Annotated in this window: 238 protein-coding genes, 2 pseudogenes and 5 riboswitches (1 of these 245 cut by a window edge); of the genes and pseudogenes, 53 read left to right on the top strand and 187 right to left on the bottom strand. The window is 47.5% G+C overall.

What is annotated here, in order from left to right; genetic code table 11:
• Window positions 1–287: 287 nt before the first annotated feature.
• Both M3630_RS19255 and M3630_RS19250 read right to left on the bottom strand, forming a co-directional pair.
• A complete protein-coding gene (locus tag M3630_RS19255) occupies window positions 288–917 on the bottom strand; it encodes a helix-turn-helix transcriptional regulator (RefSeq protein ID WP_173610248.1) in 630 nt (209 codons plus the stop codon).
• Window positions 918–1,028: 111 nt separating this feature from the next.
• Window positions 1,029–1,463, bottom strand: a complete 435-nt coding sequence (locus M3630_RS19250) for a DUF86 domain-containing protein (RefSeq protein ID WP_251253145.1) — start codon at window positions 1,461–1,463, stop codon at window positions 1,029–1,031.
• Between the two features lie 271 nt (window positions 1,464–1,734).
• Between M3630_RS19250 and glpX the strand changes: the two genes are divergently transcribed.
• From glpX to M3630_RS19235, 3 genes are all read left to right on the top strand, one after another.
• Window positions 1,735–2,709: a class II fructose-bisphosphatase gene (gene glpX / locus M3630_RS19245; protein ID WP_173610052.1), complete on the top strand. Its 975-nt coding sequence runs from the start codon at window positions 1,735–1,737 to the stop codon at window positions 2,707–2,709.
• A gap of 12 nt (window positions 2,710–2,721) precedes the next feature.
• Window positions 2,722–2,991 (top strand): DUF3055 domain-containing protein, encoded by a 270-nt coding sequence (locus M3630_RS19240; RefSeq protein WP_048034538.1) that lies wholly within the window; start codon window positions 2,722–2,724, stop codon window positions 2,989–2,991.
• Window positions 2,992–3,144: 153 nt separating this feature from the next.
• Window positions 3,145–3,576: a hypothetical protein gene (locus M3630_RS19235; RefSeq protein ID WP_251253144.1), complete on the top strand. Its 432-nt coding sequence runs from the start codon at window positions 3,145–3,147 to the stop codon at window positions 3,574–3,576.
• 78 nt (window positions 3,577–3,654) lie between these two features.
• Here M3630_RS19235 and M3630_RS19230 read toward each other — a convergent pair whose 3' ends face one another.
• A complete protein-coding gene (locus M3630_RS19230) occupies window positions 3,655–4,320 on the bottom strand; it encodes a YutD family protein (protein ID WP_173610050.1) in 666 nt (221 codons plus the stop codon).
• Window positions 4,321–4,399: 79 nt separating this feature from the next.
• Between M3630_RS19230 and M3630_RS19225 the strand changes: the two genes are divergently transcribed.
• Window positions 4,400–5,365 carry a YhcN/YlaJ family sporulation lipoprotein gene (locus M3630_RS19225; RefSeq protein WP_251253143.1) on the top strand — a complete coding sequence of 322 codons (966 nt, stop codon included), beginning with the start codon at window positions 4,400–4,402 and terminating at the stop codon, window positions 5,363–5,365.
• A gap of 68 nt (window positions 5,366–5,433) precedes the next feature.
• Here M3630_RS19225 and lipA read toward each other — a convergent pair whose 3' ends face one another.
• The 4 genes from lipA to M3630_RS19205 form a co-directional block, all read right to left on the bottom strand.
• Window positions 5,434–6,336 carry a lipoyl synthase gene (gene lipA, locus M3630_RS19220; protein WP_173610048.1) on the bottom strand — a complete coding sequence of 301 codons (903 nt, stop codon included), beginning with the start codon at window positions 6,334–6,336 and terminating at the stop codon, window positions 5,434–5,436.
• Window positions 6,337–6,437: 101 nt separating this feature from the next.
• Window positions 6,438–8,633 (bottom strand): ATP-binding protein, encoded by a 2,196-nt coding sequence (locus M3630_RS19215; protein WP_251253142.1) that lies wholly within the window; start codon window positions 8,631–8,633, stop codon window positions 6,438–6,440.
• Entirely contained in the window at window positions 8,630–9,757 is a 1,128-nt protein-coding gene (locus tag M3630_RS19210) for a metallophosphoesterase family protein (RefSeq protein WP_251253141.1), read from the bottom strand. The genes M3630_RS19215 and M3630_RS19210 overlap by 4 nt, the downstream gene beginning before the upstream one ends.
• A 136-nt stretch (window positions 9,758–9,893) precedes the next feature.
• Window positions 9,894–10,445, bottom strand: coding sequence for a DJ-1/PfpI family protein (locus tag M3630_RS19205; RefSeq protein WP_015893041.1), 552 nt, complete (start codon window positions 10,443–10,445; stop codon window positions 9,894–9,896).
• A gap of 206 nt (window positions 10,446–10,651) precedes the next feature.
• Here M3630_RS19205 and M3630_RS19200 point away from each other — a divergent pair, with 206 nt between their 5' ends.
• The 3 genes from M3630_RS19200 (at window position 10,652) to M3630_RS19190 (ending at window position 13,927) form a co-directional block, all read left to right on the top strand.
• Entirely contained in the window at window positions 10,652–11,656 is a 1,005-nt protein-coding gene (locus tag M3630_RS19200) for a M23 family metallopeptidase (protein ID WP_251253140.1), read from the top strand.
• Window positions 11,657–11,764: 108 nt separating this feature from the next.
• Entirely contained in the window at window positions 11,765–12,391 is a 627-nt protein-coding gene (locus M3630_RS19195; protein WP_251253139.1) for a TetR/AcrR family transcriptional regulator, read from the top strand.
• A gap of 6 nt (window positions 12,392–12,397) precedes the next feature.
• Entirely contained in the window at window positions 12,398–13,927 is a 1,530-nt protein-coding gene (locus M3630_RS19190) for an aldehyde dehydrogenase family protein (RefSeq protein ID WP_251253138.1), read from the top strand.
• Between the two features lie 23 nt (window positions 13,928–13,950).
• Here M3630_RS19190 and M3630_RS19185 read toward each other — a convergent pair whose 3' ends face one another.
• The 12 genes from M3630_RS19185 to M3630_RS19130 form a co-directional block, all read right to left on the bottom strand.
• Window positions 13,951–15,069 (bottom strand): Ger(x)C family spore germination protein, encoded by a 1,119-nt coding sequence (locus tag M3630_RS19185; RefSeq protein WP_251253137.1) that lies wholly within the window; start codon window positions 15,067–15,069, stop codon window positions 13,951–13,953.
• Entirely contained in the window at window positions 15,066–16,154 is a 1,089-nt protein-coding gene (locus M3630_RS19180) for a GerAB/ArcD/ProY family transporter (RefSeq protein ID WP_251253136.1), read from the bottom strand. The genes M3630_RS19185 and M3630_RS19180 overlap by 4 nt, the downstream gene beginning before the upstream one ends.
• A 4-nt stretch (window positions 16,155–16,158) precedes the next feature.
• Window positions 16,159–17,661 carry a spore germination protein gene (locus M3630_RS19175; protein ID WP_251253135.1) on the bottom strand — a complete coding sequence of 501 codons (1,503 nt, stop codon included), beginning with the start codon at window positions 17,659–17,661 and terminating at the stop codon, window positions 16,159–16,161.
• A 126-nt stretch (window positions 17,662–17,787) separates the two neighbouring features.
• Window positions 17,788–18,252: a 6,7-dimethyl-8-ribityllumazine synthase gene (gene ribH, locus M3630_RS19170; RefSeq protein ID WP_173610039.1), complete on the bottom strand. Its 465-nt coding sequence runs from the start codon at window positions 18,250–18,252 to the stop codon at window positions 17,788–17,790.
• 16 nt (window positions 18,253–18,268) lie between these two features.
• Window positions 18,269–19,468, bottom strand: coding sequence for a bifunctional 3,4-dihydroxy-2-butanone-4-phosphate synthase/GTP cyclohydrolase II (locus tag M3630_RS19165; RefSeq protein WP_251253134.1), 1,200 nt, complete (start codon window positions 19,466–19,468; stop codon window positions 18,269–18,271).
• Window positions 19,469–19,484: 16 nt separating this feature from the next.
• On the bottom strand, window positions 19,485–20,141 hold the full coding sequence (locus M3630_RS19160) for a riboflavin synthase (protein WP_251253133.1): 657 nt from the start codon (window positions 20,139–20,141) through the stop codon (window positions 19,485–19,487).
• Window positions 20,142–20,160: 19 nt separating this feature from the next.
• On the bottom strand, window positions 20,161–21,267 hold the full coding sequence (gene ribD / locus M3630_RS19155; RefSeq protein ID WP_251253132.1) for a bifunctional diaminohydroxyphosphoribosylaminopyrimidine deaminase/5-amino-6-(5-phosphoribosylamino)uracil reductase RibD: 1,107 nt from the start codon (window positions 21,265–21,267) through the stop codon (window positions 20,161–20,163).
• Window positions 21,268–21,399: 132 nt separating this feature from the next.
• Window positions 21,400–21,544: riboswitch (FMN riboswitch) on the bottom strand.
• Window positions 21,545–21,656: 112 nt separating this feature from the next.
• Window positions 21,657–21,804: riboswitch (FMN riboswitch) on the bottom strand.
• Window positions 21,805–21,872: 68 nt separating this feature from the next.
• A complete protein-coding gene (locus tag M3630_RS19150; protein WP_251253131.1) occupies window positions 21,873–22,541 on the bottom strand; it encodes an HAD family hydrolase in 669 nt (222 codons plus the stop codon).
• A gap of 123 nt (window positions 22,542–22,664) precedes the next feature.
• Window positions 22,665–23,597, bottom strand: coding sequence for a c-type cytochrome (locus M3630_RS19145; protein ID WP_232773485.1), 933 nt, complete (start codon window positions 23,595–23,597; stop codon window positions 22,665–22,667).
• A gap of 179 nt (window positions 23,598–23,776) precedes the next feature.
• Window positions 23,777–25,135, bottom strand: a complete 1,359-nt coding sequence (locus tag M3630_RS19140; protein ID WP_251253130.1) for a sigma-54-dependent transcriptional regulator — start codon at window positions 25,133–25,135, stop codon at window positions 23,777–23,779.
• A 7-nt stretch (window positions 25,136–25,142) separates the two neighbouring features.
• On the bottom strand, window positions 25,143–27,329 hold the full coding sequence (locus tag M3630_RS19135; protein WP_251253129.1) for an ATP-binding protein: 2,187 nt from the start codon (window positions 27,327–27,329) through the stop codon (window positions 25,143–25,145).
• Window positions 27,326–28,321 carry an ABC transporter substrate-binding protein gene (locus M3630_RS19130; protein WP_251253128.1) on the bottom strand — a complete coding sequence of 332 codons (996 nt, stop codon included), beginning with the start codon at window positions 28,319–28,321 and terminating at the stop codon, window positions 27,326–27,328. The genes M3630_RS19135 and M3630_RS19130 overlap by 4 nt, the downstream gene beginning before the upstream one ends.
• 192 nt (window positions 28,322–28,513) lie before the next feature.
• Between M3630_RS19130 and M3630_RS19125 the strand changes: the two genes are divergently transcribed.
• Complete coding sequence (locus tag M3630_RS19125) at window positions 28,514–28,759, top strand: hypothetical protein (protein ID WP_251253127.1); 246 nt, start codon at window positions 28,514–28,516, stop codon at window positions 28,757–28,759.
• 447 nt (window positions 28,760–29,206) lie between these two features.
• On the top strand, window positions 29,207–29,500 hold the full coding sequence (locus tag M3630_RS19120; protein WP_251253126.1) for a hypothetical protein: 294 nt from the start codon (window positions 29,207–29,209) through the stop codon (window positions 29,498–29,500).
• Between the two features lie 244 nt (window positions 29,501–29,744).
• Here the strand turns inward: M3630_RS19120 and M3630_RS19115 are convergent, their stop codons facing one another.
• The 27 genes and pseudogenes from M3630_RS19115 to M3630_RS18985 all read right to left on the bottom strand — a co-directional run bounded on the left by M3630_RS19115 (window position 29,745) and on the right by M3630_RS18985 (window position 46,899).
• Complete coding sequence (locus M3630_RS19115) at window positions 29,745–30,161, bottom strand: hypothetical protein (RefSeq protein ID WP_251253125.1); 417 nt, start codon at window positions 30,159–30,161, stop codon at window positions 29,745–29,747.
• 736 nt (window positions 30,162–30,897) lie between these two features.
• A complete protein-coding gene (locus tag M3630_RS19110; protein ID WP_285861349.1) occupies window positions 30,898–31,263 on the bottom strand; it encodes a LysR family transcriptional regulator in 366 nt (121 codons plus the stop codon).
• 77 nt (window positions 31,264–31,340) lie between these two features.
• Window positions 31,341–31,745 (bottom strand): annotated as a pseudogene (gene yunB, locus M3630_RS19105) (sporulation protein YunB); the annotation flags it as partial.
• Window positions 31,746–31,873: 128 nt separating this feature from the next.
• Window positions 31,874–32,701 (bottom strand): ATP-dependent DNA ligase, encoded by an 828-nt coding sequence (locus M3630_RS19100; protein WP_251253124.1) that lies wholly within the window; start codon window positions 32,699–32,701, stop codon window positions 31,874–31,876.
• A gap of 52 nt (window positions 32,702–32,753) precedes the next feature.
• Window positions 32,754–32,999 carry a YolD-like family protein gene (locus tag M3630_RS19095; protein ID WP_251253123.1) on the bottom strand — a complete coding sequence of 82 codons (246 nt, stop codon included), beginning with the start codon at window positions 32,997–32,999 and terminating at the stop codon, window positions 32,754–32,756.
• A 10-nt stretch (window positions 33,000–33,009) separates the two neighbouring features.
• Window positions 33,010–33,354: a YolD-like family protein gene (locus M3630_RS19090; RefSeq protein WP_251253122.1), complete on the bottom strand. Its 345-nt coding sequence runs from the start codon at window positions 33,352–33,354 to the stop codon at window positions 33,010–33,012.
• A gap of 1 nt (window position 33,355) precedes the next feature.
• On the bottom strand, window positions 33,356–33,580 hold the full coding sequence (locus M3630_RS19085; RefSeq protein ID WP_251253121.1) for a LexA family transcriptional regulator: 225 nt from the start codon (window positions 33,578–33,580) through the stop codon (window positions 33,356–33,358).
• A gap of 104 nt (window positions 33,581–33,684) precedes the next feature.
• Entirely contained in the window at window positions 33,685–34,209 is a 525-nt protein-coding gene (locus M3630_RS19080) for a hypothetical protein (RefSeq protein WP_251253120.1), read from the bottom strand.
• 76 nt (window positions 34,210–34,285) lie between these two features.
• Window positions 34,286–34,429 (bottom strand): hypothetical protein, encoded by a 144-nt coding sequence (locus M3630_RS19075; protein ID WP_251253119.1) that lies wholly within the window; start codon window positions 34,427–34,429, stop codon window positions 34,286–34,288.
• A gap of 245 nt (window positions 34,430–34,674) precedes the next feature.
• Window positions 34,675–35,235 (bottom strand): hypothetical protein, encoded by a 561-nt coding sequence (locus M3630_RS19070; RefSeq protein ID WP_251253118.1) that lies wholly within the window; start codon window positions 35,233–35,235, stop codon window positions 34,675–34,677.
• 86 nt (window positions 35,236–35,321) lie between these two features.
• On the bottom strand, window positions 35,322–36,416 hold the full coding sequence (locus tag M3630_RS19065) for an ATP-binding protein (protein WP_251253117.1): 1,095 nt from the start codon (window positions 36,414–36,416) through the stop codon (window positions 35,322–35,324).
• The gene (locus M3630_RS19060; protein WP_251253116.1) at window positions 36,391–36,630 is read right to left on the bottom strand and encodes a hypothetical protein; all 240 of its coding nucleotides are present in this window, start codon (window positions 36,628–36,630) and stop codon (window positions 36,391–36,393) included. The genes M3630_RS19065 and M3630_RS19060 overlap by 26 nt, the downstream gene beginning before the upstream one ends.
• The gene (locus M3630_RS19055) at window positions 36,614–37,336 is read right to left on the bottom strand and encodes a M23 family metallopeptidase (protein ID WP_251253115.1); all 723 of its coding nucleotides are present in this window, start codon (window positions 37,334–37,336) and stop codon (window positions 36,614–36,616) included. The genes M3630_RS19060 and M3630_RS19055 overlap by 17 nt, the downstream gene beginning before the upstream one ends.
• On the bottom strand, window positions 37,320–37,598 hold the full coding sequence (locus tag M3630_RS19050; RefSeq protein ID WP_251253114.1) for a hypothetical protein: 279 nt from the start codon (window positions 37,596–37,598) through the stop codon (window positions 37,320–37,322). The genes M3630_RS19055 and M3630_RS19050 overlap by 17 nt, the downstream gene beginning before the upstream one ends.
• A complete protein-coding gene (locus M3630_RS19045; protein WP_251253113.1) occupies window positions 37,595–37,930 on the bottom strand; it encodes a hemolysin XhlA family protein in 336 nt (111 codons plus the stop codon). The genes M3630_RS19050 and M3630_RS19045 overlap by 4 nt, the downstream gene beginning before the upstream one ends.
• Before the next feature lie 39 nt (window positions 37,931–37,969).
• Complete coding sequence (locus M3630_RS19040; protein ID WP_251253112.1) at window positions 37,970–38,125, bottom strand: CD1375 family protein; 156 nt, start codon at window positions 38,123–38,125, stop codon at window positions 37,970–37,972.
• Entirely contained in the window at window positions 38,122–38,352 is a 231-nt protein-coding gene (locus tag M3630_RS19035) for a hypothetical protein (RefSeq protein ID WP_251253111.1), read from the bottom strand. The genes M3630_RS19040 and M3630_RS19035 overlap by 4 nt, the downstream gene beginning before the upstream one ends.
• Window positions 38,352–39,818: a hypothetical protein gene (locus M3630_RS19030; RefSeq protein ID WP_251253110.1), complete on the bottom strand. Its 1,467-nt coding sequence runs from the start codon at window positions 39,816–39,818 to the stop codon at window positions 38,352–38,354. Before M3630_RS19030 ends, M3630_RS19035 begins: the two co-directional genes overlap by 1 nt.
• 12 nt (window positions 39,819–39,830) lie before the next feature.
• Entirely contained in the window at window positions 39,831–40,442 is a 612-nt protein-coding gene (locus tag M3630_RS19025; RefSeq protein ID WP_251253109.1) for an integrase, read from the bottom strand.
• 1 nt (window position 40,443) lies between these two features.
• Window positions 40,444–40,743 (bottom strand): hypothetical protein, encoded by a 300-nt coding sequence (locus tag M3630_RS19020; protein ID WP_251253108.1) that lies wholly within the window; start codon window positions 40,741–40,743, stop codon window positions 40,444–40,446.
• Window positions 40,737–41,288, bottom strand: coding sequence for a YmfQ family protein (locus M3630_RS19015; protein WP_251253107.1), 552 nt, complete (start codon window positions 41,286–41,288; stop codon window positions 40,737–40,739). Before M3630_RS19015 ends, M3630_RS19020 begins: the two co-directional genes overlap by 7 nt.
• The gene (locus M3630_RS19010; RefSeq protein WP_251253106.1) at window positions 41,285–42,100 is read right to left on the bottom strand and encodes a baseplate J/gp47 family protein; all 816 of its coding nucleotides are present in this window, start codon (window positions 42,098–42,100) and stop codon (window positions 41,285–41,287) included. The genes M3630_RS19015 and M3630_RS19010 overlap by 4 nt, the downstream gene beginning before the upstream one ends.
• Window positions 42,088–42,522: a DUF2634 domain-containing protein gene (locus M3630_RS19005; RefSeq protein ID WP_251253105.1), complete on the bottom strand. Its 435-nt coding sequence runs from the start codon at window positions 42,520–42,522 to the stop codon at window positions 42,088–42,090. Before M3630_RS19005 ends, M3630_RS19010 begins: the two co-directional genes overlap by 13 nt.
• On the bottom strand, window positions 42,522–42,770 hold the full coding sequence (locus tag M3630_RS19000) for a hypothetical protein (RefSeq protein WP_251253104.1): 249 nt from the start codon (window positions 42,768–42,770) through the stop codon (window positions 42,522–42,524). The genes M3630_RS19005 and M3630_RS19000 overlap by 1 nt, the downstream gene beginning before the upstream one ends.
• A 5-nt stretch (window positions 42,771–42,775) precedes the next feature.
• Window positions 42,776–43,726: an XkdQ/YqbQ family protein gene (locus M3630_RS18995; RefSeq protein WP_251253103.1), complete on the bottom strand. Its 951-nt coding sequence runs from the start codon at window positions 43,724–43,726 to the stop codon at window positions 42,776–42,778.
• Between the two features lie 16 nt (window positions 43,727–43,742).
• Window positions 43,743–44,324 carry a hypothetical protein gene (locus M3630_RS18990; RefSeq protein ID WP_251253102.1) on the bottom strand — a complete coding sequence of 194 codons (582 nt, stop codon included), beginning with the start codon at window positions 44,322–44,324 and terminating at the stop codon, window positions 43,743–43,745.
• Window positions 44,305–46,899 (bottom strand): hypothetical protein, encoded by a 2,595-nt coding sequence (locus M3630_RS18985; protein WP_251253101.1) that lies wholly within the window; start codon window positions 46,897–46,899, stop codon window positions 44,305–44,307. Before M3630_RS18985 ends, M3630_RS18990 begins: the two co-directional genes overlap by 20 nt.
• A gap of 527 nt (window positions 46,900–47,426) precedes the next feature.
• Here M3630_RS18985 and M3630_RS18980 point away from each other — a divergent pair.
• Window positions 47,427–48,005: a hypothetical protein gene (locus tag M3630_RS18980; RefSeq protein ID WP_251253100.1), complete on the top strand. Its 579-nt coding sequence runs from the start codon at window positions 47,427–47,429 to the stop codon at window positions 48,003–48,005.
• Window positions 48,006–48,142: 137 nt separating this feature from the next.
• Here M3630_RS18980 and M3630_RS18975 read toward each other — a convergent pair whose 3' ends face one another.
• The 32 genes from M3630_RS18975 to M3630_RS18810 form a co-directional block, all read right to left on the bottom strand.
• Window positions 48,143–48,604, bottom strand: coding sequence for a hypothetical protein (locus tag M3630_RS18975; RefSeq protein ID WP_251253099.1), 462 nt, complete (start codon window positions 48,602–48,604; stop codon window positions 48,143–48,145).
• 11 nt (window positions 48,605–48,615) lie between these two features.
• Entirely contained in the window at window positions 48,616–49,068 is a 453-nt protein-coding gene (locus tag M3630_RS18970; protein WP_251253098.1) for a hypothetical protein, read from the bottom strand.
• Entirely contained in the window at window positions 49,069–50,406 is a 1,338-nt protein-coding gene (locus M3630_RS18965; protein ID WP_251253097.1) for a phage tail sheath subtilisin-like domain-containing protein, read from the bottom strand. It lies immediately after the preceding gene.
• A gap of 5 nt (window positions 50,407–50,411) precedes the next feature.
• Entirely contained in the window at window positions 50,412–50,603 is a 192-nt protein-coding gene (locus M3630_RS18960; RefSeq protein ID WP_251253096.1) for a hypothetical protein, read from the bottom strand.
• A complete protein-coding gene (locus tag M3630_RS18955) occupies window positions 50,603–51,067 on the bottom strand; it encodes a hypothetical protein (RefSeq protein WP_251253095.1) in 465 nt (154 codons plus the stop codon). Before M3630_RS18955 ends, M3630_RS18960 begins: the two co-directional genes overlap by 1 nt.
• Window positions 51,067–51,549, bottom strand: a complete 483-nt coding sequence (locus M3630_RS18950) for an HK97 gp10 family phage protein (RefSeq protein ID WP_251253094.1) — start codon at window positions 51,547–51,549, stop codon at window positions 51,067–51,069. The genes M3630_RS18955 and M3630_RS18950 overlap by 1 nt, the downstream gene beginning before the upstream one ends.
• The gene (locus M3630_RS18945) at window positions 51,549–51,875 is read right to left on the bottom strand and encodes a hypothetical protein (protein WP_251253093.1); all 327 of its coding nucleotides are present in this window, start codon (window positions 51,873–51,875) and stop codon (window positions 51,549–51,551) included. The genes M3630_RS18950 and M3630_RS18945 overlap by 1 nt, the downstream gene beginning before the upstream one ends.
• Window positions 51,872–52,252, bottom strand: a complete 381-nt coding sequence (locus M3630_RS18940; protein WP_251253092.1) for a hypothetical protein — start codon at window positions 52,250–52,252, stop codon at window positions 51,872–51,874. The genes M3630_RS18945 and M3630_RS18940 overlap by 4 nt, the downstream gene beginning before the upstream one ends.
• Window positions 52,218–52,427 (bottom strand): hypothetical protein, encoded by a 210-nt coding sequence (locus M3630_RS18935; RefSeq protein ID WP_251253091.1) that lies wholly within the window; start codon window positions 52,425–52,427, stop codon window positions 52,218–52,220. The genes M3630_RS18940 and M3630_RS18935 overlap by 35 nt, the downstream gene beginning before the upstream one ends.
• 22 nt (window positions 52,428–52,449) lie before the next feature.
• Complete coding sequence (locus M3630_RS18930) at window positions 52,450–53,388, bottom strand: phage major capsid family protein (RefSeq protein ID WP_251253090.1); 939 nt, start codon at window positions 53,386–53,388, stop codon at window positions 52,450–52,452.
• A gap of 13 nt (window positions 53,389–53,401) precedes the next feature.
• Window positions 53,402–54,640: an XkdF-like putative serine protease domain-containing protein gene (locus M3630_RS18925; protein ID WP_251253089.1), complete on the bottom strand. Its 1,239-nt coding sequence runs from the start codon at window positions 54,638–54,640 to the stop codon at window positions 53,402–53,404.
• 21 nt (window positions 54,641–54,661) lie between these two features.
• Window positions 54,662–55,489: a phage minor head protein gene (locus tag M3630_RS18920; protein WP_251253088.1), complete on the bottom strand. Its 828-nt coding sequence runs from the start codon at window positions 55,487–55,489 to the stop codon at window positions 54,662–54,664.
• On the bottom strand, window positions 55,482–56,945 hold the full coding sequence (locus M3630_RS18915) for a phage portal family protein (protein WP_251253087.1): 1,464 nt from the start codon (window positions 56,943–56,945) through the stop codon (window positions 55,482–55,484). The genes M3630_RS18920 and M3630_RS18915 overlap by 8 nt, the downstream gene beginning before the upstream one ends.
• Window positions 56,946–56,948: 3 nt before the next feature.
• Entirely contained in the window at window positions 56,949–58,394 is a 1,446-nt protein-coding gene (locus tag M3630_RS18910) for a phage terminase large subunit (RefSeq protein ID WP_251253086.1), read from the bottom strand.
• Window positions 58,387–59,574 carry a terminase small subunit gene (locus M3630_RS31210; protein WP_353057249.1) on the bottom strand — a complete coding sequence of 396 codons (1,188 nt, stop codon included), beginning with the start codon at window positions 59,572–59,574 and terminating at the stop codon, window positions 58,387–58,389. The genes M3630_RS18910 and M3630_RS31210 overlap by 8 nt, the downstream gene beginning before the upstream one ends.
• Window positions 59,575–59,664: 90 nt before the next feature.
• The gene (locus M3630_RS18890) at window positions 59,665–60,057 is read right to left on the bottom strand and encodes a hypothetical protein (protein ID WP_251253085.1); all 393 of its coding nucleotides are present in this window, start codon (window positions 60,055–60,057) and stop codon (window positions 59,665–59,667) included.
• 270 nt (window positions 60,058–60,327) lie between these two features.
• Window positions 60,328–60,516, bottom strand: a complete 189-nt coding sequence (locus M3630_RS18885) for a hypothetical protein (protein ID WP_251253084.1) — start codon at window positions 60,514–60,516, stop codon at window positions 60,328–60,330.
• Between the two features lie 67 nt (window positions 60,517–60,583).
• On the bottom strand, window positions 60,584–61,090 hold the full coding sequence (locus M3630_RS18880) for a sigma factor-like helix-turn-helix DNA-binding protein (RefSeq protein WP_251253083.1): 507 nt from the start codon (window positions 61,088–61,090) through the stop codon (window positions 60,584–60,586).
• 21 nt (window positions 61,091–61,111) lie between these two features.
• On the bottom strand, window positions 61,112–61,324 hold the full coding sequence (locus M3630_RS18875) for a hypothetical protein (RefSeq protein ID WP_251253082.1): 213 nt from the start codon (window positions 61,322–61,324) through the stop codon (window positions 61,112–61,114).
• A 99-nt stretch (window positions 61,325–61,423) separates the two neighbouring features.
• Window positions 61,424–61,630, bottom strand: coding sequence for an XtrA/YqaO family protein (locus M3630_RS18870; protein ID WP_016741572.1), 207 nt, complete (start codon window positions 61,628–61,630; stop codon window positions 61,424–61,426).
• Window positions 61,631–61,878: 248 nt separating this feature from the next.
• Window positions 61,879–62,100 carry a hypothetical protein gene (locus M3630_RS18865; RefSeq protein WP_251253081.1) on the bottom strand — a complete coding sequence of 74 codons (222 nt, stop codon included), beginning with the start codon at window positions 62,098–62,100 and terminating at the stop codon, window positions 61,879–61,881.
• A gap of 31 nt (window positions 62,101–62,131) precedes the next feature.
• On the bottom strand, window positions 62,132–62,506 hold the full coding sequence (locus M3630_RS18860; protein ID WP_251253080.1) for a hypothetical protein: 375 nt from the start codon (window positions 62,504–62,506) through the stop codon (window positions 62,132–62,134).
• A gap of 281 nt (window positions 62,507–62,787) precedes the next feature.
• On the bottom strand, window positions 62,788–63,099 hold the full coding sequence (locus M3630_RS18855; protein ID WP_251253079.1) for a hypothetical protein: 312 nt from the start codon (window positions 63,097–63,099) through the stop codon (window positions 62,788–62,790).
• The gene (locus M3630_RS18850; protein WP_251253078.1) at window positions 63,096–63,341 is read right to left on the bottom strand and encodes a hypothetical protein; all 246 of its coding nucleotides are present in this window, start codon (window positions 63,339–63,341) and stop codon (window positions 63,096–63,098) included. The genes M3630_RS18855 and M3630_RS18850 overlap by 4 nt, the downstream gene beginning before the upstream one ends.
• A 225-nt stretch (window positions 63,342–63,566) precedes the next feature.
• Entirely contained in the window at window positions 63,567–63,953 is a 387-nt protein-coding gene (locus M3630_RS18845) for a hypothetical protein (RefSeq protein ID WP_251253077.1), read from the bottom strand.
• 13 nt (window positions 63,954–63,966) lie between these two features.
• Window positions 63,967–64,542: a dUTP diphosphatase gene (locus M3630_RS18840; RefSeq protein WP_251253076.1), complete on the bottom strand. Its 576-nt coding sequence runs from the start codon at window positions 64,540–64,542 to the stop codon at window positions 63,967–63,969.
• Complete coding sequence (locus M3630_RS18835; protein ID WP_251253075.1) at window positions 64,539–65,183, bottom strand: hypothetical protein; 645 nt, start codon at window positions 65,181–65,183, stop codon at window positions 64,539–64,541. The genes M3630_RS18840 and M3630_RS18835 overlap by 4 nt, the downstream gene beginning before the upstream one ends.
• A gap of 32 nt (window positions 65,184–65,215) precedes the next feature.
• Window positions 65,216–65,488, bottom strand: coding sequence for a hypothetical protein (locus M3630_RS18830; RefSeq protein ID WP_251251450.1), 273 nt, complete (start codon window positions 65,486–65,488; stop codon window positions 65,216–65,218).
• 34 nt (window positions 65,489–65,522) lie between these two features.
• Window positions 65,523–65,756, bottom strand: a complete 234-nt coding sequence (locus M3630_RS18825) for a hypothetical protein (RefSeq protein WP_251253074.1) — start codon at window positions 65,754–65,756, stop codon at window positions 65,523–65,525.
• A gap of 38 nt (window positions 65,757–65,794) precedes the next feature.
• Window positions 65,795–65,965 (bottom strand): hypothetical protein, encoded by a 171-nt coding sequence (locus M3630_RS18820; protein ID WP_251253073.1) that lies wholly within the window; start codon window positions 65,963–65,965, stop codon window positions 65,795–65,797.
• 41 nt (window positions 65,966–66,006) lie between these two features.
• Window positions 66,007–66,189 (bottom strand): DUF7167 family protein, encoded by a 183-nt coding sequence (locus M3630_RS18815; RefSeq protein WP_251253072.1) that lies wholly within the window; start codon window positions 66,187–66,189, stop codon window positions 66,007–66,009.
• Window positions 66,190–66,228: 39 nt separating this feature from the next.
• Entirely contained in the window at window positions 66,229–66,378 is a 150-nt protein-coding gene (locus M3630_RS18810; RefSeq protein WP_251253071.1) for a hypothetical protein, read from the bottom strand.
• A gap of 112 nt (window positions 66,379–66,490) precedes the next feature.
• On the opposite strand from M3630_RS18810, the gene M3630_RS18805 reads away from it, so the two are divergent.
• Window positions 66,491–66,796: a hypothetical protein gene (locus tag M3630_RS18805; RefSeq protein ID WP_251253070.1), complete on the top strand. Its 306-nt coding sequence runs from the start codon at window positions 66,491–66,493 to the stop codon at window positions 66,794–66,796.
• A 56-nt stretch (window positions 66,797–66,852) separates the two neighbouring features.
• Here M3630_RS18805 and M3630_RS18800 read toward each other — a convergent pair whose 3' ends face one another.
• The 3 genes from M3630_RS18800 to M3630_RS18790 are packed head-to-tail and all read right to left on the bottom strand — an operon-like array spanning window position 66,853 to window position 67,574.
• Window positions 66,853–67,176 (bottom strand): BC1872 family protein, encoded by a 324-nt coding sequence (locus M3630_RS18800; RefSeq protein ID WP_251253069.1) that lies wholly within the window; start codon window positions 67,174–67,176, stop codon window positions 66,853–66,855.
• Window positions 67,173–67,340 (bottom strand): hypothetical protein, encoded by a 168-nt coding sequence (locus M3630_RS18795; protein WP_251253068.1) that lies wholly within the window; start codon window positions 67,338–67,340, stop codon window positions 67,173–67,175. Before M3630_RS18795 ends, M3630_RS18800 begins: the two co-directional genes overlap by 4 nt.
• Window positions 67,341–67,358: 18 nt before the next feature.
• Window positions 67,359–67,574 carry a hypothetical protein gene (locus M3630_RS18790; protein WP_251253067.1) on the bottom strand — a complete coding sequence of 72 codons (216 nt, stop codon included), beginning with the start codon at window positions 67,572–67,574 and terminating at the stop codon, window positions 67,359–67,361.
• Window positions 67,575–68,035: 461 nt separating this feature from the next.
• Between M3630_RS18790 and M3630_RS18785 the strand changes: the two genes are divergently transcribed.
• Window positions 68,036–68,368, top strand: coding sequence for an Imm8 family immunity protein (locus M3630_RS18785; protein ID WP_251253066.1), 333 nt, complete (start codon window positions 68,036–68,038; stop codon window positions 68,366–68,368).
• A 21-nt stretch (window positions 68,369–68,389) separates the two neighbouring features.
• Here the strand turns inward: M3630_RS18785 and M3630_RS18780 are convergent, their stop codons facing one another.
• Both M3630_RS18780 and M3630_RS18775 read right to left on the bottom strand, forming a co-directional pair.
• Window positions 68,390–69,286 carry a DUF5131 family protein gene (locus M3630_RS18780; protein WP_251253065.1) on the bottom strand — a complete coding sequence of 299 codons (897 nt, stop codon included), beginning with the start codon at window positions 69,284–69,286 and terminating at the stop codon, window positions 68,390–68,392.
• 40 nt (window positions 69,287–69,326) lie between these two features.
• Complete coding sequence (locus M3630_RS18775) at window positions 69,327–69,869, bottom strand: tyrosine-type recombinase/integrase (RefSeq protein WP_251253064.1); 543 nt, start codon at window positions 69,867–69,869, stop codon at window positions 69,327–69,329.
• 47 nt (window positions 69,870–69,916) lie between these two features.
• Here M3630_RS18775 and M3630_RS18770 point away from each other — a divergent pair, with 47 nt between their 5' ends.
• On the top strand, window positions 69,917–70,135 hold the full coding sequence (locus M3630_RS18770; protein WP_251253063.1) for a hypothetical protein: 219 nt from the start codon (window positions 69,917–69,919) through the stop codon (window positions 70,133–70,135).
• A 1-nt stretch (window position 70,136) separates the two neighbouring features.
• Here the strand turns inward: M3630_RS18770 and M3630_RS18765 are convergent, their stop codons facing one another.
• The 16 genes from M3630_RS18765 to M3630_RS18690 all read right to left on the bottom strand — a co-directional run bounded on the left by M3630_RS18765 (window position 70,137) and on the right by M3630_RS18690 (window position 77,541).
• Window positions 70,137–70,283, bottom strand: a complete 147-nt coding sequence (locus M3630_RS18765; RefSeq protein WP_251253062.1) for a hypothetical protein — start codon at window positions 70,281–70,283, stop codon at window positions 70,137–70,139.
• Window positions 70,284–70,309: 26 nt separating this feature from the next.
• Window positions 70,310–70,846, bottom strand: a complete 537-nt coding sequence (locus M3630_RS18760; RefSeq protein ID WP_251253061.1) for a Holliday junction resolvase RecU — start codon at window positions 70,844–70,846, stop codon at window positions 70,310–70,312.
• A gap of 10 nt (window positions 70,847–70,856) precedes the next feature.
• Complete coding sequence (locus tag M3630_RS18755) at window positions 70,857–71,561, bottom strand: BRO family protein (protein ID WP_251253060.1); 705 nt, start codon at window positions 71,559–71,561, stop codon at window positions 70,857–70,859.
• 14 nt (window positions 71,562–71,575) lie between these two features.
• Complete coding sequence (locus tag M3630_RS18750; RefSeq protein ID WP_251253059.1) at window positions 71,576–72,562, bottom strand: DnaD domain protein; 987 nt, start codon at window positions 72,560–72,562, stop codon at window positions 71,576–71,578.
• A gap of 21 nt (window positions 72,563–72,583) precedes the next feature.
• Window positions 72,584–72,946, bottom strand: coding sequence for an HNH endonuclease (locus tag M3630_RS18745; RefSeq protein ID WP_251253058.1), 363 nt, complete (start codon window positions 72,944–72,946; stop codon window positions 72,584–72,586).
• Entirely contained in the window at window positions 72,930–73,109 is a 180-nt protein-coding gene (locus M3630_RS18740) for a hypothetical protein (protein WP_251253057.1), read from the bottom strand. The genes M3630_RS18745 and M3630_RS18740 overlap by 17 nt, the downstream gene beginning before the upstream one ends.
• Window positions 73,106–74,050: a recombinase RecT gene (locus M3630_RS18735; protein ID WP_251253056.1), complete on the bottom strand. Its 945-nt coding sequence runs from the start codon at window positions 74,048–74,050 to the stop codon at window positions 73,106–73,108. Before M3630_RS18735 ends, M3630_RS18740 begins: the two co-directional genes overlap by 4 nt.
• Window positions 74,050–74,919 carry a YqaJ viral recombinase family nuclease gene (locus M3630_RS18730; RefSeq protein ID WP_251253055.1) on the bottom strand — a complete coding sequence of 290 codons (870 nt, stop codon included), beginning with the start codon at window positions 74,917–74,919 and terminating at the stop codon, window positions 74,050–74,052. The genes M3630_RS18735 and M3630_RS18730 overlap by 1 nt, the downstream gene beginning before the upstream one ends.
• Window positions 74,920–74,977: 58 nt before the next feature.
• A complete protein-coding gene (locus M3630_RS18725) occupies window positions 74,978–75,214 on the bottom strand; it encodes a hypothetical protein (protein WP_251253054.1) in 237 nt (78 codons plus the stop codon).
• Between the two features lie 171 nt (window positions 75,215–75,385).
• A complete protein-coding gene (locus M3630_RS18720) occupies window positions 75,386–75,664 on the bottom strand; it encodes a hypothetical protein (RefSeq protein ID WP_251253053.1) in 279 nt (92 codons plus the stop codon).
• Window positions 75,645–75,884, bottom strand: coding sequence for a hypothetical protein (locus M3630_RS18715; RefSeq protein WP_251253052.1), 240 nt, complete (start codon window positions 75,882–75,884; stop codon window positions 75,645–75,647). Before M3630_RS18715 ends, M3630_RS18720 begins: the two co-directional genes overlap by 20 nt.
• A 52-nt stretch (window positions 75,885–75,936) precedes the next feature.
• Window positions 75,937–76,089: a hypothetical protein gene (locus tag M3630_RS18710; RefSeq protein WP_251253051.1), complete on the bottom strand. Its 153-nt coding sequence runs from the start codon at window positions 76,087–76,089 to the stop codon at window positions 75,937–75,939.
• Window positions 76,086–76,271 carry a hypothetical protein gene (locus M3630_RS18705; RefSeq protein ID WP_251253050.1) on the bottom strand — a complete coding sequence of 62 codons (186 nt, stop codon included), beginning with the start codon at window positions 76,269–76,271 and terminating at the stop codon, window positions 76,086–76,088. Before M3630_RS18705 ends, M3630_RS18710 begins: the two co-directional genes overlap by 4 nt.
• Complete coding sequence (locus tag M3630_RS18700; protein WP_251253049.1) at window positions 76,271–76,831, bottom strand: helix-turn-helix domain-containing protein; 561 nt, start codon at window positions 76,829–76,831, stop codon at window positions 76,271–76,273. The genes M3630_RS18705 and M3630_RS18700 overlap by 1 nt, the downstream gene beginning before the upstream one ends.
• 258 nt (window positions 76,832–77,089) lie before the next feature.
• The gene (locus tag M3630_RS18695) at window positions 77,090–77,248 is read right to left on the bottom strand and encodes a hypothetical protein (RefSeq protein ID WP_251253048.1); all 159 of its coding nucleotides are present in this window, start codon (window positions 77,246–77,248) and stop codon (window positions 77,090–77,092) included.
• Window positions 77,249–77,313: 65 nt separating this feature from the next.
• Complete coding sequence (locus tag M3630_RS18690) at window positions 77,314–77,541, bottom strand: helix-turn-helix transcriptional regulator (RefSeq protein WP_285861397.1); 228 nt, start codon at window positions 77,539–77,541, stop codon at window positions 77,314–77,316.
• Window positions 77,542–77,702: 161 nt separating this feature from the next.
• On the opposite strand from M3630_RS18690, the gene M3630_RS18685 reads away from it, so the two are divergent.
• Window positions 77,703–78,134 (top strand): helix-turn-helix domain-containing protein, encoded by a 432-nt coding sequence (locus M3630_RS18685; protein WP_251253046.1) that lies wholly within the window; start codon window positions 77,703–77,705, stop codon window positions 78,132–78,134.
• On the opposite strand, the gene M3630_RS18680 is transcribed toward M3630_RS18685, so the two are convergent.
• The 4 genes from M3630_RS18680 to M3630_RS18675 all read right to left on the bottom strand — a co-directional run bounded on the left by M3630_RS18680 (window position 78,120) and on the right by M3630_RS18675 (window position 80,239).
• On the bottom strand, window positions 78,120–78,317 hold the full coding sequence (locus M3630_RS18680; protein ID WP_251253045.1) for a hypothetical protein: 198 nt from the start codon (window positions 78,315–78,317) through the stop codon (window positions 78,120–78,122). The two genes, M3630_RS18685 and M3630_RS18680, sit on opposite strands and share 15 nt — an antisense overlap.
• Window positions 78,318–78,540: 223 nt before the next feature.
• On the bottom strand, window positions 78,541–78,915 hold the full coding sequence (locus M3630_RS31205) for a LytTR family transcriptional regulator DNA-binding domain-containing protein (RefSeq protein WP_353057248.1): 375 nt from the start codon (window positions 78,913–78,915) through the stop codon (window positions 78,541–78,543).
• A 137-nt stretch (window positions 78,916–79,052) separates the two neighbouring features.
• Window positions 79,053–79,559, bottom strand: coding sequence for an accessory gene regulator ArgB-like protein (locus tag M3630_RS31200; protein ID WP_353057250.1), 507 nt, complete (start codon window positions 79,557–79,559; stop codon window positions 79,053–79,055).
• Window positions 79,560–79,567: 8 nt separating this feature from the next.
• The gene (locus tag M3630_RS18675; RefSeq protein WP_251253044.1) at window positions 79,568–80,239 is read right to left on the bottom strand and encodes a hypothetical protein; all 672 of its coding nucleotides are present in this window, start codon (window positions 80,237–80,239) and stop codon (window positions 79,568–79,570) included.
• Window positions 80,240–80,386: 147 nt separating this feature from the next.
• Between M3630_RS18675 and M3630_RS18670 the strand changes: the two genes are divergently transcribed.
• Together M3630_RS18670 and M3630_RS18665 are read left to right on the top strand one after the other, a co-directional pair.
• Window positions 80,387–80,602, top strand: coding sequence for a helix-turn-helix domain-containing protein (locus M3630_RS18670; RefSeq protein WP_251253043.1), 216 nt, complete (start codon window positions 80,387–80,389; stop codon window positions 80,600–80,602).
• Window positions 80,603–80,774: 172 nt separating this feature from the next.
• Window positions 80,775–82,241: a recombinase family protein gene (locus M3630_RS18665; RefSeq protein WP_251253042.1), complete on the top strand. Its 1,467-nt coding sequence runs from the start codon at window positions 80,775–80,777 to the stop codon at window positions 82,239–82,241.
• Between the two features lie 29 nt (window positions 82,242–82,270).
• Here M3630_RS18665 and M3630_RS18660 read toward each other — a convergent pair.
• From M3630_RS18660 to M3630_RS18645, 4 genes and pseudogenes are all read right to left on the bottom strand, one after another.
• A pseudogene (locus M3630_RS18660) lies at window positions 82,271–82,606 on the bottom strand (sporulation protein YunB); the annotation flags it as partial.
• 67 nt (window positions 82,607–82,673) lie between these two features.
• Complete coding sequence (locus M3630_RS18655) at window positions 82,674–83,828, bottom strand: MFS transporter (protein WP_251253041.1); 1,155 nt, start codon at window positions 83,826–83,828, stop codon at window positions 82,674–82,676.
• A 269-nt stretch (window positions 83,829–84,097) separates the two neighbouring features.
• Window positions 84,098–86,008 carry a stalk domain-containing protein gene (locus M3630_RS18650; protein WP_251253040.1) on the bottom strand — a complete coding sequence of 637 codons (1,911 nt, stop codon included), beginning with the start codon at window positions 86,006–86,008 and terminating at the stop codon, window positions 84,098–84,100.
• A gap of 25 nt (window positions 86,009–86,033) precedes the next feature.
• Window positions 86,034–87,068: a S1C family serine protease gene (locus M3630_RS18645; protein ID WP_251253039.1), complete on the bottom strand. Its 1,035-nt coding sequence runs from the start codon at window positions 87,066–87,068 to the stop codon at window positions 86,034–86,036.
• Between the two features lie 362 nt (window positions 87,069–87,430).
• On the opposite strand from M3630_RS18645, the gene M3630_RS18640 reads away from it, so the two are divergent.
• Window positions 87,431–87,916: a cysteine dioxygenase gene (locus M3630_RS18640; protein WP_251253038.1), complete on the top strand. Its 486-nt coding sequence runs from the start codon at window positions 87,431–87,433 to the stop codon at window positions 87,914–87,916.
• Between the two features lies 1 nt (window position 87,917).
• On the opposite strand, the gene M3630_RS18635 is transcribed toward M3630_RS18640, so the two are convergent.
• On the bottom strand, window positions 87,918–89,234 hold the full coding sequence (locus tag M3630_RS18635) for a globin-coupled sensor protein (protein WP_232773479.1): 1,317 nt from the start codon (window positions 89,232–89,234) through the stop codon (window positions 87,918–87,920).
• A gap of 128 nt (window positions 89,235–89,362) precedes the next feature.
• Entirely contained in the window at window positions 89,363–90,154 is a 792-nt protein-coding gene (locus M3630_RS18630; protein ID WP_251253037.1) for a hypothetical protein, read from the bottom strand.
• A gap of 440 nt (window positions 90,155–90,594) precedes the next feature.
• Here M3630_RS18630 and corA point away from each other — a divergent pair, with 440 nt between their 5' ends.
• Complete coding sequence (corA, locus tag M3630_RS18625) at window positions 90,595–91,530, top strand: magnesium/cobalt transporter CorA (RefSeq protein ID WP_251253036.1); 936 nt, start codon at window positions 90,595–90,597, stop codon at window positions 91,528–91,530.
• On the opposite strand, the gene M3630_RS18620 is transcribed toward corA, so the two are convergent.
• Window positions 91,531–92,625 carry an HD-GYP domain-containing protein gene (locus tag M3630_RS18620; protein ID WP_173610024.1) on the bottom strand — a complete coding sequence of 365 codons (1,095 nt, stop codon included), beginning with the start codon at window positions 92,623–92,625 and terminating at the stop codon, window positions 91,531–91,533.
• Between the two features lie 158 nt (window positions 92,626–92,783).
• On the opposite strand from M3630_RS18620, the gene M3630_RS18615 reads away from it, so the two are divergent.
• On the top strand, window positions 92,784–93,797 hold the full coding sequence (locus M3630_RS18615) for a DUF2804 domain-containing protein (protein ID WP_251253035.1): 1,014 nt from the start codon (window positions 92,784–92,786) through the stop codon (window positions 93,795–93,797).
• Window positions 93,798–93,868: 71 nt separating this feature from the next.
• Here M3630_RS18615 and M3630_RS18610 read toward each other — a convergent pair whose 3' ends face one another.
• The 5 genes from M3630_RS18610 to M3630_RS18590 form a co-directional block, all read right to left on the bottom strand.
• A complete protein-coding gene (locus M3630_RS18610; protein WP_047073052.1) occupies window positions 93,869–94,171 on the bottom strand; it encodes a YunC family protein in 303 nt (100 codons plus the stop codon).
• A 99-nt stretch (window positions 94,172–94,270) separates the two neighbouring features.
• Window positions 94,271–94,510, bottom strand: a complete 240-nt coding sequence (locus M3630_RS18605) for a DUF6154 family protein (protein ID WP_173610022.1) — start codon at window positions 94,508–94,510, stop codon at window positions 94,271–94,273.
• A gap of 47 nt (window positions 94,511–94,557) precedes the next feature.
• Window positions 94,558–96,012 carry a bifunctional metallophosphatase/5'-nucleotidase gene (locus M3630_RS18600; protein WP_251253034.1) on the bottom strand — a complete coding sequence of 485 codons (1,455 nt, stop codon included), beginning with the start codon at window positions 96,010–96,012 and terminating at the stop codon, window positions 94,558–94,560.
• A 24-nt stretch (window positions 96,013–96,036) separates the two neighbouring features.
• Complete coding sequence (locus M3630_RS18595; RefSeq protein WP_173610020.1) at window positions 96,037–96,861, bottom strand: sulfite exporter TauE/SafE family protein; 825 nt, start codon at window positions 96,859–96,861, stop codon at window positions 96,037–96,039.
• A 20-nt stretch (window positions 96,862–96,881) separates the two neighbouring features.
• The gene (locus M3630_RS18590) at window positions 96,882–97,739 is read right to left on the bottom strand and encodes a DUF72 domain-containing protein (protein WP_173610019.1); all 858 of its coding nucleotides are present in this window, start codon (window positions 97,737–97,739) and stop codon (window positions 96,882–96,884) included.
• Between the two features lie 52 nt (window positions 97,740–97,791).
• Here M3630_RS18590 and M3630_RS18585 point away from each other — a divergent pair, with 52 nt between their 5' ends.
• Window positions 97,792–98,298, top strand: a complete 507-nt coding sequence (locus M3630_RS18585; protein WP_251253033.1) for a M67 family metallopeptidase — start codon at window positions 97,792–97,794, stop codon at window positions 98,296–98,298.
• On the opposite strand, the gene M3630_RS18580 is transcribed toward M3630_RS18585, so the two are convergent.
• Window positions 98,229–99,632: an aspartate kinase gene (locus tag M3630_RS18580; protein WP_251253032.1), complete on the bottom strand. Its 1,404-nt coding sequence runs from the start codon at window positions 99,630–99,632 to the stop codon at window positions 98,229–98,231. The two genes, M3630_RS18585 and M3630_RS18580, sit on opposite strands and share 70 nt — an antisense overlap.
• A gap of 187 nt (window positions 99,633–99,819) precedes the next feature.
• On the opposite strand from M3630_RS18580, the gene M3630_RS18575 reads away from it, so the two are divergent.
• Window positions 99,820–100,572: a polysaccharide deacetylase family protein gene (locus M3630_RS18575; protein WP_237899269.1), complete on the top strand. Its 753-nt coding sequence runs from the start codon at window positions 99,820–99,822 to the stop codon at window positions 100,570–100,572.
• Window positions 100,573–100,632: 60 nt separating this feature from the next.
• Here M3630_RS18575 and M3630_RS18570 read toward each other — a convergent pair whose 3' ends face one another.
• From M3630_RS18570 to M3630_RS18560, 3 genes are all read right to left on the bottom strand, one after another.
• The gene (locus tag M3630_RS18570; protein ID WP_221868015.1) at window positions 100,633–102,174 is read right to left on the bottom strand and encodes a flotillin lipid rafts scaffold protein FloT; all 1,542 of its coding nucleotides are present in this window, start codon (window positions 102,172–102,174) and stop codon (window positions 100,633–100,635) included.
• Complete coding sequence (locus tag M3630_RS18565) at window positions 102,174–102,713, bottom strand: NfeD family membrane protein (RefSeq protein ID WP_221867872.1); 540 nt, start codon at window positions 102,711–102,713, stop codon at window positions 102,174–102,176. The genes M3630_RS18570 and M3630_RS18565 overlap by 1 nt, the downstream gene beginning before the upstream one ends.
• An 86-nt stretch (window positions 102,714–102,799) precedes the next feature.
• Window positions 102,800–104,236 (bottom strand): aminotransferase-like domain-containing protein, encoded by a 1,437-nt coding sequence (locus M3630_RS18560; protein WP_251253031.1) that lies wholly within the window; start codon window positions 104,234–104,236, stop codon window positions 102,800–102,802.
• A gap of 152 nt (window positions 104,237–104,388) precedes the next feature.
• On the opposite strand from M3630_RS18560, the gene M3630_RS18555 reads away from it, so the two are divergent.
• The gene (locus tag M3630_RS18555) at window positions 104,389–105,330 is read left to right on the top strand and encodes a DMT family transporter (RefSeq protein ID WP_251253030.1); all 942 of its coding nucleotides are present in this window, start codon (window positions 104,389–104,391) and stop codon (window positions 105,328–105,330) included.
• Window positions 105,331–105,381: 51 nt separating this feature from the next.
• Here M3630_RS18555 and M3630_RS18550 read toward each other — a convergent pair whose 3' ends face one another.
• From M3630_RS18550 to M3630_RS18520, 7 genes are all read right to left on the bottom strand, one after another.
• The gene (locus tag M3630_RS18550; protein ID WP_229088160.1) at window positions 105,382–105,846 is read right to left on the bottom strand and encodes an NUDIX domain-containing protein; all 465 of its coding nucleotides are present in this window, start codon (window positions 105,844–105,846) and stop codon (window positions 105,382–105,384) included.
• 16 nt (window positions 105,847–105,862) lie between these two features.
• Window positions 105,863–106,399: a suppressor of fused domain protein gene (locus M3630_RS18545; RefSeq protein ID WP_221867869.1), complete on the bottom strand. Its 537-nt coding sequence runs from the start codon at window positions 106,397–106,399 to the stop codon at window positions 105,863–105,865.
• A gap of 334 nt (window positions 106,400–106,733) precedes the next feature.
• Entirely contained in the window at window positions 106,734–106,898 is a 165-nt protein-coding gene (locus M3630_RS18540) for a hypothetical protein (protein WP_251253029.1), read from the bottom strand.
• Window positions 106,899–107,263: 365 nt separating this feature from the next.
• Entirely contained in the window at window positions 107,264–109,861 is a 2,598-nt protein-coding gene (locus M3630_RS18535) for an ABC transporter permease (RefSeq protein ID WP_251253028.1), read from the bottom strand.
• On the bottom strand, window positions 109,858–110,541 hold the full coding sequence (locus M3630_RS18530) for an ABC transporter ATP-binding protein (protein WP_251253154.1): 684 nt from the start codon (window positions 110,539–110,541) through the stop codon (window positions 109,858–109,860). Before M3630_RS18530 ends, M3630_RS18535 begins: the two co-directional genes overlap by 4 nt.
• Window positions 110,542–110,626: 85 nt before the next feature.
• Complete coding sequence (locus M3630_RS18525) at window positions 110,627–111,628, bottom strand: sensor histidine kinase (RefSeq protein ID WP_251253027.1); 1,002 nt, start codon at window positions 111,626–111,628, stop codon at window positions 110,627–110,629.
• Window positions 111,621–112,307, bottom strand: a complete 687-nt coding sequence (locus M3630_RS18520) for a response regulator transcription factor (protein WP_221867866.1) — start codon at window positions 112,305–112,307, stop codon at window positions 111,621–111,623. Before M3630_RS18520 ends, M3630_RS18525 begins: the two co-directional genes overlap by 8 nt.
• A gap of 227 nt (window positions 112,308–112,534) precedes the next feature.
• Between M3630_RS18520 and M3630_RS18515 the strand changes: the two genes are divergently transcribed.
• Window positions 112,535–112,852 (top strand): hypothetical protein, encoded by a 318-nt coding sequence (locus M3630_RS18515; RefSeq protein WP_251253026.1) that lies wholly within the window; start codon window positions 112,535–112,537, stop codon window positions 112,850–112,852.
• 116 nt (window positions 112,853–112,968) lie between these two features.
• Here M3630_RS18515 and sufB read toward each other — a convergent pair whose 3' ends face one another.
• From sufB to M3630_RS18465, 10 genes are all read right to left on the bottom strand, one after another.
• Entirely contained in the window at window positions 112,969–114,366 is a 1,398-nt protein-coding gene (gene sufB / locus M3630_RS18510) for a Fe-S cluster assembly protein SufB (protein WP_048034589.1), read from the bottom strand.
• Window positions 114,367–114,405: 39 nt separating this feature from the next.
• The gene (sufU, locus tag M3630_RS18505) at window positions 114,406–114,843 is read right to left on the bottom strand and encodes a Fe-S cluster assembly sulfur transfer protein SufU (RefSeq protein WP_251253025.1); all 438 of its coding nucleotides are present in this window, start codon (window positions 114,841–114,843) and stop codon (window positions 114,406–114,408) included.
• Window positions 114,830–116,056 carry a cysteine desulfurase gene (locus tag M3630_RS18500; protein WP_047073086.1) on the bottom strand — a complete coding sequence of 409 codons (1,227 nt, stop codon included), beginning with the start codon at window positions 116,054–116,056 and terminating at the stop codon, window positions 114,830–114,832. The genes sufU and M3630_RS18500 overlap by 14 nt, the downstream gene beginning before the upstream one ends.
• Entirely contained in the window at window positions 116,056–117,354 is a 1,299-nt protein-coding gene (sufD, locus tag M3630_RS18495) for a Fe-S cluster assembly protein SufD (RefSeq protein ID WP_047073087.1), read from the bottom strand. The genes M3630_RS18500 and sufD overlap by 1 nt, the downstream gene beginning before the upstream one ends.
• 21 nt (window positions 117,355–117,375) lie before the next feature.
• Complete coding sequence (gene sufC / locus M3630_RS18490) at window positions 117,376–118,164, bottom strand: Fe-S cluster assembly ATPase SufC (RefSeq protein ID WP_251253024.1); 789 nt, start codon at window positions 118,162–118,164, stop codon at window positions 117,376–117,378.
• 528 nt (window positions 118,165–118,692) lie between these two features.
• Window positions 118,693–120,276: a phosphoenolpyruvate carboxykinase (ATP) gene (pckA, locus tag M3630_RS18485; RefSeq protein ID WP_251253023.1), complete on the bottom strand. Its 1,584-nt coding sequence runs from the start codon at window positions 120,274–120,276 to the stop codon at window positions 118,693–118,695.
• 292 nt (window positions 120,277–120,568) lie between these two features.
• Entirely contained in the window at window positions 120,569–121,711 is a 1,143-nt protein-coding gene (locus tag M3630_RS18480) for a M20 peptidase aminoacylase family protein (RefSeq protein ID WP_251253022.1), read from the bottom strand.
• A gap of 59 nt (window positions 121,712–121,770) precedes the next feature.
• Window positions 121,771–122,112 (bottom strand): SCP-2 sterol transfer family protein, encoded by a 342-nt coding sequence (locus M3630_RS18475; protein ID WP_251253153.1) that lies wholly within the window; start codon window positions 122,110–122,112, stop codon window positions 121,771–121,773.
• 449 nt (window positions 122,113–122,561) lie between these two features.
• Window positions 122,562–122,954 carry a VOC family protein gene (locus tag M3630_RS18470; protein ID WP_007726371.1) on the bottom strand — a complete coding sequence of 131 codons (393 nt, stop codon included), beginning with the start codon at window positions 122,952–122,954 and terminating at the stop codon, window positions 122,562–122,564.
• A gap of 22 nt (window positions 122,955–122,976) precedes the next feature.
• Window positions 122,977–123,417, bottom strand: a complete 441-nt coding sequence (locus M3630_RS18465) for a hypothetical protein (protein ID WP_007726368.1) — start codon at window positions 123,415–123,417, stop codon at window positions 122,977–122,979.
• Between the two features lie 306 nt (window positions 123,418–123,723).
• Between M3630_RS18465 and M3630_RS18460 the strand changes: the two genes are divergently transcribed.
• Window positions 123,724–125,778, top strand: a complete 2,055-nt coding sequence (locus M3630_RS18460; protein WP_251253021.1) for a methyl-accepting chemotaxis protein — start codon at window positions 123,724–123,726, stop codon at window positions 125,776–125,778.
• A 55-nt stretch (window positions 125,779–125,833) separates the two neighbouring features.
• Here the strand turns inward: M3630_RS18460 and gcvH are convergent, their stop codons facing one another.
• The 7 genes from gcvH to M3630_RS18425 all read right to left on the bottom strand — a co-directional run bounded on the left by gcvH (window position 125,834) and on the right by M3630_RS18425 (window position 130,370).
• The gene (gcvH, locus tag M3630_RS18455; protein ID WP_047073101.1) at window positions 125,834–126,214 is read right to left on the bottom strand and encodes a glycine cleavage system protein GcvH; all 381 of its coding nucleotides are present in this window, start codon (window positions 126,212–126,214) and stop codon (window positions 125,834–125,836) included.
• A 59-nt stretch (window positions 126,215–126,273) separates the two neighbouring features.
• The gene (locus tag M3630_RS18450; RefSeq protein ID WP_251253020.1) at window positions 126,274–126,726 is read right to left on the bottom strand and encodes a redoxin domain-containing protein; all 453 of its coding nucleotides are present in this window, start codon (window positions 126,724–126,726) and stop codon (window positions 126,274–126,276) included.
• 34 nt (window positions 126,727–126,760) lie between these two features.
• Window positions 126,761–127,951 carry an aminotransferase class I/II-fold pyridoxal phosphate-dependent enzyme gene (locus M3630_RS18445; RefSeq protein ID WP_251253019.1) on the bottom strand — a complete coding sequence of 397 codons (1,191 nt, stop codon included), beginning with the start codon at window positions 127,949–127,951 and terminating at the stop codon, window positions 126,761–126,763.
• Window positions 127,948–128,313, bottom strand: a complete 366-nt coding sequence (locus M3630_RS18440) for an arsenate reductase family protein (protein ID WP_251253018.1) — start codon at window positions 128,311–128,313, stop codon at window positions 127,948–127,950. Before M3630_RS18440 ends, M3630_RS18445 begins: the two co-directional genes overlap by 4 nt.
• A 58-nt stretch (window positions 128,314–128,371) precedes the next feature.
• On the bottom strand, window positions 128,372–129,238 hold the full coding sequence (locus M3630_RS18435; protein WP_251253017.1) for a hypothetical protein: 867 nt from the start codon (window positions 129,236–129,238) through the stop codon (window positions 128,372–128,374).
• An 81-nt stretch (window positions 129,239–129,319) separates the two neighbouring features.
• The gene (locus M3630_RS18430) at window positions 129,320–129,511 is read right to left on the bottom strand and encodes a hypothetical protein (protein ID WP_251253016.1); all 192 of its coding nucleotides are present in this window, start codon (window positions 129,509–129,511) and stop codon (window positions 129,320–129,322) included.
• 46 nt (window positions 129,512–129,557) lie between these two features.
• Window positions 129,558–130,370, bottom strand: a complete 813-nt coding sequence (locus tag M3630_RS18425) for a DUF2797 domain-containing protein (protein ID WP_173609995.1) — start codon at window positions 130,368–130,370, stop codon at window positions 129,558–129,560.
• Between the two features lie 141 nt (window positions 130,371–130,511).
• On the opposite strand from M3630_RS18425, the gene M3630_RS18420 reads away from it, so the two are divergent.
• On the top strand, window positions 130,512–131,213 hold the full coding sequence (locus M3630_RS18420; RefSeq protein WP_106785280.1) for a polysaccharide deacetylase family protein: 702 nt from the start codon (window positions 130,512–130,514) through the stop codon (window positions 131,211–131,213).
• A gap of 59 nt (window positions 131,214–131,272) precedes the next feature.
• Here M3630_RS18420 and M3630_RS18415 read toward each other — a convergent pair whose 3' ends face one another.
• Complete coding sequence (locus tag M3630_RS18415; RefSeq protein ID WP_217367100.1) at window positions 131,273–132,001, bottom strand: amino acid ABC transporter ATP-binding protein; 729 nt, start codon at window positions 131,999–132,001, stop codon at window positions 131,273–131,275.
• Between the two features lie 206 nt (window positions 132,002–132,207).
• Between M3630_RS18415 and sppA the strand changes: the two genes are divergently transcribed.
• The 3 genes from sppA to M3630_RS18400 all read left to right on the top strand — a co-directional run bounded on the left by sppA (window position 132,208) and on the right by M3630_RS18400 (window position 134,823).
• Window positions 132,208–133,173 carry a signal peptide peptidase SppA gene (gene sppA, locus M3630_RS18410; RefSeq protein WP_251253015.1) on the top strand — a complete coding sequence of 322 codons (966 nt, stop codon included), beginning with the start codon at window positions 132,208–132,210 and terminating at the stop codon, window positions 133,171–133,173.
• Between the two features lie 29 nt (window positions 133,174–133,202).
• Complete coding sequence (locus M3630_RS18405; RefSeq protein ID WP_173609993.1) at window positions 133,203–133,694, top strand: RDD family protein; 492 nt, start codon at window positions 133,203–133,205, stop codon at window positions 133,692–133,694.
• A 118-nt stretch (window positions 133,695–133,812) separates the two neighbouring features.
• Window positions 133,813–134,823, top strand: a complete 1,011-nt coding sequence (locus M3630_RS18400; protein ID WP_251253014.1) for a CAP domain-containing protein — start codon at window positions 133,813–133,815, stop codon at window positions 134,821–134,823.
• A 62-nt stretch (window positions 134,824–134,885) separates the two neighbouring features.
• Here the strand turns inward: M3630_RS18400 and M3630_RS18395 are convergent, their stop codons facing one another.
• The 9 genes from M3630_RS18395 to M3630_RS18355 form a co-directional block, all read right to left on the bottom strand.
• Window positions 134,886–135,038, bottom strand: a complete 153-nt coding sequence (locus tag M3630_RS18395) for a hypothetical protein (RefSeq protein ID WP_197245029.1) — start codon at window positions 135,036–135,038, stop codon at window positions 134,886–134,888.
• 132 nt (window positions 135,039–135,170) lie between these two features.
• Window positions 135,171–136,355, bottom strand: a complete 1,185-nt coding sequence (locus M3630_RS18390; RefSeq protein ID WP_251253013.1) for an MFS transporter — start codon at window positions 136,353–136,355, stop codon at window positions 135,171–135,173.
• 28 nt (window positions 136,356–136,383) lie between these two features.
• Window positions 136,384–138,468: an ABC transporter ATP-binding protein gene (locus M3630_RS18385; RefSeq protein ID WP_251253012.1), complete on the bottom strand. Its 2,085-nt coding sequence runs from the start codon at window positions 138,466–138,468 to the stop codon at window positions 136,384–136,386.
• 19 nt (window positions 138,469–138,487) lie between these two features.
• On the bottom strand, window positions 138,488–140,230 hold the full coding sequence (locus tag M3630_RS18380) for an ABC transporter ATP-binding protein (RefSeq protein WP_251253011.1): 1,743 nt from the start codon (window positions 140,228–140,230) through the stop codon (window positions 138,488–138,490).
• Between the two features lie 136 nt (window positions 140,231–140,366).
• Window positions 140,367–140,942, bottom strand: coding sequence for a GNAT family N-acetyltransferase (locus M3630_RS18375; RefSeq protein WP_251253010.1), 576 nt, complete (start codon window positions 140,940–140,942; stop codon window positions 140,367–140,369).
• Window positions 140,943–141,040: 98 nt separating this feature from the next.
• On the bottom strand, window positions 141,041–142,081 hold the full coding sequence (mtnA, locus tag M3630_RS18370; protein ID WP_251253009.1) for an S-methyl-5-thioribose-1-phosphate isomerase: 1,041 nt from the start codon (window positions 142,079–142,081) through the stop codon (window positions 141,041–141,043).
• Window positions 142,078–143,307, bottom strand: a complete 1,230-nt coding sequence (mtnK, locus tag M3630_RS18365; RefSeq protein ID WP_251253008.1) for an S-methyl-5-thioribose kinase — start codon at window positions 143,305–143,307, stop codon at window positions 142,078–142,080. Before mtnK ends, mtnA begins: the two co-directional genes overlap by 4 nt.
• Window positions 143,308–143,440: 133 nt before the next feature.
• Window positions 143,441–143,586, bottom strand: a riboswitch (SAM riboswitch).
• A 96-nt stretch (window positions 143,587–143,682) separates the two neighbouring features.
• Window positions 143,683–144,870 (bottom strand): anti-sigma factor, encoded by a 1,188-nt coding sequence (locus tag M3630_RS18360; protein WP_251253007.1) that lies wholly within the window; start codon window positions 144,868–144,870, stop codon window positions 143,683–143,685.
• Window positions 144,870–145,388, bottom strand: coding sequence for a sigma-70 family RNA polymerase sigma factor (locus tag M3630_RS18355; RefSeq protein WP_251253006.1), 519 nt, complete (start codon window positions 145,386–145,388; stop codon window positions 144,870–144,872). Before M3630_RS18355 ends, M3630_RS18360 begins: the two co-directional genes overlap by 1 nt.
• Window positions 145,389–145,518: 130 nt before the next feature.
• A riboswitch (SAM riboswitch) is annotated at window positions 145,519–145,696 on the top strand.
• A gap of 85 nt (window positions 145,697–145,781) precedes the next feature.
• Here M3630_RS18355 and M3630_RS18350 point away from each other — a divergent pair.
• Genes M3630_RS18350 through M3630_RS18335 form a run of 4 tightly spaced genes read left to right on the top strand, consistent with a single transcriptional unit; the run spans window position 145,782 to window position 148,847 of the window.
• Window positions 145,782–146,996, top strand: coding sequence for a 2,3-diketo-5-methylthiopentyl-1-phosphate enolase (locus M3630_RS18350; RefSeq protein ID WP_251253005.1), 1,215 nt, complete (start codon window positions 145,782–145,784; stop codon window positions 146,994–146,996).
• Window positions 146,993–147,661, top strand: a complete 669-nt coding sequence (locus tag M3630_RS18345; protein WP_251253004.1) for a 2-hydroxy-3-keto-5-methylthiopentenyl-1-phosphate phosphatase — start codon at window positions 146,993–146,995, stop codon at window positions 147,659–147,661. Before M3630_RS18350 ends, M3630_RS18345 begins: the two co-directional genes overlap by 4 nt.
• A gap of 3 nt (window positions 147,662–147,664) precedes the next feature.
• On the top strand, window positions 147,665–148,321 hold the full coding sequence (locus M3630_RS18340; protein ID WP_064201529.1) for a methylthioribulose 1-phosphate dehydratase: 657 nt from the start codon (window positions 147,665–147,667) through the stop codon (window positions 148,319–148,321).
• Window positions 148,322–148,334: 13 nt separating this feature from the next.
• Entirely contained in the window at window positions 148,335–148,847 is a 513-nt protein-coding gene (locus M3630_RS18335; RefSeq protein WP_015893125.1) for a 1,2-dihydroxy-3-keto-5-methylthiopentene dioxygenase, read from the top strand.
• 51 nt (window positions 148,848–148,898) lie between these two features.
• Here M3630_RS18335 and M3630_RS18330 read toward each other — a convergent pair whose 3' ends face one another.
• The 8 genes from M3630_RS18330 to M3630_RS18295 all read right to left on the bottom strand — a co-directional run bounded on the left by M3630_RS18330 (window position 148,899) and on the right by M3630_RS18295 (window position 160,726).
• Window positions 148,899–150,017 (bottom strand): Ger(x)C family spore germination protein, encoded by a 1,119-nt coding sequence (locus M3630_RS18330; RefSeq protein WP_251253003.1) that lies wholly within the window; start codon window positions 150,015–150,017, stop codon window positions 148,899–148,901.
• Window positions 150,014–151,114, bottom strand: coding sequence for a GerAB/ArcD/ProY family transporter (locus M3630_RS18325; RefSeq protein WP_251253002.1), 1,101 nt, complete (start codon window positions 151,112–151,114; stop codon window positions 150,014–150,016). Before M3630_RS18325 ends, M3630_RS18330 begins: the two co-directional genes overlap by 4 nt.
• Window positions 151,114–152,658, bottom strand: coding sequence for a spore germination protein (locus tag M3630_RS18320; protein WP_251253001.1), 1,545 nt, complete (start codon window positions 152,656–152,658; stop codon window positions 151,114–151,116). Before M3630_RS18320 ends, M3630_RS18325 begins: the two co-directional genes overlap by 1 nt.
• Before the next feature lie 313 nt (window positions 152,659–152,971).
• Complete coding sequence (locus tag M3630_RS18315) at window positions 152,972–154,750, bottom strand: acyl-CoA dehydrogenase family protein (protein WP_106785262.1); 1,779 nt, start codon at window positions 154,748–154,750, stop codon at window positions 152,972–152,974.
• Window positions 154,751–154,775: 25 nt separating this feature from the next.
• Window positions 154,776–155,954 carry an acetyl-CoA C-acetyltransferase gene (locus M3630_RS18310; RefSeq protein ID WP_251253000.1) on the bottom strand — a complete coding sequence of 393 codons (1,179 nt, stop codon included), beginning with the start codon at window positions 155,952–155,954 and terminating at the stop codon, window positions 154,776–154,778.
• Window positions 155,955–155,972: 18 nt separating this feature from the next.
• Window positions 155,973–158,381: a 3-hydroxyacyl-CoA dehydrogenase/enoyl-CoA hydratase family protein gene (locus tag M3630_RS18305; RefSeq protein WP_251252999.1), complete on the bottom strand. Its 2,409-nt coding sequence runs from the start codon at window positions 158,379–158,381 to the stop codon at window positions 155,973–155,975.
• Between the two features lie 358 nt (window positions 158,382–158,739).
• Window positions 158,740–159,861: an S-layer homology domain-containing protein gene (locus M3630_RS18300; RefSeq protein WP_251252998.1), complete on the bottom strand. Its 1,122-nt coding sequence runs from the start codon at window positions 159,859–159,861 to the stop codon at window positions 158,740–158,742.
• A gap of 448 nt (window positions 159,862–160,309) precedes the next feature.
• Window positions 160,310–160,726, bottom strand: a complete 417-nt coding sequence (locus M3630_RS18295; protein WP_251252997.1) for a hypothetical protein — start codon at window positions 160,724–160,726, stop codon at window positions 160,310–160,312.
• A 152-nt stretch (window positions 160,727–160,878) separates the two neighbouring features.
• Between M3630_RS18295 and M3630_RS18290 the strand changes: the two genes are divergently transcribed.
• The 7 genes from M3630_RS18290 (at window position 160,879) to M3630_RS18260 (ending at window position 166,854) form a co-directional block, all read left to right on the top strand.
• Complete coding sequence (locus M3630_RS18290; protein ID WP_251252996.1) at window positions 160,879–161,499, top strand: hypothetical protein; 621 nt, start codon at window positions 160,879–160,881, stop codon at window positions 161,497–161,499.
• Window positions 161,500–161,926: 427 nt separating this feature from the next.
• A complete protein-coding gene (gene proB / locus M3630_RS18285) occupies window positions 161,927–163,027 on the top strand; it encodes a glutamate 5-kinase (RefSeq protein ID WP_173609973.1) in 1,101 nt (366 codons plus the stop codon).
• Between the two features lie 40 nt (window positions 163,028–163,067).
• A complete protein-coding gene (locus tag M3630_RS18280) occupies window positions 163,068–164,336 on the top strand; it encodes a glutamate-5-semialdehyde dehydrogenase (RefSeq protein WP_251252995.1) in 1,269 nt (422 codons plus the stop codon).
• Between the two features lie 20 nt (window positions 164,337–164,356).
• Window positions 164,357–165,199, top strand: coding sequence for a pyrroline-5-carboxylate reductase (gene proC / locus M3630_RS18275; protein WP_251252994.1), 843 nt, complete (start codon window positions 164,357–164,359; stop codon window positions 165,197–165,199).
• A gap of 78 nt (window positions 165,200–165,277) precedes the next feature.
• Complete coding sequence (locus M3630_RS18270; RefSeq protein ID WP_251252993.1) at window positions 165,278–166,084, top strand: hypothetical protein; 807 nt, start codon at window positions 165,278–165,280, stop codon at window positions 166,082–166,084.
• A 103-nt stretch (window positions 166,085–166,187) separates the two neighbouring features.
• The gene (locus M3630_RS18265) at window positions 166,188–166,508 is read left to right on the top strand and encodes a ferritin-like domain-containing protein (RefSeq protein ID WP_142497014.1); all 321 of its coding nucleotides are present in this window, start codon (window positions 166,188–166,190) and stop codon (window positions 166,506–166,508) included.
• 13 nt (window positions 166,509–166,521) lie between these two features.
• Window positions 166,522–166,854 (top strand): spore coat protein, encoded by a 333-nt coding sequence (locus M3630_RS18260; RefSeq protein WP_173609969.1) that lies wholly within the window; start codon window positions 166,522–166,524, stop codon window positions 166,852–166,854.
• A 42-nt stretch (window positions 166,855–166,896) separates the two neighbouring features.
• Here the strand turns inward: M3630_RS18260 and M3630_RS18255 are convergent, their stop codons facing one another.
• The gene (locus M3630_RS18255) at window positions 166,897–168,345 is read right to left on the bottom strand and encodes an aminotransferase-like domain-containing protein (RefSeq protein WP_251252992.1); all 1,449 of its coding nucleotides are present in this window, start codon (window positions 168,343–168,345) and stop codon (window positions 166,897–166,899) included.
• A 147-nt stretch (window positions 168,346–168,492) separates the two neighbouring features.
• On the opposite strand from M3630_RS18255, the gene M3630_RS18250 reads away from it, so the two are divergent.
• The 3 genes from M3630_RS18250 to M3630_RS18240 all read left to right on the top strand — a co-directional run bounded on the left by M3630_RS18250 (window position 168,493) and on the right by M3630_RS18240 (window position 170,832).
• On the top strand, window positions 168,493–169,107 hold the full coding sequence (locus tag M3630_RS18250) for a LysE/ArgO family amino acid transporter (RefSeq protein ID WP_251252991.1): 615 nt from the start codon (window positions 168,493–168,495) through the stop codon (window positions 169,105–169,107).
• An 81-nt stretch (window positions 169,108–169,188) separates the two neighbouring features.
• Window positions 169,189–169,806, top strand: coding sequence for a DUF47 domain-containing protein (locus tag M3630_RS18245; protein ID WP_221867848.1), 618 nt, complete (start codon window positions 169,189–169,191; stop codon window positions 169,804–169,806).
• A gap of 18 nt (window positions 169,807–169,824) precedes the next feature.
• Window positions 169,825–170,832, top strand: a complete 1,008-nt coding sequence (locus M3630_RS18240) for an inorganic phosphate transporter (protein ID WP_173609965.1) — start codon at window positions 169,825–169,827, stop codon at window positions 170,830–170,832.
• A gap of 113 nt (window positions 170,833–170,945) precedes the next feature.
• Here the strand turns inward: M3630_RS18240 and M3630_RS18235 are convergent, their stop codons facing one another.
• The 4 genes from M3630_RS18235 to M3630_RS18220 all read right to left on the bottom strand — a co-directional run bounded on the left by M3630_RS18235 (window position 170,946) and on the right by M3630_RS18220 (window position 172,960).
• Window positions 170,946–171,494, bottom strand: a complete 549-nt coding sequence (locus tag M3630_RS18235; protein ID WP_251252990.1) for a DUF4825 domain-containing protein — start codon at window positions 171,492–171,494, stop codon at window positions 170,946–170,948.
• Window positions 171,484–172,173: a permease prefix domain 1-containing protein gene (locus M3630_RS18230; RefSeq protein WP_251253152.1), complete on the bottom strand. Its 690-nt coding sequence runs from the start codon at window positions 172,171–172,173 to the stop codon at window positions 171,484–171,486. Before M3630_RS18230 ends, M3630_RS18235 begins: the two co-directional genes overlap by 11 nt.
• Complete coding sequence (locus M3630_RS18225) at window positions 172,173–172,520, bottom strand: PadR family transcriptional regulator (RefSeq protein WP_251252989.1); 348 nt, start codon at window positions 172,518–172,520, stop codon at window positions 172,173–172,175. The genes M3630_RS18230 and M3630_RS18225 overlap by 1 nt, the downstream gene beginning before the upstream one ends.
• Window positions 172,521–172,762: 242 nt before the next feature.
• Window positions 172,763–172,960, bottom strand: a complete 198-nt coding sequence (locus M3630_RS18220) for a hypothetical protein (protein WP_251252988.1) — start codon at window positions 172,958–172,960, stop codon at window positions 172,763–172,765.
• A 106-nt stretch (window positions 172,961–173,066) separates the two neighbouring features.
• Between M3630_RS18220 and M3630_RS18215 the strand changes: the two genes are divergently transcribed.
• Window positions 173,067–173,456, top strand: a complete 390-nt coding sequence (locus M3630_RS18215; RefSeq protein ID WP_173609962.1) for a cupredoxin domain-containing protein — start codon at window positions 173,067–173,069, stop codon at window positions 173,454–173,456.
• Here M3630_RS18215 and M3630_RS18210 read toward each other — a convergent pair.
• The 3 genes from M3630_RS18210 to panE form a co-directional block, all read right to left on the bottom strand.
• The gene (locus M3630_RS18210; RefSeq protein WP_251252987.1) at window positions 173,446–174,666 is read right to left on the bottom strand and encodes an MFS transporter; all 1,221 of its coding nucleotides are present in this window, start codon (window positions 174,664–174,666) and stop codon (window positions 173,446–173,448) included. The genes M3630_RS18215 and M3630_RS18210 overlap by 11 nt on opposite strands.
• Window positions 174,667–174,733: 67 nt before the next feature.
• On the bottom strand, window positions 174,734–175,669 hold the full coding sequence (locus M3630_RS18205) for a 4-hydroxy-3-methylbut-2-enyl diphosphate reductase (protein ID WP_251252986.1): 936 nt from the start codon (window positions 175,667–175,669) through the stop codon (window positions 174,734–174,736).
• 60 nt (window positions 175,670–175,729) lie between these two features.
• Complete coding sequence (panE, locus tag M3630_RS18200) at window positions 175,730–176,659, bottom strand: 2-dehydropantoate 2-reductase (protein ID WP_251252985.1); 930 nt, start codon at window positions 176,657–176,659, stop codon at window positions 175,730–175,732.
• A 225-nt stretch (window positions 176,660–176,884) separates the two neighbouring features.
• Between panE and glnA the strand changes: the two genes are divergently transcribed.
• Together glnA and M3630_RS18190 are read left to right on the top strand one after the other, a co-directional pair.
• Window positions 176,885–178,303, top strand: a complete 1,419-nt coding sequence (glnA, locus tag M3630_RS18195; RefSeq protein WP_285861248.1) for a type I glutamate--ammonia ligase — start codon at window positions 176,885–176,887, stop codon at window positions 178,301–178,303.
• A 121-nt stretch (window positions 178,304–178,424) separates the two neighbouring features.
• Entirely contained in the window at window positions 178,425–179,138 is a 714-nt protein-coding gene (locus M3630_RS18190) for a L,D-transpeptidase family protein (RefSeq protein WP_251252984.1), read from the top strand.
• Window positions 179,139–179,161: 23 nt separating this feature from the next.
• Here the strand turns inward: M3630_RS18190 and M3630_RS18185 are convergent, their stop codons facing one another.
• The 5 genes from M3630_RS18185 to M3630_RS18165 form a co-directional block, all read right to left on the bottom strand.
• Window positions 179,162–179,446 carry a hypothetical protein gene (locus tag M3630_RS18185; protein ID WP_173609957.1) on the bottom strand — a complete coding sequence of 95 codons (285 nt, stop codon included), beginning with the start codon at window positions 179,444–179,446 and terminating at the stop codon, window positions 179,162–179,164.
• Between the two features lie 73 nt (window positions 179,447–179,519).
• The gene (locus M3630_RS18180; RefSeq protein ID WP_106785930.1) at window positions 179,520–179,603 is read right to left on the bottom strand and encodes a YjcZ family sporulation protein; all 84 of its coding nucleotides are present in this window, start codon (window positions 179,601–179,603) and stop codon (window positions 179,520–179,522) included.
• 114 nt (window positions 179,604–179,717) lie between these two features.
• Window positions 179,718–180,164 (bottom strand): hypothetical protein, encoded by a 447-nt coding sequence (locus M3630_RS18175; protein ID WP_232774078.1) that lies wholly within the window; start codon window positions 180,162–180,164, stop codon window positions 179,718–179,720.
• Window positions 180,165–180,292: 128 nt separating this feature from the next.
• Window positions 180,293–180,847 (bottom strand): delta-aminolevulinic acid dehydratase, encoded by a 555-nt coding sequence (locus tag M3630_RS18170; protein WP_173609955.1) that lies wholly within the window; start codon window positions 180,845–180,847, stop codon window positions 180,293–180,295.
• Between the two features lie 200 nt (window positions 180,848–181,047).
• The gene (locus tag M3630_RS18165) at window positions 181,048–181,542 is read right to left on the bottom strand and encodes a hypothetical protein (protein WP_173609954.1); all 495 of its coding nucleotides are present in this window, start codon (window positions 181,540–181,542) and stop codon (window positions 181,048–181,050) included.
• A 198-nt stretch (window positions 181,543–181,740) separates the two neighbouring features.
• Between M3630_RS18165 and M3630_RS18160 the strand changes: the two genes are divergently transcribed.
• On the top strand, window positions 181,741–182,202 hold the full coding sequence (locus tag M3630_RS18160; protein ID WP_251252983.1) for a DIP1984 family protein: 462 nt from the start codon (window positions 181,741–181,743) through the stop codon (window positions 182,200–182,202).
• 285 nt (window positions 182,203–182,487) lie between these two features.
• Here the strand turns inward: M3630_RS18160 and M3630_RS18155 are convergent, their stop codons facing one another.
• From M3630_RS18155 to M3630_RS18130, 6 genes are all read right to left on the bottom strand, one after another.
• Window positions 182,488–182,652: a hypothetical protein gene (locus M3630_RS18155; RefSeq protein ID WP_173609953.1), complete on the bottom strand. Its 165-nt coding sequence runs from the start codon at window positions 182,650–182,652 to the stop codon at window positions 182,488–182,490.
• A gap of 55 nt (window positions 182,653–182,707) precedes the next feature.
• Complete coding sequence (locus tag M3630_RS18150) at window positions 182,708–183,556, bottom strand: energy-coupling factor ABC transporter ATP-binding protein (protein ID WP_251252982.1); 849 nt, start codon at window positions 183,554–183,556, stop codon at window positions 182,708–182,710.
• Entirely contained in the window at window positions 183,553–184,350 is a 798-nt protein-coding gene (gene cbiQ / locus M3630_RS18145) for a cobalt ECF transporter T component CbiQ (protein WP_251252981.1), read from the bottom strand. Before cbiQ ends, M3630_RS18150 begins: the two co-directional genes overlap by 4 nt.
• Window positions 184,347–184,631, bottom strand: coding sequence for an energy-coupling factor ABC transporter substrate-binding protein (locus M3630_RS18140; protein ID WP_221867842.1), 285 nt, complete (start codon window positions 184,629–184,631; stop codon window positions 184,347–184,349). Before M3630_RS18140 ends, cbiQ begins: the two co-directional genes overlap by 4 nt.
• Window positions 184,628–185,392 carry an energy-coupling factor ABC transporter permease gene (locus tag M3630_RS18135; RefSeq protein WP_251252980.1) on the bottom strand — a complete coding sequence of 255 codons (765 nt, stop codon included), beginning with the start codon at window positions 185,390–185,392 and terminating at the stop codon, window positions 184,628–184,630. The genes M3630_RS18140 and M3630_RS18135 overlap by 4 nt, the downstream gene beginning before the upstream one ends.
• Window positions 185,393–185,535: 143 nt before the next feature.
• A riboswitch (cobalamin riboswitch) is annotated at window positions 185,536–185,729 on the bottom strand.
• 134 nt (window positions 185,730–185,863) lie between these two features.
• Window positions 185,864–186,955, bottom strand: a complete 1,092-nt coding sequence (locus M3630_RS18130; RefSeq protein ID WP_173609949.1) for a quinone-dependent dihydroorotate dehydrogenase — start codon at window positions 186,953–186,955, stop codon at window positions 185,864–185,866.
• A gap of 151 nt (window positions 186,956–187,106) precedes the next feature.
• On the opposite strand from M3630_RS18130, the gene M3630_RS18125 reads away from it, so the two are divergent.
• The 3 genes from M3630_RS18125 to M3630_RS18115 are packed head-to-tail and all read left to right on the top strand — an operon-like array spanning window position 187,107 to window position 190,754.
• The gene (locus M3630_RS18125) at window positions 187,107–188,207 is read left to right on the top strand and encodes a GerAB/ArcD/ProY family transporter (protein ID WP_173609948.1); all 1,101 of its coding nucleotides are present in this window, start codon (window positions 187,107–187,109) and stop codon (window positions 188,205–188,207) included.
• A complete protein-coding gene (locus M3630_RS18120; RefSeq protein ID WP_251252979.1) occupies window positions 188,197–189,579 on the top strand; it encodes a spore germination protein in 1,383 nt (460 codons plus the stop codon). The genes M3630_RS18125 and M3630_RS18120 overlap by 11 nt, the downstream gene beginning before the upstream one ends.
• On the top strand, window positions 189,576–190,754 hold the full coding sequence (locus tag M3630_RS18115) for a Ger(x)C family spore germination protein (protein ID WP_251252978.1): 1,179 nt from the start codon (window positions 189,576–189,578) through the stop codon (window positions 190,752–190,754). The genes M3630_RS18120 and M3630_RS18115 overlap by 4 nt, the downstream gene beginning before the upstream one ends.
• Window positions 190,755–190,817: 63 nt before the next feature.
• Here the strand turns inward: M3630_RS18115 and ald are convergent, their stop codons facing one another.
• From ald to M3630_RS18100, 3 genes are all read right to left on the bottom strand, one after another.
• Window positions 190,818–191,942 (bottom strand): alanine dehydrogenase, encoded by a 1,125-nt coding sequence (gene ald / locus M3630_RS18110; protein WP_047073211.1) that lies wholly within the window; start codon window positions 191,940–191,942, stop codon window positions 190,818–190,820.
• Between the two features lie 131 nt (window positions 191,943–192,073).
• Window positions 192,074–193,312, bottom strand: coding sequence for a PucR family transcriptional regulator (locus M3630_RS18105; RefSeq protein ID WP_251252977.1), 1,239 nt, complete (start codon window positions 193,310–193,312; stop codon window positions 192,074–192,076).
• 81 nt (window positions 193,313–193,393) lie between these two features.
• Window positions 193,394–193,963: a helix-turn-helix domain-containing protein gene (locus M3630_RS18100; RefSeq protein WP_251252976.1), complete on the bottom strand. Its 570-nt coding sequence runs from the start codon at window positions 193,961–193,963 to the stop codon at window positions 193,394–193,396.
• 227 nt (window positions 193,964–194,190) lie between these two features.
• Here M3630_RS18100 and M3630_RS18095 point away from each other — a divergent pair, with 227 nt between their 5' ends.
• Both M3630_RS18095 and M3630_RS18090 read left to right on the top strand, forming a co-directional pair.
• Window positions 194,191–195,492 carry an MFS transporter gene (locus M3630_RS18095; RefSeq protein WP_251252975.1) on the top strand — a complete coding sequence of 434 codons (1,302 nt, stop codon included), beginning with the start codon at window positions 194,191–194,193 and terminating at the stop codon, window positions 195,490–195,492.
• A 17-nt stretch (window positions 195,493–195,509) separates the two neighbouring features.
• Window positions 195,510–196,496 (top strand): ornithine cyclodeaminase family protein, encoded by a 987-nt coding sequence (locus tag M3630_RS18090; protein ID WP_251253150.1) that lies wholly within the window; start codon window positions 195,510–195,512, stop codon window positions 196,494–196,496.
• Window positions 196,497–196,564: 68 nt separating this feature from the next.
• Here the strand turns inward: M3630_RS18090 and M3630_RS18085 are convergent, their stop codons facing one another.
• Both M3630_RS18085 and M3630_RS18080 read right to left on the bottom strand, forming a co-directional pair.
• Window positions 196,565–196,918, bottom strand: a complete 354-nt coding sequence (locus M3630_RS18085) for a response regulator (protein WP_173609941.1) — start codon at window positions 196,916–196,918, stop codon at window positions 196,565–196,567.
• Window positions 196,919–197,037: 119 nt separating this feature from the next.
• Window positions 197,038–197,229 (bottom strand): hypothetical protein, encoded by a 192-nt coding sequence (locus tag M3630_RS18080; RefSeq protein WP_251252974.1) that lies wholly within the window; start codon window positions 197,227–197,229, stop codon window positions 197,038–197,040.
• A 173-nt stretch (window positions 197,230–197,402) separates the two neighbouring features.
• On the opposite strand from M3630_RS18080, the gene M3630_RS18075 reads away from it, so the two are divergent.
• Window positions 197,403–198,413, top strand: coding sequence for a BMP family ABC transporter substrate-binding protein (locus tag M3630_RS18075; protein ID WP_251252973.1), 1,011 nt, complete (start codon window positions 197,403–197,405; stop codon window positions 198,411–198,413).
• A 5-nt stretch (window positions 198,414–198,418) separates the two neighbouring features.
• Window positions 198,419–200,239: a sensor histidine kinase gene (locus M3630_RS18070; RefSeq protein WP_251252972.1), complete on the top strand. Its 1,821-nt coding sequence runs from the start codon at window positions 198,419–198,421 to the stop codon at window positions 200,237–200,239.
• On the opposite strand, the gene M3630_RS18065 is transcribed toward M3630_RS18070, so the two are convergent.
• The gene (locus M3630_RS18065) at window positions 200,236–201,036 is read right to left on the bottom strand and encodes an alpha/beta hydrolase family protein (protein ID WP_251253149.1); all 801 of its coding nucleotides are present in this window, start codon (window positions 201,034–201,036) and stop codon (window positions 200,236–200,238) included. The genes M3630_RS18070 and M3630_RS18065 overlap by 4 nt on opposite strands.
• 5 nt (window positions 201,037–201,041) lie before the next feature.
• A protein-coding gene (locus M3630_RS18060; RefSeq protein ID WP_251252971.1) for a LysR family transcriptional regulator crosses the window boundary here: on the bottom strand, window positions 201,042–201,113 show its 3' end. The gene runs 816 nt beyond the window's last position; the window shows 72 of its 888 coding nt (coding positions 817–888); its start codon lies beyond the right edge, outside the window; it ends in the stop codon at window positions 201,042–201,044.

Raw genomic sequence — 201,113 nt, 5'->3', positions numbered from 1 at the left:
ACTTGCCATTTTACTTCTTCTGGGTAATGCACTCTTGTGCCCATTAAAGAAGCACCTCCTTAGAATCATATTTGGAATACGATTCAGGAGGTGCTTTTTCCTTGTCTCAATTTACTGGGTCACTTCAATTGTGTCTTACCCAATTGTAACAGTGGGGTTTTAAACACAGTCAACCATGAGGGGATATTACCATTTCTCAAGGGTTTCACCATTCACTAATTATCGGTCGGACTGTATTGGAGCCAGTTCGTCTCCACCCGACTCGAGTAGACCTTCGCTATGGCTATTTATTTCGCTTCCTTAATGTGGAACACGCATTTGTCTCCGCCTTTTGCCATACACGTGGTTTGCTCGACATTGGCTTTCAAAACCCGACGGAACAAGGAGAGCTCACAGCTACACGCTTGGTTGAATTCACGGGCTACTTGCGAGATTGGACAATTGAACTCCTGAATCCGATAGCCGTCTCCATTTTCGTCCTTTTCCCATTCCACCATGTAGCCTTTATCGTTTTGCAGCTCGGCAAGCTTGGCTACACGGTTTTCCAAGTCGCCTTGCATGTGGGAGCGATAATTCTCCTCCAAGCGATTCTCGCGGCGTCTAAATAGCATTTCGATTTTGGACAAACCATCGATTTCCTTTATGTCCTGTAAAAAATCTAATGTCAAATGAGAATAATTGCGCGGGAACAGTTCGTCTGCTTCCTGCGACAATGAATAAACATTCGTTGGGCGTCCCATCGCTTGGCGAACAAGCGTAGACTTGATCAAATTATCTCTCTCCAGGGTGTTCAAATGACGCCGTACCGCCATTTCAGTAATCCCTAGCTCGACGGCCATGTCGCTGACAGGGAGTGAACCTTTGACCTTGAGCATGTGCAGGATTTGATCACGAGTGGACGTTCCTTCGTTTGTCATACGTATCACCGTCCTTTCTCCCTATTGTAGTGGATGAAGACGTTTTAGTAAACAAACGAAAGTCTTTTGTATAAAATATCCGCTACGTTGGTGATGGATTGAAAACACTTTTTAAAACAGTTCTTTTTTCAAGAAGGCTCTCACCTGTGGCTCAAACTGACGAATGGTACCAGCAGCTTCTTCTACCAGGCTGTACATTTCATTAGCCGGCACACTTGTATAATCATTGACCAGATGCTTGCGGAAATCGGTCAAACGCGTCAGGATCAAAGCCTGTTCATCCGTGATGACTTGCTCATCCCGCAAAATTTCCACGATGTCGCTGTAGCTTCCTGGATCTCGCATAATGAATCCATCGATCAGTGCATTTCCGACATCCACTATTCCTTCGATAGACAAGTGCAGGGCTCGCTCCATCGCTGCAACAGCTACTTCATCTGCCAAAACCGCTTTGGCCCCTCGTTCGCTGAGCTTGTCCAACAGATCCAGCATACGAGACATATGTTCCAATACTTGGTCGATTCGTTTTGTATTCACGTCGTACATATATTTCTCCTTACTTTCGCTTTTTTGATTTGCGTTTTGAGTAGTAAACGGTAAACACAAATGTTAGCACCAGGACGAGAAGCACCAATTCCCCTTCCTGCAAATAGGAATTGCTCACCGGTTTCACCTCTTTTCATCCCTCAGTATACCAAATTTGTACGACCTGTCACGAATCACGTTCGGTACTGAAAAGACGACTTTTTGATCGTTCACTTTATGTTACAATGATGTGGTGAATTTTTGTCGGCAAGCATAAGGGGAGGAACACACTGTGGAACGCGAATTGGCTCTGGAAATTGTGCGGGTAACGGAAATGGCTGCACTTGCCTCTTCTCACTGGATGGGACGCGGGAAAAAGAATGAAGCGGATGGAGCAGCGACCAGCGCCATGCGCGCCATGTTTGACACGATCAACATGAGGGGTACCGTCGTTATTGGCGAAGGTGAACTGGATGAGGCCCCTATGCTCTATATCGGTGAAAAGCTCGGTAACCCGGAAGCAGGCGGGCCTGAGGTAGATGTGGCGGTTGACCCGCTGGAAGGAACGACGATTGTCGCCAAGGGTCACAACAATGCCATGTCTGTTATCGCCATCGGGGACCGTGGAACGCTGTTGCATGCACCAGACATGTACATGATGAAAATGGCCGTCGGCAAACGTGCTGCCGGACAAATCAACCTTTACGATCCCGTGGATAAAATGATAGAGGTTGTAGCAAAAGCAAACAACAAGCGCGTGCAAGATGTGACGGTCATTATTCAGGAACGCGACCGCCATCAGGCGATTATTGACGCCATTCGTGAAAAGGGTGCGCGAGTGAAGCTTTTTGGAGATGGCGATGTGGGTGCTGCGATTGCTGCCTGTCTGCCGCATACAGGGATTGACCTGTTCTTGGGTATCGGTGGTGCACCAGAGGGCGTGATCAGTGCCGCAGCGATCAAGTGCCTGGGTGGCGACATGCAAGCCCAGCTCAAGCCGCAAAACGACAGTGAGCGCGAGCGCTGCATCAAAATGGGGCTCGACAATCCAGAGCAGCTCTTGACGCTGAACGATCTGGTAAAAGGCGATGATGCCATTTTTGCAGCAACAGGCGTTTCTGATGGAGAGCTGTTGCAAGGCGTGCGCTACCTCGGTGATGATATGGTGGAAACTCACTCGATCGTCATGCGTGCCCAAACCAAAACCATTCGCTTTGTCCGCGCTGTACACAATACCGAACACAAACCAAATCTTTTATGGAAGTAGAGGGACACCCATATGGCAAATGATTTGTTCTACTTGTACGACGAAGCGGAGGATACTCGAACGCGCTTTGTCAGCTTCACGGGCGAAGCTACTCGTTTTGACCTGGCGATTACAACGACTAACCGTTTTTATGGAAAGGCGATTGTCATCAACATTCAAAATGGACGCTCCGCTATTATTGGACATGATGATCTGGAAGAAGAAGGCTATCTGGAATTCGCGTTCAACTTGAATGAGCGTGAAGCCGAAGAATTGAAAGCATTTTTGGAAGCAGCTATCTAATTCACCGAAAGGAAGAGCTATTGCGGGCTCTTCCTTTTTTATTTGCAGCCCCCGCCCATTTCCTGCGGGACAATGCTCCTTACAGGCGTATGCCTCGTATACTGCTACTGCACAGATGCACAGACAGATAACGAGAGGAGTGCGAATCGCATCATGCAATCTTATCCATACGACCAAACTTATGACCAAAACCAATACGATCAAACTCAATATGATTCAAATGAATACGATCAAAACCACTTTGTTCCTGCACAATATGACCAGCCACCTTATTACTCAGCAGACCAGGATTTTCAATACATTCCAGAAGATCAGGCTCATCCAGTTTTTTTCCGTAGAAGACGCGGTCCTGAGGTCGTTGTCGTCCCACAGCCATATCCTTGGTGGGGATGCAGTACTTGCTGGCCTGGTTATTGGCCCACATGGGGCTGGCCTGGTTGGGGACCCGGAGGTTTTGGTGGACCTGGCGGTTTCGGTGGACCCGGCGGTTTCGGTGGACCCGGTGGTTTCGGTGGACCTGGTGGCTTCGGTGGACCCGGTGGTTTCGGTGGACCCGGTGGTTTCGGTGGACCCGGTGGTTTTTGAACCCCTGAAGGTTTTGGCGGAGGTTATTAAATCGAAAAACGAAAAGAGCCCTAGCATACAGGGCTCTTTTTAGCGTTTTTAGGAATCGCGCTTCGGTGCGTTTGGTCCTGTTGGGACTTTATCGCGTTCACGATTGGGTTTCAATTGATTGGGACGGCGCTCTCGCGAGTTGGAGTCCTTACCGTTTTTATCGGGGCGATCCTTTTGGAACTTTGGCTTCTCCCCGCGTTCGTTTCTCCCTGCCCCATTGCGATCAGCGCCAGCATTGTTCTGGCGATCCTGTTTATTTTGACGCGGGTGATAGCGTCTGCGTTCTTTTCGTTCTACATAAGGCGAAGAGCCACCCTCTTCACGAGGAATGTCCTGACGAATATCAATGATGACATCAAAGCCAGCTTCGTCTTGCCCACTTTGGTCGTCACTGTTGCCGACGTTTGCTTTTACCTTGCGCAAAACGAAGTATGGACAACCAAAATTGCAGAACTCATGCAGGTACTCATCCAAAGCGGCGATCCGCTGCTCGAACGGTACTTTGCGATTAGCGTCAGTATAAAACCCACGAAGACGAAGCTGACCATAGCCCCAGTCCCCTACAATATAATCGTACTTGTCGAGGATGTCGCTATAGCGCTCCTTGAACGCTTCAAGGTTCCAGCCGTCTCGATTTACTTCCATGACTTCATAAGTACCGGCTTGCGTGCGAATCAAACTCGCTTCCTCCTTACGCATGTATACTATGTCCATCTTATCATATTTCGCGCAACATGAGCTAAATTTCCCACGATAACTGACCTGTACCTTTGGACATTCTATCGTGTAGGGGGTGTTACCATTGAAAAAGACATGGTTGTATCCTGCAATTGCAGGTATTGTGCTCTTGGCTTCTGGTTGTAACAACAATGCTGCGCCTAATTACACGCATCCGAACAAGACGATGTCGTACCAGTCTGCTCCGCACGTTCGAAATTTTGATGGAATGCACGTCCGCAACTACGATGGCATGCGCTCGACGAACTTTGACGGGTACCACCATAATCGTAATTACACCACTGGTGCTGGAACCACTAGTTTCGACGGGCTCCACGTCCGCAACTACGACGGCATTCGTGATGGACTTCACGTCCGCAATGGCATGGGACTGACCAACAATGCTGGGTATAACTATGGTGCATATCCAAATGGTACTTACCCGCATGTAAACAACTACAATGCCTACACGAGTGGAATGAGACCGTACAATGCCTTTACGGATCATAAAGCTGGTATGGGTACCACAGGTGTTTACAATGCGCCAACTGGTACACACCATTCTATTTATCAGCAGCATGGTGCAAACCGTGGTGGAGCAGGTGTCATGCAAACTGGAATGCCACGCATGGGCTATGTGCAGACGGATCGTCAGCATGTGAGAACTGCCAGTGTCGCCAACGTCTATGTAGACCGTGAAGCATTGGCAAAAGCTGTAGGAAATGTCACTGCCAGCTGCCCTGGCGTACAGCGTTCTACCGTCTTGGTAACGGACAAAGAAGTTTTTGTCGGCTTACACACACAAGGAGCAGATGCGCACACAGCGAAAAAACAGGCAAGAATGAACGCCGAATCCGTGTCACCACGCTATTACAAAGTGTATGTCACCGATAATCCGAATGACATCCAAGAAATCGCTCGTGTAGCAAGTCGCTCCAGCAACGTGAGTACAGCGCGTACAGAAGATGCGAAAAGCATTGACACACTCGTCAAGCGTATGGGTGGAACATCTCATAACGCAAAGGCAACAACCAGTCGCTAAAGCCCTTCCCCCGGTAGTAAAAAACCCCCTCATTTCCGCTCGAATTGGGCGGTTGAGGGGGTTACTTATTATTGCGCTTTCGGCATGGATTCTTTCGCAATCGTTTCCTTCGCGGCACTCGCCTGCTCGTGAGCGTGATACGAACTACGCACCAATGGCCCTGACTCCACGTGGCTAAAACCACGCTTCATTCCTTCATCCTTCAAGCGAGCAAATTCATCTGGGTGGTAAAATTTCTCTACGTTCAAATGCTTCTTGGTCGGCTGCAAATACTGACCAATCGTCATGATGTTGACATCGACAGCACGCAGGTCATCCATCGTTTCGATGATTTCCTCCATCGTCTCGCCTACCCCAATCATCAGACTGGACTTCGTCGGAATGCTCGGCTGGAATTCCTTCGCCTTTTTCAACAGTTCCAGCGTCCGATCGTATTTGGCTCTTGCCCGTACGCGATCTGACATTCGGCGAACCGCCTCAATGTTGTGGTTTAGTACGTCAGGCTTTGCATCCATGACCACTTTTAGCGCATCCCAGTTCCCCATAAAATCGGGAATCAATACTTCTACGGAGGCAAACGGCAGTCGACGACGAATCGCACGGATCGTATCGGCAAAAATCTGTGCGCCTCCATCTGCCAAATCATCACGAGCAACGGAAGTCACAACGACATGCTTCAAACGCATTTGTTCGGCTGCTTCTGCTACACGTTCTGGTTCGGCTGTATCCAGCTCCGTAGGTAGTCCAGTTTTTACTGCACAAAACCGACAGGCACGGGTACATATATCACCCAAAATCATGAAAGTTGCTGTACCGCTTGCCCAGCATTCGTGAATGTTGGGGCATTTTGCTTCTTCACAAACGGTATGTAGCGTCTTCGTGCGCATGGTTTGCTTAAGCTCTTTAAAGCTGGCTAGTTCTGATCCTGAAACAAGGTTGATCTTGAGCCACTCCGGCTTGCGTTGCGTCATAGGGCTCACTCCTCATGTGACATCATGGTACAAGACAATAACAATCTCCATTATAGAGGTTGGATTTCGGAGGGGCAACCTCTTTCCTCCCCCGGAAACAATTACCCGATCCGATGCACGGCATGGCGGTTCCCTTTATGAAGCAATGGACCAAGTATGCGCAGCTCTCGCTCATGACAGGTGAAAAGAAACACTTGATGTTCTTGTGCCAGCATCGAGATATAGTCAAGCGTTCGATGCAGACGCTCTTCATCATAATGGACAAAATGATCATCGAAAAAGAGCGGCAATGGCTCCGACTGCTTGGCATGATGCACCAATGCCAAGCGCTGGGCAAGGTATAGCTGATCGGCGGTCCCAGTGGAACATTGAGCCTGTTCGAGCACCATTTGGTTGGTCGGATCAAGCAAACGAACGGCAAATCCGTCACGCGGATCGAGTCTGACATCCCGATACGCTCCCCCTGTAATATGCCCGATGATCTCCGAAGCCCGCTGATTCACAGCGGGTGTGCTATCTCGTTGCCATTCCCCTACTGCCTCCTGCAACATTTCCCGTGCCAGCTGAAGAGCATCTCGCTTATTTTGCAGCTGACGAAGTGCTGCCTGCGCTTCCTCAAGCTCATCTGTCGCGCGAGCTAATGACAGGCTCTCATGAACCGCCATCTCCCCATGTCCTCTGGCCATGTGTTCTCGCAGCTCCTGTAGTCTCTCCTCAATCTCCACTATCTCGATGCGTAATTTTCCTTGCTCGGTCTCAAGCGCGGTTTTTTCCTGATCCAGCAAGTTCCGAAGTCCCTCACCCCAGATTGCAGACAGATCAGCCTCCCGCTTCGTTTTCTCCATTTCCGATAGAAGATGCTCAGATTGTTGTTTGCTTGTGCTTTTCAGTAGCTCTTCCCGTCTTTCCAAAAATGTATCCCAATTACTCGCCCCCCATCTCTGAACGAGTATGGCGATTTCAGCATCGATGGAGGCGATCTCTTCTTGTACCCTTTGACTTTCCTGTACCGCATCATGATCTGCTGTCTGTTTGGCTCCGCCCGTACTTGCGCCTACTCGCAACAAGAAAACCCCAAAGCCGAACAGCAACAAAGCGGCAGTCGCAGAAATTCCTCCCAGAATGGGATGTCCACTCACGAAGCCGATTAACCCGAGAACAGACAATATCCCTGCGCCGCCCCACATAAGGGCAGCCCCGCGCTTCCTTTTTGCCTGATTGCCTTGTCGGGTGCTGCGTGATGCTGATCTTCGCGGACTTGAAGAAAGGGCGGATACAGCCAATGTCGCCAAACGAATATGCAATGCTTCTCGCTGTCTGAGCAATTGTGCTCCTTTTTCATAATCGTGTTGTAAGGGAATGAGCTGGTCATCCCCCTGGTGTACAGTTACCGTCTGCATGTTTACCTGAGTGAGAGCTCGTCTTGCCTCTTCATGAATGGCCAACTCGTTCTCTGAACGAGCTGTTTGCTCCCACCACGACCAGTCTTGTTGACTGACGGGAGCATGGCTTTTTTGCCATCGTTCCTGCAACGCTTTTGCTTGTCCAGTTGAGCGATCCAGACGCTGCTGCAATCGTTCGCGACGCAGTTCCAATTGCTGGCATTCTTCTGTGGCTTCCGCTATTTGTAGCGTCAGTTGACTGATCGTTCGCCAAGCTGCCTTTGCGTTTTCCTTCTCCTGCTCTTTTTGCGCCACCTTCGTAGCGGCTTTTCCCAAAAGTGTATTTTCGGCCCGTTCTTTTTTGCCGATGAGGGCAAGTTCTCGATCCAGCTCCACCAAAATTTGTTGGACAGCCGGATTGGCTTCTTCCGCAGTCGTAAAGGTCGGAATCAAATGCTCAGCCGCTTGAAGCGGTTCTCTCCTAATCCACGTCAAATCCGTAAATAGACTGCGTGTAAAGCCCGTATGCTTTTCAATAAAATTCCGTTCCTTGCGCCTGTCTTCCAAATAAAGATCAGTCAGCTCCGTCCATTCCGGGTCCAAAAAGAGGCGCGCCTCCTCTCGTTCCTTTGTCAATTGACGGTGCAGACGATAGGTTTTGCCCGCTAATTTGTACGTAATGATCGTTTCATACGAGCCACTCTGCCACGGACGGTACTTTTCATATTCAGGCAAGTATCGCGACGATTTGACGTAATCGCGCTTCATCCCATACAAGGCAGCGAATATCCCCTGAAGGATGGTTGATTTTCCTGACTCATTCGGGGCATAAAACAGATTGATGCCTGGAGCAAAACGGAAGGAAGCATCCTGCCATTTTCCGAAGCCCCTTAGCACTAGCTCCTCCATTTTCATCGAATGGTTCCTCCAATCCGAGCCAAAGCCTCTTGCTTCGCTAACCTGACGATTTCTCGTTCGTCCTCATTTTGCGCACCGGCCTCCGCCTCTGCCAGCTTGGAAAGCCATCTCCCCCAGACGCCACCATCTGCGATCAGCTTGTCCTCATCTACATCAGGCCAGGTCCGGTCTGTCAGCTGCAGCACAAAAAAACGTGAAAATCGCTGTTGAAGGACAGACAAGGGAGGCTGAAAATGGGCTGCGCGTTCCCCTGTCAGCGTGATGTGCATGATAGCGGAATCCTTTTCCTCTGCGAGTTGCTCCTCCATCCGATCAATGAGCTGCTCAGTCGTTTCAACTCCATTCACAATGACTTCCAGCTTTTGAATTTTGCGTGACTGGACAGGAATCGCCGTAAGCTGCAATCTGCCGTCATGATCCAGCTCTCCATACAAAACATGTCGTTCTCCCGCTTCCTTGCTCGTCAGCCCTTCCGGAGAGCCTGGGTAAGCGGCAAGCGGTTGTTTTTTGACAGGATGCATGAATTGACCCGGCTTGTGGATGTGTCCCATCGCAACATAGTCCATGCCCGTCTGTACGAGCTGCTGCAAGGTAACAGGCGCATACGGATGATGCTCTTCATTTCCTGAATTGGAAAGCACACTGGCATGCAAAACCATCAGATGATGGGCATACCCTTCCAATTTTCCTGGAAACGTATCGAGTGGCGACTCGAATACATGTGGCTGACCGAAGCCCCAGCCGTAGATCACGCATGACTTTTCGGGAAATTCATACACGCCCCACTCGGGTGTAAACCAGTAGACGTTCCCCGGCCATTCCAATGTTTGATAAAACGAATCCGCTCGCCACGGATCGTGATTGCCAGGTGCGATCACGACAGGGATTGGTGCGATGCTGGCAAAAAGATCGCGTAAAAACATCGCAGTAGATCGTCTTCCTCCGTGGTATTCCAGCAAATCTCCGGCTATGAGCCAGAAGTCTGCTTCCTTTTCGCGAACGAGGTCACGGATTCTTTTCATCGTTTGACGAAAATCATCCTGACGCAGTTCGTAACGTTCGCCCAACATTTGAAGCGGCGCATCCAGATGGACATCCGCTGTATGGATAAATGACAGCACAATCAATTCCACTCCTCACATAAAACAGACGAACATACTTTCCCTTTATGATACAGAGGAAAAGGCTGGATGAAAAGCATCTGTCAGAACGAAAAAACTTCCGCCAGCAATGACGGAAGTTTGGAGGACTGGTTGTTTACTTGAGCAAATGGAGGAATTCACGCATGAAGCCTGGCAGGTCTGGCCATGCATGTCCGGAAACAAGATTGCCATCGACATGGAGCGTTTCCGTTTGGTAGATCGCTCCGCACGCTTCTACGTCGGGTCTGCAAGCCTGGTAAGCTGTGATTTCACGACCGGCTAAATGCTCGCGAACGATGGTCAATACTTGGGAGCCGTGGCAGATGGCTGCGACTGGCTTGTTCGTCTCGAAAAAGTGCGCCACAATCGGCTTCAAATGCTCATTGAGCCTGATATGCTCAGGTGCTCGTCCCCCCGGGATAATCAAGGCGTCAAACGCCTCAGGGTTAATGTCTGAGAATGCAACATGGGCGGGAAGCTGATAAGCTGGCTTTTCAGTGTACGTCTCACTGTGTGCTTCGAAATCATGGCAAACGGTGTGCAGGGTTTTCACGCTGGGTGCTGCAATGACCGTTTCATACCCTTCTTCCAAGCAGCGGTAATACGGATAGAAAACCTCCAGTGCCTCTACAGCGTCGCCTGTTACAATCAACACTTTTTTGCTCATCACACACAGCCTCCTCATGACGATTTTTAAGGAATACACTCCTCCTGATTTCAATTCTTTGATGATATGGTGTGCTCCTGCCTCTTTTTGCCGCAAATTTACAAAACTTCTCGATAACAACCAAAAGCTCTTCCAAAAGTATCTTGGATAATCCACTCCAACTGGCAGAAACTACAACAAAAGACTAGAAGCTGGAGGGAGACGGCATGCGAGTTTTCCGCCTAATCATTCAGATCAGCTTGTGCGTGGTTGCAGCTATTTCGCCACTAGAATCCGCCGCCGGAATCGCTCCGTCCGCCAAAGGACAAGACCCGGTTTTTCAAGAACGCTTGCAACTCTTTTTCCGCTTGGAATCGATGTACGGCATCCCATGGAATTACTTGGCAGCCATTGATCAATACGAGCGAACCATGAAAATACGCAAGAAGAAGCAGGAGCAAGAAAACGTCTCGCGGCTAACAGCCGTGGACATTCCAAGCGATCGTTGGGCAGGTGCGTTCAATCCCGATGCAGAAGATACGAATCCGGTATCCATTCAGTTTTTTCAAGGGGTCGGGATGGATGGCGACGGCGATGGGCTAGCGGATCGACACAACGATCTCGATGCACTCACTACTTTCATTCATTACCTATCTCAATACGGCTTCTCCGATGAAGATTGGCAAATTGGTCTCTGGTCTTACTACCAGCGGGATCGGTCCGTGAAGACGATCAGGCAGTTCGCGCAGGTGTATGCAAAGTACCAGCACCTGGCCCTAGAAGAGCGGCATTTTCCTATCCCCACGAGGTACGAATACAGCTACCGCAGTACATGGGGAGCGCCACGCGGCTGGGGTGGACGTCGCATCCACGAGGGGACCGATATTTTTGCCAGTCACGGTACTCCCGTACTCAGCACAGCATACGGAGTCATTGAGGTACTCGGCTGGAACAGGTATGGCGGATGGAGAATCGGCATGCGTGACATGGGCAATGTGTATCATTACTTCGCACATCTGTCCTCGTTTAAAAAGGGATTGAAGCCGGGTGACATCGTGGAACCGGGTGAAGTGATCGGATATGTCGGCAGTTCTGGTTATGGGAAGCCTGGTACTTCAGGAAAATTCCCTCCCCATCTGCACTACGGGATGTACAGAGAAACAGGTGGCGCGGATTGGTCATTTGATCCTTATCCGTATTTACGACGCTGGGAGCGGCAAAAGAAGCGGTAATGAAGCCGCTTCTTTTTTATGGGCAGCTCTTCTCATTGACAGACATCATCCGTAAAAATACAATAAAAACAGAAAAACTGGACAGTCGTCCAAAAATGAGGTGAGAAAGTGACTACCCCAAAAAAAGCCGAAGCAAAACGGACATTTTTGATTGAGCAAGCGACTGCTTGTTTGGCTGAAAAAGGGTATGCTCATGTTTCCTTGCGCGACATTGCCAAGGAATCTGGCGTCTCACTTGGCATTCTGCATTATTACTTTGCAAGCAAAGAAGAGCTTTTGCTCGCTGTAATCTCTAGCTACAAGGGACGTTTTATGGAGGAGTTGGAACGCGAAGTGCTCGCAGCTCCATCTGACGAATGGTCAGCAGCTCTAGCCCGTGTCCTATGCCGTAGTCTACAAGAGGATCGAAATCTGCATCGGCTCTGGTATGACTTGCAGGTACAGGCCATGTACGTTCCCGCCTTTGGTGAACAGGTAAAAATCATTCGAACCCGTCTGCATCAGCTCATCTCTCGTATGCTCGTACGGTTGCAGCGCGAAGAACAATCACCGTTGACCATTGACGAAAACTCCGCAATCTCACTCATCTACTCTGCAATCGACGGATTCCTTTTTCAATTTTTGCTCGATGACTTGCAGAAGCCGGAAGAAGCGATTGCTCATTTTGAACAGGCCTTTGCCCATTTGATGGATACACTCTTCTCTTCTGAATCTTTATCTCCTGAATCGAGGTGAATTAGGATGGCAGTCCTGTCCATGCAAAATCCCGCCACTGGAGAACTGCTTGGCGCTTTACAGGAAGCGACTCCAGAACAAGTAGAAGAAGCGATGGCACGTGCGCGTCTTGCCTTTCCAGCTTGGTCCACGACATCGTTGGCCGAGCGTCTGGACTATTTGGCACGGTTGCGGCATTATTTAGTCGATCACGGCGAAGAAATCGCCCGAAAAATTAGTGAGGCTACCGGAAAAGTTACATTGGAAGCGTACATGACCGAAATTTTCGTCACTGTCGACACGATCCGCTTTTATGAAAAACATGCCTATCAGATGCTGGCCGATCAGCCAGTACCAACCTCTATCGTACTATGGCCGAAGAAATCGTATATCCACTACAAACCGATGGGTGTCGTCGCGGTCATTTCTCCGTGGAATTATCCGTTTCAGCTTGCTATCATTCCCGTATTATCTGCGCTGGTAGCAGGCAATACCGTTATTTTAAAACCTTCCGAGGTGACTGCCTCTACCGGACTGCTCATGGAAGAGGTTTTTTCCGCTGTTTCTATGCCAGATGGAGTCGTAACCGTCCTGCATGGAGGACGCGAAGCTGGACAGGCGCTGGTAGCTGCGCGCCCAGATAAAATATTTTTCACAGGCTCTGTTGCGACAGGCAAAAAAATTATGGCGGCAGCTTCGGAGCATTTGATCCCTGTTGAATTGGAGCTGGGCGGGAAGGACCCGATGATCGTATTTGAAGACGCTCATTTGGAACGGGCAGCAAATGGCGCGGTGTGGGGGGCTTTTACGAACTCTGGACAGGTGTGTATGTCTGTTGAACGTCTTTTTGTCCATGAAAAGGTATATCCTGAGTTTCTCAAGCTAGTCACTGAAAAAACAAAAGCATTGCGCCAAAGCTATCCGAATGAGGCCGAGGTCGGTTCGATGACGTCTTCCCAACAAATCGGCATTGTCCGTGAGCATGTGAGCGAAGCACTGGCTGCGGGCGCGACTTCAGTCACCGGAGGACTTCCTTCCTCTGACAGCATGTATATCGCGCCGACCATTCTCACAAACGTGACGACTGAAATGAAAATCATGCGGGAAGAGACCTTTGGTCCAGTGCTGCCCATCATGACTTTTTCCACCGAAGAGGAGGCTGTCCGCCTGGCTAATAGCTCACCGTACGGACTGAATGCCTCCGTATGGTCAGCCGATAAAACAAAAGCGGATCGCGTAGCTCGTCAGCTCGACAGCGGCAATGCGTGCATCAACGACGTCATTATCAGCTACGCCAATCCCCATCTTCCTTTTGGCGGGGTCAAACAGAGCGGTATTGGCCGTTATCGTGGACCTTCAGGACTGCAAGCCTTTACACACAGCATCTCTGTCATCCACGATCCGGGCAAGCGCAAACGCGAGTTCAACTGGTATCCGTATACGAAAGATCAAGAGCTCACCTTCATCGGTTTGACGAACCTGTTATACGGCAAGCTCCAAAATGTAAATCGCCGGACTTTGGGTGCGATCTGGCGCGAATTCAGGCGTCTGTTCTAACCACGCCGGAATGCTGCTGCTCCTTATTTCAGTGTCCCAAAACCAACGATATCCACATGAACTCTGACATTAAATTTCGCTTTTTTATATAGGGCGAGACCCGTTTCGCGTTTCCATTTGCCATAATATTTTTGGCGAATGCTCTCCTCTAGCTGCGCCGGGTCAACCCCTTGCTTTTGAAAACGCACCAACATCTCCATGCTTTCCTTTTTGATCCGTTTCTCAAGCTCTTGAATCAAGGTCCGAAATTGAGCTCGCTTCTCCAAATCCTTGTTGCCTGAATAGCCTACCAGCATTCCTCTTACCTTAAGATCGATGTGGATAACAGGCTTTTTCAGGCTGCCTTCGCTTCTTACTTTCGTTTTTGCCCGCACAAAATCGAAGACGACCTTTTCCCTTTGTTTTTTACCTGTTTTCGTCTCGTGCTGGAACTCGAAGCTCATACGTGGCAAGCGTTCTCTTCCCAGAAAGCCCTGAACCAGCTTCCCCTCTCGCTGTGAGTACATTCCGATCATCCTGTCCACTCGAAAAAGGGCAGCCTTGGTGATCTGAATCTCTCCGTCTCTGTGAATGAGATAAGGAAGATTGGGGTCCATCGTGTTGCTGGTCATCATAAAAACAAAATCGTGAATGGTCGCAAAAGACGAAAAGGCCGTTTCCACTCGCGGACGAAGCAAGCTGTTCAAATACGTGTTGATTTCCGGCCTGTGGTTATAGGTTTTTTTGATGACATCTTTCGCTTTTCCTTGTACGACGGCAATGTATACATTTTCTCCTACTATGGGATTGCGGTAGAGATCAAGGATGACTTTTCCGATCCCTACTTTGCGGGCGTATTCTTCACTGAACAAAATCACACGCAATTGAGAGAGAGACATGGTCCTTTCCGCTTTTGTCGCGAGATTCAGCATCGCCTCGCTCGTCATCGAAGCAAAAGTCGAGTACACCTGCGTGGATTCCTTATTTTTGGAGGGAACCGGTACAGATACGGTGACATCTATCTTTTCACGATCTACATAATCGAAGCCCATAACCCCAATCATGGCCATGTCTTCCAGTGCTGGCCGTTCGAGTTCGCGTCCGCACCCGCAAAGGCTGAGCAGGAGGATAACCGTAACAATGAACCAGCTTGCCCTCTTCATGATACCCGCTCTCCTCTACCGAACTTCAAGGAATGAAGCAATAACAAAAAAATAGGCCATAAGATCAATCCATAGGCTATGTAAACAGTCACCTTGTCATAAATGTAGCGTTGTTTTTCTACAGATAATGGCCCCACAATGAATAAAAACGAAATGATGGTCGGTAAAAGCAGATGCCACAGCCGAGTCTTTTCTGCCATTTCTTCAAGCCCTGTACGCGCAACCCACAAATATCCCGTACTCGTGCTGAGAATGAGGAAAACCCAGAGACCAATCCCGAGATTTTCGATCCGCTCCAAAAAAGACAACTCTACAGCCTTAAACAAATTCAATATGGGATATATAAGATTTTCCATTTGCCATTTGGAAAAATAAGCTATGCTTGTGAGCAAGACCATGACATACAACAAAACCACGATCCATACCCCAATCAGCACATGCTTGTGTGCCTTGTTCTTCTCTTGGATATACGGGTAGAAAAACAGGACCAATTCATACCCAAGCATACTCGCGTAAGAATTGTGCACGGTTTCGGCTATACTGCGCCAATCTGTATTAAATAGAGGAAAAATATGTGTGAATCCTCCCTTTTGAAATCCGTACTGCAAAAGAAAAACCATCCAGCCGGTAAAAAAGAAGGTTAGCAGGCAAAAACGCGCGATTAATTTGATGCCGCCATTTGTAATGTAGACCATCGTCAAAGTCAATCCGAGCAACGGCAATGTGGCTGTCTGATTGCTCAGCATGGAGGTTTGCACCAGCCTGACATATCCTTCATTGGCGGTAGATACATTCAGAATGGCGTAGACGATAATCAAGATATTGAAACAGCGTCCCAGCCATTTTCCCAACAGCTTTTCGTGAATCCGAAACAGATTATCCTCTGGATAGCGACGGCACAAGGCCATCATCGGAATTAACGTTAAGCTGACGATGCATCCCAACAAAATCGGAGACCACCACAGATTGTAGCCTAGTTTGCTGGCAGAATGAGCCAGTCCAAGTAAATTGACCCCCACCATCGTATTCATAATCAATCCGATTACCAGGATCGGATTCAGGCTGTGAATTCTCCCTCTATCCATCTCCCTAGTCCTCCCCAACTGGCCGGACATGCTTTTGCTTTGCCCGGGACATGCGGTTTCGATTGACGATAAACCTCAATGGCGCACGTACGAGACTATTCATCAAATCGGTCCATTGACGCGGAACTCCCGGGGTCATGTACGGAGTCCCGAGCGAAGTCAGATTGAGCAAATGCGCGAATAAAAACGACAGTGCCAGCATCTGGCCGTACATGCCCAATACGCCTGCCATCAAGATAAAACCATAGCGAACGAGCCGAATCGCATTACTCATTAAAAAATTGGGTGGCACAAAAGAAAGCAGCGCTGATACAGAAACAAGGACGATCAGGATATTACTGGCTAACCCTGCTTGTACGGAGGCTGTCCCGATCACGATACCGCCAACGATACCGATTGTTTGACCGATTTTAGTCGGCATGCGTATCCCTGCTTCTCTCAAAATCTCGATGACGAGCTCAATAATGAGCACCTCGATCACCGGCGGAAAAGGCACCCGACTGCGCGATTCAGACAAAATCGTCAGCAAAGCGGGTGGAAGCATTTCCGGATGATACGTCAAGACAGAGACATAGCTGGAGGTAAGCATGATGGTGATAAATAAACCGAAAAAGCGAATCATCCGCAGCAAGCTCGCCGTTGACCATCGATTGTAAAAGTCTTCGGGGCTGCTAAACATCTCCAGAAAGGAAGTCGGACAGATAGCAGCATCCGGACTGCCATTCAGCATGATCACGATCCTGCCGTCCAATAAGGCTGCTGTTGCATTGTCAGGCCGACCCGTCAAGCCAAATTGCGGGAACGGAGAGTACGGCTTATCCTCCAGCATTTGCTTTAAGACAGGCATCCCGACAAATCCAGGGTAAATGACATTGTCGAGCCGTTTTTTCACGCGCTCCACATTTTCTGCGCTCGCGATGTTGTCCAGATAAATCACAGCTACCTTGTTGTGCGCCTCGGTGCCAATCGAGTAGCTCGATACTTTCAGATGAGGCGTAGCCAGTCTTCTCCGAAGCAAGGACAAATTGATCTCCAGCATTTCAACAAAGGAATCTTGCGGTCCAAGGACGGTCGCCTCCGTCTCGGATTTCGTAATGGAACGATGCGCGACCTGAAAAGTGTTCACATGCAGAATGAGATCCCTTTCCAGGAAAAACAAGATGGTATGACCGCGTAGCAAGTTACTCATCAACGTCTCCATATCGTCAAGAAGACATTCCTGTGAGAAAGGGAGCACCTGCATCGGGTCTTTCCCGTCGGAACGCTGCAACGGAAGAAAGACATTCTCATAAATCTGGGACACATCCACCAGCGTATCGAGAAAAAAAACGTGTACCTCTTCGTCATTCATCTTCAATGACAAGCTGCTGAGGTCATCCACGTTTTGCATGCACTGTTTTACCATTTCCGGTGTAATTTGTTCACTTCGCCGCGCTTGTACCGAACTGATGCGCCGCTTTGTTTGTATGGCCTCTACCTGCGCTCTCCACCAATCAGTCGGCTTCACGTTAGATCCCCCTTTTTTTCAGGAAAATCTTTCTTACTTTGACCTACCCGTGGTGATTTTATCCAAAAAAATAGAAAACGGGAGCCAAAGCCCCCGTTGAACTATCTCGCTACCCATATGAAATGATTAGGCGAACTGCTTAGATAAGTTAGCCATTTCGATCGCTGCCGTTGCGGCTTCCCAGCCTTTGTTGCCTGCTTTGGTTCCTGCTCGCTCGATGGCTTGCTCGATATTGTCTGTCGTCAAAACACCAAAAATAACGGGTACCCCAGTGGATAAAGATAGGGACGCGACTCCTTTTGCGGTCTCATTGCAGACATAATCGAAGTGTGGAGTGGAGCCACGAATGACAGCTCCCAATGTAACAACTGCATCATAGCGACCGGATTCCGCCATTTTTTTGGCGATCAACGGAATTTCAAACGCGCCCGGTACCCATGCCACGTCTACCTGCTCCTCTTCTACGCCATGACGCTTCAAGGCATCAAGGGCCCCTCCGACCAGCTTGCTTACGATCAATTCATTAAAACGTCCTGCCACAATCCCTACACGCAAACCTGTTCCAACCAAATGTCCTTCGAATGTTCTCATCGCTTATTCCCTCTCCTTATCTGTGCAGATGAAGCAGGTGGCCCAGCTTCTCTTGTTTTGTTGTCAGGTACTGTTTATTGTGCAGATGCTCCGGCATTTGAATCGGCACCCGTTCTTCTACTGTCAAACCGTAGCCAGTAAGCCCACGGATTTTTCGTGGGTTATTGGTCAAAAGCCGCATGCGTTGCACACCTAAATCCCGCAAAATTTGCGCACCAATACCGTAATCTCGCAGATCAGCGGCGAATCCTAGCTTTTCATTGGCCTCAACCGTATCCAAGCCTTCCTCCTGCAGCTTGTAGGCACGGAGCTTATTAATCAAGCCAATGCCTCTGCCCTCCTGGCGCATGTACAATAAAATGCCGCGTCCGTTCGCTTCGATCTGTTCCAATGCAGCGTGCAGCTGTGGACCGCAGTCGCAGCGGTATGACCCGAAAATATCGCCTGTCAAGCACTCCGAGTGCACGCGGACGAGAATGGGCTCATCCGGTCCGATCTCCCCCTTAATGAGAGCCACATGCTCTTTGCCATCCAGCTCGTTCGTATAGGCCGCTATTCGAAAATCACCGTAGGCGGTCGGAAGCTGCACTTCGATTTCCTTTTTCACCATGGATTCCGTCCGCATCCGATACGCTATCAGGTCTGCAATCGTAATCAGCTTGAGCTCAAAGCGGCGTGCAATTTCTACCAATTCCGGCAGACGTGCCATGGAACCATCCTGGTTCATAATTTCGCAAATGACTCCCGCTGGAATGCCCCCCGCCAAGCGAGCCAAATCAACTGCCGCCTCCGTGTGACCCGCTCTGCGCAATACACCGCCAGACTTCGCGATTAACGGAAAAATATGTCCCGGTCTGCGGAAATCTTCTGCGGTCTTCTGCTCATTGAGCATCGCCAAGACCGTTTGAGAGCGCTCGTGAGCGGATATCCCTGTGTGTGTGCTCCCTTCATCGATAGACACGGTAAAAGCCGTTCCTTGCTTGTCTGTATTGGCATTCACCATCGGAGCCAGCTGCAAGCGAGTTGCGTGCTCTTCTGTCACCGGCACGCACACGAGTCCCCTGCCATGCGTGACCATGAAGTTGATCATTTCAGGCGTAGCCGCTTCGGCCATGCAGACAAAATCTCCTTCGTTTTCCCGATCCTCATCATCTACCACGATGACTGCCTTGCCCTGACGCAAATCTTCCAATGCTTCTTCTATGCGATGAAACATGCTTTCTCCCTCCTACTCACGCGAAGCCATTTTCCTGCAAAAAGGCTAGACTGAGCCCGCCAGATTTTTCTGTACCGCCATGGTTTTGATAACCTAACAAGCGCTCCACATATTTGCCGATGACATCCGTTTCGAGATTCACCAAGTCCCCAGGTCGTCTGTCTGCAAGACTCGTATTCGCCAGCGTATGCGGAATGATCGAAACCGTAAAACCGCTATCGTTTACGTCCACCACGGTGAGACTGATGCCATCTATGCAAATCGATCCACGGGCAATGACGTACTTCAACAGCTGTGGTTTGGCCTCAATCCGAAACACAACTGCATTCGCATTCACCTCTCGTGAAGCAACTATTCCGGTCCCGTCTACATGTCCGGAGACGATATGCCCGCCGAATCGATCTCCCAGCCGCATCGCCCTTTCCAAATTCACTCGCTGTCCACTGCGTAATTGGCGCAAGCTCGTCTTATTCATTGTCTCTGGCATCACATCGACGCAAAACTGACGATTGGTATAAGAAGTTACCGTAAGGCAAATGCCATTGACCGAGATACTGTCGCCGAGCTTCACCCCTTCAAGTACCTGCTGTGCGCGGATGACCAGTCGACTCGCCTGTTCGTTCCCTTGAATCGATTCCAACACGCCCACTTCTTCGACCAGTCCCGTGAACATGCTCTCTCCTCCTCACCTGCTACGTCTGATCCTCCCATTGTGGGTACCCGCTGATCTGTACATCGCCTTTCCCGATCGGAGTGATCATGACATTTGTCAGCTGCACTGCTTCTCCCATCGTTGCAAAGCCTTGACCACCGAACGGCGAGGGCGCACCGCTTCCTCCGATCAGCTTTAGCGCGATATGACTCACGACCTTCTGAATCGCTCTCGCCTGCAAAAAGGAGCCGTTTACTTCCTGTCCGCCTTCCACAAGCAACGAGGTAATTCCCAGCTCCCCCAATGTATCCAGCACCTTTTCCACGAGAATTGGCCCTACCATTGTGATGACCTTAACTCCTCTTGCTGCAAGCAGCTCCTGCTTTTCCCTTGGGGCTGCATCTGTCGTAAAGATCCATGTCTTCGCATCTGTATTCTGAACGACACGGGCATCCAGCGGCGTACGTAATTGGCTGTCCAAAATCACGCGAACTGGCTGGCTCCCAAAACGCTTCTCTCCCTTGCGCGCCGTCAACAGTGGGTCATCAGCGAGAATCGTCCCAACTCCAACCAGGATTGCATCATGCTGCCTGCGAAGTTCATGCACCTCTGCCCGAGCCTCTGCACCAGTAATCCACCGACTGTGTCCCGTGACCGAAGCAATTTTTCCGTCCAATGTACTGGCCGTCTTTACCGTCACAAATGGACGTCTGGTTTGGATGTAATGGAAAAAGACTTCATTGAGCGCCTTCGCTCCCTCTTCTCTCACGCCCACCGCCACTTCTACTCCTGCTGCCCGCAGCATCTCGATGCCTCGTCCCGCCACCAATGGATTCGGATCGAGCGTAGCTACAACCACACGACATACATCAGCTGCGATCAACGCTTCTGCACACGGCGGTGTTTTCCCATAGTGACTGCAAGGCTCCAGCGTCACATATACGGTCGCACCTTGCGCTTTTTCCCCAGCCATCCGCAGTGCGTGCACCTCAGCATGGGGCTCTCCTGCCCGCAGATGCGCTCCCATTCCCACGATGGTTCCATCTTTCACAATCACAGCTCCGACCATGGGATTCGGACTGGTTTGGCCTCGTGCCGATCGTGCCAGCTCCAGCGCCAGATCCATGTACTTGCTGTCCTGTTCCATACCGCACTCCTTTCTGTTCCATCATTCCAGCCAAGCACAACGCAAAAAGCCCTTGAAACCTCACAGCGTTTCAGGGCATAGGGAAAGAAGCCTTACCTCATCTGTTTTTTGAAAAAACAAATGAAGAAAGCAAAAAATCTTCTTCCATCCGGACTGTACCGTCGGCTCTGGACTTTCACCAGATCAGTCGCTGCAAGCGTGGTCAGCGAGTCGCGGGCTCAGACGTACGTACGCCATTACCGCCGGTCAGGAATTTCACCTTGCCCTGAAGATTGTCGCTATGAAGTTTTATGAAAAATAAAAACGCCCATGAATATTATGCTCAGGGCGTTCAGAAAGAAGCCTCGCTTCTACCGTTTTTTGAAAAAAACAGCGAAACAGGCCGTTCCAAATACCTTCTCCCATCCGGACTGTACCGTCGGCCTTGGATTTGCACCAAGTCAGTCGCTATCAACTGCTTCGATAGCGAGTCGCGGGCTCAGACGTGCGTTCGTCATTACCGCCGGTCGGGAATTGCACCCTACCCTGAAGGCTGGTATTCAGTTAGGCAAAGTATAGCATATTTTTCGCTATTGTCTGTAATCATTTATTGGAGAAGTGCACTTTTACTCTTGCTCGCACATTTCGAGGAACGTCAGGAGTTCTTTCAAATCATTGATGTACGCTCTTGGCACAACACCATTTCGCTCCATGTCCAACTCATTCCCTTGATAGGCAATAAAAGCAACTTGTCCATCACAGGCCGCCTTGCCATCGATCCACGAATCCCCGATCATCGTCCAGGCCGAAACAGGCCAATCTGGCTTTCGGCTGCGAATATAGTGAACGCCGGAGGGAGATGGCTTCAATGTCGTCATCTGCTCGCGGGCGACGATTTCAGCGAAGTAGGAGGCGATTCCCGTCTCGTTCAAAGCCTCCATTGCAGCAGCATACGCGTTGTTGGTCAGGATATACAACTGGTAGCGGTTCTTCAACTCCTCCAGCACTTCTACCGCGTGTTGCTCCAGAACGGCACCATGCATCCCTTCCTTCTCGATCGCGGTTACTGCATCCCACATCGCTTGCTCCAACTCTGACGTCATTTGCTCCGATTTTCGCCCGATCTCAATGAGCTGTGATGCGGTATGCTTTTCCCATTCAAATGTTGGGGAAACGATCCCATTGTCCACCCATAGCTGAAATATGGCCCGCTTCATCTCGGTAAAATCGATCCTGGATTGCAACAAGGTGTTGTCCATATCGAAAATAATGCCTTTTTGAAAGGTTCTGCTCATTTTGTGCCTCCTTTTTTGACAATAGTCGTGAATGATCCTTCCATTTTATCAAAAAGAGGACTATCCCTCCGTCATTTTATAACTTTTGGGACAGCCCCCTTTTTGGGGTTCGATATTGAGTTCCTATTGCTTCTTCTTGGCGCTATCTACTTCATACGGCACATCCTTTGGAACCCCTCCAGCTGGCCAATCTTGTGCCTTTTTGGCAAAGTCCGGACGTGGCTTGGACAAAATATAGGCAGCTAGGTCCGCTGCTTCTTGATCGGTTAACGAGCCTTGCTTGATGCCACCCATTTCTCCTAAAGGCATATTACGCTGAATGTAGCCAGCAGCTTTGGAAATTCGAGCCATGCCTGCACCAATATTGAAGGAGTTATCCCCCCATAGTGCTGGGCCAGAGTTTGGACCTGTACCTGATCCATCAGCAGCATGGCATTGTAAACACGATTTTTGGAAGAGGGCTTCTCCATTTGCCACATTCGGTTGAGGTACGCTCTTCATATCATTTTTCTCTATCCACGGGCGCTCTTTAATTCCTACTGGTACATCTGTTGAGATATATGTCAGATAGGCAACCATCGCTCTCATTTCATCGCTGTTGTAAGGCAATGGCTTTCCGTTCATGCTTCGTTGAAAGCAACCATTGATCCGATCTTCAATCGTAATCACTTTTCCAGACCTTGGAATGTACTGGGGATAGACTGCGGTGACACCCGTTAACGGGGAGGTCGCATCCATTCCTGCATTACCGTGACAGCTGGAGCAGGAAAGCTTGTTCCCTGTGTATTCAGGGATCACTGTGCTCGTTTCATTCATTAACTTATGTCCATACTTAATCGATTCTCCCAATGGTCCTTCTGGCACCTTGTCCATACTAGGCGGGGTGTAGGAATCTAAATTGATTGCTCCCGTTGCCCCACTCGCTGTTTTATCTTTGGCCTCATTCGCTGTTGAGGTGGGTTGAGCGGTCTGCTGTGTAGCGCAGCCTGCAAAGACCAGCATCGCCACTACAACCATAGACAGCTTCTTCCAGCCTGTCTTCTCTTTTTTGAACATAGGTCTCACTCCTCCATGTTGATCGTGCATTCACACCATGAGAGTAGCAAGAGGCGTGCCAAACCATAGAAGCAGGAAAACGAACGACTTGGCGCTTCCAAATAGCAAGAAAAAGACAAGACCATGCCAAAATGTCATGGTCAGTACGCGACAAAATGTCACGGTCGCAGCTCGTACTCTTAGATTTTTCGGTACAGATTACGCACGCTGATCCCCAGCTTCTCAGCTGTCTTGGTCTTGTTCCATTGCAGAACGTCCAGCACATGCTTAATATGTTCTCGCTCTACGTGTTTCAGTAAAAACGCCTCTTCCTCCCCCGATTCTGCAGAGAAAAGGAGCTTTCGATCTGACGGATTGTGATGCACTGGCTGTTCATGAGGAAAGAGATCCTTGTCCTCAATCTCCTCTCCTTTTGCCAAAACGACAGCGCGTTCGATCATATGAGCCAACTCCCGAACATTCCCCGGAAATGAATAGGCCAAAAGCGCGGCCTGGGCTTTCACAGAAAGCGGTTTGACTGGATACTTACGCTTCAGTCGATTCAAAAAGAAGGCCGACAATGGCAAAATGTCCTCTCTTCTCTGGGCGAGGGGTGGAATCGTTATATCCATGACATGCAGCCGGAAATAGAGATCGGACCGAAACGTTCCTTCTTCCACTTTCTTCTCCAGATCGGCATTGGTAGCAGCAATGATCCGAACATCCACTTTGTGCAAAATCGGGCTCCCTATTCGGCGAAATTCACCCGTTTCCAAAAAACGGAGTAGCTTGACCTGCAAAGGAAAAGGCAAATCCCCTACTTCATCCAAAAAGAGCGTCCCCAGGTGAGCAATCTCTACCAGTCCCTTTTTCTGGGCAGTTGCGCCTGTAAAAGCTCCCTTTTCGTGTCCGAACAGTTCACTTTCCAGCATCGTTTCTGGTATCGCTCCCAAATTGATCGGTACAAATGCCTCTGCTGCTCGCTCACTACATTCATAGATGAGTCTCGCAATGACATCCTTCCCTGTCCCACTTTCCCCTTTCAAGAGAACGAGAAAATCCGTACTGGCTACTCGCTTGGCAGTTGCTAAGACCTCTTTTAGCTTCGGGCTTTCCGCAACGATTTGAAACGTCGTTTTCCCATTTGTCGACAGCACTTCTCTCAACTGTTGGTTTTCCTCAGTCAACTGCTGTTTTTCTATGGCCTTGGAAATCAATACCTCCAATTCATTGAGGTTGTATGGTTTTGTCAAATAATCATAAGCACCGCGTTTCATCGCTTCGATAGCTGTTTCGATGGTTCCGTGTCCCGTTACAACAATGATTTGAATGGCAGGAGAGGCGTCCTTGCACCATTGCAGAAAGGCGAGACCGTCCATCCCGGGCATTTTCAAATCAAGCAGAATCACATGAATCGTTTCGCTGGTTACTAGCTGCTGCGCGCTGATTCCGTCAGGTGCTTCCAGCGTGGTATATCCCTTTCTCTTTAATCGACTGGTTAATAGATGGCGGAAATCTGCTTCGTCATCAACAATGAGTATCCGAGTGTCAGTGTGCATCTTTTGTTCATTCCCCCTTTGCCGACGGCAGGATGACCGTAACAGTCGTGCCTATGTTTGGCGTACTTTCGATCTCGATTTCTCCGCCTAAATTCGTCACAATCCCGTAGCAGACCGATAACCCGAGACCAGTCCCTTTTCCAGGAGGCTTGGTTGTATAAAAAGGCTCCAAAACATGTGGCAAATCTACTGCAGGTATACCGCATCCATCATCTTTGATCCACAGACGGAGCCGATCATTCGATGGAGAATCAGTTGCTATCTCAATATTTCCCCGCTCCTGGGTCGCGTACAGTGCATTGGTTAACAGATTGAGCAAGATCTGCTGAAGTTGTCCAGGGGTAGCGAGAAGAAACGGAGCAGAGGCCGACAGAGACTGGTTTACCGTTACCTGTTTGACACGTATTTCATGGGATAAAAGAATGAGAATGTCTGATAGGACTTGATGAATATCTACTTGTTCTACGGTAACGGGTGATTTTCCCGAAAAATGCAGCAACCGGGTCGTGATTTCCTTGCAGCGGTTAATTTGTTTGTCCATCGTATCCAAGTATTGGGTAAGCTCTCCTGTGTCCTGTAAATCTCGAATATCCTCTTCCACGAGACGGTCCCGCAAGTCTTGTCCATACAACGACAGAATGCCTAATGGATTATTGATTTCATGGGCGATGCCCGACGCCAAGAGTCCAATAGCAGCGAGCTTGTCTGCTTGTGCGATTGCGGCTTCCAGCTCTCGTTTCTCCGTGATGTCCTCGATGACCTCCAGAAAAGCCGACGATTCTTTCTCCGGATGCAGAGGGAAAACCTGATGTCGATAAGAACGGACACGTCCATCCTGATCGACTCTGGAGGAAATAAGGTCAGTCTGATTTTGGTTTACCATTTGTCGTGTTCGGAGCATGCAACCACTGCATGAGCTGAAATGCTGACCAATCGTCTGATGGCAGTCTTTCCCCAGGAGATTTGCCGTATTCTGAAACCACGCCGACGCCGTTTGATTAATCCAGCGAATACGAAAACATTCATCTACGAGAATCAGTCCCATCCCCATGCCACTGACGACGAGATCAAGCCGTTTCTTTTCTTCCAGAAGCTGATTGGTCTTCGTCTCCAGACTCTGTGCCATTTCATTGCAGGACGCTGCCAGCCTGCCAATTTCATCTGAGGTCGTCACTGGTATTCGTACGGATAAATCGCCACCCGCGATTTTTTGCACAGCGGATTCGATCCTTTCCATTAATCGGCTAAATGAGACAGAAAACACAATGCTAATCCCCAACACGATAAGTGCGATGAATAAGGTCGTAAAGAGCAGAGATTGTTCCAACTTTGAAAAGGCAGCAAACGCCGTTTGGCTTGACTGTTCCAGCATAATGACCCAATGGGTGACGGAAGAACGCATGGCATAGTTGACCATGACATCTTCATTGGGAGCCTGATACGTACGGATAACAGGTTTGTCAGTTCGATCTGGTAGTGTCCAGGAGGGAGGTACCGCTTGTTCATAATAGGTCAAGGAGCCATCAGAAGGCTTACCCAACATAAACGGATCTGCAAACCCATCGCTTTTCCCATCCGTGACGAACAAATAGGCCTCGTTTTCATATCGAGCTCGCAGTGTGACCTGTTCGAGCAACTGTTTTACATTGAGCTTTGCGTACATGCCGCCTTTTACACCGTTAGCAGATACGTGAGGGATCGCGACCGTTACCAGCAGCTTCCCTTCCGCTGATCGGACAATGCTTCCGATGTATGGTTTTCCCGACTGGATGGTGGGAAGAAGCTGGTTGTCTTGCTCACTGACTATATCCACTCTTTGGTGTTTCCAGCGATTCAGCAAAAACTGCGGCCCTCCATCCTGATGAAAAAGCGCGACCTCCTCCATGTAAGGGGAGGTTTTTAATAACGTATTCAACAAAAAATATGCATCATCATCGCTAGGGCGCTCTTTGAGAAAACGCTGCTGAACCACCTGCATGGATTGGGTCGTATGTAAAAAAAGCATATCCAACTGCGCCAATGTATCTTCCACGTAGATCTGATTGGCTCTGTCTACCTCTTCTCGAACCTTATCTTTACTCGTTTGCAAATTGATATAACCAAGAATCAAAAAAGGGATGATGGACATGCAAAGCCCAAACAGGAGCATCTTTGTCTTTAGTCGATTGATGCGCGGTAGTCTGCTCCTCCTCATTTGTTCTTCACTCCATACCATTCTTGTGCCAATGACCACTGTTGATCGGTTACGGTAATAGGCAGCTTGGACAGGGAAGCAGCATTGACAACCAACCGCACATCATCCGGCCATTCGATTGACAGATCGGTTGGAGGGACTCCATCCAACACCCGAGCCACCATATGAGCAGCCTGCATGCCTTGTGCATGAAAAGAAACGCCGTAAGCGGCAAACAAGCCAGCCTTCACCTGCTCGGGGTATGCGCCCATGACAAACAATTGCTTCTCGATCAAAAGAGGCAAGCAATCAGTAATCGCATCTTCCAGAACATAGCTAGGTAAAGGAAGCATGGCGTCGTATTCTCCTGGAGAGATCCTACTGAGCAATTGTTCCAAATCTCTTGGGGAAGCAACCTGCTCCACCTGCAAGCGAACACCAAGCAAGGAAGCGGCTGCCCCTGCTTCTACGATTGCCCGCTCTGTCGTAGGAGCATGAGAATCGGCAATGATCAGAATCCGCTTGGCATCAGGCAACAAACGAGTTGTCAGCTCCAACCTTTTCCCAATCACATCCATTTGGCCATTGCTGATTCCACACGTAACTGTCCCCTCTGTCTCAACAAGCGGTAGCTCGACCAGTGAGGCGACACCGATAAAAACAATGGGAACCGTCGTTGTCTCCTGTTGAATCAAAAAGGTCTCGTGCGCCCCTGTCGTGACGACTACATCAGGCTTTTTGGAAATCAAGTCCTGGACAAGGGAGCGCTCCTCTTCAAGGGTTTGAGCCGCATTCAAATAAACAGGTGCATACTGAACACGTACTCCTTCACCTAGACCCAGCGATTGCAATCCCGCCTTCAACCCCGCTACTTTATCTTTTCGATCCTCATTGGCAATCACAATTCCTATCGTATATAGATCGACGTCCTGTTTTTGCTGACTACTGGACCAATCGAGCAAAGTTCCTGCCACTAACAGGATGAGAAAGAGGATTTTCCTTTGTTTTTTCATAGGTATCACATCCAACTCTCATCATAGCGGCAAATGATGGCAGAGAATGTGAATATTTAACAAACCTTGGTCAATGAATACGGACTTCCCTAAATAATATGTTTTTCCTATTAACGGTGATAGTTATATATATTTTCCATATTTCATTATACTTGTTAAACTCAGCTTGCATTTGGAAGGAGGAAGGACCTCATGGAATATCGGAGACTTGGCAAAAGCGGCTTATCCGTAAGCGAGATTGCATTGGAAAACTGGATCACTCACGGTGCTCAAGTAGATGACACCACAGCAAAAACTTGCGTACATGCTACATTAGACGCTGGAAAAAACGCCGTATACCACCTCCTAGAGCTTCAACCCTCGTCTCCATCGTCTATATTCAGCTCGTTTACGAAGAGAAAGCCGACATCGTATCCTATCCCATTGCTAAAATGGTAGACAATTGGAATACCTGTTAAATCGAGGAATTGCAAAATTGACCCATTTCTGACTGTCTGAGGACGTGTCTCTAGGGCAACAGAAAGGGTATCATCTCCCTAACCAGACCATGCCTGCTCTGTTTTTCCCTGTCAAGGACGCGCTATGAAAAAGACCAGTGTCGGAACCAAATGTATGCTTGAAATGCTGATTTGCACTAGTATTGACCTTTGAAATGGGGAAGTTCCGTCTCCTGAAACAAATTAGGAACATCGCTAAATCGTCGTGGCTACAAGGTTTGAATGCTAATTTTCCCCCGGTGACAGCTACGCTGGTTCGGGGCCTACTTACTTTTCCCTGTGTTTTATATCACCAAAGTTACTTTTACTAATACTTGACTTTTATTTATTATCGTGCTACATAATATTAGTAATTTATTCATAAAAATACATAAAAGGTGGAATCAAGGTGTCACAGGTTATTCATGCAGGATATGCACCAGGAAAAAGCACGAAAGATAAGGTAGTTGATTATGTTAAACGCAACTTAAAAGATACAGCTGGAACAGTTGCATCTGGAGCAGTCATGGGTGCTGTAACTGGAGCTAAGACAGCAGAGGTAGTCTCTAAAAAAGGTGGAAAAGTCAGTGTTGGTGATAGGGCTGCTGCTGCGATAGGTGGAGCAATCATGGGGGCAGCAGGTGGAGCTGTAACCTCAGTTGCCAAAAATTCTATTGGAAATGCATTGTTTGGGAAAAAATAGTATATAGAACTAACAACTAAGAGACGAGCAATGCTCGTCTCTTAGTTGTTTCTTAAAATATTATTCTTATAATTACGTGACCGATAATCCAAATAGCAACTACTAAAAGTTGTTGTTTCAAAGATAGCTTAATTTTTTGATAAAGCCGGAAATATAAGAAAATAAATATATAGGCTCCAATTATATCGAATAAGATCAAGGTAGCTTCACCTAGTAATACAACCAATAAATCATTCATATTTTATTAAACTCTCCATTCAAATCTTGAACTTTCACTAAGTAATTGACTACGCTTTAAAGTATAAGAAAGCTTTCTTAGTTTGAAAGTTTCTTTTTTTATGTATCCTTCATATTCTATTACAACAAACCATTCTTGATAAATATTTAAATCTTGAATATTTACTAATGCTCTTAGATCAAGAGCGCCAACGACTCGTTTTTCAAAGTGATTGGACATCAGAGGAATCTCATAAATGCCTAAAGGCTCATTAGGTTCTGAAGACAGGTACCAATAAAATCTTACTTTACTGCCAGCAGATACATTGCTTAACTTTACAAGTACTTCAACAGAACTGTGAATTTCAGGAAAGAAAATGTTTGTTGATTTTATAGGTTCCAGATATGTAGCTGTACTTTCGCAAAGTATTACAGATTTAATCATTCCAGTATATTTGCTCTCCCCTACTTTTAAATTAACAAGGATACTATTGAATATCTTAGGTTAAATGTGAAGAACTGTTATAGCATCTCAAGTAATATCTGTAAGACGACTAATGGGTTTGTCCTTGATTTTCCTGATTTTATCATGGTAACTAACATATAGAGTATCTTATAAAACACCTAAAATCTCAAGCGCTTGGGATTTTGATTAATGTACTACTTCTCATTATGCGTGATGTGGGTGGACGAAGCCCCCCATGACCACAAAGCAAGCAGAAACAGACGCAGCAATTTCCGCTTACCTCTACGGGAAAACGTACGGAAAATACAACTTTCCGCAAAGTTTTTCCGGAGCAAATTCCCCACACAGTTACTCCCTTCCTCAGCTCACGAAAGCTTCGACATCCCAAACGTTATTTTCCAAACGCTCTTCCTTTTAACCCCAGATAATGACATTTTTGAACGAAAAGAATTCGAGCAAATGGAACTCGTTGCAGCGGTAGCTTTATTTGTCGCTATACTCAGCTTGCTGCTTGGCTTCGGGTCATTCTGGATTACACTAATCAGGCTACTCAAAGTCAGAAACAACAAGTCTTAATCCCAGAGATTTACCTTACGGCGAGGAACACAGGCGCCTACTAACTGTAAGGTAAATTCCTCTCGTAATAACCCATTCTGTGGTTCATCCACAATCTGACACACGTCACCAGACCGCCTAGAATAGGTCCATTTCCGTTTTATTCACATGCCCACCAAACGGCCAATGCCGGTACAGAAAGGGCTCGCTGTAAGGCAAGGAGATGATTCTTGAGCAGTACTGCAACGAGTGTTTCGTTGGTAAACAAGCGAGAAGTGATAGGGATAGACGGTTCTGCCACACGAAGGAAGCCAACATCAATTTTACCGTCCTGTAAAGCTTTCCGTTGTTCGGCAGATGTCATTTCTAATAGAGACAGCTCGACCTCGGGAAAACTCTTCCTTCCCCAAGACTTTGTATTTGATTGTGTCAACGGTGGTTGCGTCATATTCAGTTTGCTCGCAGCGCGATTGAGATGCATTTCTTCTGCTACTGCAATAAAGTAGCGCAGTTTTTTCAAGTCCATGCTTACGCTATTCCTTCTTTCCTAAGCCTTATAAAAAAAGCGACAGCAACGCGCTGCCGCTTTTTCCTATTCAGCGATTACGGAGTGCCGTCCGGTGTTTCCCCAGGAATCCGCGGCACATCCGGCTTGCCTTCCGGGTTGTTATACAAATACGTCGGTACATCGCCAATGATCAAGGAGTGGGTGATCGGGATTTTCGTCGTGACCGTCTGCTCCTCAGTTGCAAAAGGGATCACGATGCGCAGATCGACCTCCACAAAAATATATACCGTCGCCAGCACCATATTGATGCCTGCTTCCTTCAGCTCTGTCTCCAGCTTGGTTTTGACCGAGCCGATGGGCACGAAAGTCACCGGCAAATTCGGCCCCATTGATGCCAAAAAGGAGTTCCCGGTAGCCAAACCAAGCGGAATCGTGCGGTCTACTTTTTCTTGCTCGAACTCTTGGAGCTTGTTCTGGACTCTCGCTGTTGTTTCTCCTACCTTTACCATAGGTGCATAAAAACACATACGATTTTCTTCATGTTCTTATAATACAAAAATTCCTCGAATCATAATACACTTACAACCCATCGTTCTTTGATATTTCCTGACCAATGACGGACTAATTGTTATGCCGACAGGATAAAATCTACGAAAACGGGTGAACGAAGCATACCGCTCTTCGTCCAATTCCGCATTTTTACGCGTGCTTTAATCTGTGGCTGAATGTAAACGAAATCTCGTTCCTCACCAGTTATTAACTGTTTCGCCACTCCATAAAACGCCTGCTTGTGAGTAGGTGGTACGCCAAGCTCAATGACACCTGCTGGACGACCGTTGTAATGTGCCAACCATCCGAAGTCACCCTTACGCCATCCTGAAATGTGAACGTCAACATAGGTATAGTTGATGATCTTCAAGAAATCGTCTGTCCGCTTATCGGCATGGTATCGCCCATCCTTTTTCTTGGCGACTATACCCTCCATATTTCGATCAACAATTGCGTCCCATAAGTCCTCACCGCGTCCGTCAATGTACGCGATTTTGCTTATGGTTGGAGTATCCGTTATTGCACGATCCAGGACAGCTTTGCGTTCCATTAGAGTAAGTCCTCTAAGGTCAACTCCATCGTAATGTAGGATATCGAAAACGACATAAGATATCGGCAGCCGCGATCGCTTTGACTGAAATCGCTGCATAGTTAGCTCGAAGTCTGGAATGCCAGTATCCGGGTCCATTACCACGAGTTCTCCGTCAAGTATCATGTCGGGACCGTCCGTAATGAGTTCGGGGTACTTTGCAGTCACATCATTGTTATGCCTTGTGTAAAGGCGCGTCACACCGTTACGTCGGGATAAGATCAGACGGTGGCCGTCAATTTTAGGCTCGAAGACATAGCGTCCATCCGAAAATGGTTTATCAGCTTGCTCGAGCAGCATCGGGTATATAAATTCCATATAGCATCACCGCTATAATTGTATCAATACTGCAAGGGACATGCGCTGGTAATTACTCGTAACTCACCTTCATGATGTCCAGGAAAGGAATCTTCCTGGTTGCTCCGTTTTCCTCAACGTGAACTAGCCTTGTACGCGAATCAAGAACTGTGATCCTTCCTCGGACTTTCTCAGTCATTCCCCAAACAATCAATGACCTTTCGTCTCCGTCATCTTTTGCTTCAGCTAGCTGATTCCCCAATTCTTCTAATTCAAACTCATCTCTTGTAGGACGTTTTGGTGTAGTTGACTTTGCCATAGAGTCCTCCTTAATCCGCTTTTACGGCCGTTATGTGATCCGTTGATATCCACTGGCTATCTTCATCTGTCACTAGCTTTATTCTCCTGCCGTTCTGATCGATCCATTTCACAACACCCCACATCGTGCATACGGTTCCCAGGTTGCCTTTTACTTGCTTCCACCACGTTACTGTAACAGCATAATCCGACCGGGCTGAATCACAAATAATGTAGTTTAAGGATTCCAGTTCGTCTTGCTCAACAATAGGCATAGCTACAAGCTTGTCGTCTTCCTTCATCTGTAGATACAACGCCCGTTGCTCTGGCAGGACAAAACGCATCGTTGAGAATAAGTTCTCGATTTTCTTCGCCATGTTACCGTCCCTTTCTCTCCCACGATGTAATTACTTCCATCTTGTCAGGTTCCTCCCGCCGCCACTCGATGTATTCTTCGCGCGTCAACGTTTCAAGCACCATCATTACACCTTCGCGATCACGCCCGGTCTTTACGCATATTACGTCAATGCTCGGAGGCTTCGGTTTCATCGCATAGTAATTTCCTATAATCCGTAATACCTTGCGCTCAATATCCGTGAGCAAGCGCCACCCCTCCAAATAAGAACACTTGTTTGTATTATATACGAACATAATAGGAACATGCAAACAAAAAAGCGACCAGCATTTTAGCTGATCGCTTCGTCTTTTTATTCCCAGGGTTCATCCACGATCTGAATGCCAGTTCGGTCAAAATAACTGTGGTAATCGTAAGTTGATTCAAAAGCGTTCAGCAAGGCAAAAAACTCGTATTTCTGTCTAGGTACTGTACGCGCAACGAGTTCGCTGTCGTTAAATTTCAGATTAGGTTGCGGGATGGAACATCTTCCACCATCAACTGACACGTATACATCCCTGAAGACGAGCATTCCGTTGTAAAAAAAGTCTACAAAACTACTCGACGCTCGTTCGTCCGGAAACTTTCTTACCCATTCACTTTGGTAATTATCATTATCTGTAAGCCCCCAAGCAATACTAATAGATAGGTCACTTTTCAATGACGCTACCATACCGTGAGATTCAAGCTCAATCCCTTCAAAGTTGCCTCCTCCATTTGTCCAAACAGAAAGTTGATCGCGGTAGGAGGGGCCACCGCCTGCTCCCCAGCAAGTGATTAGTGTCCAGTCTTCAGTATTGCTAGAGCAAATCTTGTCCAAAAATTCGTGAATATTCATTTTCATCCCTTCTTTCGACTGAGTTCTATTGCAAATTATTTGAAATGAAACCCAAGTCGCGAGGGCTTCATTTTATTTACTTACTATTCTCTTTTTCTTTTGCTTTTTTTGCGAGGTATTTTTGATGCTGCTCTTCAGTAACTTCAAAGCAGAATTGCTTCGCATTCTTCGGGTAAATAATCTTGCCATTCTTTACAATGTACGGAGTGCAAATCATCATTTGGACATTCCACCTTTTACAAGTTTGTTTAAATCTCTTGCAAGAGGGGCATCCTGATGGTACATTTAACATAACATTCGACCAAAAATGTTGCTAAATGTAGCGACTTCCATCGTGGATTTAGTCGTTACACGACCGTGGGCCCTCTGCAAGGGCTTATTTTTTTTGTCATCACAAGCCTCACCTTTCATTTTGGATTTCAATTTACAAATTGAAGTGGTTTGTTTTTTTAGGGGATACCCCCCCTAGAAAAGACTCCGGTAAATATACTGTCTTCCGCCCTCAGAAAGTTGGACTTCCTCTCTACTCACCAATCTCATGTTATAAAGATCGGATAATTGAGTACTGGCAAGGTTTAGTTTCTTGTCCAGAGATTCTGAGATTTCACGGGCATTTGTTTCCTTGGCTTTATATACAAATCCAAGGACATCCTTCAAGGCTTTTCCTAGGTAACCTAAGACCAAGAATGACGAGTTGTATTTAGCTATGACTGCCACTTTAGCATCCTCTAAGGAAATGTGGATATTGTATGCATGGTCATACTCATCGTCAGGGCTAAGGTTATCAAGAAACAGATACTTATCATGATCTTTTACGTTCTCCTTAAGCCATTTAATTGTCTTGGCTATTAGCTCATCTGTACCTGAGCCATTTATTGATTCAATAGGAGAAAGATCGTAATAAAAAACCGTGCCTTTTGGAGCTTCTTCAATACTCGCCATAATTCTGCTCTTTGTTGCTTGTAATGAAGGTCTGTTTAACCAGTTGTTTTTCTCAACCTCTCTTAAAAGCTCGATTGGTTTCATTGAAAATCACCTTCCTATCGATTTCAAAAGTGTTTTTGAAACCTATTATTAATCTATCATCAGCATCACTACCTGTCAACCATTTATTAGACGTGAAGCACTATATGAATAAACGTTCCCCAAAAATAATTCCCTTCATGCAAGAGTTTCAAGCCCTCAGGAAATATTTGATAGATGCTATCATGCGTCCTAATATATATATCTGCAAAGTATGATCTACTAAAAGTGGTTTTTCTAACATCCATTAACCCTTTTCCTCGGTCTTCTAGCGGAAGGCTTGTTGCTCTTGTCATAACTGCTTGGTGAATGACATCATGTTTATCATGACTTATTACATGCTCGGAGAGTGTGTTATATATCCCAACACCGTTATCTCCAATAGCGATTTCAATCGTCCCTTTAGTAGGATAATACTGAATACTTGAATAAGCATTCCAATTCCCGTGTTCAATGGCATTACTTGAAAGTTCAGAAGCAATTCTAACAACGTCTGAAATTTTATTGCCTCCAACATTATTGTTACTAAGAATCCCCCTAATGGATTTGCATAACCTCACTACATCATCGTTACTATACATTTTTTGAATTTCTAATAGTGTTTTCGTAGTATCGTTTCTTCGGCGATTATAAAAGCGATCCATATTTATTTGACTTTCAAAGCTAGTCTTTACATCAGGCGGGCAATATTTGAAGAAATCTATCCTTTCTAAATATCCAATCACACCTGTGTTTTCAGGAATACTAATATCTAAGTAAAAAAATCTATCTAATGTATCCAGTGCTGAAAGTAAAGCTAAACTACCAACTGTAGAAATCATGGTTAATTTACTAAGATCAATTGTTAAATCGCCGGCTGATTCTAGGATGTCAAAAGCAGTTTTGCATAACCCCAATAAATCATGTATATCACTTACTGTGTCTAATCGTCCTTCAAAGACAAGTTTCACCATATATTTACCACCCGGATTTTTTGTAAATACAATCCATATGGTAGCACTTTTCATATATTGTAAGAAGACCTTATATTTCCCTTGCAGGGATTGACAAAATATCTTTCGGTTTATCTCTTTGTAATTCAGCCAGCCAAGTCGATGACCTCCGATAGAAAACAAACAATCCCTCCCCGGATTTTTCTCCGAAGGAGGGCTACTGTAGTTATTGGCTTTTTTCTGATGTACCAACCGAATCTCCTGCATCATTCTTGATACGCTCTGCATCCACGAATCCTTCGGCCACCGTGTACGCGACAACAGAGCCGAGAGCCGTAATCATGGCGGTTACCTTTGTAATCGTGTCACTGTCCATGCCGAACAGCACCAACACGCTCGTGATAAAGGCAGCCACTGCCATCCACAGTTTGCGTGATGAAAGTTTGCGTTTAAACTCTTCGTTCATGATCTACATCCTCCTCATGCTGGACAAGAAAATTCGGTGTGTTTGTTGCGCGGTCTGTCAGCACAAAAATGAGCCAAGACATGTCTTCCAAGACTGCCTGTGGCTCTGTTCGTAATCGTTTTTTCCACTCTTCTGCGTTGTTTATCAAGGCTTTGCCTTCTGTATCCTTCTTGCTGGCAAGGCTGTCCAACGCCTTGTCTGCGAGTTGGAGCTTCCACGGTTCCAGTGCTTTCACTGTGTCTTCATCTCCTCTATCCACAGGTTTATCAACAGATTGGTAATATTCTCGCAAATACGTTAAAGGATCGGTATGTGTCCCGAATCCGCCACGCCGAACCTCATAGTGCAAGTGTGAGCCTGTGCTGCGCCCTGTAGTGCCTTGCAGTCCGACGACGTCTCCACACTCGACCCGATCGCCAAGCTTTACGGATGCGCTATGTAGGTGGGCATATACGTGTGTGCAGCCGTTCCGGTCTTTAACAGCCACTACAATTCCAAAGCCCCCGTATCCTGATCCTTTTACACCTTCTTTTGCGTGCGTGACGACACCAGTAACAAAGGCATGGATTGGTGAGCGATGTTTTTTAACCAGGTCAATCCCGGTGTGGAATACCTGCTTGCTTGTAAACGGATCTGCACGCGGTCCATATGGGCTTGTCACACGGTATCCTTTGAGCATCTCGTCCACTTTAGACACGTGCATCATAGTCCTCTCCTTCCACGTCATGCTGACTGGACCGTGGTTTGCGTAATTCTTGCACTGCTCGTACACCGAACACGCCGCCTGCAACCGTCATTAGGACTGGAGCCATCATATCCAAGAGAGCAAGGTAGCCCGAACTTACAGGCTTACCTAGCAACGACAGAATAAGCCCAATCGCTACGAAAAGAAAAAAGACAGTGCTTGCGATCAGAAGCAGATAGTCCTTCTCACTGACGCCATCTCTGTCATTTAGGAACGTCTTCATACTGCCATCCCCTTCCACAGCAATGATATTGCTCCAAGAATTAGCGCACCAATAACCGTGCGCCAGAGCCATCTTTGGTTGTCAGCCACCTCATTCAAACGGTGGTGTGCAGACTTGCCGTATTGAAGTGCTTCATTCGCTGTATCTTTCGCCTCTTCTGCAGTAGTACGCACGTCAGTCATCGTGTCAATTTTTGTTTCTACTCGAACCATTCGTTCACGAATATCACTTAATACTCGCCCTACTTCAATATCAGGCATACGCTCATCTTCCTCTCCACCCACTCGTGGTAAAAAATTAGCCCCGCTAGGAACGAGGCGTGCTGCTATCATGTTGTCATAGAAAAACGCCCTCCTGATTAGGAAAGGCGTTTACACTACTTCTTGTGCAGCGAGATATGCAGCTACGGGGACGCGGTAAGCTTCTGGAACCACTTTCTCCCCTTCGGTTCCTGTCGGCTCGATCAGCCATCCACCGGATTTGACGAGAATCGCATAAGGCGCGATCATGTACTGTTTCACCATCATTGACCACCTCCCTTCAAGGCTTGTACCTCTGCTTCAAGCTCAGTAATCTTGCCAGTAAGCTGTTCGTGATTTTTGGTGTACTCCTTACGCATGGCTGATATTTCAGCATCCATATGGGCAATTGTTTCATAAAGCACTTGAATTTCTGTAGGTAGACCTTCCGTGTGTCCTGGTGTTTCCACTGGCTCGCCAAATGTTCCATCGGATTTCCGTGGACGATACTTCATTACTCAATCACCCCTACCATCATCGTTGCAGCTTCGACTGAGTTTGCGGTCGAACGAGAAAAAGTCAGCTTAAACGTTAGGTTGGATTTAGCAGTTGCTACGGTAGAAAGCAGCTCATCTTCGCTAATTGATGACGTAAGATCAATACTATTCTTACTCATCGAAACATATTGTTCGGGCTGTCCTGCATCTACAAAGGATGCCTCTCCATCCACGACAAGATCACCTTTCTCACGTTTTAGCCAAGCAAGGATTTCTTTAGCAGTACCACGAGGCGGTATGATTTTATATCGAGCTACGGCTTTCTTGAGTGGTGTTTGTACCACACTATTATTAATGCTGAACGATTTGACCGATGAAGAACCGAATTGATCTGATGCTGTTATCGTTAAAGTATTAGCCCCTGCTTGTAACTCACTTACCTTGAACGGAAAAGACCAGTTCCCGGTTGATACTCCGCTAAGAAGCGTCTTCTCACTTCCGGAATTTAGCTTTCCTTTCACTGTTACTGTGTTGCCGTCTGGTTCCGAGACAGTACCTGATAAAGTAAGGGTATCAGGAGGAATCAGGCCAGAATGTACTGGCGTAAATGCATTCACTGTTAGCACTGGTGCTTTATTATGCTTTACCGTAATGGATCGGGTAACGATATCAGATTTCCCGCCTTGATCATCTTCCGCCCAGACAGTTAGTGTGTGTGTCGTACCTTCCGCAAGAGACCCAGATACATCGACGGCACCATCATACAAGCGTCCACCTCTGTAGGTTAGTAACTTGGCAAAAGAAATGGGCGTGCTTCCGTTTGATACACCGGAATGCGCCGCCCTAGGAGTGCCACTATTAATTTGGTACTTAACAGTCACCACGTTCCCATTGTCGACGTCTGTAGCGCTTCCTTGAACAGAGAATGCATTTCCTTCTGTCAACACAAGGTTATTCTCTGTCGTTAATAATACGGTTGGCTTGATGTTGGCTGCACCAAAATAAGCATCCGACCAATAAAGCTCCTTTGGGTCACTTGAACTACCTGTATAATACTCAGCAACAACTTCTGCAAAATATGCACCCGCAGGTGGTACTACCCCTTTAGCATAGTATCTGTCGTATGTTGCTTCTGAATTGTCAGGATTTTCACGGACTGCAACCGCTTGACCCTTCAAGGTGCCCGCGCCTGTACTGCTGCTTGAGTGCCACTCAATTCTCGCCTTTAATCCCTGTTTGAAATTCGATTGTTTCAGCCAGACAATAAACTCATACTCTTTGCCGGGTGTAACAGGAATTGCTTCTGTTCGTAATTCGATTGCAAAGTTTGTGCCTGTAGTACCCCTTTTCGCATAGAGGCAAGGCCCACCATTAAGCCCGCCATTTTCGATTCTTTGTAAAGAAACATAACTGTCGAGCACGTACATTCCTGTTTTCCCAGTTGCTCCTGATGACTGGTCCGGTGTTAAAAGGTTCGTCCCCAAAAATTATACCTCCTATACTTGGGTTATAGTGACGGTATGCGTTCCCCAACCGCCGATCCGCATTTTCTGTGCAGCTGCATCGCGATAGATGGTTGATCGACCGATGAGAGCGCCTTTTTTGTAGTTGTTTGTCAGCGAAGCGAAGGAAATTGTCCCTGTTCCGATTGCTGTGATTTTCTGATTCTCAAAAGCCACATCATCACAAATCGTAACTTCTTGCCCTAATGTAAAGGCAGTCGTTGACGCTACTGTAACTGTTGTAGAAGAAGGTTTGGCGGTTAACGCTGTGGTCGCATACGTTTTTGTTTGGTCTAGTTTCAATACTGGGTCATCTACGCCATCATAGGTGTCGGCAAATCTCGCTTGCGCTCCTTCTACATCGTGACTGTCTAAATCAAGATAGGCTTCAACCCGAGTCACCCGTCGTTCTAAACGAGCATACAACAAATGTGCCCCTTCAATCCCGTCCTCCATATGATTCAGCCTGAATTCATCCACTGGTGTCCCTGCAATCTGCTGCCAGGCTGGAGAAATCGTAACTGTTCCGTCTCCGTTTTCTTGTAAGACGTATGTGTTCGGTCGGTCGACAAACCTATTCACATGAGTTTGCTTTTGGTATGTCACATCATTCACCTACCTTCCATTTCAACTCGATGGGAATGCTAAGTGCGACTTCTCGTTCAGGTTTAAAGAAATTCACTGTATCTTGCCAGACGATTTGTCCGCTTTCATCTTTAACGATTCGCTTTGTAACTGTACCTATGTCTGTTGCTGGTATTCGAACCAAGAAGGTAACCTTACTATTGCTCTGCCTTGTTTTAATTAGTTCCGCTGGGATAAGTACCCCGTTCAATTCCACTTCTGCGCTAAAAAATATCGATTCGAGACTATTCGTCTGTCTTGTCAGGGCGTGTACAGTTAGCATAGATGGTTTTCGCCTCCAGCGTAGAATGAACCACAGAACAAAGGAATTGTTTCCAACACTTGCATGGTTCCAGAAGACAGAATAAGGCTACCGCTTTGTTGAATGATGATTCTTTCTCGATTCACATGAACAGGCCTCATTCTTTCAAAAGTCCTGTGTAATGTTAATAGATCAACTGGTGCGTTTTGTTGAAAGGAGAAAACAATCTCCTTCGTTGCGAAGTCCTCAGAGACAGAAACCAATTCGCCTACCGCCCTGCCCAATGACTGTAAAACTGGCATGGTAAAAGGTAATCTGGCCCAATGCTGGGCAAGAATATTCTTCTGGCGTTCCTCAATGGTTAGCAGCTGCTTTTCTCCGAAATAAATCCAGTCCCATATATCCAGTCCCCATGTAGCTGACCATGGGCTAAATTGCTGTAGGATATCCTCGCGTTGCGCATTGAAAGCATCGACCGCTACTGTCGTTCCCTCAAAGTGGTATTCTGCAACGTCATTCTCGTACCATTGGGGCGGTAACATGCGTCTATAGCGCTCGGGTATCATGTTGTCACCGCCATGGTTAGTGTCGATACAGAGTCAACAGGCACCGTCAAATTCAATTCCGCGCCGTTTAAGGTGTAGCCAGTGAAGTCTATTACACCATCCACGAAAAAGAGCGCTCCGATCTGCTGGTACACGATCTGAGAACGCCCTTTTAGGTAGGTTTTGATTTGTGTGGTAATTTGGTCTTTGACCTTCTCGAATTCCGCATCTGGTCGCAAGACAAGTTTTACAGCGATAGTCACCGGATAAACATTCGCTGGAAGTACCTGCAAGTCGTGCAAGGCCCTGCGTTTGTCTTCCAGCTTCGTTCGTACAAGTTGCGCCAACTCAGCTGTTGCAGGTTGACCGGAAAGGTCAGTAATGTACACATCAATCGAATTGTCGTGCCGTGTTTTTTCAACAGCTACAGCAGCTCCAACGCCTTCGATGTTCCGTGCCCAACGTTCGTAGTCCGCGCGTCGCCCGTCCCCTTCTTCGCTTCTGGCTCGATCAATTAGACGCAGCCGATAGGCGTCATCTGATTCACCTGTTTTGCGAGGGAGGCCAAAGAAGCCCCCGTTAGCATCCAAAAACTCTCCGTCTGCCCAGGGTAGAAACCGCTGGAGAAAACCGTACTCAAATAGCTGTTGCTGATCGCTGATTTCCTCTGCAATCGGGTAGCCGAGGTCATAATAGATTTCGCCCTCATCTGTCGCTGGCGGCGTCTCCCCTCGTTCTTGGGCCACTAATGCCATCCGATTCGCCATCCGCTGATAAATCTGATCCGGAGTTTCCCTGAGTATCGGCATTTCTGGTTTCTCTATCGTTGCCATGTATCCACCTCCGTCCTGGTTGTCCCTCTTGTGCCCTCGATTTCGAGCTCGAAAATGACTCGGTTATCCTCAAAGCGAATGTCTACCACTTCCGCACGTTGAATCTCACTATGAGCCTCCAATGCTTCTTGAGCTTGCGTCTTAATCGTTTGCAACGATATTCCCGAGCGCATCCTTCCTGTCTCGTATAAGAAGTCGACGCCGTATCTTTCGGAGTAAATCTCATACCGGAAACGCCGTGTATTCAGGATTTTCTTTGCTGTCTCTTCCAAATACTCCGCATAGGTAGTCGTCCTCAAATAACGACCATCTGGACCTTGCATCATCTGATTTGTAGTCCAGTCGAATTTATACGTCCATGGAATCGGGTTATCTGGAGATTGAACCAGTTGTGATTCGTCTCCGTTCAACTCTGGAAACATTACTCCACCACCCCAAGTAGCAGGTACTGACCGTTAGTGCAGCGCATTAAAGCCACTTTCTTTCCGACATCCTCGGGTCTCCAATTCAACGGGTTCATCTTCACCAATTCATCTTCTTCCAGAGGTTCCGGGTCCTCGTCCAACTTCACCGACAAGGGTGAGAGCGACGAAAGCTTTCCGAATTCCACTTGAGTATTCTCGATGCCTTCCCGTGCGCTGCCTCTGATCTTTGCAATGACCGAGTGCATCCCTACTACCTCCCTTCCATCTGTAAATCCATTGTGTATTGCCCACCCTTCCATCGTGCGGTGCAGCTTGTAATAATCCAATCGGTTATCGTCTTGTTGTCTTTCTCCATGATCTTGATGAGCCATCCAGCTCGTATGCGGGCAGCGTTATTATCTTCATGCTGTACAGTGATAGATCGAGTCTTGGGTATTTTCGACAAGGTGGCCAACTGTTTCGCGGCGAGGGAAGCTAGATTCTTTTCCTCGCCAGCATCGATCAACTTTTCCATGCGCCCGATCTGCTTGATTAGGTTAGCATCCTCTTTTGTTGCGCTGCCGGCCACCTTGTCATCCTTGTATCGTTCAACCGTGACGACCGTATACACTTCCTCGATACTCTCTCCTGATGAGCTACTTTGTAGCATGCTTGCCTTGAACATAGGGACGACACTGTTTTGACCTTCTGGCAGCACCGTCAGTTTATCTCGCTGGTGTTGTATAAAGTATCGAAAACCCGTTTTTTCGTAAGCCTGCTCTGTCAGTGACGTGAATAACGACGTATAAGATTGCGGACTCAACCTATCCTTGACCGTAAAACCAAAGGCTGGGCAACTGAATTTGATTCCGGTTGCCTTGATGATTCTTTCTAGCTCCTTGCCCGCGTCGCCATTCAGTTTCAATCGGGATGTTTCGTTCTTTTGCAAATACCAACTCAGTTCATATGCCGTTGCTGACAGGTCATTTGTCTTTTCATCACGGTCAAATCTGACAATCGGGCCATGAAAAAACTGCTCAGATTCCTTGAGGTCTTGCCCCGCAAACGCCATAAGAAAACCCGCCGACTGTAACGGCGGGGCATTCTTGATTCTTATATCGCAATTCTGTGCAATTTGACCGCGAGACGACGACCAGGACAGTTCCAATGCCTGATTGGTGAGGTCATAGCGTGTAGCTTCTTTCCCGTAAATGATTTTCAAATCACTCACTCCTTACTCACGGCTGGAATCCTGATATCTTTCGTTGGATACGGTCTCGTTGTATAGTCTGCACTGCTGGTTCAATCAGCGATTGATTGGTACTTTTTTTCTTCGCCTTCTTGCCGCTCGTATTCGGCCTAGCAGACTGCTGCTTGGCTATCACGCTACTTGGGCTTAATACTTGCGTTTGATTACTCCAAGTTACGAACTCGTCTTTCATAAAGAGAGGAAACTCGATGGACCCATGATAATCTACGTTTTTACCTACGAATCTACCATCACATGGGCCAATGAGAACATTCCAAGCAAGATTAAGCTCCTGAATAGTGAGCAATACCTCTGTCCCCATCAATCGATCAAGCCCAGCAAGCCATTCACGCGGCCCCTGATACCCTTCTACTTCAATGTAAGGCGCTTCCGTATCGCCGGGAAGGAAGAAGTCAAAAGAAATGGATTTTGGACGCCTTCCTGATATCCGATTGCTCGTGAGCAAATTGATTGTCGTTGTGCTCTCGATGTCGTTCCCATAGCCGCGAAATTGAATTTCAGCCGGAGTAACAGGGAAGGTCAACCGATACTTACCTTGTAATCGGATCACCCGCGACACCTCCCATGGTCTCCAGTGCGTCCATTAGTGATTTCTCAATGATGTCCTTTATCTTTTGCCCAACAGACGGATCACTGAGCATTTTCAGCATGGTCGGAATGTCTTGGAGTACACCCTCAGCCTGTAGAGGAACCGTCACTTGTGGGATTGTTACTGAAACTACCTTTGTCTTATTTGCAGCATTTCCAACTGCTGGTACTACGGGTATCGGTGGCCCAACAGGAACCGGAGCAGTAGCTTGTTTCGGGATAACAGATAAAGCCGAAGTGAAATCAGGCGGCGTTGCAGGTGCCGCATTCCACCACTCCAACACCTTGTCGTACATAGCCGCACCTCCGAAAGCTCCTGCGATGCTACCGACTATCCCACCTACCGTAGTTCCAACACCAGGTACAGCCGAACCAACAGAAGCTCCCGCCGCCGCACCTGCGGCACTACCTAGTATTTCAGAGCCGATTTGCCCTGCCATTTTAAGTGGATCGTCGGCAGTCAGAATCTGTCCTAATCCAATACCTATCCCAGCGATTGGTATTTTGCGTGCAAAACTACCGCTTGAAGCCTTAACTCCTTCCCAACCAATTTTTAAGCCTTTCAACATGGAATCGCCGGATGGAAGCATGCCCCCTATGGCTTTGAATGTTTCAGGTACTTTTCGAAACAGATTTGTTCCAGTGGTTTTAGTGACATCCCATGCCCCTTTGAGACTATCTAGCACGGCATCACCTTTCGGGAGCATCCCACCAAAATTTTTGAATTTTTCTCTCCAGCTTGAGGGTTTTGTCGCTTCCTCCAGCGGATTTTTAAATCCGAAGTCCTTTGCCTCTTCAAATTTTGAAGGTGATGTTTTGTTACCCTTGCTCCCCCAATTGAACGGATTAAACCATCCGCCCTTGCCTTTACCTTTGCCTTTCGGCTTTCCCCCCTTATCAGGTCCATCCGGTAAATCCGGAAAATCTGGTCCTGATTCTGCCCCCCTAGCTAGCTTTCTCTGTACGGCTGCGGCGGTTGCTGCGTCGAGCGCGACTTTCATCTTCCATAGCGCAATTGTCACGACTCCAACAACTGTACCTAACCCTGCCAATGTCAGCCAAGGCGGAGCCCCTTCAATCATTTCCTTTAGGCTCTTTAATGCATCCGCAGTCCATCTGATCGCTGGTTCCAAGTCCTCAGCTAATGCTAACCCTAACTCCACCAGTTCTGTCGTGAGCAATGCTTTCGCCTCAGTAAAGCCTCGTAATGGGTCGTTTTCCTGATATGTCTTAAATTCTTGATTGAGCTTACCAGAGTAGTCATACTCCCTTGCATCAGCCATACCAATCCGACCAGCAGACTGTAAAAGTGGCGCAAATGCCTTCGCGATATCTTCCCCAGGGCCACCTCCCAATTCGTTAAATAGTTCTTGTCTGACTTTTTTATCTTGAATGCCACCAAATGTCTGTATCAAAGCTGCTATAGCGAACTGATTGTCTGCAGCGTTATTTGAGTGGATCGCTTCGGCAATAATTTTGGATTCTTTCTCAGCTCGTTTTTGAGCTTCATTTGAATCAATGTCCTGCGCCTCATACGCTGTCTTCAAAACATTGACCATATCACCTTGATTGTCGAGTTTGATCGTTGCTTCCTTCAAAGCATCAAACCCTTTATCAATCGACCATAGATTATTCATTTCCTTGGTCAAAGCAGCAAGCTTTTCAGGCGTGTCCAGGAACTTCGTCACCTGCGTGCTGTATTCAACGATGGAATCAAGTGCCTCTCCACGAATGTCTGTTGTGGTGCTGGCTATCTCGGCAAGAGTATCACCAAATCGGGTAACATCAGTGATGTCTTTCCATGCTTGCTGCATGGCAAACATAGTCATTTGGTACTCCTCAACGCCCCCTAAGTCAGGTCGAATTGCATTTAGTTGGAGAGCTTGTTTCGTGATTTCCGCCCCATTATTCGAATCGAATCGGGTCGCCGTCGTCATTAAATCTTTGATTTGCGTTCGATCAACGTTAGGATTCATTATCGCGAGATTCTGTGATTCTTTTTGGAACTCGTGCAATTCTTCAGGCGTATTTCCTAGTAATGCTCTACGCGCTATTGCTCCACTTTCTGATGTTAGTTGGTCTATGAAACCAGCACTGCCATACGTAGCTAATCCCGCTAAAAGACCACCTGCAAGTATTTCGCTTGCGCCTGGGCCTGCCGCGGCTTCAATTTGAACCGTGGCTTTTGAGCCATCCAAAGCCTTTACTTCTTGCTTAACAGCAGCTACCTCTCGCCGAGCCTGATCGTCTACATTAATTTTTGGATTAGCTTTTGTTGAACCCAACTCTCCGAGTTGACGTTTTAGCTGCTGAGCCTCCTGTTGCATTTGATCAAATTCCCGCTTAAAATCTCGTTCGCTCTGATCTGCTGCCCGCTTGATACTTCTTTGCATTTCCTTGACCATTTCTTGAGTCGCTTCATCAAGATGACGCATTTCTTTCTGAGCACTTCTCGATGATTTGATCAGCCTTTGAAGTTCTGGACTCAATTGATTTTTCGCTTGGATATAGGCAGTAAGCCCAACAACTGCACCCATGGTATCACCCCCAGACAAATAAAAAAGACGACTGTTTTAAGTCGCCTTCTTTTTATGATTCCCAATCTATGTGGAACCCAGCTCTACACCTTGGACAAATGGCTTGGTATTCGTACTTGTACACCACTATTCCTTTCTCACATCGTGAACACCAAAACTTGCTGTGTCTCCTAGCTTCTCGAAAAATCGGGATGGATCCCAAAGACCCCATAATTAAAAGAGGTATACCTATGATAAAAAGTCCAAATGCTGATAGTACCAGTCCCAAAACGAACGAACCAGCGATGGCACCTAAGCCGAGTATTATTTTCCATAAACTCAAAAGACTGAATTGAGGTTTTTCTAACGTTACTCTTGCCATTATTGGATTCCCCCTTTCCGCCCCATTCTACCGCACCTACCATTCCTAGTCAGTCCAAACATATCGGCAGTAATTGACATAAATCGACAGATATCATTCTTTTATCGTGTAGGACAACCCTTCTTCTTTGTTGAATGTTTAGGTTCGAGGTGAAAGGAGCAGCCCAATGAACTTTGTAAACCAATTGATACTACACGAAGGAAGTCACAAATCCTTAGATGACAGACTGAGATACTATAAGGCGTTACTTTCCTATCCTTACTGGAACCGAGCACGCCAATTAATCACTTATACCCGACACTACGAGCAAGGTCTCCTATTTGTTGAACACATGATGACGCTCCTTAACACTTACGAAAGAAAGCTTACTGAAGGCGAATATGAAGCAATCGATACGAACTTAGTATTTTTTTACTTAGAGTTATTGGACAAGTCCGATCGTTGGATGCGCTACGTAGAATACTACAATCACGTTCGTTCCGAAAAACAGTATGTCCTCACCTATTCCTCTACTGTTCCCGCATCAATATTTGGTGATTTTCTTGTCGAAAGTGACGATGCCACTCACTACATTCACTTCCTCTATTCAATCAATGACCGCTATGAAACCGTTAAAAGAAAGATTGAAAGACTGAAAACAGGCAAACGTACTAATCACCTGAAACATCACCCTCAGAGTGAATTGAGTGATGAGGAGATAGCTCGACGCTTCGATTACATTTTGAGTTTGAGACGCGAAGACTGATTTCTTCCCCTCTCCCCAGTCTCCAACTACTCGGGAGAAGGAAGAAAGCTATGTGTTAGCCTTCTCCTCTTCTTCTGCTTCGATTGCTTGGCAAGCCGTAATGAACAATTTTTGCATATAAGGATCGACCTCATATTCTAGGATGTCTGATGGTTTCCCTCTCCCTCTGAGGTATGCCCGACAGAGGTGGCTTGATTCTCCATCGGTTCGGATGAGTTTTTTAGGTCTTCTACCACTTCTTGCTCTGACTTAATCTTCGAGTTTACCTCATTCACCTTATCCAAAAGGGCAGCATAACCGTCTCGGTTATTTTCGAAGAGTTTTACAGGTAGATCAAATTTATCCTTGGCCCTGTAAGCTTTCAGGAGGTCTTTATCATTCCACGGAAAATCATGCTCCGTTGCTTTAACGATTCGAACATCATTGAAACGGAATGTATCCACATTACCATTACTATCTTCAGCTAGTCTGATGCATGCCCTTGATTCTGACATTGTAAGCTCTCGCACTTGCCATTCATCACCATCAATGACAACAGATCCAGTGCGTCTTTGTACCGGGTCTTGTGATTTCGCTAAATACTTATCCAATTTACTCATGATGTTTCCTCCTAGTCGACGTACTCTGGCAGCTTGTCCAGGTAGTCCGGTTTCTCATTTGACATGCCTTTAATTTCGTATGTTGCATTATCGTTTCCGTCTGCTTTGGCTTCCCACAAAGCGATCTCTTCGGGATTCAATACGATGTTGGAGATTCGAACACGCTCTGAATTTCCCGCCTCTTTATCCAACGTCTCCCCGATCAGGAACGGCAGGACAGGTGTCTTACCTTTTGTCAGATTCTCCACGCAGAAATATTTCAGATCGGCATTGGTTGCTGTGATTGTCAGTGTTACTTCTACATGCCAATCGTTGACGGTTTGGATTTTTCCTCGTTGGAGACGAACCGTGTCTCCATATTCCACCTTGAGGACCATCTTGCCCTCCAGCGTACCGTAAATCGGATCGCCGTTATCGTCGTAAATCTGGCAGTTCTTCAGCTTAATATCGCGTGCGATAGCCAACTATTGCACCTCCCAATCTATGTCGAAGTATTCGATGGCATCAAGAGGCTTTGCAGACAAAAGGAAGCCACGGCGATCACCTACACCGTTCTTTTTGTCCGTAAACGTCCAGCCTGTATCGATCGCACCTTGCTGCTCGCGGACGATCAAATACGCGCTGACGGCCGAAACGAATACCGCTCCTCCTAAATTGTTGTTGCCCAGCTTGCCTTTATATTTCTTGCCTACTTGACTGATGTCATTGACGATCTGATCCAGCGTCATGCTGACACGGATTTTTCCGTAGTCCTCACGCTCATTTGTCCCGAGGACAGATAGGGTGTTCACTGCGCTTTCGATGATATAGACATCACCGTCACGTGTTGCAATCAACGTGCCTGTACTTAAGGCGCTGAGGATTTCCGTATGACCCCAATCCTTCAAAGCACGCTTTAAAGGTACAACAACAGCCGTAAGAGACTCATGGGCTGGCGTTGCTGCAATCATCCCAGCAACCCATGCCGCCCACTGTAGGCTGGCATATTGCTTACCATTGTTGTGCTGTCCCGCAATCGCGCAGTTGACCACATATCGCGCATTTTGTCCCACAGAACGCTCGACATGCTTAGTCATGTTGTCGTCCTCGATGTCCTTACCACCAATAACCAGTGTACTGAGCTTCTTATTTTTAGTACGGCGGTCACTCATGAACTGCTTCGCTGCTGCTTGTATACCTGCATCGTCAAAAGGTAGATACATCGAGTCAAAATCCGCGCCAGAGACAGCCATAAACAGCTTGGTAGAATCAGCCGGGGTAAGAGCTACAGTGCCACTTACCGCTCCTGTCAGCGCGGTTTCTGCTACGAGTGCAACGGCAGTCTCTCCCAGCTTTTTGACGCGAACATAATTGGACTCGCTCGTTTTCGCTACCAACTCATTCGCATCCGCAAACGAAAACTTCTCTGTTTGGAGTGGACCAACTACCTGCAACTCCTTTTTCCCTGGTTCAGACGTTGAGGTAATGATGGTTAGTTTTAACTCGTTACCCACCAACCCCGGATACAATGCCTCGACTCTGATTGCATCTACTTGCTCATACGCCGCTTTCGTTGCTGTGCCATTCGTCATGCGGTACGCCAGAATGGTTGCGCCGCCTTCTGCCGCAAGCTCCACAGTATCGACCTTGCCAAAAGTCTGTGCCAGTCGCTCCTCAAAGCTAGCCAGCTTCACCAATTCATCCGGTGCCCCCCATTCTGCTTGGTAGGGAACAAGAACGACGCCACTCTTAGGTAATACACGCTCTTGCGCCTTTGCGATCAGTTCAACCGTTACACCCGGTCTTTCTCTTTGGATTGTCATGATTACTATTCACCGCCTCTATATTTGGCAAGCCGTTTTTTCACTTCGTTCTCAGAAACCTGTTCATGGTCCTGCAAATGAAAAAGAGCACCTGCTACCTCAAAGCCCTCGGCTCTTAGATAAACTGCGCTCTCTATCCATTCACGTCTGGAACGATTCAAACCGGATGACTCATCCGCTACTTCTTTCCTTGCCATCAGGTCCACTCCCCCTCGATTTCAAATGTGTTGATTTTCTCGACAACAGGCCGCGGGATTGCCGCGGTGTACTCAAACCGGAATGTTATCTCCGTGCGATCCTTCCTATCCGACCGGATGCGGAAAGACGTGTTATCAATGTTGATATAGAGGCCGTCAGTTTTTCCCCGGTAACTGTACTGCTCGCCCCTTAATAATTGTCGGAGTGGTTCAGTAGAAATCTGTTCATAAACCTCTTGACCCCCTACCATCTTCTTTCTGTGATGCAACACTATCCCTGCGTCGGAGATAATTTTGTAAGACGTCAGAGTATTGCCGCGCTCAGATACCCCTTGAGTCTGGATAAAGGCCACGGGAGGCTTAAACGTGCCAGACAACCACACATCCAAACTATCTAGGATGGCGAGGGAAGGGTATGCCTCGTTGATCAAATCAATAATGCATGACAATTCTCGGTTCTCCATCACTTCACCATCCTTTCCAGCTCAGCTTGTAGTAGCTTTTCAAGCAGTGCCTTCATGCCACCCTGAAAATCTTTTAATGCAATGTCGAAGTATTTTCGTCCAATGAAGCTACGAGGTCTTACCATGAATCCGCCTTTTGCAGACGGGTCGTAAATGAACTTCCCGACGCCATTCCAGTAGCCAGGAACGAAATAGCTCTTATCGATGGTATATCCATCGTTCAAGTGTTGGGCATAGGTCAAATTAGACCCGACCTCAAGCGTCAAAGTATCGCGACCTTGGTCAAACTCCCAAACATTGTTCCGATCGCCTTGAGAGAACGAATTCCAAAGAGTACCCGTGTCAATCAGGTCTTGACTGCCAAGTTCATCAATAACGTGATTGAGCAGTTCTTCCCCGAGCTGATAAACTATACGCTGCATAATCTCGGGCACGCTTTTATTCAGACGCCTCATACGCTCTTCGAACTGTTTGAAGTCCACTACTCCGCACCTCGTTTTTGCTGGATCGCTGTCACAGCCAAAAAACGTCGCCCAGGTCTGACATCAACCACAACAAACTCCCCGAGGTTAGGTAAATCGAGCCGATCATCTTTTCGTACATCCTGACCCAATAGGAATCCGAGAGTCGCTTTATAATCCCATTCCACCGGATCGGTATTCGTTGGACGTTGCCACGCCGATTCCACAGCACGTACACAGCCCAAAACTGCATGTGGAGGTAACTCGGTAGTGGAAAATATGTTGCGCTCACCTTGAACCGTTTCTGTGCGTTTCAGAACGATCTGATCATTCATCCGATGGTTCATAGGAGCATCACCTTGATATTGCCGCCATCACTGGATTTTACTGTGAACTTCATCCATTGCCGCAAAAGGGAGTCGACGAACGAACTCCCCGTCGTAACAGTAGCTCTCTCGATAGACCATGAATAGCCCTGATCGGATTCAGAGTTAATGCCTCGCGCCTCCGCACCCAAAACCTCGTCATTGTCTGTCAGAACCATTGCCTCAACCAGACGGAAATGGGCTGTCTCAAGCCTGCTATCATTATCTACGAACGGACGCGACGTGAATAACTCAATCCTAATCATTGCTTCACCAATGAGATAGGAAAGCCGCTCAGGGGGCATTTCCTGAACGGCTCGTGTGCTACTCTGTTTCTTTACCTTCTCCGGCGTCAGCATGATTGCCGCCTCCCCGCCCGGACTTCTTGTCTTCAACGATTTCAAGGTCCTCGTATGCGGTGGTCAACTCCTTGGCCTCTTTATCAGATACCTCGTAAGTTTCTCCGGCATGGAAAAAACGCCCGCCACCGATGTGTAGAGCGCCTTTCTCGTGTTTATATTTGATTTTCGGCATGAGTATTGCCCTCCTTAGTTTTTTAAAGCTTCGAGCCTGTCATCCAAGCGACTGCTTCTGTTTCCAACACAACTGCATCTGCGTATGCAAAGATGATGTTGTAGGTGGAGTCTTTTACTGCTGCTGTTGCGCCTTCTGCAGTTCGTTTGTAACGCAGTTCGCGTGTAAATACAGGAACAAGGTTTCTGAAAGGCGTGAGGGAAACGAAGCCAGTTTGCATGGCTTGTACCACCTCGATTGGATATCCAGCAATCTCAGTCAATTTTCCATTCACCAATGTTACGTCACCCAACGCTGTTTGCCGTTTCTGAATCAATCCGACTAATTTCTGATAAGTGCGACGCGGCATGAACCAAGTCAAATCTGGCTGATTCAGATACTTCTCATCAAGCAACAACGTGTGGTTTACAAAGTCGTCGATTGATGGCTCGTTTGTCGACAAATCCGTTTTCAGCGTTGATGCTTTCATTCTCTTCACGAAACCATCCATGATTGAGAGAAAGGGATCAGCGGTAGTTCCATCCGCTAATTTTGCCGTTGTGTCGCCATTAAAGAGCAAGTCCTGTACGTCTACCCCGAACTGTCCTTGAACCAAATCAATAATTTTGGTCTCCGTGTTCTCGCCTCTGGACTTATCGTTGTACCAAACATCATCGTTTTTGATCCATTCATCCCAGAAAACTTTCTTCACCGCATAGTCAACTTGGGTTTGATCTACCCCGCCAACTCCCGTCGGGATCTCCGCACCAGTGTGAAGTCGAATCTTCCTACTTTGAACAGTCAGCTTGTCAAGCTTACCTGAAGGTGTTTTTTTGTACTGTACTGGCAGCTTTGGTAAGGTAGTAGCCTTTTTCAATGTATCCATTAGAAACTGTTCAGCATCACTATTTGGCAAAATCAGATCAATAGATTTGGCGATAGTCGCCTCAAAATCGTTCAACAATGCTGCATTTGCTGTCATATATTACCCCTCCTTATTGTCCACGAAAATGTTTCATGTAAGATGGCTCATTCGACTTGGTGATTGTAGTGTCGCTCGGTTGCTTACTTGCTGCTCTGGCACTCTTCATCAACTGCACATCAGTAGACAGGTTCTCTACTTGCTTGACGATTGGCCCCAAGGCTTTTTCCACCGCCTGCGTCACCGCTTCTGCTGCTGGATCGGTTTGTTGTCCATCATCGCCTGCTCCACCTTCTGCCTTCTTCAACTCAGTTAATTCGGATTGCAAATCAGTCAATTGCTTAGTAATTGGCGCCATTGCCGCCACTAGTGCTTTTTGAATATCTTCTGGTTTCATTTCTTCTTCCTCCTCGTCTCCTGCTTGGTCGTCTACTTCGGCCAGCAGGTCGGTAATTGTGGTGTGCGCTTGTTTCAACTTGTCCAGTCGAGCTGAAGACAGCTTTTTCCCCGCCTTGGAAATCTGTTCAGGCGGTTTGCCCAGCGCCTTGGCGATGTCGTTGGCTCCAAGAATCTCCTGCAAGATGTCTGCAAAGTCCTGAATGGCTTCTCTTGCCTTCTCAGGGTCGCTTTCAAACTCGTAACGGTCCGTCTGCCAGTTGTAGCGCTGAATCGTACTCGAAAAAGAGTGCCACGCGGTCCAGAAATCGTTAGACTTTTTGTCCCGATCATACTTGTCTTTCACATCACCTTTGACGATGCGGGTCAATGCCTTGGCGAGGGAATGTAAAAGCCCCTTCTCAACCGTTCCATCGTCGGTATCCGAAGAGGCTTCCTCAATTTTTTCGCGTTTCCCCACTCCCCACATAGAAAAGCCGGTAATCTCGCCCTTTTCAATTTGCTCCCATGTATCAGCGTCGGTCACCTTTACGCCAGCGACCCAGGAACCTTTCTTAATTTCTTGATCTCCTAGAGTCATGTCTATAGGTGCAATGTAGCTTTCTAGTACATATCCTTTGTCGGCGTCGAGGTCGTGCTGCTTGTCGATATTGTAAGTGCTTTGCCGCTCCATAAAGCCGTGAGCAGCCTTCTTGATCTCTTCTGCCGTCATTTGATCTCCGTGGGCATCCTCAACATCTGGTTCATAAACAACGCCATAGACAATTTGCTCTGCTTTGTCCGTCTTGGAGATTCGGATGTCTTTTTGCAAAGGCTCCTTCCCCTCTTCCTTGATAATAGCAAACGCTTTTCCGTTTGCCCCTTTATCAACGAGGGAAATGTGCGTGATTCTTGCATCTTTTAATGCATGTCCCATGTACTATTCACCTCCTTTCACTCAAAAAACCGCTTGCATCGTGCAGCGGCATTTCACGATTTGTTTCGCACTTCCTGCCGGGTCTCCGGGATGCATGAGTTTTTCACCTCCTACTTTGAAATGCTTGTTGATATCGACAGTTTGACCATTTGCCTCTTTGTGGTCCTTACGAGTGCGCTTGTTATTTGCTGCCCGCCACCGCTTTTTCTTCACAAGCCCCGACTGCTTCCAGCCTTCCAGTTTGCCGCCATTGGCTGCTGCGGTAGAAATCGTCCGCGAGATTGTCACAGCACGATTCATGTTGAAAGGTCCTTCATCGCCAATTGCTGCCTGCTTGCTTACCTCTTTTACTAAAACAGCTCGTTCCGAAGGAGTCTCGCCTTCTTCGATTGCTCTCTTAAACGATCGGATCATGTGATCTGCAGTAGTGTCATTCATTTCTGGGACCATCTTTTTAAGCTTCTCAGCATATTGGGCTGCTGCTTTGTTTTCCTGCTCCCATACTGCATCTGTATTTATTCCTACTGCTTCGGACTCTCCAGCCAGATTGAACAACGGCATGAAAGCATCATAGACAGCCTGCTCAAACTTTTCTTGGAAGTAGTCGCCTGTCTGAACCAACAAGATCACTTTCCACAGCTCGGCCGCATCTATTGTCAGCTCATCGCTAAGCTCCTGAATAGCCTCATCAAGAGCCTTCCCCTGCAATTCCAGAAGATCAGCAATTGACTCCTCACCTTCCTTGTACATCTTTTCGAGTAACGCTCGCTCGGCGTGGGTAAGATCAAGGCTATCCAGAAAGTCATCGTCATCTGCCTTGGCAATCAGATATAAGCATTGATCACACATGTTGCTTATCCCTCGTTTCGCGAAGCAATCGTTTTGCGATGGATGCGACATTTTCCTGAGGGTCATTTCCCATACCAACTAAATCATTCGATTCCACCAGTTTGGCAACAGGTGTATCCAAATACCCCGGTTCGTATCGGGATTCCTCGATGGTGGTACCCAGTACACTTTCCGCGATCGGAATTAAGTCACGAACAAGCAGCACCCCGCGGTCGGCAAGGTAGTTCAGCAGCGCAGTGCGTTCCTCCGGGTCTGTTATTTCGGGACCGCGTAACTTTACTTTTACTCGGTGAATGCCAATTGCAGGCAACAACGCCTTATTGAATATCTTGTCTGCCAACCAATGCCGGTATGGAACGAAAACCTGCTCTTCTGTAATCCGGCGGGCTGTATCGGCAGTGGCCCTTGTATAGTCCTTGCTTAATCCTACGTAGATAGGCGGCAGGCGGAATTGTGATAAGGCCTTTTCTCGTTGCTTGTCGTCGTACTCTTGAAAGAGACCGTCCTGTTGCAGCACATCCTGCAATTTCTCAAATCGAACTGTCGGTTTTGTTACTTTCATATCCTCGCCCATCATCACTTCGGTACCAATGAACTCCAGTAGCATCCATGAACCGTCGTTTTCAGGATTGGACGCAGCCTTGATCTGCTCAACCGACTCCTTAGTGGCAGTGCCTCCCTCGGCTACAACTGCAACCGGAATTTTCTTACCCTTCTTGAAGTATTTCAGGTTCAACTCCTCGGCCATACGCGTTCCGAGGATTCCTGGAATATTCCCGATCCACCGCGGTTCACTGTAGATACTTATGGAGTCATTTAGTTTGATGTGAAGGATTTGTGAAGTTCCCGACCTTTTCAAAGGCAGAAACTGATCGAATAAAACTTTGTTCGCCGCTCGTTTTTGTGCATATTTCCTCGTACGAACAGGCATTTCTATATACTTTATTTCGCCAGTCTTCGTGAGATAAGGTAATTTTGCGGTCAGGTCGTCTGTTTCCTTAGCTGCTCGGATGTACTCACTGTCAGCGGGATAGATGGTCGGGGTATCAGCGGCTTCTGCCCACGCCACCTCCAAATATGCACTGCCTGTCTGTTCCAGTTCGCGGACAACGTGTTTGACGATTTCTTGTGGCGTCGTTAATGGATTCAAGACTTCAAGAAACTCTTCTAACCGTTGCCATTCCTCATCGGCCATCTTTTTCTGCTTATCGTCGCTGACATTTACCCTCTCGTCATACACTATCTGAATGCCGAAATCCGCAGCGTTCGTCGCGTAAGCCTCGATACACTGAGGCAGAATATTACTCTGACTGACAACAGATTTTAGCTGGGCTGGCGCATAATCAGGTTCTATCAAGCCTCCATAATCGCCGTGGAAGCTATCCGGTATCTGTTTTGTCTCCCCAGCAGCTATGCCATTCTCTTTGAATATCCTGACGGTAATTTCGTTTGCCATGGTCTACCTCCTTTCAGTGATGCTGAGACGTTCTTGTACGCTGCGACGTTCCGTGTTAATGATAGGTACAACTTTTCGTATTTCAGCAAACGCCAATACGACCGCATCCGCTCTGTCCGGCGAAGGCAGTCCCCTTTTTTTCATATCCTCTTTCCTCTCAAGCGCCAATCGACCTCTACTGGTCATCTTGTACTTTCGAGTGGTTAATTGACTGACTAGCTTCTCATCGTCTGGCAACTCAAAGTTAGATGCTAGACCCTGCATATGCTCGGAAAAGTTTTCCTCCAGTGCATCACGAAGAGCAGCCCATAACTCCGTACCCCAATTCTCGTAATGCTCACTATCAACCGCCTTGCTACCGTTTCGAACCGGAATGATTTCAAAGGGTAAACCCTCTGCCTTCACAACCTCATTTAGGCGGTCAGTTACTCCACCACCAACGCCATCGTCGTCTATCTTAACGATGACCTTCTTTATTTGGGGCCATTCTGCCATCATTTTTTTACCAATGTTCAGGACCCAACCTGCAGTAACCATGGTGTCTTGCTTGGTATAAGTTCGTAACGGAAATCCTTTGTTTCCAATTCGAGGAGCTATCACGGTTTCGTCGTCACCAAAACGGGCAACATCCACACCCAAGTGCAACACTTCAGCAGTAGAATCTATTGTCGTTTTCTTTGCTAGCTCAACAACTTCAAGGGCAATAAAGGTATCTGCCTCTTTCTTTGGAAACTCTCCTTCTACCCGAACACGCCACACGTCCGAGTCGCGTTTGTACTTTCTTTCCAGCATAGCAATGTTTTCTTTGCTCGTCCTCTTGCTATCCAAACTAGATACTTTGTGAGTACTATAATCTGCACGGTCTTTATTGTGACTGTCATAAAAAACCCCACTAGTGCGCGTGGGATTCCCACACATTAGCAGCTTGTTTTCGGGTCCAGAAAGAGTACCCAAGATTGCTTCCATGATGTTATCAGCAATACCTGATGCCTCATCTGCTATGAACAGCATATAGTCCTCGTGGAATCCTTGCATATTCTCTGGGCGTGTAGCTGTCTTTGCAGTAGCAAACCAGCGGCCACTATAGCCCTTCATGTACACTTTGGTTTTCGTCCACTCCAGCAATCTACTTACCTTGGAAGACGTTAACCACTTATCCACCTCAGCCCAGAGGACATCGTACAGTTGTTGGCGAGTGGGCGCAGTACAAATGACCTTTGGGAAAGGGCGACAGCACAAAAACCAAATAATCGTCCATGACTCTAAAGCTGTCTTCCCTACCCCTTGACCGGATCGTACCGAAACAAGTCGATTACGTGCCAAGGCAGTCATGACTTCTCTTTGCCACCCATCCGGCTGAACACCGAGCATATCCTCAACAAAAGCAACCGGATCATCCCAATACAATTCAAGCAAGTCAGTTACGACATTGTATGGTTTGCTACTCATGCGCTGCTACCTTCTTCCTACGCCGAGCTGCAATCTCTTGGATACCATCGACCCAATCTTTTATCGAATCTTTTTCATCATCGTTATCTGCAGCCTGTAGGTTTCGGACTTCCAGTTTGATCTTCTCAACCTTCAACCGCTGTTCTTCAGTCATGAAGCCAAGGTACTTCTCCAACTTCTCCAGCGCCTTCATTTTGTCATGTAGCTTGACACTCACGCCGTCTTTACCTTGCTTGACCTCACTGATTAACGTACCGTCAACCTCTTCGCTGTTCCGGAAAGTGACGAAATTACGCTTGTAGGTCATCTGTTCGCCTGTCTCTGGATCGTTAATAGCCATGCCGTCTTCTGTAAACATCGGCACGTCCTGCTGCCCGAACTCCACGTACTCTGAGATATCAGCAAATGCTATCTTCATATACTCCGCTATAATGCGTTGTATACCCACGCCAAGTTCTTCGACAACCGATTCTTTCTGTCGCTTGATCTCAGCTTGAATCTGAGGTTTTCTCAGGTTCTCCCATCCGATGGCATATGCTGTTTTCTTGCTATAACCGACAGCCATTGCAGCACGAGTAGCGTTGAAGTCTCTAAGGTATTCCAAAACAAAAAGCCTCTGCTTTTCAGTCAGAGACCCGTCTTCATTATCGATTTCCGGAAGTGGATCGATGTGTTCCATTAGCTCTTTGGAACGTTCCGTAACTTTTGGAACGTTTGGAGCGTTCCGTTCCGATTGATTGGAACGTTCCGTCGGTTTAGGCACGGCGTCTGATTTCGTTGGCTGCGGTGACGGTGACTCTTTTAGGAACACCCTACGCGGCGCGCTGCCCTCATATGGGCCGACCACACCCTTCTGCTCCATCAGATCAACAAGCCTCGCTGCGCGGGTGTATCCTATTCGCATTCGCCTCTGCAGGAGACTTGCAGAGGCGGTTTGTGCTTCTACTACAATACTGACTGCCTGATCATACAGTTCATCTTCTTCCACTGTTGATTCGGGTAACTGCGGTTCCTGGAGTGTGCAGTACGACACTTCCCATTTGTCCTTGTTCTTCCATCCCCGCACTGTCCCTTCCGAGATGCCGAGCTGTTCGGCAATGTCTTTCAACTTGATATCGCCATTTGACTGTTTCCATATCTCGTAAGCCTTATCCCGGTTCGGGTCCCTTGCTCTTGCCACTACATCATCACCACCACCTATTGAGTTTGTTTTGCAAAAAATAAAAGCCGTTCATTTGAACGACTTAATTGTGAGTTCATTTACATTCTTTCACCGACGGTTACTATTGGTCCTAATATAACCAACCAAAAATTCATTAGTTGATTTCCAGCTTTCAAATAGCCTGTCGTGAGTACCGATTAACCAAGATGTATTTTTATCTTTTTGCGTAATTACTTTTTTGAATTGAAATTTATATTCTTCATACGCCGTGAAAAAGCTCTCTATTTCGTAATGATGCAATTCACTTTCATGCATCACCCTTTTGAGCTCTACATAGCTTTGAAAAGACAAATTCAAATAATTCAATGCTATGACATACTTAATATCTCCGTCATAATTCTCTAATGCTTCATATGCTTCATAAGCGTCCGAGAAAGCCGTTTTCATTAGCTCTTGGAAATATGAAACATCATATAACATTTTTTCTGCTTCTTTGCTCATGATTCCCACCTCCCTTTTGCCCACAACTTCGACAGAAGGAAGTCATTTCCTGTTACTTTTTGTAAATCCATAACTATATATATCGCCGAAATCATTCCATTAACCTCATTCAAGCGATTTCGCGTGGATATCTTTCAGTTCATTGAGTACCCTCACTCGTTCAGTTGACTTTGTAAGAACAAAAAACCCGCCCGGTTTCCCAGGCGGTTAGAGGGGTTCATACAAGCCTTTCACTAATAGCGGGCTTTCGTATGACAAAAAACAGGGATTTTAGCTAATCCATTTTGCGAATAGATATATTCCACCTAACATGGTTGCCGCGCTAACAATCCCCCGCAAAAATCTAGGTACGATTGTGTAGACGATGATAAAGGCAACACAGAGCAAGATAGCGTAAATCGCTAACTGCCATGCCCCTGTTGAAAACCAAGTCTCATTCACTCGTAAATCTAGACCCATTCTCCACGTTCCTCTCTCCTAAATTCATCCCCTTTCCATTTCCCTATATTTTACAAAAGAAAACAGCCTATCCCACAAGGAAAAGGCTGTTAGATACTCGATCTGAGATTTTTGCCTGTGCCCGAGCAACGAGTGTCTGCACGCTGCTCTTTGTGATCTGTAACATACGAGCTGTCTCATCAAATGAGAAACACTCCCCGTGTGTCAGGACATAGCACTCTCGCTCTCGCTCTGTAAGACTGGATAGAGCGTCTTCCAATTGAAACCTCTGCCACTCAGTAAGGTTACATGGGCTGCCTGCTGTACTTCGTGAGACGAAAGCTTGCATGCGCACCGGGTCCATAAGCTTCTCTCGTTCATATACTGCCCGACGTTCAATTCCTCGCTTGTTTCCAGGTCGTCTCCCTGTCTCCAGCCATTCAATAATCCAATCTACTTCACCGCGCATCTCTCCAATCAATTGACGCTCAGCCATTGCCTCCTCGTTACCTACCTCCGCATTCGCTCTGCGCTGCTCGTAGGCGTCGTTTAATCCTTTCTTAGTCTCTTTGTAGCTTTTTAGTAAATCTTGCATGAGAACCCCTCCCCAATGCGTCTATTTACGTGCGTTACTTTTATCTTTCAGGAACTGTCGTCTTCCTGTGTCGCCCATCAATCGTTTTATCTCTTCGATCGTCATTACTTCTGCCGGTCTAGTGGGTATTGGTTTCTTACATCGGGCTTTTACCCGTTCTAAATGCTTTGAAAAACTGATTGGTTCCTTGTAACGCTTCTGCTTCTCGTGCATGATTTCGTAGATTCTAGCCATGGTTTGTCCTCCTCTCTAGACAAAATAAAAAGGGCGCCAGAACACACCCGTAGTAGGTGTGAATCTGACGCCCTCCCGTTTCTCGGTATCAGGCTTGTATTAAAATAATTCGCTCTCGCGGTAATCAACTTTAGCAATCTTTCCCTGACTTGATTTTACCACGGTTTCACCATGTTCTACCAGTGGAACTATCTTTGCTTTACCTTGTTTTGGGTCTACCAGGATCATTGCTGGATTTTTTCCCACCGGAACCGTGATTGTCATGCTTTCAGTGTCTATCTGTACTTCTTTTGCTCGTGTGCTCATCTTCCGTTCCCCCTGTCCAGATGCTCATGGTATAATATGGTTTGAAGAACACATATTCAGGCGCCCGATAGGGGGCTTTCTTTTTAGGAGGTATTGCTGTGCCTGAAATCCACTTACCATCTGAATTTACAAACATAGCTTTGAATGGAACAATTATTTGCTTGGCTTTTGTGTACATGTGTTGGAAAGCCAAGAGCAACTGATTACCTTTAACCACGACTTCTGAATGGGGCGTGGTTTTTTCTTTTTTACTCCCGAAACAATTTTTTCTTTATATGTTCTGCATGATCTGGGCAAATGTCGCAATCATCCCAAAGATGAACAGCGCATGTTGTGCACAATTTCTTATCACACGTTTCAGTGAGTTCCTTAAAATCAAAGCTCGTGATAATCCCTGTACCCGTCGCATAATCGCATAAGCGAGTATGTTCCCGTTCATTGCACACTTCACAAAGGCTTGTCCCGTTCATACCTGCCCTCCTTTTCTATACTCCCGAAATATTACGTTAAATACTTGGCTCGGAATGCATCGCTGCCGATTGCTTGCAGCTCGTCCAGCATCGCGCTCATTCCGTTGGCCACCTGATGATCTCCATAAAGCTTCTCGATCCATTCCCCTTCTTTAAGCAGCTGATCACTACTTAGGTTAGGGAGAATCTGCCGCGCTTCATCCATGGCGGAGAAGTTCATTTCCTCCAAAGCTGCCAGGAGCGATCCGACATACTCTTGTCTTGCTTCTTCTACTTTCTCCTTTTGATTGAAGAAGAAAGTGCATGATGTAAGATTAGGCGTAGCCATAACGTGAACATCTTCAACCTCCGCGCAACAACACTGGTCAAAAGCGTTCCATTCGCATTGCTTTAGATTGCAATTCACAAGCATTCCCCCTAATGATTTGAGCGCATAAAGGTAAGTGCCAACCTCCCAAAATAAACTCCCCAGCGTGTTAAGACTTGCCCCTGATCTCTCCTGTACCAAAAGAATGGTTTGTCTCCAGGCTTGTCCATCCACCACCAGTCTCCCTTTATCAGGGCCCACCCGACTGCGATCATGTATTTTCGTTCGGGACCTTTCCAGGCGATGTCATGAAAGACTGTGTTTGGGGTGCTTTCGAATTTCCGGTTCAGCTTGATCCGCATAAGCCTTTCCCCGCCTCATCACAATTTCTCTTGCTCTATTCGCTTCCGCCGCTGAACGAAGTAGTTTTCCAAATCCTCTGCAAGCTCGTCCCGTTCTGTTTGGGTTAAATCTGTCTGCTGATCAACCCACGCTTGGATTGGTTCTGGAGTAGCCATGTTGTACTCTTCCTTCGTGAGTGGTTTAACGAAGACCGCGCTAGAGTCTTGGCTCATCACTTGAAAGTAGAAAGTCTTGATCGGAGTTGGTATTCGAAATTTTCCTCCAGGTTCAAACGTGTGATCTTCCATTTCACCAATTTCCTGTTTGGTGACGTAATCGATTATTTTCATACGGCCTCCTCGTCAATCCCAAACTCCTTCAATGTTTCTTCAGCGATTAGGCGACCAGGATACTGCCAGTAGGCGATCTTTTTCAACGATTCAATGAGTTTCTTCTCTCGTTCCAACAGATGACTGTTTTCGACTTCCAACTCTTCGATGCGATTCGCTGCGTATTTGTCTGTTGGGAAATCTGAAAGTCGCAAGATTTCTTTGATTCGAGCATTCATTTCAGGATAAGTTTTTACTTCCATACAGCTCACCTCATCATAATTTCTCGCGTAGATTACAGCGGCAATATGTCATGCGAACTGTAATCGGTATGACATTATCTCGATGAAAGTGCCGATATCTGATCATCTTTTTGCATTTTTCACATGGCTTTTGGATTTCGTGGACCAGAAGACTAGCAGAACCTACAACTCTACCGTCAATGAACAATTTCATTTCTTGACCTTCTTTCCACAATTTCTCTTTTGTTAAATTGCGATCCCTTTCGCCTTCAGGAATGCTAGACATATTGCGTATGGCGCATCATTTATTTCTTTGATCTCATATGTGCGATCTTCTTCGCCAACATAAGCACTCCCTATAAAATCCTCGCATATGCCATGCTCAAACCATAAAAATATCCCTTCATTCCGCGCTTCCTTCACCAGTACGCCCATGCCGTTCCATGATGTTGAATATCGCGGCATCGTCTCCAGATACCCGTCTTTATCGAAACGAAGTGGTCCATAGAGTGCTATGTTGTATCTCTGGTCACCTTCTGGCGGGAATAGCCCTTCCAAGCCAAAGTCTGTTTCTGCCCAATGCCAACCTAACGCCTCTGCTACTTTCGCATCCAACTCACGTCCTGCTTGCATCCCGTTCCCCTCCTCAGTAGCCAACATTCTGGCGTCGAAAGTTTTCATCCCACTTTTCAGAATAGGCTTGTTCGATCTGCTCCCAACTGAAGCCGAATAACGATCCTAGAGAAATGAATTGCTCAGCTATCCCAAACCAGTCATGCGCGTCCATGTCAGTGTCAATGAGCCCGAATATATGATTCAATTGACTTGTCACATCTGTATAATCTGGTTCGCTTAAATCAATGTCTGTCACCCATTCGTCTGTAATGTTCAAGTCGTTGCCAATTGACAGTATGAAGTGCAGGCAGTCAATGTACTCTTCCAGAAGTGGCTTAGCCTCCACACCTGTTCCGCCGCAATATCCGCATGCATCTACTTGTGCGAACTTTCCCCGACCTTTGCATGCATGGCACTTTCGTTCATAACGAGGTTCCTGGTTATTTGACCAATGCTTAAACCCACGCCATTCGTTTGCCAGCTCGCCAAGTTCCACTCGTAGTGCCAAAATCTTGTTTGGCAGCAGGTCCTGCCCTTCCAAACCTTTCTTTTTGACGATGTATTGATCAAGCTGCTGTTGCTTTTCGAAAAGTGGCGTCAGATTCATGCCGTTGCCTCCTCTTTTGATTTTGTGACCTGGGAGACATAGGAGTCATAGTGCTTCTCGATTCGTTCCTTCGCAATTTCAATCGCTTTTTTGTACCGATCATGTTCTGCAATTCTACGGCCACCAGCAACATCAGATACGCACCACCAGCCCTCATAATGAGCAATGAAAAACTCATATCCTCGATATTGGAAAGCAGGCTCTCCGATAATTGTTCGCCATTCAGTCTTGCCGCCTCCAAGATTGACATGGATTTTGTACTCTCGAGGGTTTCTGAGCTTCCTGATCGGCTGTTCCCTTTGTTTTCGCGGCTTAGGCTTCGCTTGTTGCTTCTGCTCTTTTTTGTGGTTCAGATCAAAATACTGGTGATATTTCTCCATTTCGATGCCTGTCCACGCCTGTAACTCCTCTTGGCATTGATCAAAGAACTTTTTATGCTCTTCCTTGAGGCTCATGTTGCTCCAGTTGTCAATTTGGTCGTACCACCATGGCTGCCACTCTGTAATGTATTTTTTGTCTATATAGTCGCTAATCGTTTTATCGATGCATCGGAAGTGGACTGGCTTCAGCTTTGTGAAATCACCGCTGTTAATCTGACGAGCAACGATCTTCAAAATTTTGTTTCGTTGACGCTTCTTCATTCCCTCATCCCTCCTGGATACAAACGTTTTTGTTAGGACTCAAGCCCAATCACAACTTGAGGCGTATCCCAAAACTGTTTTTCTTTATAAATTTCCATCAAGGTTTTTGTTTCAGGAAATCCAACGCACGACACTTCAATTTCGTGGTCAGGTGACATAGTTTCAATATCATCAATGTCATCAACACACCCTGTACCTTCTTGTACTTCTAAGAGGTAGTAGCCCACTGCTTCGTATTTATTGTTTGCGATGATAACTTTTGTGTCACAACCGCCACCATAAGAGATTTTGAAAAACTCCACCATCTTCACCCCTTATCAAAAGTAATGTTTTGTATAGTCAGCCTTCTTCACCAATAACAGCTTCGACTTTGGTATTCAGCACCATCTGAACTTTTCGTTTGCTTGTGAAATCCATCTTTTCGAAATCGACATCGAACGAGTAGCCGCTATAAACGATTTGGTTTGCAACTGGCAGGATCGTCACCTGATCGACCATAATTACCGCAACGCTGTCCGGGTCTTCCATCAAAAATCGCTGGCTTTCTTCAAGATTCAAAACAACCTCTGTCATATCTGTCCCCTCCTATACAAATTCACAGTCTTTTTTGTTCACCCATCCATATGGCCATCCAGCTTGTTGGACAGTGGTTCTAACAACGAGGTTGTCTCGATTTCTGCTGCACTCACTTTGGGCAATGAATTCTTGCCCGATTTTATCGGCATACCATTTACGGGGATGATCACAAGAGATGATCCGGATTTTCCTTCCCTGAAAAGCATTTCCCATGACATTCACCTCGTTTATCACATCGATTGTTGTGTTAATCAATCCTTGACCAACCAGTGTAAATTTTCTCCCAAAGCCACTCGTTATAGTGTTCTTGAATCAAGGATTCTTGAGCTTCTTCGGTTAAGCCCTTCAAGTCATCGTCATCGATTTCGTAAATTTCTTCCTTGTCAGACCCAACATATCCGGTAGAAACAGAAAATCTAAATTTAGCCATTTGAATGCCTCCCATTTAACAAATCGTGTGTTGTGATAACTACCCGCCAATCACTTCTACCGCATCGTATTCAGCTTCACATTCTTCATCAGTCAATTTTAAAAGTACTTCCTCTGGATAGCCGCCTTTGCGGAGAATATCTCGATAATTGTCCGATTTTACAGCGCTATACTTTTCGATTGCTACCATGCAAATCATCCTCTCTTTTTTAATTACTGTTCTGTTATAAGGTTCAGCACTGATTGACAATCCTGTGATCAGCCCTCAAAATGGAAATATGTGTATATGAGGAGGTTATCCCATGTTGGCATGCTTCGGAGCCTTACTGATCGTTATTGGAATCATAGGTACTGTGCCGATACATAACGTGCTCTACCTGTTTATCGCTGGATTATTTTTGCTTATCCGCGATGGACTGGCGAATCAGAAGCTATCAAATGTTTTGTTGGCTTTATCCGTGGTTAGCGTAGTTGTCCTGCCTTACTTTAATTTGGGGCAATTCTTACCTCTGTCATCCGAGCCAGCCGGAGGACTCTTAATCTCAACCGGGTTACTTTTAGGAGCAATTGGTCTGAGGACCTTTATATTGGCGAGAAAAACTGCGTGATGCCCGGCTCTGCTCCCCAAGATGGGGAGCTTTTTATTTCCAAACTTACCGTTTTGTTAAGCGACCGTTTCTAACGCTGCATTGCAGATTGCTTCTTGTATATTCGCTCCTGTGGTGTGGCCAAAAAATCCTTCCTTGGTGTATAACGTCACTGTTCGAATAGGATCTCTGTCCGGATTAACATTTTTCTGTGAGTATGTCTCAACGCCATAGCCCTGATCTTCTAGCTTCTCCACCACTTGCCACGCATTGGTTGTGTTCTGGAGTGGGTTCCATTCCCCGTAATTGATGATGTCATCGCCTGTATTCCAAGCGCCGATAACGTCCTTCCACCCCATCACCTTCGTTGCCAACGTTTCAATGATCTGCTGCTCGGTCATTTGTCACCACCATCACTTGGAAAGAAACCTGGAACGCTTTTATGCTTTTCGCAAGCTTGTACAGCCGTAGGAATCTCTTTACCGCCTTCTGGGTTCCTTGCATATACAATTCCGTTCACAACCGCGTCTTCTTCACAATCCTTGTAGCAGCACTTTTCCATCATTCTTTCCTCCCCTTTTTATTACCTCAAGCCACGTTTTACAATCAACCGAGCATCATACTTAGCCCAGTGAAACTGCTTTCTATTCTCGTCATACCATTGAACATAGACTGACTTCCCGGACACTGATACACCATCGACGCTTCCGTGATTCAAGTGTTTCCATTGACTGCGTTGGCATTTTATATGCTCGACTATATCGCCTTTTTTCAGGCCGTTCAGCGCTTCAGTTCGCATGCCCCTTTCCTCCCTAACTATTTTGTTAACTACTGTTTTCAGTATTTTGTTAATCTAGCATTATTGATTTGAAAGCTTATACCAAAGAAGGTGTTATGGAATGTATACGTGTGTTGTCTGTGGATGGAATGAGCTCGAACACCCTCAATATACTGACGATGGCGGTCCCATGTTCAATATTTGCCCGTGTTGTGGTTTTCAGTCTGGTTATCATGATCTTGATCGCGAAATCTCCGTTGAAGAATTTCGTGAACAGTGGCTAAATAATGGATCAATATGGAAACATGAACCTAAGCCACTAAATTGGAATCTTGATGAACAGTTAAAGAGAGTTCTTGATGTTAGGAATACCGGCAACCAATAGTTACTTCCCTACACATTTTGTTAAATTAAATCTTCCTTGTTTCTTACCCCCTATGAGAGAATGGGCATAATTAACAGTTCATTCAAGAGGTGTCATCATGATCAAACCAAAGTTAGTTACCTTACATATAAGCTATGAAGATTGGGGTGATAATCCCGATGATTTTCTAATCGACCTTGAAGCATTTATTGGTCCAGAAGACGAGCCCGGTACTGAAGTTTTTTATTTTTCCGCTATAAGCCCAAAACGATTAGTTAGAGTGATTGAAGATGATATTGAGCTCGGTAGAGGGCTTCTTATCTCATCCGACTTCAATCTTCCTAAAATAGAAACCAAGATTCGTCAACTCCTTACTAACTGCCACAGGGACAATTGGGACGAAACCATCAAAGCAATTTGGAGATACGCTAGATGGGAATCCGAGAGCTGATTTACCTCCCTGAGCATTTTGTTAAATGTGCGCCGGAAACTGGTTCCATTCTTGACCGTCCAACAGGCGACCAGCTCGTTTTTTTCCAACCCGATTCATGTAATCCCAATCATCATCCGTGGGAATGCTCGTATGAACGAACCCTGCGCCCTCGTCAGTTACCCAGAACTCCGGGTCTTCATCATCGTCTTCATGAGGCAAGAACTCTCCCCACTGTTTGAAGAAAAAGGCTACTCCAAACTCTTTGCACTGATCGCGTAGGCTTTCCACCCAGTATTGGCGCATTGGTCTAGCATTGGAGCCAGATTCTCCTCCAGCAATGATCCAATGGATATATGGTTTTCCCGTATCACGCTCGAGCCAATTAAGATGTACAGATAAATCAATTGGGCCCAGCAACGGTTCGCAGGAGAGGAATCGAACCGATGCCTTTGTCTTTACAAGATGATGGACACGTTCCTTGTTGGCATCCTCATTCTCCACAGATACTCCGATCCAGATATGAGGCGGTAACTTGTCCATTTTTTCATGTTCCAGGTAAGCTGTTACGATCTCACGCATCCGATCCGCGCGCTTGGTCAACACCTGGTACACATGCCAGTCGGCTTTCATCATGATGTCGAATACCTGTTTGATGAACCATCCAGGAACATCCTTGTGAAATAGGTCGCTCATGCTGTTCACGAAAATCTTCCGCGGCTTCTTCCACTTAACTGGCTGCTCGAGTCTATCAGAGAACAACTGCAACTCCTTGAACGATTTTGAATACTGTTGTGGCAGCTTCTTACCTTCCAGAAATGCCTTATGCCGCATGTCATGGAGTGCAAAGGCGTAGCAATTGCGGCACCCTTCTGACACCTTGCTACATCCAGTGACTGGATTCCAAACCACGTCCGTCCATTCAATTGCTGTTCCCATCTATTTCACCGTCCATTTAACATAATTGAGCTTGTGTATCCTACAAGCTGAAATTGTCTACTGCTTCATCCATCAAGTCCTGGTTTATACCGATGTACCGCAAAGTTATTTGAGGATGACTGTGATTAAAGATCATCTGAAGAGTTGCTATATCTCTTGTGCGTTTGTAGAAGAAGTATCCGAATGTCTTCCGCATTGTGTGGCAGCCAATCTCCGTTAACCCGAGTTGTGCTGCTGTTCCGTTTATGATTTGGTACGATCGTACTCGCGTAATCGGTTGCGGACGCTTAGATGATGCGAATAAGTATTCATCTGGGCTTTTTCCTGCAATGTACCTCGCTATCTCTACCCGCAAATCAGCATTCAATTTGAATTTCTTCCGTTTCTTCGTCTTCTTCTCGTTGATAAGCAGATGACTTTTCCCTTTTACATCCCGTACTTTTAATGGCAACAAATCAGAGATTCGCAATCCTGTGTTGATACCCATCACGAACAAAAAGTAGTTCCGGTCCGATTGCTGCAAAAGTAGTCGTTTCATATCCTTAATCTTTCCTGGGTCACGTATCGGCTCAACGAAATTCATGCGATTCCCTCCCTAGTGCGATATGATTGAAAAAAGGAGTGTTTCGTATGGAAAAGTCGTTTTACTATGTGGTGCCTTGGTCTGACATTGGTTATCTGAAAGAAACATTGCAGTCCTTGGAGATACCGTTTGTTATCGAGCAGCCGTCGGATAAACTAAAACTTGCCGATGGAGATGTCGCTATTGTTTTTCCAGACATGCATGTGCGGCTCTACAACAACGTTCGCGAGCTGTTCGGAGGGCACGGGCTACGTTATCCTCATTGAGCTACTTTTTTCCATTCCAGGATGGTCTACCGCCGCCAACTTTGTAGTTGTTGAGTTGGCCGATTCCGCTTGCTTCCCGCGCCCAGTCGTAAATCTTTTTTGGGATGATAACGGGACTATTGCTTTTTGGTTTCTGAGTATCGCTCATCTTCCACACTCTCCCTTTACCTAAGCTCATGCAGCTTCGTTACCCATCAGCTTGTCCACCAGTAGGAGATAATCAAGTGCAGCGCGCTTGGTTGACTCTACGGCGTACCCATAGACATCGAACTCGTCTTTAGGTATGCTCTTTCTTCCCCCGCTTGCTGCATGCAGGAGGTAATGCCTGATCGTTGCCAGTGGCATGAAAAATACCTCGCGGGTAGTGGCAAACTCAATCAACAGGAAGCATACTGCTCCGTTTCGTTCAGCCTTCTCCAGGTGCTCAATCTGGTGTTGGCTTATGTTTGCCAAGTCGAATCGTGTCCGTTCCCGTGTGCTTTTGGCCTCAAAATAAATCGCCCGTCCGCGATAAACGCCGTCATAATCGACCGTAGACTTTTCCTCGAAGTATCCAGCTAGTACCCGGCTGCCTTTTGTCTTTGTTGCCTTAATTGGCGTTGGTCGCTTGTTAATTAGGGCTATGCCTGCTCCTTCGTACTGAAGATTCGTATAGTTCAGGATGTCTTCGAATCCTCTCCCCCGATTAGCTTGGCTCATTCGGATTCCCATTCTCTCCCTCCTACGCCGTTCGTCTTGGCATCCACGCATCGATGTATCGTAAAACCTGTTGCAACTCCGTACGCCGAACATCTCGGTAACTCGCTACCGCCCAACGGTCTTTAATCTCTCTGTGGAGTTGCCGGAACAGCTCTCGGCGGAGAAGGGAATCACTCTCTACTTCATACACCCGCCGGGCAACAGCTTTCTGCAAAACGCGCTGCTCGCCGTGGTCAATAGTGATTTGCTCGTCTACCTTTTGTTCCAACTCTATTAGCTTCTGGCCGTGTGTCTGAGTGATGTTTTTTACCTCATCCATTTCCTCTGCCAATTCTGCCGCCAGTTTCAAAGACTGGATAAGCGCCTGTCGTTCACTGAGGGGAACGACCTTAATCTGCTCTACTGCGTATGCCCCGGTCTTACGAATGGATGGGATAACCTCATGTGTGATCCAACGTTTGAAGACTTTGGCCTCAGACTTTCTGCTTGTGAGAATCAGCGAGTAGAGCCCAGCCTCGTTTACCAGCCATACCTCTCTGTTCTGACCTGATACAAACATTGTTTGGGTCAGCTTCTCGTCTTCGTCCAGTCTCCGTATTGCCATGCTGGTATCACTGTGTCCCAACACCTCGCACACATCACGAGCAACGAACCAAGGCTCCCCGTTATTCATCACAATGCGTACCTGTTTTGCCTGAAAGCTGAAAACGTTCTGAAGTGGTTGCATGATCATCCCTCCTGTTATGCCCTCGATCTCATCCGCTGAAGCCGTTCAACCATTTCCGGATAATCGTTGATGCCTTTTGCTTCCTGCGAAAGCTTTGTCCCATTATTCGCTTGCTGCATTTGCCACTGAACACTCTCCGGGAGCTTATCTACCAGTCGAACCACCTTGCCGGATGGATTCTTTTCACGCTGTTGCTTGAATTCCTTATCAGCAAGGTCCGCTTGCTCTGCTGTTCTGATTCCGCAGGAGAAAAGCTTTTCGATTGCTCCCTTTGCATACCCCCACGGCTTGCCCTTCTCAGCAGCCTCACGCATTGCCCAAGCCAGCATGTCCATTTGCACTCCGTCATCGAGATAGCTATGTAGTAAGTTCATGATGATGTGGTTTGGCTCGTAAACGAAGTAGTGCTTGTACTGATTAATCACGCTGTTGAAAACATGTAGTTCCCTTCCACCGATCACCACCACACTTTTATTCTGTTCCTTGGAATCAGTAGTAGTGGTATCAGGAATCAGAGAATCAGGAATCAGTTTAAGGGAATCAGGAATCAGAGAATCAGCACGGCTTTTAGTAGGCTCGTCACTACCTTGGCAAGTATTTTCCGAGGAAAGCCCTAGGCTGTTCTGAGGCTGTGCCTTACCTTGGTCAGTCAAAGCCCTTTGCTTGTCCTTGCTTTCCCTAGGCTTTGGGATTTTGCTTGTTGCCTCTCTATGGTGGGGATTCTGATGGTCCTTGAATTTCGGGATGCAGATGAAACGCTCTCCATCCGCTTCGTATCTGAGGATAAAACCAGCTTCGTGTAAATCCTGCAAGCACTCGTCTATCTCGACATTTTCATAAGGGAAAAGCTCACCCTTTATTCGCTTTGGCCTGTCCTCTAAAAACCCCTCACGATCAGCTAAACACCACAGCCCAATAAACAATAATCTTGCGTGTGGGCTCAAATCGGATAGGTCTTCGTTTTTAAAAAATCCTGGCTTAATATTTCGCGCTCTCGCCAACTGTTTCTCCTCCCTGCTGTGTCACGATACCCCTGCCTGATAGAGAGGAAGGAGCACCGTTCTTTGATACTCTTCAAATGCTTGGCGGCCTGCTCTCGTGTTGTGAGCCTTCCAGTGACATGTTCCGGCTTGTGTGACAGGACCGCATGCCAACGCAACATTCCAAGTTTCCCCTGTACCCCCTTGGCTTCGGAACTTTATGTGGTGCTCTTCCAACGTCCAAGCCTGCATTTCGTTTTTCTTGCAAAGTACACAGCAGCCTTTATCCCGATCCCAAACCTCAGCGAATACCTTGGGAGTGATCTTTCCGCGATCCTTTCGCTTCTTCACTCGACGCTTATGCTGGGGTTTTGGAACAGCTCGCACTTCATGAAACATGCCCATTCTCATCACCTTGCCTTTGTGCCAGTACTCTGTATTGGTTGATCTTGAGTGGTATCCATCCCGGATAGCACCGCCTCATGTATGCTGCTGCGAATCGTTTTAGCGTCTCAGGATCGTCGTACAGCCGATACAAGTCCGGGAGTGGAAACCATCGTTCTATCATTGCTCAGTTGCCTCTTGCTCGGGCTCAGAATTCCCCTCATCTACTACCTTGTAATCCACATCGAAAATGTTGTCAGACTCTATGCCGTTATCTTTGCGAAGCTTCAGCACAGCTTCATCTGTTGCCAGTTTTTCTTGTACCTCTATGCTGATCGGCATGTATTTCGCCATTTCCTTGATGCAAGTTTTTTTGCACATACTTTCAAAGTGGTCTTTCCAAGGGCCAACAAGCCTACCTTCTTTTTTTGCACTAGAATGTTTCATAGCATGCTTCTGGCATTGCTCAGCAGTCATGGTTACAAAATCAAAAGCACCATCTTTTAGTTTGTAAGCTGAATAGTAACGAACTGGATTTCCTTGGTCGTTTGCTCCCCTAGATTTAATAATCCCAATAGCTTGCGCCATCATAATATCCATGAAATCATCTTTATTCGGAACAAAGTTTTCGAAGAGGTGAAGCATATCGAAAGGAACATGGAGGAGACGTTTATCCTCACCTTTTAGGTAAATGAACAAGTCATTCTCATAAACTGTCTCGGCATAAATCTTGGATACGTCCCCAGTACGCCGAATTAAATCGATTTGTCCCTTATACCCAATCTGAAATTGGCATTCCCAAAATCCTTGTTTATTCTTATATGGGACCAAGTAGGCATGTCCAATCAGGTTGGGCTCAAGCCCCAAGGTCGCACAATTCATGACAGCCCCAACAATAGATGCTGGTGTGCACTCTGCTAACAATGGCGTCCTGCTTATTGCAGTTAACGTGATTCGTGCTAATCTCTCTGGGGTCATATGCTTAGGAACCAAAGATTTGATAGCCTGAAAGTTATCTGCAAGTTCCTTCTTGATTACGGCGTTGAAATTTTCAGCCTTAGTCATTGTTCGCTGTGCCAGCTGCCCGGCTAATGCTGACTGATTTACCGTCTTGTCTTCTGACATTACTCATCGCCTCCTATTACGCGAAACGTTCGACCACGTTTTCCAGTCTTCCAAGTAAAACGAAGGTCGCCTTGGAAATACGCTTTTTCACTTGTCTGCATATATCCCTTAATCTGGTTCTTTGCAGCTTCCTCACGCTTTTCTGCTTGTGATTTATCTACTCTTGCTTGATGTAGCTCTTGAATAATCTGGTATGCATCCTCAGGAAGCTCGATTGAAGAATCCGATACAGATTCGGAATATTTATTTTTGAGATACTCGGTATCTTGATGAGAGAATGCTGGCGGAACCTTTGCTGATACATGCTCTTCCCAAAATCCCTTTTCAATGGTGATCAGATTCTTTATCAATTGCTCGTCCCGTTCAATTACCCGCCACTGGAAGTCCCAGCCGCCGATCAGAACGGCGATAAACCATCTATCCGCCCCTGTAACCGCCATGTAATGATTGCATTGAAGAATGTACTCTGTTGGAGCCTGTGTTCCAGCCCAATCATCCTTGCAATATTCAGCGGTGTTCTTGCATTCCAAGCCTGCATTCTGCCCTGGTAACCATCGATCGATGTTTGCCAACATGAAAGGATGCTCTGGGTGCTGGAATATTGCATTTCGGCGCCATACCTTATATCCGGTATCTTCTGCAAACCACTCAGCGATTACAGGCTCCAGGATTCGTCCTGCCTTCATTTTGGGGTTATCCTCAACTGGAGGTAACTCACCTAATTTTTCAAGATAGACTGACATTGGTGATTTGTAGCGACTCAAACCGCAAATAGCTGCTGCATCAGAACCGCCGATCCCAAGCCGTCGATATTCCAGCCAGTCTTCATATTGCATGTTTAGCGTATTTACTAACCGTAATGCCTGCATGACATTATCCTCCCTCTTGTTTTTTAGAGGTTAACGCGCTACGCTAGAAGTAACTTCTTTAGCTGTGTGTTCCATCTAAAGGCTCCGTTGCAGCGGAGTCTTTTTCGTTGTCTAATTCAACATCATCCAGTGTGGTCCAGTATTCTGATCCTCTGAAATCGCGTACTTTGACATCGACACCATGGAATTCTTCCTTTGCATCTACGATGGTAACTTTGTGCTTTAGAGTCCCTGTTTTTTGAATCAGGTCATGACGCTTCTTTACATTGACTGGCTTGCTCCACACTACTTTCATTCATCCTCCTTTCCTCTTGGTCACGAGGCGCCGCGTCCCAACCTCTACGCGGCCGTTACAGCTCCATTGACTGCGCCACGCTCTTGATGCCCCGTATATTAAATTGGAGGTTCGAGCCTCCTTGCAAAACCAGTTCAACTGATCCTGCAAGCAGGGCCGAAGCCCGCTTTATCACGCAAGTTTTTTCAACTCTCTTTTTTGCTCCTGAACAGCTAACCAGTTGTCGAAGGGCGAATAATCATTTTTGAATTCCCAAATGCTCTCTAACTCACTTCGTATTTCTGCCGCTGCCTGCGTATCTTGGATATCTTCCAGCTCAAACATCAGTGTTCTGATTTCCATTTCCAAAGCTTCATTTGTAACATCGAATGCCAATTGATCTTTCTGCTGTTTACGGAAATTCTCTGTTCGCTCAACATGAGTAGGGAAATCAGGCGCTAACAGGCTCATATTCCAATTCCTCCTGTAATGAAGTAATTTCTCTTTCACGCCAACTTATTTCATCTGCCAAATCCCGCTTATGAATATCTATTTCTTCACGCAGCCGTTTTAGATGTACATATTGCACATCCACCGACCGCCAATCATCATCTGCTTGCCGATATGCGCTTTTTGCATTTTCAAGTTCACGTTGCAATTCTGCTATCTGAGAAGCCACTGACTTTTTCATAGGCTTGTCCTCCCCGGAAAGATATGGTACTCTTCGTTTATCAATGTTTTTCCTAAGCCGTCTGTTCACTGCAGGCGGTTTTTTCTTTTTCTGTCATCATTACAAGTTCAGTCATTTCGCTAATAGTAATCACTGTGCGTCCCACCGGACGATCTCCATCACAAACCAATTCAATGACACCTTGAGCTGTTGTCAGGTCTTTCATACTGTCGCCTCCTTTATATCCGCTTTAAATTGCGTCAATCTCGCTCGATAGTTTTCGTTCTGCTCTGTTGGTGTGGTGTATCGCTTTGCAGTCTCTGACATCAATAGTTCTGTCATCGCAGCATCGTAGTTGTATGTCCTCTCTAAAACCTCCAGAACTCGAGCATTCCAGTCGTGATTCATTACTGAATCCCTCCCATCGGGCATAGGACTCTTTTCTTCACCATGATCCGATAGCCACGAGCTTTGCTTTTTGCTTCGTTTCTTCGCTCGGCATCACGCGGATCAAACCCCATCTTGGTAAAGCTAAACCGTAGATACCTACTCACTTTTTCAGAGTCGTATACTTCATCAAGCGTGTTCTGTACTTTCTCCCGGAGCCGTTCGCAATCAAAATCTTCTGGTGCTGTTCGATTTACGAGCTTAGGCAAAAGCTCTAACAATGCTTTCTCAGCTTCCTTGACTTCCTCTAGCCATTTAGCAGCTACATGTAACGGCTCCAGATTGATGTTGTTTAAATGGCCATCCATCCGAATTCCGATTGACCTTTCCCACTCATAAATCAGTTCTGGACATCTTGATTCAATTGCTATTGCGATTATGTGTTCAGGCGGGATAGCACGCTTTCCGTATATGTAGTCACTGATGTTCTGTTGACTAGTCCCGATCTTTTGAGCCATCGCTGTCTGAGTGATGTTATTTGTCAGCAGCGCTTCTCGTAATAGTTCACGTAATAAATCCATTACTTTCTGCTCCTTCCGTAATCATTTATGAGATTACCTATTGTTCGTGTGGTCGTTCTGCTACGCTTACGCAATTAGTTTTGTTACCCTAGAGGTAGCTCATCTTCCAGACTCCCCCTTGGATGCTCACCATGGGGGATTATCTTTATTCTCGATTGCGTATCAATTTCGTCTCACCTCGTTTTCATCACAAAATTACATGCAGTTTTGTGTGGTCTAAGGATAAGGCTTGTCCTATAAAGCACCGGTTGCCCGGTACTATACCTTCAATTCGACAACATTCGAAGGTGGAGCCAATCGACCAGCAGCTATTTCTCTTTTGATCAACCTGGGTAAGATTTTCTGGATGATAAAACTGTAAGCACTTTCCCATGCTTCTGGGCTTGGACCTTGGCTTTGGTTCGTTACTCGTTCCATGCTTATCCCCTCCCCTATATAAAGGGTATGAGCTACAGCTTGTCTCATTGTTGTCGAACCTCCCGTTAAGCTGGTTTTTGTTCTGAGTCACCACATCGATACATTTCGTCGCAATCCTTATCAAAAAAATTCACATCTACTTTAACCTTTAATGCTTTTGATATTGATTTCATCTGATCAATACTTGGATTGTGACGCCCTCTCTCTATGTGAGCATAGTTTGAACGAGTCATTCCTGCTAAGTCGGCTACATCTTGTTGTGTCATCCCAAGATACTTCCGCCTTGATACCATTTTTTTCCGCAATCAAATCCCTCCAATGCGACGTTTTGTATCATTCATAAATCAAGAATAAGCTACAAAATGTATCCTGTCAATACTTTTAGATACATTTCGTCGCAAGTATTTGTATGATACATTTTGTAGAGTAAAATGAACCGTAGGTGGTGATAGAAATGGCGTACGGTGAACGCATTTCAATACTTAGAAGTAAAATGAAGATGACTCAGGAAGAACTAGCTAAACGGATAGGGATTACCCGTGCTGCACTATCCCACTACGAAAAGGATAGGCGAGAGCCTGATTATGAGACATTAGAAAAATTTGCGGATTTTTTTGATGTTAAAATAGATTATCTTCTTGGACGAACGGACGACCCAACACCATTAGGCAATAAAAATCCTTATGATGTAACTCCCGAAACTAAAACCTACATTGTTGCAGAAGGGAAATATAATTTCCAGGACGATCCGCAAGTAACAGGCGAACTTAGAGAGCTCCTCGATACACTTGTGACCTTACCAACAGATGAACAAAAGCGTATTATCGAACAAGCCCTGGTATATGCTGCCGGATTAAAAGCAAAGAACCGCTCATCTGAAAAATGATGAACGGTTCTTTTTAATTTCATTTATGATTTTGTCTGCGCCTATTTCACCTCTGTTTTCTAATATCATTCTAAGTGCTCGTACCACTGCTATATTAATTTCGACGTTCTGGATGTTATTGCTTCCATTAGTGATTGGCCCTTCATCGATGTTTTCGTTTTTCTTTAGTGACCAAATTTCCATTGCCTCCATCCCCCCGTTTACGGAATCTGTATGATTTAACGTTAACTCAGTCATGTCGCAATTTCATTTTTTGTGACGCGGGAATTATCGAAAATCGAATATTTATGGAAAATTATAACACCATTTCCAAAGTGTTTGTTTTATCGTTGAGGCATGCTTCAACTGCAATTTACTTACAAAACTTGAAAATATATACTGTAATAATAAAAAAGGATCACCCATACTATTGGGTGATCTGATTCAAGTATTTCTTTAATTTACGGTATTTTTGCCTTGAAATTGTTGTGCTAGTTCCATCAGGGAAAAAAGCCAGTATCTGATCCATGTTATCCTCAACTCGAACAATTGACCGTATATTAACGACATTCACAGAGTCGAGAGCGAGGAAACCATGATTTCGCCAAGCTTTTTTGATTCCATCAAGTGTATTTACCTGTTGAAACTCTCCATATCTCGTATGGAAGATAAGTATCCGATTAGAAGTATTCGTTGGTCGGAAAGATGTAACGAAAAAGATATCGTCAAAAAGGAGGTCCCGATATTCGATTACCCTTCCCTTTTCAACCCGAATACCTGTAATCTTGTAGATTTCAGCCACTCAGCATCACTTATTCTTGTTGAGTTCACATGGTAGTTCTGGCGATCCAATAAACCCTTTGAAGACAACGGCAAATGCGACAGCTGTCATTCCCAAAAATTTCGACGCCCACTTAGCTGCGGTTCTTTTCATAGATGTCACCTCCTTCCGCTAAGTGGGATTAAGAGTAATGCCTGAGCCAATAGAGATAATGCGATTGAAGCATGTCCAATTAACAAACTCGTGACAACTAGGGTAATCGATATTGCTTTGAATAAAGGGAAAACCCTTTGTGGAATATTGTTCTTTTCACCGTTATACGGGGCGAAGACTGCTACGAGAATAAGTGCTAATATGTTTGCGAATGTAACTTGAGTCTTGGTCAAGGGTATATACGGTATGAGTACGAACAAGGCCGTCGATACCACAAAGCATACGGTTAAGCTTCTTGCATGATGTCCACCCGATACCATTCGTAATGTGGCAAATGATATAAGAGCCAAAAATGTATCCGTAGTTCTACCGTTCAATATACCTATTGTCAGAGAAACAATGATGACGGCAACTGAGTTAATGAGGATTGAAAGGGAATATGCCATGACAGGGATGCTTTTTGTTTCTTCAGGATTCGCTTTTTTTATCATACTAGCGATTCGCTCAGCCATGACTTCAATCATATATCGTTACTTTCCTTTCGATACGCAATGACAAGCATTAAGCCCAAAATAACCGCAATAGCAGAAACAACAAATTCCCATTGATTATGATAATGGAACAGCCAATATAAGATGCTGGCAAAAACAACGGCGCTGCACGCGACTCCAAAGAACATGATTATGTCGTACCCTTGTAATGTAAATTTATCTTCTATGTCATGAGGTGGGCACGCAACAAATGAGAAGCCAAGATTAAACCGATATAGCAGCCAGCAAATAAGAAAGCTCATCGCCTGTCCGATGACTTGAATCAAAAACGTTCCATACCCAACATTCTGTTGGATGTCTTGAATGGAGACTAGCCCTATAGATATCAACTGCGGATAAACAATAAGCTGCACTAGGTCAAACGACAGATACCCTATGGCTGGTAGCATAAGTGCGTCGAAAAGTTTAACTTTCAAATGATACCGAAAAAACAGAACAATAATACTGTACTGAACAATCATATCTATCTCCGGTAATCCAATGAGAATCCTCACAATAAATGAACAACTTGTAAGTATGAGTGCGATTAATCCTAATTCCCGTTTAAACCATGTCACCGGAAGACGGAACACCTTGAATCCAAGTGCAATAATTGCAATTCCATCTAAAAAACCAAGAAATAGAAAAAGTAAATAATCCACCGCTGCGTCACCTGCTGGTAATGTTTTTCTTTAGTATAACTTTACCAGTAGCTAACATTCCACGATATCCGCTAAGAAATATTTAGCTTCACTTAGCATTGATGCTAAACTGTTCTTATAACTTACATTTTAATAATGGAGGCACATATGACTGTAACAGTCGGAAAGTGCCTACTTAAGGATCGGCTTAAAGACGCCAAAATGACACAAGCAGAACTGGCGAGTATTCTAAACAAGAAACCGCAAAGAATCTCTGATTACGCAAATAACGCCCGGTTCATGTCACCCCTGACAATGAAGGCTATTGCGACAGTTTTGAAGTGTCATATGGATGATCTGTACGAATGGATCATCACTCCTTAAAGTAGACACGTAAGTAGGCAGGAAGTCTACTTACCGACTGTCATACCCCTCTGCGGGGTATAAATAACAGTATAGCATTCTGCGACTATTGGAGACATATTTTTGTTATCTAGCATTTCAGGTCGGCGTCTCCTATATATATTTCTAAAATACCTTTCTTGGAGAGTTGAATATGAGAGTAGCAATTTATGGTCGTGTTTCAACAGAAGAACAGGCTCAAGAAGGCTTTTCAATTGCAGCTCAAAAAGAAAAGCTAACAGCCTTTGTGCATTCCCAGGACTGGGATATTTATGATTACTATATAGACGAGGGGATTAGTGCAAAGAATACCGAGCGCCCTCAATTGCAACGACTTTTAAAGGATATCCGAGATCGAAACGTTGATGTTGTTCTTGTCTACAAATTGGATAGGTTAACACGATCTGTTTTAGACCTTTACCAGCTACTTCAAGAATTTGATCGTTATGATGTCAAATTCAAAAGCGCAACAGAAGTTTACGATACAACGACTGCTATTGGCAGGTTGTTTATAACTCTCGTAGCCGCCCTTGCTCAATGGGAACGTGAAAACCTTGCAGAACGTGTTAAATTTGGGCAAGAACAGATGGTAAACGAATTAAAGCGCCCAGGTGGAAGACCCCCGTTTGGGTATGACCTGAAGAATGGGACCCTTGAAATAAATGAGGAAGAAGCCGTTATTGTTCGAGATATTTTTTCTCGTTATCTTCAAGGCGAGGGCTTAGACTGGATTGCAATGGAACTGAATCGTCGTGGAAGTGTAACGAAACAGGGAAAGAAATGGGACAAAATGACAGTCAAAATCCTCTTAGAGAACCAAACATATTATGGAGCTTTACGTTGGAATTACCGAAAAGGCGGAAGAAAAATCAATTCACCCGACGAATGGATTATCATTGAGGATGTTTATGAACCAATTATCGAGAAGGAGACCTTTCTCCGTGCACAACAGGTCAAGAACAGCAGGAGTCTTAAGCATCCTCGTCAGCTCGCATCTGATTTCATATTCTCAGGAGTTCTTACCTGCGGTCGATGCGGTGCAATTATGTACGGAAAGGCAAGTCGTTCCATGGCAACTGGACGTTACTACAGTCAGCGTCATTATGTTTGCAAAAATGTAAAACAAAAAAACTGTGACGCTCCATATATAAAAGAAACACGACTTGAAGACTTTTTCTTAATCGAATTAGCGAAGCACTCGAATGCCAATAGTTCAATGAAAGCCGTAAGAAAACAAAAAATGCCTACTCAAAAGAACGTGGCTGCTATTCAAAAAGAACTTTCTAAACTCGTTGAAAAACGAAAACGCTGGCAAACAATGTACGCTGAGGGATTGATTGAAATTGAAGACTTACGCGAAAGATTAGCTGAAGATCGGGAAAAGGAAGTGGAACTGAGAAAATTGCTGGAGGAAACTGAAGAGGAAGTGACGTTGACAGATAGTCAAATACGTTCACTCGTGGAAAACATCCAAATGGTTTGGGATGTAGCGGAAATCAGCGAAAAGAAACAACTCGTATCAATTCTTGTCAAAAACATTTCTGCTGATACTGATAACCAGACAGCGATGAAGTTAGGCAAGAACCGAGAGCTAATTATAAAGAGCCTCACATTTAACTGAGGCTCTTTATTTTATGCACCTATGGTAAATGTAGCTTCACCCACGATTCTTGCATATTCCTTGAAGTTGAACTGATACGCCTGAATCTGTCCTTCGTTGTTCTTCTCGATTTTGACAATCTGATTAAAATCGACGCCCTGCTGCGAAATCCGCTTGGTTACGGCATCGGTTATCGCTTCTTTCGCCAATTGCTCGGCTTTTTGCGTCGCCAGGATCAAGAGAGTTGGCTCCAACCGATTTTGCAAAAACACAAGGGTCTGTATCGTCAAAACAAAAAAGATAACCAACGCGATCAAAAACGCTTTCGTACGTGAAAGCGGGTTTCTCCAACGCCGACGGGGTCGAAATACGGCCAATCCCGACACCTCCCAACTGGTACATCCTATGGTTAGGAGTTGGAAAAAAGACTACGTGTATCGAGAGCCCGGATTTCTATTTTTTTGAAAGAAAAACAAGATACAAGCCAAATCCGATCAACCCTGCGACAAGCATCAATTGGGCAAAGACCAGCATTCCGAATAAAGTGAAGGCACCCGCCAAGAATGGAGCCATAAGAAAACCAGCGAAATACCCGCTTCGACTCAAGAGCCCCTGCACCCCCATCACCTTGCCGCGCAGCTCGTTTTGGGCTTGTTGCAAAAGTGTGCTCTCATATACCTGTGCTGCCCCGGAAAAAAGACCAGCAAATACCAGAAGCATAAGCACAGACACAGCATGGTTTGCCGCGAATGCCCCTACAATCCCTACGGAAAAAACAGCATAAGCGATGAGCATCCCATTCACGAGCTTTACCCGCAAACGAGTTGCCACGTAGGAGCCAATCAAGCCTCCGATACTCATCGCCGTCCACATCAATCCGTGCAGGGTGGCGTCACTACCGTGCAATTGATCCGCCAAAAAAGGCAACCCGTAATTATACGCAGACGTACTGAGCGATACGAGAAAGGCTAACAAGCTAATCGTCAATAGCACAGGCGTTTCCCGCAAGTAACGAAGGGTGACACGAAAGCTGCTTACTGCTTTTGACGTAGCTAGCGCATTGTCCCCCTTCTCCTCCCACCGAAGTCCCGTCAGAATCCATGCTGAGAAAAGAAAGCTGGCGGCATCCAAAGTGATCACAATGGTATAACCATAGTGATCTGTCAGCCATCCTCCCAGCATGAAGCCCATGATGCCTACCAATGACTCCAGCCTGACCTTTAATCCATTGATCTGAACCAGTTGCTCACTCCCAAATATTTGTGGCAAGGATGCCTGAAAGCTAATATGAAACAGCGTATACAGCATTCCGTTGAGAAAGGCCGCAGCAATTAATACATACGGTGTCGGATAAAAAGCGATAGCCAAAATAGCAAGACCGGCCCCCATGTCGCTTGCGATCATAGTGCGCCTTCTGTCCATTCGATCAGCCAACATGCCTGCCAGGGGACTAAACAGCATCCCCCCTAGTTGTCTTGCAACGAAAAAAGCGGTCATCCAATAAGCACTATGTTCAAATGTAAAAATCAACGCGCTACACGCGATCAAATTCATCCGTGATCCCAAGGATGACAACGCATTGACATACAAATACCATTTCTTATTCATCTGCATCCAAACCTCCCGATCATGACAGGTGGTTTGAATCAACGCCCCCCTCTAGTGGGTGCGTACACTGATTATGGCAGTTGACATGCTCATGCCTCCTCAAAATTGAAATAAGAAGCTCATTTGTCCGGAACATTCTGACGGGGGCGCTTCCCCAAATCGTCCTGTACGGCATTTCTTGCCGCAATTACATGATAGGTGGTATATAGGCTAGTTGTCGACAAAAAAACGGCTGTCATCTCGACAGCCGTTCAACCTTACTTCATTTATCATTTTGTAAACGTAAGAGAATTCGCTACTTTTTGCAGACGCTCTTCTGCGACCTTTGTTTTAGCTGAATCCACCAGCGACCAATACAGTAAATACGTACTGTTTCCTTTTTCGATAAAGTAGACGGTGCGTTCGAAGTGTACACCCGCTTCGTTTCCTTGGACATGCAGCTTGTGAGCAGGCTTACCTGCCAACGTCGTCGCTTTATTTTCTTTGATTGTAAATTTGATTGCTTTGCTCTCCTCAATATTTTTGATGACGAAATCCTTTACGGCGCTCAATTTACCGGGGGTTTCCTGGAAAGTAAAATCTCCACCCAAAAATTCATAAGACCGCCCTCCGTTCTCTCCCCCTGTTTCCTGCCAATACTCTGGAATCTCCAGTGAATACGTGGCATTCTTGTCTTTGATGATGACCGTCTTATTCTTGTCGATTTGATCATCATCCGCGATATGCCCAAGTGACGGATTCATTTTCGAGGGATCGATGGATAAAGACTGCTTGATCGTACGCGTGAGGTCGGTTATTTCCTCCGTAGGCTCATCCTGCATATACGCGATCGTAATCATATACTTGTACTTGCCTTTTGTAAAAAATAGATATTGATGCGTATACCAGGTCGTTCCATTCAAGAAGCTGTATTCCTGTTCCTTTGCGGCCTCGCCTGCAATCGAGGTAGATCCTACTTCTGGACTGACCTTGATATAGTTTTCGTTCATATCTTCCCGATTGCGCTTTTCATGGTCTTTGACCCACTCGTCCAGCGTAAGACCTTGCTCCTTGGAGGTAATCTTGATCTTCATCCACTCTGTACCTGCATCATTGGAGAAGAACATGTCATCACTGTAGTTCGGGGTCCACTCGGCTGGTACCTTTACTTTTAAGGCAAAGTCATCGTTCGTGTACCAACGATAGTTTCCTTCCACTGTGGACAAGTCCTTCACTGACTTTTCACCGTTCGGAAAGTCTAAGGTGAAGCTATCTAACAAGCTTTTGTAGACACTGTATTTCGCAGGATTGCGGAAGTCGGCCTCGTTCTCTAGCGTGAGCGTAACGTAATAAATGTTGCTCCCTTTTTGATAGGCTCGTTCTTCATTCATATTGCCCTCAGAAGACTTCGTGATCAGACGTGCATACGGCTGTTTGTCATTGGCTATGTATTCTTTTGACAGGATAGAATTTTCCGTCATGTCAACCAAGCGGGTCAATAATCCGTTGCCTGAAAGGTTCTCAGGTTGGTCCGTCTCAATGTAAACTTCGAGCCAATAGGTTGCTTCCTTGGCGTCTTTGAACAGGACGTAATTCCCTTGGAAGCTCTGATTCTCCTGAATCATGCCAGTAGGGTATTGCATCGACCAGCCATAATAGCTGTCACCAATCTTTGTTTTACCCACATCGCTATCGAGGGAGCTGTCCGCATTGGGGGCATCTCCTTGCTTTGCCCCCATGATGCTTACGTCTTTTGTCTTGGCATCGATCACAATCGTAAGCCCCAAGCCTTGGGTAAGTACCGTGAGCGGCACCATTGTTTTGCCGTTTTTCGTCTCGGGCGATGCGGTCAGGGACACGGCCTTGCCATTGATCCACACTTCTTTGCTGCCTGGCGCAAGCTTCACACTCCTTGTCTTGTAGATGAGCTCGATCAATTTCGTCTCGTTATCATACTGGAGAGTAACTCCAAATGCGGAGGTTAACAGACTGAGTGGAACCATCGTCGTTCCTTGGGAGAGATACGGCTCCTCGACTGTGACATCAACACCGTTTACCTTCGCATTACTCGCGTTTAATTTAAGCTTTACCTCTACTTTTTGCTCTGCTTGTGTATTTGCCGCCCAAGCTACCTGACTTGTTGTCAATGAGACAGCCAGCATTGTTGTTGCATAAAAGGCCTTCCAATTCTTCTTAGCCATGACGCCCTCCCTGTTTCCTTTTCCTCTACGGATGCTTGGTAAATTGCACTTTTCGTTTGATCATATCGCCACCAGATTGCACCATGAGCTCTACGGTTTGTCCTGGCAAGTATTTTTTAAGCAGCTCATTGAATTCAACCAATGTACTGAACGGAGCTTGGTTGATGGAATAAATGACGTCCCCCACTTGAAAGCCTGCCTTTGCCGCCGGTGAGCCCGGCTCAATGCGTGTAATGCGCAACGGCTCTTTCGTCGGAAGTCCGACCACGGCTGCCCAGCTCTCCTCCAATTCTGCACCCCAGTAAGGACGATTTACTTTGCCATACGTAAAAAAGTGGTTCATGACGTATTGCGCTGTATCTGCAGGGATCGCAAAGCTGAGATTATCGATTCCTACTGAAACGAATTTCATCGAATTAATCCCGACGACCTCACCCTTTACGTTGACAAGTGGTCCCCCACTATTGCCAGGATTGATGGAAGCATCTGTCTGGATCAAGCGATATGTCGAGCTGACCGACCGATTTGCCCCGCTGATGATTCCCAGCGTGGCTGAGTTGCGTAATGAAACAGAGATCGGTGTCCCAATCGCGATCACTGGCTCTCCTACACGGATCGCGTAATTGGATGCGAATTTTGCAGGCTTCAAGCCCGTTGCCTGAATCTTCACCAGAGCCAAGTCGCTCTCTTCATCCATATTCGTAACGGTTCCACTGTATTGCTTACCGTCTACCGTAATGACTGTTAGATTGCGCATATCCTTTACGACATGGGCGTTCGTCAATATCCAGCCGTCCGCTTTTACAATGACACCCGTCCCATGAGCGAGATTAAAACGGTTATCTTTACCGCTCTCATTCCCCTCCGGTTTCCCAACTATCGCTACTACGCTCGCAGAAACACGCGCTACTACCCCCGGAATATCCGCTTCCACGATGGATGCGTACGAAGTCTTTGATACAACTGGGACGTTTCCTTGAGCAAATGCCCCTTGCGATGCTCCAACTGTGAACATGATGATGAGCATGCCTTTGGCTAGTAGCCCTTTCTTCCTCTCCATTTACAAATCCCCCAATGAAATCCAAGTCAATAAAAAAGAAAAGAGGCGCTTTTTATTCTAAAGCGTCCCCTGATCAAACAAACGACTCTTCATTTTCAATGTGATAATAATAAATAATTCCCTGTTTCGAGACAAGCCAACCTTTTCGACAAACATCGACATAGGTGGTGAGTGCGCTAATTGTCGATAGCACAAAAAAGGACGCTTTCTCTCTAAAAGCGCCCTAAACTCAAGTAATCCTGTTGATTTACAATGTAAGAATAATGGTAAATAATTTCCTTTTGGACAAGCTCATGCTATCACTACTCTTGAAATTTGATCATATGGTGTAGGGAGTATGACTTTCGTTTGGGAGGTTATTTATGAATCTGGAACGTTTGGAACAAGCATTTGGCTCCCTCGTTTCTCCTACTCCTGCCCAGCTTAGACACGCTCTCGTCTCCCTATCTCCTTGCATGGAACAACTTGGTCCATACATCCCGGAGCCGCTAAACCTACCCTATGGACGCAAAGTATTATTCTCCACGCCACATGTAGAAGTTGTCTTGATCCATCTGCCGACAAATCAGGAATCCATCCCGCATAATCACGGTGATTCTTTTGGTTGGGAATTGGTAGTCTCAGGTACGCTAACGAATATAATTTATGTCCAGACGAATAATGAAAATGAAGTTCAACGAGCACAAACAACTCATGTCAGCACAGGTGAATACTATTTTGTAGAGCCTGGGGAAATTCATGCCATTCGCAACAATGGACAAAGTCCGGTTATTTCCGTGAACGTTTACAGTCCACCATTGCGTAATTGCCGCCAATATTGTCCCTTTGAACCACCATCGCAATACTGATTTACAGGTTTTCTGTTATTTCCGACAGCTCATCCGCAGAGCTGGCTACCTGTGCCACCGCTTGGTTCATATCTTCCATGACTTTGAAGAAGTTTTCCAGCTCCCGCTGAATCCGTGAGCTCTGTTCTTTACTGTCTGAGACAGCGCTCATGATTCCTTCAAAAAAGGCATTCGTCTCGTTTACTACCGCCGTGCTCGATTGGACTAGCGCCTGAATTTCTACCACGACAGATGAGAGGACTACCGTCTGTTGGTTCGTCTTCTCAATCAGCTCACGCACACCGAATACGGACTTTTTGGTCTGTTCTGCCAGCTTGCGTACCTCATCGGCTACGACGGCAAATCCGCGTCCCTGTTCGCCAGCACGTGCCGCTTCAATCGCAGCATTTAAAGCCAAGAGATTTGTCTGCTCGGCAATCGCCGTCACGACCTCTACAATCCCTTGGATTTTTTCGGCGTTTTCCTCCATCGCGTTCATTTCTTCCGAGATTTGCTTGACGCTACTCTGAATCAAGCGCATTTGTTCCTGTTGTTTTTCCAGCTTTTCTTTGCCTTCCCGGGACAGCTCTTGTGCTTTCGTGGAAAAGCCCGTGCCATTTTCAGCAAAACGAAGCACTTCTCTCGACTGTTCTGTCAATTGCACAACAGACGCGCTGTTTTCTTCTGAGACCGCTGCCAGTTCATGCGCAGAATTGGTCAGGAGGATTCGCAGCTCGTCCTTTTTGTCTTGATCCAATTGCCGCGCCTTTTCATGCTCGTTTTCATATTCCTCCAGCACAATTTGCTGTTCGATGTTGAGAATCTTGGTGACGGCCGTGACGGCTTGTACGAACTCGTCCTTGTCCGCGATGTTTTTATGCAAGAGATCAATCAAGGTAACCAGGATGTTTTGGAATGCGCTCAAGTACCATTTCGGTTCCAAGCCAATTCGCATATGAATAACCGCAATTCTACTACGCTGTTCAATGTAGGCGCTGTCGATGCGTCCGCTAAACATTTCACAGATATGGCGGTTCAGCGTTAATTTCAACCGTTCAATCGTGCTGTTTTGGTTTACAATCTTCATTAAAAGCGGTTCATTTTCAATACTGGCATAAAAATAATCTACAATAGCGTCAATATTTTGAATGATAAGTGGCTGAAGTGCTTTCACAATGCTCAATTCTTCTTCGGTCAGGTTGATCATTGCTAGTTGCTTCGCAAGGGTGTTTTTCCCTACAACGTTCACTTCCCCCTTTTCCTTCACCCCCTGAAAAAAAGATTCACTTTTTCCTTTCCCTTTCAAACCAAAAAAGGTGGAAAACGGACATGTGCTCATAGCCTGAACTCCTTTTATCCGAGTACATATATCTCTGGAATATCCTTTCAATTATATACTCCTTTACAAACGGGTGTAAACCGCCCACCTTGACCATGGGCGGTTGAATATGCCTAGCTAACTAACAGCTACATTTCCGCTTTTCTCACAACGACTCGTTGCAGCTTCCAGCTTGTCTTGTCCCATTTCCAGTACGACTCCACATACGCGATCGTATCGGCGTTGGCAACACCGCTGACTCTCTGCTCCCCTTTTAATTCACAGATGCCATCGCGGTTCTCATCGATGGGCTTGAGTACGCTGAACGTATTAGGCAAGACCTCTACTGGAGAAACCAGCTTCCCGTTCTTGTAGACACCATTTTCTTCATAGATTTTTTTGCGATCAGACAAATCGAGAACGACAGTCTCCCCCGTCTCCTTGATCGTCAACGGCACTTTGTATTGGTCCTGATAGGAGCCCGAAATCGTCAAGGGCTGCGGGACAGGCAAAATCGCCGGCTTATTGTCCTTGTCTGCGAACAAATAAAACTCAGACGTCCCTGCACTGCCCCCAGTCGGCGCCTGAAGCAAAATTTGTTGCACACCCCCTCCGGTAAAATCACAAAAGGACATCTCCGGCTGATAAGCGCCGTACGGTGTTGTAAAAAAGGTTGTTTTTTTCGCAACGGGGTCTTGAACCATGATTTTTAAGTGTTCAAAGTAAGGGCTGTCTGCCGCAAACCTCTTTCCTAGCAACGTGACGAGATCCGGTCGACCATCGCCTGTCACATCCTGCCGTTTGACCTGGATTTCCTCAAACACAGTCGGAGGAAGCTGTACATCTCTCGCCTCCAAGGCAAGAGCTGCTTGTCCCCACCCGGCTGCTGCCAACATCCATACGATACAGCCAATCATACCTGCCCTCTTGCTTGTCCACATGTCGCTACATCCACCTTTTCATCTGTTCAGCTTATCTGTAGTATGCAAAAAATGGCTTTGGTCATACCGTCCGAAACGGTAAAATAAGAGAGAGGGATCGAAGAAAGTGAGGAACACTATGGCAATGAAACGAGCGGTATTATTTGGAGTGACCGGACTCGTCGACCGTGGCCTCTCTTGGACTGGCAGGTGCGCATGAGTACGAATCAAAAGACTTACCATAGCTAGCCGCAGCGGGAAAAAGGACGAGTTGACGTTCATACATATAGGATGAAGGCTTTCATCGAGGAGGCGCACTCTCATGACGACTCCAAAACAACAGCGCGCATCAAAGGCTCCGCCTAGCCGTCGAGCACTTCGCTCCGCTTATGAACTGATTCTCACACAAATCTGGCCCCGCCTACCCGCCGCAACCGAATCCACTTGCAGGAGAATCAAACATGAAGATCAGACTTGTACAAAACGGAATCATCACTGAGATAGAAGACATCGAAGAGACTGTTACTCCACCTGTAAACGGGTTTTACTGGATTCATGCCGCTCCATTCGATTTGGATATTTTACAGCCGCTGTTCGGACTGCATCATCTGGCTGTCGAGGACTGCATCGACGAGGAAGAACAGCGGCCCAAGTTGCAAAACTACGATGATCATTACTTTATAGTCATCAATGGCATTACTTTCCACAATCATGATATCTTCTTGCGTGAGATCAATATTTTTTTGGGCAGCAGCACCATCATCACCGTAACGAAGCAGGAGGCCCCCGAATTTACTACCATGTTTTCGATCATCCGGGAAAAAGAAGTCAATCGCCCCGATGCGTTTCTGTATTACTTGGTCGATCAAATTGTCGATCGTTATTTTGATGTGACTGAAAAAATTGAAGACCTGCTCGAAGATCTGGAAGAACAAATTTTGATGCACACGAAAAAATCCCATCTGGATCAAATTATCGGGCTGCGCAGTGAAATCTTGTACGCCCGTAAAATGCTTGTTCCCCAGCGGGATTTGATTGATGCCCTACATAAAAAAGAACTCCCGCTGATTCAACCTTATCTGCGGAAGTACTTTGGCGATATTGTAGAGGATGCCAGCAAAATTGTAGAGAGCTTTGAAGCTTTTCGCGAACTCATCGGGAACTTGCGCGAAGCATATCAAGCAGCGCTTGCTGGTAGAGCCAACGATATTATGCGTGTTTTTACCGCCTTGACAACGATTTTTATGCCATTGACAATTGTGACGGGTATATACGGGATGAACTTTGATGTGATGCCTGAGCTGCGTTCACCCTACGGCTATTACATCGTTCTGGGATGTATGGCGGCGATAGGCACGACGATGTATATCATTTTTAAAAAGAAGGACTGGCTCTGATTAGACCAAATCGCCACAGGCGATGATCATGAGCGTCAGCATTTTGGACAAGTCACACTCATAGGGATGCTCGATATCCCGCCCTTCCTCATCTACCAGCACTCTGACGATCGGGCGGCTCGGCATTCCTTTGTTCGAATCGACAACAACACCAGACAAACCATTGTTCAGCGTGACGGTCAGACCAACAGGGTAGAGTGCAATCGTATTTCGCAAAGCCTCTACATACGCCTGGTCAAACAGTTTGCCTGAACCGGAGTAGAGCACCTCCATCGCTTCATGAGGAAGCATTCCGCGACGGTACACCCGATGCGACGTCAGGGCATCGAAAACATCAGCCACTGCCATCAAGCGACCAAACGGGTGAATCTCTTCTTTTTTCAGGTGCCGTGGATAACCGGAGCCATCCCAGCGCTCGTGATGCTGAAAAGCGCAGTGGGCTGCAAGCAACGGAATGTCGTCTTGCCGACGAAGCATCTCAAAACCGATCTCCGTATGTCTTTTCATGATTTCAAATTCTTCTTGCGTAAGGCGGCCCGGCTTTTTCAAAATGTCGTCTGGGATATGCACTTTTCCGATATCGTGGAGCATACCGCCAATACTTATCTCCAACACATCTTTTTCCGAGCAGCCGGTATTTATGGCGAGAGCTGTGCTGTACAAGGCAACGTTAAATGAGTGCGTGAATATGTAATTGTCGAAGGCGCAAGCATCTGCCAATAAATTCATGGCTGAATCACTGTTGTTCAATTCATCCGCAACGATTTGCATGACGTCCCGGAGCTTACGTCCCAAACCCTTGTCCGAAAAAAGCTGCTGCCATTTGTCCGGGACTTGATGAACGGTTCGGAATGCATCGTGAATCATGGACATTGCTTGTCTGCGAGTATTTTCGGAAATGACTGTCTCCACGATAATATCATCGGTGCGCTTGTCTTGGATGTAGAGACTGTTCACGTTTTTATTTTTGAGTCGAGCTATCATTCGTTGGGTCAGTTCTACTCCAGCTCCAACGAGAATCGTTCCATTCTCTGTATAGATGGAACGAGCCAGTTTATCACCCGGCTGGCATTTTTGAATGGATTTCAGTCGCATTTCCTTTCCTTCCCTTTCCTCAGGGTATCCCTATTATAGCGTGATTCGACTTGATTCTACATGAAATTTTTTCTAGATATTCTTTTCACGTCTACCGAGGAAAGACACTTAAGACGAGTTTGTCCGGAAGAATCCTTGTTTGCAAGGGAGATGATCGTATGCCGCTTATCGAAAAAGAATTAACGCAGCCTCTTTCATTATGTGACCAGGACGGCCGCTTGCTTCCCGAAGCGATTGGCTGGTCCCGCTATCCGTTGCATGACTGCCAATTTAGCGGGCATTGGCTTCGCCGGAAAAAATGGAATTTTTGGTTTATCACCGCGCCTGAATGTGCGTTGTCGATTGCGATGGTCAATCTGGATTACGCTGGCATTGTCTTTGTCCATTTTATTGATCTGACGACAGGGGAAACCGCGGACAATGCTGTTACGGTTCCTTTTGGTGCAGGGATTCGGCTTGGTGCCACCGTAGATGAGCCTTGCCATTTTGCGAGCCGCAAGCTCTCCGTCTCCTTTCAACCCGGAGCCAGCGGAACGAGTATAGAAGCGACTGCCATTTGTCCCGGCGATAAGCCTCTCTCGCTCGACATCGTGATTGATCCGCCAGCCGAGTCCTTAAATGTCGTGATCCCGTGGAGTGCAGAGCGCTTTCAGTTTACATCGAAGCAAACGGCCCGACCCGTGCACGGCACCATTGCCTACAACGGGAAAACCTATGTGCTCGATCGGCAGAATGCTTTTGCCAGTCTGGATTTTGGACGTGGCGTTTGGCCGTATCACACTCGCTGGAACTGGACGACCTGCTCTTTCCGTCACGCGGAGGGTGTCGCGGGCTTTAACTTTGGCAAAGGCTGGACGGACGGAACTGGTATGACGGAAAATGGCTTGATGATTGATGGTGTCCTCTACAAGCTGAGTGAACAAATTCGTTTTTCTTACAATCCTGACAACCGGATGCTCCCTTGGACGCTTGCGAGTGAAGAATCTTCTGCGGTACGCCTCACCTTTACGCCGCTTTTTGCCCGAACCGAGCATAAAAATTTTGCGGTGGTGCGGACCACTCTGCATCAAGTAATCGGCCGATATGACGGGACACTCTCAATACCTGATGGAAAAACAATTGCAGTGCAAAGCAAGATCGGAATCTGTGAAGAACAAAATGCCCGTTGGTAACAAGGCGCGAAAAACTGAAAAACCTTTGTCCCGGGACAAAGGTTTTTTCTATAGGCAAACCGTTTGATGTTTTACAGCATTTTCACGACAGCATCCCGCCCAATCATGCCAGCAGTAATCCCCTTCTTCTCCGCCGTCGTCGTCACGGACTCCAGCGGTGCATCCAGCAATTCCTGTATGGTCTTGACCCCCACCGCACGACCTGCAAGAATTTCTCTCGCTGCTAACCTTTCGTTTAATAGCCCCACATCCAGCGCTCCACACATGATGTATCCATGATCGGTCGTTACAGCCAATAGCGTCGTCTTGGGCAAACGAACGGTGACAGCAATAGCCGTCCCCTCTGGAAAGTGGATTGGCACTACCTCGACCATCAAGATTCCTCCTTTTTCTCTCCTGTCTGTTGGCATACCATCCTATGACATGTAGCAGAGAAAGGTGAGGTTTCAATGAGGGAGTTCCCTGATCGAATTTTAATGCATGATGCCTGTCGGAAAGTGCTCATCCTCCATCGCGACTTTCCGTTTCATGACTTCAATCATATACGTTGCGAGCATGTGAAACAGCTCTTCCTCGTCCATTTCCTCGACCAAGTCCAACAAATCATCCCGAGACTGCTCAGCGAGAATGCCAACGACAACTGCTGTAATGTCCTCTTCATCGCCATTAAAATGTCCTCTGTACAGCTCGTAAACTTCATCAATGAAGCGCATCACTCGTCTCCTCCCGTTTTTCGATAGCATTCCCGAAAAAACGGTCTCTACGATTGGTTTTTTGGCGTGGACGATATCTTTTCCCACCGGGGAAGAAACGCATTTTGAAGCATCTGCTGATCCTGTATCGTGGTGGCGAGCACTTCACGCAGCATCTCGGGTAAGAAAAACGCAACCTCACTGCCGAGCAGCAATTCAGGAAACATGCGATTGTACATAAACATGTCGATCGTCCCGACTCGATACAGACGTTCGCGATCAAGCGGTTGCCCGTTGACTTCAATCTGGATAATTTGCGGTTGGTTATTCTCACTGTAGCGGATGTGTAGTCCGTCCACACACATCCAGCCTTCTATTTTGCCGCGAAAACCGTACCCTCGCAGCTCCCGATGAACCATTTCCGGTTGAATGGCTTGCTCCAGAACAGTGGTGAGCTGCGCCCCTGTAATCGTGACAGCGCAGGCATTGATCGGGTGGGGAATACTGTGCAGCAAATCGGCAAAAGACAAGCTGCCCCGTGGCAAATCGGCAAGCAACAGCCCGCCATTTGCCATGCCGATCTCAGCACCCGTCCATTTGCGAATACTCGCTGCGATGAAGGAGCCATAGGGGGTCTCCTCCGTCCAGCCTATGTGCATGTCTTGCTCCAGTTGAGCAATTGGCTGAAACAAACGAGTTTCTGCCCATACTTTTTCACTCTCGATGAATTGGCTCAATGATTCGTCTACCTGATACTGTTCTGTGTGAAAAAGCTCTGCACGCACGTCTGTGATGCCATTATGAGTCCTGTCCCAGACGAGCTCTACATGACCGACATACTCTCCAAACCGCCCAGCTTGTGTGATCAAGGTGCCTCCCAGGCGTTCTCCATGAGGCAGTGCCCGGTGAGAGTGTCCGCCCAAAATGATATCCAGCCCATCGACTTCACTAGCCAGCACACAATCTGTCTGATAGCCGAGATGCGATAGCAAAATGACAACATCCACTGACGAGCGCAATGCCGCAATCTGCTCACGCAATATCGGAATCGGTTCCTTGATTTCCCAGCCCATACTCTGATAAGAGGGTCCAAAGGGAATCGTCATTCCCAAGATCGCCAGCCGCAGCTCGCCTATGGTATGAATGGCGTATGGTACAGCCCAAGACGGGACAGAATTGGTTGTCGGTTCAAACAGATTGCCCGTAATGATCGGGAAGCGTGCATCTGTGTACAGTTCATTCAGCTTGTCTTTTGGGAGTGTGATGCCTTCGTTGTTTCCGATCGTCGCGTATTGAATCCCGCTTCGGTTCATGATCTCGACATTTGTTTTCCCAAAGCTCGCTTCTGATCGGATATCCATTCGATCCATATGGTCCCCAATATCGACCGTCAGCACATGCTCTCCCCTGCCCTCCCACTCTTCTCGGTGTATGCTCAGGCAGGTTGCAATTCGCGGCATCGTATCAAAATGGCTGTGCAAGTCATTCGTGTGCAAAATGTGTAAGGTACAGGTGTCAGCCACGACTTTCCCCTCCCTCTCGTCTCATTATCCAAAAATCGCTTCTCCGATCATTTGTATGGCAATTCCCAATATCAGAACACGCAAAAACAGCACGATGGTGCGACCCTTCATTTTACTGGCAATAATCGCTCCGAGCTTTCCGCCCGCCCATGCCCCTGGCGCGAGCATCGCTGCATACAGCCAGTGTACGTTGTCGTGGAAGATATTCGTGATTGATCCAACCACCGCTGATAAAAAGATGACCACCATAGAAGTAGCCGTGGCAATGTGTGGCGGGAAACGAAACAAAATCATCATGGCTGGAACCATCAGGATGCCGCCCCCCACGCCAAATAGCGACGAGGTAATCCCTACAAAGAAGGCAATCGTAATCACGGACCATTTGCTATACCCGTACACATATTCATTTCCTTCGTTGTCGACGAAGTGGCGTTGGACTTCCCACTTGATGCTGCGTGGTTTGATCTTGTCTTTGACCATCAATACGACGAACATACAGAGCTGAAACAAGCCAAACAGCAGCGAAAAGCCCTCCACTGCTAGTAATGTATTAAGATACACGCCCACAATAGCACCCGGGGCACTCCCGATGAAAAAGAGCATAGCACTCTCTTTATCTACTTTTTTTTGTTTGAAATAAGAAAGGGAGGAAGACAGGGCCGTTACCGCAATCACGATTAGCGAAGTCGCCGCTGCTACTTGCGGGTTCATCGATCCAGGCATGTACCAATTCCCAAAATACAGCAGAGCAGGCACGAAAAAAATCCCACCACCCAGACCCGCGATACTGCCAATGACGCCAGCCACGACTCCGATGATGACAAACAAGATGGCAATTACTGCAAGCATGATACTCCCCTTCTTTCTTGCTACGTGGAGAACAGGTCCATCTGACGAGGATTCAGCCCAGTAGGTGCAAGGCCAAGCATCTCCGAAAACTGCTTCGCATTCGCTGCGGCATCTCCTCCAGAGTTATTGTTGAACAAAATGCAGACTTCATCCGCTTCCCGTTCGAGCAGTCTGATGTGTTCAACCCACTCTGCGAGCTCTGTCTCACTGTATCGATATAAATAACGGACATCTCGCCAATTTTGTCCCTCTCCGGGATCTCGCCAGCCCGCTTTGTTGCGCCCATGAAAGCGGACCAACGCCAAGGATGGCTTCGTCACGGCAGGAACAATCGGGACGGAGCCTTTTCCGACCTGTGGTTCATCACATACGACATGTGTCGCTTCGATCTTGTGCAAGAAATCAAGCGTTCGCTCTGAATACCGTGGTTCAAACCAGCTTTGATGGCGAAACTCCACCGCAAACGGATACGCCTGCATGGCTTGGCGGCAAGCAGTCACATACTGGACATGCTCCCGGGTACAATCGAACCACGGCGGAAACTGAAACAGCAATGCTTTGAGCTTGCCTGCCTCCACGACAGGCTGAATACTCTCCTCAAACAGACGAAACAATTCCCGTTTGCTTGCCGAAGCGTCCCCTCGTTGATGTCCCGTCATCCCTTGATGAGGCTTGACGATAAAGCCAAATCGTTCAGGCGTATCCTTCACCCACGATTCGTAATTTCGCTGTGGTAAAATAGCGTAAAAAGAACTATCCACCTCTACAATTGGAAAGTGGCTGGCATATACGGACAGCTTGTCTCGATTGCGCACACCTTGTACGTACAATTCGTGCTGATCTCCCCAGCCGCAAACTCCCACTTGTATCGTAGTCATCGAATGCTAACCTCCAAATCATAGCCGAATAGAGAAGAAGGACGAAAACCGAATGAAAAATCCTGCTTGGTTGGGTGACCCCTTTGCGATTAAGGATAACAAAATATTCCTGACGAAAAAAGTAGCGAAACGCCTCCTGGCCGAAGCACAAGAGGCGTTTCCTTATGAGTATTCTGCTTTGCTCGCAGGTCATGGAGCAACGATTACGACCTGTGTACCAATGCCCATCTCCCCTGACAAGCACGTATTCGCTTGGGATGGGACAACATTTCTTCAAGCCTTGCAACACATCCGCAGGAACAATCTTCAATGGCTAGGTGTCTTGCATACACACCCACATACACTGCCAATCCCTTCTGCACGCGACATAGCAGGCTGGCATTATCCCACGCTCAGCTATTGGATTGTGGGCCTCGCATCCGCACAGCCAGCATGGCATGTCTATCAATGGGTACAGAATGGCAATAGCGGATCATTTGAAGCACGTAGCTATACACTGACAGAAGCGGCTTGTGACGATGGGGAAACCACTGGTTCCTCTCCTCCAAAAAACTCTTGATACAAAGCAATCACAGCACGGTCTGCCTCTTCGGCTTTTACACCGAACATCATGCTTACTTCCGATGACCCCTGATTGATCATTTCCAAATTGATTTTCGCAGCAGCCAACGCCGTAGTGGCTCGCGCAGTTGTCCCCACAGATTGACGCATGCCCTCCCCGACAATCATGACGAGTGCCAGACTATGCTGAACAGCGACATCATCAGCGAGCAGCTCTCGGCGGATGCGCTCTACAATCCGCTGTTCCTTCTCTTCCGTGAGATCTCGCTCTCGGAGAATGACAGAAATGTTATCAATTCCAGATGGCGTGTGTTCATACGAAAGCCCTTCCTCCTCCAGAATTTGCAGCAGCTTGCGACCAAAGCCAATTTCACGGTTCATCAAATACTTGCTGACGTAAACGCTGCAAAAGCCGCCGTCACTTGCAATCCCCGACACTCTGTTTGTAGCAGATCCTCTCTCGGCCACAATCATCGTACCAGGCGCAGACGGATTGTTTGTATTCTTGATGCATACTGGTATATCTGCTTGATATGCGGGAATCAACGCTTCCTCGTGGAACACACTAAAACCGGAATAGGACAGCTCCCTCATCTCACGGTACGTAATCTCTGTCACTTTTTTCGGATCGGCAATCAGGTTTGGGTTGACCACATACACCGAGTCGACATCTGTAAAATTCTCGTAGACCTCTGCCTGAACTGCCGCAGCCAAAATCGATCCCGTAATATCCGAGCCACCTCGTGAAAAAGTAACCAGATCACCGGCACGCGAATAGCCGAAAAATCCTGGGAAAATGACGATTCCCTCCCGCTCTCGCAATGTCGCCAATTTGGCATACGCTTCAGGGAGGATATGAGCATTGCTTGCTTCATCTGTAACCAGCATTCCTGCGTCCTTTGGATTGATGTAGGTCGCGACCTCACCCAGGCTCTGCAAATAACGAGCGACAACTTTGGCGCATGTATCCTCTCCGGCAGCTTTGACCGCATCCATGAATCTGTCTGCGGACAAGCCCGCCTTGTTTGCGAGAACCTCCTCGAGCTCCGCTTCGATCGCTTGGCCGATCTCGGCAGAAAGACCGAGTTCGGCCACAATCTCCCGATAGCGCAGGAAAATGGCTTGTTTTGCTTCCTCTGTAGGCTCCCCAGCCAAAGATCGCTCAGCATAGGCAATTAACAAATCAGTAACCTTCGTATCTTCCTTGTTCCGTTTCCCAGGTGCCGATACAACAATCAACCGTCTGTCCCGATCCGCCATAACAATTTGGCATACTTTTTTTATTTGCTCGGCATTCGCCAGAGATGTTCCCCCAAATTTTGCTACCTTCATGATTGATTCCTCCACCCAACTCTCACGTCTTATGCTTTTACTAGCTTAATTTATCCACACAAAAAGAACAAGTGTCTTTTCCACGGAGACACACAGGAATATTCATCAAGATTTGTCGCATAGTAACGGTGAGTACATCATCACGTACAGCTACCTAGCACCATAGTCTCTGCAACGAGGTGAACGAATGAAAAAGCATATCCTCTTTTTCCCCCTTTTGCTCGCTGTCATTCTTGCTCCTTCCTTCAGCGAGACAGCCAATGCCATTCGGGGAAAAAATCGCGAGTATTACGAAACAAGAGGAGATATCGTTTGGGAAGTACCGACAGAGAGCAAGGTGATTGCCCTTACCTTTGACGATGGTCCTGATCAGGTATACACTCCTCAGATCGCAGCGCTGCTGAAGCAGTATCAAGCGAAATCCACCTTTTTTGTCGTAGGCAATCGTGTGAGCGAGTACCCGGAAATTGTCAAATCTCTCGCGAATGATCAACATGAGATTGCCAATCACACTTACAGTCATCCTGATATACGAAAGCTGTCAGCGAAACGACTGTTAGAAGAGGTGCAAAAAACACAAGAGACAATTTATTCGGCAACAGGGGTTCGTCCCACCCTCTTTCGTCCTCCGGGGGGATATTATGACGAGACCGTAGTCGATACAGCCAAACAAGCCGGTTTTCTCGTGATTATGTGGTCATGGCATCAAGACACACGTGATTGGAGCGACCCCGGTGTAAAAAAGATCGTCAACAAGGTTTTGAACAACGCTCGGAATGGAGACATCGTGCTATTTCACGATTACGGAGGCAATCGAAAACAGACTGTACAAGCTCTCGAGCAAATATTGCCTGAACTGAAAAATAGAGGGTATAAATTCGTCACGGTCAGCGAATTGTTGAGAGGATACGGACGCGCGAAACAGGTAGACTACCCTTGATTTTCTGCATAAAAAAGTGCCCCTCGCTAAAAAGGGGCACTTCTCCTCTGATCGATTTGATTATTTCTTTTCGTCCTCCGAAATAGAATCGGTCTCAACCTGAACTTTTACAGGTACAGGCGGTTGCTGCGCGGGCACGTTACCACCCTTTTGCATAAAGTCCGAGATCATTTTATTCATATCCAAACCAGACACGTCTTTTAACATCTCCGGCAGTTGGGCCATCAGCTTCGTAACATTCCCGCTCAGACGATTGACGCCATCTCCCTGACCGCCTCCTGCATCCACGATTGTTACTTTGTCGATCGCTTTCATTGGCTCGGCAACTTTCTCAGCCAGCTCAGGAAGCATTTTCGCAATAATATCGAGGACAGCCGCATGACCGAATTTTTCAAATGCTTCAGCCAGCTTCTCTTTCCCTTCTGCTTCGGCTTCGAGCTTGAGGCGTGTGACTTCTGCCTCAGCGCTACCACGGGCTTTTTCAGCCTCGGCAATCGCCAAGCCTTCCAGACGCTTCTGCTCGGCATTTGCTTTTGCTTCAGCTTCAATGCGGTACTTGATCGCGTCTGCTTCTCTCAGCTTCTTCGCCTTTTCCGCTTCTGCCGCCTGTTCCACAGAGTAGCGGTCGGCGTCGGCCTTTTTCTTCACTTCCGCATCATATTGCTTTTCGCGGCGAAGAATTTCTTTTTCCTCCAGCTCGATTTCCTTCTGCTTGCGGACGAGATCGATCTTCATCTCTTCTTCTGTCACCTGCTGCTTGGCGACAGCTTCTTGCAGCTTATAGGCCTGGTCCGCACTCGCCTTCGCTTTGTCCTGCTCTTGCTTAAACGCCGCTACCTTCAGTTCTTTTTCCTTTTCAGCTTCGGCAATATTCGTTTCCTTCAGCAGCTCTGCCTTGCGTGCCTCTTCCTCTGCCTGAGCCTGCTTGATCCGCGCTTCTTTGTCCGCATCAGCCTGCGAGATGGTCGCATCGCGCTTCACCGCAGCGATTTGCGGTATTCCAAGAGCAGCTAAATAGCCGTTTTTGTCCCGGACATCCTTGATCGTGAAGCTGACAACGGACAGCCCCATTTTTTTCAAATCCTTTGTTGCTACCGCTTGCACCTCTTGTGCGAATCGCTCACGGTTCTTGTAAATTTCCTCTACCGTCATACTGCCGAGGATTGCCCGCAAATAGCCTTCGAGAACCTCCTGTGCTTCTCCGCGCAGCGCCTCGTCACTCTTGCCCATAAATTGCTCGGATGCAGTCGCGATATCTTCAATCGAGCCGCCTACCTTGATGATTGCAACGCCATCTGCCATGACAGGAACGCCCTGCTCGGTGTACACCTCAGGAGTCGATACGTCCAGTTTATGAGACAGAAGACTCAGAAAGTTTGCTTGTTGAAAAATAGGGAGGATAAATGCGCCGCCTCCGCGGACGATCTTCATCTTGCGCCCGGATTCGTCACTGAGTACGTTTTTCGAGCCGAGATAGCTACCCGTCACGATCATGGCTTCATCTGCACCCACTGTTTTGTAACGGGCCCAAAAAGCAATACCCAAAACGAGAAAGACTGCTACGACAACACCTACTATCGTCAAAATGCCAGGATCTAACATCATTTCCCATCTCCTTCGCCAGATTCAGTGTAAAAGGGGATCACATACAAGACATGGTCACGGACCTCGACTACGACGACACGGGTTCCTTGCGGGATAATCTGGCCCTCCAGACTCGCTGCCATATGGTAAGTGGTTCCACTAATCATCGGCAGCAGCACCTCTCCCAGTCCTTCTGCCGGAATTGTCGTCCCGACTTCTCCCAGCTTTCCTCCTAGTTGACTCATGGAATAGCTCGTGGAATTTTCCGCATGACTCATCGGCTTTACCCACAGGAAGTAAGAGACAAGAGCCAAAGCGAAACCAATGACAGCAGCCAGCATCAATCCGACAAGCGCACCAAGAGAAGTGTACCTGGACAACAGATACCCCGCTCCGCCAAAAGCAGTCATGCCGCTGACCAACAAAATGGGCTGAGCAAAAGGCAGATGCAGATGTCCCAACCAATCCGAGAGCGTATCGCCGAACAACAGTGAGATGACCGTGTAGAGTAGACCAAGTACAAGGCAGACCATGTAGACGGTTTCAAGTACGCCCACGACTGTCCCCCCTTTCTAAAATTGCCTCTATAGTGCATACGAGTGAGGTGGAAATTAGTTTCATAAATAAGGAATAAACCCTTTTCTTATCGTTTTTTCTGCTGTAGGACTCTTTGGATGCGTCGAATGCCTTCCTCGATATTCGTCGGGCACTCCCACGAATAGGTCAGGCGCAGCCAGCCCGCTTCCGCTCCATAGACGCTACCCGGTGTAAAGACAACGCCCTCTCTGATCGCATCATCAAGCAATTCCCTTTCGTCCCTGGGAGCCAGCAACCGACACCAAATATGATAGCTGCCACCTGGCTCCTTCCATACGGCGAAATCGGAGAGATGATTGTGCATAGCGCGTACCATTGTTTGTTGCTGCTCCAACAAGTAACGAGACATCCGCTCCTGCTGATTGTTCCAGCTCTCTCGCTCAACAAACCGCCGGGCGAATTGCTGGGAGACGCTGCTCGTGCCAAAGTCCATTTGCTGCTTGGCATCGGCTAGTCTTTCTACGACAGATCTAGGTCCCACCAGCCAGCCAATCCGTAAGCCTGGCGCAATCGTTTTCGAAAGACTCCCGACATACAGAACAGCCCCTGTCTTGTCGATGGCTTTGATCGGCTTGGGTGGTCTAGGGCTTCCAGCCAGTGTCAATGCGCCGTAAGCGTCGTCCTCCACAAGTGGCAGGCGCAGCTCCTGACAAATATCGAGCAACTGAGATCGCCGTGCCTCACTTAAAATCGTCCCGGTTGGATTATGATAGGTCGGGTTGGCGAAAACCATGCGAATGCGATGCTCCCGCTGCAAGTCGTAGACTACCTCGGGTATAATTCCGTCCTCATCCATCGGCAAGCGAAATAAACGCAGCCCGGCTGAACTGAATAAGGGCAAGGAATACGAATAAGAGGGTCCCTCCATTGCGATTGCATCTCCGGGATTCAAGAGACACAGTGTAATGAGATGCAATGCCTGCTGCGCTCCTGACGTCACCAAAATTTCGTCGGGAGAAGCGTGAATGCCATAGTTTTCTTGCAAATGCACAGACAGTGCCTCACGCAGACGCGGCTCCCCCTTTGGGTGCGCGTAGCCCAGCTCAAGTTTGATCTCGTTTTCTTCCCTCGGCGTCGTTGGTATCCATGACGGGATCATCGTCGTTGCCAATTCTGCCTTTGCCAGATTGATGATTGAAGAATCGAAGCACGCATCCTGAATTCGTTTCGCGAGTGGATAAGCTGGCAAGAATGCCCCGCCATTCGTGTAGGTATACCAGTTTGGCATTTGTTTGACGCCCCACAGATCCCGACTGACCCAAGTACCGCTCCCTTGCCACGATTGTAAAATCCCTTTTGCCCGCAATTCTTCGTACGCTGCCGATACCGTCCCACGATTGACGCCAAAGCGACGTGCCAACACTCTTTCCGGCGGCAGAGATGTACCGGGGGACAGCGCTCCTAGCACAATCTGTCGTTCCAGCTCTTTGGCGATTTGCAAATAGATCGGAACTCCCGCATCTTTGTCCGGCTTCCATTCCATCCTGATCCGTCCCCCAAATTTCCTGTTTTCGTTTTCCTCACTTTCGACAAATTGGCTTACTGCTCCTGCTGCCAATTGGCTCTACCGTTTATGCTCGGTCGCCTCTAAGATAAAACAACAGAAACTTTTATTCGATAAAGGATGGGATTCGGATGAGTGCACAGCTTCCTATCGAGAAGCAAGCCCTACAAAAAGAGCAACCAATCACTCCTGAGCAGCTGCATACAGAGAAAATGGGCTTGCTGTATGGCTTCATCGGGGTGCTTAGCTTCAGCTTGACCTTGCCAGCAACGAAGGTGGTTGTTACCGTGCTCTCTCCCCTCTCGGCAGGGTTGGGACGAGCGTTGATCGCGGCTGTACTGGCTGCTTTGGTGCTCCTAATGAAACGTGTACCGTTTCCTACCTGGCAAGAGACCAAGAAACTGTTACTCGTATCTGCCGGAGTAGTAGCAGGCTTCCCGCTTTTCTCGTCGTGGGCGATGGAGAGAGTGCCCGCTACGCATGGTGCAGTCATCATCGCACTATTGCCATTGGCCACGGCAGGCGCAGCGATATTTTTTTCAGGCGAACGCCCCACCCGGAAGTATTGGATTTCAAGTGGGATCGCCTGTGTGACGATTATCGCCTACGCGATCAGTTCTGGCTTTGGTGCCCTCCAATGGGCGGATCTCGCCTTGCTCGGGGCGGTCATCAGCGCGGCGATCGGATACGCGGTCGGCGGTGAGCTCTCCAAGACGATGGGTGGTTGGCAGGTCATCAGTTGGTCGTTGATCTTTGCCTTTCCTTTTCTCGTCATTCCGCTCGCAGGGCCTCTGCTCGCTGAGTTAAAACAAGCCACTTGGCCTGTCTGGATCGGTTTTGGTTACATTAGCGTAATCAGTATGTTTCTCGGGTTTTTCGCCTGGTATCACGGCCTGGCGCTCGGTGGCGTCTCCAAGGTTAGTCAAATCCAATACCTTCAACCCTTTTTATCGATCATCGCCGCCTGGCTCCTCCTGTCAGAGACATTGACACTCGGTGCTGTTCTTTCCGCTGTCATTGTCGTGTTTGCTGTCGCAAAAGGGAGAAAAGCTTCCGTACAGCAAAAAGCGTAAGGAAAAAAACACCGCTCCTCTTCACTAGAAAAAGGGCGGTGTCTCTTGTTTTTATTCTGCTTGTTTCAGCATATTTCCCAAGTACATCGGTTGATAAGTGGGATCAGACAAGACTTGCTTGACTTGATCCGGTCGTGTTTTGTGGTCGTTCGGCAGTTGCTTCCACTCGTCTAGCGTGACCCAGCCCGCCCATTCGATTTCTTCATCGACGATACCACCTGGCGTAGGGTTTGTCTCTTCTCCGACGAGCTTCGCCAGAACTCCTACTCCGACTGTATGCTTTCCATTCCCTTCCTGATCGATCCGATCGTCTATCCAGATCAATCGCTCCATTTCCACGAGGAGTCCAGTCTCTTCCATCACTTCTCTTTTCGCCGCGTCTGGAATCGCTTCCAAATATTCTACGATTCCCCCTGGCAGATTGTAAAAGATGCCTCGTTGTGTCTGCTCACGGATGAGGAGGACCTTCCCTTCGTGTTCCACTACTACGGTGACTCTCAAGCGAATCGCTGACATTTCGCTCGCTCCCTTCTCAGATGGCAGGCGTACGCGTAACATTCAGGGAATCGACACCGGAGTGCGCTAACCATTCCTGTAATGCCATAAGTCCATATTGTTCCAAAAACTTTGCTTCAGAATCCGCGATTGCATGAAGCATCATGAACCTGATTACGTCCTTGCCGTTTGTATAATATTCAAGTCCAGCCTCTTCATAATAGGCAGGGGTCAGTACCATATGATTCAAAACCGATTTTTCCACGATTGTATCCCCGAGCGAAAAGATGCTCCCAGACTCCATACGGGTAGATTGACTCTCCCACTGACGAATTACCTGGGCTGCTACTCTTGCCAAATGCGTAATCATTCTCTGCTCAAACTGATAGGAATAGACGAGGTACTCTGTGGCCCCCATCTTGTGCAGCTCAAGCGTGGCATACGTCCACCATCCTCGCTTGCGCGTAGCCGGATAGACGGCAATCAGGATATCCGCATCTTCCGATTGATACAGAACGCCTTGGCTCCCAAAAAAGCGGTGGCAATGATCCATTAATTCCTTCACCACTATCATATGTGCAACCCCGCTCCAAAAAGTATGAAAACCTCTACGGCTGCCTGCTCATAGAAGAGCAACTGCGCATTTGTGAAAAGGTTTGTGCTCGCCCGAAAAAAAGCATGCCTGGATACGTAGGCATACTTCGTTGATGCTGGGCAGCGTAATCTTGTATATACGAACATTTTATCATTGTGCGGAGTGAATGTACATGTTTGAACACCCACAAAAAAGCCCACGTTATCCCGAAGGAACTGTTCTAGTTTATTTCGTGACTTTTACCGAAATCGTCATGCTTTTTCCTTGGTACTTCACCTTGAGTTTCGTTGTTCCTTTTGTGATCTCTTCCTCTTCACCTTCTGCAATCGTGACAGATCAGCTCAGCCCCACCCACATAGACTGTCAGCTTGGATGTTTTTCCGGCATATTTGGCTGAAATAACGGTTACACCTGAACCAAGCCCGATGATTTCTCCGTTCCCATTGAGCGTATCGAAAAAGTAACCATTATTATCCATTTACGTAATAAAACGTGAAGGAGTGAATTCCCAGTCACTTCGTAGAAGATGGCTGTATGTACTGTTCACATTTATCCTTTTTTGGGGGATTGTCGGATTAGAATATTACTTTGACCCTCCATCCCCTCACTATGAGTAACCGATTCAATAGTAAAATAGCGTGATAAGTGAAACTGCTCGACCATTACGACTTTGACATGGTACGATTTAGGAAACGCTTTTGGAGGGTGCAATAAAAAATACGTATCTGAACGAATCAGACACGTATTTTTTCTAAGGCGTTATCCCTTCGTCAAGAACTGTTCACTACTTGTCTTTATGAGCTTTTGTCTCTGCAAGGTTCCTTAAGATCATTACTCCCTCGTTCAAATGTTTTCGTTCTTCAACGAGTTAACGATACTGTATTCTTTGTATTTTCTATTCGCATAAAAGATCGTCAACCCCACAATAAAAAACACACCTATCCCAGCAATGATAAGATCCGCCCAAGGCAACGTAAAAGCAAATTCAAAATTACGGTCAAGGATCTTGTAGATGAAAAACATCACGCATAAACTAATCGGTAGTCCGTAAATAAGCGACTTCATTCCATAAAAAAACCCTTCGAACCGTAGCATTTTCTTCACGCCCTTTGGCGTCATGCCGATGGAAGCCAACATCGCAAACTCACGTTTTCTCAATGCCATCCCTGTCGATATTGTGTTGATAATATTTGCCATACAAATGAGTCCGATGAGAACCACAAACCCATAAAGGAATACGGATGTGACTGTGGCGCGATTCATTGCATCCTGACGCTCCTCAATCAGATTGGTCGTATAGACATGTACATCTGGATATCTGTTAATAATCGGGTTTATTTCATTTTCCAATGCCGCAGACTGCTCAGTTGTAAATTGAACCTCGCTAGTAACTTGCTCAGACAGCATATTGTTCCCACGTTCTCTTAACTTGTCAAAGCCTCGTTCAGAAACAACAAGTGTAACCATAAAAGCATCTTCCTGGTAGCGTAGCATAAAAGGTGGACGTTTATCCGTGATAGAAGCAATTCGGACTTTAGCTCCTTCAATCAAAGTGAGAGGTAGTTCTGATCCTTCTTGGACTGTTAATTGAGAGATATCTGTAAAATTATGTTCTTCTTTCAAGGTAAACCGATTGACAAGTATTGCAGAAATCTCGTCACCTTCCAATTTCTTTGCATCAATCCCAGCGGATTGCAGATACGCTGCAAAAGAGGCCTCATCCAGAGAAACAATGTTTGCAGACATGAAGTATTTCCCTTCTGGATTAAGAGTATGGCGACTGGAGATGTCTGTGGTAACCTCGTTTTCGTTGAGTAATAGATCAGCACCGATAAGTTGGGTCCGCACCTTTGTTGTTGCGTTTTGGACAGACATCAATTCATTTGTTAATGACCTTACCCTTTCCAGATCGGCTCCCCTTGCGTTTACTGACAGATCATATGGTAGCGGTGCTTGTGCCATATTGTAGGACTTATCCATATACAACGAAAAGGAAGAAGCTGCCAGGTACAAGATTACACTGATCGCAAGAGAAAAGACAGTTGAGCGATAGTGATGTTTATTCCTTTTCAGATTTTTTAATCCTAATTCCGCTTCAAATCCAAACAACTTCCGGATCATTTTGGATGTACGAACATCTTTTCCTTTTATTTCGATATCCTTTGTCTGGCGGATTGCAGTTATCGGTGTAATTCTCGAAGCCCTCACTGCTGGTAACCATGCAGAAATGAGCAATGTCAAAATGGAAAACAAAATGACAGCAATCATACTGTACGGCTCTATCACCAGTCGCATCGGTTCACTAGCGACAAACATTTTTTGAATGAATGGGCTGAGCAAATGGAGAGTAACACCAATGCCAATGGACCCAAAAAACAACCCGGCTGGAATAGCTATGATCCCGATTACCGCAGCTTCAAAAAATACAGAAGCCCTTTTTTGTTGTTTGGTTGCCCCTACGCTAGATAACATCCCTAAAGTGCGACTACGCTCTGAAAGTGAGATCGCAAACGCGTTGTAGATTAGTGAGACAGATCCAATCAGAATGATAATTCCCACGGAAAGAACTGCCAGATACATGGTGTTAAGAAAGTGGGAATCATTCGAAATCCCGGAATAAAGCAAAAGGTCCCGATTGTACTTGATTTTTACTCCATTCGATTTAACTTGATCCTTTACTCCGCTTACTTTACTAGCAATCGTGTCACTCGTTTCATAAATGTTATTTCCTAAACCTTTAAAATCCTTATATTCAACACTTACCGTATAGGGAAAGCCCTCCTCTAAATCACCCTCGGAGAGTCCACTAAATGCACGGTATGCGGCCAGTGCATCCCGCTCTCTAGCTGGCGCTTGAACAATCCCGGTAATTGTGTATGTTCTTGTCTTTGTAGGCGTAAAGACTTCCTTTGATTGATAGACATAATCGGTGTCTAATGTCTCGCTCTTACCATCTATATTCAAGCTACGTTTACCAAAATCTAAGGTGACTACATCTCCAACCTTCCAGCTTACCCCTGCGGTTTGGACAAACTGTGATGAAAGTGCCAGTTCATTTTCATTTTGAGGCAAGCGCCCATCAATTAGGCTCACCCCTATTACATCATGATGACTGTGTCCAGTAATATACAAATAAGGCTTCACGCTGCTTGGAGAGTTAGAAAGTCGTGCAAATCCGAGTTTCTGCTCAATGTCGTACCCTTCAATTCTTTCTGCATTCGTAATAACCGCAACATCTTCTCCTGCAACATCGAGAAAAGCTGCCTGCCATTTACCAGAGTAGGCAACCGCGTTTCTCTGCATCATATCCATGAAAGAACTGCTAATGGAAAATACTGCTGTAAGCATTGCAACAGAAATGACAACCCCAATGATTGTAACAAGGGTACGGCTCTTATTCTTCTTCATATAACGTAAAGTGAGCTGATTTACGATATTCATCGCCTGATCACCTCATCTCTGGAAATCCTGCCGTCCTGAATGCCAATAATACGGTCCGCTTTCAAGGCAATGTTTTCGTCATGTGTAATAACGATCAATGTTTGATGCCGTTCTTTGTGTAGTTTTTTCAACAGCTTCACAATCTCAGCACTATTTTTGCTGTCTAAATTCCCTGTTGGCTCGTCAGCCAATACAATGGCGGGACTGCTAATCAAGGCACGGCCAATAGACGCACGCTGCTGCTGTCCTCCAGAAAGCTGGTTTGGCAGATGCTTTAATCGCTGTTGAAGGCCTAGAGTCTCTACGATACCGGAAAAGATATCTTGATTTACTTCTCTACCGTCCAACAGCAATGGCAGGGTGATATTTTCCTCCACAGTAAGGACAGGGATCAGGTTGTAAAATTGATAGATAAGCCCAATCTGTCTGCGCCTGAAGATGGCCAGTGCCGTTTCATCCATCGCGTACATATCAGTCTGGTCAACGATCACTTTACCCGATGTAGGCGTATCAACGCCCCCCAGAATATGCAAAAGGGTAGACTTACCTGAACCAGATGGTCCAATGATCGCCACAAACTCCCCTTTTTGTACGGAAAATGAGATATCGTTCAATGCAGTAACAGCTGTTTCGCCATCACCGTACGTCTTTGACAGGTTCTCTACTCGCAAAATCTCCATCATGATCCTCCCAGATAAGTTATTACGTTGAGAATAGCTGCCAAACATGTCTCGTCGGTGACATTCATTCTTACAATTTTGTCATCTAAATGATTTGCTTGTAAAATTTGATTTTGAATGTTGTGCCTGCACCAATCTGACTTTCCATAAACACATCGGCGTTTTGACTTTGCAAGATTGTTTTAGACATCGCTAGCCCTATTCCAATACTATCCGATCCCGCATTCTTCCCTTTATAAAATCGTTCAAAAATGTGTGGGGCATCTTCCAGACTAATCCCCTCTCCACTGTCGGCAATGACAATTTGTGTATACAAGGGTGTTTCCTCACACGAAATAGCAATCTGTCCCCCGACCGGCGTATGCTCAATCCCGTTTTTAATTACGTTCAAAATGGCTTCTACCGTCCAGTTTTCATCTCCATACACGAAAAGGTCTTCTTTACAGGAAAAAGAGAGCTCCTGATTTTTTAATTCCATGGGGACAAGGAGTGGTTCTACTGCCTTGTTTATCATTTTCTTGACAGATACGAGTTCCTTTTTGAAAATAACACTTTGCACTTCGATTTTGGACAGCTTGAGCAATGAGGTCACGAGCCATTCAATACGCTTCAACTGATTGATAATTTTGCCCAAGAATTCCTCCCTCTTGTCTGGGGGCAGACTAGGGTTGTTTAACAAATCAGCCATGACAAACATAGAGGTAAGTGGCGTTTTTAATTGATGGGAGATGTTCGAAAGAGTATCTGCCAAGTATTGTTTTTCCTTTTTCAGTAGAGTAGACTGCTCGGACAACGTTAATGTGACTTTATAAATATCATTTTTCAGAATGCTCAATTCACCCTCAACGTTATCCCTAATATCCATCGTGGGTTGGCCTGAATATACAGAAGCCAAATAATAAGCGAGCTTCCTGATGTCCTGATAACGTTTGCGGGTAAACAGGAAAAAAATTGAAAGGAGCAGAAATACCATAGCAACTCCGACAATCCCCGCTTTCCAGTCGATCATCCATAGAATAGTGATCCCAATGAAAGAAATAAACATGCTATACATGCATAACTTCCGTATTTCTTTGTTTTTAAGCATGGCTGCCACTCATTCGATAGCCCAGTCCGCGTACGGTTTCAATCACTTTAGGATTCTGGCTATCATCCTCCAACTTTTCTCGAAGCCGTTTAATGTAAACAGAAAGGGTATTGTCATTGATAAAGTTACCATCTATATCCCAAATGCCCTCCAACAACTGATTCCTGGACAGAACTTGTCCTCTATTATTTATGAATGCTAACAGCAAACGGTATTCTAAGGCAGTCAGCATCACTTCCTCGGTTCCTTTGTACACTTTAGCCAGTTTTGTATTTACGACAATATCTCCAATCTTGACTTTGTCAGACAAGTTGGGTTCTTTTTGGTAATGTCTAAGGGATGACTTCATTCGGCTAATTAGCTCCCTGATACGAAACGGCTTTGTGATATAGTCGTCTGCCCCCATATCTAACCCTCGAACCACATTGATTTCATCATCACACGCCGTCAAGAAGATGACAGGTGCATCCTGATTTTCTTTTACATATTCGCAAATCTCATAGCCATTACCATCTGGGAGAGTCAGATCGAGTAAATATAGATCAAAACTGTGCTGTTTGATTGTTTCGAGTGCAGTTTGTTTTCCTTCGCAAAGAACTACTTCATAGCCCTCACTGGAAAGCGAATAGTGCAAACCATCTGCAATGGTCTTGTCATCTTCCACTATTAAAACCTTCATGGTTCATCCTCCCTCTACTACCATAAATCGCAATCAGCAACTCTTATCTTCCCATTTTAGTAATTATTATCGGTGTTTTCATAACACAATTGGTATTAACCTAATTTACTTAATTGGCAAGATACTTTGCAAGTTGGACTGACGAAATCATATGAATGGTTACCTTTTTCAACCTCCTCCCGTCTTGTTTATTAGCATTCCATTTTTTGGGGAGGAATCAGGCACTTATGAAAAACAAGACAGCTTGTCTCATCCTTTCTATTAGTCAAAGCATATATGCCATTTTCTTATTGGCTTGGGCCATTTCTGTTTTTTTTACCATTGTGCTTCTACCTGAAGATAAATATGATACTGGAGCACCAGGCGTGTTCTATACGATCCTATCGTATCCGCTTGTACTACTTGCCTCAACGTTGGGCAGTTGGTACTGCTATCACAAGTTGAAATTCAAAACGAGCTACGCACTCAACGCCATTCCTTTACTTTGGGTCATTCCGATGGCGTTATTTATGATCTTATTATGGAAATTTAGTATGTCCTCATAAAAACAGCCCTCCGGCGAATTACCGTCGGAGGGCTGTTGCGTTTTCCTTCATCAAGCAGGGCACAAAAAATACGTGTCTGAACGAATCAGACACGTATTTACCCGTTATCGAAACGATTATCCGATAGAGCCTTCCATCTCGAATTTAATGAGACGATTCATCTCTACCGCGTACTCCATCGGCAATTCTTTTGTGAATGGCTCGATGAAGCCCATTACGATCATCTCAGTTGCTTCTGCTTCTGACAAGCCGCGGCTCATCAGGTAGAAGAGTTGATCCTCGGATACCTTGGATACAGTCGCCTCATGCTCAAGCGTGATGCTGTCGTTCATGATCTCGTTGTACGGGATCGTGTCAGACGTGGACAGTTTATCCAGAATCAGCGTATCGCACTTGATGTTGGACTTGGAGCCTTCCGACTTGCGTCCAAACTGCGACAGACCACGGTACGTTACTTTTCCGCCATCACGGGAGATCGACTTGGAAATGATCGTCGATGTGCAATCTGGCGCCAAGTGAATCATTTTCGCACCTGCGTCTTGGTGTTGTCCTTTTCCTGCTACTGCAATGGAAAGAACGGTACCTTTCGCGCGAGGTCCTTTCATGATAACAGCTGGGTATTTCATCGTCAGCTTGGAACCGATGTTACCATCGATCCATTCCATGTTCGCATCCGCGTATGCAACCGCACGTTTGGTAACGAGGTTGTATACGTTGTTGGACCAGTTTTGGATCGTGGTGTAACGGCAACGGGCACGTTCTTTTACGATGATTTCTACAACAGCGGAGTGCAAGGAATCCGTGCTGTAGATTGGAGCTGTACAGCCCTCTACATAGTGAACGAAGGAATCTTCATCGGCGATGATCAGCGTACGCTCGAATTGACCCATGTTCTCGGAGTTGATGCGGAAGTACGCTTGCAGCGGAGTTTCCACTTTTACGCCTTTTGGTACGTAAATGAAGGAGCCACCGGACCATACTGCCGAGTTCAACGCAGCAAACTTGTTGTCTGCTGGCGGAATCACTGTCGCGAAGTATTCTTTCACGATTTCTGGGTGAAGCTTCACCGCAGAATCCATGTCGCAGAAGAGAACGCCCAGTTTTTCCAGGTCTTCCTGCATGTTGTGGTAAACTACCTCAGATTCATACTGGGCAGATACACCTGCGAGGAACTTTTGCTCTGCTTCTGGAATACCCAGCTTGTCAAAGGTTGCCTTGATTTCTTCCGGCACCTCATCCCAGCTACGGCCTTGCTTTTCAGAAGGCTTTACGTAGTAGGTGATGCTGTCAAAATCGAGGTCGTCCAGATCGCCGCCCCATTTTGGCATCGGCATGCTGTTGAAGATGTCCAATGCTTTTAGACGGAATTCCAGCATCCATGCTGGCTCATCCTTGATCTTCGAAATTTCTTCGACGATCTCGCGGGTCAAACCCTTTTTCGTACGGAATACAGAAACGTCCTTGTCGTGAAAGCCGTACTGATATTCCTGTATTTCTGGGCCTTTAACAGCCATCGTTGCTCACTCCTTCGTGTTCATTTCCCTTACCCATCACTAATCCTGCTCCGCCTGTTTGACACCCTGCTCCAATGCTTTCCAAGCCAGTGTCGCGCACTTGATACGCGCCGGGAACTTGGCTACGCCAGACAAGGCTTCGATATCACCAAGGTCAATCGAATCATCGATTTCTTTGCCTTGCATCATATCGGAGAATTTTTGCGACAGCTCCAGTGCTTCTGCTACTGGCTTGCCTTTGACAGCATCTGTCATCATGGATGCAGACGACATACTGATCGAGCAGCCTTCGCCGAGGAACTTCGCGTCCACCACTTTGCCGTCCTCCACTTTCAAGGAGAGCGAGATGCTGTCGCCACAGGTCGGGTTATTCAAATTCACAATGAGTCCTTCGGATTCTTCCAGCTTGCCGCGGTTGCGCGGTTTCTGGTAGTGATCCATAATGACGCGGCGGTATAAATCATCAAGAGAAGACATTGCCGAAATACTCCTTCGTCTTCTTCAAGCCCGCGATCAGCACATCTACTTCTTCTTCTGTATTGTACAGGTAGAAGCTCGCCCGAGCGGTAGCTGTCACATTCAGCCAACGCATCAGCGGTTGTGCGCAGTGATGCCCGGCACGAACTGCGATTCCGTAACTGTCCAGCACCGTCGCCAGGTCATGCGGATGTACTGTATCCAGGTTGAATGTAATTAAACAGCTGCGGTCCTGCTGTGGGCCGTAAATCTTCAGTCCTTCTATCTCGCGCATTTGTTCCATCGCGTACTTGACGAGATGTTTTTCATGACGCTCGATATTGTCCATACCGATCTCTTCCAAAAAGTCGATTGCTGCTCCCAATCCGATAGCACCTGCGATGATCGGAGTTCCTCCTTCAAACTTCCAAGGGAGCTCCTTCCACGTGGAATCGTACATATCCACGTAGTCGATCATTTCTCCGCCGAACTCCATCGGCTCCACACGCTCCAGCACCTCACGCTTGCCGTACAGGACACCTACGCCTGTCGGGCCTGCCATCTTGTGGGCTGAAAACGTATAAAAATCGCAATCCAAATCCTGGACGTCGATTTTCTTGTGCGGAGCACCCTGCGCTCCGTCAACAAACAAAAGTGCGCCATGCTGATGAGCGATTTGGGCAATTTCCTTGATTGGAGTAGTATCCCCCAATACGTTGGAAACATGGTGAATGGCAACGATCTTGGTATTGTCCGTAATCGTTTCCTTGACCGCCTCCAGAGTAACGGTACCGTCCTCTGCCAGCGGAATGAACTTAAAGGTCGCTCCGGTCGCCTTGGCTGCCTGCTGCCATGGAATGAAATTGGCGTGATGCTCCACCAATGTGGTCACGATTTCATCACCAGGCCCCAGGTACTTGCGAGCATAGCCGTACGCTACCGTATTACAAGCAGAGGTCGTACCACGCGTAAAGACGATTTCTGCGGCTTCACGGGCGTTGATGAAGGCGCGAACTTTTTCACGCGCGCCTTCGTACCCATCTGTCGCTATGTTACCCAAGGTGTGCACGCCACGGTGCACGTTGGAGTTATACTCCCTGTAGTATTTATCCATCGCCTCAATAACCTGAATCGGCTTTTGAGAGGTTGCACCATTATCCAAATAAACGAGCGGATGTCCATTTACTTCCTGGTGTAGGATGGGAAAATATTTCCGAAGCTCCTTGGCGTTCATTAGCCTAACTTCCTTTCAAGCGCCTGACGGAGTCTGTTCTTCACTTCTTCTACTGGAATCTCAGCGACAACTGGCTCCAGGAAGCCGAGAATGATCAGACGTTCTGCGCCTTGACGGGAAATACCACGAGACATCAAGTAGAAGATAGACTCTTCACTAAAACGTCCTACCGAAGCTGCGTGACCCGCTTTAACATCATCCTCGTCGATCAACAGGATCGGGTTGGCATCACCGCGAGATTTATCGCTCAGCATCAGGATGTTTTCCGCCTGTACGCCGTTTGCCTTTTCAGCGCCTTTTTCGATTTTCGTGATACCGTTCAAGATACTCACTGCTTCATCCGTCATAACAGCTTTGCTCACCATGTCAGACTCAGTGTGCGTGCCGATATGCTGAACTTGGGAAGTGAGGTTTTGGCGTTGGGAACCAGTACCTACAGAAATGGATTTGGTCTCTGCAATCGAAGCAGTTCCCTTGAGGATGGTGGTGTTGTTGGCAACGGTATTGCCATCGTTCATCTCACCCAAAATCCATTCCATTTTTCCATCGCGCTCAACCGTTGCACGACGGAAGCTGTAGTCGTGAACGTCTACAGACAGAGAACGTACAGAAGCTACTTGCACAGATGCGCCCGCGCCTACATATACTTCAACTAGGCTGTTCGCAACCATGCTTTTGCCCTCGCCAGATACATATGTGTCCACGTAGGTTACTTTACTGTTCGCTTCTGCCACGATCAATACATGTGGAGCCAACAGAGCGTTGTCGCCTGCGATTTCATACACAGCTTGCAGGGGAACATCTACTTCCACGTTTTTCGGAACGTAGAGGAATACGCCACCATTTACAACTGCCGTATGCAAAGCAGTCAGCTTGTGCTCATCAAGTGCGATGACGTTCAGCAAATATTTTTGCACGAGATCGCCATGTGATTGCAGAGCATCAGCAAAAGTCGTGAAGATCACGCCTTGTGCCTTCAACTCATCGGATACTGCTTGAAAAACAGTAGAAGCATTTTTTTGTACCAACAGGTTTTTCACGCTGTCGACATCGATTTGTGCTTTTACCAAATCGCTGAGTTCATTCGCCGCTGCCACCTTCGCAGTGGTTTGGAACGGATCGAAATCAACGGTATTCCATTTATCAATCTTCGTTTTCTCCAAGGCAGGGAGCGCCAGCTCTCCCGCCGCCTTCAGTCCAGCGAGGCGCTTTTCCAGGAACCAGGCAGGCTCCTGATTAGCTTTGGAGTACTGGGTGATCGCCTCGGAATCGAAGCGTAGCTGTACATCCACACTCATTTCACTGCTGCCTCCTTCATCCTACACGTTGGCGTTTACGGTTTCGTCCTCGATGCCGAGCTCTTCCTTGATCCAGTCGTAGCCTTCTGCCTCCAGGCGTTCAGCCAGCTCAGGACCACCGGACTTCACGATACGACCTTGCATCATGACGTGTACGAAGTCAGGCTTTACATAGTTCAGCAAACGCTGGTAGTGCGTAATAATCAAGAATCCGCGGTCTGCGGAGCGCATTTCGTTTACACCAGCTGCAACGATTTTCAATGCGTCGATGTCCAAACCGGAGTCGATTTCATCCAAAATACAGATGCTTGGCTCCAAGAGCATCATTTGCAGAATCTCGTTACGCTTTTTCTCACCGCCAGAGAAGCCTTCGTTCAGGTAACGGTGGGAGAAAGATTCATCCATTTCCAGGGTGTTCATCTTTTTGTCCATCTCACGGATGAATTTCATCAGGGAGATTTCGTTTCCTTCACCACGGCGCGCGTTGATTGCGGAACGCAGGAAGTCAGAGTTGGTTACACCGCTGATTTCGGACGGGTATTGCATCGCCAGGAACAGACCTGCACGTGCGCGCTCGTCTACTGCCATTTCCAACAAGTCTTCGTCATTGATCAGCACTTCGCCATCGGTTACCTCATATTTTGGGTGACCCATCAGCGTGGATGCCAATGTCGATTTACCGGTACCATTTGGTCCCATGATCGCGTGCACTTCGCCGCCCTTGATCTCCAAATTCAGGCCTTTGAGGATCTCTTTGTCCTCGATACTGGCGCGAAGGTTTTTTATTTGCAAATGCGGTACTGCTGTCATCTGAATTCCCTCCATACACGTCAAAAGTGAGTTGGTAAATTCTCAATCCATTCTCAATAACTATCTTATAATAAGAATAATTATAAATCAAGGAATGAAACATATCTGTATTTTTTATATCATTATATTTAGAAAGTCCGATTTTGCGCATGAATCCCTTCCTAAATATTCTTGCCTCCGCAGCATTTTTCCCTTTGTAACTTTTGGACATACATTTCCGTCCAAATTGCAGGTGCTTTTTGTAAAAAACACCAATGGATAACTCGAAATGGAAGGATCATTTTGAAAAAGAGTAACAAGAAACTTATGTATCGCTATCACTCTATGGAAGGGTTCCCTTCGGAAGCTTACCTGACTCTATTCCGACAGTCAAATGGAAAAGTTGTACCAATCCATTCTTCGAAAGTATTCGATGGCAACAAGTAACGGATAAGCTCAAAACCGTCGGTCATACGTTGACGATTTTTTCTGTTTTCACGAAGAAAAAACGGATAGACCTTATCGTCTACCCGTTTCTTTCCTGTTCGATTACTTTACTTTTGGACCCGCATTTGCAATATCTGCTGCATTCGGGAATTTCTTCTCGAAGTTTTCGATGAAGCGTGCAGCCAGATCAGCTGCTTGCTTGTCGTAATCTTCCTTGTTTGCCCATGTATTGCGTGGTTGCAGAACTTCAGCAGGAACGTTCGGGCAAGCAGTCGGCACTTGTACCCCGAAAATCTCATCAGCTACATAGTCTACTTTTTCCAGCTCACCGTTCAATGCTGCTGTTACCATCGCACGTGTGTAGGACAGCTTCATACGTTGCCCAACACCTACCGGGCCACCAGTCCAACCAGTGTTCACCAGGTATACTTGAACCTTGCGCTCGTCAATCTTCTTACCGAGCATTTCTGCATATACTACTGGATGCAGTGGCAAGAATGGAGAACCGAAGCAAGTAGAAAACTCTGTTTGCGGAGCAGTTACGCCACGCTCTGTACCTGCCATTTTGCTGGTGTAGCCAGACAGGAAGTGGTACATCGCTTGCTCTTTATTCAGCTTGGAGATTGGCGGCAATACACCGAACGAATCGGCTGTCAAAAAGACGATGACATTTGGTTGCCCGCCCACGCCTGGAATCACAGCACCCGGAATTGCTTCTACTGGGTACGCAGCGCGTGTATTCTCTGTATATTTGGTGCTGTCGTAGTCTGCTACACGAGTCGCTTCGTTTACGTCTACATTTTCAAGTACGGTACCAAACTGGATTGCTTTCCAGATTTGCGGTTCGCCTTCTTCAGACAGCTTGACGCATTTTGCATAGCATCCGCCTTCGATATTGAACACGCCATTGTCAGACCAGCCGTGCTCATCGTCACCGATCAAGAAACGGTCCGGGTCAGCAGACAGCGTTGTTTTTCCTGTGCCGGACAATCCGAAGAACAGGGCAACGTCTCCGTCTTTGCCTACGTTTGCAGAGCAGTGCATCGGGAGTACGTTGCGCTCCGGAAGCAGCATGTTCATTACGCTGAAGATCGACTTTTTCATTTCGCCAGCATACTCAGTGCCACCGATCAACACTGTCTTTTGCTCAAAGCTCAATACGATGAAGGTCTCGGAGTTCGTTCCGTGCACCGCAGGATTGGCCTTGAAATTAGGCGCATAGATCACCGTAAATTCTGATTCGTGCGCAGCCAGTTCTTCTTCAGACGGACGAATGAACAACTGACGTGCAAACAGGTTATGCCAAGCGAATTCGTTCACTACGCGGATTGGCAGGCGATAGGTTGTATCTGCACCCGCAAAGCCATCGAAGACAAACAGTTCATCTTTTGATTGTAAGTATTGGAGCACGTCTTGTTGAAGTGCTTGGAATTTTTCAGTACTGATTGGTTGGTTAACCGGACCCCAGTTGATTTTATCGTGTACGGAAGCTTCGTCCACCACAAATTTGTCCTTTGGCGAACGGCCGGTAAACTTCCCTGTTAGCGCATTGAGCGCCCCCTTGTCGGTCAAAATCCCTTCGCCACGCTTCACTGCCATCTCAACAAGATTAGCTACAGGCAAGTTATGATACACTTTCGTAGCTCCAAGAATGTCAGTAAGCTTTTGAACCGTATTGGTTTCCATGTGTGAACGATCTCCTTCCCAAAATGTGTATCATTTATTGTGACTTTCTAATTGTCGCTCGATTTGTAATTAGTATATCACATTTAGCTAAATAAGCTACATAATTTTATAATCTCTTATGGAGAATGTGTGAATAACCCTCCTCATGCGTATTATTCCCCAACAGCAGTATTTTGTCCACAAACCAATCAGTCTATCGACTATTCGTGGAGTACGCAGAGACATTTTCCCCACAAAAAGAGCAACACCAAGAGTTTACTCCCTTAGTGTTGCTCTCACAAGGCATAAAGATTTACGTATTTTCAAACGTTTTTACGACTGTCTGACACAAAATCGCCACACCTTTTTCCAATGCAGAACGGTCAAAATGCATCTGCGGATGATGCAGCCCCGGTACCAAATCGCATCCAAGAGCCAGCATCGTCGCCTTGATATGAGGGCGCTCCACCGTATAGTAGTGGAAATCTTCCGCTCCCGGACTGACAGGCGCCGCTCGCAAATTCTCTTGACCGAGCACATCTACGATCGCCTGCTCCATAAATGCCTTCGCTTGCTCATCGACCTCTGCCGCTACCATGCGAGAACCGGACTCTACCTCTATGCGTGCCTGGAAAGACTCCGCGACTCCGTTAATCATTTGACGAACGCGATTCTCGAGGGTCTCCATCGCCTCATTCGTCTGCGCTCGTAGATCAAGAGCAAAACGCGCCTTGTCCGGAATAATGTTGTAGCTCTCTCCCCCGGCTTGCAGCATAGTCATTTTGACAGTGGCTGGCACCATCGGGTTGATATGTACTTGCCCGAGACCCAAAATAATCGCTCCCGCTACTTCAATCGCATTGATCCCGAGATGCGGTCTCGCACCGTGCGCCGCTACTCCTGTTATTTCTCCATAAAGGAACATAGCTGCTCCGTTGTAGATGGCGGGTCCTGCCGTGCCATTTGCCATCTCCTGAATCGGTCTTAAATGAACACCGTACAAATAATCGATGTCATCGACGACACCCTTCTCCACTAGCTTCAATGCTCCCGTTCCTTTTTCTTCTGCTGGTTGGAACAAAATTTTTAACGTTCCCGGCGGTTGATATCCAGCGGCAACCAATGCTTCTACCGTTTCCACGATCAATGTCATGTGGGCGTCATGACCACAGGAATGATTCGCGCGCCACTCACCGTTCACTTCTTGCCAGAGAGCATCGATATCTGTGCGCAAGCCGACAACTGGCTTTCCTTCGCCCCATTCAGCCACTAATCCTGTACAATCGTCAAAAGTCGTAACACGCAGTCCCAAGGCACGCATGCGCTCCGCCAAATAACGAGTCGTTTCTACTTCCTTCCAGCTTATCTCCGGATTCTCATGCAGATGACGGAATGTTTCGGCAATAGCATCTTTACGTGCAGCAACCGTCTGTTGCAACGACATAACAGTAGACATCAAAGCGCCTCCTCCAAAACCGTTTCTTCCTATTATATCACACCGCCCCATTGGACAGTTCACCGACAGGTTAGTCGCAAAATGGCATCGAGCTTCAATTGGTCGCGCAATGTCCCTGCTATTTGCACCTTTTCTTTGGCTAAAACATAGACGAGCTCATCGCCACCAAAGAGCATGTGCATTTGTTTCTCCCCTCCTCTGATGATCAGATCGGCAGGCTGCTCTTCTGTCCATACATCCCAGGATGCAACGCCTTTTGCTATCGTCAATTGCCACTGTGACCGTGAATCATCCACTACAATTCCGATCCTGCGCTCCCATCCTGCCGTTATGAATCGCAAGTGTGCTTTTCCTTGCAGTCGCTCGCCCAGTTCAAAAAGCAGTCTGCCCATTCCGATCATCTGCACGCCAACCCCTCTCTTCCCAATTGGGTTCGTGGCCTGTGAAGTCGAATCCTTTGGCGAGGAATGAGAGTCACTGTCGGCTGTTGTCAGGGGGAGCATCTTTTTCTCGACATTGTTAGAAAGGCCGTTTGAGCCAACATAGTGGAGGAGAAGAAAAAGCACAGTTCTCTTCGATTCTGACACGCCCGCAAGGAGGATTGACTGCTCGTCTCCACTTAAAAAAGGGAACCGTCGAGCCAAAGCCACCCTACGGGCGGACGTTTCTCAGGGAAGAAGTCTTCGACAACCGGGTACCCTTTTTTAAGTTCCGACTGGGTAGGCGTTGTCAAGGTCTACGAGCCCTGTGCTTTTTCTTCTCATCAGGTTTTGTGTGTTCGTCCCGCACCACAGCAGTAAGATGGCAAAAACAAAAAGCATCCGCTTTACGCAGATGCTTTTCGGAAACACTACTCATCGAACTCGTCTTTATCGAGTCGCACCTCAAGGTGGTGACCATCAGGTGTCTCAAAATACAAATTATAGCTGGTAGGCTGTGTAATTGGGCCACGATAGCAAATATTCTCTGCCTCCAGCTTATCAACCAGATAGTCCAGCTCAGCACGGCTCTGCACAGAGAAGGCGAGATGATCGACTTGCCCTACGCCGCCTTTCCCAGCTTCCCCGCCATGAGGATGAAGACCGATCCGTGTGTATGTGCCAATTTGAAAGTAGACAGGTGCTCCTTCCGTCATATTCTCTTCCGGGATAGGGACTTCCAAAATGTCCTTAAAAAAACGAGCTACCTTCACAACATCACTACAATTCAATGCGATGTGGTGAACGGCTTTCAAATGAAACATTCACACTGCCTCCCACGTCAACTCAGGTCATGCGCTCTTGTGCGACATTAGCTTTTCTTTTATTGTACTGCTTCAATCGCTCGCTTAACCGTCTTAAACGAATCATCAATGCTTCCCGCCAATCGTCATCCTGTAACTCCTTGGCGATCCCGAGCAGATCAAGTGATATATCGATCTGCTGCTTTAACACTTCGGCGAAGCTGGCTGCTTCATCCGTCATGGTACAATTCTCAAACAACTCGGATGTATTGTCAACACTCACAAAGTCAGCAAAATCCACTTCTGGAGCCTGATCTCCCTGAGCATATTCTACTAAAATTTCGTATTCTCCCTCAATACCAGGATGAACCTCAATTCTGTCACATACAGGACAAAACATGATCGGGACATTGTGTACAAGCGTTTTATAATGACGGACTGAGCCTACGGAACCTACCATTCCAGCACCACAACAAAAACTCATATAGTCTCCCTCCCTATTCGCCAAATGAAACGTCCATGTCCGTTTTTTGGTCGAAACTTTGTCTGTATCCGCATTGTAGCGTATATGCCCACTAACTCTCCACCCGCAAATGCTACCAATAAAGGAATCGAAGTAAGATTTGGTTTATCCATTTTACTCGATTTGCTTAGATTCCTGCAACATTTTCTGACTAGTATGAATACTTTACCTCATTTGCCTAAATCCATCATAAAAGGTAGTCTGAATCTATCCGATAATAAGGAATAATAATCATTTTAGCAAAAATTCAAAAAGGAGAGCGGTTTCATGCTTCGTTTTAAAAGTCTTCGTGCTCGAACACTAACCATTACTCTGCCTGTCATTATCTTGACTCTTTTGCTCGTCGTGGGCATCGGTTTCTGGTTCTCTGTCGACCAACTGAATCGGGAAATTGAAGACAAAATGAACTATCAACTAGATATGGTCGCCAGTAATGTGGAAAAGCAACTGGAAGCCCATAGCAAAGTAACGCTGAGTATGGCTCGCTTTATTGAAATGGGTCCTATTACAAATTCGCTGGAGCAGTTAAATTCCCTGCTGTCCAAAACCGTTCTCATTAATGATACGACGGTTGGAATGGGAATTTTCATGGAACCTTACGCTTTTGACCCAAACAAGAAACTCGTTGCTACCTACGGGGCTAAGAACGACGGCAAGGTTAACATTACAGGTGAATACAGCAGCGATTCTTACAACTATCCCAATCAAGACTGGTACAAGGTCGGTATTTCAACCAAGAAGGAAACCGATTATTCCGAGCCGTACTTTGACGAGGTTTCCAAGGTCTCCATGGTGACGGTAGTCGCTCCTTTTTACACTCCGGATAAAAAGCTTCTGGGTGTGGCCACAGACGATATTACACTCACTGACGTGGAAAAGCTCGTCTCCAGTACAAAAGTAGGCGAAACAGGCTGGGCCTTTTTGGTGGATCAAAAAGGGAGATACCTCGCTCATCCTCAAGCGGACAAACTGATGAATCATTCCGTTCAATCTGACGAGAATGCTTCCTTGGCAGCAATCGGTCCTTCTCTTCTGGAAGAGAAATCAGGAATGAAGACGTTTACCGATGAAAATGGCGCCAATCGTGTTTATTTTCAAGAGCTCGGAGATACAAACTGGACAATCGCTCTCGTGATGCCAGAAAAAGAAATTGCTGATCCACTCTATGACTTGTTCTTTGAGCTTTGTACGGTGAGTCTGATCGGTCTGTTGATCATGATTGCTGTCATTTATTACTTCAGTAAATACTTGACCAAACAAATCGATCGCGCGAACCAGCTGGCGCATGCCCTCTCCAGTGGCGATTTTACCGCTTCCATGGATATTCAGACAGCAGATGAGATGGGGGTTATGGCAAATCGCTTCAACTCCATGACGGCAACCTTGCGCGAAACGCTTGGGCAAGTCAGCTTCAACGCTCAACAGGTTGCTGCTACGTCAGAGCAATTGATGGCCAGTGCGGAACAGACGAGCAAAGCAACAGAGCAGATCGCTCAATCCGTTCAAGAAATTGCCTACGGTACGGAGCAGCAAGTGGATGCAACTGTTCAAGGCTATGAGGTCATCAACGAGATTGCCGTACACATCGAAGCAATGGAAAAAGGCATTGAGGATGTCAATCACTCTACACAAGAAGCGAACCGCCAAGCCACAGATGGCAATCAGATGGCAGCCAAAACGGTCGAGCACATGGATGTGATCCATAGCCAAATGGCCAAGACCTCTACCATTGTCAATACGCTAGGCCAACGCTCCCAAGAAATTGGAGAAATGATCTCACTCATCACGACGATCGCCAATCAAACCAACCTGCTCGCTCTGAACGCCGCTATCGAAGCAGCTCGCGCCGGAGAACAAGGACGAGGCTTTGCCGTTGTAGCTGACGAGGTGCGCAAGCTCGCTGAACAGTCCAGCTCCGCCGCCGAGCAGGTCAGTCACATCGTCACAGTGATTCAGCAGGACACAGGCTCAGCAATTGCGGCAATGAATCATGGCGCTTCGATTTTGGGAGAAGGCATGACTCTCGTTCGCTCAACAGGCAATGCGTTTGAACAAATTACCGACTCCACGTCCGGGTTGCTCGTTCGCATGAATGAAGTGACAACGGAAATGAGCAAGATCAGTCAGCAAATGCAAACGATTGTATCCGCCATTACACATATTACACAAATCGCAGAGCAATCAGCTGGCAACTCTCAAACGGTTGCAGCAGCAGCGGAAGAACAAACCGCTTCCATGGAGGAAATCTCTTCGGCTGCAACGATGCTGGCGAAAATGGCAGAAGAGCTTAATGATGCAGTACGAACATTCAAGTTGGAGTAGCCCGCCCATAAAAATAAGAAAAGCCGGAGCACAAAAGCCCCGGCTTTTTTGTTTCCTATTCTTTTACCATCGCTTCGTATTTGTCTGCATCCATCAGCTTGTCCAGCTCAGCTGTATCAGACAATTCGACGACGATCATCCATGCTTGCTCGTATGGCGAAGAGTTAACCAGTTCAGGTGCATCTTCCAGTTCGCCATTTACTTCTACTACTTTACCAGTTACAGGAGCGTACAGTTCAGAAACGGTTTTTACCGATTCCACGCTGCCAAACGGCTCATCCTGTTGGATTGTCGCGCCTACTTCAGGCAATTCGACAAACACGATGTCACCCAGCTCTGATTGAGCAAAAGAAGTGATTCCGATGTACGCCTTGTTTCCTTCTACTCGCACCCACTCATGCTCTTCACTGTAACGTAGATTTTTCGGGAATTCCATCGTTTACATATCCTCCTATCGGGTACAATCCATTACACATACATAATTAGACGAACATTCTAGGATTCCTCTTCGATCCCCAAAATTCTGAACAAGCGTTTTTTTACCAGTTGGAGACCCTTCTCTCCTGCCTGAAAATGACGTAACTGAAGAGCCTCGTCAAACAAATAAAAAGCGGGGACGTATTCATTCTGGAATGCATCGACTGTCTTTCTATCATTATCGATTGCAATAGGGTGTGTCAAATGTTGTTCTGCAATCGCTTTTTTGATCAGCTCGATATCAGTATCTTTTTCCGAATGAGGCGTATGAATTCCAATGACCTTCAAACCGTTAGCAGCGTATTGGTCTCGCCATTCATTTATGCTTGGCATCGATTCCTTGCACATGTAACAACTGACGGACCAGATATGCACCAAAACAGGACTTCCAGCCAAATCAGCTTTGGTTGTTTGCCCGTTGATCCACTCCATAATCCCGGAAAAGTCAGGCATTTCTTCGCGCAAACGCATGAAAGCTCATCCCCTCTTTATTTGACTTCAACTGTTACACACTTGTTTTCATGCGGAGAATCCCGGATTGATCGATGGCAGCCACCGCCTCTAACAGAATATCAGGAGGTTGGACGAGAGCAATTCGTACATACCCTTCTCCTTCTTCGCCGAAGGCACTTCCCGGAACGACCACGACACCGGCTTTCTCCAGTAATGCGAAGGCAAACTCTCGTGACGTCCAGCCGTCCGGTACAGCTGCCCAGACGAACATAGTCGCCTTTGGAGATGGAATGCTCCATCCCGCCTTTGCCAATGCCCCCAGCAGCACATCACGTCGTTCCTGGTAAACGGAGGCGACTGTATTTGTCCTACCCGATTCCCGATCGTTTCGCAAAGCCTCAATGGCCATTTGCTGCACAGGCAAAAAGACACCGTAATCGATATTCGATTTTACAATCGCAAGCGGCTTAATGATGTCTGCGTTCCCTACAACGTAAGCGATCCGGCAGCCTGCCATGTTGAAGCTCTTGGAGAACGAATTAAATTCAATTCCCACTTCCTTCGCCCCTGGCACTTGCAAAAAGCTCGGCGCTTGATAGCCGTCAAACACCATTTCCGAATAGGCCAAATCATGAACCACGATAATGTCAAAACGCTTGGCAAAAGCCACAACCTCTTCAAAAAAGGCAAGGGTAGCGACCGCGGAAACCGGATTATTCGGATAGTTCAGAATCATAAACGTTGCACGAGACGCAATCTCCTCTGGAATGTCTGTCAGCTTTGGCAAAAATTCATTTTCTGCCCGCAGAGGCATCCGGTAAGGTACCGCTCCCGCCAAATAAACACTGCCTTCGTAGATCGGATACCCAGGATCGGGTACAAGTACGATATCTCCAGGATCGGTCCATGCCAAAGCAAAGTGAGCCAAACCATCCTGTGACCCCATCAAGGAATGAACCTCCCCATCTGGCGCCAGCTCCACCCCAAAACGATATTGATACCAGCGGGCGATCTCTTCTCGGAGGGCCGCCGTTCCATCGCTCAATGGATAGCGAAAAGCGCTTGGTTGCTGGATGGCATGGATTAACGTTTGCAGAAGCTTCTCGTCAGGCTGCTGATCAGGACTGCCGATGCTCAAGTCGTATACCGTTTTTGTTTTGGCAACTTCCCTTTTGCGAGCCTCCATCTCTGAAAAAATATCGGCGGAAAGATGGTTCAGTCTCTTGGATGGTTGGCGCATCATGCCTTCCCTCCCCAAGCCTTCTCCAGTTCTTCTTCTTTAAAACCAAGAGTTACGGTACGATCACTTGCGATAAGAGGCCGTTTGATCAGCTTGCCATTGGAAGCCAACAACTCAAGCATTTCATCCTCGGACATTGTAGGCAGCTTGTCCTTCAAGCCCAGCTCGCGGTATTGAACACCACTCACATTGAAAAACTTGCGCAAATCGAGGCCACTTGTCTGCCAAATTTGGCGCAGCTCTTCTTTGGACGGCGGTGCATCGACAATCGGAATTTCTTCGAAGTCAATATTTTGATCCGTGAGCCATTTTTTTGCTTTGCGGCATGTATCACACTTGTTGTATAGATAAGCTTTCATCGTCATATGTATTTCCTCACTTTTGGTTTATGTCGTCGTTTCTTTCATTGTAAAAGAAGTAGACCTAGCGGACAACGGTTACCGTATTGTAAAATGTCACACCAGATTCTGGAGTTTCCGGCACTTCAATCAGCAAGTAATTATTAAGTATGGAACGATCTGCCCCTTCTCCAAATTCATACGTTTGATAATGGACGAGCATTTCTTCCATCCAGATTCTAATTCCCTCAATCTCCACCGAATCTGTTTCGCTCTGCGATGTTTTGATCAAGAGATAGGTTTTGCCGTTTAGAGCGGTGTTAAATGACTGGCCCTGACTGTTTTGAATAAGCGGCTTCGCCCACGCTTGGATTTGCAAATCGGCTTCGGCTAGCTCCATCACACGATAGGTTGGATACATATCTTGCGGCAGCAGGTCTTGCTCTTGCTCTTTCTCTTTCTCTTGCTCTACATCCGTCCTATATCCAGCTGTCATGTTGTACCCTTCTACCGTCCACATTTGATGATGATTACTCCTTTTTTTCATCGTCACCTCGTACAGCATGCCGTCTGTCGTCGCTACAAGGATTCTCCTGGGATTTAATTGACTGCCTATGGTTTGAAAGCTCTCGATTTCTGTTTTCAACTCACTCTGCACAAAACGACGGAGAACTTTTTTGTAGTTATGGTTGTCCGGATCTTTTTGCATTTGTAACAGCTCAGCTTCGTTATACACGAGGCCTACACCCTTGTCGTCTGTCCAATCAAATGCTTCCACAACGGCGTCACGGTCCACCAACTTCTGTCTCACTTGTGTGGGAGTAACCGTCGTTTCAAGTGCTGTTTTTTTCGTATTCATATTTCCAATCTGCCTTGCCCCTATTTCGTACATCCCCCACATGCAACCGATTAGCACCATCGCTACCCAAAAAGAATGCAACCAGACTTGCATACCTCTGCCTCCTCACGTATTCACCGTGCTAAACAAAAAAGACAGCCATGACTGTCTTCTGGCTGTCGTTCATACGTGCTGCTATTGCGGCAAGTTGCTTTCATTGTGCTTGCTTTTCGCAGTCTCTTCTTCATTCGTCCGAGCATCCGGATTTACCTGCCACATTTGCGAAAGCGGCGAGAAGGGCACCCCTAGTTGCTTGGCATTCTGGTCTTCCACAGCCTCAGCCAGTGTCCCGGTCAAAGGCATGGTGTACTCAATGTGCTCATCCATCTGCCATCCTCCTTCACTTGTCCTAGTGTAAGGAGTTTGCAGGTCATTATGCAGACGTTTTAGCTTTAATCTCGACTTGGTATCCAGCGTGCTTTCTCACCTGAAATACACCATTTTCAAAAATCAAATACTGTGCTTTCACACCGATCAATCGCCCGCCGAGCTGTTCTTCTTTATCGAGCGTTTTGGAATTAATTTTATCCAGTGACTCCAAGATCGGATAAGCAATATCTACCCATTCGTCTTCGCGATATTGGAATGCTTTAAACTGTTCAGGAAAATGACCGTACACTTCGTCCCGCATGGCGAGCAAGTCGATTTCCTTCACATCTCCCTTGAGCATTTTGCGCCAGTTGGTCTTGTCCGGCAAAAACTGACTCAAGTGAAATTCAAGCTCCCCAGCCATTCGACGAGTCGGAACCTCCGCAATCGGAATCGCGCGAATTGCGCCTTGATCTACCCAGCGTCTCAATTCATTATGCTTGCGAGTCAATCCTACCTTTATATCACTCGACACTGCCAGATAGACAAAATGAGGAATCATGCAATATCTCTCGCCAAAGCTCTCATCCCGGCAAGTCCCCAAGTCAAAATGACATTCATGCGGCTTGACGATGCACAGGTCATTTTCCGGAAGTTTGGTAAAACAGGGATAGCAATACCCGCTGTTAAACGTCTTGTTTGTTTTTCGGCCACAGGCAATGCAGTTTTTTTCGCCTAAAAACGAAATCGTCAATTCACTGCCCAGCCATTCGTTAAGCGGAAGGCGATCGTCACCGATATTCAAATAGTAGTCTACCGGCTTGTCCCCTCCATGGTACTCGTGTGTTAGTCCTTGCAAAATACCGCGGAGTTCCACCAAACTCTCTCCTCTCCTATGTACGGTTCTTCCATTTTAACATAATCGCCACCTACTCTGACCGCTGTTTTCTTTTGGTAGCATGTTTTCCCTGGCAGGAGGTGAACCTAATCACATCCCAGAAGAAGGAGGCGATTGTTCATGCGCAAATGCATACGGTACGCCTTGCTACTCGCCTGCCTTCTTGGCTACGGCACCCTACCTGCTTTTGCCCAGCAAACACTGCCTTCATATGAGCCGATCCACAGAATCGACACAGAGAAAAAGGTCGTCGCTCTCACTTTTGATGATGGGCCAGATGCTATCTATACGCCCAAAATTCTTGAGGTGCTGCATCAGTACAACGTTCGCGCTACGTTTTTTGTCCTTGGCTCCCAAGTGGACAAGCATCCAAAGGTCATGCAGTGGATTTACAAGGCTGGGCATGAAATCGGCAACCACGGCTACCACCATTTTGATCTGAACAAGCTGACCGAGCATGAAGTGTACGAAGAAATCAAGCATGCAGAACGCTCCATTTTGAAGACGACCGGCATTTTGGCGCAATACTACCGTCCTCCCTACGGCATCCTGACACATGACGTCATGAATGCGGTTCAATCCAGTGGCTACGACATCATTCACTGGTCGATTGATCCTCGTGATTGGTCTTTGGCACGCACGGCTAACGTCATTGCCAAAAGCGTCAAGAGTAATGTCTCCTCCGGCGATATCATCCTGTTCCATGATGGGGGCTTAAACCAACGGCAAACAGTCGCTGCACTCCGGGAGCTCATCACGGATTTGCGTTCGCAGGGCTATCGATTTGTCACGGTTAGTCAATTGTTGGATGCTGCAAAATAATACGGCACCAGTGCCTCGTTTTTCATGATACGAAACGAAGCAACTGGTGCCCTTCTTTTTTACGCCAATACCTTGCCCAAGAACGAACGCAAGCGATCGTTGACGTTATTGCCAAATACCTCACTGGGATGACCTTCTGCCATGATGATACCTTGATCCATAAAAATGATTCGGTCGCCCACTTCCTTGGCAAAATTCATTTCGTGCGTCACAATCACCATTGTCATGCCTTCTTTGGCTAAATTTTTGATGACGGCAAGCACCTCTCCCACCAGTTCTGGGTCCAGAGCGGATGTCGGCTCATCAAACAGCATCACCTTTGGATTCATGGCGAGCGCCCTTGCGATTGCCACTCGTTGCATCTGCCCCCCAGAAAGCCGCTCGGGATACACATCGGCCTTGTCCTGAAGCCCTACCTTCTGCAAAAGAGCCAAGCCTTGCTTGCGGGCTTCTTCCTGAGACATCTTCTTTACTTTTACAGGGGCCAGCATGACGTTTTCCAGCACCGTTTTATGCGGAAAGAGATTAAAGCGCTGAAAAACCATCCCGACCTCTTCTCTCACTTTATTGATATCGGTTTTGGGGTCTGACAAATCATGGCCGTTGATGACAATCTTTCCGTTGCTCATGTCCTCCAACTGATTCAAGCAACGTAGAAACGTGCTTTTGCCCGAGCCTGACGGTCCAATGACACAGACTACTTCCTTTTCTGCTACCTGAGTCGTAATGCCCTTTAATACTTTCAGATCGCCGTAGTTCTTCGTCAAATTCGACACCTGTATAATCATTTGTCTGTCCCCCTATTGCGATAAAACAAGCTTGATTGTAATTCTTGCCCTCCATTTTACCGCAATAGTCAAAAAATTGCATGAATTTACTGTTCAGTTGTTGGAAGCCAGCCTTATGTACGATTAGCTTCATCCCATTTTTTCCAGTGCTTGTCGCATGCGTAACTATGCTCCCGGCGGCTCATTCTAAGTGTGAGGTGGTTTTCATGCATCGAAAAAAATGGATTGCTCTTGTAATTGTACTGGCCGTTTTTCTATTAGGGCTTTTGGTGGAAGGGATTTACGGGACTTATACAGATCTCGTCGACCATCCCGGGTTCGCTTGGGAAGAAAATGTGGTATCGGGCTATGGCAACAGCAAAATTGTGCAGCTGTTTGTGAACGGCGTTATTTCGGGGCAACAGAATAGTGCTGGGGTACCTTCGATGACAGAGCTATTAACAGAACAGCTGCGCCGAATTGAAGAGGATGATCTGGTGAAAGGCGTGGTCCTTCGCATTGATAGTCCAGGTGGAGAAGTCGTCGCTACCGATGAATTACACAGACGCTTGTTGCGGCTCAAGCAGGTCCGCAATCTTCCCATCGTCGTCAGCATGGGTTCCACGGCAGCCTCTGGCGGCTATTACTTGGCCACGACAGGCGATGCGATTTTTGCCAATCCCAACACACTGACCGGCAGTCTCGGCGTGATTTTCAATCTGTTTAACTATAGTGAAGCCGCGAACAAGCTGGGTGTGCATCAATACGCAATCAAAAGCGGACGCTTCAAAGACATCGGCAGTCCATCCCGGCCGCTGACGGACCCAGAACGGCAAATTTTCCAAACACTCTTCAACGAAAGCTACAACAATTTCGTCGACGTCATCGTCAAGGGCCGCAACCTCTCCCGTCAACGCGTACTGGAAATCGCTGACGGCCGCGTTTATTCCGGTGAGCAAGCAAAACGCCTGGGACTCATCGATGAATTCGGTGATTTGGAGGAAGCGACACGCTACGCGCTTTCTTTGTCTGGAGAAAAAGAAGCCATGGTCATCCGCTATGCAGACCAGCTCTCCATCAGCAAGCTGTTATTCAGTATGAAGCAGTACTGGTCGAATCCTGATCCGCTTGGTCTCAATCGAATATGGGACCGTCAAAGCTCCCCTCGCCTCTTGTATCAATTCATGCCTTAGCCTGTTATTACGGAAAGGAGTGGCTTATCATGAACCAGCTTCCCGACGAAGAAAAAGCACGTGAGCCTGATTCCTTTGAGCCATATTCAGAAGCCCATCCACAACATTTGTACGCTGGCTTCTGGATTCGTGTGGTGGCCTCGCTCCTTGATTCGATGTTCTTGATTGGGGTTAGCTACCTCATTTTCAATCCGTTGCGTCGTGTTTTTGCCGTCCCTTACGCCTCTTTTCCGTTCATAGATTTGTTGGAGATTTTGTTTGATCTCCTCTATATGATCATGCTGACCTGGTGGACCGGACAAACCTTGGGAAAGCTGATCACAGGCATCCGTGTCATCAGTGCCAAGCAGACGCGAGGCAATCTGACAGGTGGACAAGTATTATTACGGGAAGTCATCGGCAAATTCCTCGCTTCGCTCGTATTCGGCCTGGGCTATCTATGGGTTGCATGGCACCCACGTAAGCAAGGGTGGCATGATCTGATCGCCAAAACGTATGTCATCCGGGATCGTCGACCATAACCTCCGCTCCATTGCGGGGGTTTTTATTTTTGCTTCCTTGGTCCCTATTTTTGTAGAAGCTTCCTGCCGATACCATTACCAACAAGGCAGATTCTATCCCAACCGAGGAGGAAGATACATGCGTAAACACAAAGTAACCAGCATCCTCGCCCTGAGCCTTTCGCTGGCTCTGCTCGGCCACGTTGCCCCTGTCCTTCCTGTTTCAACTGCAACGGCTGCCCCTCAAGCAACAGCCGTTAAAACGAATAATGTCTATAACCTTCAACTAGGGATGAGCACAGCGCAGGTAGAACAAACACTAGGCAAGCCTGCTCGCATTGATCCTAGTCATACGGGTGTGGAATGGTGGATTTACAATCAGGATTTGAACAACTACATTCAAGTCGGCATGCAAAACGGCAAAGTCGTGACATTGTTTACCAATGGCGCCAAGCTGAATCTGAATGGTATCACGATTGGATCCACTACTAAAGACCTACAAAATAACTGGGGTGCACCGCAAGAAACACTGACGATCATCCCAAGTCTGCGTATCCAAAAAAATACCCTTGCTCACCCGACCTATATCCAAAACAATCAGGCGATCACCTTCTCTATCGATCAGCTGGGTGGAAATAAGGTCGCAGGAGTGCGCATCTCTACTCCTGAGCATTTTGCCACCATTGCGATTGGCTTGATGTATCCCATTTCCTATACAAAGTTACCTGAACTGCCGAAACTGGCAGACGTACAAATAAAACAAGCAGCGCTTGCATACGAGAAACAAAATTTGGACTTGCTCAACGTCGCAAGGCAACGTGCCAAGCTGTCGGTTGTCACTTGGGATGAACAAGTTGCAGCAGTGGCCAGAGCCCACAGCCAAGACATGGCCCAGCATAACTTTTTCAACCATACCTCCCCATCTACGGGTAGTCCGTTTGATCGTTTGAAGAAAGCTGGCATTCGTTACAGCTCTGCTGGTGAAAATATTGCCTACGGACAGCTAGACGGGGTCGAAGCCCACATAAGCTGGATGAACTCCGCAGGTCATCGTCAAAACTTGCTCTCTCCAAAATTCAAGCAGCTCGGTGTCGGTATCGTTATGAAAGACGGCCGCCCGTATTTCACGCAAAATTTTGTTACTCGCTAACACTACAGCAAAAAGACACGCCATCGTCAGTGGCGTGTCTTTTCGTGAACACAAGGGCAAAGCTATGGCTGCGAAGTTGCATTTGTAGTAGCAGGTGCAGGTGCAGACGGTTTCGGAGCCTGATCGTCATCTGAGAAAAACGGGATGATTACCAGACTAAGCACGAAAAATAAGATCCAGGCAATGCCTCTTCTGAAAATGCAAGGTGTCAGCATCGGGTAACCCCTTCCAATCATGCTGTTCTACTTACTATTCATACGCTTCCCTCCTTGGTGCCCGTTTATGCTTTTTTGGGCAAAAAATAAAAGCCTCGCCAAAAACTTGGCGAAGCTTATCCCTCATGGTTCTTACCCCTGTTTTTGCAACGGCATTGAATACGCCTGTTCCTGGGTTGCTTTTTGCTTGAAAAACAGGCAAGCTGCCGCGAAAACAATGAGCAGCGATCCCATCAGCCAAAAGATCGTCCACGGCTCCCACACGTCCATCAGCAGGCCATTCACATTCGGAGCCAAAATACTGGCGACACCAAAATTGACGCCCGCGATGATTCCTGCGGTAGGAACCATCGATGCTGGTAAAATATCTGCCGAAAAAGCCAAGCCCAGCGAGTAAAAGGAACCAACAGCCGCTCCTGCTATGGCCAACAACAGCATCATCAGCCATACGTTTTCACCTGCAAACGGGAACAGGAAGAAGGCCAATCCTCCTAAAAGCGCACACACGAGCATGACCTGCTTGCGTCCTACACGGTCACTCAATGCCCCCAGCGGCATCTGCAAGATAATGCTTCCCACGACAAACGACGGAAGGATCAAGGAAACCCATTCAACGGACAAGCCGGTACGCAACGCGTAAACAGGAAAACTGCCGTTGAGTGACGTCTCCATGAATCCGTACAAAAACGAAGGAATCAGCGCCAGCCAGGCAAGTCGCAAGACAAACGCATATTTGTTTTGCTTCTTTTCCGTTTGTTCGATCTGTGCCGGGAATTCATTTTTGATCCGGGATAATAATAAGAAGGCAATCAGATACAGAACGAGCAGACCGCCAAAAGGTACCCAAATCCCCAAATGCAGCACGCTTAAGCCTAGTGGACCAACACTAAAGCCCACGCCATATGCCAACCCGTAAATGGAAAGATCACGTCCACGATTCTCCGGAGCTGCGATCTTGGTCACCCACATTTGGCTGGCATAATGTAAACCACTATCGCCCACACCCATCAGTAAACGCAATACGAACCAGACCGCCAAATGACTGAACAGCGGGATGAGCGCTGTTGCGATTGTCACTAACAGCAATCCCCATAATATCGTGGCCCGGTATCCAATGCGCCGCAGTGGGATTTCCAAAAATGGATTGACCATGACCATCCCAATATACAAGGCAGCGGCGTTGAGTCCGTTCATCACGGATGAAACACCTTGTTTTTCCAATAAAACCGTCAGCATCGGGATCGTCAAGCCTTGGCTCACCCCCGCAATACCGACAACCAAAATCAACACCCAAAAGGTGTAACGTGACTGTGACATGGTGTTGTTTCTCCTCCCCAGCCCCCTACTAAGCACTCTCTACGGAAGCACTCCCCTGCTGAAGCTGATACATTTTTTGATAAAGACCATTTTGCGCCATGAGTTCATCATGGGTACCTCGTTCCATGATTTCTCCACGGGACAAGACAAGAATCTGGTCGGCGTGCTGAATCGTCGACAATCGATGTGCAATGATGAATGTCGTCCTACCTTTTGATAGTACATGCAACGCTTCCTGAATGGCTAGCTCGGTTTCACTGTCAATGCTTGCCGTTGCTTCATCCAAGATCAACATCGCGGGATCAGCAGCCAATGCACGTGCAAAAGAGATCAATTGGCGTTGACCTGCGGATAGTGTCATGCCTCGCTCGACGACTGGCTCGTCATACCCGCCCGGCAGCTTGGAAATGAATTCATCAGCACGGACGGCTTTTGCAGCCCGCTTCACTTCTTCATCCGTAATCGTATCCTTGTACATACGAATATTGAATCCAATGCTTCCCGTAAACAAGAACGGGTCCTGCAAAACGAGACCGACATGACTGCGCAATGAGTGCGTATCAATCTGTCTCATATCTTGTCCGTCGATCAAAATGCTCCCTTTCGTCACCGGATAGAACCCGAGCAGCAAATTCATCAAAGAGCTTTTTCCCGATCCGGTGTGCCCTACCAGCGCAATCGTTTGACCAGGCTGAGCCGTAAAGGAGACGTTTTTCAAGATATAATCGTCACCCTGATAGGCAAAAGAAACGTTATCAAAGACAACCTTTCCACGCGGGCGCTCGATTTGTGCACCCGTTTCTTTCTTCTCCGGCCTCTCATCCATAATTTCGAAGACACGTCCCGCCGAAATAGTCGCCTGCTGCATTTGCGACAACCGATTCATGATCATGTTGATTGGTTCGAAAAAACGTCCCATGTAATCGACAAAAGCAAAAAGCGCCCCGAAGGAAATCGCGCTATAGAAGGAAGTTGAGCCGTAATACCAGACGATCAGGGTCAAGGAAACTTTCCAGATCAAATCCACCGCTGGGCGCAAAAGCAAGGATTCGAGGTTGATTTCTTTCATCCGCACCTTGAAGTAGCCTTCGTTTACATCAGCAAACTCCTTTTGTACACCTTTCTCCCGACGAAAAGCCTGCACGATCGTCATGTTTTGGATCATTTCATTGATCGTTGTGTTCATATCACCGAGCTTCGCGCGAATCACCGCATAGTAGCGAGAGCTGTACCTTTGATATACGTAGACTAACAGAACGAGCACTGGCACCGTCAAAAAGCAGAAGAGGGCGAGCTCAGGCTGCAAAAGGTAGAGCGCGATCAAGATTCCAATCAAGTAAAGACCGTTCTGTACAAATGTGGCGAGCACACTTACATACAGCTCACGGATGGCTTCTGTATCATTGCTCACACGGGAGACAAGCGCACCTACTGGCGTTTTGTCAAAAAAGGCAACCGGGAGCTTTTGCAAATGGATAAACAGCTTCATCCGCATTTGCTGAATGATGCGCTGGGCGATCTTTTGTAGCCACAAAATCTGGACGTAGTTGAAACCAGCTGAGAGCAAGATCAGTGCTCCATAACCTACGGACAGCCAGACAATAGGCAAGACATCCCCTTGATACATCTCCTTGACTTCCTCTGCGGTCAGCCGAATGCCTGTGGAGGTCATCTTTTGACCTGATTGATCCTTCGTTGTTACCTCGAAGCGTTCCCTGCCGTTTTCTGGCGTAATCAGGGTGAATTGCTTCTCTGTGTTTGGATTCACTTTGCCGGAAACCAGGTAATAGGTCGTGCCTTCAGTCAGTACCGTTACTTCTTTTTGATTGATCCTGTCCAAAGCAAGACCCGTCTTCGCTGCGACATCTTCACGAATATAGTTCGTACCGTTCAATGAGGCGACTTGCACCGCTGCTTGTGGTGGCACTTCGTCCAGTTGATACCAAGGCTTTTGGATCGCCAGAATGTGATTATCAATCATGACCTTGGCTAAAAAAGGACCCGCCAGCTCTGCACTCGTCCCCAGCAAGAGCAGGAACAGCGCGCCCAGTATTTGCTTTTGAAATGGCCTGGCGTACTCGGTCAAACGCCCCCATACATTTTCTTTGCTCATGAAACGCTTTCCCCCTCTCTCAACCAGCCACATCCTGTTCCATTTGCTGACGACGGTACTGCTCTGCATACCAGCCGTTGCGCTGCATCAGCTCATCATGTGTCCCCCGCTCGACGATCTGCCCCTCATCCAGCACGAGAATCAGTTGAGCGTGCTGTACCGCAGACAGACGATGGGCCGTAATAATGGTCGTTTTATCCGCGCGCTCCTGTCGCAAATGACGAAGAATGCTTTCCTCCGTCCGCGCATCCACAGCCGATAAAGAATCGTCGAGAATCAGAATACCCGCATCCATCAAAAGCGCACGTGCAATGGAAATGCGCTGTTTTTGTCCCCCGGAGAGGGTGACCCCCTTCTCTCCAACCATGGTTTGCAATCCATCTCTGAATTGCTCCAGATCTCTCTTCATCTCCGCAAGCTCCAGCGCATGCATCACTTCCTCGGTCGTCGCTTGTGGTTTTCCGAATGTAACATTTTCTGCAATCGTCCGTGAGAACAGCAAATGCTCCTGAGGCACGTAGCCGATTTTTTCCCGCAGCGTATCAAAAGCAAGTTCTTCAATCGGGATGCCCCCGATAAATAGGGCATGTTCCTGCATCTGATATTGATGCAATAAGGCACGGCACAACGTCGACTTGCCGCTTCCTGTCCGTCCGACAATCCCAAGCGTCTCTCCTTCATCCAAACGAAACGAGATGTCGGTGAGTGCCGGCTTGTCAGTGCCCGGATACGTAAAGGAAAAATGGCGTGCTTCCACGGTATTGGCGATTTGACTCGTGACCGGATTCGCTGCCTCTGTCACATCTGGCTGCTCCACCATTAGCTCTGTAAAACGCTTATGGGATGCGCCACCGCGCTGCAACACATTGACCAGCCAACCAAAGGCGAACATCGGCCAAATTAAAAGTCCCAAGTATAAATTGAACGCAACCAAATCCCCTAAGGAAATGGCGCTGGTGAACACCAAATACGTCCCATAGCCCAGCCCGATCAAAAAGCTGAAGCCAATAATAATCGCGATCGTCGGCTCGAACAGGGCGTCGATCCGCGAAACGCTCACATTTCGCTCCAACGTTTTCTCACTAACCCGGCGATATGCCTCGATATCGGCCTTTTCCTGAACAAATGCTCTCAATACCCGAACGCCCGATACGGATTGTTGAACATGATCATTCATCTCTCCGAAGGCTTCCTGCGCCAAGTAAAAACGCTCATGCAGCAGCCTTCCATAGTACGCTGTTGACCAAGCCAAAAACGGCATCGGGATCAGTGCAGCCAGTGTCAGCTTCCAATCAATTGCTGTTACCATGACGCCTAGTGTTAACAAGGTCATGAACAACGCATCGACAAGCGTAAGCACCCCTGTACTCGCCGTTTGTTCTATGGCAGGAATGTCGTTGGTGGCGACAGCCATCAGATCGCCACTGCGTTTGCGATGAAAAAACGACGGGGTCATTCTGGTCAAATGGGCAAACAGTCGCTCGCGCAACGTCCTCTCGAGAATTAAAGCTCCTCCATTTAACAAATACCGCCAGAGAAACCGCAATCCATACAAGCTAACACCCAATACGAGCAAGATGACCACTGTTTGCGTCAAATCAGCGTCCGTCAGGGAACTGTTGCGAATCGAATCCACCGTGTCCCCGATTAATTTCGGCGGCCAAAGCATGAGGACGTCGATGATAAACAGCACAGCGATTCCAATGACGTACCGTTTCCAATAGGCGCGGAAAAACCAAGATAATTGCCGAAGTGTCTGCATGTATTTCACCTCTATTTTTTTCAAGCCTAACAGCACGACTAAAAAAGGGCTTGCGAATCACACGCAGCCCTCTTGATCTGTCTTCACCATCGTAATTTACAGAATTTTCATTGTCAATCGATGCATACAGTTCAATCTAAGATTTTTTATCGGTTTTCCAGTCAAGCCATTCCTCTTTTAGCAAGCTGTAAGTAGCATGATCCACGTAATGATCGTACAGGAATTCATTCCGGCGCAGTATCCCTTCCAGTTGAAAGCCTAATCGCTCCGGGATCGATCTGCTCTTATAGTTTTCTGTAGCAGCCTGAATCGTTACTTTTTCCAAATCCCATGACCCGAAGATTAATACGTCCAAGTAGGTCGCCACTGCTTCTGTCATCAGACCCTTGCCCTGAAATTGCGCACCCAGCCAATAGCCAATGGACGTCTTTTTGTTGATCCAATCTATCGTATGTACGCCGACCGTGCCAGCCAGACGTCCTTGGTACCAAATGCCATAGTTGATGCCGCGATTATCGTTGTACTGATGGATCGTCGCTTGGATGAATTGACGAGAATCCTCTACCTTCTTCGTATAATTCAGCCACGGCAGCCATTCCATAAGACTCTCCCGGTTCGAATCCGTAAGCAAAAATAACTCCTCAGCATCAGCTAATTCTAATTGTTTCAAGTACGTATCTTCATTGATGGTTATCCGTTGAATCGTTTGCATACGAATCTCCCCTTTTCTTGGATATTTTACTAGGAAACACCAAAATGGGCAAAAAGCGCCCGCCAGAAACAAAGGGCGAACGCTTATAAAAAGTTCTTTTATTTTTTGCTATTGCCGATCTCTTCCGGCTTGAAAATGCCTGTCTCCGTGACGATCGCTGTAATGTACTTCGCAGGCGTTACATCGAACGCAGGATTGTACACCTTGATATCGTCTGGAGCTACCTGTTTGCCCAAGCCATGGGTAATTTCCTCGGCTGGACGTTCTTCAATCGGAATATCTGCGCCTGTCGGTGTCTCCAGATCTACGGAGGACAAGGGAGCTGCCACGTAAAAAGGAATGCCGTGAGCTTTTGCCAAAACCGCTACCCCATACGTACCAATTTTATTGGCGACATCTCCGTTCGCTGCTACGCGGTCTGTACCCACGATGACAGCCTCTACTTTCCCTTGGGACATCACCATCGCCGCCATGTTGTCGCAGATCAGCGTCACATCAATCCCTGCTTGCTGCAATTCGAATGCAGTAAGACGAGCGCCTTGCAGGACAGGACGAGTTTCGTCCGCGTACACCTTTAAGTTCCAGCCGCGTTCCTTTGCCAAATAAAAGGGAGCGGTAGCCGTACCGTACGCTGCCGTAGCCAATGCTCCTGGATTACAGTGCGTGAGAATTCCCATACCGTCATGCAACAGAGTCAGCAAATGCTCTCCGATGGTCCGGCATACTTCAGCGTCTTCCTTTTGAATCGCCAGTGCTTCATCGAGCACGGACGCCTTCAACTCGGCAATCGACCCACCGCTTTCTTTTTCAACACGAGCCTTGATGCGATCCAACGCCCAGAACAGATTCACGGCTGTCGGACGGGAAGAGCCCAAGTAGTCTGCCTGCTGGTTCAGTTCCTGCCAAAACTCGTCGTAGTTACTCACTTCACTGCCACGAATGCCCAGGTAGAGCCCGTAAGCCGCCGCCATGCCAATCGCTGGTGCGCCACGGACTTCCAAGCGTCGGATGGAACCCCATACTTGCTCGGAGGTGGTCAAGTTCAAATAGATCGTTTCTACTGGCAGACGCGTCTGGTCAAGCAAGACCAATGCGTCATTCTCCCACTTAACAGGTGCCAATTGGGTGCTGGTTGTCATACTGTTGTAGCCTCCTGATAGTAACGTTCGGTCACAGTGCGTACGATGTCCGTGATATCTGTCGATTCGTCGATGCCGCCGCGACCGAGAATCAACGCTTCTCCTATCGAGAGCGCCAGACGTTCTGCTTCTGCGCGAGTCTGGTCGTCTTCAATGGCATTCAGGTCTGCTACGCCTGCCAAGCCGATGACACGACGCAAGATTTTGCAGCCTGCATAGCCTGCTGTATCCTGAATCAAGCGCTTCACGTAGCTTTGCCACAGTCCTTCGACATGAGCGCTGCGCTCTTTGGCGTGCTTGTGCCAGAGTTGAACGAATTGCGAAACGAATTCATTCCAGACATCCTCGACCGTTTCCAGTAAGTATTCGCGGTACGCTTCCCGTTCTCCTTGATCTTTTTGCAAACCGTGCTGGCCTGCGTAGTTGAGCAGCAGATTGGCAATAACCGCCCCGATGTCAAAACCGATTGGGCCGTAGTAAGCGAACTCTGGATCGATTGCTTTCAAGCTGTTTTCCGTGATGAAAATACTTCCGGTATGCAAGTCGCCATGCAGCAGCGCTTCCGAGCGCGTAAGGAAATCGTATTTCAGCTTGGCGATTTCCAGCTTCAGCGGCCGGTTGTTCCAGATCGCCTCGACTTCGCGGCGAATCAACGGATTGAAATCGTTGGTAGGCGCATTTTCATATGGATCGGTAAAGACGAGATCTTCTGTGATTTTGCATAATTCTGGATTTATGAATGTTCCGACTAGCGCTTTTTTATCGTACGGATGCGCGCCCAGATCGGATGTGAAGAACAAGGTTTGCGCGAGAAAACGGCCAATTTGCTTCGCGAATAGTGGGTACCGCTTTCCTTCGATCAAACCTTTGCGCATGATGATGTGGTCCCCGACGTTTTCCATGACAGTCAACGCAAGCTCCCCGTCGAAATGATACACCTGCGGCACCAGGTCTGGAACGTATTTGTGCTGAATGCGGAGTGCCTCGCTCTCGATGCGAGCCCGATCAATCGTAAGCGGCCAAGATTCTCCCACGACGCGGGCAAAAGGCAGTGCTTGCTTGACAATGACGCTCTTACCGGTTGCCGGCTCCTGAATGTCAAAAACCAGATTGAGGTTACCATCCCCGATTTCACGGCTGGTCAGCTCTGCTCCTTCGCTAAAAAGATCCGGTATTGCTTTTACGTACTCCACTGCTTCCTGTTCAGACAATGCGCGATATGCCATGATTTCAAAACTCCCCTCTACGTATTTTTCCTCTATCTCTACTTGTTTTGTTTGTGTCATGAGAGCAAAAAAGACCTCTTTTCCCGAAGAAAAGAGGTCGCTGTCGTCACGTGTAAGAACCGTGTTGATGTCCCCCTTATCTTCCAGACCACTTTTGTTTCTGCAGGAATTAGCACCGTGCATGTCGCCTGTCAATCAGTCGCTTCCTCGCGTCTGAATGGCGTCATGTCGGTTGCCGGGTATCATCGGGCCAGTCCCTCCACCTTCTCTGGATAAGGTATCCAAAACGTATTCGGTTTTTGATTTAGTTTGAATCATACAACCAACGCTTCCACGATGTCAACACCCTTTTGTGCAAAAATTCGCACCTTGCTATCAATAGCTGGATTGTGTTCCCGATGCCGCAGGGCGATCCCAATTCCACCAGTCTACTTTGCCCAATAACGCTGCTGTTATCGACTTTTCGGCCTTGAGCTTCAACAGTTCTTTCGTAGGTCCAGTGAGGACGGCGCCGTAGATTCGCACTCCGTTTTGCTGCATGTAGTTGTATCGTTCGGCTATCTGAAGGTCGCTACGAAATAGCAAAGATCCGCCGACATCGCGAGCCAGATCTTCTTGCTCAGATAAGTACTTCATCTCTTCCAAGTAGGCGGCCATTCTCCTGTCCCCTTCCCCGTTTACCCGAATGGGCGCATCTCCGTAATCCAGTTCATGCTGCGCAAATCCCCACACGTACCCGGGACCGAGAAATCGATTTGCCCCATCGTCTTCTGCTTGCTTTCGCTCCACCCCTGTGTCTACCGCAAACCAAACCGTATCTTGTCCCGAAGAGGTGACATGGCGGGAAACCAATTCATAGTACTCCTCGTACGTCAGGAAGTGATCGAAGGAAATCGCGAGCTGAGAAACGGTCCCCTCAGGTAGCTTCTCCATCGTTGTCCAGGCAGGTACAGTGCGAGATTCCGTATCCCCCATTTCCCCGTCTGTCGGATAACGGAAATACAGCTTCTGTTCCCTGACCCCGTTCGTCCATTGCGGCTTGGCATTCACGTTCCATAGCACATTCGTACTCTCAAAACGACCCGCGACCTTTTCTTCCCCCCCAACCCGCTCACGTAGTTCCATACTGATGTTTCCGTACAGCAATCCGACCTGCGAGCCACTGCTCCCCACTCTCACACCTGGCTGCGTAAAATTGACTATCGACTTCGCAACGCGGAACAGATCTTCATGCATCAGCGACCCGACCCAGCCATTCAAAATCAGCAACACAACTCCGGCCAAAAAGGGAATCCCTATGGTGAACCCAGCGTTGGACAACCGATTTTTCCATTTCCCCCGGCGCACAATGGCACGCTGTTTTTCAGCCGACAGTGTTTCAGGCTGGTTTATTTTCACCTTGTCCTCCCCCGTTTCTTCCCCCAACAAAAGCCTTTCCAACCGCTGTGCGTACTCCACGTCAGCCGCTATTTCTTCCTCGAATAGTTTTGAATCTTCTTCCGCCATTTCCCCACGCAAATAAGCAAGCAGCCTTTGCTCGCGATGATTCTCATCCTTGTTCATCACTGGCTTTCCTCCCTCCACAACTGCCGCATCTTTTGTCGTCCCCGAAACAAGGAACGCTTGACGTCTGCCAGCTCAATCCCGAGTACCTCTGCCATTTCCGCATAGGAAAGCTGCAATGCAGACAACAAAATGACCTGTCTCTGCTTTTCCGGAAGCTTCTCCAAATAGTCGTGGGCCACTTCCCACAGCTCCTGATTCACGACATGCTCAGCCGGATCAACCGCCGAATGATCAGGTCTTTCTGGCAGGGCTTCTACAAACGCAAATCGTTGTTTCGTCCTCTTGCGATAACCATCCACGAAAGCGTGATAGGCCACCTTGAACAGCCAGGGCCGTACTTTTTCCCCACGGTAGTCGTCCAAGGAAGAGAAGGCGCGACAAAAGGTTTCCTGTGTCAAATCCTCTGACAGCTTCTCATCTCGTGTCAGCCGAAAAAGATAGCGGTAAATATCGTTTACATGCAGCTGGTACACATCCTCCAGACCTACTTTCCCAAGCCGTTCACACCCCTTCATCCCTTACCACGAAGGAATTGCCAAAAAGTTTCACCTTGGTCTCATTTTTCTCATAACTTGCTGCACATTCTCTACAAAAACAAAGATTGACTCCTGACAATGAACGTCATATCATGGGGGAAACGAATAACTCTTATCGCGAGCTGGCTGAGGGACTGGCCCTATGATGCCCGGCAACCGGCGCTATACCATGATTCGTACGCTCATAATTGCGTACCTTGGATAGCGAAACGGTGCTAATTCCAACGGATAAGAGTCGAGATCGAGCACTTTGGGCTCGTTTCGGCTACTGACCCGAGAGATGAGAGGAGACGAGACGCTTTCATAGTCGAGAACCGCCTCCCCGCTCAATGGGGAGGCTTTTTTAATAATTCAAGGAGGATTAGGCGTACCATGAGTGAACAACGTATCCTCGTCACCTATCTCACACAAGCAAAAGACTTGAACAAGAAAGCGCAAGCCATTGCTGTCGGCATGACAGTCGGTTCCTGGACGGACCTGCCGCTTGCCAAGCAAGCTGAGCTAGCGCCGTATCTCGGTGAAGCCGTGAGCGCGACACCGATTGCGACACTGGAAAACGGAGAAACACGCGGTCTGATTACCGTTAGCTATCCAACTCGCAATTTTACAGCAGACATTCCATCCTTGTTGACCGGAATATTCGGTAAACTGTCGATGGATGGCAAAATCAAGCTCGTTGACGTTGTTTTCCCTGACTCATTCCTTCAGGCCTTTCCTGGACCGAAGTTCGGCATTGATGGTCTGCGCGAACGTTTAGGGGCACATGACCGTCCACTCTTGATGAGCATTTTCAAATCGTGCCTGGGTCTTCCTTTCGACGATTTGAAGACACAATTCCGAGCACAAGCCTTGGGCGGAGTTGATCTCGTGAAAGATGACGAAATCTTCTTTGCAGACGACCGCGCTCCTTTTATCGAACGGATCAAAGCGTTCAAGCAGATCGCCCAGGAGACCGAAGCCGAAACAGGCAAGCTCGTCCTCTATGCAGCCAACCTGACTGGACCTGTGCATGAGCTGAACGAAAAAGCGAAGCGTGCGGTAGAGGCGGGTGCTGACTGCCTTTTGTTCAACGTGCTGGCGTTTGGCTTCGATGCTCTGCACCGCTTGGCAGCCGATCCTGATGTACAAGTACCGATCATGGCACATCCGGCTTTGGCAGGGGCTTACTATCCTTCACCTGACTACGGTATCGCCACCCCGCTTCTACTCGGCACGTTGATGCGTGTAGCTGGGGCGGATTTGGTGCTCTTCCCGTCTCCGTACGGCAATGTCGCCCTGGACAAAACAGAAGCGTTGCAGCTCGCCAAGCATTTGACTGACCCACTGAATAGTGTACGACGTTCCTTCCCGGTTCCGTCTGCCGGCATTCATCCGGGGCTGGTTCCACAGCTGTATCAAGACTTCGGTATCGATCAAATCGTCAATGCAGGGGGCGGAATCCACGGTCATCCTGGTGGAGCAACCGCAGGAGCAAAAGCTTTTGTTGCCGCGATTGAGGCAGTCACCGCAGGCCGAACATTGGAAGAGGCTGCCGCTGAATCACAAGAGCTGGCGATCGCCCTGGAAAAGTGGGGTGGCGCACGATGAGCAAGAAGCTCGTCCTGTTCTGCGATTTCGACGGAACGATTACCGAAAAAGACAACATTGTAGCGATTGTCCGCAAGTTTGCTCCCCCTGAGTGGGAAGGCTTGACGGAGCAAATCCTTTCGCAAAAAATAAGCGTTCAGGAAGGGGTTGGCAAGCTGTTTCAACTCTTGCCCTCCTCCTTGCGCCAGGACATTATCGATTTTATTGTCCATGAAGCGACCATTCGCCCGGGATTTGCTGAATTTGTGAGCTATTGCCGCGCAGAAGGCATCGAGCTGTTGATCACGAGTGGCGGTATCGACTTTTTCCTGGAGCCTATCCTGGCACCCTTCGATCTTACCGATGTACCGATCTACTGTAATGGCAGTGATTTCTGCGGCGAGCGTATCACCATTACGTGGCCCAACGCTTGCGATGAACATTGCACGAACGGCTGCGGCATGTGCAAGACGACCATCATCCGTCGTTACGATCCAGCAACTCATTTCCGCATCGTCATCGGCGACTCCATCACTGATTTGGCTGGAGCCAAAATCGCTGACTATGTGATTGCCCGTTCCTTCCTCGCTGACAAGGCGGAAGAGCTGCAATTGCCGCATAGCAAGTTTGCCACGTTCCACGATGTGATTCGCATTTTACAGCAAGTCCAACAGGAGGTCGTCTAATTCATGACTGCAACACTCGAACAACGTCTGGATGCCTTTCGCCGTCTGGATGACGCCAAGCTGACATTTGCCCGCCGGGACTGGTTTCCCGGCACCAGTGGCAATCTCTCTATTAAAATACAAAACGATCCCTTGCAATTTGCCGTAACGGCAAGCGGCAAAGACAAAACCAAGCTGTCCCCCGAAGATTACCTGGTCGTGGATCAAGACTCTCGTCCGGTGGATGAAACTGCTCTCAAGCCCTCCGCAGAAACACTCATCCACGCCGTCGTATACAAAACGTTCCCGAAGGCAGGGGCTTGCTTCCACGTCCATACCGTATGGAACAACCTCATTTCCGAGCTGTACTTTGGACAACGGGCTTTCTCCATTCAAGGACAAGAGCTGATCAAGGGACTCGGAATCTGGGAAGAAAACGCACGCATTACTGTTCCGATTGTTGAGAACTTTGCTGATATTCCGACCTTGGCTACCGAAATTGAAAAAGTGATTACACCAGAAGTTCCCGGCGTACTCATCCGTAACCACGGTATCTACACGTGGGGCGGCAATGACTTCGAGGCCAAGCGCCACCTGGAAGCTTTTGAGTTCCTATTCGAGTATCACGCCCGCTGGCTACAATTGCGCCAAGCAGTCGTGTCCACTACAACCACCAATTAAGGAGGAATAAACGATGGCACAAATTCGTTTTCACGACAACAATGAGTACATTTCCGCACCCGAGGAAGTTGTCTCCTTCCTGGATACCCAAGAGATCATTTATGAAAAATGGGGCGTGGATCGCCTTGATCCAAAGCACCGTGATAACTACAGCCCGACAGACGAGGAGAAACAAGAGATTCTCGACACCTTTAAACCGGAAATCGATGCAATCAGCCAACGTCGCGGTTACTTGACAGCGGACATTATCGTCCTCTCTGACAAAACACCTAACCTCGACGAGCTGTTGGTGAAATTCAAGGGCGAGCATCACCACACCGATGATGAGTGCCGCTTCTGCGTCGATGGTCACGGTATTTTCGCTATCAAGGGCAAAGACGGTCGCTACTTCGATGTCGAGCTGGAGCCAGGCGATCTGATCTCCGTACCACCGAACTACCGCCACTACTTCACCCTGATGGACGACCGCAAAATCAAGGCGATTCGTCTGTTCGTCACTCCAGCAGGCTGGGAAGCGATCTATTAATAACGAACCCCTGGCATTTACTGATTGCCAGGGGGTTTTGTCTTTCACCCTTCATTTTATGACACCATTTCCCTTGATCGATACGTCTGGCTTGATTTCAACAACGGCATTGGAAAACGCCTTCGTCCAATCATCCTCTACCTTTTTGTATTCCTTATATTCATAAGCACGCGCATAGAGACCAAACCCAAACGGGTCTATACCGGTTTCCTGGCATTTCTTGATTAACTTCATGTAATCCTTCTGCAACTCGTCACTGATCATTCGCTCCATTTTTTTGTAGTCCTTTTGCATGTCGTACGGAAACATTCGCTCTGATATGGATACTCGCAACCTGAAATGAACGTCAAAATGAAACCGACCGTTCTGATAAGATGTTTTTACTTTTTTTTGGACGCCCTTGATAAAAAAGCTGATCCTGTCTTTCGTAATTTGTTTTTGAGCGTTCGACTCTTTAATCGGGATGGTGACAGACAATTCCCCTTGTTTTTCATGGAGCAGCGTTTGTAAAAGAATCGTATCCCGCGGTTCTATCGAGCCTACGTACGTTCCATTTTCTTTTAACAAAGCCGTCCCTACTACCTTGACCGCCCGCTTTTCTTTCTTCAACTCAGTCAAGCTAGGTGTCATCCCTTTTTCATACATTTGCCGATGGAGCTCCTGCGCCCTCGTCTTTACTGTCAGATTTCTTTTATTGGCTGTGTCAATTAGCGTTGTTACATGAATGGACAGACGAGGTTTGTCCTTTGGTTTATAATCAAACAGCTCATGCAACGGACCATCAAGCATAGCCATGCGAGCGTTGACACTGAACTTTGCATCCCGAAAAACGACATCCAGCAACCGAAACCAGTCCGGGTGAGCCAGCAGTTTTTTCCCGAACACAAGCACCTGGATTTTGCCTGCTTGGGTCAAGCCTGTTACTCGCTCGTCAAAGCCCATTCGCGACTCTCTAATCGTAGATGACCGGATACCGTATTCCTCAGATTTTTCCTTTGCCTCCCGACTGAACACAGGGCTTGAGATATAGAAGAGAAGCTCGTTTTTTTCGTTCAAATCAATTCCGACCATGAGCGATAAAGTGGCATCTTCCAAATTGATTTGATCCTTGCAACCTGCCAACAGGGTTACCAGCAAGCTCAATAGCAGAATCTGAGCAAATGCCCTCATGCTTTTTTCCCCCCTGCTGCTCGTTTCGATAGCCTGATCGGCCCCCAAGCCAATAAAGGAAGTGCATAAGCAAATACCACGCCTGCATAGCTCCAAATTTGTATCGATTTCTTCAGATCGATAAAGGATGGCGTATAAAACCATAGCGCCACTGGTACCAGAAGAAGGAACAGGCGCAAATGCTTGCGGTGATCCTTCATGCCGAATAACTGACTGGATGAAAAGACACAGAAATAAATGTACGGTATTGCAGTCGTTGACAATATAAACATATAAGTAGAGAGAAAGAGAATATCGACACGTTCCAAAAAGCGGAACTCAATGGCTTTCCATAAATTGAGCGTAGGCCACGTATACTGCGTGATTTCATCGGGGCTAAAGTAAGCAAAGCAAACGATGATGACAGACATATACACGAGCATCGTCAATGTATTCGCAATGACAATGCCAAGAGGCGCATATTGCTTTTTTTGAAGAAAAGGGTAGGCGAAATAACCAAACTCAAATCCAAGAAAGGAGAGTACCGTGGATTTGCTCGCCTCCCAGATCGGATGCCAGCCCTCCTTGATTACTGGCAGCAAGTTCAACCAATGAACCTCTCGATAAGCCGTCGTGATAACAAAAGGTATCCAAAGTGTAAGATAGAATACAAGCTCGGCATACCTTCCTATGGCGCGAACCCCTCCCTGGAGAACAAAATAAGTCGGCAGCGTAAAAAGGAACACAACGACATAGGCGGGTGTTTGAGACAGGAGCCATACATTAATGATTCCCGTGGCATTTATCAGCAAAACGAACGCTGCAACCGCGCAATAAATGGACATCAAAGCAATAGCGACACGACCGAGCCACTTGCCCAGAATCAATGGAAATATATCGATAATCGTCTTCTCCGGGTACTGCTTCATCATGTTCGTGATGACGAGACTGACTAGCGTTGCTGCAAGCCATCCGATCAAAAGCGATATCCATCCGTCGGTGCTCGCTTTCTCCGCCAATTCTCTGGGAATCGTCAATACTCCGATTCCCACTTGTGCCCCATGAATGAGGAGAATGTACTGAAGGACGCTCAACTGGTTGTACGTATACTTTTTCATCACCCGTCCTCCCTTGGCCGATTATCGCCTTGTCTTTCCTCTTCAATCGTATGGGCTGACTGGGGACGCTCTTTCATTTTCCACAGTGGCAGGCGGATAAACAAATCTTTCCAATCGCCGAAGCGTACAGGAGCAAGAGGGCCTCCATAAGGAACGCCTAATGATTCCAGCGTAATTAAATGGCCAATCAGTGCCATTAATCCCACAATAATTCCAACGAACCCAAACATCGCAGCGAGGATCATCATCAAAAAACGAATAAGCCTGACTGCCGAGGCCATATCGTAGTTCGGAATAATAAAGGATGAGATCGCTGTAAATGCAACGACGATCACCATAATATTGCTCACAATCCCTGCTTGCACAACCGCTTGACCAATCACGATACCTCCCACGATACCCACAGTTTGTCCAATAGGAGCCGGCAAGCGAATACCCGATTCCCGGAGCATTTCCAGTGTGAGTTCCATAATAAATGCCTCTAACAAGGGTGGGAATGGAACCCTTTCGCGGGACTCTCCGACTGACAAAATCAAATCGAGTGGGATAACCTCATAATTGAAAGAAATCAACGCAATATAAATCGCAGGTAAAAAAGTAGCAATCAAAAAAGCTAAATATCGAAGCAAACGAATAAACGTGGCAACAGGCCAGCGAGTACCATAATCATCCACACTTTGAAAAAACGAAGCGAAAGTAGCTGGACCGATCAATACGCTTGGAGAGCGATCGACAACGACAGCAATCTTCCCTTGCAAGATGTGAGAGGCCACTGTATCTGGCCGTTCCGAAGTCAAAAACTGCGGAAACATTGAGTACGGATTATCCTCGATATACTCCTCCAGTTCAGATGCATTGAGAATCGAGTCAACCTTGATCATCTTGAGCCGATCCTCCAGCTCCTGTAATATTTCCGGATTCGCTACATCAGCCAAGTACATGAGCGAGAGCTTTGCAAGGCCTCGTTCTCCCAACCACATTTCTTTTATTTTTAATTCACGGTTGGGAATATAGCGGCGGATGAGGGCAATGTTATGCGCGTCCGTTTCGACAAACCCTTGATGTCCTCCTTTAAGCGCAGCCTCCAACTGCGGGTCTTCTATCGCCCGCTGCGGCCATCCATTCGTTTCAATCACAAGCACTTCTTTTCGACCCTCGATAAATAAAAGACTGCTCCCAAGCAAAATCTCGGTTTCTACTTTCCGAAAGTCGTAGGCAACGGATACCTTTCCGACAGATAACAGGTCAAAAACAGTCGATTTCTCACCCTCTGGGTGTGACAAAAGCGGACGAAGCACATTGTTGTTAATCGAGTTTTTGTCAACCAAGCCATTCAGGTAGACGAGAGCAACCATTCCCTCTATATGCTGGCACGCAAACGTCCGAATGACCAAATCGGGTGTCAGCGTAAATATTGCATTCAGCTCCGCAAGGTTATCACTTAATCGCTCACTGATCTCACGGACACGGATAGGCTCACTCGAGTGGCTCATCCTGTCTTTGACAGATGTCTTTTTTCTTCTCAGCCACCCTCTCATCGCCATCTGCTACAGCTCCCGCCCTTTTCCGAAGTATGTTCCATTAGCGTTCGTGAGAGCCTCCCAAAATATGCATGAAACTTGGCACATCCTGCCGCTGAATTGAATAAATCCCAATACCCTGCAAATCGCAAATAACCGTAAGAATGGAAACAGAATGCAGCTAAATGGAGTGCTACCGCTTTAGCCATCTTCTCTGGAGGCGGTGAACGTCAAAGTGACGATTCACGGTGCGGGATTTCGAAGGTGAAGCAAGTGCGTGAAATGCGAAAAGAGCAAAGCATTGAGCTTTGCTCTTTTTCCCATTTCCTTTTTGAAACTACACTACATATGCTCCTGCTTCGATCACGCGATCAGCAATCGAACGTTTGAGTGCCACCGTGTTGATCGGTGTGCGGCGGGTCAGCTTTTTGAGGATCGAGAGGCGCAGTCGAAGCTCGTCGCCCTCTTCCATCGCTGCCAATGCTTCTTTCGCCCAGCCTTCGATTCGATCGAATGCTTCATGCACATAGACAGCGGTCATTTCCAGCTTTTGCTGCTCAGCTTCGATGCCATTTGCCGCCATTGCTTTCTCTGTCCGCTTCACGATGCTGTCCATAGCATACAGCTCGATCAGCATGTCAGCCGCAAATGCCAAGAGCTCCTGTTCTTTGGACATTTCCTGTTGGTATTTCATCAACGCAGATCCTGCCACCATCAAAATGATTTTGCGCGTGATGTTGATCAGATGCTTCTCCATTGCCAAAGGTGCATCTTCAATCTCTTCTGGATAATAGCTCATCAGATCTGCTTGCAGACTGCTCGCTGCTTGCATGAGCGGCAGTTCGCCTTTCATCGCCTTTTTCACGAGCGTATCCGGGATGAGCATGCGGTTGATTTCGTTCGTTCCTTCGAAAATGCGGTTAATCCGTGAGTCACGGTACATGTTCTCGATCTCATACTCGGACATAAATCCGTATCCGCCGTGGATTTGCACGCCTTCGTCCACGCAGTAATCCAAAACCTCGGTGGCAAATACTTTATTGATCGAGCATTCGATTGCATAATCCGCAATCGCCTTCGCAACCTCGGCGCCATCATCCGCTTTTTCACCCAAGCGAGTCAGCGCTGTATCGAACAGACCAACTGTCCGATAGACAGAGCTTTCAGCCGCATACGTTTTCACTGCCATGTTCGCCAGTTTGTTTTTGATTAAAGTAAAATTGGCAATGGGCGTTTTGAACTGCTTGCGTTCTTTTGCGTAGTTCGTCGCGAGTTCCACCGCTTTTTTCGAGGAGCCGACTGCGCCCACCGCGAGCTTGTAACGACCAACGTTCAAGATGTTGAACGCGATCACGTGACCTCTTCCAGGCTCACCGAGCAGATTGGCTACCGGCACAGGTACATCTTGCAAAATGACCGTGCGCGTCGAGGAGCATTTGATCCCCATTTTCTTCTCTTCCGGTCCAAACGAAACACCTGGGAATGTGCGCTCGACGATAAAGGCAGTAAATTTCTCGCCATCAATTTTCGCGTATACGATGAACACATCAGCAAAGCCAGCATTCGTGATCCATTGCTTCTCTCCGTTGAGAATATAGTGCGTGCCATCTGCGGAGAGCGTCGCTGTCGTTTTCGCTCCCAATGCATCTGAGCCAGAGCCTGGCTCTGTCAAGCAGTAGGCAGCGATTCGTTTTCCAGACGCCAGATCAGGCAGATAACGCTGTTTCTGCTCCTCGTTTCCGAAGTACACGATTGGCAGTGACCCGATACCGACATGGGCGCCGTAGCTGAGCGCAAAGCCGCGAGCCAGCGAGAACTTCTCTGTGACGAGTGCAGTGCTGACTTTATCCAGCCCCAATCCCTCGTATTTCTCCGGAACGTCACCAGCCAACAAACCGAGCTCCCCTGCTTCCTTCAACAGCCGAACCGAAATATCAAATTGGTGGTTTTCAAGCTCTTCCAGATGAGGACGAACTTCATTGTTGACGAAATCCTCCGTCGTCTTGGCAATCATCTTTTGCTCTTCGGTGTACTCTTCTGGCACGAATACATCATCAGCTGAACCTGCATCGATCAAAAAGCTTCCACCGCGGATCAAATCTTTTGTTTCTGCCATTACTATCCCTCTCCTTATTTTAAAATTAGATCATCTCAAAAACGCCAGCGGCTCCCATTCCCCCGCCGATACACATCGTAACGACTCCGTATTTGCCGCCTCTGCGCTTCATTTCATTCAAAAGCTGGACGGTCAGCTTGGCACCACTGCAACCGAGTGGATGCCCTAATGCGATAGCTCCACCATTTACATTGACCTTTTCAGGATCGAGTCCCAGCTCGCGAATGACGGCAATCGATTGAGAAGCAAACGCTTCGTTTAGCTCAAACAGATCGACATCCTCCAAGCTGATCCCCGCCAGCTTCAATGCTTTTGGAATCGCAACAACTGGACCAATCCCCATGACATCAGGGTCTACGCCGCCAACCGTAAAGGAACGGAACTTGGCAATCGGCTCGACACCCAGCTCGGCTGCTTTTTCGGCAGACATCACGAGAACTGCTGCCGCACCGTCGCTCGTTTGCGAGGAGTTTCCTGCTGTTACGCTGCCTTGCACGTGAAAGACTGGTCTCAGTTTGGCGAGTGCCTCCATCGTCGTGTCCGCGCGTGCTCCTTCATCCTTGTCGAAAACACGTTCCTGGACGTGAAGCTTGCCTGCTTCATCCACAAAATGCTGCTTGATTGTCAATGGTACGATTTCATCCTTGAATTTCCCTGAAGCAATCGCAGCCGTCGCACGCTGATGGCTTCGCAGAGCAAAAGCATCCTGATCCTCACGAGAAATGTTGTACCTCTTCGCCACTTCTTCAGCCGTATGCCCCATGCTCATATACGCTTCCGGCTTCGTTTCTACGAGAGTCGGGTTGAGTGCGATTTTGTGACCGAGCATCGGCACCAGACTCATGCTCTCCACCCCGCCAGCGACAATCACATCGGAGCTGCCGACCATGATCTGCTGAGCAGCGTAAGCAATCGTCTGTAAACCGGAGGAACAAAAGCGATTGATCGTGATCCCCGATACATTGGTCGGCAATCCGGCACGCAGTCCGATCAAGCGAGCCATATTCATGCCTTGCTCAGCTTCCGGTACAGCCGTCCCCATGATGATATCCTCGATATCAGCCGGATCGAGCTGTGGAACGCGGCGCAACAGGTCGCTTACAACTGCGGCTCCCATATCGACTGGGTGAAAATCCTTGAGACTTCCTTTTTTCGATTTACCGATAGCGGTGCGGGCGCCCGCGACAATAACTGCTTCTCTCATCGTTATCCCTCCCTCTCCCTAGTTACGCAAAGGCTTGTTTTTAGTCAGCATGTGCTGCATACGTTGCTGGCTTTTCGGCGTCTTGATCAGTTCGAGGAACGCTTGCTTTTCCAGCTCGAGAATGTAGCTCTCTGTCACTTCTGTACCCGCTGGCACGTTACCACCGGACATAACATAGGCAACTTTGCTTGCGATCAGCTCATCATGGTCTGAAATATATCCACTCTTTTTCATGGCGTAAATATTTTGGCGCAGGTTCGCATAACCCGTTTCGCCGATAACGCGAATTTTGCGTGGCGCAGGCGGTGTGTAGCCTTCTTTATCCATCGTAAGCACCAGTTGCTTCGCATCGTATAGCAGATGATCAGCATTCACGCTGATGCGGTCAGTCGGTCGCAGGTACCCCAGATTGATGGCTTCCTGACCACTCGTAGATACCTTTGCCATGGCAATGGCTTCAAACGCCTTCGCAACGAACGGGAACGGATCAACTGGCATGCTGCCTCCCTCCGGAAGGTTTTCCATTGCTCGGAACAGCATCTCCTTCGTTCCTCCGCCACCTGGCAGAAGTCCTACTCCCACCTCTACCAGTCCGAGATACGTCTCTGCCGATACCTGCACACGATCCGCGAGGTAGACCACCTCCACACCGCCGCCCAGCGTCATGCCGAACGGTGCTGCAACGACTGGACGATGCATATAGCGCAGTGCCCGTGCGGTTTTGTGGAAGTTCGTGACAAGCATATCGAGCTCCAGCCAATTCTCATCCTGTGCTTCCATCAACGCCATTGCGAGATTCATCCCGACGCAGAAGTTTTTGCCTTGATTACCGATGACCAGACCGGCGAAGTTTTTCTGCACTTCCTCTGCGGCCTGACTTGCCATGTGCAAGACATCCATCCCGAGTGCATTGTGCGGGGAGGTGAATTCCAGACATGCGACTCCATCGCCCAAATCAATCAAAGCGGCACCCGCATTTTTCTTGATCAGCTTGCCTTGTTCCTTAAGGGCTGCCAAGTTGATGTTTTCCTTGCTCTCTTCGATGTCCTTATATGTGCCTCCGATGGAAAACACGCTGCGCTTCCCTTGCTCTTTTTGATAAAAGGAAGTTTTCCCGCTCGCGAGCAGCTCCTCGACAAGTGCCGGAATCTTCTCGTTTTCTTCACGCATTTTTGCCACTGATTTTTCGAGACCAATGGCATCCCATGTTTCAAACGGCCCCATTTCCCACCCGAAGCCCCACTTCATGGCCTGGTCAACAGAGACGATATCGTCAGCGATCTCATAAGCCTTTTCCGCAGAGTACAGCAGTACCTTTTTGAAGACATTCCAGACAAACTCACTGCCCTTGTCCTTGCCATATGCGAGCGCTCTCAACTTCTCAGGCAAAGTCTTGGCTGTTTTGGCCGCTTCCAGGGAAGGGAACTTCGGCCTCACACTTGGACGGTATTCCAGCGTGTCAACCGACAGTGCCAAAATCTCTTTGCCTTTCTCCGTTTTCACCTGCTTGAAAAAGCCTTGACCTGCCTTTTGCCCGATCCATCTTTTCTCCACCATTTGCAAAACAAATTCTGGCACTTCAAAAACGGAGCGCTCCTGCTCATCCGTGCTTTTGTTCCTGACGTTCCCCGCCACATGCACGTACGTATCCAGTCCGACGACATCGAGTGTGCGGAAAGTCGCGCTTTTGGGACGGCCGATGACCGGACCTGTCAATGCGTCTACCTCATCTACTCCAAGCCCCAGTCGCACCATTTCGTGGATCGACACCTGCAACCCATATGTACCGATGCGATTGGCGATGAAGTTAGGCGTGTCCTTGCAAACGACCATTCCTTTTCCGAGCACGTGCTCACCAAAATGCTTCATGAAAGAGATGACTTGGGGGTCTGTATCAAGACCCGGGATCAGTTCCAACAGTTTCAAGTAACGCGGTGGGTTAAAAAAGTGCGTGCCAAGGAAATGCTTGCGGAAGTCATCAGAGCGTCCCTCTGCCATTTCGTTGATAGAAACCCCAGACGTATTGGAAGACACGATGGTTCCCGGCTTGCGATGCGCTTCTACCGTAGCGAAGACGCTTTTCTTCACCTCGATGTTCTCGACAACTACCTCAATAATCCAATCGACCTCGCTCAAGCAAGTAAGATGGTCTTCGAAGTTACCAACCGTAATCAGATCGATGTTCTTTTTATCGTAGAGCGGCGCCGGCTTCTCCTTCAAAAGTCGGTCACGGCCCGCTTGTGCTATCCTGTTTTTCACCACGCTATCAGACAAAGAAAGTCCTTTTTTACTCTCATCTGCTGTCAATTCACGCGGCACGATGTCCAGTAAATAAGTGGGAATACCGACGTTGGCTAAGTGTGCTGCGATCCCGGCGCCCATGACGCCTGAACCCAGAACTGCCGCCTTGCGAATTTTGCGTTCCATCTCCAAATCCTCCTTTTTAAAACCCTAGTCATGGCTTATTCATGGTCAAAAGAATGGCCTCGCAACAGTGAATACCTAATATTCAGACTAGCAGAGCATTTTTAAAACTTCTACTTTCTTCATAGATATTCCTGTGTGCCTCAACACATGTCTTGTGTTGAATGAATGCTCATTCAGTATGTGGGTTAAAAAATGACATCCCACGTTTTGGCTGTCTTACAAGCCCGGAGATGCTACGCTCCCACCAACTGAATCACCGTTCAGTTTTTATTGTAATCGAAAATTCTGTCAGTTGCAATCGTCACTTCACGAAAGAAATGAAAAAGGGCACACGGTTGTCCAGTGCCCCTTTTCTGTGCTACTTCTGCGAATAAATCAGCGCTGTAATCTTGCGTCCGTAAGCGTTGGACGCGTCTTCTTCCAATCGGTATTCAATCTGGAAGTCTCCGTTTTTCGGGTCTTGATAATGAGCAATCACCCAGAGGGTTTTCGAATTGTTTTCGTCTGCCTTGACCGATACTTTTACCGGTCCGTTGTATGCAGGGACTTGCTCCAGCTTTGCCATGCTTTTTATCGCATCGTCTGTAAAGAGTGAAGACAGCTGTTTCTGATTTTTGGTTTCGTACGCCAAATTCGCAGCTCGTAAATACACCTGCGCGATGTGCTGCTGATTCGCAGGTGAACCACGGAACTGCAAAGCTACATCCGTCCGGTAATAATCAATCAGTCGATCCATCACAACGATGTATTCTGCACGCGTCAGGATCTTGTTCGGAGAAAAGTTCTTGTCCGTCAGAAACAGATTGAATTCCCGGATCGCCAGTGGGTATGGCGAATATGTATCCCGATAGAATCGGTCGCGCTTCCATTCATAATAGCTGTTAAAGAAAGAGACTGTATCTTGTGGTTTTATATTGGCCGTTCGGAATTTTTGTGGTGCGAGCATATGAAACATGATCAAGCTGGCCTCTTCTCTTGTCAGTGGCCACTGCATCCCGCCACTGGACATCCACCAGTCCGGATTTTCCTTTTCTTGCTTTTTCATCAAGTGTCCGGTTTCAGCCAAATATAGATAGTACAGCATCCGGTCTCCTGGATCAAACTTGCCCAGATCGTCCGTTTCGATTTTCATCATGGTCTTTAGATTGCTCAGCAGTTGCTCTACTTCCCCCCGGAGTAGATAGCGATGATCCAGGTTTGGCATGCGTACTGGCTTTTCTATCGGTCCGTATACGGTTTCAAATACGCGATTGAGCATAGCCAAAGCTTCGCCTCGAGTAACTGGCTTGTTTGGGTAAAAAGGCTGATATCCCTGTCTCTTTACGATGCCCAAATCCGCCATTTTGTCGATCTGCTCATGTGCCCAATGTCCCTGTATGTCCGTATACATACCAGGCGCAGCCGCATTCGCACTCCCTGAAAAAACGCTTTGCACCACTAGCAGTGCCAAGAGAAAAACGATAGCAAAACGCTTTACCATGACTTACGATGACTCCTTTCTTTTCATGATCGTTTCCTTACTCCCTTTTTTTGGTAATTCGTCCCCAGTAGCATCCATTCCTGCCATATTGGTCTATTTTCCTGGGTCTGATCTCTCCTTTTCTTGTATCGGGAGGAAGACCGAACTTTGTTATACTTTTTCAAAATAAATGAAAAAGAGCCGCACTTTGTATGAGCGGCCCAATTATATCCTTTTTCTCTATGCGCTGACTATCCTTCAATCTGCTCTGACAGCCTGGTCCCTTGGTCACAAGCAGCCGAGATAAGAAAATGTTGATGAGGGTGAACAGGACGATAATCCCAAGAGCGGTCCCTAACATGGATGTCCCTAGCGAAAAACTGGCGAGGACGACTAGGCCTCCTGCCATAAGGCCTGTAACCAGCGGGAATAGAAAAAGAGCCGTCGGTTATCCCAACAGCTCCCATGATTAGTTTTGTGGTACAAAGCTACCATCACGCAGCATAGTCAATTCGCCCATGATGAATGCTAAATCTTCGTTTTCGCCAAATTTGCCACTTTCTTCCAGCGCTTCCAAACGACGAAGCAGCATGTTTGCAAAATCTTGAATCTGTACCGGTTGTCCTTCCGTATCCGCATCATCCAAAATTACAAAACCAGTCAAGGCTTCCAAGTGGGTCACGATACGGAAACCGCCGATTTCCCCCAGGAATTCTGGCTTGTTCATTTTTGATTTCTCCAATTTTTGCAGCATGGACAAAATATCATTCGCTACCACGCTCGGAAAAGCAACCTGATAAAAGTTGCGATTTTTCGCTTCATCGGTTTTGATAATCAACACATCAATACCGTCCGGTTTTTTTGCTTTTTTGCCAAACCCAAACATATATTCCACCTCAATCGTTCGATCTGTCCAACTCTCTCCATGATAGACATAATCCGAGAGTCAGACAACCCCTATCCATATATTTACTAGGCTATTTGTCTTTTTTGACACACACGCTAACGTTAAACCACTGCTCCCAAGTGAGGTGCGCCATGAAAGTTAACTGGAAAAATTGGATGTTTATTCTCGCTCTTTCTTTACTCGTCACAGGATGCCTGACGCAAGTAAAGCAGGATCAGCAGGCAAAAACCAAGGCCAAAACACAAAGTAAGCCTGCCAAGCAGTCTGCCATCCAAAAGCTTGGCGACAACAAGATGGATGTCGTCCTTTTTTTGAAACAAGCCGAGCATCAGCTGGAAAATGTATATTACGCTGCTGCGGACAATGCGAAGGGCAAATCTGTGATTGAGGATGGTCTCGTCTTTCGGGAATTGCCTAAGCGCTTCGACAGTAAAGACAAGATAACGGGGTACTTCGGTCGTTTTTGGAGCCGTCCACTGGCAGAAGCCATGTACGACAACATGACAACCAAGCTGGTGAGGGAAAAAGTATACGTAGCTATCCCACGCGTCGACTATCCGACTTTGATCTCTGTACGAAACACGACTGTTCAAAAAAACAATGGAGAACTCAGTGTAACTGTGGAAGATGTAACCGATTCCTCCTTTGCTTCTGACCGCACGCTGCGCTACCGACTCGTACGCGATCAAAAGACGAAACGGTTCGAAATCAAATCACGGATGGGCGCTTATGGGAATGAACAATTTCAATAAGCCTCTTGACATTTCTTATGGACCCAGCGAATAATAGTGAATTAATAAGCACATAGTGAGCGGCAATGACGGGGAATAGTAAAACCGCCCTTCAGGTCCAGAGAGCGAAATCCACCGGCTGAGAGGTTTCGTCCTTGAATCGGTTTGAACCCACCCCAGAGCATCCAGGGAAGACCTGGACAGGTTTCTTTCACCTGTTATCAAAGAAAGAGAGCCGGGCGTTTCATGGCTGAAGTATGCCTTCAGTCCAAAACGTCAAATAAGGTGGTACCGCGTGAGGTCTTCAAGCCCTTTCGTCCTTATCAAAGAGACGAGAGGGCTTTTTTCTGTGAAAAACGTCTCGACGTTTTTCATAAAGGTGGATGCGACCGCTTGCGGTCAACAAAACGGTCATGACCGTTTTGTATGCAAGAAGGGGGTTTTGAACATGAAAAAGGGTAAGTTGCGTTTGGTAGTAAAGGTGGGGAGCAGTTCGATTGCAGCAGCTACAGGCGGTGTTGATCCGGCGAAAATGTCGCTGCTCGTCTCTGCTATCAGCCAGTTGCGCGAAGCGGGTCATCAGGTTGTCTTGGTCTCCTCGGGAGCTGTCGCCAGCGGCTATCAAAGTCTCGGCTACCAGCAGCGACCGCGATCCTTGGCAGCCAAGCAGGCAGCGGCAGCCATCGGGCAAAGCTTGTTGATGCAAACCTATACACAAATGTTCGGCGCCCATAACTTCAGCGTGGCGCAAATCTTGCTCACACGCGGTGACTTTTCTCACAAGGAACGGTATCAGCACGCATTCTCCACGCTGTCACTGCTTTTAGATAAAAACATTTTGCCAATCATCAATGAAAACGACACGGTATCCGTAGCGGAATTGACTTTCGGCGACAATGATATGCTGGGCGCACTCGTCGCTGGTCTCATCCATGCCGATTTGTACATGATCCTGACTGATACGAATGGCCTGTATGACAAAGACCCGCGTTATCATGCGGATGCCAAACACATGGGCTGGCTCGAATGTGTGACGGACGAAATCGAGGCCCTTGCAGGCGGAGCTTCCCAACTGGGAACAGGCGGTATGCGCTCCAAGCTGATCGCAGCCAAAACCGCCCAATCATTAGGAATTCCCGGCTTTATCGGAAAATTGACGAATCCCACTGATTTACTAGATGTCCTTACTGGCAACGGGAATGGCACCTATGTCAACTATCATCCAGAAGCACCTGCAACGAACGGCGTTCCTACACGCAAGCAATGGATTGCGCTTCACTCCCCTACCCGCGGAAAAATTACGGTGGATAGCGGTGCAGCAGAAGCGATTTTGGAAAACAGCAAAAGCTTGCTCTTGGCAGGTGTCCGCGATGTATCCGGCATGTTCGAGCAAGGTGAGGTTATCGAGGTTTACTGTGAGGGTACGTTGATTGGTCGCGGCATCAGCAGATTCACTGCAGCACAGCTAAGTGACTTTCTTTCCCCTGATAACGTAACGCGACACAGCGGTACTGTTATACATCGGGATGAATGGACACCTGTCATCTAATCGAATCCATGTAGATAGAAAGATAGGAGTTGGAGAAACGATGGAAAACTTGAAGGAAAAAGTGCACACACAAATAAGCCTGGCCAAACAGGCTTCACGAAAAATGGCAATACTCTCACGCAAAGAAAAAGACGAGGTACTCGTCGCAATCGGCAACCAGTTGCTCGCTGATGAGGCCGTCATTCTCTCCGAAAACGCCAAGGACATCGCCATAGCGGAAGCAGACGGTCAGCCTGCCTCCTACCTGGATCGTCTCCTGTTGACGCCGGAGCGAATGGCACAGCTAGTAGATAGCCTGGCGCAGCTGGTATCTCTCGATGATCCGGTCGGGGAACGGATGGACTCATGGACCCGGCCAAACGGACTTTTCATCGAACAAATCCGCGTCCCTCTCGGCGTCATTGGAATGGTGTACGAAGCCAGACCGAACGTCACCGTTGACGCAGCAGCTATCGCCATCAAAACAGGCAATGCGATCGTCTTGCGCGGCAGCCACAGCGCTGTTCACAGCAACCTCGCGTTGGTGACCAGCATTCGTCAGGCGCTTACTGCGACCGGACTTGACGCGGAAGCGGTGCAGTACTTGCCTTTTGCCGAGCATGCCTCAGTCGATTACTTGTGCACCGCCAATGGTCTCGTCGATGTCATCATCCCTCGGGGTGGCGCAGGACTGATCCAGCGGGTTCTGCAAATCGCAAGTGTTCCCGTACTCGAAACAGGCGTCGGCAATTGCCACATTTATGTGGATGAGGCGGCTCACTATGAAATGGCTGAAAACATCGTGATCAATGCCAAAACAAGTCGGCCTGCCGTATGCAATGCTGCCGAAACACTACTCGTTCACCGCAGTTGGCCACAGGAAAATCAACGTGCCTTGCTCCAAAAGCTCCTGGCGAAGGGTGTTGAGCTCCGCGTTTGTGAGCGTACGATAGAGCTGCATTCCGACCTGGCCTCTCAGTTGCACCATGCAACATCAGAAGACTGGGATACGGAATACTCTTCTCTGATTCTGGCGGTTCGCACTGTCGATAGCCTGAGCGAGGCCATTGAACATATTACAGCGCATACTTCCGGCCATTCCGAGGCAATCGTAACGGAAGATGAAGTCGCTGCGCGTCAGTTTTTGACTGCGATCGATGCCACAGCGGTTTATCACAACGCCTCTACCCGCTTTACAGATGGGGGAGAATTCGGCTTCGGTGCTGAGATCGGCATCAGCACGCAAAAGCTTCACGCTCGTGGGCCAATGGGCTTGTCAGCGCTCACTTCTTACAAGTATGTCGTACGCGGCAACGGTCAAATCCGATAGTCAAAAGGGAGGGAATCACCATGAGTAACCAAGCAACAGCGATTACAGAAGGGCGGATCGGTTTTCTCGGTGCAGGCTCGATCGTGGAGGCCATGCTTTCCGGTATCGTAAAGAAAGGCTTACTCCCTTCTGAGCGTATCTCTGTCACCAACCGCAACAACATGGAGCGTTTGGAGCAGTTGGCAAATGACTACGGGGTAACTGCTACCCAGGACAAATTTGAAGTAGTCCGTTCTTCCGATATTTTGATTTTGGCCATCAAGCCGAAGGATACAGCAGAGGCTTTGCAGGATTTGCGTGGGGTCGTTCGTTCCGACCAATTGATCATTTCAGTGGTCGCTGGCGTCTCCACCAGCTTGATCGGAGAGTGGCTCGGCGCAGAGTGCCCGATCATCCGCACGATGCCCAATACATCGTCTGCCGTTGGTTTGTCCGCTACCGGACTGTGCGTGAATCCGTTTGTCCAGGAAGAGCATCGCGAGCTGGCTACCAAGCTTTTCGAAGCAATTGGTACTGTATATGAAGTCGCCGAGGAAGAGCTGGACATCATTACTGGATTGTCTGGAAGCGGTCCTGCTTATATTTACTATTTGGTAGAAGCCATGATGGGGGCGGGTGCCACAGCGGGACTGGATCGGGAAATGGCACGCCAATTGACGCTGCAAACCGTGATTGGGGCGGCACATATGCTGCTCGATACACGCGAAGAGCCTTCTATTCTCCGCCAAAAAGTAACGAGTCCGGGTGGAACGACTCAGGCAGGACTGGAAGTATTGGAGGCCTATCAGTTTCAGGAGGCCGTTACTGCAGCCATCTTGCGTGCTGCCGAAAGATCGCGGGAGATGGGGGCACAATACCAGTAAAGTCGTTTTGTCCCCCCTTCTTGTCATGTATAATAAAAAAGATCAAGCATAATCGAGAGAAATGACGAAGGAGGTCCCATGGAAATTTACGCCTTGTACGGCACCAGTGGAACAGGAAAAAGCACCAGTGCATTAGAACTTGCTCACCGAATGAACATCGACGCCATTATTGATGATGGCATCCTGATTTACCAGGGACGCAAGGTGGCCGGAACCTCTGCCAAATATGAGAAGACAAAAATTCAGGCGGTCAAACGAGCAATTTTTCATTATACGGAGCATGCTGAAGAAGTACGGCGAAGTCTTGGCCAGATTCAACCAAGCCGACTACTCGTGTTAGGAACTTCGCAGCGGATGATTGGTCGTATCGTCGAAGCGCTGCATTTGCCTTTTCAGGTGGACTTCATCCCGATTGAATCCATCAAGCCTCCGCAGGAAATCGAGGCTGCCCGCTACATTCGGGAAACAATGGGCAAGCACACGATACCGATTCCGCGTGTGGAAGTAGAAAAAGATTTCCTTCAGCGCCTCATCTCTTCAGCCCAACAGATTTTCAGCTCGAAAAAAGAAGTCATTGGGGAAACAACCGTGGTTCATCCTCCGTTTTCAGGTGGACGCATCATGATTCATCCTCAGGTGTTGCGAAAAATCGTGGAAGCGACCTGTGACCAGTTTGACGAGGTCCATCATGTGGTCAAGATCGTCTCCAGCTTTGAGGATTTGCCTCGGTTTCAGGTTTCGATTGCTCTTAAACTGCCTTACATGACAAATATTCCAGCACTTATCCATGCCCTTCAATCTACGTTGTACAAAGAAGCTCAATATTGTCTCAATATCGCTCCCGCCAGAATCGACATTGTCGTTTCTTCGCTGGAGCTAGCCTAATCCGGTCCTTTGCGACCGGATTTTTTTTGGCTGCAATCCTCAGGGGTTACATCCTGACTTGTTGCTCATCCTATACATGATTCCATCTGAAAGGAGCAACCCGATGCCATCCATCCTGTCTTCCAAGCCCTTTACACAAGCTCCGATTCCCGAACCGCCGAAGGTCATTTCGACAAAGGACTTGAGCTATCTCAAGGATGCTTTGTCATGGGAACTGATCGCTTTCAAAAAGCTGCATGCTTTTGCACAGCAAGCTACTGATCCCCAGGTCAAGCAATGTCTGGAACAGCAAGGACAAATGCACCAGCGACACTACCAAAAGCTGCTGAGTCACCTGCAAAACAACAACACCGCAGTGATGGCGACCATTCCGCAGATGCAGTCCCAGCAACAGCAATCACAACAGCAACAACAAATGCAGTAAGGGAGGAATCGGGATGCCAAACCAAAATCAGATCGCCAATCCGCAATCCGGTCAGCTGCCACAAGTAAAAGGTCCGCAAATGAACGATCGTGATTATCTCAACGATTGTTTGGCTACCTGCAAATACTTGACAGATAACTTTAACATTGCCGTTCGTGAAGCCAGCCACCAACAGCTTTATGATGACATGCTGCAAATTCTGAATGAAACCCATCAATCAGCCCGCGATGCTTTCAATCTCATGTTTCAAAAGGGATGGTACAAGCTGGAGGCTGCCGAGCAGCAACAACTTCAGCAAGCTTATCAGCAGTTTAGCGGGTACTCCACCCAGTTCCCTTATCATTAAACAGCAGCCAGACACCTGACCCAAGCAGGTGTCTTCTTTCTTTTATCCCTTTCCACGCAGGAGCTGCGATATTACAAATAGCGCCTTTTCCATATCTGCTTCCTCTGCGTACACGTAGGACAAGCGAAGATGATGACTATCCGTCTGATCATAAACAAAGCCGGGATTTAACAGAACCCCTTTTGCCAGTGCTTCCGTAAAAAGCTTGCGCATGGAAACCGCCTGATGCAGACGCAGCCAAATATAAAAACCACCATGCGGCATACGCCAATCTGCCAAATCGCCAAACCAGCGAGCAAGGCATTCGCACATCCTGTCCCTTCGATGTTGCAGAGCTGCTCTAAGCTGATCCAGATGCCGGGAATATCTATCGCTTGTGAGCCATTCTGTCGCCACCCATTGGGAAATAGCACTCGCTCCGTAATCCGTCTGCATTTTCACATCCGCAAGGCGTTCAATGACAGGCTCAGGACCTACAATCCAGCCAATCCGCAGTCCCGGACTGAGTGTTTTGGACAAGCTGCCCAAATACAACACCAACCCGCTCTGATCCCTCGCCTTCAACGGCAATGGTCCCGGCTCATCTAACCACAATTCTCCGTAAACATCGTCTTCCAACACTGGCAGTCTCTCCCGCTCACATGCCGCCAACACCTGCTCCCTTCGGTTCTCTGACATACTAATTCCTGTCGGATTGTGGTAAGCCGAAATTGTATAGAGAAGCGCCGCGTTATGCGCCTGTTTTTGTCTCGTTAGCACTTGGGGAGAGATTCCTTCCGCATCCATCGGTACACCAACCAGCCGCATTCCCGATGATTGAAACAAAGGCAGCGAGAATAAATACGAAGGCTGTTCGAGCAAGATGGCAGATCCACGGTGAAGGATGCCAATCGATATCAACTGCAAGGCTTGAAGGGCTCCCGACACGACTAAAATAGATGCCGGTGAAGCTTCGATCCCCCTGCTCCGCAAATGATTGCTGATCGCCTGGCGCAAAGGCAACAGCCCTTTTGGCTCCGAATATCCGAGCTGAGTCATTTTGCCCTGCAAGCTAGCCATGACCTCTTCCATCTCCGCAACAGGAATCAAGCTCGGCGACAGCTCACCAGTCCCCAAACGAATGTACCTCGGGTCTGGCTCATAACGATTGATATCCTGAATCGTCGGCGAATTGGGGAGATGAGTTCCTGCCTGAACGTAGCCAAGCCAATTTGGTGGTGGTACGGTTGTCAATAAGGACCATGTATTGTTGCTAACGACGGAGCCACTGCCTACTGTTGCTTCAATGAAACCATCCGCTTTTAGCTCTTCCAAAGCCGTCACTACCGTGCTGCGGTTTACATCAAAGGCTTGCGCCAATGCTCTTTGTGTTGGCAATTTACTATTGATCGGCCACTCTCCGCCTGCTATTTTCCCCTTCATATAAGCCACGATCTGCACGTAGATCGGTATATCTGATGATTTGTCAGGCTTCCAGTCTATCGTCAGCACAGGCACATTCCCCCTCGTCTTATCATTGTACAAATTGGTTGGTTTGGATGTAAACCAATTGGCTGGAGACAACGGATTCACAACCATGAATAATGACAGTAATGCAAATGGTCTTTGCATCGAGAGAGAAACGGGGAGGAAATGATCATGCTGGAAGCGATTTTGCACGGTTTTGTGCTTGCTTTTGGACTTATTTTACCGCTCGGCGCACAAAATGTTTTCGTTTTTAATCAGGGGGCTCTACAACCTACATTACTTCGCGCCATGCCCGTTGTACTGACTGCGGCACTCTGCGATACCCTGCTCATTTTATTGGCGGTATTAGGAGTTTCTTTGGTCGTATTGACAGTCACATGGCTGAAAACGGTTCTGTATGTGGTCGGCTTCTTCTTTTTGGTGTACATGGGATATTTAACGTGGCGTAGCCGTCCGAATACGGAGGCTGGAGAGAAAAAGCGCTTTTCCGCCAAAAAGCAAATCATGTTTGCTGCCTCTGTCTCTTTGTTGAATCCGCATGCGATTCTCGACACGATCGGGGTGATTGGTACCAGCTCACTGAGCTACACCGGAACAGAAAAATGGGGTTTTACGATTGCTTGCATCCTCGTATCCTGCATCTGGTTTTTTGGCCTTTCTGTAGCTGGTCGTACGGCAGGACGATTGGACCGGTCTGGAAAATTGCAGCGTGGCCTGAATATGGTTTCAGCCGTGATTATGTGGGGAGTGGCCGTCTATATGGCAGCCCAATTACTCATCTCGTAAAGAGTTCATGAAAAAGTGAATAATCCCCATCCCCTCCACTCAAAATACTCCTATTCGGGTTTTGAAGTGGAGGTTTGTTTAATGCTTTTTACCAAATCGGATGCACTCTTGGATGACTTGTATGAGATTGCGAAAAATGTGCATCAGACGGCGATCTATTTTAATGAATACAAAATAACTTCATTAGAGACAGTCAAAACCTTTGCTACAGAGATGAAGGAGTACGAAACAAAGGGCGACAAGCTCATCCATGAAATCATCGTGCAAATCAACAAGACATTTATTACCGCCATCGAGCGCGAGGACGTTCTGGACCTTGCCGTCAAGCTGGATGATGTGCTGGACGGATTGGAGTTTTGCGCTTCGCGGCTCTATATGTACGACATTATGGAACCAGATCAAACGATGGTGCGATTCGGTCAACTCATCGAAGAAGCTACCAAGCAAATTCTTCTCGCCATCGAACTGCTCCAAAAGCAAAAGTTGTCCGCTATGAAGGAGTACATCATCCGCATTAACGATTTGGAGAGTGAAGGGGATGAATTGGTGCGAGGCAGCATCCGGCAATTGTTCAAAACCTCAAGCGATCCGATTCACATTATGCAGCTCAAAGAGGTTTACGAAGTGCTCGAAGATGTCATGGATCATTGCGAGGATGTCGCGGATGCGATGGAATCCGTGATCATGGGCAACTCTTAAACAAGGAGACCTACTTTCATGTATACGAGCCTTCCCCTCGTTATTGCCGTTATCATTTTGGCTGTCTTCTTTGATTTCATCAACGGGTTTCACGATACTGCCAATGCCATCGCAACCACCGTATCCACCAAAGCTCTCCCTCCTAAGATTGCCATTGGCCTGGCGGCTATCATGAATTTTATCGGTGCCCTGACGTTTACCGGGGTCGCCAAAACGATCGGTGGAGATATCGCCGATCCAGCCAAGCTGGAATTCGGTGTGCTTGTGGTCATGGCTGCTCTCTTGGCTGCGATCCTTTGGAATTTGATTACGTGGTGGTACGGTATCCCCAGTAGCTCGTCTCACGCTCTCATCGGCTCACTCGTAGGGGCAGTCCTCGCTTCCGCAGGGAGCGCGCAAATCAACTGGGCTGGTTTTTTGAAAATCTTCCAGGCACTTATTGTGTCACCGGTTATCGCGTTGGTTGCCGCTTACCTTATGATGAATTTGGTTTATTTCATTTTCAGTCGGATCATGGTTCCCCCTTCCAAGGTCAACCGGGGATTTCGCTTCTTTCAGATTTTCACGGCGGCCCTGCAATCCTTTACACACGGAACGAACGACGCACAAAAAGCGATGGGCATTATCGTGTTCGCTCTCGTAGCCGCTGACCTGCATGCGGATACAAGCACGATTCCTTTCTGGGTGCAATTCATTTGTGCCCTCGCGATGGGCTTGGGAACCTCTATCGGAGGCTGGAAAATCATCAAGACGGTGGGGGGCAAAATCACCAAGATTGAACCGATTAACGGAGCCACTGCCGATCTCACCTCGTCTTCGATCATTTTTACCTTTACGCAGTTAGGATTGCCTGTGAGCTCTACCCATGTCATCTCTTCCGGGATCATGGGGGTCGGTGCAGCCAAACGGCTGAAAAGCGTCAATTGGGGCGTTGCCAAACGCATCGTGATCACCTGGTTTATTACGCTGCCGATCTCTGCCTTGCTCGCTGCATCCATCTATTTGTTGCTACATGTATTTATCTAAAAGCAAAAGGGACGAGTAACAGGCTCGCCCCTTTTTTCTTTTATCCGAATGAAAAGCCCAAGTAAGATTCTGTTACCATCGTTCATTTCTCCTCTTCCGTTTTACCTCTTTTACTATGTACTCTCTATTTCCACCATACCCTCTTCAACAAATTGATCATCCCGCAACTTGTCCTGTACACCTGTACGCCACTTTTCTTTTGTCAAAAGCGATGCCAAATCCTCACCGAAGAGGCCTTGTATGGCACCTCGTGTGGCAACAATTGTAGTATCTGCAAAACGATATTCGACAGTTTGCAAATTGTCTACCAACGCAAAGGCTGCCAAAGAATTATACAGTATCGCTTGCTTGAACAATTTCGCCTCGATATCGGTCGTCTTGTCCTCGTAATGGATCTCAATCGTAAACTTCTCCGGACGGAGCTGAAAGGTCCGCTTAAAATCACTTAACGGCAGATGATTGAACATGACCAGATTCGAAGTTGCGCCCATGTACTTGTTTTTGTATGGCAAAATGGATTCCAAATCGTGAGTCAGCGGGCTTTGCTGAGCCAATTGATATTGCTCGGATTGCGCTTCGTTCTGAGGAATAATCATGATCTGAATGGCCATGAACAGGACAACCCCGATGAGAACCAAAGCAAGTATGATTTTATTTCGCATGGAGATCACCTTCCCCTGCATCGTATTTTAAAATAAGTCGCGGAATGGTCTGGAGCCACAGCGGTATGAGGATGGAGAGAAAAGGCAGCGCATACGCTACAGCAATGTTCGCGAATTGATATGGTCCAGTAAGATTCACTGGCGTTGAAAACCATAGATTACTGCCAAAATAGAGCGCAGTCGTAAACACGAGTGTCCCGACAATATAAAGCGCCCACAGCATCCAGCCCGTTTTTCGCAACAAAAAGGCAAATTGCACATTCATGCTAGTCAATTGACGAGAGGAGGCAGGTGGGGTGAACCTTAGCAAAACCAAATAGACGATCCCGATGAGCATACAAATCGCAAACAGACCATAGTTCAAAAAGATACCCTTTCCCCAGATTCGCAAGGGCATAGTCACAATCCAGGCAATGAGTCCGTACAGCAATCCGAGCTGCAACAACTCTTGCAGAAGTGGAAGCATGTATACTTTACGGCGTTCTCCGACAATCGAATCAATCGATGGCAGATTAGCCTTTGCTTTTCTCACCGCTTCACCCATCGATAGCCCATCTGCAACTAAGTCGGCGACCTTTGCCTCCAAATTGCTCAATACTTCCCACTTGAGCTCCTCGATTTGTTTACTTCCTCTATATTTTTGAAACAATTGATCGACATGGTGCTGCAAACTCTCCATCACACTTCGCCCCGCCTTTCGATTAGCTGGTCAATCAATTCTTTGGCCAATTTCCAGGATGCCAGCGATTTTTCGTACGCTTTTCTCCCTGTTTCTGTCACCTGATAATATTTGCGTCTGCCCCCCTGGCTCTCATCTCCCCAGTATGAAGCGATCAGCTTGTGTGACTCTAATCTTTTCAGGCTGGTATACAGGGAAGGCTCTTTCAGTTCGTATCGCCCGCCGCTGTTTTTGAAAATGGCTTTGATGATTTCGTATCCATAGTTATCGCCATCACACAGGACACGGAGAATAATTGTATCGATATGACCGCGGATAATGTCACTGCTGATAATGCTGTCACTCATTTCGTTCACCTCGCAGCTATAGCATAACAGATATTACTATGTGTGACAAAGTAATATGCATTAAATTCCTTCTACTCACACAAAAAAACAAGACCACCCAAAAAGTTGAGATGGTCTTGAACAAATAGACAGCCCGGTTGCTTGTTTCACCTGGTACACCAGATAGGGTGCTGGGGTCCGTTTTCCGTTTATTTCTGGCCAAACATAAAGCAGTTCCAGTGAGGGACTATTCCACCCACACCTTATACTTGTGACTCTCCGCTAATGCTCCCTGAGTCTTCCACCGCCGCGCCCTCCATTGCAAGCTGTGTGATTTGTCTTGGCAAATAGTACGCCAGTTTTTTGACACCGATTTGGGCTGCTTCTGCTTGGGACAGCTCCGGGGAAGTATGTGACTCCGTATTTTTTTCAACGTTAATTAATCGTAAGAAATAGACCATACCCGAAACTTCAATCGAATAGGGAAAAAGTGTTTATCCCCCTCACTCCGGGGACAGGATAATAGTAACTTCCCATGCTATTGTCCTCAAAGGAGTTGAAAGCAAAATGTCTCGTCACTGGTATCGGCAGCTTCGTTATCCAATCATCGCTCTGGCCGTGACATTAACGCTACTTTGGACACATCATCACCATCGCCTGCCGGCTTCGTACGCTGTCGCGACGCGGACACATACCGTTACGATTTCTAGCGCTGGCTTTTTGCCCAATCAATTGACTGCGCACGAAGGAGAGCGAGTCTCGTTGATGATCGTCAACACCGATACACGCCCTCACAATCTATCCATTCGTGATCTAAACCTTACATCCACAGAATTAAAGCCGACTCAATCGACTCTCTTACAGTTTTCAGCCGCCAAACGTGGTCGGTATTATTTCGTATCAGACGCACCGGGCTATCCGGAAACAGGGTTCCAAGGCATGCTCGTCATTGACTAGCTTGCACCTCTTCGTCTGGTGAGATTTGCTTCCACCGTCCGAATTTTATTATGAGCAGAGGAATGATCCCGATCGCGGTGATGATTCCAAAAAACAAATAAATGGCTAGCACCGAAAACGAATCTTTGATCCACCCCGCTACCAAATTGCAAAACATCGAACCAAGCCCGCCTCCCACTGAAAAGAAGATGGCCAGTGCCGTCACCTGAAGGGATGCGGGCGTATTTTCGCGCACAAATTGGGCTGCCGTTGCCAAATAAAAGCCCACTGAAATCCCCTGCACAAAGAACATCGTAATCACAGCAGTGGTACTCGGAGCGGAGCTGTACCAGAACCAGCGCATCGCGCAAAAAATCGCCGATAGCAAGAGCGTCAACTCCAGTCCCCACCTGCGGACAATATAACCCGCCAGCTTCATAAAAGGAGCCTCACTGCCTGCAAACAACAAGAAGGCTAGACCGATCCCGGCAATAGTCCCTCCGATATCCTGATAAAACAGGGAAAACCAAATATTATTGGCATTGACAGAGCCCATCATGCAAAATGATGAAATCAAAAACAACGCAAATCGCGGAATTCGCGCCAAATCCCTTATCCCCGCAAGCATACTGACACGAAACCGCGAAGCCTCTGTCACTTCTTCCGGAACCTTCTGAAGAAACAGAATGGCAATCAGAAACGCCAAGCAAAACGAGTAAAAAAGAACATGTGGCCCCCACTGCTCAACGAGAAGACCGGTGATAAATGCCGCTAGCGCAAAGCCGATTGCTCCCCACAAGCGAATGTCGCCGAACTGAATGCCATGTCCCTTGGCATAACCGAGAGCCAAGCTATCTGAGATGGGCACGACGGCACTTTGAAAAAACGACAACAGGATGTAGAGCAAGAAGACGTAGACAAAGGTAGAGACACCCGTAAAGAGAAGTCCCACCAGCCCGGTGATGGTCAATGTCAGAATCAGCACAGTTTTGCGAATTTGATAGCGATCACAGATCATACCCCACATCGGCTGTGCCACAATGGAAATGATCGGCGCGACTGCACTGATGAGACCGATTTGAGTCCCAGTTAGATGGATGGATTCGTAGTATTGCGTAATGAGAGGAGCAAAAGCACCAAGCCCGTAGTAAATAAAAAGATAAAGGGCGCAAAGACTAGCGTATCTGCCTTTTGCGCCCCCCAGCCCGAAACCGGAGTGTGATTCTGGCATATAACTCTCCTATTTTGAGGTTAATTAACCGTGTAAGAAAACATAACACAAGGTATGCCTACATGATTTATTTTACCGTCGGCAATATTTTCGCCATGTTGACGGTCCGCTTTTTGTCCCATGTAGTCGGGTTGAACTCATCGAACTGCTCCAGGAAGGAGATGACTTCCTTCGTCAATGGAGTCGGCGTCGAAGCACCAGAAGTAACCGCAACATTTTTCTTTCCACGCAGCCATTCAATGTCCAGCTCAGACAAATCAGCGATTCGGTACGACGGAACATTCGCGATTTCTTCCGAGACCTGTGCCAAACGATTAGAATTGTTGCTGCGCGGATCGCCTACGACGATGCACAAATCTGCTTCTCCCACTTGCTCCGCTACAGCTTCCTGACGAACCTGCGTAGCGAGACAAATTTCATTATGCACTTCCACGCCTGGAAAACGCTTAAGAATGGCGTCCATCAGATGCTTGACATCCCATTGGCTCATCGTCGTCTGGTTCGTAACGATCAGCTTGTCTGTTGGCAGGTCGAGCGCATCCAGTTCTTCCAGCTTTTGAACCAGATGTACGTGATCTGGCGCGATCCCCATAGCGCCCTCTGGCTCTGGATGTCCTTTTTTCCCGATGTAGAGCACATGGTAGCCTTCCGCTACTTTTTCGCGGATCAAATCATGTGTTTTCGTTACATCCGGGCAAGTCGCGTCGACGACAGTCAAGCCTTTTTCGCGTGCTTTCTTGCGCACCTCAGGAGACACGCCATGGGCAGTGAAGATTACCGTCCCCTCATGAACCTGATCCAAGAGAGCCAGCCGATCCTCTCCATCCAAAGTTTTTATCCCTTGTTTTTCAAACGCCTCAACGACGTGAGCATTGTGTACGATCATGCCCAAAATATGAATCGGGCGGGGCAAGTCAAAGTTTTGCGCTGTTCGCAGTGCCAAGACCATGGCATCGACTACACCGTAACAATATCCACGGGGGGAAATCTTGATGACTTCCATCTTTACCCCTCCTACTTTTTATAATGCGTGAGCAAAAGACATTTCACCCCGTATTATACCTTATTTGTCTCCTGCACGCTTCTGTTCGTAAACCTTCAGATTATTGTAGACAACTTTTAAAAGCGGCGTGGACAAGCCTTTTTGTTCCGCTCGCTCCAAGAGATAGCCTTGAAGATGATCCGCTTCCACCGGAAGACCTTTTTCCATATCACGCAGCATGGACGATTTCGTTTGAGGACGCTGATTTTGGAAAGTCTCCATCTGTTTGTCGACGATATCCGGCTTAATTGGTGCCTCCAAAGCGTTCATGACAGAAGCGATTTCGTCTGCAAGCTGACGTGTCAGCTCTACACCCCAAGCCGATTCCCGGATCGGTCCAACAGCGGAATTCATCAGTGTGGTAATTCCGGAAAATGTCGCAATAAACAAGTATTTGTGCCAGGCTTCCCGTTGAATATTTGTGCTTGCACGCATCGTTCCGTTGATCTTGGAAAAGGCTTGCTCCAATAGCTCTACACGCTCACTTTTGCCGCCTTCCCACTCACCGAAAACCGCATCATGAATAGGACTTGTCTGCACGACATCCCCATCCGCATTTAGCGTCGTCTCAATAAAACAAAGACCCCCGAGCACGCGATCCCGGCCAAAACGATTCCACAAAAGTTCCATATGCGCGATTCCGTTCAGCAGCGGAATGACGACTGTGTCCTCGCCTACGTACGGAGCAATGGCATCCACGCTATCTTCCAGCGTGTAAGCTTTGTTGGACAAAAGCACAACATCAAATGGTCCCGCTTTCTCTCCTGCTTGAATCAGTTGTGGCTGCTCCAAAAGCAAATCTCCATGAATGCTCTGAATGCGCAAGCCTCGCTCCTGCAGTTGTTTGTATCTACGCTCGCGCACAAGAAACGTTACATCTACTCCCGATTCAACCAGCCTGCCACCAAAATAACCGCCAATGCCCCCCGCTCCCAGCACGAGAACCTTCATCTATATCGCCTCCGCGTTTATAAGTCTTGATTTGTCTACATTTTATTAGAAAGTAACCAATTTCTAAACCCCGCAATATAATGTTATAAAACTTAACATTCAACGTAAGAAAACCTCTTGACGAACAATAATAATTGTCGATATAATTCGGAATATAGAAACCAAGGAAAAACCGAACGTTGATAGTGAATTCTTAACTTTAATTCGTGAATGGAGTGAATCATCTTGGATATGAAAACAGTCTTGTCCACAATTGACGCAGAAAAAGTGGAATATGTAGATTTTCGCATCGTTGACCTGCTCGGCCGCCAACACCATGTCACCGTTCCTGCCTACGCGGTAGACGAAGGAACATTCCGCAATGGCGTCGCATTTGACGGCTCCAGTCTAATCGGCTACAAGTCCATTGAAGAAAGCGACATGGTAGCGATGCCCGATCCGGCAACCGCCTTCATCGATCCTTTCGTAGAAGCCAAAACCATGAATATCATCTGCAACATCGTCAATCCAGACAACACCGTCTACACACGCGATCCTCGCGGCATTGCGCTCAAGGCCGAAGCCTATCTGCAACAATCCGGCCTCGCTACCGCTGCTTATTTTGGCCCAGAATCCGAATTCTTCCTCTTTGACAATGTACGCTATGCCTCTGGTCCGTCTGGCTCCTTCTTCCACATCGATTCAGAAGAAGCTTACTGGAACACAGGGAAAGAAGGACAAAACCTCGGATACAAAGTACGCAACAAGGGCGGATACTTCCCTGTTCAACCAACCGACTCCCAAATGGATATCCGCAATGAAATGTGTACGTTGATGACAAAATGCGGCTTGCATGTCGAGCGCCATCACCATGAGGTGGCAACAGCCGGTCAGGGTGAGATCAATTTCCGCTTCGATACACTGACTCGTACAGCAGACAATCTATTGTTGTTCAAATACATCGTGCGCAATGTAGCTGCGAAACACGGAAAAACGGCTACTTTCATGCCAAAACCAATCGTTGGTGACAACGGATCTGGAATGCATGTTCACCAAAGTCTGTTTAACGGCGACACCCCATTGTTCTACGAGCAAGGCGGTTACGCAAACCTGAGTGAGACTGCGCTGCACTACATTGGTGGTATTTTGCACCACGCACCTGCGTTAATCGCTTTGACGAATCCGAGCACCAACTCGTTCAAGAGACTCGTTCCGGGCTATGAAGCACCAGTGAATCTCGTCTTCTCCAAAGGCAATCGCTCTGCTGCCGTTCGGATTCCGATTGCTGCCGTTACGCCAAAAGCGTCCCGCGTTGAGTTCCGCACCCCGGACTCTACTGCTAACCCGTACTTGGCATTTGCCGCCATGCTGATGGCTGGCCTCGATGGCATCAAGCGCAAGCTCGACCCGCGCGAACTGGGCTTTGGACCAATGGATAAAAACATCTACGACTTGTCCGATGCGGAAAAACATGAGATCAAGAGCGCTCCCGGTTCTCTCGCAGAAGCACTTGTAGCACTCGAACAAGACCATGATTTCTTGCTCGAAGGGAATGTCTTCACAAAAGAAGTAATCGAAGGCTGGATTGCACAAAAGCGCGGTGAGATTGAGCAAGTCGAGCGGACAGTGAATCCGAAAGAGTATGAACTGTATTACGACCTATAAGCAAAGAAACAGCCCTTCTCTGATGAGGAGGGCTTTTATTTTCTCCCGAATAAAATGCTGTTTCCATTCACAAATTAAAGTTGTACTGTGAAAAAAACAGATGATCGGATGAACGTTGACAATGGTGAATCGAACGATAACTCACTTGCTCATTTGTTTTGCTGCAATTCTTCTCCTAACCGTAAGCTTTCCTGCAGAAATCGAAATCGGTCAAAACGTCGTTTACGCCGAGCATTCGTTACCAATCATAAGCGGCCAAGGGATTATTACAATTGAGGTTTATCCCAGAAAACACAAGTTAATTGTCAAAAAGCATGGAAAAACAGTAAAAACGTATCCCGTTGCCGTTGGTAATCCTTCTACCCCTACACCAGTTGGAGAATACAAAATCATTTCCAAAGGAAAAGATTGGGGACCCTCATTCGGTCCACGATGGTTAGGTTTAAACGTCCCTTGGGGAATTTATGGCATCCACGGCACAAACAAGCCACACTCCATCGGACAGCATTTGAGCCATGGTTGTATCCGCATGCGAAACAACGACGTCATTGAACTGTTCACGATGATTCCACTCGGAACAAAAGTAACGATTTATGGTCATGTATTGGGGGACCCGAGCCACGATCCTAGAGATTTGGCCGAGGGAGACGTTGGTGGAGATGTACAGCTCATTCAATCCCGATTAAAGAGCGCTGGTTATTATCACGGAATATGCGATGGGAAGTTTCGATCCTCGACAACTGCAGCTCTAAAGAAATTTCAACGGGATCGAAAATTAATACCGAACGGTGTCGTGTCCAGCAAGGTTTACCAAGAGCTGGGATTGCTGGAATAACTCTCGACAAGATTTGTAATCCACTACATGAACCTTTTAAACATACTTCCAATCCCATTTGTTCCTTGGAACGTTCTGAATACCTCGTTTGCTATGCGTACACCATTTAAAATGGTGTCCATATCAAGGTTTAGATTGGAAACCCTTGGCGGTCGGGACTCTTTTCTCGTCTTACGGCTTGTTTTTGCCCACTCTTGATAGTACTGGCCAAGGGATTCAGGATTTTTTTGCAGCTTTCTGACCGAGACCTTATTTGACTTGAGCCAGTCAGAAAACTCAGGGGTAAAACCATGGATTTTTCTAGCCACTTTTCACCCTCCCCTCCATTCGTAAATGAATAATGCAAAGGGATTGTATGTCCCTTTGCATTACTTTGTTTCCCTAACAATCACAACCGACAATTACCAGCAAAACGAAAAGGACCAGGATCAGAGCAAAGTCATCAAAGCCATCAAAGAAACCCATTCTGTCTCCCCCTTTCCTTAGACACACTACTGTATGCGCTTTTCTCATGATTTGCCTGTACCATGACCTACTAAACAAAAAGGACGCAAGCATTTGCCTGCGCCCTTTTTCATCCTATTGCAGTCCGATTTGCGATTTCACTTGCAGAATTCCGCCTCGGAAAGAAAAATTCGCATTTGCTCCAATCGTCCCTTCGCCCTCGTACATGTAGACGATTGTGTGTCCTTCCTCTCCCTCTTTCCCAACCTCAGCAAGCAGTTCGCCTTCCCCGCCCACTATTTTTTTTACTTCCTCAAAGCTCATCCCATTTTCAATCTGTTCAAATTCACTCTTCGTGATCGTTGCTTTCTCTGTCGTTGCAGGAGCATTCGATTCTGCTGCTGGTGTTGCTGGCGCGGTTGCCTCAGCTGGAGCCGTGCCAGTTGGCGTCGCTGGCGTTGTTGCTGGTACCGTACCTGTTGGCGTTGTTGGCGAAGATGCTGCCGTTTCTGTTGATTGCCCTGAGCTACATCCAGCCAACATGATGGCGAAAGCCACTATGAAAAAAGCCAATTTTTTCAAAAAAAATACCCCCATAATTGAAATGAGTCTCTCCTACCATAATCCAAAATATGACTGCCAACAAGAATAACAACCTGACAATTCTCGACACAAAAAGAGCCTCGTACAAGGCTCTCTTTGCGTTTCCATTACTCTTTTACATAAAGCTGATACATCCCGGTTTCTTCATCCGTTGCCTTTGCAATTCGAAAAGCTGCTTCCACGCTTTTCTTGTTTTGAATTACCTCGTAGAAAAAGCGCAGGGCGAACATCAGCGCAGAATTTCCGTCCGGGTAATCATCTGGCCCGATATACGTATGGCAACCACTGTCCAGAAAGGCCTTCGCTAATTCGGGATCACCAAGCGAGCATCCGTTACCTAACACGATTTTTCCATCCAGCTTGGCAAAACGTCTAACCTCGTCAGAGCCAAAGTCACCCTTTGGTTCTCCTTCCTCGTAAACGTCCTCGCCTAGCTCTGGCATAATGAGGCTACCCTCATCTCCATGGAAATTCAGAACAATCATATCGGTATTTGGGTAAAGGTCGGTGCCATTCAATACATCAATCAAATCGCTTGGTCGACCAATCCAGTACGTAAAGACTCGAGCTCCAAAATACTCAAGTGTATTTCGGATTGCTTGGCTATCCAGATCCGTATCTGGACCAATTACTAAGGCAACATTCATTTCAGGTTTACTCATCGTGATATTCCTCCATTTGCTTGTAAGTGGTTTTTATTTGTGGGAAAACAAAACCATTTACGTGGAGGGGGTCGGGCCAACTGGTGAATGGCAAGACGTTACTTCCTAATCATCAAGTAGGAAAACTCCTCTTCAATTGGAATATTTTATAAATTCCCAGTAGTATATCATCCAAAACTTGGGATGTAAAGTTTCCCTCATTACGCAAACCCTTTTTTGATTTTGGTCTTCATATCACGATACAGCTCTCCGTATGTGATCGCATGCTCGATATGCGAATAGGAAAGCACGGAATCGCCATCCTTGCTCTCGCAGCACGCAAAGAATAGACTTTCCATCAGATTGTGATTCTCGATGGAATTGGTAATATGAACGCAATCCTCAATCGAATCATGAGCGTCATGCTTATAAAAAAGAAACGTCCCTTCTTTGAATGCCCCTTTTTTGTTGGCGTCTTTCCAGATGAGCATGCCCAAGGTAATAAAATACCCTTCCTGGAAGCGGATGACGCCTGTAATGACAGAATTAATCGTGGTCGGAATGATCGCAATCGAGTCATTGAGCTCATTGACGTATTCATACAACGCTTTATTGGATTCTCGAAGATCAGCGATTGGTACATGAAGAAGCTGCTTGTCTCTTAACTTTTCTACGAGTTGCTGAACGCATAGCGTCTTATTCAAAGTTGAAATCACAACCTCATCACTTCTCCCATTGTAAGTAAGTGCCTTCTTTACGTTATTCGTGATGAAATGACATATCCCTACAAAATCCGCACAAATCTTCTTACTTTTTCAGCGGAATTCAAGTTTTCCCATATTTTATTTTTTTAACCACAACCAATCAAACAAACAAGCGTATAAACTATCAGATTGGTTTAGGGGGTTACGGTTGTGAAACTCGCGGAAGCGTTAATCATTCGTGCCGATTATCAAAAGCGAATCGAACAGTTAGGGGACCGCTTGCACCGCAGCGCAAAGGTCCAGGAAGGCGAACAGCCTCCAGAAAATCCTGACGATCTCTTATCTGAGCTGTATCAGTTGTTTGACCAGCTCGAGCGTATTGTTCAGCAAATCAATCGAACCAATGCGTCTTGCCGCTTTAACGAAACAATGACGCTCTCCGATGCATTAACCAAACGTGATGTTCTCGGTTCAAAACGCAATCAGCTGGCCGACCTGATCAAAGCAGCTACAGTCAAGCATGATCGCTACAGCCGTTCGGAGGTCAAGATTTGCCCGACTGTTAATATTGCCCAGTTGCAAAAGCAAGTCGACGAGCTGTCCAAGCAGTACCGGGAACTGGATGCAAGCATTCAACAATTCAACTGGTTAACGGAGCTGCAAGAAACCTGACGTAAGAGACATGGAAGTCGGTAGTCTGTCTGCAAAAGGCGAACACGTCCCCATTCAACAGGGTTAATGTTGAAAACTCATTGGTCGGGTCAAGGGGCAACCCTGAGGGTTCAAATCCCTCTCTCACATAAAACGCCCAGTATTGTGACATGAGTAATGCGTACTTGGTATTGTAACTACCGTGTGTTGATTTTGTCTGACAGACGAGGGTGGGTACGGGGATCATTCCATGTAAAAAAAGCCCTTCGCGCCTTTTTGTGGCGAGAAGGGCTTCTTGGCGCAAATTTACGCCTTTCCTTTTAGGTAATCATCCTTTATCTTCTTTTCCTGTTCAGCGGTGGTCATGTCTTTCTCCAACACCTGATACATCAATTCATCCTTTACTTGGCGAGGGACTCCTTTTTCCTGATGATTTGGGACAGATGAACTCGAGACAGAGTCATGTTCCATACTGTGTACCTCCATGGCTTTTTGGGGTTAGCTTACCCGAAAGCGCACACTCCATTCACCACACCCGCTGAACGCGGAGCATTTCACGCAGTTCATCGACCGAACGCGGAATATGTCCGCCCAACTCGCGCTTCCACTGCTCAGGCAGTGCCTCCCACACATCAACGAGCAACGGCATACCCAGATGAAGACTCTCCAGCATGGCTCTGTTTTCCAATGCCTCCTGCGGATCTCCCGCGAACACAAGCCTGCCTGCATCCATGATGCAAATCCACTCGGCCCATTCAAAGGCAATATCCATATCGTGTGTTGCCATCAAAACAGTTGTTCCTTGCCGGTGAATGGCATCGAGCTCCCTCAGCAAATTTTTGGTCTGATAGCGATCCAAATACGCAGTAGGCTCGTCCAATAGCAAAAGCTCTGGCTCCATGACCATGACCCCCGCGAGCGCCAGCCGCCGTTTTTGTCCCAGGCTCAAATGATGAATCGGAGTTTCTGCCAGCTCTCTCAACCCGAATGCATCCAGCACCTTTTCTACCTTTGCCCGGATTACTTCCACAGGCAGCTTCTGATTGCATAAACCGTAGGATATATCTTCTGCGACCGTGCTTGCGATCAGCTGATGCTCGGGATCTTGAAAGACCAAGCCCACCTTTTGCGTCATCTCTTGCAATGCGGCTCGTTTGTAGACAAGCGGTTTTCCTTTCCACAGCACTTGTCCCTGCTGTGGCTCGATGATTCCGTTTCCATGCAAGAACAAAGTCGACTTCCCACAGCCATTCCGTCCCAAAAGAACACATTTCTTCCCCTCAGGAATCCATAAGGACAGCCCTGACAGGACAGGTCCCCGCCCTCCCGGATACGTGTACTGCAAATCGATGAACTCCAACAACCGTGATGTCATAACCGCCAACCTCCTGTCCACCACTCAAGCAGCACCAGCAGCATACAGCCTGCGATTGCCTCCCACTCATAGCGGCGTGAGCGGGCATGGGTATGAAACGAGAGCACCTGCATGCTCTCCCCAAAGCCCCTAGCCGCCATTCCTTTGTGCAAGGCTTCGTATTTGCGCATTGCTCTGACAAACAATTGAGCGACGAGAACCCCTGCATCCCGAAGCGTCGCTCGGAAGCCGCGATGACCTCCGCGCGAACGTTGGGCAATCCAGAGCTGATGAGAAATCGTTACCAATACAAAAATAAACCGATACATGATCATTAATAAGTCAGTTACAAGGACAGGCATACGTAGCCGGCGAAGCACCTGCAAAATTTCAGCAAACGGCACGGTAAACAAAATGAAAGCAAAGCAGGATAAGCTCGCCATGGTACGCCAAAACAAGATCCAAGCTTTACTGAAGGACGACATCGGCACATAGAGTACATAAGTACCAAGCTCCCATGCTGCCGCGACCTGGACCTGCACTTCTCCTGCTCTCGCCCCTTCAACCAGTAGAGCAGGAAGCCCTGCAGCGAAAAATGAGAGCGACACGATCATAAAGGTAAAATAGATACGGACAGGAATCCGGGCATACACCACTACCCATACCGTCATCCACACAGCGACAGCCATCTGCATCCATACATGTCCTACCAGGACGAGCAGTAACAATGCGCTCGCCAGTAATAGCTTATGAGCAGGCGGCAGACGTTTCAGCCTGTTTTGATAAGAGAGAGAATCAAGCTGCAGACCGTTCATTTTTTCCGCTTATCCAACCGGCCTTTGTACAAGCCCACGGCGTAGCCAACCACTCCCGCTCCCAACGCCGCCTGCACCGCAAACAATAGACTCTCCGTCTCTCCCCCTGGCGGCTCTATCAGCGGCTGGAACCACGGTTCGTAGTTCGGGGCGATTTCCTTGATCGCTTCCTCTGCCACGCCATCTGCGCCGCCAAATTCCGAATCCTGCACCAGCAACAGCGGGACAATAGCCAGTACGATTACTCCAAAGAGTAAAAGCCAGTTCCATCCTTTTTTCACAGCGATTCCTCCCGTTTGAGCAAACGAAGCTGTGTAAGCTCTTTTGCGTTGTAAGATAACAACCAGTTCCAAACAAGAACGGTCAACAGACCTTCACTAATAGCGAGCGGTACTTGCGTGAATGCAAAAATTCCTGCGAATTTGGCAAACGAGGCCAACACTCCGCCAGATTCAGCTGGAAATGCGAGTGCCAGTTGAAGCGAAGTCACTACATAGGTAGCGAGATCAGCCAAAGCCGCCGCCGCAAAAACCGCCAGTCGCTGGCTTCCTGCCACTTTCATGATCAACTGATAGATTCCGTATGCCACCATTGGTCCTACTACTGCCATGGATACAGCATTTGCCCCCAGCGTAGTCAAACCTCCATGAGCCAATAGCAGGGCTTGAAACAAGAGCACCATGCTCCCTAGCACAGACATCGCAAAAGGCCCAAACATAATGGCACCGAGGCCCGTTCCAGTCGGGTGAGAGCTGCTGCCTGTAACCGAAGGGATTTTCAGTGCAGATAAAACAAAGGCAAACGCTCCTGCAACGCCAATAAGGAGCTTCATTTCGGGATGTTCTTTTACAATTTTGTTAATCGAGCGAATCCCAAGAATAAAAAACGGCAAGAAGACAGCCCACCAAAATAAGGCCCAGGATAAAGGCAAATACCCTTCCATGATGTGCATCGCGTGCCCTGTCTCAGGTTCATTGAGCAAAAAATACAGGACGAAGCCCGCGATCATCAGACAAGTAGATACGAGACGAGATCGATTCATGTTCATTCCTCCTTCACTCACTTTCGTTCTTTCCTCCAAACAAAAAAATCCCATCCATCAATGGACGAGATGTGCACACAAAACAACAGACTGACTAGACAGCCTCATTGCCTCGTATTCACCGCTCCTTTCCGCGAAGGTTCTGTGGGTGTGGCTACTAGGTAGGTCTCCTGGCTTCCAGATCCATGCGCTCCTTGTCCTTCCCCATACGAAAATGAGTGGTTTCCTTCTCAAAGAGAGCTCCCTGGTTACAGTGGCGGGACCGCTCGGGACTTTCACCCGATTCCCTGTTACCCTTTATGCGTCACATAAAGGCACCTAACGCCGACTATATGCAATTGACTGACAATTCATGTTTGTCCCACATCATTATACCGGATCCCTACATAAATCGGAAGAATATAAGCAAAAACGCATAAGCAGAAGACCCGCTATAAACGGAGCCATCGACCTATGCGTACTTTGTTCTATCTATTCTTTTGCGTCTACGCCAATTACTTCGCTAATATGTTTAAAACCATCGCGTTGCATGAGCTTGAGCAGTTTTTTGTTGATTTGCTTGGCGATACCTGGGCCCTGATAAATCATCCCTGTATACACCTGAACGAGACTAGCTCCTGCCCGGATTTTCGCGTAGGCGTCTTCCCCGTTATAAATACCGCCGACACCAATAATTGGTACCTTATCTCCTACTTCTTGATAAATCTCCTTCACCCAAGCCGTGGAACGCTCTGTAAGAGGTCTTCCGCTCAAGCCGCCCGCTTCTTCGGCAAATCGATGTCCGGAAACCGCCTCGCGTGACAGTGTCGTATTGGTAGCAATAATTCCGGAAATGCCTTCTTCTACAGCAGCGTGAACTACATCGCGCATGTGCTCATCTGACATGTCTGGCGCTACTTTCAGCAAAATCGGCTTTTTCTTGATGGAACGCGCTTCCATTTCGGTTGCCTTTTCCCTTACTGCACGCACCAAATGACGCAAGCTCTCTGTTTCCTGCAAGTCACGCAGATTCGGGGTATTCGGAGAGCTGATGTTAATGACGAAATAGTGACCGTATGCATAGAGCATGTCCATACATTTGCTATAGTCGACGGCCGCTTCTTCATTCGGCGTTACTTTGTTTTTCCCAATGTTAATCCCAATCGGAACATCTGAGTATGCGTAATCAACCAAATGCTGGGAAGCCAAATACGCACCGTGATTGTTGAAGCCCATTCGGTTAATGACAGCTTGATGTTCCGGCAATCGGAACAATCGGGGCTTCGGATTGCCTGGCTGCCCCTGCGGCGTCAATGTCCCGATTTCCACAAATCCAAAACCAAGGGCACCCAACGCATGGTAAACTTCTGCATTTTTATCAAAACCGGCTGCAAGTCCGACTGGATTCGGAAACGTCATTCCCCACAGCTTATTCTCCAACCGCTGGTCTTTTACCTGATAGATCATCTTCAGGATGCTTTTGCCTGGAGCAGAATCCTCCACCAGCCTTAAGGCACCAATTGTCTTTTCGTGAATCTCTTCCGCATCTTGCTGGAACAGATATTTTCTTATGAGCTGATACATCGGCTGCACTCCTTACTCCGTTTCTACCTTTTTACCTCATAGTAGAATACCATACTTTTTCGGGAGGATGTAACCTTTATACGTGATACATATTTCCAGCCAAGCAGGCAAATCCTAACAGCACCACCACGCACAGGGGGATAAGTCTTTCATGAAAGTGGACGGAAAAATCGGGATTGGTCAAGCCATTATGGTGATGATGCTGACGATCGGCATTACGAACCACGTAACCGTTATCCCCCTCTTATTGAGTAAAGCCGGAAGAGATGCTTGGTTGAGCGTGTTGATTGCCGGTATCCCCTTTTCCTTCTGGGCGTACTTGCTGTTTGTGGTTAATCGAAGTACGAAGCAACAGTCTTTGCATGAATGGCTTGCGCAACGCTCAGGAAAAATCGTCAGCCATCTGTTGCTCACCCCGATCATGGTCTGCCTGTACATGATGGCCCTAACCAATCTGATCGATACCCAGACATGGACGACCGTCAACTACTTGCCTCGAACACCCGAGTGGGTGACCGCATTAGCCTTAATGGGTTTATGCATACTCGCGTCTATCGGGGGAATAACCTCCGTAGGAATCACAGCAGGAATCTTGTTGCCTGTCGTGGTTTTGCTCGGATTTTTCATCGCTTTTGGCAATATTCCTAAAAAGGATTATAGTCTTTTGTTGCCGCTTTTCCAGCATGGGTATCGTCCTCTTCTTCACGGGATGCTCTATGTAGGCGGCGGTATTTCAGAGATGTTTCTGCTGCTATTGCTCCAACCTCACGTACGTAAGCCCTTGCGCCTCGTACACTTTTTGGTCATGCTCGGCATCACGCTTCTGCTGACACTCAGTCCGTTGACAGGGGCTATTGCGGAATTTGGACCTATAGAGTCTGCGCGCCAACGCTTTCCGGCATTTGAGCAATGGCGGCTGCTCACGATTGGAAAAGACATCGAGAACATGGAGTTTTTCTCTATTTTCCAATGGCTCGCTGGGGCTTTTATACGCATCACGATTTGCTTGCTGCTCTTGGGAGATTTACTCACGATCCGTACCCAAAAAGAACGCAGATTCATGATGATTTTTCTAGGCGGAAGCATGATCGCCTTTACCAGCCTCCCATACAGCGACATGCAGTTCGTATCATTTCTGACGCACGTATACTATCCGCTTTACCTAGTCATTATCGTTGTGATTACTCTCGCACTCATGCTGGTTACTCTGCGCAAGCCATCCAGACAGGAGGGAATAGGCCATGACCCTTGAAGAGGAACTGCGGGAAAAATTCGCGCATTGTGCGGACGTCGTTTTTATGCGCACAGTCACAACCGAGGACCAGCCTGTATTGATGCTTTATTGCGAAGGACTTGCAGACGTTCGTCAATTACAAGATACGGCATTGCCGCAATTGGAGCGATTCCTGGCTATTGGTGATTTGCGTTCCTTGCCTCTTTTCCCGCTCTTCACGAATCCAGAGTTGTGGGTAGAGCGACTGTTTGCAGGAGATTTGCTGATTTTCATCGGAGACTCCCCGCCATTCGCCTGGGATATCTCCAATCGGCCGGAACGTGGCCCTGAGGAAGCCAATACAGAGATATCGATCAAAGGTCCACGCGACGGCTTCGTCGAGGATCTTTCCACAAATGTAGCGCTCATTCGCAAGCGTATGCGAACCATTACCCTGGCTTATGAGCCTTTTACTCTCGGAACACGCTCGCGTACGAGAGTTGCGATGCTGTATATCACAGATGGAGTATCTTCGGATCTCGTGGAGATGATGCGCGAGAGGCTCCTCAATTGTCGGTCAAAAAAAATCTTGAATAGCGCTATCCTGGAGAAATTACTCAGTGACAATACTCATTCGCTGTTTCCGTTGGTTGATTATACGGGACGTCCTGACTATGCGATTTACACGCTGCTGCAAGGGAAAGTGGTCGTATTGGTAGACGGCTCACCTTTGGCAATCGTGGCACCGGTTACCTTGCTCGAACTCATCAAATCTCCCGAAGATGATCAGTATCCGGTTTCTTATGTATGGTTGGAACGCATTCTGCGTTTGGGTGGATTTTGGATCGCGATTTTTCTGCCTGGCTTCTGGATTGCGCTGTCCGCTTATAACGTAGAGCAATTTCCTTTTCAATTGCTCGCTACCGTTACACAAGGCCGAAAAGGGCTGCCATTTTCCGCACCAATGGAGCTATTTATCATCTTGTTTATCTTTGAATTTCTGCGCGAGGCAGGAGCCCGCTTGCCCAAAAACGTCGGGCAGACGCTGGCATTAGTCGGCGCACTGATTATCGGGGATGCTTCCATTCGTGCAGGACTGACATCGCCCTCGATGCTGTTTATCGGCTCCCTGACAGTCGTTGCCTCCTTCACACTGGTCAACCAGGCATTAAGCGGAGCTGTTACCGTAGCTCGTTTCGTTGTTTTCTTCCTTTCCGCAACCATCGGCATGTACGGCTTTATCCTCGGGATGATTGCCATCGTATACTACTTGTCCACCTTGACCTCCTTTGGCAGATCGTATATTTTGATGGGTTCATCCAACTCCTTGTCCACCCTGTTCATTGTTTTATTCAAGTCCATGACCGGTTTTTTACGGACGAGATCGGCTAAGGGTGGCGATCCCAAATGAAATGCATGCGGATTGCTTCTGCTATGCTGCTGTTGGCAACGACTCTTCTTAGCGGCTGCTGGGACCAGAAATCGATCCAGGATCTTCGCTACTTATCTGCCATGGGCATTGATTACGTCAACAATGAGTATGTTTTATACGCCCAATCCACCGATCTGTCTACCGTCGCGAAGCAGGAGTCATCAACCACTCTTCAAGCACCACCTGCGACCATTTCGATCGGAAAAGGGAAAACACTTCAATCTGCCTTTGATAACCTTCAAAAAAACGCGCAGGTGCCCGTATTTCTAGGCTTTGTATCCTCCCTCGTATTTCATGAGCGTCTCTTGCAAAAGGGCATTATCACCTCCCATGATATTATGAATCGATACGGTCTGATTCGTTACACGAAATGGGTATTCGGAACGCGGGAGCCAATTGACAAAGTGTTAAGCTCTCATTCTTTGGTCGGATTTTCTCCATTGGACTCTCTTTTGCATCAGCCAAAGGATGTTTATGAGCAGCGTTCGTTTATCGAGCCGATCCAATTTTTTCGGTTTATCTCGGACTTTTGGGAGCCAGCAAACACCGTGTTATTGCCAAACATTACGCTGTACGAACGTTCCTGGAAAGAAAATAATCGTTTTATTTCTCGTCTCTCCATCGACGGCATCCACGCCATTCATCGTGGAAATTGGCAGGGTTACTTCCCCAATCGTGATTTAATGGGGATTCGATGGATGAATCCTGACACGAAATATGCTGGCCTCGTTGTGAGGCAAAACAACATTCCCAAAGCAACAATGCGTATCGAGCACGTCAAATTGGACATCATTCCGATTACCACCGGAGATCAGCCTCGTTATCAGGTCAATGTTCGACTTAAGGGGTTTGTTCGTGAATTGATGAGTACGGTTACTCCTGCTTTCGTACAAAAAGGCTCCGAAGAACAGGTAGCCGAGCAAATTCGCGGGACGTTTTTAAAAGGAGTCAAAGCAGGGGTTGATCTATATAGCCTAGAGGAAGCTTTGTTTAAACAAGACTACCAGGCTTGGCGAAAGTATGAAATACGCAAGCGCAATAAGCTCACACCTGATTCCCTGACCCAAATCCAGGTGCATATTCACTTAAGTGATTCCGGAAAAATGAAGATGGATTCGGTCAAATACCCTGACCCGCTTCGGCCGAGTGAATAAATAAAAAAACTGCTTGCCGTAAGCTCGGACAAGCAGTTTCTTCTTTTCTATTTACCGTTAAAGCTAGTTTTTCACCAACAAAACTTCTTCGATAGAAGCATACGGCAGGTTATGTGCATCTGCGACAGCCTTGTAAGCTACTTTTCCGTCGATGACGTTTACGCCTTTTGCCAATGCTTTGTTGTCGCGAATCGCTTGTGCGTAGCCTTTGTTCGCCAATTGTACCGCGTAAGGAACGGTTACGTTGGTCAGGGCCAATGTAGAGGTACGAGCGACTGCACCAGGCATATTGGCTACCGCGTAGTGAATCACACCGTGCTTCTCATAGGTTGGCTTGTCATGAGTCGTGATGCGGTCAACCGTTTCAATCGATCCGCCTTGGTCAATCGCAACGTCTACGATTACAGAACCAGGTGACATCTCTTTTACCATGTCTTCTGTTACCAGACGTGGAGCACGGGCACCTGGAATGAGTACAGCGCCTACCAGCAAATCTGCTTTTTTTACAGCGTTTGCGATGTTGAAGGAATTGGACATCAGCGTCTGAACGCGGCCTTGGAACAAGTCATCCAGTTGGCGCAGACGGTCTGCGTTTACATCGATAATGGTTACATTTGCACCCAGTCCAAGCGCCATTTTCGCAGCGTTTGTTCCAACGATCCCGCCGCCGATTACGACGACCTCGCCTTTTGGTACGCCTGGTACGCCACCGAGCAGAACGCCTTTTCCACCGTATTGCTTTTCCAGGAATTGCGCGCCGATTTGAACAGACATGCGGCCTGCTACTTCAGACATCGGCATCAGCAGAGGCAGAGCGCCATTGTCTAGCTGAATGGTTTCGTAAGCGATTGCAATCACTTTTTTATCGATCAATTCACGAGTCAATTCAGGCTCTGGTGCGAGATGCAAATACGTGAACAGAATCAGACCCTCGCGGAAATATCCGTATTCAGCAGGGAGTGGTTCTTTTACTTTCATTACCATGTCAGACGCCCATGCTTCTGCTGCTGTTTCTACGATCTCAGCGCCTACTGCCTTGTAATCTTCATTCGTAAAACCACTGCCTTGCCCTGCACTTGTTTCTACACGAACGGAATGTCCGTTTTGTACAAGAGCAGCTACACCTGCTGGGGTTATGGCTACGCGGTTCTCATTATTTTTAATTTCTTTTGGAATTCCAACGATCATGATAAGTATGTCCTCCTTGGAAACGCCAATTTCTTTGCGGTTACTATTATTGTACAGCGTATCTTCGGGCATACTCCTTGGAGATTCCTTTAATTTTAGCGTCTTTTCATTTGTGAAAATTCACAAACAAACTACTGTTCCCCATCTAATTTGGCTATTTTCAACTCTAAATATAAGGCAGCCCGCTGGTTCATATTGTCGAGGTCGACACGCATGATCTCTTCAATTCGTCTCAGTCGGTAGCTCAACGTATTGATGTGGATATGCAAACGCTCTGCTGTCTTGTTGACCTTGCCAGCGGCATCCAAAAAAGTCTCCAATGTCGTCAAGAGCGTGGTCTGGTTGTCGCGATCGTACTGTCTGAGCTTTTCCAGCCGTTCATTCTGATAGCCCTGCTCCTCTTCCCACTGTTTCAGTTGTAGTAAATATCGATAAATCCCAAGCTCGTGGTACCCGTGAATCCCTTCATTTTCCTTTGGAAACAGCTTTTTGATCTTGAGTGCATGCAGCGCTTCCCTGTAGCTTTTCACAATATCCGTATAGGACTTGTAATCTCTCCCGTACCCGGCAATCACCTGGCGTCCTTCCGTGACATGTGCTTCGAGCTTGCCGAGCGAGTCGGCGAGGAACTGTTCCACCTTGCGAATGAGCACGTCGCTCTTCTCTTTTTTCGCATCGGATAGACCGATCAACAAGATGATTTGCGAGCCGTCGACAACCCAGAGCAGCTTGTCACGCATTAATAACGGATACAAGTACTGATCCAGACGAGCTCCCGCCGCTTCAATAATACAGATTAAATAACAGGTCGGAAGCTGCATCTGCAAGGTGTCTGCTTTTTGACGAATGACAGCCTCACTGCTGTGATTCCCCAGCAACAGCTCCCACAGAAATTCCTTGCGTCGCTGTTCCTCCGCCTTGCGTTTCCCCTGCCGCTGGATGAGACGCGAGACAGCTACGCGAGCTGCTTGACGAAGAATTTCGTCATCGTCCTGGGTAATCGGTCGATTCACCTCTTGTGCCCAAATGTAACCGAGCACGTCGCTCCCTCTGCGAATGGCAATCGCCACGCGCTTCCCCAAGCCGATTTCGTCCTTGGCCGGGATGTGTACGGGGTCGTCTTTGGTTAACAGCTCCTGGAATACGCCGTCCTTCCAGAGGCGCGTCAGTACTTTTTCCGGTACCCGTCGCCCCATGATGGTAGACCAGCGCGCTTCGTCTGTGCTTTCTCCGTGTGAACTGTAAGCAATCAGTTTATGATCGGCATCTTCAACCGTTATCGGATTTTGCAAAAGTTCACCAATGACATCAGCTAATTCGTCGATATCAGCATGCTGATACTGTTGAAAATAGTTAGGCTCTACGGGCACACTTTCACCTCTTTACCGCTCTTTTCTACGCGTCCCTCTATTATAGTAGAAAACATGACTTCGCTAAACGCTCTCGCTCAATTAATGAGGAGCGGTCGGAATCCTGTCACTGTCATGCGAATTGACACAAAGGAATTTAGTGACCTCGCCTGTACGGTTCACCCAGTTGTGCGGTACGGAGGATTCCATGTGAATGCTGTCGCCAGGGAACAAATCATGCTCCTCTTCCCCGAGCAAAAGTGTCAGCACACCCTCGAGGACGTAAATAAACTCTTGCCCCTTATGTGCAAAAGGCGTGCCTTTCTCTCCGTGCGGTGAAAGCGTGACGAGAATCGGTACGAGCGACGGATTTGCCAATTGACCGGACAGGTCCTCATACATAAATGGCGCACGCTGAAGCTGGGATCGCGCTCTGCTCGCCCTGTGCACCCGCTCATTTCCTCCAATCGACTCTCCCGAAAAGAAATAGCCTGGGCTCACTCCCAAGGCTTCCGAAATTTTTTTCAATGACTCCAGCGTAATGGAAGACTTCCCACGCTCTACTTGGGACAAAAAGCTGATCGACAGCTGTGTTTTTTCCGCAATTTGTTTGAGTGTCTTCTTTTTGCCGACACGAAGCGATTTGATCAATACACCAATGGTAGGTTCCATTTGCATACCTCGCCGTAAAAAGGATAGGTCTATCATACTCTTTCCTGAAAAAAGCTGTAAAGTTAGCATAAGGATCAATTTTTACTATTGATCGAAATTGTATTGCATTTTATAATCTTTACTATTATCAGATTTGTAATCGTTTTATTTTTAAAAATTGAAGTAGTACTTCACTTCCTTGAATTGAAGTGACACTTCAATATCTACTGACAAAGGAGGATTACCCGATGGCATTACAAACACAAGCGGGCGTTTCTAAAAAGGTTCAAAACAAAGCGTTGGTCGCGAGTCTGATTGGCAGCTCCATTGAGTGGTTTGACTTTTTTCTGTATGGAACCATGGCATCGCTCGTATTCAACAAGCTATTTTTTCCTTCTTCCGATCCAACTGTAGGCTTACTGCTCTCTTATCTCTCATTTGGTCTTCCCTTTTTCATCCGGCCCTTGGGTGGCGTGATCTTCAGTCATATTGGGGACAAAATCGGCCGTAAAAAGACGCTTGTCTTGACGTTGTCGCTGATGGGAGGCGCTACCGTCCTGATCGGTTTGCTGCCTGATTACAATGCCATTGGCATCTGGGCTCCCATTCTTCTCGTGCTGATGCGTTTGATTCAAGGCTTGGGGATCGGCGGTGAATGGGGAGGTGCATTGCTTCTCGCCGTAGAGTACTCCGGCAAAGGCAGACGCGGCTTTTTTGGAAGTATCCCGCAAATGGGGGTAACGATCGGCATGCTGCTCGGCACGTTGGCCATTTCTTTAATGAGTGCGCTTCCCGATGATCAATTCATGTCTTGGGGCTGGCGAATTCCATTTCTGTTGAGTGCAGCGCTTGTCTTTTTAGGACTCTGGATTCGCAATGGCATCGATGAAACACCAGCTTTTCAAGAAGCAAAAAAGACGGGGAACATTGCGAAGGTTCCCATCATAGATACATTTCGTTACCACTGGAAAGCCGTTCTGATTGCCGTCGGAGCCAAAGTGGTAGAGACGGCGCCGTTCTATATTTTCTCGACGTTTATTATTGCCTACGCGACGAACTACTTGGGCTACGACCGAATAACGGTACTCAATGCCGTGACGATCGCCACATTGGTGACAACCATCGCGATTCCGTACATGGGCATACTGTCGGATAAAGTGGGAAGAAAGCCTTTGTATATCGCGGGAACGATAGCGATGATGCTGTTTGCATTCCCTTACTTTTATATGCTGTCATGGAAATCAGCCCTCTGGCTTACCGTCGCTACCGTCATCGGACTCGGGATTCTCTGGGCTCCAGTCACAGCCGTATTGGGTACGATGTTCTCCGAGATTTTCAGTACGAATGTACGCTATACAGGGGTAACGGTCGGCTACCAGCTCGGTGCTGCTTTGGCGGGCGGTACTGCTCCACTGATCGCTACTGCCTTGTTAAGCTCCTTTAACTCCTGGGTGCCAATCGCTTTGTACATCGTCATTTCCGGGGTTATTTCTCTTATTGCGGTTTCTGCTACGAAGGAAACAAAGGACTTGGATTTGGACGAATCCTGATGGAAAGGAAGAATGTCATGCTCGTATTAAGCCGTGAAAACATTGAACAAATTTACACGATGAAAGATTGCTTGGAAGATGTGGAGCAGGTCTTCCGTGAGCATATGCTGGGGAACGTCACCACCCCTGTTCGTACTGCCATTGACCATCCGAAATACGGAGCAACCAGTCTATATATGCCGTCCTATTTGGAAACGGACGATTATGTAGCGGTAAAAATCATCAGCATTTTCCCCGAGAATCACAAGCACGATATCAAAGCCCTCCAAAGCGTGATCGTGTTGACCGAAGCAAAAACAGGGCAGCATGTAGCGATGATGGACGCAAGCCTGTTAACGATTATGCGCACAGGTGCAAGCAGTGGCGTTGCCACCAAGTACTTGGCAAAAGAAAATGCGCAAAGCTGCGCTGTATTGGGCTGCGGGGCACAATCGATCGGACAGATTCAAGCCGTCATGGAGGTCCGTGCGTTGACAAACATTTATCTCTATAACCGCACTCGTGAGAAAGCGGACGAAATGAAACAAACACTCCTCTCCCTCTACCCGGAGTGGCAAGGCGAAATCACGGTTATGGATGATGCCAATGAAGCGGTGGCGAATGCCGAAATCGTGATTTGCAGCACCAAGGCTACCAGCCCGTTGTTTGATGGAACACACTTGCGTCCCGGTACGCATATCAATGCCATCGGTGCTTTTCTTCCTCATATGCAGGAGGTCGACTTGACTACCGTACAAAACAGCAAAGTTGTGGTGGATACACTGGAGGGAGCTCGGCACGAAGCAGGCGATCTGCTCATTCCGATTGAACGCGGAGAATGGAGCTTTGAACAAATTCACGCTGAGCTGGGAGACATTCTGATTGGGAAAAAGCCTCGCCGAGAAAACGATGAAGAAATCACACTGTACAAATCTGTGGGGATTGCCTATTTGGACACAGCGGTTGCCAAAACGGTCTTTGAACGGGCGAAAGCCAACGGCATTGGAACAGAAATCAGCTTGTAAATATCATGACTTACAGAAAAACAGCCGCCCTCCCACCCGGGATTTGGCGGCTGTTTGCTTTTTCCTGTTTACAAAAGTCGTGCGATTGCATCGAGAATCTGCTCTTTTTGAAAAGGCTTTACGACGAAATCACTCGCTCCTGTCCTCATCGCTTCTAGCACCTTCTGCCGATGCCCGACTGCTGAGCAGATCAAAATTTTGGCATCACAGTCAAAATCCAGGATGTGACGCATGGCTTCAATCCCGTGCATGTGCGGCATGGTAATATCCATGGTCACAATATCTGGCTTGAGTTCCTTGTACTTTTCAATTGCTTCCAAACCATTGCTCGCTTCTCCACAAACTTCATGTTGCTCGCCTAACATATCCGTCAGCACCCTTCTCGTGAAGGCTGCGTCATCTACTATCAGCAATCGGGCCATGCAGTCTTATCCCCTCGCATCTCGCTTGCTATTCTACTTCCTACTTTTGCAGAAATCGCAAGTCTTGTCCACGAGAGAAAATGACTTCTTTTGTCGAATAGCGCCAAATCCGATCGGCATTATGAAATAAATCCGATTCGCTCGCTGCTCTCATTCGAACCGCTGTCGCTGGCGGGGTCGGCTGTCCCGATCGACGCCAAAGGGCTATCTGGTTTCGGGTGTGGAGTGGTCTCTCCAATCTCCGGTCGATCGACCTGTGTAACCTCATCAGGAATATGAATCTGGGGGATTTCCACCATATCGTTTTCCATCGCTTCTACGCCTCCCTTCTGTTCCCTCTTGGTAGGGGGATATGTTCTCCATATGCTTAGCCTGTCCGTATCCCTTTTTTCCATGCACAACCCTCAGAGAACCGATATAATAGGCATGACGTGTATCTATATTTTCAAGTGGATTATGCTTTTTTTCTATGGAGGAATCCCGCATGCCAAAGCTGCTGCCATTTCCCGTCTTATTTACCGGTTTGGTAGTCGGGCTGCTTCTGCTCATTACCAGTCAATTCGTTACAAGCATGAAGCATCTCGATAAAGTCATGAATAAAAGCAGCCATTCTTCTGACAAAGTGCGTGTCGCCCTATTGCTGGAGGGCCCCACTTATGATCAGGGCTGGAACAGCAGTGCACTGGAGAGTATGACAGAACTGCAAAAAAGATTTAACTTTTCACTCGAAATCGCCAATAATATAAAACCGGAGCAGATCAAAAAGGTGGCTGAGAAATATGCAGCCAACGACTATGATCTCATACTCGGTCATGGCCTCATCTTCTCTGATCCTTTTACAGACGTGGCGCTTCGCTATCCGAAATCACATTTTGTTTCCTTTAATGGAGAGGCTCCGCATCCAAATCAGACGACGATTCGTTACGATATGAAGCCTGCCGGCAAGCTTGTCGGTATCCTAGCCGCGAAAATGACGAAATCGGATAAAGTCGGATACATCATGGTAGACAAGCCCACAGAGTTAACTCAAGTAGAAGGCTTTATCGAAGGAGTGAAAAAGGAATCGCCTAAAACCACTATCGTTGTGGGAAAGGTTCCTGATTTTAATGATATTGCGGGGGCCATTCGCACGACTCGCGACATGATTTCACAAGGGGTGGATGTCATCTACACCACAGGCGACAGCTTCAATCTCGAAGTGATTACAGAAGCTCAGCGGGCAGGAGTATTTACCATCGGATATATTGCCGATCAACGCTATATCGCTCCGGAATACGTGCTGGCCTCCATGATGCAGGATGTTCGTCAGTGCTACCGCATCATCATGGAACAGTTTATTCAAGGGGATCTCCCCAATGGAAAAGTCATGTACGGCCTTGCCGAAGGGGTCAACCGTCTCAGTCAATTCGGACACATGGTTCCAGATGATGTACGTGAAGATTTAGAACGGGAACTGCAAAATCTCATTCCTTCCCGTGGCTCGTATGGAGGTTAATCAGCATGCCCCTTTTCAGCAATCTCGGATTTCAGAAAAAAATCATGCTCAGCTATCTCGTAATGATGCTTCTCATCGGCTGCGTAACGACCCTGTTCAGTTATCAAATGACAAAGGTCACTTCTGATGAAGTGTATTTGACACAAAACCTCTTACCGCAAACGAGTGCCTTGTTGGAAGTCAAAAACCAGATATACACCAAGACCTATGCGTTGAACATGTATACATTGACACGCGACGAGTCTTACCTGGACCAGTACTATACAAATCTGATCGATACGGCTCGCTTTTCCTCGCTTCCCAAAACCGAGGCGAACAGTGGCTTGTTTACCATTATTGAATCGATATCAAAACTGGACTTTATTTTTTTGAACAAAATCAATCCATTGCTGCAAGCAGGGAATGTTCCTGCCGTTAGCTATGTCCTTTCCAATGAAGTACAGCCATTGCTCGATCGGTTGGAACGAGATCTGTCTTTTTCACTCAATCAGCTGGAGTATCAGACGAATAAAGAGTTTCAGAATTCGAATGAGAGCATCAAAGTTTCGTTGATCCTGACGTATACGGTTTCCGTAGCCTCTATCTTGTTTGGGCTATTCTGCACGTTTTACTTCCGCAATGAGCTTTTGCGCCCGATCCGGTCTCTGATGCAACAAGCCCGTGAAGTATCGAAGGGAACATTCGGTCAGCAAATTGTCTATACCCATCAAGATGAATTCCTAGAGTTGGCGCAGGAGTTCAATAAAATGTCGATTAGCATCGCCAATCTATTCGCACAAGATGAAAGGCAACGGCAAATTTTGACCGAAGAAAAAAACATCCGGGAGCAAATCTTAAACTCTCTGCCTGTAGGAATTATTACTCGCTCCCACGCGACAGTCGGTCTTCATGTAAACCAGTTGGCACAGCATTTGGTCAAGCTCGACGATCACGGCTACCCCGCGTCCAAGGATTCCTTTGAAGCACCCACAGGCAATGAGCCGACTCCCTGGTTCGTCAATCGCAAAATGACTTTGTACAAAAAAGACGACACACCATTCATTGCTCTGGTCTCTTACATCCCTTTGCACAATCATCACCACGATCAGGAAACCGGGTGGATGGTCGCCTTCTTGGACATTACGGAGCAGGAGCAAATTCAAGAGTACTTGAATCAATCCGAGAAGCTGGCCATGGTCGGTCAGCTGGCAGCGGGGGCCGCTCATGAAATTCGCAATCCACTAACAGTTATCTACGGCTTTATTCAGCTTTTGGAACAGCGTTTATCGAATCAAGAGCGCGATTTGTACTATTTGCCCTTAATCTTGCAGGAAATTGAACGGGTCAACCGCATCGTGACGGAGTTGCTGATGCTCTCCAAACCATCCAAGCCCGATTATCGCGAGGTTGCGTTAACCGGTGTCATTCATTCGATTCTTCCCTTGATGAATGCCGAGGCTATGCTGCATGGGATTGAAATCGTAGATCGCTGTGATCCCGGCATTCGCATTCATGTCGATGTCGAGCAATTAAAGCAAATCCTGCTTAATTTAATGAAAAACAGCATTGAAGCCATGAAAGACGGCGGCATTCTCTCCATTGAAAGCCGCCTGGATGATCAAGCTGTCCATATTCATATCAGAGACACAGGAGAAGGCATTCCCCAAGAATATTTGGTGCGGATATTCGATCCGTTTTTCTCCTTAAAAGAGGATGGGACAGGACTGGGGCTGCCGATTTCCCGACGAATGGTCGAAAACCACGGTGGGGAGCTACATGTGAACAGCAAGCTGGGGAAAGGAACGGATATCATCATTACACTGCCGCTTACACCAAAAGAAGATTAGACTTGCGCATCCAGCCAAGCAAACATTTTGCGCGTATACATCTCCATATCTTCCCCGACAAACAGATGGCTGGCCCCTTGCGCCAGCCATTTTTCATACGGTTTGCCTGCCCGTGTCAGCGCATCTGCCAATTTATGAGCATGCTCGACTCCTACATTTTCATCTTCCGTTCCATGTATGATCAGCACAGGGCAAGAAATCTCGTCCATCCGATACAAAGGTGTCCGATAGCGGTAAGCATCCTCCTGCTTTCGCGGATGACCGATGATTCTGCGCAGCATCCTTCTCAGATCAACCCGCTCCTCGTAGGTCAAAAACATGTCGCTGACACCACTCCATACGACGCAAGACAGAATGCCCTTGCACTCCATTGCGGCAAACAAGGCCATGATGCCACCTCGTGAAAAGCCGTAGACGCTGATTCGCTCCTCGTCCACCTTCTCCATGCTGCGGAGCAATTCAAATGCGGCAAACACATCATGCCTGTCTGCCCCACCGAATTCATCCCGGCCCTCTCCGCCTTCGTTGCCACGGTAATGAGGAGCGAGAATCACGTAGCCAAAAGCAGCCATCTGACTGATTCTCTCTGGTCTGACGCGTCCTACACCTTTAATCCCGCCTCGGCAATACAAGAGAGCCGGCAGACATGCTCCCTCCTGAAAATAAACCTCCGGCACAGCCAATGCAGCTTTTACCAGCAAGTCTTGACTGTAGTAGCTAACGGTATAGAGCCGCACTCCCTGATGGACTGTCTCCTCAGGTGTACATGCGACAAATGGTGAAGTATCTAGCTGCATCCTGCTCACGATTCCTCTCTCTGTGATCTCGTAATCGTATCCACAAGCGCCACCATGGAAGGTGATAGCCATTTCTT

Source organism: Brevibacillus sp. MER 51 (assembly GCF_023714195.1).
Taxonomy (GTDB): Bacteria; Bacillota; Bacilli; order Brevibacillales; family Brevibacillaceae; genus Brevibacillus.
This window is presented reverse-complemented; position numbering and strand designations above follow the sequence as displayed.

Coding starts and splice junctions, on each gene's coding strand:
- M3630_RS18135 (WP_251252980.1), bottom strand. CDS start 185,392: ATGAATCGATCTCGTCTCGTATCTACTTGTCTGATGATCGCGGGCTTC.
- M3630_RS19045 (WP_251253113.1), bottom strand. CDS start 37,930: ATGATAGCAGCACGCCTCGTTCCTAGCGGGGCTAATTTTTTACCACGA.
- M3630_RS18245 (WP_221867848.1), top strand. CDS start 169,189: ATGCTTTTTACCAAATCGGATGCACTCTTGGATGACTTGTATGAGATT.
- M3630_RS18620 (WP_173610024.1), bottom strand. CDS start 92,625: ATGCGACTGAAATCCATTCAAAAATGCCAGCCGGGTGATAAACTGGCT.
- M3630_RS18665 (WP_251253042.1), top strand. CDS start 80,775: ATGAGAGTAGCAATTTATGGTCGTGTTTCAACAGAAGAACAGGCTCAA.
- M3630_RS19005 (WP_251253105.1), bottom strand. CDS start 42,522: ATGTTTCCAGAGTTGAACGGAGACGAATCACAACTGGTTCAATCTCCA.
- M3630_RS18220 (WP_251252988.1), bottom strand. CDS start 172,960: ATGGTCTATTTCTTACGATTAATTAACGTTGAAAAAAATACGGAGTCA.
- M3630_RS18725 (WP_251253054.1), bottom strand. CDS start 75,214: ATGAAAGTAGTGTGGAGCAAGCCAGTCAATGTAAAGAAGCGTCATGAC.
- M3630_RS19000 (WP_251253104.1), bottom strand. CDS start 42,770: ATGCACTCGGTCATTGCAAAGATCAGAGGCAGCGCACGGGAAGGCATC.
- M3630_RS19190 (WP_251253138.1), top strand. CDS start 12,398: ATGGCAGTCCTGTCCATGCAAAATCCCGCCACTGGAGAACTGCTTGGC.
- M3630_RS18930 (WP_251253090.1), bottom strand. CDS start 53,388: ATGACAGCAAATGCAGCATTGTTGAACGATTTTGAGGCGACTATCGCC.
- ald (WP_047073211.1), bottom strand. CDS start 191,942: ATGATCGTTGGAATTCCAAAAGAAATTAAAAATAATGAGAACCGCGTA.
- M3630_RS19070 (WP_251253118.1), bottom strand. CDS start 35,235: ATGAAACCAATCGAGCTTTTAAGAGAGGTTGAGAAAAACAACTGGTTA.
- M3630_RS18155 (WP_173609953.1), bottom strand. CDS start 182,652: ATGGAACATGACTCTGTCTCGAGTTCATCTGTCCCAAATCATCAGGAA.
- M3630_RS18840 (WP_251253076.1), bottom strand. CDS start 64,542: ATGAATCTGACGCCACTTTTCGAAAAGCAACAGCAGCTTGATCAATAC.
- M3630_RS18420 (WP_106785280.1), top strand. CDS start 130,512: ATGCGCAAATGCATACGGTACGCCTTGCTACTCGCCTGCCTTCTTGGC.
- M3630_RS19040 (WP_251253112.1), bottom strand. CDS start 38,125: ATGATGGTGAAACAGTACATGATCGCGCCTTATGCGATTCTCGTCAAA.
- M3630_RS19110 (WP_285861349.1), bottom strand. CDS start 31,263: ATGGACTTGAAAAAACTGCGCTACTTTATTGCAGTAGCAGAAGAAATG.
- M3630_RS18960 (WP_251253096.1), bottom strand. CDS start 50,603: ATGGCAAGGAAAGAAGTAGCGGATGAGTCATCCGGTTTGAATCGTTCC.
- M3630_RS18805 (WP_251253070.1), top strand. CDS start 66,491: ATGTTGGCATGCTTCGGAGCCTTACTGATCGTTATTGGAATCATAGGT.
- M3630_RS18980 (WP_251253100.1), top strand. CDS start 47,427: ATGAACTTTGTAAACCAATTGATACTACACGAAGGAAGTCACAAATCC.
- M3630_RS18500 (WP_047073086.1), bottom strand. CDS start 116,056: ATGAACGCCAAGGAGCTTCGGAAATATTTTCCCATCCTACACCAGGAA.
- lipA (WP_173610048.1), bottom strand. CDS start 6,336: ATGACGCAACGCAAGCCGGAGTGGCTCAAGATCAACCTTGTTTCAGGA.
- M3630_RS18240 (WP_173609965.1), top strand. CDS start 169,825: ATGTATACGAGCCTTCCCCTCGTTATTGCCGTTATCATTTTGGCTGTC.
- M3630_RS18415 (WP_217367100.1), bottom strand. CDS start 132,001: ATGATTATACAGGTGTCGAATTTGACGAAGAACTACGGCGATCTGAAA.
- M3630_RS18210 (WP_251252987.1), bottom strand. CDS start 174,666: ATGCCAGAATCACACTCCGGTTTCGGGCTGGGGGGCGCAAAAGGCAGA.
- M3630_RS18405 (WP_173609993.1), top strand. CDS start 133,203: ATGAACCAGCTTCCCGACGAAGAAAAAGCACGTGAGCCTGATTCCTTT.
- M3630_RS18595 (WP_173610020.1), bottom strand. CDS start 96,861: ATGCTTGCAGTAATTGCCATCTTGTTTGTCATCATCGGAGTCGTGGCT.
- M3630_RS18935 (WP_251253091.1), bottom strand. CDS start 52,427: ATGCCGAAAATCAAATATAAACACGAGAAAGGCGCTCTACACATCGGT.
- M3630_RS18100 (WP_251252976.1), bottom strand. CDS start 193,963: ATGGAACCTACCATTGGTGTATTGATCAAATCGCTTCGTGTCGGCAAA.
- M3630_RS18795 (WP_251253068.1), bottom strand. CDS start 67,340: ATGATGGAAAAGTGCTGCTACAAGGATTGTGAAGAAGACGCGGTTGTG.
- M3630_RS18730 (WP_251253055.1), bottom strand. CDS start 74,919: ATGCAGGCATTACGGTTAGTAAATACGCTAAACATGCAATATGAAGAC.
- M3630_RS19240 (WP_048034538.1), top strand. CDS start 2,722: ATGGCAAATGATTTGTTCTACTTGTACGACGAAGCGGAGGATACTCGA.
- M3630_RS18550 (WP_229088160.1), bottom strand. CDS start 105,846: ATGTCAGCGATTCGCTTGAGAGTCACCGTAGTAGTGGAACACGAAGGG.
- M3630_RS18095 (WP_251252975.1), top strand. CDS start 194,191: ATGGCATTACAAACACAAGCGGGCGTTTCTAAAAAGGTTCAAAACAAA.
- M3630_RS18330 (WP_251253003.1), bottom strand. CDS start 150,017: ATGAGGGCATTTGCTCAGATTCTGCTATTGAGCTTGCTGGTAACCCTG.
- M3630_RS19130 (WP_251253128.1), bottom strand. CDS start 28,321: ATGAAAAAACAAAGGAAAATCCTCTTTCTCATCCTGTTAGTGGCAGGA.
- M3630_RS18570 (WP_221868015.1), bottom strand. CDS start 102,174: ATGTTAGATCCTGGCATTTTGACGATAGTAGGTGTTGTCGTAGCAGTC.
- M3630_RS18920 (WP_251253088.1), bottom strand. CDS start 55,489: ATGTGTGATCAATGCTTATATCTGATTGCCAAGGCAGATGACGATGAC.
- M3630_RS18955 (WP_251253095.1), bottom strand. CDS start 51,067: ATGGAGAACCGAGAATTGTCATGCATTATTGATTTGATCAACGAGGCA.
- M3630_RS18640 (WP_251253038.1), top strand. CDS start 87,431: ATGAATCTGGAACGTTTGGAACAAGCATTTGGCTCCCTCGTTTCTCCT.
- M3630_RS18120 (WP_251252979.1), top strand. CDS start 188,197: ATGACCCTTGAAGAGGAACTGCGGGAAAAATTCGCGCATTGTGCGGAC.
- sufB (WP_048034589.1), bottom strand. CDS start 114,366: ATGGCTGTTAAAGGCCCAGAAATACAGGAATATCAGTACGGCTTTCAC.
- M3630_RS18705 (WP_251253050.1), bottom strand. CDS start 76,271: ATGAATCACGACTGGAATGCTCGAGTTCTGGAGGTTTTAGAGAGGACA.
- M3630_RS18610 (WP_047073052.1), bottom strand. CDS start 94,171: ATGGTCGAGGTAGTGCCAATCCACTTTCCAGAGGGGACGGCTATTGCT.
- M3630_RS18635 (WP_232773479.1), bottom strand. CDS start 89,234: ATGAGCACATGTCCGTTTTCCACCTTTTTTGGTTTGAAAGGGAAAGGA.
- M3630_RS18810 (WP_251253071.1), bottom strand. CDS start 66,378: ATGGTAGCAATCGAAAAGTATAGCGCTGTAAAATCGGACAATTATCGA.
- M3630_RS19135 (WP_251253129.1), bottom strand. CDS start 27,329: ATGAGGAGGAGCAGACTACCGCGCATCAATCGACTAAAGACAAAGATG.
- sppA (WP_251253015.1), top strand. CDS start 132,208: ATGCATCGAAAAAAATGGATTGCTCTTGTAATTGTACTGGCCGTTTTT.
- M3630_RS18945 (WP_251253093.1), bottom strand. CDS start 51,875: ATGAACCATCGGATGAATGATCAGATCGTTCTGAAACGCACAGAAACG.
- M3630_RS18190 (WP_251252984.1), top strand. CDS start 178,425: ATGGTGAATCGAACGATAACTCACTTGCTCATTTGTTTTGCTGCAATT.
- M3630_RS18085 (WP_173609941.1), bottom strand. CDS start 196,918: ATGGCCCGATTGCTGATAGTAGATGACGCAGCCTTCACGAGAAGGGTG.
- panE (WP_251252985.1), bottom strand. CDS start 176,659: ATGAAGGTTCTCGTGCTGGGAGCGGGGGGCATTGGCGGTTATTTTGGT.
- cbiQ (WP_251252981.1), bottom strand. CDS start 184,350: ATGAACGGTCTGCAGCTTGATTCTCTCTCTTATCAAAACAGGCTGAAA.
- M3630_RS19020 (WP_251253108.1), bottom strand. CDS start 40,743: ATGCTAACTGTACACGCCCTGACAAGACAGACGAATAGTCTCGAATCG.
- M3630_RS18295 (WP_251252997.1), bottom strand. CDS start 160,726: ATGTTTGGGTTTGGCAAAAAAGCAAAAAAACCGGACGGTATTGATGTG.
- M3630_RS19055 (WP_251253115.1), bottom strand. CDS start 37,336: ATGATGCACGTGTCTAAAGTGGACGAGATGCTCAAAGGATACCGTGTG.
- M3630_RS19090 (WP_251253122.1), bottom strand. CDS start 33,354: ATGGCGAAGAAAATCGAGAACTTATTCTCAACGATGCGTTTTGTCCTG.
- M3630_RS18575 (WP_237899269.1), top strand. CDS start 99,820: ATGAAAAAGCATATCCTCTTTTTCCCCCTTTTGCTCGCTGTCATTCTT.
- M3630_RS18335 (WP_015893125.1), top strand. CDS start 148,335: ATGGCACAAATTCGTTTTCACGACAACAATGAGTACATTTCCGCACCC.
- M3630_RS18125 (WP_173609948.1), top strand. CDS start 187,107: ATGAAAGTGGACGGAAAAATCGGGATTGGTCAAGCCATTATGGTGATG.
- M3630_RS18305 (WP_251252999.1), bottom strand. CDS start 158,381: ATGGAACGCAAAATTCGCAAGGCGGCAGTTCTGGGTTCAGGCGTCATG.
- M3630_RS18300 (WP_251252998.1), bottom strand. CDS start 159,861: ATGGTAAAGCGTTTTGCTATCGTTTTTCTCTTGGCACTGCTAGTGGTG.
- M3630_RS19255 (WP_173610248.1), bottom strand. CDS start 917: ATGACAAACGAAGGAACGTCCACTCGTGATCAAATCCTGCACATGCTC.
- M3630_RS18540 (WP_251253029.1), bottom strand. CDS start 106,898: ATGGATAATAATGGTTACTTTTTCGATACGCTCAATGGGAACGGAGAA.
- M3630_RS19060 (WP_251253116.1), bottom strand. CDS start 36,630: ATGAACGAAGAGTTTAAACGCAAACTTTCATCACGCAAACTGTGGATG.
- M3630_RS18655 (WP_251253041.1), bottom strand. CDS start 83,828: ATGAATAAGAAATGGTATTTGTATGTCAATGCGTTGTCATCCTTGGGA.
- M3630_RS18580 (WP_251253032.1), bottom strand. CDS start 99,632: ATGAAGGTAGCAAAATTTGGGGGAACATCTCTGGCGAATGCCGAGCAA.
- M3630_RS18230 (WP_251253152.1), bottom strand. CDS start 172,173: ATGGAGAGTTTGCAGCACCATGTCGATCAATTGTTTCAAAAATATAGA.
- M3630_RS18290 (WP_251252996.1), top strand. CDS start 160,879: ATGAAAGTTAACTGGAAAAATTGGATGTTTATTCTCGCTCTTTCTTTA.
- M3630_RS18355 (WP_251253006.1), bottom strand. CDS start 145,388: ATGAAGGGGTGTGAACGGCTTGGGAAAGTAGGTCTGGAGGATGTGTAC.
- M3630_RS18765 (WP_251253062.1), bottom strand. CDS start 70,283: ATGAGCGATACTCAGAAACCAAAAAGCAATAGTCCCGTTATCATCCCA.
- M3630_RS18360 (WP_251253007.1), bottom strand. CDS start 144,870: ATGAACAAGGATGAGAATCATCGCGAGCAAAGGCTGCTTGCTTATTTG.
- M3630_RS18280 (WP_251252995.1), top strand. CDS start 163,068: ATGGAAAACTTGAAGGAAAAAGTGCACACACAAATAAGCCTGGCCAAA.
- M3630_RS18985 (WP_251253101.1), bottom strand. CDS start 46,899: ATGGGTGCAGTTGTTGGGCTTACTGCCTATATCCAAGCGAAAAATCAA.
- M3630_RS18885 (WP_251253084.1), bottom strand. CDS start 60,516: ATGGGTCTAGATTTACGAGTGAATGAGACTTGGTTTTCAACAGGGGCA.
- M3630_RS18115 (WP_251252978.1), top strand. CDS start 189,576: ATGAAATGCATGCGGATTGCTTCTGCTATGCTGCTGTTGGCAACGACT.
- M3630_RS18830 (WP_251251450.1), bottom strand. CDS start 65,488: ATGGTGGAGTTTTTCAAAATCTCTTATGGTGGCGGTTGTGACACAAAA.
- M3630_RS19100 (WP_251253124.1), bottom strand. CDS start 32,701: ATGGAATTTATATACCCGATGCTGCTCGAGCAAGCTGATAAACCATTT.
- M3630_RS18910 (WP_251253086.1), bottom strand. CDS start 58,394: ATGAGTAGCAAACCATACAATGTCGTAACTGACTTGCTTGAATTGTAT.
- M3630_RS18065 (WP_251253149.1), bottom strand. CDS start 201,036: ATGCAGCTAGATACTTCACCATTTGTCGCATGTACACCTGAGGAGACA.
- M3630_RS19115 (WP_251253125.1), bottom strand. CDS start 30,161: ATGATTAAATCTGTAATACTTTGCGAAAGTACAGCTACATATCTGGAA.
- pckA (WP_251253023.1), bottom strand. CDS start 120,276: ATGGAAACCAATACGGTTCAAAAGCTTACTGACATTCTTGGAGCTACG.
- M3630_RS18470 (WP_007726371.1), bottom strand. CDS start 122,954: ATGTTTCATTTGAAAGCCGTTCACCACATCGCATTGAATTGTAGTGAT.
- M3630_RS19215 (WP_251253142.1), bottom strand. CDS start 8,633: ATGAAAATGGAGGAGCTAGTGCTAAGGGGCTTCGGAAAATGGCAGGAT.
- M3630_RS18340 (WP_064201529.1), top strand. CDS start 147,665: ATGACTGCAACACTCGAACAACGTCTGGATGCCTTTCGCCGTCTGGAT.
- M3630_RS18555 (WP_251253030.1), top strand. CDS start 104,389: ATGAGTGCACAGCTTCCTATCGAGAAGCAAGCCCTACAAAAAGAGCAA.
- M3630_RS18690 (WP_285861397.1), bottom strand. CDS start 77,541: ATGGTATCAAGGCGGAAGTATCTTGGGATGACACAACAAGATGTAGCC.
- M3630_RS18260 (WP_173609969.1), top strand. CDS start 166,522: ATGCCAAACCAAAATCAGATCGCCAATCCGCAATCCGGTCAGCTGCCA.
- M3630_RS18755 (WP_251253060.1), bottom strand. CDS start 71,561: ATGCAACCACTTCAGAACGTTTTCAGCTTTCAGGCAAAACAGGTACGC.
- sufC (WP_251253024.1), bottom strand. CDS start 118,164: ATGACAGCAGTACCGCATTTGCAAATAAAAAACCTTCGCGCCAGTATC.
- M3630_RS19015 (WP_251253107.1), bottom strand. CDS start 41,288: ATGATACCCGAGCGCTATAGACGCATGTTACCGCCCCAATGGTACGAG.
- M3630_RS18070 (WP_251252972.1), top strand. CDS start 198,419: ATGCCCCTTTTCAGCAATCTCGGATTTCAGAAAAAAATCATGCTCAGC.
- proB (WP_173609973.1), top strand. CDS start 161,927: ATGAAAAAGGGTAAGTTGCGTTTGGTAGTAAAGGTGGGGAGCAGTTCG.
- M3630_RS18315 (WP_106785262.1), bottom strand. CDS start 154,750: ATGGCAGAAACAAAAGATTTGATCCGCGGTGGAAGCTTTTTGATCGAT.
- M3630_RS19125 (WP_251253127.1), top strand. CDS start 28,514: ATGGAATATCGGAGACTTGGCAAAAGCGGCTTATCCGTAAGCGAGATT.
- M3630_RS31200 (WP_353057250.1), bottom strand. CDS start 79,559: ATGGCTGAGCGAATCGCTAGTATGATAAAAAAAGCGAATCCTGAAGAA.
- M3630_RS18450 (WP_251253020.1), bottom strand. CDS start 126,726: ATGCGTTTGCGCGAAGAAATGCCTGACTTTTCCGGGATTATGGAGTGG.
- M3630_RS18380 (WP_251253011.1), bottom strand. CDS start 140,230: ATGCAGACACTTCGGCAATTATCTTGGTTTTTCCGCGCCTATTGGAAA.
- sufU (WP_251253025.1), bottom strand. CDS start 114,843: ATGTCTTCTCTTGATGATTTATACCGCCGCGTCATTATGGATCACTAC.
- M3630_RS18395 (WP_197245029.1), bottom strand. CDS start 135,038: ATGCTGACACCTTGCATTTTCAGAAGAGGCATTGCCTGGATCTTATTT.
- M3630_RS18845 (WP_251253077.1), bottom strand. CDS start 63,953: ATGCAAGCAGGACGTGAGTTGGATGCGAAAGTAGCAGAGGCGTTAGGT.
- M3630_RS19180 (WP_251253136.1), bottom strand. CDS start 16,154: ATGGATAGAGGGAGAATTCACAGCCTGAATCCGATCCTGGTAATCGGA.
- M3630_RS19050 (WP_251253114.1), bottom strand. CDS start 37,598: ATGAAGACGTTCCTAAATGACAGAGATGGCGTCAGTGAGAAGGACTAT.
- M3630_RS18325 (WP_251253002.1), bottom strand. CDS start 151,114: ATGAAAAAGTATACGTACAACCAGTTGAGCGTCCTTCAGTACATTCTC.
- M3630_RS18875 (WP_251253082.1), bottom strand. CDS start 61,324: ATGGCTAGAATCTACGAAATCATGCACGAGAAGCAGAAGCGTTACAAG.
- M3630_RS18435 (WP_251253017.1), bottom strand. CDS start 129,238: ATGCAAGTCTGGTTGCATTCTTTTTGGGTAGCGATGGTGCTAATCGGT.
- M3630_RS18150 (WP_251252982.1), bottom strand. CDS start 183,556: ATGACATCACGGTTGTTGGAGTTCATCGATTTGCAGTACACGTATCCG.
- M3630_RS19150 (WP_251253131.1), bottom strand. CDS start 22,541: ATGAGCAGAACCTTTCAAAAAGGCATTATTTTCGATATGGACAACACC.
- M3630_RS18265 (WP_142497014.1), top strand. CDS start 166,188: ATGCCATCCATCCTGTCTTCCAAGCCCTTTACACAAGCTCCGATTCCC.
- M3630_RS18785 (WP_251253066.1), top strand. CDS start 68,036: ATGATCAAACCAAAGTTAGTTACCTTACATATAAGCTATGAAGATTGG.
- M3630_RS18545 (WP_221867869.1), bottom strand. CDS start 106,399: ATGATAGTGGTGAAGGAATTAATGGATCATTGCCACCGCTTTTTTGGG.
- M3630_RS18915 (WP_251253087.1), bottom strand. CDS start 56,945: ATGGCAAACGAAATTACCGTCAGGATATTCAAAGAGAATGGCATAGCT.
- M3630_RS18645 (WP_251253039.1), bottom strand. CDS start 87,068: ATGGAGAGGAAGAAAGGGCTACTAGCCAAAGGCATGCTCATCATCATG.
- M3630_RS18525 (WP_251253027.1), bottom strand. CDS start 111,628: ATGCTTAAAAACAAAGAAATACGGAAGTTATGCATGTATAGCATGTTT.
- M3630_RS18745 (WP_251253058.1), bottom strand. CDS start 72,946: ATGGGCATGTTTCATGAAGTGCGAGCTGTTCCAAAACCCCAGCATAAG.
- M3630_RS18940 (WP_251253092.1), bottom strand. CDS start 52,252: ATGCTGACGCCGGAGAAGGTAAAGAAACAGAGTAGCACACGAGCCGTT.
- M3630_RS18310 (WP_251253000.1), bottom strand. CDS start 155,954: ATGAGAGAAGCAGTTATTGTCGCGGGCGCCCGCACCGCTATCGGTAAA.
- M3630_RS18835 (WP_251253075.1), bottom strand. CDS start 65,183: ATGAAGAAGCGTCAACGAAACAAAATTTTGAAGATCGTTGCTCGTCAG.
- M3630_RS18925 (WP_251253089.1), bottom strand. CDS start 54,640: ATGGGACATGCATTAAAAGATGCAAGAATCACGCACATTTCCCTCGTT.
- M3630_RS18770 (WP_251253063.1), top strand. CDS start 69,917: ATGGAAAAGTCGTTTTACTATGTGGTGCCTTGGTCTGACATTGGTTAT.
- M3630_RS19035 (WP_251253111.1), bottom strand. CDS start 38,352: ATGAAGTATCGTCCACGGAAATCCGATGGAACATTTGGCGAGCCAGTG.
- M3630_RS19250 (WP_251253145.1), bottom strand. CDS start 1,463: ATGTACGACGTGAATACAAAACGAATCGACCAAGTATTGGAACATATG.
- M3630_RS19075 (WP_251253119.1), bottom strand. CDS start 34,429: ATGATGATTTGCACTCCGTACATTGTAAAGAATGGCAAGATTATTTAC.
- mtnA (WP_251253009.1), bottom strand. CDS start 142,081: ATGACAACCAGCACCCAATTGGCACCTGTTAAGTGGGAGAATGACGCA.
- M3630_RS18700 (WP_251253049.1), bottom strand. CDS start 76,831: ATGGATTTATTACGTGAACTATTACGAGAAGCGCTGCTGACAAATAAC.
- M3630_RS18880 (WP_251253083.1), bottom strand. CDS start 61,090: ATGCAAGATTTACTAAAAAGCTACAAAGAGACTAAGAAAGGATTAAAC.
- M3630_RS18460 (WP_251253021.1), top strand. CDS start 123,724: ATGCTTCGTTTTAAAAGTCTTCGTGCTCGAACACTAACCATTACTCTG.
- M3630_RS18400 (WP_251253014.1), top strand. CDS start 133,813: ATGCGTAAACACAAAGTAACCAGCATCCTCGCCCTGAGCCTTTCGCTG.
- M3630_RS18760 (WP_251253061.1), bottom strand. CDS start 70,846: ATGGGAATCCGAATGAGCCAAGCTAATCGGGGGAGAGGATTCGAAGAC.
- M3630_RS18680 (WP_251253045.1), bottom strand. CDS start 78,317: ATGGAAATTTGGTCACTAAAGAAAAACGAAAACATCGATGAAGGGCCA.
- M3630_RS18385 (WP_251253012.1), bottom strand. CDS start 138,468: ATGAGCAAAGAAAATGTATGGGGGCGTTTGACCGAGTACGCCAGGCCA.
- M3630_RS18090 (WP_251253150.1), top strand. CDS start 195,510: ATGCTCGTATTAAGCCGTGAAAACATTGAACAAATTTACACGATGAAA.
- M3630_RS18685 (WP_251253046.1), top strand. CDS start 77,703: ATGGCGTACGGTGAACGCATTTCAATACTTAGAAGTAAAATGAAGATG.
- M3630_RS18215 (WP_173609962.1), top strand. CDS start 173,067: ATGTCTCGTCACTGGTATCGGCAGCTTCGTTATCCAATCATCGCTCTG.
- ribH (WP_173610039.1), bottom strand. CDS start 18,252: ATGAGAACATTCGAAGGACATTTGGTTGGAACAGGTTTGCGTGTAGGG.
- M3630_RS18735 (WP_251253056.1), bottom strand. CDS start 74,050: ATGTCAGAAGACAAGACGGTAAATCAGTCAGCATTAGCCGGGCAGCTG.
- M3630_RS18560 (WP_251253031.1), bottom strand. CDS start 104,236: ATGGAATGGAAGCCGGACAAAGATGCGGGAGTTCCGATCTATTTGCAA.
- M3630_RS18480 (WP_251253022.1), bottom strand. CDS start 121,711: ATGTCTACTGTTATGTCGTTGCAACAGACGGTTGCTGCACGTAAAGAT.
- M3630_RS19140 (WP_251253130.1), bottom strand. CDS start 25,135: ATGCACACTGACACTCGGATACTCATTGTTGATGACGAAGCAGATTTC.
- M3630_RS18815 (WP_251253072.1), bottom strand. CDS start 66,189: ATGGCTAAATTTAGATTTTCTGTTTCTACCGGATATGTTGGGTCTGAC.
- M3630_RS18530 (WP_251253154.1), bottom strand. CDS start 110,541: ATGGAGATTTTGCGAGTAGAGAACCTGTCAAAGACGTACGGTGATGGC.
- M3630_RS18890 (WP_251253085.1), bottom strand. CDS start 60,057: ATGAGCAAAGAAGCAGAAAAAATGTTATATGATGTTTCATATTTCCAA.
- M3630_RS18870 (WP_016741572.1), bottom strand. CDS start 61,630: ATGAGCACACGAGCAAAAGAAGTACAGATAGACACTGAAAGCATGACA.
- M3630_RS18225 (WP_251252989.1), bottom strand. CDS start 172,520: ATGAGTGACAGCATTATCAGCAGTGACATTATCCGCGGTCATATCGAT.
- sufD (WP_047073087.1), bottom strand. CDS start 117,354: ATGAGTGTGGATGTACAGCTACGCTTCGATTCCGAGGCGATCACCCAG.
- M3630_RS18850 (WP_251253078.1), bottom strand. CDS start 63,341: ATGGAAGTAAAAACTTATCCTGAAATGAATGCTCGAATCAAAGAAATC.
- M3630_RS19095 (WP_251253123.1), bottom strand. CDS start 32,999: ATGGCAAAGTCAACTACACCAAAACGTCCTACAAGAGATGAGTTTGAA.
- M3630_RS19165 (WP_251253134.1), bottom strand. CDS start 19,468: ATGTTTCATCGCATAGAAGAAGCATTGGAAGATTTGCGTCAGGGCAAG.
- M3630_RS18430 (WP_251253016.1), bottom strand. CDS start 129,511: ATGGATGAGCACATTGAGTACACCATGCCTTTGACCGGGACACTGGCT.
- M3630_RS18585 (WP_251253033.1), top strand. CDS start 97,792: ATGAAAAATCCTGCTTGGTTGGGTGACCCCTTTGCGATTAAGGATAAC.
- M3630_RS18520 (WP_221867866.1), bottom strand. CDS start 112,307: ATGAAGGTTTTAATAGTGGAAGATGACAAGACCATTGCAGATGGTTTG.
- M3630_RS18350 (WP_251253005.1), top strand. CDS start 145,782: ATGAGTGAACAACGTATCCTCGTCACCTATCTCACACAAGCAAAAGAC.
- M3630_RS18710 (WP_251253051.1), bottom strand. CDS start 76,089: ATGAAAGACCTGACAACAGCTCAAGGTGTCATTGAATTGGTTTGTGAT.
- M3630_RS18855 (WP_251253079.1), bottom strand. CDS start 63,099: ATGAAAATAATCGATTACGTCACCAAACAGGAAATTGGTGAAATGGAA.
- M3630_RS18250 (WP_251252991.1), top strand. CDS start 168,493: ATGCTGGAAGCGATTTTGCACGGTTTTGTGCTTGCTTTTGGACTTATT.
- M3630_RS19200 (WP_251253140.1), top strand. CDS start 10,652: ATGCGAGTTTTCCGCCTAATCATTCAGATCAGCTTGTGCGTGGTTGCA.
- M3630_RS18205 (WP_251252986.1), bottom strand. CDS start 175,669: ATGGAAGTCATCAAGATTTCCCCCCGTGGATATTGTTACGGTGTAGTC.
- M3630_RS18825 (WP_251253074.1), bottom strand. CDS start 65,756: ATGACAGAGGTTGTTTTGAATCTTGAAGAAAGCCAGCGATTTTTGATG.
- M3630_RS18965 (WP_251253097.1), bottom strand. CDS start 50,406: ATGACAATCCAAAGAGAAAGACCGGGTGTAACGGTTGAACTGATCGCA.
- M3630_RS18865 (WP_251253081.1), bottom strand. CDS start 62,100: ATGAACGGGACAAGCCTTTGTGAAGTGTGCAATGAACGGGAACATACT.
- M3630_RS19205 (WP_015893041.1), bottom strand. CDS start 10,445: ATGAGCAAAAAAGTGTTGATTGTAACAGGCGACGCTGTAGAGGCACTG.
- M3630_RS19160 (WP_251253133.1), bottom strand. CDS start 20,141: ATGTTCACGGGACTGGTCGAAGAAGTGGGCGTGTTGGAATCGATTCAA.
- M3630_RS18780 (WP_251253065.1), bottom strand. CDS start 69,286: ATGGGAACAGCAATTGAATGGACGGACGTGGTTTGGAATCCAGTCACT.
- M3630_RS18775 (WP_251253064.1), bottom strand. CDS start 69,869: ATGAATTTCGTTGAGCCGATACGTGACCCAGGAAAGATTAAGGATATG.
- M3630_RS18695 (WP_251253048.1), bottom strand. CDS start 77,248: ATGGAACGAGTAACGAACCAAAGCCAAGGTCCAAGCCCAGAAGCATGG.
- M3630_RS18605 (WP_173610022.1), bottom strand. CDS start 94,510: ATGCGCTTCATTGATGAAGTTTACGAGCTGTACAGAGGACATTTTAAT.
- M3630_RS18615 (WP_251253035.1), top strand. CDS start 92,784: ATGCCGCTTATCGAAAAAGAATTAACGCAGCCTCTTTCATTATGTGAC.
- mtnK (WP_251253008.1), bottom strand. CDS start 143,307: ATGGCATATCGCGCATTGTCTGAACAGGAAGCAGTGGAGTACGTAAAA.
- M3630_RS19010 (WP_251253106.1), bottom strand. CDS start 42,100: ATGGCAACGATAGAGAAACCAGAAATGCCGATACTCAGGGAAACTCCG.
- M3630_RS19235 (WP_251253144.1), top strand. CDS start 3,145: ATGCAATCTTATCCATACGACCAAACTTATGACCAAAACCAATACGAT.
- M3630_RS18440 (WP_251253018.1), bottom strand. CDS start 128,313: ATGACGATGAAAGCTTATCTATACAACAAGTGTGATACATGCCGCAAA.
- M3630_RS18270 (WP_251252993.1), top strand. CDS start 165,278: ATGGAAATTTACGCCTTGTACGGCACCAGTGGAACAGGAAAAAGCACC.
- M3630_RS18630 (WP_251253037.1), bottom strand. CDS start 90,154: ATGTGGACAAGCAAGAGGGCAGGTATGATTGGCTGTATCGTATGGATG.
- M3630_RS18820 (WP_251253073.1), bottom strand. CDS start 65,965: ATGCTTTTCAGGGAAGGAAAATCCGGATCATCTCTTGTGATCATCCCC.
- M3630_RS18465 (WP_007726368.1), bottom strand. CDS start 123,417: ATGAGTTTTTGTTGTGGTGCTGGAATGGTAGGTTCCGTAGGCTCAGTC.
- M3630_RS18650 (WP_251253040.1), bottom strand. CDS start 86,008: ATGGCTAAGAAGAATTGGAAGGCCTTTTATGCAACAACAATGCTGGCT.
- M3630_RS19145 (WP_232773485.1), bottom strand. CDS start 23,597: ATGTTCAAAAAAGAGAAGACAGGCTGGAAGAAGCTGTCTATGGTTGTA.
- M3630_RS18170 (WP_173609955.1), bottom strand. CDS start 180,847: ATGAGTAAACCTGAAATGAATGTTGCCTTAGTAATTGGTCCAGATACG.
- gcvH (WP_047073101.1), bottom strand. CDS start 126,214: ATGGAATTCCCGAAAAATCTACGTTACAGTGAAGAGCATGAGTGGGTG.
- M3630_RS19230 (WP_173610050.1), bottom strand. CDS start 4,320: ATGGACATAGTATACATGCGTAAGGAGGAAGCGAGTTTGATTCGCACG.
- M3630_RS18800 (WP_251253069.1), bottom strand. CDS start 67,176: ATGACCGAGCAGCAGATCATTGAAACGTTGGCAACGAAGGTGATGGGG.
- M3630_RS19080 (WP_251253120.1), bottom strand. CDS start 34,209: ATGAATATTCACGAATTTTTGGACAAGATTTGCTCTAGCAATACTGAA.
- M3630_RS18075 (WP_251252973.1), top strand. CDS start 197,403: ATGCCAAAGCTGCTGCCATTTCCCGTCTTATTTACCGGTTTGGTAGTC.
- M3630_RS18375 (WP_251253010.1), bottom strand. CDS start 140,942: ATGCAAACGATTCAACGGATAACCATCAATGAAGATACGTACTTGAAA.
- M3630_RS18445 (WP_251253019.1), bottom strand. CDS start 127,951: ATGATGCGCCAACCATCCAAGAGACTGAACCATCTTTCCGCCGATATT.
- ribD (WP_251253132.1), bottom strand. CDS start 21,267: ATGGAACAGGACAGCAAGTACATGGATCTGGCGCTGGAGCTGGCACGA.
- M3630_RS18715 (WP_251253052.1), bottom strand. CDS start 75,884: ATGAAAAAGTCAGTGGCTTCTCAGATAGCAGAATTGCAACGTGAACTT.
- M3630_RS18180 (WP_106785930.1), bottom strand. CDS start 179,603: ATGGGTTTCTTTGATGGCTTTGATGACTTTGCTCTGATCCTGGTCCTT.
- M3630_RS18235 (WP_251252990.1), bottom strand. CDS start 171,494: ATGCGAAATAAAATCATACTTGCTTTGGTTCTCATCGGGGTTGTCCTG.
- M3630_RS18720 (WP_251253053.1), bottom strand. CDS start 75,664: ATGAGCCTGTTAGCGCCTGATTTCCCTACTCATGTTGAGCGAACAGAG.
- M3630_RS18515 (WP_251253026.1), top strand. CDS start 112,535: ATGAAAAACAAGACAGCTTGTCTCATCCTTTCTATTAGTCAAAGCATA.
- M3630_RS18670 (WP_251253043.1), top strand. CDS start 80,387: ATGACTGTAACAGTCGGAAAGTGCCTACTTAAGGATCGGCTTAAAGAC.
- M3630_RS18790 (WP_251253067.1), bottom strand. CDS start 67,574: ATGCGAACTGAAGCGCTGAACGGCCTGAAAAAAGGCGATATAGTCGAG.
- M3630_RS18080 (WP_251252974.1), bottom strand. CDS start 197,229: ATGGAAAACGATATGGTGGAAATCCCCCAGATTCATATTCCTGATGAG.
- M3630_RS18130 (WP_173609949.1), bottom strand. CDS start 186,955: ATGTATCAGCTCATAAGAAAATATCTGTTCCAGCAAGATGCGGAAGAG.
- proC (WP_251252994.1), top strand. CDS start 164,357: ATGAGTAACCAAGCAACAGCGATTACAGAAGGGCGGATCGGTTTTCTC.
- M3630_RS18320 (WP_251253001.1), bottom strand. CDS start 152,658: ATGGCGATGAGAGGGTGGCTGAGAAGAAAAAAGACATCTGTCAAAGAC.
- M3630_RS18975 (WP_251253099.1), bottom strand. CDS start 48,604: ATGAGTAAATTGGATAAGTATTTAGCGAAATCACAAGACCCGGTACAA.
- M3630_RS18740 (WP_251253057.1), bottom strand. CDS start 73,109: ATGATAGAACGATGGTTTCCACTCCCGGACTTGTATCGGCTGTACGAC.
- M3630_RS18590 (WP_173610019.1), bottom strand. CDS start 97,739: ATGACTACGATACAAGTGGGAGTTTGCGGCTGGGGAGATCAGCACGAA.
- M3630_RS18390 (WP_251253013.1), bottom strand. CDS start 136,355: ATGTCACAGTCACGTTACACCTTTTGGGTGTTGATTTTGGTTGTCGGT.
- M3630_RS18345 (WP_251253004.1), top strand. CDS start 146,993: ATGAGCAAGAAGCTCGTCCTGTTCTGCGATTTCGACGGAACGATTACC.
- M3630_RS19185 (WP_251253137.1), bottom strand. CDS start 15,069: ATGAAGAGGGCAAGCTGGTTCATTGTTACGGTTATCCTCCTGCTCAGC.
- corA (WP_251253036.1), top strand. CDS start 90,595: ATGAAGATCAGACTTGTACAAAACGGAATCATCACTGAGATAGAAGAC.
- M3630_RS18475 (WP_251253153.1), bottom strand. CDS start 122,112: ATGATCGGAATGGGCAGACTGCTTTTTGAACTGGGCGAGCGACTGCAA.
- M3630_RS18535 (WP_251253028.1), bottom strand. CDS start 109,861: ATGAATATCGTAAATCAGCTCACTTTACGTTATATGAAGAAGAATAAG.